Raw genomic sequence first — 165,000 nt, forward strand, 5'->3', positions numbered from 1 at the left:
TAGTAAGTATCAGTACGACAACTGCCGCGATGACTGCTGCTGACTGAAGGAGAGGGCTTTTGAACTTGTTGTTTTGCATTGTTATCTCCTGATGTATTAAAAATATTTTTTAACTTGGATAGTTAAATTAAAGGCAAATAAATTTGTAATATCTACACATAATAACAGAATGAAATTGTGAGCACAATATAATCAACCCTCAAAAGTGCAGGATATGATGATATTTTTATTTTTTAATCATGGGTTATCTATTTCTTTTGAGACTATTGATTCGCTGTAACAGTGGTGGGTGGCTGTAATGAAGGAAAACATTTAAGGGGTGGGGGGTTAGGTTACTCAGGTTTGCATGACTTAATTTTTTTAGGCTAGTAATGAGCTGTTGGGCATCTCCTGTGGTCTTTGCAGCATAGGAATCAGCTTCATATTCATGTTTTCTAGAGATGATATTAAAGCCTATTGAGGTAAAAAGGCTGATGGGGCTGTATAAAAAGCCAAAGAATATAAGACTTGCATAGATACTTGTTTCTTCAAGCTGGAATCCTTTAGATATCTCAGGAAATTTCAAAAAGAGAGAAAGCAGGAAAAACATGAATCCGGTTTGAAGGATAGAGATTAGCATCATTTTTATGATGTGCTTTAATTTAAAGTGTCCCATCTCATGAGCAAGGACGGCTACAATTTCGTCTGGGGTCAGTTTTTCAACAAGCGTATCAAAGAAGACGATCTTTCTGAATTTTCCAAAGCCTGTAAAAAAGGCATTAAGCTTAGTGGAGCGCTTTGAGCCATCCATTGTGAAGATACCGCTGAGTTGGAAACTTTCTTTTTCACTGTAGCTTGTAATTTTATCTTTCAGATCCCCTGGTTCAAGAGGTGTAAACTTATTAAATAGGGGCATGATGAGAACAGGAGCAATAAACTGCATGACAATGGAAAATAAAACTACACCAGCCCAGCAATATATCCAGGCTAAGCTTCCTGCTGATTCAAAAAACCAAAAAATAAGAGCTAGTAACGGACCTCCAAGAAGGGCCGCCAGTGCAATACCTTTAATAATATCGAGTATGAATGTTTTAATAGTTGTTTTATTAAAACCAAATCTTTCCTCGATTACAAAGGTCGAGTAGAGAGAAAAGGGGATCCCAATACAAAATGAGAGCAGGCCTAATATTGCCGTAAAGATAAGACCTGTAACAATTGTGTTGTAACCAAATCCTCTGGCAATATTATCAACCCAGTTAAAGCCACCTAATAGTATGAAACCGACGGTAAGTACGGTTGAAATTGAATTCTCAAACATTCCAAATCGTGTTGTTTCCCTCGTGTAGTTCTGGGATGTTTCATACTCATCACTGTTGTAGACGTCCTTAAATTCATCAGGAAGATCGGGAGTAAGTGCGCGGAGGTTGAGGTTTGAGACAATGAGCTCAAGAATAAAAGATATAATGATGATACAGAGAACAACGATAAGCCAAGTATTCATAAGACGTCATAGATGTTAAGTTTTTTTTGTTAAATAGAAAAGGCCCTGTGGATTGAATCCATAGGGCCTTTGTATCAGTTATGAGACAAGAATGCTACATGAGTAGTTTAATTGAGCGTGAGGCTATGGCAATAAATGATGATGGGAAAACACCCATAATGACTATTATCACCATAAGTGAGATGGCAAGGATCCTTGAGGACAGTGGAGTGGCTACCTGTTGGCGTTCTTCTGGATCTGTACAGAAGGTGAGTCGAACTATGGATAAATAGTAGTAGATGGCAATTGCTGTGTTAAAGGCTGCTAGTATAACAAGTAGGTAATGGCCTTTATTAAAAGCACCAAGAAGAAGCAAAAATTTTCCGGTAAATCCTACAAAGGGTGGGATACCAGCAAGGCCAAAAAGGCCAACAATTAGTGTTAAAGAGAGGATTGGTGCTCTTTTATAAAGACCTGTAAAGTCCTCAATACTTACATTTTTCCCATCTTCTGAAACACTGCATATGACGAGGAAACAGGCTAGGTTCATAAAGAGATAACCTGTTATATAATAGATAGCAGTGGAAAACCCGATTGAATCAAAGGTGAGGAGACCGACAAGGACAAATCCTGCGTGTGAAATACCTGAAAAGCCTAGAAGCCGTTTTACATCCTTTTGTACAAGAGCGGACAAGTTGCCGTAAAACATAGATGCCAGCGCACAAAACATAAGGACTGTTACTATGGCCTGGCCATCGCCGCTTATAAGGTTAACAATGCGGACAAGAACTGCTACAGCAGCAACCTTTGGAATTGCAGCAATAAAAGCGGTGGTTTCATTGCCAGCACCCTCATACACATCAGGAACCCAGAAGTGAAGTGGGAAGATGGCAAGCTTATAGAAAAAGCCAGCAAGAACAAGTGCGATTGCAATGATGGCCGCAGGTTGGCTGTAGCTGTCAGCAAGGCGCTCAGCAATGAGAGGTAGTTGTGTGGTGCCGGTAAGACCATAAATATAACTCATACCAAAGAGCATGAGGCCAGTTGCCATAACTCCAAAGAGTAGATATTTGATTCCAGCCTCAACCTGGTATCCCTTTTCTGTGGAGTTTTTGCGCATAGGAACCATCAGGTAGACAGCAAAGGACGAAAGTTCAAGGGAGATAAAGATAGCAAGAAGTTCTACACTTGACACCAGCATCATCAGCCCAAGAACAGACATAAAGAGGAAGAGGTAATACTCTGCCTGGATTTTATGTTTAATACCACTGTCTGTTGAGCCGAAGATAAGAATCGCGAGGGTACCAAGGGCAATGAGTGCCTTGAACATTTGAGAAAAGAAATCAACCTTGTAGGCACCATAGAAGAGAGTCCCTTCACTTTTCAGGCAGAGGAGTACGGAAAGTAGAGTGACAACAGCAAGAACGGTTGCCACAGTTTTAATCCTGCCACAATCCGGTTGGCCTAAACTGAGAAAGAAGAGGACCAGCCCGGCGCCTAAAAGAGTTAATTCAGGTAGAAATAGCATCATGTTACCTTTACGAGTTCATAGTGATTGAGTGCCTCGTTAAACTAGCACCTATCCTGGCGTGCCCTAGTGTTATGGGAGACCTGAATATCAATGTATTTTTGCCCCAGCAACGGCCACCGCATGTTCACCGTGTTGCCCTAGGTGTTGAAGTAAGTCCATTACACTTGTGTGCATGAGGTCCAGAAATGGTTGTGGACCAAGACCTATCAAGAATACAAAAAAGAGAAATGGTGCGAGTGTAACAATTTCCCTTGTGTTGATATCAGTGATCCATGACTGGTCGGGATTATCCGTTCCTCCCCAAACAATCTTCTGTAACATTCTGAGCATATAGGCGGCAGCAAGAACAGCTCCAGGGATTGCAGCAAGGGCAAGATAAGGGAACTGGTTCTGGGAGGTATCTAGCTGAAAGGCTCCTGCTAAGATCATGAATTCGCCAACAAAACTGTTGGTGCCCGGAAAGCCAAATGAAGACAGGGAGAAAAAAGCAAGAAAGGTAATATAGATTGGCATATATTTACCAACCCCTGTAGCTGACTTCAGCTCTCTACTATGGGTTCTCTCATAGATCATCCCAACACAGAGAAACAGAGCTCCGGTGGTGACACCGTGGTTAATCATTTGCAGGATAGCACCTTCCACGCCATCAACATTAAGTACAAAGATACCAAGGGTAACAAAGCCCATATGACCAACGGAGGAGTAGGCGATAAGCTTTTTCATGTCGGATTGGGCAAGAGCTGTAAACCCACCGTAGATGATACCCGCTATGGAAAGCCAGAGAACGTATGGTCCGAGAACTATGGTTGCTTCGGGGGTGATCGGCAGGGCAAAGCGAAGAAAACCGTATGTTCCCATTTTTAAGAGGACACTGGCAAGAATAACAGAACCTGCTGTAGGTGCTTCAACGTGGGCAGCAGGTAACCATGTATGGAATGGAAACATCGGCACCTTAATGGCAAATGCCAGAAAGAATGCAATAAAGAGATAAATCTGAGAGGTGAGCGGATAGTCCTGCCACATCATATTGGGAATGAAGAAGCTGTGATCGTTCACAGTATAGAGCCAGATAATACCGACTAGAAGAAGAATTGATCCGGCTAGTGTGTAGAGAAAGAATTTTATGGAGGCGTAAATTTTACGCGGTCCGCCCCAGATTCCTATCAACATATACATTGGGATCAGCATTGCTTCCCAGAGTACATAGAACAGGACAAAATCAAGAGCTACAAAGACACCAAGCATTGCTGTCTCCATAATGAGAAGACAAATCATAAATGCTTGAATACGTTCCTTTATATATGACCAGGATGCCAGGACACAAAAGGGCATGATAAAGGTGGTGAGCAGGATAAGCAGGATTGAAATGCCATCAACACCAAGGGTGTAGTTGATGTTAAAGGCTTCTATCCACGTTTTGTGTTCAACAAACTGAAACTTAGAGGTCGACCTGTCAAAACCTACAAGTAACTGTATGGAGAGTAGACCAACCAGAGAGGTTGTTGCCAGTGCGATATAACGGCACAAGCTGTCACTTTTAATAAATAAAAGCACAAAGGCACCAATGAGAGGCAGAAATACAAGTGCACTCAAAATGGGGAAGCCGGAGTTAAGCAGTAGTTGATCCATTACCAGTAGTCCTTGAGTTCAAAAATTATAACCAGACAAAGGAGATTAGAAGTACAGCCGCGAAGGTGATAGATATATATATAGTCTGTTGTATCTGTCCCCTCTGCATGACCACGGTCACTTTTTGACCGATTGAGCGAATCAGTCGGGCGCTACCATCAACGACACCATCAATTCCATGCCAGTCAAACCAGGACCAGAATTTGGCAGTTGCCATGAGCGTGTACAATCCAATAACGCGGTAGGCCTTTCCCCACATATCATCGATCCATTGTATAGGATTCTTCGCAAGCCAGAGAAAACCGCGGCCACCAATGCGGTAAAACCAATCCAGGTCGAGACTGATAGTAGCTTTTGCACCTATCTTATCTTTCAGAAAGAAGAAGGCAATTCCTGTAAAAGCAAGAATCTGCAGGGTCTCACTTATATGATAGCTGCCATAGGGGTTGTAGCTTACTTCCGGGTTGGGAAGCATATTGTAGAGAAATGGCAGGTAGATACCAACAAATAAACAGAGGAATGCCGAGGCAGCCATTGCCATATGCATGTTCCATGGTGGGTCTTCAGCCTTTGCAATTGTCTCCTCGCTGCATCTGTTGTCACCAAAGAAGATGAGGTAGGGTAGGCGAAGACCTGCAACCAGAAAAGTGCCCACTGAAACCAGTGTAAGAAGAAATCCAACCGGGAGAAGGTGAGCCTCAAAGCTTGCACTGATGATCATCGACTTTGAAACAAAGCCAGAAAAGAACGGAAAGGCTGAGACAGAAACGCCTCCAATTACCATAAAGAATAGGGTGTTTGGCATCTTTTTATAGAGGCCGCCAAGTTCAGTAAACTTGGTTTTACCGGTGGCATGAACAACAGCTCCTGCCGCCATAAAGAGAAGTCCCTTGTAAAGTATGTGGGCAAAGGCATGGGCACAGGTGCCATTAATCGCCAGAGCTGTACCAATTCCGACGCCGCAGACCATATAACCCACCTGGCTTACAATCTCCCAGGCCAGCAGACGTCTGATATCATTTTCGCGTAGCGCATAGATAATACCGTAGATTGCCATGACGACACCAAGAACGATAAGGATGTCAAAACCGGCAAAGGCGCGGGCAAGGGTGTAGATAGCTGTCTTAGTTGTAAAGGCACACATAAAGACTGCACCAGTGACAGTGGCCTTACTGTATGCGTCTGGTAACCATGAATGAAGTGGTGGGACTGCTGCATTCAGCATAAGCCCTGCCAGTATCAACCAAGTATACAGTTGGGTGTTCTGTTCATCAAGTTGGACAAAGGAGAGGTCTCCCACCACCTGATAGCGTAGAACAAAGCCTAGGAGGAGCAGAACTCCACCGAAGGTATGTACCAGCAGGTATCTATATCCTGCTTGAAGTGCACCTTTTTCTTTATTGAACCAGATGAGAAATGTTGAGGCAAAGGCCATCATTTCCCAAAATAAAAAGAGAACGAGATAGTCGCCACAGTAGATAGCGCCGAGGCTACCGGAGACATAGAACCAGGCGGCGATATGCTGCCAGTTGTCTTTTACATGGAGGCCATAAAAGGTTCCGATCACAGCCATAAGTGCCATGATAAAACCAAAAATGATTGATAGACTGTCAACCCTGCCAAAGGTCAAAGTCCAGTCGTCACCCATGAAGCTGATGACACCGTGGGTCCCCGGGTTCATGTTCATAAAGACGACTGCCAGAAGTGACAGAGAGGGAACCATCGTAAGGTACATTTTACGAAACGGTTCTCTGATAAAGGGGAGGAGCAGTGCCCCAAGTATCAGAATAACTGAAGGATGTATAAAACTAATTGTCATAATAATCCTCCCGGGTCTCTATCCCACTTTTTCCAAGCCATCTGGAAAAGAAGATGAGCACCACACAGGACGCGATGGTAAATAGCGACCAGAACCCAGGAATATGGGCCTCCATCCAGGTGTGAGCGTGATGGTTGTCTGCTCCGAGATAGGACCAGACCAGCATAACTGCCACCCCGATAACGGAGTAGACTTGAACCGTCTGTTGATGTTTTTTCAGGAAATCGATGAGATCTACAATCATCCTGTCACCGCCTTTACAAATTGCAACATGAAGTTGGGGAAAATACCGAGCAGTACCGAAATGGTACATGCTATCAATATGGGTATAAGCATGGATAACGGTGCTTCTTTTATGCCGGTAAAGGGCTCACCTTCCGGGCGTTTGCCGAAAAAGGCCCTGTAGGTGATAGGGGCGAAATAGGCAGCATTAAGCATCGTGCTCGCAATTAGAATGAGCAGTATGCCAAGTTGGTGAGCTTCCACTGAACCGATGAGCAGGTTCCATTTTGTAATAAAGCCTGCTACAGGTGGGGCACCTATCATGGAAAGAGACGCGATGCCAAAGGCTCCGAAGGTAAACGGCATGGTCTTACCCAGCCCATCCATCTCAGAGATATACTTTTTATGACTGGCAACATAGATGGCACCAGCACAGAAAAAGAGAGTGATCTTAGAAAAGGCGTGGTTGACAATATGGATGAGGCCACCCTGGATACCCGGGTCGGTGAGTAGTGCTACACCCATAATAATATATGAGAGCTGACTCACAGTAGAGTAGGCGAGACGAGCTTTCAGGTTATCCTTTGATAGGGCAATAATAGAAGCTGCTAGAACCGTGAATCCTACAAAGTAGGCGGTGGGGATCCCCAGGTTTAGGGCGTGCATGGTGTCTGTACCAAAGGTATAGAGCATGGTACGTGTGGTGCAAAAGACACCGACTTTAACTACGGCTACCGCATGGAGGAGTGCAGAGACCGGTGTTGGCGCAACCATGGCACCAGGCAGCCAGTGGTGAAATGGCATGACACCATTTTTGGCAAAACCGAAGATGCAAAAAATATAGAGCATGGTGACCAGCACACTATTAACACCGCTAGGAAATATTCCGCTACTTGCATCAGATGCAAAATCCAGAGTTCCTGTCAGTACATAGATAAGTATTAAGGCTGGTAGTAAAAATGCTTTGGCTGTCGTTGTGAGGTAAACGATGTATTTTCGAGCACCGTTATACCCCTCAGCGTCCTGATGATGGGCAACCAGTGGATAGGTGCAGATTGAAACGATTTCATAGAAGAGATACATGGTGAACAGATTGTCGGAAAACGCGACTCCTATGGCACCAAAAATGGCTAGGGCAAAGCAGGCATTAAAACGTGTCTGGGCGTGTTCCTTAAGCCCTCTCATATAACCCATTGAGTAGAAAACAGCGATTGTCCACAGAGAGGAGGCGACGAGGGCAAAAATCATGGACATCGCATCAGCCCTGAGGGTTACGGTAACCCCGGGGAGGATGGTGAACATATGGAAAATGAGTGTCTTACCACCAAGAACCTTAGGCACCATAGAGGCAACAACTGCAAGCAACAAAAGAGAGGAGACGCAAGAAATACCTTCTCTTAAATTCTCGTTGTCTCCTTTGTACATGACCCCAAGCGTTCCAATAAGTGGAATGAGCAGGGCAATGAGTAATGAGTAATCCATTCCAGAGGGCTCCTTGGCTAACCTTTAAGTTCGACTACGTCTTCGGCATCAATGGACTTATACTGGCGATAAATAGCAATAACGATACTAAGGCCAATGGCAGCTTCAGCTGCTGCTATTGCCATTATAAATAGAGTGAATATCTGCCCTGTTGTGGGGTCGGGGGCTGTAAACCTGTTAAAAGCCATAAAGTTTAGAGCAGCACCCGCCAGGATCATCTCAGCTGAAATAAGCATGGCAATAAAGGTGCGCCTGGCGATTATACCGTACATGCCCAAGCCAAAAAGCAGGGCTGCAATGATCAGGTATGTACTTAAGTGATTGTAGAGTCCAAGTATAGCCATCTGTTGTTATTCCTCCCGACGGGCAATAACCAGAGCCCCTAAAATTGCAATGAGCAGGACAATGGAGATAAGTTCAAAGACCATGGAATGCTCGGTGAGAAGTCGGATGCCGATTTCTTTAATTGAGCCGTCATTGAGTTTAGCCATGACCGGCCAGTCTGTTTTAAGAGCAAGAACCGAAAATCCCCCGGCAAGAAGAGCAGCTGAGCCAAAGGCTAGAGGGCCTTCAAGGGGGCCTGTTGGTCCGACCTTTCTTTTTTCTTCAGGAGCTGCAAGCATTACAGCAAAGGCGATTGCAACTGCAATGGCTCCAACATAGATGAGCAGTTGCATCATAGAGACAAAGGGTGAGTTAAGAAAGAAGTAGAGTCCTGCAACACCAACGAAACAGACAATAAGCCCGGCTACTGCTCGAACGACACGGTTGGAATTACAGGCTATAACTCCTCCGGTGAGGGTTATTACGATGAGCGCGAGAAATACGAGGCCCGTTAAGCCTTCAACTGTGAACAGGTTTGGACTATATAGCGTATCAGCATTCATCGGTTTCTCTCCTCCAGTCGTTCGAGAAGGTCAAAGATGAAATCCTCTTTTCGTCTGCTGGCAAGGTTATACTCCTTAGAGAATTCCAGTGCGTTAAAGTTACACGACTCAACACATGAGCCGCATAAAGAGCACTTGGTGAAATCAAGAACATATTTTGTAAGGACCTTTTTCTTTTCGCCTTCGGGTTTTACTCCGGCAAGCGAAATGCAGTCGGAGGGGCAGGCACGTTCACATAGTCCACAGACTACACAGTTCGCTTTTCCGTCTTCGTTTTCAATGAGTTCTATATGACCACGGTATCTCTCACACATGGTAAGAGTCTCATAGGGGTATGAGACAGTAACAGGTGGTTTAATAAACTCTTTAAAGGTGACAACCATTCCTTCCAAGAGGCTGATCAGGCCATGATATATTTCACTAAAATAAGCCACCATCTAGAACACCTTTATTAGTCCTGCAGTTAAAAGCAGGTTGAACAGAGAAAGTGGAATTAATATTTTCCAACTGAGGTTTAGCAGGCCGTAAATCGTGGTGCGTGGAAAGGTCCAGCGGATCCATATAAAGGTTGCAATGAGTATGTAAATTTTAAGAAGGAACCAGAATACTCCGGGAATCCAGGTAAATGGGGCAAATGAAAGTGGCGAGTTCCAGCCGCCAAGAAAGAGGATGGTGGTCATGCAGGAACCAATAACGATATTGGCATATTCCCCCATGAAAAACAGTCCAAAACCCATGGAACCATATTCAGTATGAAAACCTGCTACAAGCTCACTTTCTGCCTCACCAAGATCAAAGGGTGCTCTGTTCGTCTCAGCAAGTGTACAGGTGAAAAAGATAAGAAAGGAGAGTGGCATGAGTATGTTGTGGGAATTGCCAAAAAGAGGAAAGATATTCCACGATAAAAATGATCCTGACTGCTGTCTCACTATCTCCATTAAGTCCATAGAACCAGCTATCATCACAACGGTAATGGTTGTAATGAGCATAGGAATCTCATAGGCTACTGTCTGGGAGACTGCTCTGATGGAGGCCATCATTGCATATTTGTTACGGGAACTCCATCCGGCAAAGAGCAGGGAGGTAGAGCCAAGGGCTGCAAAGGCAAAGATCATCAGCACCCCGACTTCCATGTTCTTCGCAACAATATGTTCGCTAAAAGGAATGGTAACAAAGCTCATGATTGCAGGAAACATAGCAAGAACAGGGGCGGTGATAAAAAGGATCTTATCAGCACCGCCAGGTATGGTAAGCTGCTTGGCCATGAGTTTAATACCGTCAAGCGGTGGCTGAAGCAAACCAAATGGACCATTTATGTTCGGCCCGGGTCTTCGTTGTATTCTTGCGGCACCTCTACGCTCTGCCCATACGAGGTATGCGGCATTTGCAGCTGCAAAGGCAATTGCAATAACGACAGCAATAACGACATTAAAGAATGTTAAGCTCATAAAGGTATCCTTTTACCTGTCTATCTCAGGGATGACTAAATCGAGACTGCCCATAAAGGCAAGGGCGTCTGTAATTAACATCCCTCTGCATGCTTCATCAAACAGATGCATATTGGAATATGTTGGCGATCGAAGTTTTAACCTGTACGGGGTTTTGCCGCCGTCACTCACCAGTCGTACACCAAAACTTCCTCTCGCGGTTTCAACAGCTTGATAGTAATCACCTGCAGGCGGCTTAATGATTTTAGGTTTTTTCTTTGGCATGATTGGCCCGTCTGGCAGCTTATCAAGCCCCTGCTCAATGATTCTAAGGGATTGTTCAATCTCGTCCATGCGTACATTGTATCTGGCAAGGGAGTCAGTCTCATGATAGACTGGTACATCGAAATCAAACTCAGGATAGACTGAATACGGTTCGTTTTTTCTCACATCAAAATTAATTCCTGAACCCCTGGCTACGGCACTTGATGCTCCGTATTTTCTGCACATCTCTTTTGATAATGGAGCAATGCCTTCAAGTCGTTTTCTGAAAATAATATTGCCTGTTACCAGCTTATGATATTTCTTGAGGGATTTTCTCATCCTCGGGATAAATTTTCTGGCAGATGAGATAAATTGATCGTCGACATCGTTGTAGAGTCCACCGTATCTGAAGTAACAGTAGGTCAGGCGCGAGCCGGTTACCGCTTCCAGCATATCGAGAATGTGTTCCCGGTCTTGCAGGGCGTACATTAGAGGGGAAAAACCGCCAAGATCCATGACAAAGGCACCAAACCAGAAGAGATGTGATGCTATGCGATTAAGCTCAACAGTTATTGCTCTTATATATTCAGCCCTTTCAGGCACCTCAATGCCGGCGGCTTTTTCAACAACCAAAACATGGCCATGGGAATATCCAAGAGCCCCTAAGTAATCCATTCTGCTGAGGTTCATAAGATATTGCGGGTAGGTTTTCATCTCCCCCATTTTTTCGTGCATCCTGTGAATGTAGCCAATCACCGTTTCAGCATCGACGATATACTCACCATTCATCTCCATCTTTACCCGTAGTACACCGTGTGTTGCCGGGTGCTGGGGGCCGACATTGAGGATGAACGTCTCGTCAGGTTGTAATTCTATAGGAGAACTCATGCTTTGAAATCCTTTAGTAGGGGATGAAAATCGGCATCTTCAGGAAGAAGAAGTGGAATAAGGTGGGGGTGGCCGATAAACTTTATACCAAAAAAATCATGGGTCTCACGCTCATGCCAGTTGGCACCGGCGTATACCCCTGTAATAGTAGGAACCTCGGGTTGATTTCTGTCTATGCGGGTACGGATGACTACGCGGCAAAGATCGAAGTCATATCGGCAAAAATCGTAAACAACTTCGAGCTGGTTATCTTTTATCCAGTCAACACCGGTGATGGATTCGATGAAATATTCAGACTCATCAAGAATTGTTACAGCTTCAACGACCTGGTCTGCAGCAACTTGAGCGTCAAGGTGATAGCCATAAACAGCGTAATCTCGATCAATGAGGCCATTTTTCCTTGGTTCAGCTTTCTTTTTTTTATCTTCTACTTCTTCGGTGGCCTCTGTTTCTTCACTCTCGGGAGTAATGACCTCTTCCTCTGGGAAAAGTCGTTGTAGGGCAAGTCTAGTCTGGTCACAAATCATTAGATATAGCTCCAAAATTACGCAAAAATCCGATGTGTCAGGAAAATTCTCTGCTATACAGCTTCAGGATTCTTCCATCTTTCCCAATCAGAAACGAGATGTTCTAGTTCAATTATTCCTTGTAAAAGAGCCTCAGGACGGGGAGGGCATCCAGGGATATACACATCGACCGGTAAAAACTGGTCGGCTCCCAAAACAATGCTGTACTGCCCTTCAAAGGCGAAGGGACCACCGGAAATCGCACAGTTCCCAAGTGCCATAACCCATTTTGGTTCAGGCATCTGGTCATATAAGGTTTTAATACCCGGCATCATTTTTTTAGTAATAGTGCCGGCTACGATCATTACATCACTCTGTCTTGCAGAAGGTCGGAACACCTCTGCACCAAAGCGTGACATATCAAACCTGGCACACCCAGTCGCCATCATCTCGATAGCGCAGCAGGCGATACCGAACGTAAGAGGCCATAAGGAGTTAGCTCGACCAATATTAATAAGTTTATCTGCTAGGGCGAACTGAACTACTGACGAAGGTACGTTTTCCGTTCCCACTTAAATACTCCCTTAATCCATGCATAGACTACTGCGAGTGATAAAATTCCAACAAAGATAATAATTTCAATGAAATCCCGAATTGAGGATGCAAATATCACATCATCGTAGGCGAGTGCCACGGGAAAGAGAAATAGTACATCGACATCAAACGCGAGGAAGATGAGAGCGTAGAGATAAAATACTGCTCCATATCGGATCCAACTGTCACCGATGGGATCCATTCCACATTCGATAAATTGATTCGCTTTTTGTGCGATTTGCCTCGTCTTGAGAGGCATGAGGAGGTAAACGATTGCTATAGGACCAAGGGCGAAACTGAGGCCCCCGATAATAAATGCAGTTATCCAGAGAACGTGCTCATGGTAAAGAAATGCTGTGATCTGAGACTCCATCTTGGTTCCTTTGTATCTGATTTATAGGTGATACGACGTTCAGACAAAAATGGTAATCTATAATAATTAACTTTTCTTTAATCGGGACTTATATTAAATAATTGTTATATGTGTGTCAACGATAATTTAAGCATGAAATTTTTGCAATCCGGTATTTGAATGTACCTGTATTTGTGCGAAATGTTTGTGGTTTAAAGAAAACTGGATGTGTTGATGCTTCAGACTGAGGCCCTTGTCAACGTTGGGTCTTGGCTGTTTAAGTATCATTAAAAATGAACAATTGGGGTGGAGAAGTATAATGTCGATAACTCTAAGACAACTTGAGATCTTTATTGCGGTTGCTGAAACTGCACAAGTGACCAAGGCGAGCAAAAAGTTATTTGTTACCCAGTCTGCTGTAAGTATGGCGCTGGCGGAACTCGAGAATCAGTTAGGCGGGTCTCTCTTTGATCGGCATGGACGGAGCTTGTTATTAAATGCAAGAGGTCGATTTTTGTTACCTCTGGCAAAAGATATCACCGCTCAGGTCACAAATATAGAAACAATAATGTCGGAGAGAAACGACACTCTCGATGGCACAATTAGCATTGCAGCGAGTACCACGCTCGGTAATTATATTTTGCCGTATTTGATTGGAGCCTTTGAGCGTGTTCACCCAAATGTGCATGTTAAATTGCAGGTCTATAATACGCGGAATGTTGAAAAACTTGTAATAGACCGAGAGTCCGATGTTGGATTTGTTGAGGGGCAGCTGACTGACAATGCAGAACTACAGTGGAGATCATGGTTTGAGGATGAACTTATAGTTCTCTGTGGACCTACCGATCCACTTGCTCATAATGATGTTTTTGACATTACCCGCGATATAAAAGGGAAAAAATGGATTATGAGGGAAGCCGGTTCAGGTACTGTTGCGACAGTCCGTGAGAAGTTTGGTAAATATATGGATGATGTCAATATAGTTATGGAGATGAGTCATCCAGAGGCAGTAAAAAGAGGAGTTGAGTCAGGTGTTGGAATAACCTGCCTGTCTTCATTGAGCATTTGTCGTGAGGCTGAGAATGGCTGGTTGAAAGGCTTAAAGATTGAAGGTGTTGATATGAAGCGTCAGTTAAGGATTCTTCAGCGAAAGGATCTTAAAATTACTGATGCAATGGCTGAGTTTTTATCATTCTGTGACGTTATGACAATTTGTGATGACTCAAGAATTTGTTTATCTTCTCCGTGGAAACTGCAGTCTCTTCTCGCTCGACATTCAGCCATGAAAAAATAGTGTCGATAAACAACTCATTGCCCCGGGAAAGGAAAATAAGCCGGGATAGGTCCTTCACTAAACTCATTTACTAAAAAGATCAGTGAAGGCTCGAAATGAATTTATAAGGTGCTAATAGTACACCTCTACAAGAGCAAGACCGTGGGCCGGAGCAGTCGTACTCGCTTTGGTCCTGTCTTTCGCCTCTAATATTTCTCTGTACTTCTCTGCTGAAAACCTTTCAAGGCCAGCTTCTAAGATTGTTCCTGTGAGGTTTCTCACCATATTTCTTAAAAAGCCATCGCCTATAAACTCCAGAATTATAATATCATTTTCCTTCACAAGAAGTTCAGCGCTGTGAATGGTTCTCACAGCTCCCTTACCTGTTGTGATGCTTTTGTCCCTGGAACCACTATTCTCAAATGAAGAAAAATCGTGTTTGCCAGTGGTGATATCAAGGCACTCTTGCATCCGGTTTATATTTAATGGGTGGGGGACATGTAAGCTGGTAAGCCTGATAAAGGGCGGTTGTATTGCGCCGGTATAGATGGTGTAGTGATATTTCTTGCCGGTGGCAAAGTATCTGGCGTGGAAGTTAGATTCCATTTGAACGACATCCAAAATCCTGATGTCTCCAGGTAGCATGGAGTTAGCACCACGCTGAAGAATTTTACACGAAATGTTTGACTGACAGTTGAAATGAGCAACCATACCATGGGCATGCACCCCTGCATCGGTGCGTCCAGCACCATGGAGGCTGATTTTCTCAGTCGTCATGGTGCTCAGACATTTTTCTATCTCATCCTGGATTGTATTACCATTGAGCTGTTTTTGCCAGCCGCAGTAATTAGTACCATCATAGCTTATGAGAAGCTTAATGGTTCGCATCGGGTGTGACATACCTGCAGTACAATTATGGAAACATAGGTGCGGTGAGTAGTCCCGCGTCTTCTGGGAACTGACACATAATATTCATGTTCTGAACGGCCTGACCAGCAGCTCCCTTGACGACATTATCAATGGCTGACATCACGATGACACGTCCGGTGGTATGATCGATTTTTACGCTGATATCACAAAAGTTGGAACCGCGGACATATTGGGTGGCTGGAAAAGTATCTTCGCTGAGGAGTCGAACAAAGGGCTCGCTAGCGTATTGATCCCTGTAGAGTTTTTGTACTGTGTCAGAGGTGGTCTCATTTGCAAGGCTTGCGTACACGGTGCTGAGTATTCCCCTGGATATGGGAAGTAGATGGGGAGTGAAGGTAATATGTATATCTGAGCCATACAGAGCTGAGAGTTCTTGTTCGATCTCAGGAGTGTGTCTATGGGCTCTGCCTACCTTGTATGGTTTAAAGCCGTCATGGACTTCACAAAATAAAGTTCCTGTCTGAGCTGCTCGACCGGCACCGGACGTTCCTGATTTTGAATCGGCTATAATGGTTTCCGGTTTAATCAGGCCAGCTTTCAAGAGAGGAGCAAGGCCCAGGATAATTGAAGTTGGATAGCAACCCGGATTTGCTATGAGGCGACTCTTGCCGATCTCGCTTCTGTATAATTCAGGCAAACCATAAACCGCTTCTTCAAGGAACTGGCTGGAAGAGTGCGGCTGATACCAGTCTTCGTAGGTCGCAACATCTCGCAAACGAAAATCTGCGGACAAATCAATGACTTTTTTACCAGCTGCTAGAAGCTCAGGGACAAGGTCCATGGCGGTCTTATGGGGAACAGCGGCAAAGAATAGATCAGCCTTTGTTGCAAGCTCAGCCACAGGAATATTTTCACATATTATATCAACCCTGCCCCTCAAATTGGGAAACACTTCAGATAGTGGCTTCCCCTCGTACTGTCTTGAAGTGGCTACGGTGAGTTCTGCGTGGGGGTGGTTGCATATAATTCTGGCAAGTTCAGCACCGGCATATCCGGATGCGCCGATTATTCCAACTTTGATCATGATCCAATCCTATGTATAGTTGTATCTACTCCTGACTGCAAACAGCAAAAGGGGAATGACAGCAAAACTGTCATTCCCCTTTGTAACAAGACGATGTCCACTGGTTTCCCAGGGTATCCTGTCCGTTCCTGTAATAAAACGTTTACTATTAACGCTTGGAGAACTGGAACTTTGCACGAGCACCTTTCTGACCGTACTTCTTTCTTTCCTTTTGACGAGGATCGCGGGTCAGGAGTCCTGATTGCTTAAGAGGCAATCTGGTGTCTGGGTTGCTTTCGAGCAGTGCACGTGAAATCCCGTGGGACAGTGCATCAACCTGAGCTGACTTACCACCACCCTTGAGGGTAGCCATAACGTCAAATTGCTCTAAGGTCTCAGTTACTTTGAAAGGCTTAACGATCTTTTGGCTTTTGAAAATCTGACCAAAATACTCATCTGCTTCCATTTTGTTTACAATAACTTTGCCAGTACCTGGTGTGAGCCATACGCGGGCAATAGCGTTCTTTCTTTTACCTGTGGCATAAAAACGATCTTGAGCCATTTTTCTATTCTCCAAGATTAAATATCGAGTTCAGCTGGCTGTTGTGCCGCGTGGGGGTGTTTGGTGCCGGCATAAACTTTGAGCTTCTTAAGTTGAGCACGTCCAAGTTTGTTTTTTGGAAGCATGCCTTTAACCGCCTTGATGATAACATCTTCAGGATGCTTAACGAGGAGATCTTTAGCAGAAATCTCTTTGATACCACCGATGTAGCCTGTGTGACGATAATACTTTTTGTCATCAAGCTTGTTGCCGGTTAAAGCAATTTTTTCTGCGTTAGTTACAACTACAAAGTCACCATTGTCGATAAAGGATGAAAAGGTAGGCTTATGTTTTCCGCGAAGTCTGTTTGCAATTTCTGTCGCCAAACGGCCCAGAACCTTGTTCTCTGCGTCAACAATATACCATTTCTTCTCAATCTCGTTGACTGGGGCAAGATAGGTTTTCATTATTTCCCTCAACTGGTCAAACAATTAATAAAAAAAGGTCCGAACAGTGTCGAACCTTTTATAATTTATAGTGGAGCGGGAAACGAGATTCGAACTCGCGACGTCAACCTTGGCAAGGTTGCACTCTACCACTGAGTTATTCCCGCTCATTTTGTTTTTGTGTGTCAAAACTGCGGTGTATATACAAGGTACGCAACTGTGTGTCAATCAAAAAGTTAATTGAGTTAAGTTTTCTATTGTAGCTATTTTAGCTAAATCTGTCACGAAAAATAGAGTGAGAGTGGTAACTTTAAAGTATAATATTGTTATATGGCTTATTTAATGGTATGGATTTCTTAAATATATTGTAGCTACATTCGTACCTAAAAAATTTAATATTTAAAGGCTCATGGCAGAAAACGATTTAAAACGAACGAGTATAATACATCGTAAAACCGGTGAAACCGATATAAAACTTGAACTCAACCTGGATGGCAGTGGAAATTACACTGTTGATAGTGGAGTTCCTTTCCTGGATCATATGCTGGCACTGTTTTCGGTCCATGGTTTTTTTGATCTTACACTACATGCCATTGGTGATATCGAGGTAGATGACCATCATAGCGTTGAAGATATAGGTATATGCCTTGGGCAGGCTATAGCAGAGGCCCTTGGTGATAAGGGTGGGATAACTCGTTATGGCAGCTGTTACCTGCCAATGGATGAAACACTGGTTCGCACTGTGGTGGATATCTCTAATCGTCCATATCTGCACTACCATGCGCCTGTTACAGAACAAAAACTTGGAACCTTCGATACAGCTCTTTCCAAGGAATTTTTCAGAGCTGTTGTACAGCACGCTGGATTAACCTTGCATATCGATTTGTTGCACGGTGAAAATGGGCATCATATTATTGAGGCGGTATTTAAAGGGTTTGCAAGGACCTTACGTAGCGCCTGTACTACAATTGATATAGAAGGTACCCTTTCTTCAAAGGGGACCTTGTAAGCTGCATAATACATCTGGATTGGTACCCCGAAGGTTTTTTCTCCTAGGTGCTCATCCTATATTCTTGATATAATAAATACTCTACGGATTTTTTATTTTAACTATAAATTCGCAATAGGTTACTAAAGGTGAATCTGTGATAAACCCAACTAAAATTTCCCTCTCGTTGTTGCTGCTTGTCTTTACTCTCTCCTCTTGTGCTACAAAGGGTACCAGTAGACAGGACGTGCAAGTGCCAGTACAGCCACTCTCATGTATTGCTGTAATCCCTGCTGTTACATCAGTTGATAAGGATGATACCGTACGTTATGAGGAGGCGCGCCAATTAGAGCAGGGGGCCGCCCATGCTACCTCCTTTATGGTGCAGGAGCTGTCAGGAAATGAGAAGGTACGTTTAATAAATTCAGCCCAGATTTCAGACGCTCTAAGTGAGGTCTCCGGAGGAATTTCAGGGACAATTAAAGCTCTTGGTGAAAAGGTGAATTGTGAAGGTGTCCTCATCACCACAGTTCGTGGGTACGTGCAGCGTGATGGGTCTGAGCTTGCGGTAGACGCACCAGCTTCTGCTGACTTTAAAATGGTGTTAAGGCATGCCCCTACGGGTGCGATGCTCTGGTCTGCTGATTTTCAGGAGACGCAACAGTCACTCCTGAGCAATATATTTTCCTATAACAAAGCGCAGAAGAGAGGTTTTCACTGGGTCACCGCTGAAGAGTTACTTGAGCATGGTATTAAATTACGACTAGATGATTGTCCTTACCTGAAATAGGGTATTCGTTGAATATGTTCCATTAACCCGCTAGCCTATTTGTTAGGCTTGCGGGTTTTGTTGTCTTTAGTGGTTACGATGTTTGCGTTTAACAGGTTTAAAAAACACAAAAATATGATTGGTTTTCCCAAATTACCTGCAAAGATAAATAAAAAAATCGGTCAGGCAATGCATGATTATGCAATGTTTGATAGGGGAGACCGTGTTCTTATAGCTGTTTCAGGTGGAGTTGACAGTCTGGTTCTTGTTTGTTTACTCCATTTGTGGCAGAAAAAGGCGCCCATTGATTTTAAGCTAAAGGGATTGCATATAGATCATGGCTTCTGGTCAGCAACAGAGGGTGGAATATCTCCTCACACAAGTATTGGTGATCAACTTCGCCGCTACTCCATAGACTTAACCGTTGAAACTGAATGGCAGGAGCCCCAGGAAAGGACCTGTTATCTCTGTTCTCGAAACAGGCGGAGTCAACTCTTTGATTTTGCCCGTGACCATGGTTACAATAAGATAGCTCTTGGTCACCATAAGGATGATCTTATTGAAACCTTTATGATTAACGCAATTTATAGCGGTAATATATCTACGATGCTGCCAAGTCAGGAGCTCTTTGACGGCCGACTATCGCTTATACGGCCAATGGCGTATCTGGAAAAAAGTGACGTTGTAGAGCTTGCTCAGTTATTTGGACTTATTCCTGTTGAAAATGGTTGTCCACTATCAGAAAACACCAGGCGTGAAACAGTGCGTACATTGCTTGGAAATCTCTATAAGTCTGAGCCTGGAGCCAAGACTTCACTCTTTGCCTCATTATCAAATGTTAGAACCGACTATCTCCTATGAAAACAAGTATTGATTGTCTTCCATGTTTACTCAGGCAGACGCTTCAAACTGTAAAATTATGTACAACCTCCGATCACGTGCAAGAGAAAGCTGTACGGGCAGTAGCTGATTTTATTGCTACCTGTGACCTTGGAATGAGTCCTCCACTGCTTGCAGCTGAAGTATATGAAATTATAGAAGAGGTGACTGGGGTAGCTGACCCGTATGCAGAGAAAAAGAAAGAGAGTAATGAAATCGCGCTGTCTATACTTCCATCTCTTGTAAAAGAAGTGCAGGAGTGTGACTATAAAGATGGGCTGCTCCTGGCTATCCGTTTTGCTATCGCTGGAAATATCATCGACTACGGTGCATATAATGACTTTGATATATCAGGTACTCTTCTGAAATGCCGGACCACTGAATTTGTAATAGATCATACTGAAAAACTTTTACAGGCTATTGAGGGGCTGGGGCGTGGAGCAAATGTTTTATATCTTGCGGATAATTGCGGAGAGGTTGTATTTGATACATTGCTTGTGGAAAAACTTTTTTCAAAGGGCTTTAAAATTACAATTGCAGTTAAAGATAGACCGATTATTAATGACGCTCTTATCTCGGATGCGTATGCTGCAGGGCTCGATAAATATGGCGAAATAATCAGCAATGGTACCGGTTGCCCGGGGACCGTGCTGGAGCGAGTCTCTAAGCAGTTTTTGGATATTTATGAAAATGCTGACCTTGTTATTTCAAAAGGGCAGGGAAATTTTGAGGGCTTATCCGAGGCGGACAGAGATATATTCTTCCTCCTCACTGTAAAATGCGCAGCAGCGGCCAAACATCTACGTGAAATATCAAGTTGTGAAAAAACTACCTTAAAAGGGGTAGGTGAAATGGTAGTTTTTCAGTCATCTCCCAGGACATAAAAAGGATCGTTATGAAAACACGGATTAAAAACATTTTGGCAACAGAGCCAGTGGAACAGGCATTAACCGTTTGCGGGTGGGTCAGGACCAAGAGAGATACCGGAAGTTTTTCATTTGTTGAGATAAACGACGGCTCTTGTCTTGGAAATCTTCAGATTATTGCTGAGGACTCCCTTGATAATTATGCCGGCGAAATTAAAAACCTGAACACAGGCGCAAGTGTTGTAGTGCGTGGTATGCTTAAGGAGTCGCCAGCAAAGGGTCAAAACGTTGAACTCCATGCCGAGAGTTTTCTGGTTGTTGGAGATGCAGACGGAGAAACGTATCCGCTGCAAAAGAAGCGACATTCCTTTGAGTTCCTTCGGGAAATGAGTCATCTACGTCCTCGAACAAATGCGCTTGGAGCTGTGGGGCGTGTTCGTTCAAGGCTTTCATATGCAGTGCATCAGTTCTTTCAGGAAAAGGGGTTTGCCCAGGTTCACACGCCTATCATCACAACCAGTGATTGTGAGGGTGCAGGCGAAATGTTCCAGGTGGCAGCCACTCAGGAAAAAGATGAGAGTGATCATTTTTTCGGAAGACCTGCAGGCCTTACTGTAAGTGGCCAACTCCAGGCCGAAGTCTACGCCTTGGCGCTCGGCGATGTGTATACCTTTGGTCCCACATTTCGTGCTGAAAACTCTAATACCTCCCGGCACCTTGCTGAGTTCTGGATGATTGAACCTGAAATGGCCTTTTGTGATTTACAAGGTAATATGCAGGTGGCTGAAGATATGCTCAAATATCTACTTCAGGATGCCATGGATAATTGTAGAGAAGATATGCAGCTTTTTGATAAGTTTATTGAGAAAGGTTTGCTTAAAAAACTACAGTCTGTGGTTGAAAAGGATTTCGCACATCTGACGTATACCGAGGCTGTGGAAAGACTGACCAGCGCTAAGAAAAAATTTGAATATCCGGTGAGCTGGGGGGCTGATCTGCAATCAGAGCATGAACGGTATCTTTCTGAAGAAGTGTTTAAATGCCCACTTATTGTAACTGATTACCCGGCTTCCATTAAGCCTTTTTATATGCGCCTCAATGACGATAATAAAACCGTAGCTGCAATGGATATTCTCGTTCCAGGAATAGGCGAGATTATCGGAGGTAGTCAGCGTGAAGAGCGGCTTGATGTCCTGGAGAATCGGATGATTGAAGCGGGAATCAATGTAGATGATTATAATTGGTACCTCGACCTGAGGCGTTATGGTTCAGTACCCCATGCGGGGTATGGTCTTGGCTTTGAAAGACTGGTTCAGTTTGTAACCGGCATGGCTAATATTCGCGAGGTTATTCCCTTTCCACGGACTCCGGGCTCTGCTCCCTGCTAGTCAGTGATTAGGTTTAATATAGAATCACTATTGGTGGTTGGTGTATTTGGTAATTAGAGTGTGTCGTGATAAGATTATGATAGTACTTTGGATAAGGGTGTGTTGTGGGTAAAGGGCCGGGCGTTCAAAAGATGTTTGATGATATAGCGGGGCGTTACGATCTAATGAACAGGGTCATGACCCTTGGTCAGGATCAGAAGTGGCGTAAATTTGTTGTTGGTCGCACGGGAAGTCCTGTAAACGGTATAACTCTTGATCTGGCGACTGGCACGGGTGATATTGCAGCACTTATGGAAGAAACCTATCCCGGAGCCAAGGTGCTTGGGGCTGATTTCTCCCTTAATATGTTAAAAGAGGCCCAGCGCCGTTTTAACGAAAGAAATATTGACTGGCAGGCCTGTGATGCCAACACTCTACCTTTTGCATCAAATTCGTTTGACGCGGTCACCTTCGGTTATCTTCTTCGTAATGTTGATGATGCTTTAGGGGTGTTAAAAGAAGTACACCGGGTGCTTAAGCCCGGTGGTCGAGTGGTTTGTCTTGATACGACGCCGCCAGAAAAGAATCTGATGTACCCGTTTGTTCGCTTTTATTTTCGTTTCGGGATTCCAATTCTTGGGAAAATGATTGCAGATGATGAGGCCGCCTACGCGTATCTGACAGGTTCTACAATGGATTTTTATTCGGCTAATGAACTTGCGGAGCTGTTTTCAGCTGCTGGTTTTACAGATGTTGCATTTAAAAAGTTTATGTTTGGCACTATTGGTGTTCATTGGGGATCTAAAATATGAGTGATAATAATACTTTCCATGCCTCACAGTTGCCTAGGTTTGAAACTCAGGAGACGCTCTTTACCTTTTTCATCAACAGTGTCGGTACGTATAGTGATAACGACGCATATGTTTATAATGTCGGAGATGTCGAACACCGTGTCACCTACGCCAAACTCTTTGAAGATGTACTATTGCTCGCCAAATCATTTCGCAGACGAGGGGTTGGTTGCGGCGATAAGGTGATGGTGCTCTCTGATAATCGTTACGCCTGGATTGTGACAGATCTTGCACTCATGTCCTTTGGTGCTGTTAACGTGCCCAGGGGGTCTGACACACCAACCCAGGAGTTAGAATTTATTGTTGAACACTCCGAGTGTAACTACCTCATTGTAGAAAACGACGAACTGTTTGAACTGCATAGTGAGTATATAAAAAACTGTAAGCAGCTCAAGTCTATCTTTGTCATGACCGGTGCAAAAAGGCATACACTATTTAATAATTTGTTCTCCTATCTCGATTTATTAAAAGACCGATCATACACTGCCCAGGATGTAGAAAAATTCCTCGAACTTGGTAAAGAGATTACCGAGGATAATCTGTTGACGATTATTTATACCTCAGGGACAACCGGTTTACCAAAGGGCGTACAACTGACCCATGGTAATATCATGCACAATGTCAAAGTTGTGCCTGTGGTCATCCAGCTGACAGAAGATGACAACTGGCTCTCTATTCTTCCCAGTTGGCATATCTTTGAACGTACTGCAGAATATGTTGCCCTTGCCCGGGGAACAACGCTTGTCTACTCCTCCATAAAAACCTTTTCCCAGGATCTTGAGAAGTATAAGCCTACACTTGTGGCCACTGTTCCACGGGTATGGGAATCGTTGTATGGAAAGGTGCAGGGCGCAGTTAAGCGTAAAGGGCCAACAGCGCAAAAAATATTTGATAGTCTTGTCTGGGCATCAGCTGCCTATCGCCGTAACAAGAGAAAGGCCCTTGGTCGAATGCCGGTTTTTGAGAAACGTGAGGCTATTGCCCACTCCTTTACTAAGAGTGTTGCTTATTTGAAAATGGCTGCTCTTTATCCTCTGTATAAGCTTGCGGATAAGAAACTGTCCATGGTGAGAAACCGTTTTGGTGGCAGGTTACGCTTGGCGATTAGTGGTGGTGGAACCCTCGCAACCTATCTTGAAGAATGGATTGATGCCGTTGGAATTCGTATTGTAAATGCCTACGGCATGACAGAATGTTCCCCTGCAATTGCGGGGCGAGGCCTTGCTTGCAGAACCTATGGAACAGTAGGCCCTCCAGTACCCTGGACTGATTTACGGGTTGTGTGTGATAAGGGCAATGCCCTGAGTGCAGGTAGTGAAGGAGCCATCGAGGTTCGAGGTCCTCAGGTTACCAAGGGATACTACAATGATGATGAAGAGAACCGAAAGTCATTCACAAACGACGGATTCTTCAAAACCGGTGACCTTGGCAAGATGACCTTAAATGGAGAACTCGTCATTACCGGTCGGGCAAAGGAGATTATTGTACTCTCAAGTGGTGAGAATATTGATCCCACCAAAATAGAGAATGTGCTCACCATGTTTCCTTTTATTCAGGACGCTGTGCTTGTAGGGCAGGATAAAAAAGGTCTTGGAGCACTTTTGGTTCCTAATATGGAGGAACTAAAAGATTATGTTGCAACCAAGATGGAAGGATTTGCCAAAGGCAAGGCTGAACTATTAAGTGACAGTAAGGTCTTAGATTTTGTACGTAATGATATGAATCGAATCCTTAAACCAAAGCAGGGTTTTAAGCCCTATGAAAAGCTACAGGGTATTACCTTTCTAGACAAGGAATTCAAACTTGGAGATGAGCTGACTAATACTCTGAAAAAGAAACGTCATGTCATTGAAAAGAAATATAAACAATTGATTAATGACCTCCTGCATTAATTGTATTGGTCAATCCTAAAGCATGTGATGTAATGGCTCTCTAATATATTGGGACTAAGCAGATCAAAAATGAAGTAACATTTCGGGTGTTATTTAACATCTGTAAAGTCTACAATTTCCAGGTGCCATGAGGCTTCACCAGGGAATAAACCATAGGCTAATTGACGTCTACCTCCGGTAGGATTCCAATTTTTATCGGAATCCAGAAAAATGGGAAAAGATCGAATGAGCTTATTTTCAGATATGTGGAAGTTGTCATGTCCCATATAACCAGAAAACCGTATATCTCCAGGCGGAACCGCAGGAAAATGTATCATAGATAGGCTTTTATCTCTGTTAGAAGCAATGGCGATTATATCTCCATAACTTCCCGACCCGCTTGATACGGTGATGATATAAAATTCATCAAATCCATTTTCGTCTATATCGCCTATTAAAACACTTTTGATCGGGTCTCGATCTTTAAAGGTCTCAGAGAGGTTATGATCAAATCCAGATGAGTTGAGATGTATGTCACTCAGACTTTGACCCTGAGGGTGGGTCTCTTCGATACGTAAAGATTTACCTGAACGAGTTACGTATTCATTAGCAAAGCAACTCATCTCTCCAGAATGAAGAAGTAAATAATTAGCTGCGATTAGTGACAAGAAAAGAATTAGGTTAGTTTTTCTTATTATCAAGATTCTCTGCCAATAGAAGTCAAGACGATCGGTAAAAAGCTCTTTCGAACTATAAGAAAAAATGTGATAGGCATTTGGTCTCATGAAAAAATCCAATGATTATTAGAACATAATTCTCCATACTTATAATCATATTGCCCTTCCAATAATGAGACAAGATAATTCTTCCATTAGATTACTGACCGAGGGTTCGTATCTTCAACGTGCTTTTACCTATCTCGATAAAAAAGTACCCTATTACCAATTACTTTACTCGTATTTGACAGGTGTCCCTGTTACTGCATACTTCGCAGGGGGATCCAATTGTGCTCTCTGTATAATCAGGTCCAATTCCGACAACAAAAGAGAGAGAGTTGAAGGGGGAGAGAACCCCGTTGTTGCTGCAGGATACTCCTATTTCTGATAATGGAAGGTGTGAACAGAGCGTCACTTGATCGGTCAGGGGCCAGCCGTGGACAGAGCCAGGGCTGAGTAATGGTCCGACTCCCCAACCTTTTTCAAGAGCCATATCTTCAATTATCGAGTTTACTTTCATAGCTGTTTTTTCCAGCAGGAAAAGGCTTAATTGTTCCAGGATGTAGCCAACCAGATATTGATGGGTACTTGAGGCCTTAGTAAGAGCTTTATTCAAGCCATCGCCTATGGTGTAGGCTCCGCAGATGACAAGTTTTGCTTCTGATAAAAACTTTCCAGACTGGCCAAGACAGAGTTTAAATGAGTCGAGAGTGCGGTTTTTTTGTAATATGATGTCCTGATCAGTTGCCGTAGTAATATTTGCAGCAAATAATACTGCTCCCGGAGCCCAGCTCTTTTGGTTTTCCTCGAAAATAGGACCACCCTTTTCTGCGATTTTTTCGCCACCGGCTGTTTTGTGGAGATGTTCGACAAAATCCTTGGGTGTAAGGTCTAATGATATTTGTGTAAGACTGAGTACTTCCATAGGTGAAAGTTTAATCCTTTTGTAGGGTTACAGTGAACTGGTTTTGTTAAGATGTTAACTGATAGTCCATTTGGCTACTTATATTTTTTAAGGTCATAAGATAGTATGAATGGACCCTGTCTTCATAGAAAAAACTAAGCTAATTTATCTAACAATTGGTTGTCTCATATGATATATATATTGAAATCATCTATCTGCATTGATATGGAAAGAATCAATTACCACAAACACCTAAAAGAGGAGGAAAAATGAGAGTCAAAATACTCATTGCTCTATTGCTGGCTTGTACAGTATCAACTGCAAACAGCCAGGAAAAGCCTAATATCCTGGTCATCTGGGGGGATGATATAGGATGGTCAAACCTTGGTGCCTACAACCATGGTGTGATGGGCTATCCAACCCCAAATCTTGACAGTATTGCTAAAGATGGGGTGCTGTTTACTGATCATTATGCCCAACCATCCTGCACTGCTGGTCGTGCCGCATTTATTACGGGGCAATATCCGATTAGATCGGGAATGACTACTGTAGGGCAGCCTGGTGATGCGCTGGGATTGAAAAAGGAATCTCCGAGCCTTGCTGAAGTGCTAAAGTCCGACGGGTATCGAACCGGGCATTTTGGTAAAAACCATCTTGGTGATAGGAATGAGCATCTGCCGACCGTTCATGGTTTTGATGAGTTCTTCGGCAACCTTTACCATCTTAATACGCAAGAGGAGTCAGAGCAGCGAGATTATCAAAATTTTGGGAAAGCCTATTCTGGTAGCCTTGAAGAGTATGAGAAAAAATTTGGCACAAGGGGTGTAATCCATTCTTACGCCACAACAGAAGATGATCCAACTGAGCAACCTCGGTTTGGTCGTGTAGGCATGCAGACAATTGAAGACACGGGCCCCCTGACCCAGGAACGCATGAAAGATTTCGATGCAGGAGAAGTAATTCCTAAAGCGGTTGATTTCATGAAGAAAGCGCAAGCTGCTAACGAACCTTTTTTCGTATGGCTCAATACAAGCAGAATGCATCTTTACACCCGAGTACATGAAGAATGGCTGAAAAAAGTTGAAAAATATACAAGCGAAGCTGATTATCATGGGGCGGGCATGATGCAGCACGACCATGATATAGGTATTGTGCTTGATACTCTTAAAGAACTTGGCCTCGATGAGAATACGCTTATTGTCTATTCGACTGATAACGGGCCAGAGCACTCCTCTTGGCCTCACGGCGCCACTACTCCATTTCGTGGAGAAAAAATGACAACATATGAAGGTGGTGTACGGGTGCCTTTGATGGTGAAGTGGCCTGGGAAAATACCGGCTGATACAAAGTTAAACGGTATCCAAGGGCATCAGGATTTATTTACGACCTTGGCTGCGGCTGCTGGCATAGATGATGTGGCAGATAGGGTTATGAAAGAGAAACATCAATACATCGATGGTATCAACAATCTTGATTATTGGATGGGCAACAGTGATCATTCCAATCGGGATCACATCTTTCACTATTATGAAAGTAAATTGACGGCTGTACGAATGGGACCATGGAAATTCCATTTTTCAACCAAAGAAGATTATTACGCTAATGTGATTCCCCGTACTGTTCCTCTTGTATATAACATCCGTATGGACCCGTATGAAGGCTACGACAATAAGGACTCGTACGGACACCTATTGCAAAAAGTTTCCTGGCTCATGCAGCCGATGGGGGAGCTAATGGGGGCTCATCTCAAAACACTTGCTGAGTTCCCTCCAGTACAGGGAGGCAAGTCGTTTGATATGTCTAACGTGGTTGATGAGTTTATCAGTAAAGGTAGGCAATAAGTGATATAGCCTGTTTGTATGGCAAATCCAGAAGCAATTAATGTTGGGTTTGCCATGCATTGTTTTGCTCCAGTGCGTTTTGTCTTGAAAATCTACAGGAACTTTTATAGTTAGCCTAACCAGATCTTCGCTCAATAGAATTTTTCTTCAAGTTAATAGTACTCCTGTTTTTCCAATCGGATCGTAATGGCTCAATGTGTTGTGCGGGGTATGTTTTTGGACGTCTTTGATTAATTATATGAAATCGGCAAAAACAGTAATAATAGGTGCAGGTTTAAGTGGATTATATTCAGCCTTTCTCTTATCTCAGAGAAACAGGGAGTTCCTTATACTTGAAGCCAGAAACCGGATAGGTGGAAGGATATTAGGTTTGGAACATGAAGGTCTTGTGTCCGATATGGGGCCTTCATGGTTTTGGCCGGATATCCATCCTAAAATTACAGGATTAATCAATGGTTTTGGTCTTACAGCCTATAAACAGTATGAAAATGGACTGGGTCGTATTCAAACCCATGACGGTCAGGTCAATACTGTTAGAGGATTGAATAATGAGCCGGTTTGTTGGCGAATTTTCGGAGGTGTAGATGGCCTACTCTCAAGACTTTTAAGCAGTATCCCAGCAAAAAATATTAGATTAGATCACCCGGTATGCAGGATCGAAAAAACAAGATCAGGGCTTCAGGTGGCTGTTGGAGATATTGAAAAGGAACCGGACACTTTTTTTGATGCTAAACATGTAATTCTTGCGCTTCCACCCCGTCTTGCTGCGTCAACAATCCTCTTCACACCGGACCTGTCATTTGAACTTGCTCAGGAAATGCTGAAAACAGGCACATGGATGGCTGGACAGGCAAAATTCTGTGCCGTATATGATAAACCTTTCTGGAGAAGCCATGGTCTATCAGGGCAGGCATTCAGTCATTGCGGTCCGATTGGAGAGATCCATGACGGATCAAATCATGACCAGCCGCCTTACGGACTTACAGGATTTCTTGGAGTTCCCGCAATCAGGCGAAACAATAAAGAAGAACTTAACAATATGATGCTGCGTCAATTGGAGCTAATATTCGGAGAGCCTGCGGCACATCCAGCAGCATTCTTTTATAAAGACTGGGCAAGGGAAAGATATACAGCAACGGAGTATGATCAACCGTCTATGCTGGAACACCCCGCTTATTCACCTCCGGCAGGCAAAATATCCATCTGGGATAATTCTGTACGCTTTGCAGGAACGGAAACAGCCGATGAACATGGTGGTTATATGGAAGGTGCAATCATTGCTGCAGAAAGGGCCACCCTGAATATTTGAACTGTTTTTAAAACGAATTGCGTAGGACGAATCGGTGTCTGACAGAAGAAGTTATTCCGGACTGAAGACGTGTTGGCGGGTTAAAAGCCCCCACTCCAAACCATTGCAGGTTCGTGAGTGGGGGGGGACGAGTTAGAGAGTTGGACTGTTATCAATAACCGAGAAGTCCTGGGAGAAATAGAGAAATTTGAGGGAAAAAGGCGATAATGAAAACAGCAATAATTGCCAAAATTGAAAATGGCATAGCCTGCACCGAAATATCCTCAATACTTGATCCCCCGATACCTGAGGCGACAAACAGATTTTCACCCAATGGAGGTGTCTGGAAACCGATAGCAAGGGTGGCCACCATAACAACGCCAAAGTGAACCGGATCGACCCCAAGGGTATACATGATGGGAAGGAGAACGGGGGTGAGAATCATAATTGTAGCGAGTGTCTCCATGAACATACCCACAAACACCAAAAAACAGATGATAAGCGCCCAGATGAGGTACATATTGTCGGTAAAGTCCAGAAGGGCCTGAGCGACAATTGAAGGAATCTCGTTTTCTACCAGCAGACGACCAAAGACAGTTGCTGTAAAAAGAATCAGCAAAACACGACCTGTAATCCACGTGGTTGTTTCAAGTGAATGAAAAAACTGTTTGAGCTTTAATTCTTTATGCAGAAAAACACCTACAAAAATGGTGTAAAAAATTGCTACAATTGCTGATTCTGTAGGGGTGAAAAAGCCGCTATAGATTCCGCCGAGAATAATAAGAGGTGCAAGCACTGACCAAATTCCGCTTTTTAATGTAGCGACCATCTCACCAACAGACCAGTTTGCTGATATTCCGGTGTAACCACGTTTTTTACTCCGGAAGTAGTTTGCTATGAGTATTCCGGAAGCAACAAGTAAAGCGGGGAGAAAGCCTGCAATAAAAAGCTTGGGAATGGAAAGTGATTGAAATTCTCCAAACTTTGCAACAGCTTCAGGTGGTGCCTGCATACCCATACCTGAAATCCCAAAAATAACCATTGGAATCGATGGTGGGACTATGATACCAAGGCCACCTGAAGAAGCTGTGATAGCAGACGCATAGCCACGGTCATAGCCACGGTTTACCATGGCCGGAATCATCAGCATACCAACGGCAGCTGTGGTCGCTGGACCTGACCCTGAAATAGCACCAAAGAAAATACAGGCCATAACAGTGGCAGCACCTAGACCGCCAGTAATTGGGCCTGCAAAGGATTCAGCTATTTTGACCAGCCGCCTCGATACCCCGGAGGCCTCCATCAATGCTCCTGCAAGAATAAAAGCGGGAAGCGCCATGAGGGGAAAAGAACCAACGGATCGAAACGCGATTTGTACGAGTTTAATAGGGTTTTCGTCCAGATACATAAAGGCTGCCATTGCAGACACACCTAAAGATACGGTGATGGGTGCCCCTATTAAGAGTAGCGCCAAAAAGGAGCCAAATAAAACCCAGACAACTGTGGTTTCCATAATTTATCTCCAGATCAGTTATGAATTTTTGGTTTCAGTTAAGGGAGCAGTGTCACTGCTATCTTCTTTCATCAACTCAGCGGCATTTTCGAGCTCTGACGAGTCAGGGTCACGAATATCAATACCTTTCACGAGTTTGAGATAGTTAACCTGAATTACACGGGCGGACATAAACGCAAATGAAATTGGCAGTACCGTATAAAAATACTTCATTGGCACACCAAGGGTCTGGGATTTCCAGAACAGGTTCATTTTGTTGAAGACAAAATCATAACTGAGAAAGATAAAATAGAGATTGAATGCAAGCCAGATCATATCAGCTATAAATTCGCTGACGGTTTGCACAATCTTTGGAAATAATTTGAATTGAAAAGTAACTCTGTTGTGTGCTGCCATTTTTGCGGCGTGGCTTGCACCAAAATAGGCAAACCATACAAAGAGATAGGTCGCGAGTTCTTCAATCCAGGAAAAGGAGTAACCAAATACTTCACGGGACACAATCTGGACGAGAAGAAGTGATACGAAAACAATAAGCAGGAGACGACAAACATAACTTTCAAGATTGTCGAACAGGTTGATGAAGAATGATTTTATGTTCATTCTTGACTCCTTATTTGGTTTTACATGCGCTGGGAGAGTTGATCCATCAGCAATTGCCGGCTGAGCGATTCAAAGAGCCAGGAAATGAACTGGAAAAAATCTTAGAGACATCTGGTCTTAGTTTGTTCAACGCCGTTTCATTGTACTATTTTCAAAAGGAGGGGGCTTGACTCCCGTTAAAGAAAGAAAACTGTCTCCCCCCGGAGAGAAGAATCTCTATCCGTGGGGAGACGGGTATCATATAAGCTACAGATACGCTGACTTCTTAACGGCCAAGCATTTTGAGAACACTATCAAGCTTTTCCTTACCACCGATGGACTTGTAGTACTTAGGCCATACGCTGGTGGTTGCAGCTTCAATCCATTCTTTTTCATCATTGGCAGGAGCAGTGATTTCCATACCTTTAGCTGTAAGATCTGCGATGATTGCAGCTTCACTGTCTTTGAGGTACTGCTCAGAGAAAAGAGTCGCTTCCTGACCGGCTTCAAGTACAGCTTTTTGCATTTCAGGCTTCATGTCCTGGAACACTGATTCGGAGATAACAAGTGGTTCAAGAGAGAAGATGTAACGGATAGTGGTGATGTATTTCTGTACTTCGTAAAACTTCATTGCACTAACAGTGATAAACGGGTTGCACTGCCCATCAACAACTTTTTGCTGAAGCGCAGTAAAGGTCTCAGACCATGCCATTGGAGTAGGGTTAATACCCCAGGCCTGGTACGAGGCGATCATGATTTCGTTCTTAGGTACACGAATAACGAGGCCTTTGAGGTCTTCAAGGGTGGAAACAGGTTTTTTGGAGTTGGTCAGTACACGAAAACCAGAATAGGCCCAGGCAACAATACGAACGCCAGAATCACGAATGGTGTTTTCAACCAGCTCTTTACCTACATCTCCACGGGTGAGCTTTACAGCATCGTCAAGACCAAGAATAACGTATGGAAGGGTCAGAACACCAACGCTTGGGGAAAAAGGAGTCAGGTTGTTGATCGCAAGAGTAGAGAAATCAAGGGTACCCATGGATGCATCGTTGATTGTGTCCTGCTCACTTCCAAGCTGGCCGTTAGGGAACATGGAAACCTTGTGCTTGCCGCCAGTCTTCTCAGTAAAAAGCTGAGAGAACTTTTCAGACATTGCCCACTGGGTTCCACCCTGGGCGTCACCAATGGCCATTTTATAGGTCTTTGCTGTTGCCATGGTGTTGCCCATCATAAGTAATGCAGTAGCTGCGAAAACTGTAGTGATGGTTTTTGCTCGTTTTAAAATCATGAGTGTCTCCTTGAACTATGATTAGGGGTGAACCAATGCATTTGTTGCATCGATATGATTTGCTGGATGTTACGAGGTGAAAAGAGAGAGGAAGAAAAGAGCTGGGATATGGCAGAGTGGGTAGGACACGCACGCAAGAAATCAACTTGCCCGGGAGGTGACCCCCCATTTGGCGGCGCTGTTTTACCATGCGAGAATGAAAGTTTCTCCTGGTGACTCATTTTTTCTTCTTCCTCAGATATTAAGATAAAGATGCAAAAGTGAAACTTCATCACAATGAAACTGATCTATGATGTATCAGACATCAGTGGTAGTGTCAAGAAAAAACGCGTGGTTTTAAAAAACCCACAACAATGTAGAATCAAGCACTTCGCGAGAATTATGTTACAGAAATGTAAAATAGGAAAATGTGTGGAAAACGCAGAAAAGTTCCTGGACCTACCTGGGGAAATTGGGTCTTATTAAAGCAAAGTCAAGCGGGCTATTCTTTAAGGTAATCTACGAAATACGAGGTTGAAGAACCTATTTGGCTCCGTAGAAGGCATAAATAAAGTCTTTTTGACACTCAAAGGACCAGTGCTGGTCTTTTAATATGGCCGCAGCATCTACCGCATTACCGTCTTTAAGGCACTGGATGAACTGTTTATGCTCTTCACAGTTACGCAATTCCCATTCGGAAATATAATTTTGGCGCGGAAAATCATACAGCCTGTGTTTGATAGGAAGAATGAACTTTTTCAACAACTCGTTGTCTGATACTCCTAAGTAGACATTGTGGAAGTCGAGATTGGTTTTGAACAATTGAGAGAAGTTGTCTGTACTGATGTCAGCAATCATCTTTTCATTGAGTGATTCAAGTTTTTTGATATGTTTAGAGGTGATTTTATCTATACATTCAATGATTATGAATGATTCAACGAGGCCTACGGCATCATAGGCATTCTTAACATCTTCAATCTGGAGCTGATTAACCTGGACACCACGCCTTGGAAGGATAGTAACAAATCCTTCGAGTTCGAGGTGGATTAGGGCATCTCGTAGAGGGGTTTTACTGATACCGAGCTGTTTGGCGATTTCGCCAATATTAATAGTAGATCCTGGCAGAAGGTTACCTTGATTCATCTGTTTGCGTAGGTATGCATATACTTGATCACTCAAAGATGAAAATTTTAATCCACTATTCATTAATACTATCCTCGTTTGTAGTTATGACTTTATACTTTTCTAATTTAATTCCGGACCAAGATACCTAATAAAACGTAGTTGTCAAGAATCAGAAAAGTATAAAGTCTTACAGTAGGTAAGTTTTATAGAAACTTATCAACTGAGGTGTAATCCATATCGAAGGCTTCAGCGACAGCCTTATAGGTGATTGCACCTTCTATAACGTTTGCACCAAGCTTTATTTCGTTATTTTCCTGCATAGCTTTCTTCCAGCCTTTGTTTGCGATCTCAACAGCATATGGAAGAGTTGCATTGGTAAGAGCTACAGTGGAAGTACGCGCAACGGCACCAGGCATATTAGCGACACAGTAGTGAACAACACCTTCAACAACATAGGTTGGCTCTGCGTGGGTGGTGGCCTTAGAGGTTTCAATACATCCACCTTGATCAATTGCCACATCCACGATAACAGAACCGTCTTTCATGTCTTTAAGCATTTCGCGAGTGATCAGCTTAGGAGCTTTTGCACCAGGAATCAGTACAGCACCGATCACGAGATCAGCTTTAGTAACATACTCTTTGAGGATTGCTGGGTTAGACATAACAGGGAAAACGTTTGCAGGCATAACGTCATCAAGGTAAGCGAGTCTTTCGAGGTTTGTGTCAAGCATGTAAACCTGGGCTCCGAGACCGGCCGCCATTTTAGCTGCGTTAATTCCAACAACACCACCACCGATAACAACAACGACACCAGGAGCAACACCTTTAACGCCACCAAGAAGGATTCCGAGACCACCTTGAGGCATTTCAAGGTACTTAGCACCTTCTTGAGCTGCCATACGTCCAGCAACCTCGCTCATAGGAACGAGAAGAGGTAGGGAACCGTCTGCCTTTTCGATGGTTTCATATGCGATGTTAACGGACTTTGCCTTAACAAGAGCCTCAGTTTGTGGAAGATCGGCCGCAAGGTGCAGGTAAGTGAAAACAATCTGGCCTTCACGGATAAGGTTATACTCAGAGGGTTGTGGCTCTTTAACATGCATAACCATGTCGCAGGTACCGTATACATCAGCGGGAGTCGCTGCGATGGTAGCACCCGCTGCAACATATTCAGCATCAGGAAAACCAGCTCCGGCTCCTGCCATGGTCTCAACAGTAACCTCATGACCGTTTGCAATCATGGTCGCGACACCGGATGGTACCATACAAACTCTGTTTTCCAATACTTTGATTTCTTTTAAGATTCCAACTTTCATTAGCTCACTCCGTGGGTGTTGTAATGTAATTTAAAATTGACTACCAAAATTATTCATCAAGGTAGCCATTATGAACATATTTACTGCAACAAGAAGATAGGTGAGAATTGTTTTTACAGACCTTCTTCTACCGCCTTTCTCACTGCACCAACAACGCGGTCTACCTGTTCTTTACTCATGGTAAGTGAAGGAGCAAAGTTCATAACGGTATTGAGACCATCAAAACTACTGTTAGTTCGGCCAACAATAACACTCTGAGCCATCATACGACCCATGATGGTTGCCATTTCACCTTCTGATATTGGCTCTTTGGTTTCTTTATTGCGAACAAATTCAATCCCGAGGAACAGGCCAACTCCGCGGACGTCACCGATGAGTGGCAGATCTTTAAGAGTTTTGAGTTGTTCAAGAAAATATGCACCAAGCTCTGCACTGTTTTCTATGAGATTTTCGTCTTCAATAATTCTTGTGGACTCAAGAGCTGCCGCCATTGGTCCTGCGCAACCACCATAGGTACTGATATCACGAAAGTAGTTGAGACGTGTCTCTTCATCGGTGGGATCGTTAACAAAACAGTCATAAATGTGTTGTTTAACTACCGTTGCAGACAGCGGCTCGTAGGAGCTGGCGAGGCCTTTTGCCATGGTAACGATGTCAGGATCAACGTCATATTGTTCATGGCCCCAGAATTTTCCGGTACGACCAAAACCACATACAACCTCATCCATGATGAGCCAGATATTATGCTTCTTACAGATATCCTGAACGATTGGGTAGTACTCTTTTACTGGTGGGATAATTCCGCCACCCGCAGTAATAGGCTCGACGATGAGGCCTCCGATGGTGTCTGCACCTTCTTTAGCAATAACATCTTCAATGGCATGAGCACATTCGATGTTACACTCACCATAGGTTTTTTCAAAAGGACAGCGGTAGCAGCAGCAGTGTGGGAATTCAACAAAGCCTTCTACGAATGGACCAAAGTCTTTTTTACGCTGGATCTGTCCTGTCGCGCTCATTGCAGCAATGGTGGTACCATGGTAATCACGATCACGGAACATGATCTTATATTTACCTTTTCTTTCAGGAACGATTCTTGATGCCTGACGTACAATTTTGAATGCTTTTTCGTTTGCCTCGGAACCACTATTGGAAAAGTAAACCTTGTCCATACGTGGAAGTTTTTCCAGTAGCTTCTGAGCAAATTTAATAGCTGGAACGTTTCCGAAAACACCGGCAAAATAAGGCATTTTAACAAGCTGGTCATAAACGGCTTTTGCAATGGACTCACGGCCATAACCGACCATGATACTCCATACACCGCCAGATGTGACATCAAGGTATTCCCGACCGCGAATGTCAGTAACATTTAGACCTTTGCCCTCAACAATTATCATCTGTTCCTGGGACTCGAACACTTTGTGGGGTTTGAGGTGATGCCACAGAGCATCCTTATCACCTTTAACCATTTCATCCGCATCATATTCAAGCCAATTTGTTTTTTCCATGATCTCAGTCCTCTTAGGTAGATCAAAAATCAGAACCGTGAAAGAGTAACAGTTGCTCTTTGCCGGTGCGTAAACCAAAAAAAAAAATACTAAGGTTGTTCAAGATATAGATGTATAGCAGTAGATCCGGCGATAGTTCCTATGTAAAGCCGGGGGACGGCTATAGGTATTTCTTAATGCGTCGTGCAACAAGGCTAAGAGAAGACTTGCTGTAATGTTTGATCCAGCTAGTGGACAAACTGTCATGGCACCGGCTAAACCGGCACCATGACGGAAGGGAAGACTATTACTTTGCGCCCTTTTGTGGAACCATGTCATCTTTGCTAATGCCAGCAACTGCAACAGGTGCTTTCATCGCATCGCGACGGAAAGGCTCGCCGAGCTCCTGGTTAACCAGGATTTCGATGAAGGTGGTAACGCCATCTTCCATCTGAGCTCGAACCGCTTCTTTAAGTTTTGCCTGAAGGTCGTCGGCGCTGGTTGCCTGAACACCCTTAACACCGCACGCTTCAGCGATTGCTGCATAAGAAACGTTTTGATCAAGCTCGGTACCAACGAAGTTATCCGCGTACCAGAGAGTGGTGTTACGTTTTTCAGCACCCCATTGGTAGTTACGACAAACGAGCATAGTAACTGGAGGCCAGCTGTCACGACCACAGGAAACCATTTCGTTCATGGAGATACCAAAAGCACCATCACCAGCCATACCGATTACAGGTACATCCGGTTGAGCAACTTTAGCTCCACAGATTGCAGGAAAACCGTATCCACAAGGTCCGAAAAGGCCTGGTGCGAGGTACTTGCGGCCTTCTTCAAAAGTAGGGAAGGCGTTACCGATTGCACAGTTGTTTCCAATATCAGAAGAGAGAATTGCATTCTCAGGAGTAGCTGATTTAATTGCCTGCCACATCTGACGAGGAGACATTTTCTGTGGCTCACGATCACGTGCACGCTCATTCCAAGTGGTGCCTGGATCATCATCTTCGTGTACGAGAGTTGCAAGTTCTGCAGCCCAGTCAGCTTTCTTTTTCGCAATATCAGCTTTGCGATCTTCACGGCCGGCGTCACCAGCAGTAGGAGCAAGCTTGGCAAGGATGCCTTGCGCTACTTTCTTAGCATCACCAACGATACCAACGGTTACGGGCTTGGTAAGGCCGATACGATCTGGGTTGATGTCAACTTGAATAATTGCTGCATCTGTAGGCCAGTATTCCATTCCGTAACCGGGAAGGGTTGAGAATGGGTTGAGACGGGTTCCAAGAGCAAGAACAACGTCAGCCTCAGAGATAAGCTGCATTGCAGCCTTAGAGCCGTTGTATCCAAGGGGGCCAGCACAGAGTGGATGACTTCCAGGGAAGGCATCGTTATGCTGGTAACCACAACATACAGGAGCTTCAAGGCGCTCGGCAAGAGCGGCAGAATCCGCGATAGCACCACCGATAACAACACCAGCACCGTTTAAGATAACTGGCTTCTTAGCGTTAGAGAGAAGCTCGGCTGCTCTGGCGATTGCCTCTTCACCACCGGCAGGAAGTTCAAATTCAACGATTGCAGGAAGCTCAATCTCGATTACCTGGGTCCACATGTCACGTGGGATGTTGATCTGTGCAGGTGCAGAAGCGCGCTTTGCCTGCATGATAACGCGGTTTAAAACTTCAGCAACGCGACGTGGGTCACGAACTTCTTCCTGATATGCAACCATATCTTTAAAACATGCCATCTGCTCAACTTCCTGGAAACCACCCTGTCCGATGGTAGCATTAGCTGCCTGTGGGGTAACGAGAAGAAGAGGAGTGTGGTTCCAATAAGCGGTTTTAACAGGAGTTACAAAGTTTGTGATTCCAGGACCGTTCTGGGCAACCATCATAGACATCTTGCCAGAAGCACGGGTGTACCCATCAGACATCATACCAGCGTTACCTTCGTGTGCACAGTCCCAGAAGGTGATACCAGCTTTTGGAAATAAATCAGAGATAGGCATCATCGCAGAACCGATGATTCCAAATGCATGCTCAATACCGTGCATTTGAAGTACTTTGATAAAAGCCTCTTCAGTGGTCATTTTCATTTTAGCCATTTTGTGTGCCTCCAAAAATATATGTTGTTTTATCCCATTTGTTGCAGGGGATGTTTACCTGCAACAAAAAAGCAGGTTTCTAATGCTACGGTTAGATATCTGATACATCAGATACCAGGATCATGTCAAGACAATTTTGAGAACAGTGAACATTTATTTTGAAATTATAACGGTAGGTGCCTGAGTTTCTTAGGATGAGCGCAAAAAAGCGTTAAAATAGCAACATATGGAATGTGGTTTTTATTGTCTTTAGGCTTAATTTAAAAAAGATTTCTGGTCTTTAAAGGTCTTCGTGGCAGGGAGTGGGGTGTTAAATAATTGGTGAGAAATTCTAAAAAAACTTCTTGGCTAAGACTAAAACGTATCCGTGAAATCGATTTTGTGTAGAGATTATTGCAACAGGTCATTTTCGCTGCTTGTTGAGTCTTTGGGAAATCTCAGTGTAGTACTTGCCGAGAAAAGATAGGGTGGAGTCCCTATGACCATATTTTCTATGGCCATAGGTGGAAAGAGGGTTATTTTCGGGCATGGAGGGGAACGTAATCGTATTCTTGTTCTCCTGTATAAATCTGGCGTGGTCGACTTATTCTCCATTGAGGATCGTCTTTGCTTTCCTTCCATTGTGCAATCCAACCAGGCAGACGCCCTAAAGCGAACATCACGGTGAACATATTGGTGGGTATCCCAATGGCTCGCAAAACAATTCCACTGTAAAAATCTACGTTAGGATAAAGATTGTGGTCTACAAAGTACGAATCTTTGAGCGCGTGTTCCTCAAGTTCTCTTGCTGTATCTAATAGTGGATCGCTGATATGCATTGACTCCAGTAGCTCATCACACATTTGCTTCATAATTTTGGCGCGTGGATCATATGTTTTGTAGACACGGTGACCAAATCCCATCAGGCGAAAAGGATCACTTTTGTCTTTGGCCCGCTTGATGACATCTGCGCAGGTACCACCATTATTTTGAATCTCGGTGAGCATCTCTATGACGGCCTGGTTAGCTCCTCCGTGTAATGGGCCCCAAAGAGCAGCAATACCGGAAGAGATAGCAGCGTATAGGTTGACACGAGCACTTCCTACCACACGAACAGCAGAGGTTGAACAGTTTTGTTCGTGGTCAGCGTGGAGGATCCAAAATACCTTCAGTGCATTTACAGCTTCTCGTTTTAGTTCGTATGGTTTAACCGGTGTGTCAAACATCATGTTGAGGAAATTCTCGCAATATGTCAAATCCGGTCTTGGCAGGACTAACTCATGACCCCTGGAAATTTTATAGGACATAGCTGCCATGGTACGAACCTTGGCAAGTAGTCGGGTCATGGTGATATTGATCTCTTCCTCCATTGTATCAAGTTCCGGGTAAAAGCTCTTTAGAGCGTTAACCATGGAAGAGAGGATACCCATAGGGTGGGAGGCCCTGGGATAGTTTTGGAAAAATGCCTTTAAATCAGTATGAACCAGGCTGTTATCGTTGAGCATTAATGAAAATCTGGTCAGCTCATCTCTGTTGGGAAGTTTTCCGTTGATCAGTAGATAGGCTGTCTCCTTGAAGGAGGCGTTTTTGGCGAGTTGTTCCACCGGAATCCCTCGATACCGCAGGATCCCTTTTTCTCCATCCATGAAGGTAATGGCACTGAGACAAGAGCCGGTGTTTGCATATCCCGGGTCAAGGGTGATAAATCCGGTCTCAGCTCTTAGTGTACTGATATCGATCGCTTTTTCTCCTTCGCTTCCTTCAACCACCGGAAGTAGTATATCTTTTCCTTTATATGTCAGGGTTATGAAATCGTCCAAAATATCTCCTTTTTGTCATGCCTCAATTGCCAGTGATTCAAAACAAGTTAGTACCTTACTCCTGAAAGTCTGTTATACAAAACAGGTGGCGTAGACTCCGAGAAAACTGGAGAACCTTTTAACATTGCGAACTTAATATACTGCAAGATAAGTGAATGCAGTGAGGCCCTCGAGGCACTTATCCCGTTTATGGGATTAGAAAATTGAGGTGATTGAAAATTGTGTAAACACCTAAATACAAGTTATTTTTTAACATTACTGCGGTCTGAATGCTACGAAAAAAGAAAAACGGGTGTATGAGTCTCTGGTGAAAATAGGTGCTGAAGTGGTGTAGAAGTGGTGCGAGGCAGAAAAGAAGCCGCCTCAATTGTAAGGCGGCTACTTACATATGGTGTTATTAATCGTCGAGGCTCAGTGCAGAAACGAAAAGTTTCTTTGCGTAGTCTTTGACAATCCAGGTAACACGGGTGCCCTTAGGGACAACAAAGGAGTCACCAGCATTGTATACATGGGTAGGTCCACCTTCTTCTTCAATGGTAACACTACCTTCTACGATGTAGCAGAACTCAAGTTTTGGGTGGTTGTGTTCCCAGCTACCAGCGGTGCAATCCCAGACTCCAGCTTTGAAGTTGCCAGTTTCGTGGTCAAAATAGGTCCAGTTGTTAGCGTGTGGGGTTCCAGTCTTTGGATTTGCCTTGGGCTGTGAAGTGTGCTTGATTGGCTCAGATTTGCCGATTGTTATAATTTTCCCTTCAGACATAATATCTCCTTGGTATTGTTGTTCACCTCACAATTATATGATGAGGTAACGTTTTGTGTATTTTTTTTAAATTATTTTGCGCCTTTTACTTCTTCAAATCTGTCGCCTCTAAAATCATCCAATGGCAATTCAGGTGTTTGGCCAAGAATTATTTGAGACATAACGAGTCCCATCATTGGAGCAAGCTGGAATCCATGGGCTGTAAAGCCAACGCAATGAAAAAGTCCCGGTACTTTTTTGGATGCATCAACGATGGGCACCTTATCCGCAAGACATCCTTCAAATGCAGTCCAGCAGCGCATCATCTGTGCACGTTTTAGGCCTGGCATTATCTCAACCATGATCTTAGAGGCCTTTGCCATCTGCATTGGATCAACCCAGATAAGTTCTCTCTCGAGATCATGTGGGGAGCGGTAACCACCACCAACGACGATGGTGCCGTTCTGGGCGGCCATGAGTCCTAAGAGACGCCCAGTGAGGCCAAGAGATGTGCCGTTCATCATGCCGGGCATACGGTCTGTGACCATCATGGTGGGTGCTGCAGAAAAAACCGGAAGCGGGTCGCCTATCATCTCAGAAAATCTTCCTGCCCATGCACCGGCACAGTTAACCAGTATTTCACCTTCATAGATTGTATCGCTGCTGGTGCGAACCTTAAAGCCGCTTGAGGTTGTCGAGGCTTCAACCACTCTAGTCTGGCTAAGAATGGTGACTCCTTCACGCTTTGCGGCTTCTGCATACACCTTTGAGGTGAGCATTGGGTTGGCAAGCCCATCTGTGTAACAGACGAGACCACCAACAACATGGTCAGCTACATGTGGGGATAGGCGGCGTACTTCTTCAAGGTCGACAACAACTTCATGGTCGTAGCCCATGGAATTGAGTTTTTCCTGTCGTTTGACAAGAATTTCCAGTTCTTTGTCACTTTCTGCAAGACGCAGGCGGGGAGAGACGAAGAAACCACAATCGGAACCCACAGTTTTTTCATGGAGGCCCCACATTTTGCGTGCTTCCACAGCAAAAGGTATTTCACGGAGATCTCGTCCCTGACAGCGAACACCACCGGAGTTGTTACCAGAAGCATGTCTTCCGGGAACATCTTTTTCAAAAATAATGACAGACTTACCCTTACGCGCAAGTTCTAGTGCGGTGGCACAACCCATGATTCCACCACCGACGATGAGTACATCAGCTTTCATCTGTTTCTCCTACCTTCGCGTTTGCAAGTTCCTGCAGACTCACCGGCTTAATGGGTGGTCTTAGGCGATGTTGTCTAATTTTCTGAGGTTCAAGGCCAGATCCTTCTGCGATGAGTTCAAAAACTGCAGAGCCACACATTTTCCCCTGACAAGGTCCCATGCCACAGCGGATGATAGCTTTGATTTCATTATGGTCAGTGTAGCCTTGTTCCACGAGATCGCGGATACGACCAGCGGTTACTCCTTCACAACGACATACGGTTGTACTGTCGGGTATGCCAAAGAGCTCTGGACGTGGTGCATACATTTTGTCAATGAATGGGCGTGGACTAATGTCGAGCGTAAGGATGTCACGAACAGGTTGTACCGCTGCTTCGTACTCAGCCTGGCTGATTCGGTGCATCTCTTTTGCAATGGTGAGCGCTGTGAGACGTCCCTTGTATTCGGCAGATTTTGCGCCGTGGACAAAGTTTCCATCGCCTGCCACAAAAACAGTAGGGAAATTAGTTCTTCCATCTTCCTTGACATCAGGATACCAGAAACGTTGAACCTCATCCCATGTGTGCTGAACTCCAACCTGACGAAGAAGTGAAACGTTTGGAATAATTCCTTCGTTTACCAGAAGAGTTGTTGCCTCATATGAGATCTCTTTTGATCCGCATTTTGCTTTGACGCGTTCAACGCGGTCATCACCTTCAGCGCGAACATTTTTCACATTTCTGTGGATGGGCACCTTTCTCTTCATGGCTGTGATGTGCACATCAGCAATGAGTTTTACCCCCTTCATCATAAAACCAAAGCGCTTTAACGCTCGGGGCATATGTTTCATGGCAGGAATGGTCTGCATGAGAGGGGTGGTGTCCATGATAGCTGCAACAGGAGCATCGAGGGCGAAAAGGTGTTCTGCAACTAACCAGAGAAGAGGGCCACTTCCTGCAAGAACTACTGGTTCTTTGGGGACGAGGCTTGAGTCTTTAAAGAGGTTGGACATACCTCCACAGGTCATAACACCCGGTAGAGTCCAGCCGGGAAAAGGTACTGGTCGCTCCATTGCGCCGGTACAGAGAACAAGATAATCTGCACTCAGTTTCTGAGAAACGCCGTCTCTTGAAAAGAAAACATCACCGGTTGCCTCGGCTTGCCAGACGCGTGCCTGGGGAAGGTAGTCAACATCAGCTTCTTTAAAAGCTTTAATTACTTCAAGTCCATCGGTGTAATCAGAACCCAAAATAGCATGTTGCTTAGGAGTTGCCTTTGTTATGTTTCTATAGATCTGGCCGCCGGGGCTGGCTTGTTCATCCAGCAGAGCGACCTGCAGGCCTTTGCTGGAAAGCTCTGCACTACATGCAAGGCCAGCGGGGCCAGCGCCAATGACTATGGCATCGTATTTATTTTTCATTTTGTCTCTTCAATTACTGCTTTTTGCCGTTTAACGTTCATGCCTTCATATACTTGCTCAAGGCATGCCTGACGGTTGTAACTTCCATCGATTTCCACCAGACACTCAAAACAGACACCCATTAGACAGTATGGTGCACGTTTTTCACCTTCAGCTGCAGATTTGCAGACGTGGTCATCCTCATGGCCGAGTATTGCAGCCGCTACGGTTGTTCCGGCAGGAACCTTATAGGTTTCTCCTTCAAACGTGATGTTGACGGTATCTACAGTGGCCAGTGGGTTATTGTATTCGAATTTACTTTTTGTATTACTCATTGATAACTCTTTTATGTGGCTGCACGTACATATGGTCCGCGCAGCCTTAAAATTCAGTGATTATACGCGGTATGGTTCGTCCCACATAACGAGGTCCTGACCTACATTTTTTTCAATGGCATTCTCGTATAAGGTCATTGCCCAGGCGATGTCCTGAAGGATCATGCCGTTTGAAATAAAATATCTTCGCCTAGCGCTTTCCTTGTCAATTGTTGCAATGCCTGCAGCAATTTTACCAAGATCGTTGATGTCGCTTTCGTTGAGTTCGCCACTATCGAGCATGTTGTGTAATTGAATGTGTGGAATTGCACGCTCATCCTCTGGGAGCATGAGACCTTCGAGTTTGTAGGTCTTTTGCATTTCCCAGCAATCGGGAACGACGTAAGCATTACGGAGATACTCATTTTCTACATTGGCACGTCCTGGAAGGGTAAGGAGAGAACCTTCTTTGAGCCATTTTTCTTCAAATAGAGGAGTGTGATCACCCGAGATGGCTGAAGTGATAATATCTTGTCCCTTTACCGCATCTTCAAATTTAGAAACGGCAGAAACATCGATGTTGAGTTGCTCACTCATCTCATCACAAAAGCGTTTAGCGGCCTCATCATTAATATCAAATACAACGACCTTTTTTAAAGCAGGCATCGCTTTGGCGATAGCTGTCGTACAGAATTTTGAAATAGGTCCGGCGGCAATGACACCAAGGGTCTCACTGTCTTCTCTTGCAAGATGTCTGGCGCTCAGACCAACAACAGCACCTGTTCTCATACCACTTAAAATATTTGCTTCCATGATGGCCAGTGGACGGGCAGTCTCTGCGTCGTTTAGGGTCATCATCAGGATAGAACGTGGCAGTCCGTGATTTTTAGGATTGTTAACGTTTGAGCCATACCATTTGTTACCACAGACCTTAAAGCGGCCGCCGAGGTAACCGGGGAGAGACATGAAACGCTGATCAGGTCCACCCTTTGGCATACCTTCAAATTTAGGCTCTTTTGGAAACCAGATGCGCTGGCCATGGGAGTTTTTGGTTGAGCCACCCATGACGTAGTCACCTTTCCCTGACAGGGTAAAGGCTTCGTCCATTACATCGATGCAGCGTTCCATGTCGGTAACACCCGCTGCAATCATGTCTTTTTGGGATAGGAATTTCATTACAAGTTTGGATGATGACATTGGAACCTCACTATTGAAATATTGGAAAAAATAACTACTACAAAACACTCAAATGAGTTTTTCATGATATATCACACATTAGATATATGTCAACAGGTGATTGAAAAAACGTCAAATATGCAGGTTGCGGTGAGTTGTTATTTCAAATGTTTTTTGTTGAGTTAGATGATTCTAATTGAATAAATTTCAAGAATTTTAATGTAGTGATTCAGTTTGCAGCCCATAAATAGTGTGACGTGCAACAAGAGGGGGAAAACTACTTATGATTGCCTCATTAACTGCTTCAAAATGTATGAGGCAGGTTGAAAAATGGACAGCAAAACTCTTGTTTAATAAAGAGAGAGAGGAGGTGCTATTATGAAAGAATACCGCATGGAAGATACTCCAAAGAGTTACGTATAGAAGCTGTAAAACACGTAATAGAAAAGGGTTTATCAATACCCGAAGCGTCAAGGTGCCTGGATGTCCCAAAATCGACACTCAACTATTGGGTAAAATCCAGCAAGGAAGGAAACCTTGGCAGTATAGGAATAAATCGCCGTGAACCGAGTGATGTTGGGCTGGGCTGGAGCTCTTCAAGTGCAGACGAGAACTAGCGAAAGTAAAATTGAGCGAGATATCCAAAAAAAAGCCGCGGCGTATCTAGGAGTCTCGCACACTCACTTACCTGCAAAGGAGTCGATATGAGATACGCCAAGATAGATGAACTCCGACTCCAATATCCCATCACAGATCTCTGTCAACAATTAAAAGTGTCAGATAGCGGTTACTACAGTTGGCGATCTAGACCACCACCGCAGCGTAAATGTAATGGTGCAAAGCTAAAAACCGTTATTAGTGCTGCACATTTTGGAAGATGATAACGCAGTTTAAGATGAAGGCGTCAATGAGTCGCCAAGGTAATTGTTACGATAATGCCCCGATTGAAAGTATTGGGGGTACATTGAAAAATGAACTGGTTTATCACAGCGATTATCGGACCAGAAAAGACGCAATGAGTGACATTACAGAATATATCGAGATTTTCTACAACAGGCAAAGGGCTCAGAAAAAGGTGGGATATTTATCACCCGCAATCATTTCCAGATTCATTCATATTTGATTTTAGTTCCCTCAAACGATAAAATAATTGAGAATAGTACATTTGGTAACGCACGATTCGTCTTCTCTTCGTCTGGTTGAAGTTGTTTAATTTCAATGAGGGACAAATATGAAAATCGTGATAGTCGGTGGTGGAGCAATTGGCCGGTTGTTTGGTTCGTACCTTGCGAACAACAGCAATGAAGTGACTTTGCTCGATATTGATCATCACATTGTCCGCGCTATTAAAAATAATGGTATTCATGTCCTGGGACGTGACGTTACTGACCCGGATATGGTGAGCCGAGTCCGTGTTAACGCAGTGACGGATGGAAAACGTATAACCGAAAGTGACCTTGTGTTATTGATGGTTAAATCTTTTTCAACACGTGCAGCAAGCCAATCTATAGCCCACCTCATTGGTCCGGGATGTCCTCTTCTCTCTATTCAAACAGGTCTTGGAAATATAGAAATAATTGAACAAGCGGTGTCTAAAAATGACATATTGAGAGGTTTCACTTTTATGTCCGGGACAGCCCTTGGGGATTCAAAGGTTAGATATGGTCAGGAAGGAAAAACCTACATAGGTGAAATAGATGGTGAGCGAACCAGTCGTGTACAGAAAATTGCTGATCTCTTTGAAAAAAGTGGGATATCCACCCAGGTGGTCAAACGAATAATTGGCAGGCTCTGGTGTAAGGTTATTGTGTTCTCAGCCATTAACCCATTATCGGCTCTTTTAAAGGTTCCAAATGGTGTTTTGACCAGTAAAATGGAGTCAATCACCCTCATGAAACGACTTCTTGATGAAGGGAAGGCTGTGGCAGATGCCCACGGTATTGACCTTGTATACAACGATTTATATGAACTACTGTTTGACGCTTGTCAGAGAAGTTCGAATAATCTCTCGTCCATGTTCCAGGATATCCTCAACAGTAATCTCACTGAAATAGATGCACAAAACGGGGCGATCTGTAAGTATGCGGCAATGTATGGAGTCGCTACTCCAACCCATCAAACGATGCTGGAAATGATCAAGCTTCAGGAGAAATGGAGTGTGATAATGGGTTAGTACCTTACTCAGGAAAAGCTGTCATGAAAATCAAGAAATGAAGTGTTGGAAAACTTGCTGATATCGCATCATTTCCATGGTGCTTATCCAGCGATACTAAAATATTTCCGCTTGTCGGGTTAGTTTAATCACACCACAAATATACTGCATTACGCAAGATATACATAGAGGGCGATAATGGAGAGCAGGGAGAAAATTTTACTTGCAGTTGACGGCAGTAAGGCATCAGTACGTGCAGTGCATTACGTCGGTACGTTTGCCTCCCTGACAAGCCAGATAGAAGTCTGTATTTTGAATGTTTATCCAGAACCTCCACCTGACTACTATACCAACGGAGGTCTACTTGATGAATATCAGGAAAAATGCGAAAGAAGGGCTCTTGAGATGCTTAATGAGGCTAGAGTAATACTTCTTGAGGCGGGGGTGAGTGAAAATCAGTTGACACAACTGGTAAGAATTGCGGAAAGAAAAACTATAAGTGAAGAGGTGTTAGCCGTCCAGGCAGAAGGGAACTATGGAACAGTAGTGGCCGGTAAACGAGGTGTCTCCAAGGCTGAGGAATTTTTGTTTGGATCAATTTCCAATGCCCTTGCCAGACACAGCAAACGCTTCACATCATGGATCGTAGGTTAGGCCATGGATCCTTGGAGTCGTTTTCCCAAACATATCCTTACCCGCCTAAAAAACCACACGGCAGTTCGCTCACAGCGAAGACAAACCAGACTCTATACTGACACCAGTGACTTTGTTAATATTGATTATGGTGATGTACTCCATGTGGATAACCGTTATCTGCTTATAGTTGGTTACACAAGGGAAGGGCGCTTCGGGGTTGAGGAACAACCGAAACAATGGGTGCCAAAGGTGTACGACCTTGAGAGTGGTCAGCGAAACATCGTTAAATTGGTGTTTCATGAAAGTTACACTATTCATCTTAGTAAGCTGAAGGTTACCTGTTACAGAAGTCCGGAAAAAGAGGCCCAGGTTATAAACCTCACGAAGGGCAATCCTTCATTTATGCAAGGTTATGCAGTACTTGATGAAGTGGGAAATTTGGTTCGGATTCTTGATATTGTCAGTGGAAGAAGGCTCGATAAGATGATTCATACTTTGGGTGCAAATCATCTTGATTATTTTCATAATTATCTTCCGGATATGCTGCAGCGGTTTCTTGTAGCCGTAGAGGGGATTATGTTGCTGCATAGTCAGGGTTTAAAACATGGTGATATTCGGCGTGACCATATCTTTGTAGATCGAAAGGATGGACACTTTACCTGGATAGATTTTGATTATGATTTTTATCTACCAGAACGACCCTATGCCTTGGATTTGTTTGGATTAGGCAATGTTCTACTCTTTATTCTCGGGCAGAATACATTTCGTACAGCTGCAGTCCTTAATGATCCGCTTTTGGGACAAGACGTTTTTAATAGGCTTGATCACGACGATCTGGCTCTTCTTTCCAGTGATAGAATTTTTAATCTGCAAAAAATTTATCCCTATATTCCAGATCGATTAAACGATATTTTGCTCTATTTTTCTAATGGAACGAATGTGATGTACGATACAGTCGCAGAATTCTATGAAGATCTTAAAGGGGCAGTTGAGACGCTATATTGAGTAGACGAGGTTTTTGTTGTTATAAATTTTCAAGAATCTATTTGAGTAGTTGTGGGAGGACAATATAGTTTGACCGATTACAATAAAGTCTGATCAAAGCCTAAAAATGACAATAAATTGACCATTTTTAGGTTATATCTGCTGTTCAGAAAGTATTATATTCCAATGCTCTTCCGTGTAATCGAGTAACTTTGGGGGTGACATGCTCCCAAAAGGAACAGGGCGTAAATTTGCAGGTTTGCTTAAATGGTTAACATTGCCATTTAAGTCTTTGAGACTGTGATGTTGTGTAATCCTGTAACCACTTTCGCAAAAATAGTGCAGGTAAGCATATTAAAAATCCAAAGGGCTTTTTGCTTCTTTCAAGGTGACACTTTTCACGGTATACAAAAGCCTGAAATTGCTTTGTATACCCGACATATGATTTCAATGTCCTTGGTGAGTAATGTCTCATCCTGATCGAGCCTTCCAACTCCGAATAAACCTGGCGCCAGTTTGCCCCCGTCTGTTTGTCAGCATCTTTTGCCTTTTCTGCAAGTACCTTTGTCGCCTGCCTGGCAACAACTCCACCGTGTTCCGTCAGAATATTTTGGGCTATCTGGTCCTTAGTTTTAGAGAGATTGTTGCTACCTGCTGTTGATACTTTTTGTTGCTTTCTTTTGTCGCTTGAATTTTCCATTTTCCATAATAAATGGACGGCGTGTTTTGCCTGATCAAGTATGAACGGTTTCTGTTTTTTTGCTTTTCAGCTTAATCAAAAACGCAGACAAAGAATCTTTTTCACTCCATTTGAAGGAATATTTAGTGCAAAAATCGAGATAATAGCGTACCCATTTTAAGTAAAAAGATTGGAGCCGAGGTTCAACACCCTGTTTTTGTATAATATGTGAATATCTGGAAGAAAACTCTTTGGGTATCTTGATCATTGGTCAATGTTAGGAATTATATAGACGCTAGATAACATTCAGTGTGACTGGTTAACCAGAAGGGTATAGCCTATCACGGATCATTTCTGCTTGTCAAGGAGATGGAGATCCGGAGTTATCTAGAAAACTAGACAATAACTTGTTAGCTAGCAAAAGGAGTAATCCATACTTTGATTAAGAAATTATTACTTTCTTTATTCATTATTTGCTTCTTGTTAGTCATTATATATCTTAATCGCGGCAATATTATGAGAGCGATATGGACAGCTGATATACCATTCAGAAGTCAAGTGCTCACTTATTTGACAACAGAAGATGCAAGTTGGGAATATATAGATAAAAGTTTGGGTGGCATGAAAGCTATTGCTGCTACTAAAGAGAACGAAACCATAATTAAGTTCGAATTTGTTCTGCATGAAATATCTGCAATGAACTCAATGCATTGCATAAGAGACATTCAAGGCAAAGTAAAGAATGAAAAAATTCTTATTAACCTTCGATATTGCATGTGTAATGACTGGAATAGCCAAAACTCTAGCGAGAGTGTCACAATAAAACAATTGAAACCAGGCAATTATACTATTATTTATAATGATGCATCTGCAGGACATCCAGAGTTGGGTAACATTAATATTGCACGTTCTAAAAATAGCTAACCCGGCGCTCAAGAGGGACGGCAAGAGGCTATGCTGTTTGCCAAACTCAAAGTTGAATCAGAACTTATAAATACTAAATCAGTTTTGGGGTAATTCGCTTGCCGCCCCTTAGCTAAACGTTAGTGCGCCAAGCGAAGCTTGGTGCTTCTTATAGGGTGCCCTGCTTAAGTTCCTGGGCAGGAAGTCCCAATCGGGCAAAGCTTAACCAGCAGCCCGTACCGAGTGTTGCGGGGTCGGCGGAGTCGGCACATTTAGCCGGTGAACAAAGATTGCGAAGCGTACACAGGGAACACTGCAGGCCGCAGGGGAGACGTACCTCCTTTAAGCAATTCAGCCTCGTTAGAGTAAAGTGCAGTTGGCGACGGCTTTAACGTACCGGAAGCCAGGACAGAGGAATCGCTATGGTGAGATTCCCGAGGGACTGCCGGGGTCCGAGAGCGTGGCATGTAGTGAGAGAAGCATCAGGAACTTGGGAGACCCTTCCACCTCCCCCGATTTACCGATCAGGGGTAGGACAGTTCAATCACAAAAAGGCTGTCGCGATGGGTAAATTAAGCGAAGGGAGTCAGATCATCTCATACTACTCTGAGACGGTAACGCCGATCACATGGGGAAGGGGATGACGGTATTGTGTAGCCCGCAAAGGAAACTTGTACGGATACGAAAGGCCGAATAATGCAAGCCAACCTCACTGAGGGGAATAGCAAAGAGAGCATGAGAATGTTCTTGTACGAAGCGAACAATACTGAGGAGCCTTGTGCGGGAAAACCGCACGCAGGGATCTGTGAGGGGGCGGTCGGGTAACTGGCCGTCCTACCTCAATTATAGACACAAGAGAGAGATCAATGATATTTAATAAAGGCATGAACAAGGCTGAATTAGTAAAGGAAATTGACGATTTTCGTAATGGAATCATTGCTAACAATAGTGCTATAGAAAGCAACGCAGTATGGTTGTTCGTAACAACAGTTGGGTGCTATAGCGTTACCCCGAACTTGTTGCGTATGTTTGCAATGCTGTTAGTGATTGTCTTCTGCTACAAAGCTACTGATGAATTAAAAGTTATTGAGAAAAAATATAGTGAATTCGTTGAGCGAATAACTTTGTGTATTGAGAATGGAGATATTGAAAAAGCTGAGAAAGATACCTTGAAGAATAATTTAAGCAAATTAAGTAAAGATTTATTATCTTACAAGTCTTTATTCGTGACAACTCCAAAATTTAACATGGCATATTTATTTTGGTCAATCTCTTTATTATATTTTCTTTATCTTATAAAACGTAACCCCTCTAGCTTACTTGTTACTTTATAGAAACATATTCCGTAGATTTTTTTCAAATAATAGAAAAATGATAATATAACCAGCTAATAAACACAGACCACGGGCCTTGCTCCGCAACAAAGCCCATAGGTAATTAAAACTTTAATCGGCACATGAAAGCTACTTCTTTCCCGTGGCAGGTTATCTCCACGTTATAAGGCATGGTCATAGAATGTTGAAAACGGATAGATTACTGCTTCGTCAGTGGACAGAAGATGACTTTCTTCCTTTCGCAGAAATGTGTAGTGATAAAGATGTCATGGAGTTTTTTCCAAAACCTCAGACTCAAAAAGAAAGTTATGGAATGGCGAAAAAGATTCAATCTTTAATTAAGGATCGTGGTTGGGGGTTTTGGGCGATAGAAATCCCTGGTCAGCATAAGTTTATTGGCTTTGTTGGCTTACACGCTCCTAAAGACAGTATGCCGTTTTCGCCCTGCGTAGAAATTGGCTGGCGGCTATCAAATCAGCATTGGGGTAAAGGCTATGCAACAGAAGCGGCTAAAGCAGCACTGGAATTCGCATTTAACAAATTAAACCTAAATGAGGTTGTTTCGTTTACTACCTTGGCTAATGTTCGTTCTATGGCTGTCATGCAAAAAATCGGCATGAGTAACAGCGCCCAAAACTTTATGCACCCCGATATTGAGGCTTCACATTCGCAGTGTGAGCATGTGCTATATAAAATCAACAAATCGGAGTGGCAGCAAAATGCCTTATAACAAGGCCAATCACAATCGCCCGCAAAAAGCGCGGGCTGGACTCGCTAACGCTCGCCTGTGTTGGCGGCGTTGGTGCGCCAAGCGAAGCTTGGTGCTTCTTATAGGGTGCCCTGCTTAAGTTCCTGGGCAGGAAGTCCCAATCGGGCAAAGCTTAACCAGCAGCCCGTACCGAGTGTTGCGGGGTCGGCGGAGCCGGCAAGTTTTAGCCGGTGAACAAAGATTGCGAAGCGTACACAGGGAACACTGCAGGCCGCAGGGGAGACGTACCTCCTTTAAGCAATTCAGCCTCGTTAGAGTAAAGTGCAGTTGGCGACGGCTTTAACGTACCGGAAGCCAGGACAGAGGAATCGCTATGGTGAGATTCCCGAGGGACTGCCGGGGTCCGAGAGCGTGGCATGTAGTGAGAGAAGCATCAGGAACTTGGGAGACCCTTCCACCTCCCCCGATTTACCGATCAGGGGTAGGACAGTTCAATCACAAAAAGGCTGTCGCGATGGGTAAATTAAGCGAAGGGAGTCAGATCATCTCATACTACTCTGAGACGGTAACGCCGATCACATGGGGAAGGGGATGACAGTATTGTGTAGCCCGCAAAGGAAACTTGTACGGATACGAAAGGCCGAATAATGCAAGCCAACCTCACTGAGGGGAATAGCAAAGAGAGCATGAGAATGTTCTTGTACGAAGCGAACAATACTGAGGAGCCTTGTGCGGGAAAACCGCACGCAGGGATCTGTGAGGGGGCGGTCGGGTAACTGGCCGTCCTACCTCAATTGTGAACAAAAATCCGAATTTATATGAAATTATTCAGCGGATACAGAATAGAATACGACCCAACAGAAGCACTCGAAAAGTTGAGGTCATCGTACGATGATGCAATCGAAGAATTATGGGAAAACTTATATCATCAAGGTGATGTAGATACTGCTTCATATTTTGCAGTACCAACGCTCGTTTCATTAGGTGAACTCTTCTTAGTCGCCCAAATAGAAATTGCTCACAGAGAGAAAAGAAACCCCGAAATTCCAGAGTCATTAAAACCGTCGTATTCTAAAGCAATTAACGAAGCTCTGAACCAAAAACCTTTAAAAGACATTCAACTGCAAGGCTACTATGTTCTTCACGCGCTAAGTGTTGGTCAAGATCGTCTTGCAAAAGCAATATCTGTCATGGATATTGAGGAAATACTTGAACTATATTAAACACATAACCAGGCAATAAACACTGACCACGGGCCTAGCTCTGCAACAGAGTTCAAGGGTATTCATTTTACCTATGAGCTACTGGAACAATAGTTCTTTTCCCGCGGCAGGTTATCAAAACGTTAGACCTTGAATTAAAATGAATGTAGAAAATAGTAATAATGAATTTGAATCCTCTTTGGAAGACAGATCAAAAGAATATTTAGCACATTCTGGCAATTGTGCTCAATCCTGTTTTGCAGCCCTTCAAGATGAATTTGACTTAAAAGCTGATGATATCTTAAAAGCATTAACTCCATTTCCAGGTCTGGCTCTTCGTGGTGAAACGTGTGGCGCAATTACAGGCTCTTTGATGGCGTTAGGTTTAGTTTATGGTAGAAACCAGCTTAATAATCAACGTGGTTATATAGCATCGTTACCATCTGCAAGGAAATTTTGTGCTTCATTTGAAAAAGAATTTGGAGGTACAACTTGTTCTCAAATATTAGAAGAAAAAATGGGGAAGAGTTTCAACCTTATAGAATCAAGTGAAGCAAAAGAATATATAACAAATGGTGGTCAAGAGGTTTGTGGAGAAGTAGTTGCGTTAGCTTCACGACTTGCTGCGGATTTAATAAGGAAAAAAAGAAAATAAATTGTCTAACAAATTGTTTAAGATCGCTCGCTACGCTCTCTCGGACGCTGTGATCAGCGCCGCTTAACTTAAACGTTAGTGCGCCAGGCGAAGCTTGGCGCTTCTTGCAGGGTGCCCTGCTATACAGCAGGAAGTCCCTGTCGGGCAAAGCCTAGCCAGCAGCCCGTACCGAGTGTTGCGCGACTCGCGGAGCTAATTACGGCGAACAAAAGTCGTGAAGCGTACACAGGGAACACCGTAGGCCGCAGGGGAGACGTACCTCCTTTAAGCAATTCAGCCTCGTCAGAGTATAGTGCAGTTGGCGACGATTTTAACGTATCGGAAGCCAGAACAAAGGAATCGTCATGGCAAGATTCTGGAGGGACTGCCGGGGTCATAGAGCGTGGCATGCAGTGAGAGAAGTGTCAGGAACCTGGGAGGCCCTTTTATCTCCTCCTCGTGGAGGTAAGATGTATCAACCACAAGAAGAGCATCTGATGGGTAAAAGGGAGTCAGATCATTCCATAGTACTCCGAGACGGTAGGGCCGTTCACATGGGGAAGGGAATGACGGTATTATGTAGCCCGCAAAGGAAACATATGCAGATAAGACAGGCTGATAAACATATGCAAACCTCACTGCAGGGAATAGCAAAAAGAGCAAAAGAAGTTCCGAAATACCGATTCGGTAATCTGTACAGTTTGCTCAACGAAGGCAACCTTCGGTGGTGCTATGGACAACTCAACCGCAAATCAGCTCCAGGAGTTGACGGTGTGGACTGGGAAGAGTTTGGAATTGATTTGGATGGCAACGTTAGCCAGATAACAGAAGCGTTGAAAGAAAAACGCTACAAAGCTGGTCTTGTTCGAAGACAATATATTCCAAAGCCAGGAGGCAAACAACGTCCTCTAGGTATCCCTGAGACTGGTGATAAACTTGTGCAATATTGCGCAGCGCAGATCCTGTCAGCCATATTTGAACAGGATTTCTTGCCGTGCAGTCACGGATATCGGCAGGGTAAAGGTCCTCGTTCAGCGGCCCTTGAGTTGAGTCAACGTATTCATAGGGGCAAGTTCGGTTGGGTACTGGATGCAGATATTAAAGGCTTTTTCGATAATCTTGATCATGATTGGCTCCTGCGTATGCTGGAGCAGCGTATCAATGACCAGCCATTTCTCCATCTTGTGAAGAAGTGGCTCAAAGCAGGCATCCTTGAGGTTGACGGCAAAGTAATACTACCCGTTACAGGAACACCTCAGGGTGGAGTAGTCTCCGCAGTCCTGGCCAACATTTATCTCCATTTTGCCCTTGATCTCTGGTTTGAGAAAGTTGTTAAACCCAGATGTCGGGGTGATGCTTATCTGATTCGTTTTGCTGATGACTATGTGTGCTGTTTTCAGTACTGCAGTGACTTGATGAAAGTAGTTCGCGTTCTTCCTAAACGGTTGGGCAAGTTTAACCTGGAACTTGCAGCCGACAAAACAAAAGCTATACGGTTCAGTAGGTTTGAAACGAAACGTAGCAAGAGTTTTGTTTTTCTTGGCTTTGAATATCGCTGGGTCATTAGCTTGAAAAAGAAGCCTCTTGTTAGAATGGTAACCGCTCGGAAGAAATTCCAGCAGGCACTATCAAACATGAAGGCGTGGATCAGAAGCAATCGGTGTGTTTCAGGAGTCACTGAACTCATGGAGCAATTTATGGCAAAACTACGTGGGCACTACAATTATTATGGTGTTAGTGGTAACTTTGATAAACTCGGTTCCTTCTACAATCTGAGTTGCAAGATAGTCTATAAATGGTTGAATAGGAGGAGTCAGCGGAAAAGCTTTAACTGGCGAGGTTTTGAAGAACTCTTACGGAGTTTCTCAATTCCCCGGCCTCGGATCACAGGGTACTGGAGCTGAAATGTTTTTGTACGAAGCGAATAATACTGAGGAGCCCTGTGCGAGAATACCGCACGCAGGGATCTGCGAGGGGACGGTCGGGTAACTGGCTGTTCTACCTTAATGCGGCAGGAAGGAAATTCTATGAAATATCAGGTCAAAAGACTTACTGGCAAAGAATTTGACTCCACCTTCTCGTCACCAATGAAACAACTTGAGCAAGATGAGGCGCCGCTTATAGAATTCTGGTCTTACTTTGACTCAATACCAGATGATCATTTTGAAAATCATGATTGTTCTGAAGGTGCAGTAGATATTGTCTATGTTGATTCATCTGGCAGATATGAACATGTACTTGTAAATAGTGAAAATAAAAATGTTTTTATGGTAATTGTCTTAGACAAACCAAACAAAACAATATTAGGGCACAAGCTGTTGGACCTTAATGAAAAATATGGAAAAATCCGCTAACCAGACGTTCCAGTTGACCTCTGGCACAGCTCGGCTGTTGCTTCTGTCAAGTTTATCCTGTACAGAAACTTATTTACACTTGCCAAATTCTGTTTGTGCCAGTGTCAACTGAACTCTACGTTCCCAAGGTGCTCGCTTCGCTCCCAAAACACCTTGGGAACGCCAGAGCTAACGGGGACCCGTATTGATCAATTGCTTCCTACGCCGCTGCGCGCCTAGGGAACCAATCGCTCAACACGACAAATTCACATCGATAATCGAGCAAGCTCATTATCAATGATAAATTTGCCCGTTAGCTCGGGCGTTATACCAATGAAATATAAAGACTTGATCTCAGAGAAGGCTACAATTGACTTACAGGAAAGCTTTATCTCGGTTATCAACCTAAAAAATAGAATCAAAAGGGAATTCAAAACAAAAATACTAACTGAAACAAGCACTTCATTTAGTTTTAAAATAATCAGATTTGCCAGGTTGTTTGGTGCTCCAGTGTTATTTCCAAATCCGATTTTCAACGTTGAGGTTTTGAGAGAAGGAAAAAACACAAAAGTTCATTGTGAGTTACTCGTTTTCGACTACTTCTTTATCTACATTGGCGTGTTTGTTTTTGGGTTTTTTCTTTTCTTTACCGATTTTCATGGATCAAACTCTATAGGTATCAAAGGATATGTCAGTATACTGTTCACCTTTTTTGTAATTGGGAATGTGGCAGTTTTATTAGACTCAAAATATTTCCTTCATCTTTTGAAAAAAGAATTAAAAAAAGAAATTGAAGAATACAAGGTATAACCACCTAGTCCAGCCGACACCGGGAAGGCCGCGGTGTTGAATTCTTACGTCAGGAGCCCGGTGCGGCTGACCAGCACGTTAGTGCGCCAGGCGAAGCTTGGCGCTTCTTACAGGGTGCCCTGCTATACAGCAGGAAGTCCCTGTCGGGCAAAGCCTAGCCAGCAGCCCGTACCGAGTGTTGCGGGGTCGGCGGAGTCGGCACATTTAGCCGGTGAACAAAGATTGCGAAGCGTACACAGGGAACACCGTAGGCCGCAGGGGAGACGTACCTCCTTCAAGCAATTCAGCCTCGTCAGAGTATAGTGCAGTTGGCGACGATTTTAACGTATCGGAAGCCAGAACAAAGGAATCGTCATGGCAAGATTCTGGAGGGACTGCCGGGGTCATAGAGCGTGGCATGCAGTGAGAGAAGTGTCAGGAACCTGGGAGGCCCTTTTATCTCCTCCTCGTGGAGGTAAGATGTATCAACCACAAGAAGAGCATCTGATGGGTAAAAGGGAGTCAGATCATTCCATAGTACTCCGAGACGGTAGGGCCGTTCACATGGGGAAGGGAATGACGGTATTATGTAGCCCGCAAAGGAAACATATGCAGATAAGACAGGCTGATAAACATATGCAAACCTCACTGCGGGGAATAGCAAAAAGAGCAAAGGAAGTTCCAAAATACCGATTCGGTAATCTGTACAGTTTGCTCAACGAAGGCAACCTTCGGTGGTGCTATGGACAACTCAACTGCAAATCAGCTCCAGGAGTTGACGGTGTGGACTGGGAAGAGTTCGGAATTGATTTGGATGGCAACGTTAGCCAGATAACAGACGCGTTGAAAGAAAAACGCTACAAAGCTGGTCTTGTTCGAAGACAATATATTGCAAAGCCAGGAGGCAAACAACGTCCTCTAGGTATCCCTGAGACTGGTGATAAACTTGTGCAATATTGCGCAGCGCAGATCCTGTCAGCCATATTTGAACAGGATTTCTTGCCGTGCAGTCACGGATCTCGGCAGGGTAAAGGTCCTCGTTCAGCGGCCCTTGAGTTGAGTCAACGTATTCATCGGGGCAAGTTCGGTTGGGTACTGGATGCAGATATTAAAGGCTTTTTCGATAATCTTGATCATGATTGGCTCCTGCGTATGCTGGAGCAGCGTATCAATGACCAGCCATTTCTCCATCTTGTGAAGAAGTGGCTCAAAGCAGGCATTCTTGAGGTTGACGGTAAGGTAATACTACCCGTTACAGGAACACCTCAGGGTGGAGTAGTCTCCGCAGTCCTGGCCAACATTTATCTCCATTTTGCCCTTGATCTCTGGTTTGAGAAAGTTGTTAAACCCAGATGTCGGGGTGATGCTTATCTGATTCGTTTTGCTGATGACTATGTGTGCTGTTTTCAGTACTGCAGTGACTTGATGAAAGTAGTTCGCGTTCTTCCTAAACGGTTGGGCAAGTTTAACCTGGAACTTGCAGCCGACAAAACAAAAGCTATACGGTTCAGTAGGTTTGAAACGAAACGTAGCAAGAGTTTTGTTTTTCTTGGCTTTGAATATCGCTGGGTCATTAGCTTGAAAAAGAAGCCTCTTGTTAGAATGGTAACCGCTCGGAAGAAATTCCAGCAGGCACTATCAAACATGAAGGCGTGGATCAGAAGCAATCGGTGTGTTTCAGGAGTCACTGAACTCATGGAACAATTTATGGCAAAACTACGTGGGCACTACAATTATAATGGTGTTAGTGGTAACTTTGATAAACTCGGTTCCTTCTACAATCTGAGTTGCAAGATAGTCTATAAATGGTTGAATAGGAGGAGTCAGCGGAAAAGCTTTAACTGGCGAGGTTTTGAAGAACTCTTACGGAGTTTCTCAATTCCCCGGCCTCGGATCACAGGGTACTGGAGCTGAAATGCTTTTGTACGAAGCGAATAATACTGAGGAGCCCTGTGCGAGAATACCGCACGCAGGGATCTGCGAGGGGACGGTCGGGTAACTGGCCGTTCTACCTTAATTAAATCAACGGAGAAATAATGAAGTACGATGATGCATCATGGCATTTTGGAGCAGATGATTTTGGCGATCTTCCAGAAATTAATGCATATACACATACGGGAACTTTTGTTGCATGGGCAATGCTCAATGGTTTGGCCAGTGAGTTTCACAAAGAAGAATCGCGAAAGGAAATTGAAAAACTAAAAACCAGATTAGTTACACCAGCTAAATTTTTTCAAAAATGTTGCGATGGTAAATTTACAGATGAAGATCTAAATGAGATTGGCAATAAATTCGCCTTAGATTTTTTTGAGAATCGTTATTTTGGTACCTACGCAGAGGTCGTTGATCCAGAAGAACGGTTTGAAAACATATACGAAATTCCGAGTAATTGGGAAACTTACGATAAAGTAGCAAATGAAATAGATCGCGCTTTTAATTTATGGAAAAAAGAAAATTTTTAACCAGCCAATAAACACGGACCGCAAAAACGTTGCGGTATTGAAACTATTTGCAACGCATAAAGTTCAATATTGATTTAATAGTTTTTATCCGCATTTTGCGGCCGGTTATCGAAACGTTATCTTTCGATGAGCAAAAAATACGTCAACAAAAAATGTGTTTACTGCAACGAAAGAAATTCAATTAGGCAGGGTGACCATCTGTTTGCGAGGGCATTTTTCACTGAGAATGAAAGAGCAAATTTAATAAAAGTACCGGCTTGCAATGAGTGCAACAACATAAAATCACGTTTAGAACACTATCTGACTACAGTGATACCTTTCGGCGGGAGGCATAAAAACGCAAAAGAAAATTTGAGAAAAAACGTACCACCACGGCTAAATAAGAATAAAAAGCTGCATAGTTTCATGGCCAACAGTAGAAACCATTTACCCCTAGACCTTGCGACAGGAGAAATTGGTAAAGCAATGGTAATGCCCTTTGATGGTGAGCAATATACAGAACTATTCAAGTTTATCCTTAAAGGGCTAGCATGGTATCACTGGGGCACCTATGTGCAGAAAGAAACAACACTATTTACACCTGCACTCACAAAATTTGGTCATGAATTGTTTGAAACACACATCTTTTCTCAAGGGAAAAATCATCAAATTCACAACTCCCTAGGAGATCATGCTATTCAATACAAAGGTCTAAGGGCAAACGACAACGAACAATATTCAATCTGGCTATTTAATTTCTATAACGGTTTTGCATGTGCAGAGTCAATTGATGAAACTATAGAAATTTCCAGGGTAGTTTTGGCTATCTCTGGAAGTGAATCGATTGTCAGTGAGTGGCTCGATCTATTTGAAAAATAAATAAGATAACCAGCTAATAAACACGGACCCGCAAACAGCGCGCGGGCCGGTTATAAAATGAGCATAGGAGACTGAATGTTCTTCGGTGAAGAAAACAACTCTAAAGTCCTCGCAGATTTTATCAGAAAAGCAGATGTAGTAACTGTTGAGGATGAAATCAAATTCAATCGTTTAAAAGTAGCCAGACAAATAATTGGCTACATTTATAAATCATCTGAAGAATGGGACAAACGTTGTAGTTTTAATATTAAACATGTCGGAGATCAATTTCTTCAATGGCTAAGAGATTTTGACCACAAAAAACCCTCAGATATAGATCATATTTACTGCATAGCTTATAGATTCCTCTGCGAGTTTGATTTTTTAGTTGGAGCAGGCAAAGAACTATCTTTAGAATTACGATCTTTAAAGTCTAAAATACAATCTGACAACGGTGAGATGGACGGTGATATCCGATCACAGATAATATATGCGTCTTACGTGATGCCTGCAAATATCGCAAAAGAATTTATTAATGATGCTAACATTGGGGTATTTAAAAATTTCGAAGAAAAAATACAAGAAGCAAATAATCTCAAGGAACAATGGGACAAGGAACTTGAATCAAAAAGAACCATTGTTGATAAGTTAAAAGAAAAATTAACTGAGTATGAAATAGGTTTTAATTTTGTAGGGTTGTATCAAGGTTTTTCAGATTTGACTACGAAAAAGAGAAAAGAAGCATTTTGGCTGTTTTGTTCCCTCCTAGCAATGGGATTTTTAATAATTGCGCCATTAATTGTTGAAATATTGCTAGTAACATTTGGCTTGTACAAAGGTAATGCTGTTGGCCTAGACCGTTTTTTTGTATTTCTTCCTATAGTTGCATTAGAAATTGTTCTGATATATTTCTTTAGAGTTATTCTGATCAATCATCGTTCTGTTAAAGCACAAATTATTCAAATTGAACTACGACAAACCTTATGTCAATTCATACAGAGTTATGCAGATTATTCATCCGAAATTAAAAAGAAAGATGGTGTTGCCTTGGAGAAATTTGAAAGCTTAATTTTTAGTGGAATAATTTCCGATCCAGAAAAATTGCCTAGTACTTTCGATGGAATTGATCAAATCGGCAAAATACTTAATAATATAAAAAAATCATAACCACCACCTGCACACGGACCCCGCAAACAGCGCGGATCCGGTGAGGCGGAACGTTAGCTTAAAAACTATATAAACAATGGACAATATAGAAGAAAAAATTGCCAAACTTGAAAAATTTGTTATCTCTTTAAATGATTGGGACAAATCGTATCAAGACCCCAAAAAAAGAGAAGCATTGAGGAGCCAAATCAACAAAAATAAGGCTTGGGTAAGACAACAAGTAATTGAGGCAAGGTGCTTACATACAGTCACAATTGGTCCACCTCCTGCGGTCGGTGGGTTGGTTATGGAGAATATAGATCCATTTACCATGATATTTAATGCTCCTTACGGTATGAGTCTCTTAAGTGTCATTACCGATATGGTCGAGCAGGCGATAGGGGTACTTAATCTACCTCCGACAGGTGAAAATAAAGAAACTGACAAACCAACTTTGAATGTTAGTGTTGAGAAAAATTACGCTTTTGTAGCAATGTCTATTAACCCAGAAGACCCGGCACTTGAAGACGTACTAGAAGCAATAAAAGAAGGTGCTGGTAGGTGTGGTGTCATGGCTGAAAGAGTAGATGAAGTAGAATCAAATGAACGAATAACAGATCGAATCTTAGAGTCAATCAATAAAGCAGAGTTTGTAATAGTAGACCTCACTCATTCAAAACCAAATGTTTTTTATGAAGCGGGTTATGCTCAGGGGATAGGCAAAATCCCAATTTACATTGCTAGAGAAGGAACGAAATTAGAATTTGATTTAAAGGATTACCCAGTAATTTTTTTTAACAATATGAAAAATCTTAAAGACAAACTAGAAAGCAGACTTCACGCTTTGGCAAAAAATAAAAGCTAACGACTAAGGATAGATCGTGATCGCGCAGCGATCCACGATCTTATCCCGGGTTGAACAAGCCCGTGGTAGGTATAAGGAAATATATTTTCGAAGACAAATACAGGAAGGGAAATCTGAATGAAGGGCCGTCTCGGCAGGACGGACCAATGCTACTACCCGTAACGGGCTAAAAAAACAGAACTTATCTCATAGGCACAACACCCTCCCTATAAAATGTGGTTTTAGCATCGCCGATTGTAACGACTATCCAGGCCTGCTGTTTGTCCATCGAAATTCCATAATCTTCATCACACTCTTGCAGCAGGGACATTTGAAAGCAGGCCGTGGTCGAGGTTTTACCTTTGTAATGACGACACGAAGAATGAGTTTAACAAGCGCGAGCAACTTTTTGGCATTACCATGGAGAAAGCCATAGTCCCGCACACGTCTGAAACCTCGAGGCAACACATGTTGTAGGATTAGCCATAGAAAATCCTCTCCTGGTAAAGACCGCAATTTTGTCTTACCACTCGTACTTTTCACATATTTGAAGGTGATATGCCCACCTTTACTTGCGATGATATTCTTCTCGCTAATAACGCCACGATACAGATATCTAGACAGATACTTGAGAGCTGTGACTCCTGCACCCACATGGGCACAGTCAACCACCCACTTTGTCGGAGTTCCTTGGGGGATGATGAAGTCCGCTTCTCGAAGGACATCCAGGAAACGACCACGAAAAACTTTTGCAACAGACTCCTGATGGAAAAGATATTTGCCTTTCACCTTCTTCCAGTATCTACGGCCTCTGGTCACTGCACCTCCCGGGACGATGACATGAATGTGAGGATGAAAATCCAACTTTCGGCTGTGGGTGTGCAGCACCATTGTCATGCCTATCGTCCCACCAAAATCCTTTGAGTTAAGTCCAAATTCTTTCAAGGTGGAAGCGACAGTTGAAAACAGCATGGTGTACACCTTCTTCTGGTTATAAAAGGTAAGGGGCCGAAGTTCGAATGGCACAGTGAATGTGACCATAAAATAGGGCACAGGCAACAGCTTGGATTGCTGTTTGTCTATCCAGCGACTGGCCTCATGGTTCTGACATTTTGGGCAATGGCGATTGCCACATGACAAAGGCCGCCACTCTCCATGTTGGCAATCTGGACATTGCACATACAACTCCCCTGAATCCGGAGTGCGACAGCGAAGGATTGCCTGCAATGTTTTCCAGTGGCTGGGAAGTGCGGTATCCCCATACTTTGCCAAAAATGCATCGTAATATTGCTCTACAACAGATGACATTTCCATAATCACACCTTCTTTAAAGTGATATTGAGGGTGTTGATCAGATCATTAATGGTCTTGGAACCGTTTTGTTCTGTGACGCCTGTTAAATGAGTGTAGCGAGCAGTAGTTTTTGTGCTGGAATGACCGAGAAGATCTTGGATATAGCGCAGACTCAGGCCAAGTTCAAGGAGATGAGTAGCGAAGGCATGGCGAAGAGAATGGATAGAGACTTTTTTTTAATGTTACAATCTCTAACCACGACCTTCATGGCATTTTGGGTGCCACCGATATTCATATGAGTGGTCGCTTGTTGAATAGTTTTCATGGAGCCTCTCGCATTTGGGAAGAGTAATGTTGGATGGCGATGCTTGCTCCAGAGTACACGCAGCGCATGCAATGTTCTATCTGGCAAGGGAACCATACGATCTTTATGTCCTTTACCACGCCGTATGTGAACGAGCTTTCGGTCACCGTCAATATCGCCTACTTCAAGCGACAGTGCCTCTGTCAAACGCAATCCCATTGAATATGTCGCCAATAGGAAAACCCGGTAGCGCATTTTCTTGGTGGCACAGATAAGCCTTTCGATCTCTGATGAACTCAGGATATCAGGGATCGATTTCACCTGAGGCGGTTTGACCATATCAAGCCATTGCCAATCCTGCTCAAGGACATTCTTCCAGAAAAACATCAGTCCAAGTCTGTCGATCTTGACGGTGCTCCATGAATGGGTTTTGATCAAATCGCAGAAGTAAGTTTCCAATTGTTCCTTGCTTAACTTATCAGGACAACAATCATAATGGGCACGTATCCGACGAACTGCCCTTGAATATGCACTTATGGTGCTATCACTTTTCCCCTGAAGTTTTAGCAAGTTAAGATGACGTTCATAGAGCTCTGTAAATCGTTTTACTTCTGATTTCTTCATGGTATACTCCTTTATTTTGTAAGTATCCGGGATTGGATACATATAAAAAGTATACCTCATTGGTTGCTTTTACTGCCGCGTAGCGGCTTCGTTCAGCAAGGCGTTTCACCATCGCTCCACTGCGTTACGCTGGACTCAATAAAACTCGCCGCTCAACTCTGCGTTAGTGCGCCAAGCGAAGCTTGGTGCTTCTTATAGGGTGCCCTGCTTAAGTTCCTGGGCAGGAAGTCCCAATCGGGCAAAGCTTAACCAGCAGCCCGTACCGAGTGTTGCGGGGTCGGCGGAGTCGGCACATTTAGCCGGTGAACAAAGATTGCGAAGCGTACACAGGGAACACTGCAGGCCGCAGGGGAGACGTACCTCCTTTAAGCAATTCAGCCTCGTTAGAGTAAAGTGCAGTTGGCGACGGCTTTAACGTACCGGAAGCCAGGACAGAGGAATCGCTATGGTGAGATTCCCGAGGGACTGCCGGGGTCCGAGAGCGTGGCATGTAGTGAGAGAAGCATCAGGAACTTGGGAGACCCTTCCACCTCCCCCGATTTACCGATCAGGGGTAGGACAGTTCAATCACAAAAAGGCTGTCGCGATGGGTAAATTAAGCGAAGGGAGTCAGATCATCTCATACTACTCTGAGACGGTAACGCCGATCACATGGGGAAGGGGATGACGGTATTGTGTAGCCCGCAAAGGAAACTTGTACGGATACGAAAGGCCGAATAATGCAAGCCAACCTCACTGAGGGGAATAGCAAAGAGAGCATGAGAATGTTCTTGTACGAAGCGAACAATACTGAGGAGCCTTGTGCGGGAAAACCGCACGCAGGGATCTGTGAGGGGGCGGTCGGGTAACTGGCCGTCCTACCTCAATGCTGCTTATAAAGTTATGAATTTAGAACTAGAAAAGATAAAAAACAGGATTTTAGAAATTCAAGAATCATATAATGAAGATAACTTGTTGGATTCACTATATGAAATAACCGATGCACTTGAAGGTGTTGAAAGTGCCCAAGATATAATTCCAGAAATCTTCAAATTCATGGAAGCTCTTTCCAATGCCGACCTTGGAGCTCCAGGACCACTTGTCCATTTCATTGAGAGATTCTATCCAAATTATGATGAATTGTTACTTGAATCAATTGCAAGAAAACCAGTTCTATTAACTATTTGGATGTGCAATAGAATCTTAAACGATGATATTGGCAAGACTAGACGAATTAAATTTCTCGAAGCCCTGGAAAGCATTGAAAAAAATGAAAATCTGGGAATTGAACTTAGGGAAGAAGCAAAGAATTTCCTTACACAACAACTTGGAAGCAGCTAACAGCAGCATTAAGTTGACCGCACTCTGGCCGCTGCTGATCGGTAATTGGGTGCTTTTGGCGAGTAATTCAAAAACGCTAAATCCATGCCAGCGGCAACTTATGCCAAACGTTACTATACCCATCTCGAAGCTCTCTAATTTTAGACAAACTATATTGTCCGACTAGAGTAGGTTCCTGTCAGAACACCACAGAACCCGGCACCACCAATGAGAATTCGTTCAGCAAGTGTTTTCTGGGGATCAGTATCAGGAAAGCAATGTTTCATACCCCTAGGAAGCGGTTTCTTATCTCAGGTTGGGACTGTAGCTCGCTTGTGGAACCGTCCCATGCTATTTTACCGTTCTCAAGTATATAGTGATATTGAGCAAGTTCCATGAGAGCGTTCAGGTTCTTATCCACAATAAGGATGGCAAGACCCTTATCTTTAAGAACATTGAGGCCGCGCCAAATTTCCTGGCGAACCAGAGGGGCGAGTCCTTCCGTGGCCTCGTCTAGTATGAGGAGGCTTGGGTTGATCATTAAAGCTCTGCCAATTGCAAGCATCTGTTGTTCGCCGCCGGACAACTGGTTACCGTAATTACTGAGCCGATCTTTTAAACGGGGAAAGATCGTTAATATATCGTCAAGTGTGTAAGGCGTTTTAACATTTCGATGGTTTGCCTGGGCCATAAACAAGTTTTCTTTAACAGTCAGGTTGGGAAATATCTGACGACCTTCGGGAACAAGTCCAATTCCTTTTCTGGCAATAGAGTAACTGGGCTTTGAGGTGATTTCTTCACCCACAAATTTAATTATTCCTGAGGCGGCAGGGGTAATACCCATTATGGACCGGATGGTAGTACTTTTGCCCATACCGTTTCTTCCAAGAAGCGTAACTACCTGGCCCATTTTAACTGTAAGTGAAACCCCGTAGAGGGCTTGGCTTTGACCATAGTAGGTAGAAATGTCGTGAACGTTTAGCATTCATCCTCCTCCCCGAGATAGGCACTGCGCACCTTTGGATTTGCCCGTATCTCACTCGGAGTTCCTGTGGCTATGTGTTCACCATAGACCAGCACCGTCACCGTATCTGCAATGGAAAAAACAATATCCATATCATGCTCTACAAGAAGGATTGTTACACTGCCACGAAGCCCTTCAATGAGTTTTGCCAGTTCCTGAGTTCCACCTGTGCCCATTCCTGCCATGGGTTCATCCATAATTAACAGTTCTGGGTTTCCAACAAGTGCCATGCCGACTTCGAGCTGTCGCTTCTGGCCATGGGAGAGAACTCGGGCAGGCTGTTTACTCTGCCGAGCCAGATCAACTCGCTCCAGAGCTATGGATACTTCTTTTTGGATCTGGGAGGTACCAAGCGCTCTTTTCCAAAAGCGAAAGTTATGGCCGTTTTTTGAATGGATGGCGAGTGCCATATTTTCTGCCACAGTTAATTGCTCAAAAACATGGGTGATTTGAAATGATCTCGATATTCCTAATTGCGCACGCTTATGTGCTTTAAGAGTTGTTATGTCTGATGAGTTAAATAGAATCGTACCTTTGTCTGGTAATATATCACCACTCAATTGATTGACAAGTGTGGTCTTACCGGCTCCATTTGGTCCTATGAGTGCGTGGATATCACCTTTCTCAATAGAAAAGCTTACATCACTGGTGGCACGAATGGCGCCAAAATTTTTGTATAGATGTTGTATTTGCAGGACAGTATTATTCATGTTTACCTCGCCCGGCAATGAGGCTCCATAAACCGCCTTTTGCAAAAAGCACCACTAAGATGAGGAAGGGACCCATATAAATCATCCAGTGCTCTGTATACATAGCAAGGCTCTCCTCCATAAGCAAAAATGCTGCAGCTCCAAGTACTGGTCCATACAGGGTTCCAAGGCCTCCGAGGATTACCATAACCATCAGTTCCCCTGATAAGGTCCAATGAAGCAGCCCGGGGCTAACGTATTCAGTTTGATTCGCCAGTAAACCACCCGCAAGACCAGCCCCTGCTCCAGCAATCACAAATAGAACAAGCTGGTAGCGGAAGGCATGAATCCCAAGGGCTTGAGTGCGACGGGAATTGTCCCTTGCTCCCCGAACAATGAGACCAAAGCGTGAACGTACCAGTCTTTCAGCGAGGATAAGAAAACTAATTAAGAGAGCAAGGCAGAGGTAGTAAAACTGTATATCATTTCCGAGGTCCATACCGGGGATTGTTGATCTGGAGTAAAGGGAGAGGCCATCACTGCCACCATATTTTTCCATGGAAACAAAGAGATAATATAGCATCTGGGCAAAGGCGAGGGTAATCATGATAAAATGTATGCCCTTTGTTCTAAGGCTCATAGCTCCAAATATCATAGCGAAAAAACCTGCAACAAGCGCTGCCAATGGAAGAACAATTAAACCGTTTTCAGAGCCGTTGATGATCAGGGGCGATTGTATGAAGGGTTCCATTTCTGATGCATGGAAAAATCCGATACCAACTACATAGGCACCGATACCTACATAGGCGGCGTGGCCGAGACTGGTAAGTCCTCCATAACCAAGCAGTAGGTCAAGACTGACTGCAGCAAGAGCATATATGAGTACTCGACTAAAAAGAGAGACCAGATATATCTGATCAAGAAAAAGCGCAGCAGGGGGGAGGGCCAAGAGCATTAGGGCGCAAACGCCTAAGGCGAGTCTAGTTCGTTGTTGTATTGTCATTAGGAATGAGCTGGAAAGAGGCCCCTTGGTTTCCATACAAGAATTACAGCCATAAGGATGTAAATAGCCATGGATGATAAAGAGGCTGCAACTGCGTCTGCACTTGAGGATTGAAAGAGTAGATGAAATATCGTTGGTAGAAACGCTCTGCCCAGTGTGTCAACCATACCAACCAGGATAGCGCCTGCTAGAGCTCCTCGAATAGAGCCTATGCCTCCAATGACTATTACGACAAAGGTAAGAATTAAAATTGATTCCCCCATGCCACTTTCTACGGCGAGAATTGGGCCTGCCATGACTCCGGCAAGCCCTGCGAGCAGAGTCCCAAGGCCGAAAACCAGGGTGTTGAGTAGACGTATGTTTACCCCAAGTGCTGCGACCATTTCACGGTTGACTGCTCCTGCTCGTATTTGCATGCCCAAACGTGTTTTGGAAAATAACAGCCAGAGAAACAGTGCGACCCCAAGGCCTACAAAAATTACTGCCAGTCGGTATGCCGGGTAGGTAAGCCCCGGTAAAAGCTGTACACTATGATTGAGCCAGTCAGGGACATCCATGAAGAGTGGTTGGCGCCCCCAGATAATCCGGGTCAGCTCATTGAAAAACATTATTAGGCCGAAGGTGGCGAGCACCTGGTCGAGATGATCTCGCTGATAAAGGCGCCTGAGAACGATCCATTCAACAACCATACCGGTGAACGCTGCTGCAGGAAGGGATGCAGCAATGCCCAAGAGAAAAGAACCCGTGGCGGAGGCAACGGTAGCACCGACGTAGGCACCTATCATGTAAAATGAGCCGTGGGCAAGGTTGATAACCCGCATTATGCCAAATACCAGAGTGAGACCGGCAGACATAAGAAAGAGCATAACTCCAAATTGGAGGCCGTTAAGACACTGTTCGAAAAAAAGTAACATAATAAAATGAGTCGATGTGGGCCTGTGAATATATCATAGGCCCATAAAACTCCTACATCTTACACTCAGACGCATAGGCGTCCACGTGGTTTGAAAAGACTTTTTCCACTGTTTTGTTTGTGAAGCCGTCATCTTTAGAAATTACTTCTCTGATGTATAAATCTTGAACCGGATGCTGGTTGGTTCCAAAACTGAAATTACCGCGAACAGAATCAAAATCTGCCTTTTTTATTGCTGCTTTAAATGAATCTAGATTGCTAAGATCGCCTTCAACTGACTTAAGTGCAGAACCTATTAGACGGGCGGTATCGTAACCCTGAGCAGCGTAGAGAGTTGGCATACGGCCATAGGCTTTCTGGTAGGCTTCGACAAACTGCCTATTTGCAGAGTTGTCTAAGTCGTGGGTCCATTGAGAACCGTTTTTAACACCAAGGGCTGCGGAACCCACGGCTTTGAGAATTCGTTCGTCAAAGGAGAAAGCAGGGCCGTATACTGGGATTTCTTTAGCAAGCCCGGCCTGGGAATATTGCTTTAGGAAGTTAATCCCCATGCCACCTGGTAAAAAGAAAAATACAGCTTCAGGTTTTGCAGCTCTTAAGGCCGCAAGTTCAGCAGCGTAATCTGATTGACCGAGTTTTGTATAGACTTCTCCTGCAATTTCACCCTTGTAAAAACGTTTGAATCCTGCAAGATGATCTTTACCAGCAGGATAGTTTGGGGCTAGGAGGTAGACACTCTTGTGTCCTGTATCATTTACATACTTGCCCACGACTTCATCAAGATTGTCATTTTGATAGGATACGCTGAAGTAATTGCTGTTACAGCCTTTTCCTGCAAGTTTTGAAGGGGCAGCATTTGTGCTGAGATAAACCACATCCTGTCTAACTACCTTAGGGACGACTGCCATGGCGACATTAGAAAAGACAATTCCAGTGAGGATTTGAGCTTTATCTTTTTTGATAAATCTCTCAGCTATCTGCTTTCCTTTCTCAGGTTTGCGGCCATCGTCTTCCACCATCAGGTCAACTGCAATACCACCGAGCTTTCCAGATTCCTGATCTATGGCTAATTGAAAGCCATCTCGAATGTCTTCACCAAGATATCCAGCCTTGGTGGAAAGAGTTGTAACCATACCGATCTTGACAGGTTCTGCAGCAATAGCCGGTGACGTGAGTAAGCAACTCAGCAGTATAAAACAAAACTTCTTCATGGAATAGTTCTCCTTGATTTTATTGACAAAAAATGAAAATGTACTATTGTACTAGTACAAAAATACAAACCTACTTAATATGAAAGAATTAGTCAATCATTTGCTGGGCCAGAAAAATTCCACCGATATGGAGAATGCACTATTGCGTCTGCTCACCTCCAGTGAAATCGTTGAGTTAAGTAATCGTCTCGAAATATTCAGGATGCTGGAGGATGGTCTTCCCCAGAGAAAAATTGCTGATATTCTGGGAGTTGGAATTGCAACCGTGACGAGAGGTTCTAATGCACTCAAAGCAATTAAAGAAAATGGCACGGATCAAGAGGATGATACTAGCTGATATCTGTTTTGTATACTTTACAAGGCCAGGCAATATTGTTGAGTTATGGACGATCGTGTGATGAACTCAGTTCAAATGTCGTGTTCGCTGTGGTGTACTGCTTATTCTTATCTCAGGTATAAATAAAGGCCCAACGTCTTTAACAGACGTTGGGCCTTTGCTCTTTATAGAAAGTGTAATCCTGGTGACAGCTGTATACAATTAACTTTGGATAGCATGGTGCAGGCGCTCTACCAGTGCCTGATTATATCCATGGGATGTCATATTGGCTGTGATTCTTCCTTGTATTGGGTAGCCAAGCAGATATAGATCCCCAATTAAATCTAATATTTTATGGCGAACAAATTCATCTGGATAGCGTAGTTCAGTATTTATAACCTTACCCTCATGCATGATAATATGGGAGTTGAGGTAACCGCTACCGACCTTTCCAAGTCGCTGGGCCATTTCGATGTTTTCAAAGGTATTAAATGAGCGAGCAGGTGCGATTTCGTCGGAAAAGGAACCGTGGTCAGGATTGAAGGTAAAGACCTGTTCTCCTATGGGCTCAGGATAGTCAACTCTCATAACAATTTCAAAACCATCAAAAGGTTCTGCAAAGAGATGTTTCTCAGAACTCTCTTCAGTGCCCACCCCAATTTTTTCTTTGATCACTGCAACTTCAGTAGGTGTCTGCTGCTCAACAACACCAGTCTGAGCTATGAGGTCACTAAAGTCCTTAGCCGAGCCATCTATATTGGGAATCTCATCATCTACCTTAATGAGTACGTTGGTGATACCGAAGATAGAAAAGGCTGCCATGAGGTGTTCAACTGTTCGAACCTGGTGCGTACCATTTTTAAGCGTGGTTGAGTTAGCTGAAAATATTTTCGTGGGATCAATTTTTGAAAAATTTTCAAGGGATGTGATTTTTCCAGGAATGGTTTGTCCGTCCAATGTTTGGAAGACAATACCTTCATTGACCCCAAGCGGACTTAAGATAATACCAGTTTTTCGACCGCTCAAGAGTCCTACACCATTAAGAACTATAACATCACCGAGAGTTTTTTGGGGTACAGTGGATGTGACAATCTCAACCATTCCATTGAGCATTTCAGAATCAGAATTCGCGGTGTCGATTCCTTTGTCGGAGGTTGAGGAAGAATCGATTTTAGAAGGGAGGCATTGAAGCGCAGATTCGACTTTTTCTAGGAGTACGTCCAGGTGAAGTGGCTTTTCCATAAAGTCGTGGGCACCTAATTTGATGGCTCGTACTGCTGTTTCTATGCCAGCATGTCCGCTCATCATAATAACTGGCAGGGTGGGGAAACGATCGTTTAACCGTTTTAAAATTTCCAGACCATCAACACCTGGCAGCCAGATATCGAGTAAAACCAGGGAAGGTTCTTGGGTGTCAAGGCTCTGCCAGAAACTTTCCGCATCTTGAAATACTGTGGAATCATAGCCTTCGTCAGAAAGGATTCCCGAAATGGTTGAACAGATCTGAGGCTGGTCGTCTACTATACAAATAGGATTCATGTCTTTTGGGTCCTGAAATTATGTTAACGTATTGTACTAAGTGCCCTCTAAGATCACTCGAAGTCTTCGCTTATCGGAACTCTTCGCTTATCGGAAGTCTTCGGTAACCAAAAGTCTTTTCTTGTCTGTGAGTGTATGTATGAATGACTTTGGTGTAGGTATCTACATCCCACGAGGGTCTATTGAGCGTAGTCCCGGCTTATTTAATGTGTGCCGAGGTCGGTCCTATAATAAGTGATTTTTGCAGAGTGTGCTTTGAAGATCTTCACTATCTCGATATTTTTTATAAGAGGTCGCTTTTATCTCACTCTACTTTCACCTTTGAAGCAGTAGATAGTTGAGCGTCTCGCAAAAGTTGTTTTGCGCCCAATATTTTCGTTTTGTTTACGTTCTATCCCCCGATAAGCTGAGACTTCGGCATATCAGTTATATATCTGTGGTACAGTTCTTCACGCGTCTCGAATTAGAACAAATCACCTAGTTTTTCAAGGTACACTTTAGTTCAAGGAAGACCTTGGGGCCTTTTTCTTCAATTACATTATACTTTTCCAGGATTGTAGAACGAGTTCTATGGAAATCTTCCTGGCTATGGATATGAATATATCGTAAACCGGGAGAGTCTTCATCACGCTGGTCGATACCAAGGTTATCTAGAAATGGAATATCATTTTCATCGAAGTCGTGGATGTTTAGTTTTAATACAGGTTTTTCTTCGATTTTGATTCTGCTGGCAGTCATATACATGTTTGTAGCTCCGTCTTCATTCGTATCGTATAACATCAATATGATGTTCTTAGCAGGTGTAATGTGAGCTGACGAGGAATCAAACAGAAGTTTTCTTTAGGATATCTCATCCAGGAGGTGCTCCTCCAAAGTAGAGGAGCATAATTACACGCTCACCATGTTCTACCTCTCCCATGGAAATGGAGGGGAGCTGTTTCTGAAATGATAAATCGTGCTGTTCTTGTAGTTATATATATTGGCACCCTGTTTTTCGACAGGGAGGCCGGTAAGAGCAAGGCCAAGTTCTCCGGTTGTGTCCAGTACTATAATGTTGTCTGTTTTTTGGGTCGAGGCGAGATCCTCGATAATTGCTGCAAGAGTGCCGCCTTTTTTATTGTTAATGGTATCAAGACGTATAAATGCTGGGGAGAATTGATTCTCAATAATGGATTTGAGTTCTTTTGTTTCATCGTTGGTGTTACTTACAATGGCTGCCGATGCAGAGTGCTTTTCCAGAATAGTCAGGCTGTCTCCAACCCTAATATCACCACCCCGTGCCACTACTGCGAAGATGCCTTCCCGTGGCATAACACAGTCGCCGGCCTGGTGGTATATGGCGCACGGGGTGTGGCATATCTTTCCAAGTTGGGAAATAATGAGCTCAGTCTCACCGATGGTGATATGGGTTCCCACATCAACCTGAGTGAGGTCAACGCCTTCAGTGGTGAGATTTTCGGCAAAATTACCGGCAACCACGTCCAGCCCCTTATCACGCATTGTCTGGATGCTCTCTTCAGCAAGAAAACTTACCTGTCTGTGCCAGTCACCACCATGGGCATCGTTTTCCAGACCAAAATCCTCAATAAGTGTCGTAGATTGGATATTTTTCTTCCGCATTCCTTTGCGGTCACTGATTGATATTGCATTGATTTTTTTCAAAACGTTCCTCTTTTAAGAATATGGAAAGTACTACATAGTGTTACTAGACAATATCTTGATTTTTATAATTGTCAAATCACTAATACTAATTATGAAATAAGTGATGTGAAGCGTATTGTAAATGGAGCTATAATCATCTAATACGAAAATTGCATTCGACACTTCTTTATGAGATAATTATAAGTAAGTAAAGGAAGTTTCATTCAATGACAAAGGGGGCGTTATGAGTATAATTCATGAGATACATAATGTGGTAACTCCGGTTGATTTTTCTGATAATTCCAGGCTAATTGCAGAATCTGCAGCGTATCTGGCTGGGAAGTTTGGAGCTTCAATGCACCTGATTTTTGTGGTTCAGAATTTTGAAGATTATTCTGGTTTTTTTGTGCCGCAGATGACACTGCCTAGTCTTGAAGGGGAGCTTGCAGAAAGTGCCGAAACAAAGATGGCCTCTTTTTGCGGGGAGATGGTTGAGTTCTGCGAAAAAGCAGGGGTGGCAGATCTAACGTATAAGGTCCTGATGGGCGATGTGGGTGAGAAAATAGTTGAATACGCATCCGAAAACAATGCAGACCTTATTGTGATGGGTACCCATGGGTACAAGGGGCTCGAAAAGATAATGTTTGGTAGTGTTGCAGACAAGGTAGTTAGAGCGGCCTCATGTCCAGTTACAACCATTAACCCATACACCTGTTGCTAATAGTACAACAGCCTCCCTGAGTGAGTTGGGGAGGCTGTCTATGTTGTGCAGGTGGGGGTAGTGAAACTACTGCTATTACTCCTGCTATCCAACAAGTAGTACAGCTGTATTCTTAGACGGATCCTTACTTGCTTCTATTCCAAGTAGAGATTTCACATCAATATTTTTATACATATAGAGTGTCACTGGTTGACGACCTAATTCTTTGCTTGGAAAGCTTTGCTCTAACTGAGTGTTCCACAACGACCTGATATCGTCCCAGGTGTTTTGCTTATCTAGCCCACCTTGTTTGTCTTCTATAAGGTCTGCCATAAGAGTTACAAGATCTGCGAGCAGGGTTTCATTTGTCTGTTTGAATGCTTGTACCGACTCCAGTGCCTCCTTTTCACTCCAGCCAATGAGACTTGGAAGCTCAAATCCTGTGTGTTGTATCGGAGCGAGACCCTCTAGTGCATCGTATGACTCAGATAGTATATCAATGACATCAGCGCTTGTGGTGATAAAGAGATCTGAGTCTGTATAACTACTCTCACTAAAAAGCTGGGCCCAGCTGTTGAGACGTTTGCTCATATTACCACTGTGGGCGCCACTAAAATTACTTTTTAACTGACTTAACTCAGCAAATGGACTGTCCTGGTCAAAGTCATCCAGTTCACCTTTTAGAGCATTGAACAGTCCTGCTGTGTCATCATCGACGAGGGAAAGGTTTCTGGCTATTTCTTCTTCTTCAGCATCAAGAACTTCGCCGATGGCAAGAACAAGTCGTGCCTGCCAGAGTTTTGCCTCATGATTTTGTTTTTCCTCTTCTACTGTTAAGTCTTTTGGGGTGAGGAATTCATTTATAATGGCTTGTTCAGATTCTTCACCGGAGCTGGCAGATGATGACATGGCGGCAAGGGTTAGAGAACTCAGCTGCGCAGCATAGTCATCTTTTCTGTTGCGGATGTCTTTTATGAGGTGTTGAAACCGAGAGAGATTCTCGCCGAGGGGGCAGGGAGTATCTACTTGACATAAACCTGAATTAATGAAAGTATCTGTGGGTTCTCCGGCTTGGTTTTCACTACTTGATTCCACCGGAGCAATGAGTTGTATTTGTGGGAATAAGAGAAAAATTGGATACTGGCGTATCGAGTGGATTACGGTTGCCGGAAATAAAACAGTTTTAAGTGAGTTCATATGTCAGATCTTCGAAGTAAAATAACTTTTACAGCTTCCGCTGTGCTTTATCTATTGTTCAACCTGCGTTTAGGGCCCGATGCTCTTACCACCGTTAAAGCAACTGGTTGGCAGATCTTACAGACAGGGCCCTATGTCGCTGGTATTACCTATGTAATAATTGCTTTGTTGCAGTATATGGCGGGGGAAAATAAGCTTCCATGGGACCGTCGACTGCGACTGTTTTTTGCTATTGGTATAATGGCCGGTCTCATTTTTGGCATATATGAATATGCCGGTGTTGATATGAGCGGTGGTAAATAATACCTGTACAATCGTTGTCTGTAAATGCAAGAAGTGGTTGTCTGACACTATTCTTACTGTGACCTGATAATGTTCTATTTACACGTATCAAATCGAACGGAAAATCTTCTTCGCCAAATGGTGGGACTGTTCCAGATTGATAAACAGCCTGATTTATTCAGTGCTGAGATGTTTCTTATCCAGAGCCAGGGCATGGAGCGGATGGTGGCGCAAGGGCTTGCCGATGCATTCACAAGCTTTTGCAATTTTAAGTTTTTCCTCCCATTAGACTTTTTAAGCTCCATTGCCGACCGCCTTGGAATCGGTATTTCCCCAGATGGTTTCAATAGACAGACCCTAACCTTTCGCCTTGATCAGTTGTTAAGAGAAATCGATGGTGATGAGTACAGTCAAATACAATATTATCTGGAAGGTGAGAGACGCAATTTAAAAAGGTTTCAGCTTGCAAGAAGACTCGCCAATGTCTTTGATCAGTACCAACTTATGCGATCGGATATGTTGGAGAGCTGGGAGCGCGGGGTATTAACCACTGATCATATTTCAGAACCGTGGCAAATGGCACTGTGGCAACGGCTCATAGAGCAGCCGGGTGGAGAAGTACACAGGGGAATGCAGTTGCACTCAGTCATAGAGGCTCTAGAGACGGCTGGAGAGCTCTCAGCGACCCTACCAAAGCGGATTTCTGTAATTGGTTTGCATACCATGCCGCCACTCTTCTTAAGTTTTCTTAATGGTCTGGCCCGCCATATGGATGTGCATTTCTTTCTTCTTTCTCCCTGTAGGCAATATTGGGGCGATGTTGAGACGAAAAGGCAACAATATAAAAAGATGATCAAAAGTGGGGTTCCGGTTACGGTAGAGGTATCCAGCGAACATCATCCTCTTCTTGCAAGCCTTGGCAGGCAGGGTAAGGATCTACAGGCTATGATGCTTGAGGGTGCTGATTTTGCTCTTGAATTTGAAAGCTATGAAGATCCCCTGGAGGCTGAAAAGTATACAAATGCACCGCTTCTTAAAAAACTCCAGTATGATCTCCTGGAGGGCAGACAGAAAGAGAGTGGGAACATCAAATATCTTGAAGATAACTCTATTCAGATTGTTTCCTGTCACTCGAAGGTGAGGGAACTGACAGTCTTAAGGGAACAGCTGCTCTATTTACTTCATACGGACCCCGATCTCGAACTTCGTGATATCATCGTCATGGCACCTGATATTCAGGAGTATGCACCGCTTATTCCTGCAGTTTTTAAATCTCTTCAACATTCCATAGCTGATCGAAGTGTACGCAGGCGAAATTCGGTTTTTGCAGGATTCTTCGGTTTTATACAGCTCTTCTCTGGCCGCTTTGGTTGGAGTGAGGTGCTCGACATCCTACGTCAGCCTTCAATTTTCCCGCAGTTTGATCTGAGTTTGGCCGATTTTGATCAAATTGAATCATGGGTCGTTGAGTCTGGAGTTCGCTGGGGCTTATCGGCAGAGCAACGGGGAGAAGATGGTCTTGTACCATTTGCAGAAAATAGCTGGAGAGCCGGGCTTGACAGGATGCTCATGGGCTTTGCCTGTGGACAGGATTCCTTTGTTGATGGTGTTCTCCCCTTTACAGAGCTTGAAGGTCGGGGCGCAGCCCCCCTGGGTGGGCTCTGCAGGTTTGTTGATCTCCTTGATGGGGCGCGGGTAGAGTTTGGCCTGGAGCGCAGTTTGTCCGACTGGTCTGAGCTGCTGCTTGGATATGTCGCAGTTCTCTTTGGAGAAGAGAGTGAGAAAGAACTCATCGAGTTGCGTATGCTGTTGGATGATCTTGGTGGGGCCTTAGACGGTTTTCCCGAAGCAGAAGTGAGTTTTGAGGTGATACGTGAGTGGTTTGAGCAATCGGCCAAAGAAAAGAGGACAAGTTCAGGTTTTTTACGGGGACAGTTGACCTTTTGTTCCATGCTGCCCATGCGCTCCATACCATTTGAAGTTGTTTGTCTTCTTGGTTTAAATGATGGTGTATATCCAACTCCTGATAGTCATGATAATTTTGATCTCATGGGAGAATCTGGAGAGTTTCGTCTTGGTGACAGATCCTCCAGGGCTGATGACAGATATCAGTTTTTAGAGGCAATACTTGCAGCAAGAAGGAATCTGTATCTGAGCTATGTTGGCCAGTCGGCACATACCAATGAAGAAATTCCACCTTCGGTTGTTTTAACTGAACTCATAGAGGTGTTGGCAGAAGATTATGGTGCGGAGAACCTCGTTGTCTCGCATCCTCTGCATAACTTCAGTTCTAAATATTTTGAAGTGGGCGCTGGTAACCGATTTGTAAGTTATGATGGTGCTAGCTGTAAGGTGGCAGAGCGGTTGCGTGAAGAGCTGACTGAACCTGCTCCATGGTGGCAGGGGGAGTTGGAACCTCCAGTGGCAACAGTGGACACTAAACAACTCCTGCTCTTTTTTAATAATCCACAGAAGTATTTCGTTCGGCACTGCCTCGGTGTGCAGCTTGCACGCCTTGAAGAGTTACCCGAGGATCGGGAGCTCTTTGAGTTAACAGGTCTTGGCAGGTATCATATGGATCAGGCGCTCATCGAACAGGCCTTAAACAATCCGGGTGAAAGGAATTCCGAAGATGATTTCCTAAAAAAAGAGCAGGTTTCAGGTGGCTGGCCCCTTGGAGCATCGGGTGCACTTTCATACAGTTCTAAAAAAAGAGAAATATCAAGATTTATAGAGCAGATTACTGCGCAGGATATGGGTGAAAAATGCAGTGCGATGCATGTGGATTGTGTTGTGGGAGAGTATCAGCTCCAGGGGCCTTTAGATAATGTTTTTGAAAATGGAATACTCATTGCCCGCTATGGTGCGTTGCGGGGCCGGGATCTGCTGTTGGCATGGCTGCATCATCTAATATTACAAGAACAAAAAGGTGATACAGAGTCAAACACCTGTCTTGTAACAACAGAAAAGGCCTACAGGTTTTCAAAAGATTCTACGGGGCCTGATCTGATCACGATGCTTGATATCTTTCGCCACGGACAGACCAAACCATCTGAGCTATTTATTGAACCTGCATTTGTCTATGCCAGACAGATAGGGGGATGGGGCACGATTGATCCCCTTGATAAGGCAAAAAAGGCTCTGAGGGATTCACTTGCAAAGGGGTATGAGCCTGAATGGCAACTGCTTTTGGATGGTCAGTCTGAGGACGAGCTCCTTGGGGAGAGTTTTGAGGATATTGTCGTTAAGGTAATGGTACCCCTTATGGAGGAAATAGATGGCTGAAGATGCAGAAGTGTTTGATGCCGCAAGGGTACCGCTTGAAAAAGGGATAAGCCTTGTGGAGGCCAGTGCTGGAACTGGTAAAACATACGCCATCGGCATGCTGGTGTTGCGAGGAGTGGTTGAGCTTGGCATTCCCATTGCCAAAATCCTCATTGTTACCTTCACAAAAGCTGCAACCGAGGAATTAAAGTCAAGAATCAGGTTACGGCTTGCAGAGGCAAGGAATCTGCTCGCGGCAGGGCAGAAAGGTTTGTCATCGCAGCCGCCGACAGATGTTGATGCGACTATGTTGGCCTGGTTATCCGGGGTGTCCGATGTCGAACTTGCCATCCAGCGTCTGCAACTGGCTCTTTATGATATTGATAACGCCAGTATCTTTACCATACATAGTTTCTGCCAGAGGATGCTTGTCGATCAGGCGCTTGAAAGTGGACAGCTCTTTAATGTTGAGCTTGTGACCAGTATCGATCATATCATAGGCCAGGTAGTGGATGATTTCTGGAGAAAGGAAGTGTATCCTCTGGACCCTTTTATCTGCTCATTGCTGGTATCATCTTTTGAGACTCCTGAGAAACTAGGGGATAGCGTTTCTCAGGCCTTCCGGAACCAGTCTGATATTGAACCAGAAGCGCCAGCTTTAGATACTTCGGTCTTGGCCTGTACAATGAGCATGGAGTCACTTCAAAAGTGGTGGGTGAGAGAAGGCCAAACGCTCCAGGCACGGTTTCAAAATGGAGTTACGGAAAAACATTTCAAAAAATGGCTCTGTGATAACTTCGAGCACTGGTTTGCAGCCATCGAGGACTTTGTAAGTGGCACCTCGTTTCTACTGCCTGATAACATAGAGTTCCTCTCGTATGAACATCTCATTGGTGAATTGAATGGTACTAAGTTTCGGGGAGATAAGAAGCAGGCATATCTTGAACAGTGGACCTTACCATCCATTGAAGTTGAAACACTGCTGTTAAGCATAAAAAAACTACTCCTTGCTGTGCGTTGTACGTTAGCATCAAAACGTTTAGAAGTCAGTGAGAGGCTGTTGCTCCAGGGGACAATGGGATTTGATGGTCTTATTCAAAATCTCGCCCATGCCCTTGATGGGGAAAAGGGCAGACAGCTCCGCCAGGTTATCGGTGATCGATTCTCCCTTGCCCTCATAGATGAGTTTCAAGATACAGACAGTCTTCAGTATAAGATATTTTCTGAACTTTTTGGAGGTGGCAACCACTATCTTTACCTGATCGGTGACCCTAAACAGGCCATTTATAAATTTCGCGGCGCTGATATCCACTCCTATTTTACTGCAAGAAACAATGCCGAAAAACGATTAACCCTCACCACTAATTACAGGTCCCATCCACGATTGGTAGAGGAGGTTAACCGTCTGTTTAGTGCGCGTACAAACCCTTTTCTCTACGATGAGTCGATGCTTGATTATCAGCGAGTTGAGCCAGGACTCAGTGATTCTTCCTTTGATATCAAGCGGGGAGGAGAAAGCCTTGCCGGGATGGTATACTGCAGTCTACCTGAAAACGTAGACGACAAGAGTGGCAGGTGGTCATCAGGAAAGGCTGCTGATCTATTTCGCGATTATTCGGTGAATGAGATACTCTCTCTTTTGAATCCTCATGAAAAATCGATCTATTGTAAAGGTGGGAAAAGTGAAGACCTGGCTCCTGGTGACATTGCAATACTTGTGCGGAGTCATAAACAGGCCCAGCAGTATCAAGCCAGCCTGATTGAATCTGGAATCCCTGCAGTGGTGAGTAGTAGAAGCTCAGTGTTTCACACTGGGGAGTGCCTGGAACTTATGGCTCTATTACGCGCCATTGCAAGTCCAACTGATTTGCTGAAGCTCAAAGCTGCCATGGCAGTAAGCTGGTTTAATTTCAGCGGTAATCAACTGGTGCAGATCTGGCAGGATGAAGACCAGTTAAGCCACTGGCAGTCAAAGATGGTTCAGTACCATAGCCTTTGGCTTGAGCAGGGGCTGTTTTCTATGATGGCAAGCTTCATAGAAGACGAAGAAATCCTCCTAAGTATTGCTGGAAAACCCTATGCCGAACGGACCATTGCCAATCTGTACCACCTGATAGAGCTGATTCAGGAGCAGGAAAGTGGAGAAAATCTAGGTATAGGACAACTCCTGCAATGGCTGCAAAAGGTGTATCTGCAAAAAGATGTTGTGGGTGGCACGGAATTATTGCTGGAAAGTGATGAAGACGCGGTGCAGATTGTTACCATGCACGGAGCCAAGGGGCTTGAATATCCAGTCGTCTTTTGTCCATATCTCTGGTATTCGTCCGGTATGCTGGCTGGAGAAAGGCATCAGATCACTGTGAATGAACATGGTAGAAATCTCATTGATCTTGGTTCTGAACTCTTTGAGGAGAGAAAAAAGCTGGCCGATTATGACCAGAAGGCGGAAGAGTTACGCTTATTGTATGTGGCGCTCACAAGGGCAAAGGTACGGTGCTATACCATGTGGGGGGATGTGAAAAAACATACCTACGTCCGGGATTCCTTTGAGTCACCCCTTGGTTATCTCTTGTTTAATGAAGGCCAATGCGAATGGCAGGCACAAAACAGTGTACTGGGCGCACTTTCGTCAATGAACTTTACCCAGCATTACCTGATTGGAGAAGAAGAGGAGAGGGAAAGCTATTCCCCTCAACTGACACAAGGAGAACTCGTAACGCAAAAAGAGTCAGGCAGGTCTCTTGGAACCAGTTGGCAGATGACCAGTTTCTCAGGTCTTGCCACTATGAGTGAGTATGAATATGAACATAATGGGATATCGGTGCAAAGAGGCGGAGACAATCCGATCCCTGTGCCTGGTCTTCCCGCTGGGGCAAGTTTTGGTAATGTGATCCACGATCTTCTTGAGGATTCCGACTTCTCCTCCCTTGAAAGCTCTGCAGAACTTCTGGCTCAGATAGAGAAAAAGTGTAGCCGATATGGCGTTGAAACAGACTCCGGGGATATTGCAAAGCTTCTGCGTTGTATTGTGTCCACGAATCTTACAGGTGAATTTTCCCTGCAGAATATTGCACCCACCTCAGTCTTGAAAGAGATGCCCTTCTATTTCAAGTTATCACCTTTTCAGACAGCTGAAATACATAAAGTTTTAGCAGGTGACCCCACTGTACTCCCCATGAACAATAGGTCTATCAGGGGCTACCTTACCGGTTTTGTTGACCTTATCTGTCTTATTAATGGCAAGTACTATGTCATGGATTATAAGACTAATATCCTCGGTGAAAACATGGATGCGTATAGCTACGATAATCTTGTTGAGGCTATGAAATCCCATAATTATGGTCTGCAATATTGGATATACTCACTTGTACTGCACCACCATCTTATGAACCTTATGGATGACTATGATTTTAATGATCATTTTGGTGGGGTAATGTACCTCTTTGTTCGGGGGATGAGTCCTGATATTACCGGAAGTGGGGTGTATTCCACAGTGCCTGACTATGGTACTTTGCTCAGGCTTTCTGCGCTTCTTGCAGATGGAGGTCATGATGAGTAGCCAGCCTGAGACATATCTGGATGAGAGGTTCGCAAAATTCATGACTGACCGTTCAGGTTTGGAAGGTGCAGCTAAAGACGCATTGTTCGATATCGTTTTTCGTTTGTCCATATCGCTCTCTGAGGGGCACAGTTGTATGAAGGTCAGTCAAGCCGAACAGAGTGTACTGCAACAGACGCATGTAGTGGCTGAGAGGAGAGAGGGTGGGACCGCTTCACCCCAGCCATTAGTCCTTGATAGAGATAATCTCTATTTAGAAAGATACTATACCTACGAAGCAAGACTAGCCAGTCAGATAAGAGTTCTTGCGGAGACCGACTGCCCGGTAGAGGTAGACGCAGGCATTTCGGCAGATCTTTTCCCTGGAGAATCTGTTGAGAGTAGCGATCAGATGAGGGCTGCTGTCACAGCTATAGGTAAGGCTCTAATGATTGTCAGCGGGGGGCCGGGGACTGGAAAAACCACAACCGTGGTTAAGATGCTGGCACTACTTTTGATGCATGAGAAAAAAGGACTTCGAATAGGGCTTGCCGCCCCAACAGGAAAAGCCGCCATGCGACTCAGTGAATCCGTCGGTAAAAGTCTTGAACATCTTAGTCTGCCCTCCCTTGTAACGGAATTGATTCCCAAAAGTGCTGTGACGTTGCACCGGCTACTTGGAGTGAAGAAACACTCTCCCCAGTTTAGGCATAACAGTTCACAACCCTTAAAAATGGATGTTGTGGTCGTGGACGAAGCCTCCATGGTTGATCTTGCAATGATGAGTAAATTGGTGGATGCCCTTAAACCCGGAGGACGTTTAATTCTTCTCGGAGATAAGGACCAGTTGGCATCTGTGGAGTCGGGGGCAGTACTCAATGATTTTATCCTTAGTCTTCCCGGTAATAGTGTTGAGTTGAAGAAAACATATCGCTTTGATGATAATATAAAGCGCCTGGCAACCTGTATTAATAATTCGGATCATGGATCGGTATGGCGGCAACTTACGGCTGATACCAAGAGCAATGTCTCACATCTGAAAGAAGAACAACTCCATCAATATATAGCTCTTCGCTATGGTGAGTATCTGCGATGTGTTCAGGATATCATCACCCCTGACGAATCAGATGTTCGAAAGATCTTTGAGTGTTTTAACAGGTTTCAGGTGTTGTGCGGAGTGGCGTTTACAGAGCATGGGGTGAAGGCCATAAACCGAAAACTGGAACAGCGTCTTGCTCTAAAAGGTTTCCAGTGTAAACATGAAGAGTGGTATCCAGGGCGACCGGTGCTTATTACCCGCAATGATTACGGGATGGAGCTTTTCAATGGCGATATCGGTATCTGCCTGTGGGATAATAAAAGACATTGCCTCAGGGTCTGGTTTGAGCGGGCTGATGGAAGCCTGAAGAGTTGCGCGGTAAACCTGCTTCCACCTCATGAGACTGTCTATGCCATGACAATCCATAAGAGTCAGGGTTCAGAATTTGGCGAGGTTTTAGTGGTACTACCAAAAGAGGATAACCGGGTGTTGAGTCGGGAGCTTATCTATACCGCGGTTACACGCGCTAAAAAGGCCGTGAGGCTGTCAGGTGATGGGGCAATATTGAAACTTGCCCTGGAAAGGCAACTCCAGCGACATTCCGGTTTGAGGTTGATGTTGCAAGGTTCCTGACTTTCTTCAGTCTCATCCTGTAAATTAGTTCACAATGCTTATACTTTTTATCAGCAGGGCAGGAGAGTGATCTCCCATGCCAAACAGATCAGAGTACAACCGCTGAAGACTTGTACTCGTTTAGATAGGAGGTATGTTATGAGCAAAATTTCATGTTGTGGTAAAATGATACGTCTAGATGACGATGGTTTTATGAAGGATCCTGACCAGTGGGATGATTGTGTCGCCAAAGTTATTGCTGAAAAGGAAGGTGTAGAGCACATATCCAAAAAGCAGAGCGAAATAATTTATTTTATGCGAGCATACTATGCCAAACACAAAAACTGGCCAATCTTACATAATGTCTGTAAACAGACGCGGCAGGAAAGCCGCTGTGTCTTTAATGAATTTGATAATCCAGAAAAAGCCTGGAAAATTGCAGGACTACCAAAGTTTGATGGGGTCCATTTTGTCAAACTAGACGGTGAGAATTACCGTATGGAGGACTACTGCTAATTAAAGTAGCGGATATAACACCCCAGAATAGTATTCTATTATATGTTCTGGGGTATTTTTTTGGTGAAAGAGATAGAATTACAATGGTGTGTATCCTGGCCCATTGTTAATGGAAATCAGGTTTTTGTTGGGTGTTGGCATTACGCAAAAGTTGAATCTGAACTGTACTCCCCTATTCATATGGAGTATTGTAATTATCAGTGTTTAAGCTGTTGAGATGTTTCTGTTGTTGATGATTAACCACGATTTTATAGGACGAGGTGTCAGACTATGAGAGAGCATGAAAAGATAAATTACGTAGAATTGCCAGCCAAAGATATAAATACCGCAAAAAAATTCTTCTCAACTGTATTCAACTGGACCTTTGTTGATTTTGGTCCTGAGTATACAGCCTTTTCTGGAGCAGGACTTGATGGAGGTTTTTTCACCTCAGAGCTTGTCGCTTCATCAAACAATGGCAGTGCCCTTATTGTCTTCTATAGTAATTCCCTTGAAGAGACTGAAAAAAAGATAGAGGCTGCCGGGGGGAATATCATAACTCCTGTGTTTACATTTCCGGGTGGCCGCAGATTTCATTTTGCAGATCCAAACGGCAATGAGTATGCCGTATGGTCAGATATTTCAGTCAAATAATAGAGACAGTGATGAAAAATATATTCTTGTTGTTTTTGCTGTCTATGCTGCTTGTACCTGGTCATGTAGCTTATGGCGCATTTGATGTGCCTCACGTGCAGGTATTTGGTGTTGCCGAAAAAGAGGTCAGCCCAGATGAGATACGTTGGAATCTAGCTGTCAGGACTGAAGGAGCAACAGCCAGAGAAGTTTCGGATAAGCATATTACAGAGGTGAGTGATACCCTCAACCTGTTGTATGAATTAGGGCAAAACAAAGATAGTGTAACCACCACCAATATGCAGTTGAAGGAACACTGGGTGTACACGAACAATAATCGGCAAAAGCAGGGATATTTTGCCATCACTTCAATTCGTTTCACTTCTGATGATTTTACAACCTATGTGGCGTATTGGACCAGACTGGCAGAGCTGAATAATGTCTCTGTTTCAGGGGTAAGTTTTGCTGTGTCCAACAGGTCAGAAATTGAGGATGATGTGAAAGTGCTCGCCATTGCAGAGGCGAAAAAGAAAGCTCAGCGTTTTGTGAAGGCGCTTGACGCAGAACTCGGGTCGCCTCTACAGATTGAAGAGCTTGGGGATGGCAATGTGTTCTCGCAACGACCTGTACGTGCAGCTCTTATGGAAAGTGATGGTGGGGGCCAACCAGTGTCTCCAGGAAAACAGGTGATACAGGCACAGGTGAAGGTTGTTTTTTCTCTGCAATGATATGTACTCTATATAGGTGCTTATTACATCCCGAAGAGGTGGTGCTTACATGATAAATAGTGTGTTTGAAGAGTTAGAACAGCTGTCCATGTCTCTTGGAGCAAGCGAGGTGGCAATTATACCTTCCGATAAAATCCAGGTAGATGATAAGTTTGTAAAATTTTGCAAGGATCCTCGTTGTGAAAATTATGGACTATCCCCTGGTTGTCCTCCCCATGTGAAAGGCCCGGAAGGGTTCACCCAACTGGTGAAGCAACGCCCCAATGTCCTTGTTGTGCGCATAGTAGTTCCTGCTTCTGTCTTATTTTCTGATGAAAGGCGTGAGCTTATGGCGTTTCTCCACGAGTTAGTTGCAACCATAGAGGTTGCGGCAATTGAAAAAGGTCTTGGCCTATCTAAGGCATTTGCTGGTGGATCCTGTAAGGATCTGTTCTGTTTTGATGAAAAGGATTGTAATGTTCTGGCTAAAGGTGGTCAGTGTCGTAACCCAACCAAATCTCGCCATTCTATGTCCGGATACGGTGTAAATGTTTCGAGTCTCTTGAAAGCATGTGGATTGGAACCAAATATCAAGCTTGAAAAGCAGGGTGAAGAATCAAAGAGTTGGGTTGCAGGTATTGTTCTTCTTGGATAATACTTCTACAACTATATATTCAAAGACGTTTATATAGGTTGTAATGTGTTGTTTTTAAATTAATTTATGGCTTAGTTAATTCTTGGAGGACCAATATGTTAGAATTTTTGTTACAGCTTAATCCTGTGACTCAAGCGCTGTTTGCAACACTCTTTACCTGGGGAGTTACGGCCGCAGGGGCGGCTCTTGTCTTTTTTGTCAAAGAGATTAGGCCCAAAACCATGGATGCAATGCTTGGTTTTGCTGCGGGGGTTATGATTGCGGCCAGTTTCTGGTCACTGCTTGCTCCAGGTATTGAGATGGCAGAAAATCTTGGACACATTCCATGGCTTACTGCTGTTATAGGGTTTCTCGGTGGCGGTATTTTCATGCGTTTGACTGACAAATTTTTACCCCATATTCACCCCGGCTTGAAGACAAGTGAAAGTGAGGGGATCAAAACATCATGGCAACGCTCCACACTTCTTGTTCTGGCGATTACGTTACATAATATTCCAGAAGGTCTTGCAGTCGGGGTCGCTTTTGGCGCGGTTGCAGCCGACCTGCCTTCGGCCACCATTGGTGGAGCCATTGCCCTGGCAATTGGTATTGGTATTCAAAACTTTCCTGAAGGAACAGCTGTTTCTATGCCACTCAGGCGAGAAGGGATGAGCAAAAAGAAGGCCTTTCTCATGGGGCAGGCCTCAGGGATGGTGGAGCCGATTGCAGGAGTCATTGGTGCATACTTTGTTCTGAAAATGCAAAATATTCTTCCCTATGCCCTTTGCTTTGCCGCTGGTGCAATGATTTTTGTTGTTGTGGAAGAGCTTATTCCAGAGTCCCAGCGAGATCAGAAGCATATCGATTTCGTGACCATGGCAACGATGATAGGTTTCTCTGTTATGATGATGCTTGATGTTGCACTAGGTTGATTGTTTTTACCATTAATTTGTAACAACAAGGTGACGTGGATGAAATCCGCTGTAGTGGTAATAGATGTTCAAGTGGCTCTTTTTGAGAGTGATAATCCGCCTGATCAGGCAATTAAAACTATTGAAAGAATTAACGAGCTTACAAGTAAGGCACGGCTGAGAGACGCCCCTGTTATTTTTATCCAGCATGAAACAATAGAAGGACCTCTTGTATACGGTGAAAATGGCTGGAAATTGCATAGAACATTGCATGTAGAAAAATCTGATCTTACTCTACGCAAAACCACTCCGGATTCTTTTTTGCGAACTCAGTTGGAAACTGTACTCCGTTCACTTCGAGTCGAACATTTGGTTGTGTGTGGATATGCCAGCGAGTTTTGTGTAGACACAACAGTACGGAGGGCTGCCGGACTTGGTTTTCCTGTTACTCTTGTTGCCGATGCACATACCACCCATGATAAAAAGCATCAATTGGCAAGGGTTATTCGTGAGCATGAGAATGCGACTCTGCCAAACATCACGAGCTTCGGTGTGCCTATCACAGTTAAGGCCTCAGCGGATATCAAATTTTCTTACAATGGGTGCTGATGTCGATTCAGAATTAAGCCAGCTGCTACCTTGTCCTCTGTGTAGTGAAGAGAAGGTGAGTCTATATCATATAGACCGGTTACGTCGTTACTATCTATGCTCGAACTGTCGCCTTGTCTTTGTTTCTCCAGATTTTCATTTACACCCCAATCAGGAAAAAAAAGAATATGATCATCATGAGAACAGTGTCACAGATGAGGGATACCTGAAATTTCTGTCGCGGTTTAGTACGCCATTTTTAGATACTCTTGGCAACTGTAAAGCGGGACTTGACTATGGTTGTGGTCCGGCTCCTGCGCTAGCAATGCAGATGGAGAGAGCAGGCCATAGTGTTGCGCTGTATGATCCAATGTATAGGGATGATAAAAGCGTACTTTCAAATGAGTATGATTTTATTAGCTCCACCGAAGTTGTAGAACACTTTAGGAGTCCGCAAACGGAATTTGCACTCCTCTTTGATATCTTAAAAAATGGCGGTTTGCTCGGGATAATGACAAAGTTGATTCGGGACCAAACTTCGTTTAAATCCTGGCACTATATTCGAGACCCGACCCACATCTGCTTTTATAGTGAGGAAACATTTCATTTCATAGCCGAGAAATATGGGGCAGAGGTGAGTTTCATAGGAAATGATGTTATATTTCTACGAAAGAATTCCTGAGCTCGATTATTGAAATTACAGGACCAGTAATATGAAAATAGCTGTAATATCAGATATCCATGGCAATGCATTCGCATTAAAGGCGGTGTTGGAACATCTACAAGATCAGCAGTTTGACACCCTTGTCAATCTTGGTGATATCTTCTACGGTCCCATTGCACCAAAGGCGACGTACGTACTCCTGCAGCAACACGATATTGTAACAATAAGCGGCAATCAGGATCGCCAGATATATGAAGCTACTGGTACAGAGATTGATAGTAATCCTACAATGCAGTTTGCTATGGATGAACTTGATGGGGAACCATTGAAATGGCTTCGCTCCCTTCCGTCTGAACTGCAGTTAAATGATGATGTATATCTGTGTCATGGCGCTCCTGGCAATGACTTGACCTACCTTCTTGAAAATGTAGATAGTGGATTGCCTGAGGTTCGTTCTGATCAGCAAATTAAAGGCCTGCTCAATGGCCAGAAGTCATCCGTCATTTTGTGTGGTCATACCCATATTCCAAGGTCGGTTGTTCTTAAATCGGGACAGTATATTGTTAATCCGGGGAGTGTGGGACTACCTGCCTATTGTGATGATGAACCTATTGCCCATAAAATGGAAAATTATGGTCCCCATGCATCGTATGTTTGTATAGAACAGACTGATAATGGCTGGATTGTTCAGCATCAAAAAGTACCGTATGATGTAGAGGCAGCAGTTCGGCAGTGCCGCAAGCTAAAGCGGAATGATTGGGTGACTTTTCTCAGAACCGGTCGTGCATGTATTTAGAATTATAAAATAATTCCGTAGTGTTAGTGTGCGGATTGTCAGTGCCTATGGAAGCGTGAAGGTGTGAAGATGGAACTTACAGTGCTCGTTGATAATAATAGCCTCATCGACAGATATTTTCTCGCTGAGCCGGGATTGTCATTCTATATCAATGATGATGACCATGAACTTCTCTTTGATCTTGGCTATTCGGATGTCTTTTATCAAAATGCTCTGAAGATGGACCTTAGTTTGACCAGGGTTAAAGATGTTGTAATATCCCATGGTCATCTGGATCATACCTGGGGACTCGAGCCGTATATACGAAGACTCAATGAACTACAGTTTGAAAATAGTGGTCACTTCAGGCCCCGATTAGTGGCACACCCTGAGGCATTTACAAGTGTCCTCGGTGAAGGATCCAGTGAGTTTGGTTCTCTTTTGTCTGCGGATAAGTTATCGAAACATTTTGAGATGCATCTTTCTGTCGCGCCGGTTGCAATCACGCCAAAGTTAATCTGGCTTGGAGAAATCCCCAGAAAGTTTGACTTTGAAAACCTGCAGACTTTTGGCAGAAAAGAGGGTGAAACTCGAAGAGATATTGTTCCCGATGACAGTGCCCTTGTCTATACCTCTGCAGAAGGTTTGGTGATTATCACAGGGTGTTCACATGCAGGTATTTGTAATATTATTGAATATGCAAAAGAGGTGTGTCAAGAGAACCGGGTATTCGATATTATTGGTGGTCTGCACCTGCTGAACCCCGATCCTATACAGCTTGAAGGAACATTGCAGTATTTGGAAAGCTTGGGAGTAGAAACAATCCATCCCTGTCATTGCACCGATCTGAGCTCAAAGATCGCCTTGTCAACGGTAGTAAAGGTCGAAGAAGTTGGAGTAGGGCTAAAGCTCAGATACATTTGATCGGTTGAGAATACTTCATTGTCGTAGATATATCTTATTTGTGCGTTCGCTTGTTTACATGTGGCAAATTTCTTTGTATTCATAGGTGATATGTTTGTTATTTTTCCCTGTTTTGAGGCGTTAAGCCTGTCTTTGGGGGAGTTTAATTACAAATTATATGAATATCAGGATTACAAATAAAATATAATGTAAAACTACACCTTCTTACAGTTTATTGTAACGTTTTGATGTTCCGTCTAAATCATGTTTTGTTTGATAGGCTTTGTCTTTTTCTGAGATAAAGAGCCTAACCCCTATAGATGCAAAACAAGTCGGGATAAGGACCTTTACCAAACTATTTTTTGCCACAAAAACGTAAAAAAATATTTACAAGGTACTAATAAATGTTCGAGAGTTTTTATGAGTTGGGGTAAGATGGGGAAAATTTAAAACATTATCAATGTCAGATTAAAATAACAACTGGGTCACGTAATGAACGAAAAAGAACTGCAGAAGCAATTACAGACAAAGGTGAAGAAGAAACTCGAACCACTGTTTTCTAAGTATAATATGGACTTTGGTGGTATCGATTCTACACTGAAATGGAAGCCTCTTGTCCTTATCATTGGTAACTATTCATCAGGTAAGTCAACTCTGATCAACGAACTCGTGGGACAGGATGTTCAGCGAACCGGTCAGGCGCCCACCGACGATTCTTTTACAGTCATCACCTCTGATACCGGTTATGAAGCTGAAGAAACTCCGGGATCAACTCTGGTTAATGATCCCAATCTCCCTTTTCAGCAGTTTAAAGGATACGGTGAAAAATTAATATCCCATATCTGCATGAAGCAGGTAGATAGTCCAATTCTTGATAATATGGCTATCATCGATAGCCCGGGTATGCTCGATGCTACCAGTGAAAAAGATCGTGGCTACGATTATATGCAGGTCTTAGGTGAATTTGCTAATATGGCAGATCTTATCGTTCTTATGTTTGATCCACATAAGGCTGGTACTATTAAAGAATCCTACGAAGCAATTCGTAATACCCTGCCTGAAAAATCAGGAGAAGATAGAATTGTATTTGTTATGAGTCGTATTGACGAATGTGATAACCTCAGCGATTTTACTCGGTCTTACGGTACACTTTGCTGGAATATGTCACAAATGACTGGTCGTAAGGATATTCCCCATATCTATCTTACATACTCTCCAGCTGCAGTCAGTCCTGGTGATGTTGCTGATGGTTGGCCACAGGAACGCGAAGAGCTTATTGAGAAAATTCAGAAGGCCTCCACTTTTCGAATCAACCACATCCTCGAAGATATTGATCGACAGGTCAACGAAGTTGAAATGGTTGCGGAATCAGTTGGTTCATTTCTTAAGAAGGCAAACAAGGTATACTGGAAGTTTGCTAATGTCACTCTTGGCCTTGCTGCAGTACTATTTTTCTTTGGTGATGTTATTATCAATGCGGTTTCAGGATATCCTGAAACAACCATGCTTGCTTCAATCAGAGGAAGTGTCTTTGACATGTCGACACTCATTATTCCATCAATTCTAGCTCTTTCAACTGTAGTGATTGGTTCGCTTGCATATAGCAAAATCGCGTTTCGACAGCTCAAGAAAAAGGCCGTTGCAAACGGTGCTGAGCTTCTTACTCTTGATACCGATTACCGCAAGAATCTCTGGGACAAGATGTCCGATAAGGCGAAAGAAAATCTTGAAGGTCTTGGGCCATATGATCTATGGAGAGGTTATGGACGTAGCCTGGCTAAGATCCAGAATTTTCTCAATAATGATTTAAAGAAGTACTATGAAAAGATCGTGACCTGATCTATATCATATCTGGTTGTATAAGAGGGCTGGGATATATTTCCCAGCCCTTTTTTTTTGAACAATGTTGTTTGATTGAAACGTACGAGGAATCCCCACGATGAAGAAGTCCCAACCCAAAAAGAAAAAATGTAATAGAACTCTTAAGGAAGTTACGAAGATTTACGGTTTAGGATTCTTCATAGTCCTTGCTGCCCTCGTTGCTGCCTATCAGTTTGTAGAACCCGCTCCGCCTAATATGCTCACTATTGCTACAGCTTCAGAGGATGGAGCCTATTACTCCTTTGCAAAGAAATATAAAGAGCACTTTAGCAAAGAACAAATTGAACTTAAGGTTCTTAAAACTTCAGGTTCAGTTGAAAATCTTCAGCTTCTAAAAGATGGAAAGGTCGACATTGCATTTTTGCAGGGAGGTGTTGGGACTGCTGAAGAGTTTCCAGATGTGATTGGTCTTGCCAGTTTGTATGAGGAGCCACTGGTCATTTTTGTTCGTAAGGGGATGGAGGTTGAAACCTTTTCGGATTTTGCGGGTAAGAAGATAGCCGCAGGAAAGCAGGGGAGTGGTACCAGAAAAATAGTAGAACAGCTCCTGGCTGACAATAAGCTAGGAGCAACTTCAGCAATTGAACTCCTGCCCCTTGGAGGGAAAGAAGGTGCTGAACAACTTCTTGCAGGGGATGTAGATGCTCTTTTTATGGTCATACGAGCAGATGCCAAGATAGTTCAGGAGTTATTTCTTAATCCTGAGATAGAACTGGTAAGCCTTGACAGGGCGGAGGCATATTCAAGGCTCCATGGCTATCTCTCCCATATTGTTCTTGTGGAGGGGGTTCTTGATCTTGCCAGGAATATTCCCGATAAGGATTATCACCTCATCGCCCCATCAGCAACGCTTGTGGCCCAAAGGGATATTCATCCAGCACTGGTCGATCTCATGATGCAGGTGGCAGACAAGGTCCATGACAGTCGGTCTCTGCTTAGTGTGAATAGGGATTATCCATCTCCGGAAAATCTTGACTTTCCACTGTCCACGGAAGCAAAACGTTTCTTTTTGCATGGTCCTCCATTTTTACAGAGATATCTGCCTTTTTGGGCGGCATCTCTCATAGACCGGCTAAAGTTTATGATTTTGCCCCTTGTGGCTTTGCTCATTCCGTTAATGAAAGTACTGCCGCCAACCTACAGGTGGCGTATTAGATCACGGATTTATCGCTGGTATGATGAACTACATGATCTTGATGTGGATTTGAAGCAGGATGAAAATGAGGAAAATCTGATCGAGGCTATCAGGGTTGTTAATGCGATGGAACAGGAGGTTCGGAGTGTAGAGGTTCCTTTATCATATGCAGAAGAGTTGTATAATCTGAGACTGCATATCGATCTTCTACGAACACAGTTCACCCGTAGCCTGGATGCTCTCCAGCAGTAATAACACAAAAAGATGTCTTAATGGAAAAAGGCCAACCACAAATGTGTGGTTGGCCTTTTTGATTAGAACGTAACCCTTGATGTGGGATTAGAAAACAACCTTTTCAGAATTTTTCACAAGACTCTCAAAACCATCCTTCCAGTTTCTTCCACCCAGATTCTCAGCTAGCAGAACAGCCATATGTTTAGGATCTATGTTAAGGTCACTGTTACGACCAAGGCCTGAAAGACAAGACGGGCAGTTCGTGGCCATCACAAGTTTAGTTCCAGGGAGGGTGCTCTTTTCAATAGATTCACGTTTGCGCTCAAGCATGGCGTAGGAGATATCGGGTCTTGAAATGGCAAGAGTACCTGCTTCAGAACAGCAGTTTGGCACATTTTCAACACTATTGTAAAATCGACCAAGTAAAGGCGCTCCCTCACCGTCAAAAGAATCATGACATGGGGTGTGGTATAGGGCTTGTACATTCTTTTTGGGCGTATATTCCCAATCACTGTTTTCTAGAACGTAGTGGGAAATATCATCAATCTCGCAATTAAAGATCTCTTCACAGCCTATCTCATGGAGGCTTTCACGGCAGGTTCCACAGCTGATAAGGAAACCATCAAAAACAAAGTGGCCGAGCATCTCTTTGATCTGGCTGAGTATAATAGTGTCGCGAAGTGAGATTTCGCCAGCCATCTTCTTTTTAGCATTCACCCTGGCTGGAAATCCGCAGCAGAGGTATGGTGGTGGCAGAACAACCCGAATATTATTTTTGGCCAGCAGGTAAATAGAGGCCGCAGCAATATCGGAAAAGAGTCGTTCAGAACCACAACCAGGGAAATAAAACACAGTGGATTGTACCTTACCACTTTCCGGCATAACTATAAGAGCTTCATTTTCAGAACATTGTGGAAGCATCTCAGGCAGTGCCTTGGTGGCGGCAGGTGCCATGGGAGATTTCAACATATTAAGAGGACGCCACTCATTCTCTGTGATTTTTGCAGGCGCCTTTTTAAATAGTTTGGTCCCAACCCTCTGCATGGCACTTCCCCATTCAACTACGCCCTTTCTAAAGACATTGTTGACGACCTTATTGCGGTTCTGCAGGTACATAAGAGAAAGCTTTGTAGCAGGCGCAGTGTGCTTATAGCCGAAGTCACTGAGTATTTCTCTTTCAAGAATGGAAACTTCAGCGGTATCAATGTCAACAGGACAAGGAGCTGCACACTTCTTACACATGGTACAGTGATCTGCGATCTCTTCGAGGTTTTTTAACTGTTTAAACCGTGGAAGATGGGTTCGTTGAACATCATAGAGTAGAGCCTCAATGAGAGCTCCGATAACCATATTCTTATTTCGAGGATGAAAAAAGATGTTGGTGCCGGGATAATAAACGCAGCAGACAGGCATACACTTCCCGCAACGGATACACTTTGCAATCATTGAAGAGAGCTCAGCAAGGGAACCATATTGCAAAATTTTTGCTTCAAGCTCAAGAAGATTAAAAGAAGGAGTAAAAACCTTGTCAATAATGTCCGGATCTCTTAGCATTCCCGGGTTCATGATAGAATCAGGATCCACTTCTTTGCGGTAGGCATTTAACGCTTCAAGTTTCTTCTCTTCAAGAAACTTCATTTTTGTAATACCGATACCATGTTCACCGCTGACGACGCCGCCAAGTTCGACCGTCTTTGCCATAACATCTTCAGCGGTCTTTTCGGCACGTTTCATCATTTTCCTGTCATTTGAAAAAACAGGAATATTAACGTGATTATTACCATCACCTGCGTGCATATGGGTTGCAATGATGATTCGTTTGGACCTGACTTCTGAGTAGATAGACTCGATATTTTTACTTACCTTCTCATAACCGCTAAACAGTTCAAGCAGCTCACTCATTAACTGTTTAATATATGCTTCATGACGGATAGATTCTGTTGTACGAAGGGCAAGTTTTTCAAGCGTCCCAAGGCAGAGTTCATTGGCTTTGGGCATCTTGGCTTCAAGCCAGTCAGGATCCTCAAGGGGTTCTGCAGTTTTGAGGTAATCCAGGAGTTCATAGATAAACTGCTCCTTGTTATAAATATCCTCTTCTATATTGTACTGATCTACAAAGCGGGTAAATTCAGCAAGGGCAGAAAGGGGCAGGACAATATCTTCATTGAGTTTAAAGGCATTGGTTCTGGCTGAAATGGCTCCAAGGCGCTTTCTGTCTCTCCAGAATCGTTCTGCTTCGTCTGCATCCTGTGCGATAAAGAGTTCAGTATTTTTGTATGGATCAAGGAGTGTTTGTAGTCTGGCTTTTCCACTTTCAATATGTCCGGTGTTATGGCCGACCATATCTATTAGGAGTACGGCCTTAGGACGTTCACTGCGGGCAGCTTTAAACTTGTATTTAATTGCGCGAATATATTCCTCATCAAAGTGCTCCAGTGCCATGAGTACTTCTTCACCTTCATTTTTGAATTCGTCAGAAATTTCAACAATGACCCGGCTGGCCTCATCCATATCTTCGCCGTAAAATTCAAGACAGAAGGTTATCTTTTTCTCATACGCCTCATAGAGAACGAATTCGCCGGAGGTGATGACTCCATCCGTACCTTCTTTTTGAAAACCTGGAAGACCAGAGAGGGCTTTATTGGTAATATCCTTCCATAGCCCCTTTTTGCGAATATCGGTACCTGCAATATCTAGTGTCTTGAGGATTTTTTTGCTGGAGTCAACGACTTCAAAATTCAGGGTGTCCTCGGGGAGGATTTTACGCATGGGATGGCCGATTCTTCGTACTGTAAGAAGATCCTGGCCAGGCATTGCTATGGAATAGGAGAGAATATTGTCGATGGCCGTACCCCAGAGAACAGCAGTCTTTCCACCAGCATTTTCAGCAATGTTTCCACCAATGGTTGAAGCCCATGAACTGGTTGGGTCTGTTGCAAAGACAAGGTTACTTGCCTTGGCATGTTGCATCGCAGCAGAGGTGACAACACCGGCTTCCACTTTAAGTGTTGGTACTTTGACGCCCTCACCGAGGTGAGGAAATGGCTTAAATTCAATGTCATGAATTGTCGTCAATTTTTCTGTATTGATTATCACACAGTTCTGGGTCAGGGGAACACTTCCACCGGTAAGCCCCGTACCGCCACCCCGTGGGATGATAGTAAGACCAAGTTCTGCCACAGCTTTCATGAGTGCTGGAACTTGGTCTTCGGTAGAAGGTCGAAGAACAGCCAGTGGCAGAAAAAGGCGCCAGTCTGTTGCATCTGTTGCATGACTTATAATGGAGAAAGGATCAAAATTGACGTTTTCTTTGCCAATGATAGGCCCCAACTTCTTTTCCATGAGGCTTCGTTGGTTCGGGACCTCATTGAGCAGGGTTTTGAGTTTTTTGAGTTCTTTACGGCACAGATTAACAAGGTTTTGAACCTTCTGGGTTCTCTCCTTACTATTGGTTGCAACCTTGGCAGCCTTTTCAATGATAGTGAGATCTTCCTTTGCAGTTTTAAAAAACTTCTGGCGTCTGGAGGATGAGTCTATCAGCTCCTGGAAGAGAAAAGGGTTGCGTCTTAAAATAAATAGATCGCCGATAAAACGCATAACAAGACGAGCTGATCTTCCGGTTACTCTCTGGCTTCTGAGTTCTTCAAGGTTGTCCCAGACTTCCTGACCAAAGAGAAGATTAATGATGAGCTTATCATCGGCGGAAGTGAAATTATATGGAATTTCGCGATAGTTTGTAATGTCCATGATTGAAACCCTTTTATAAGACGCGTATTTCTATAAAGTTTAATATAAAAAAAACTGATAAGTGTACGTTGTGAAAAATTAGCTACACCAATAGATGGTGTATTCTGGAGTAGTGCGTCTGGAAATGATTGAAGGGGTGTGGGAGGTATTCCCTGATCCTGCAAGAAATCAAAATCCGTGAAGAGTATTACTCTATTATGCGGGCGCTTCTATCCAATTGTCTTAATGCTAGAACGAACTGTGAAATCTACCACTGTAGGGAATAATTGCGAGTTTTTTATAAAAAAAAATCGATTTAATGGTTTTTAGTGACTTTATGCCCCCCCTCCAGAGGCGGATTGAAGTACATTGTAGAGCTAAATGGTTAATTGTATGAAAAAGTGGGAAATGGATTTCAGGTTCACGACTATTCATTGTATACTCAATTTGTAGGAATTGGTTCCAATAATAATTAGTAGCTTATGAATGGTTTATGAACTCATTTATGAATGGCTTAACAAAATGTATAAGAAACAACATGAACGCTACTCTGCTGCTTCGTCTGAATCGCCCCCGATGCTTGCACAGGTTTATTTATTTTAACCAAAGACGTGCCGTGGTAGTCTTTTTGTTAGGCATTTCGTCTCTTGTTCTCTTCTGCCCTGGTTGTACTCAATTGTATACAGGGTTTCAGGCTGTTGGTGAGCAGTCATGTCATGGGTTATCCTACCCGGAGCAGCAGGATTGTATCGAGCAGGTGAATCTCAGTTATGAAGAGTATGAAGATGAGCGAGAGAGAAGTACACAGTTGTAAACGTTTTGTATGAATAGGACCATGATACTTAAATTTTCACAACATATTACAAAATTATTGACCGGAAAACCTGGTCGGTTCCTTGATGCTAACGGGGAAACCAGGTTTTTACAATACACTGTGTTTCTTACAGCAGGACTCCTTACATCCTTTTGTTTCGGTTTATACCATTTACTATATGGCAACGTTTCCATAACTCTCACCATTATAGGCTTGAGTGTAGTATTGATCACTGGCTGGATACTCTTATATAACGGCTTATTTACGAGTCTTGTTTATAGAGTTAATAGCTGTATCTTTTTTGTTTTTCTTTTTTACCTCATGTTCCTTGGAGAGAATGATAACTCAATGATCCTGTGGATGTATATTTATCCACTTGTTGTTTTCTATTTGTTAGGGAAAAAGGAAGGGATACGATGGTGTGTTTTTATGTTTGTTTGCCTGTTATTCTTTTTCTTTGGTCCCTTCGACATCAAAGCGAGTAGTGGGTATAGTAGCTTTTTTGTGGTCCGTTTTCTCCTTGTTATGCTGATTATCTGTCTGGTTACCTTTTTTTATGAACGGTTTCGTGCCCAGTATCGGATAGATCTTGAAAATAAAAATCAGAAACTCAGATCAGAAATCAAAATACGTGAAGATGCTGAGCGATCACTAACCGATAGGGAGTTGCGCTACGAAGCTCTTTATCTTGGTGCTATAGAGGGGATTGTTCTCGCAGATAATTATGGGGATATTGTTGAGTGCAACCCTCAAATCCTTACCATGCTTGGATATCAGGAACATGACCTTATCGGCAGAAATGTGAGCAGTCTTGTTCATGCTGATGATTTTCAGGTTGTGCCTTCCCAGTTGAGTAAATTGCACTCGGGAGAAACCATAAAGGTTGAGCGCCGCTTAAAGACTGTGAGCGGGATTTACCTTATGTGTGAAGAGAGGGGTAAAAAGTTAAAGGATAATCTGATAATACTGCTCTACAGCGATATCACTGAGAGAAAAATTGCAGAGATGGCTCTGGAACGAGCCAATCAGGCCCTTGATCGTCTGGCCCATATTGACGGTTTGACCCATGTCGCCAACAGAAGAAGATTTAATAAGGTGCTTGAAAATGAGTGGCTTAGAATGTACAGGGAAAAGAAACCTCTCAGTCTCATTCTCGCTGATGTAGATTACTTTAAGCAGTACAATGATCTGTATGGACATCAGGCTGGCGATGATTGTCTTGTTCGTATTGCGGCTCAGTTAACATCGGTTATTCATCGACCAGGCGATCTTGTGGCAAGATACGGAGGGGAAGAATTTGTCATTGTTCTGCCTGATACTGATGAATCAGGCTGTCTGAAGATAGCAGAGGCCATGAATAAGAAAGTAGAAGAAATGAACATTGAACATGGTGATTCGTCGGTTGGTGCGTCTGTTACCATTAGCCTTGGGGTGTCCACCATAATCCCGCAAACTCCAGAGAACTGGGCAGATCTCATTGGAATAGCAGATAGGGCCCTGTACCAGGCCAAAGATAAAGGGCGAAACAGAGTCTGTTAAACAGGACGATTGAGTATATGGGAAACGAATTACCTCAAGATCAAATACATGCCATCATTTCTGAAGAAAACATACGCCTTAAGCGTGAGTTGAAGAGGTTGAAAGCCTCAGCAGTTGATGAATCCTACCCAGACCCATTTCATTTGAGTCTTATTGATGAAGCAATGTTTCCAATTGTTGTGGTTTCCGTTAAAAGCGGAAACATTCTCTACTCAAACAACTATGCCAGGAATTATTTCGGAGTAAGTGAAACAACTGTAAATGAGAGTATTGCTGAAAATTTTTGGGAAAATCCAGATGCAAGATCAGCTTTTTTAAAAGAGGTTCTTGAGAAGGGACAGGTTACAGAATTTAAAGCTGTACTTCGTACCGGCGACAATAAGCGAAGACATGTGCTGCTCTCTTCGAGAATTATAGAGTATCAATCTGAGCAGGCCATATATTCAATTTTTACCGATATCACTGATCGAATAAAAGCTCAGGAAGCATATCTGCAGAGTGAAAAAAATTATCGAAGTATGTATAGCATGGTGCGCCTTATGGCTGATACCTTGCCTGATCTCATCTGGGCCAAGGATCTTGATGATAAATATCTTTTTGCCAATACCGCTATCAGGGAAAAGTTACTTAAATGCCGTCCCGGGGAAGTGCTTAAAGGGAAAAATGATCTGTTTTTTGCCACCAGAGAGCGCAATAATGGCGAGCAGCACACCTTTGGTGAGATATGTATAAATTCTGATGAAATTGTTAAGGCCACGGGAAAGAAGGGCCGATTTTTAGAAGATGGTCTTGTGCGTGGCAAGTATCTGGCCCTGGATGTTCATAAAGCTCCAATGCTCGATGAACATGGAAAAATCATCGGAACTGTTGGTGCCGGAAGGGATGTCACCAATGACATCAAAGTGCGCAAGGCCCTTGAAGAGAGTCAGAAGCGTTTTCGACTACTTGCAAATAATATACGAGATGTCCTATGGATAGCTGATGTAGATCTCAACCCGATCTATGTTACCCCGTCTATTGAGGCCTTTTCAGGATATACCTCAGCTGAATTTATCCGCCAGCCGTTCATCACCCATATGACGCCGAAATATCAGCGTCGCTTTGCCGGGATGTTTAAGCGGATGATTAAGACCATTAAAAATAATGAGGAATTATCTTCAGGCTTTTTTGAGTTTGAATGCAAGCGAAAAAATGGATCAATTGTCTGGGTGGAAATAGCCACAAGTGCAATGTGGGACAGTTCTGGGAGGCTTGCTGGTTTTACAGGTATGATCCGTGATTCGACTAAACGTGTACAGCAGCAGAATCAACTCAAAAACGACAAGCGAATAGCCATTGCCGCCAGCCAGACGAAGTCTGAATTTTTAGCTAATATGAGTCATGAAATTCGTACACCCATGAATGGCGTGCTGGGACTACTACAACTTTTGCAGGAAACTGAACTTTCAGATCTTCAGGGTAAGTACGTTAGTACAGCTCTTGGTGCTGGTAAGAGTTTACTTAAGATTATTAGTGATATTCTAGATTTTTCCAAAATTGAAGCGGGGAAGGTTGAGTGTAGCAAAGGTCCAGTCTCGCTTAGACCACTTGTGGATACAGTGTTAGCATCTTTTGAGACAATGGTGGTAAAAGATGTAGTACAGATTTCATCCCGGGTTGATCCTTTAATTCCAGAAACCATTGTTGCATGTGGTTCCAGATTAAAACAGATCCTTTTCAACCTTCTCGGCAATGCTGTAAAGTTTACAGAAAAAGGTACCATTGCACTTGATGTTTCGATGGTTGAACGAGCTGATCGTCAACACATGTTATTACAATTCACGGTTGAGGATACAGGAATTGGAATGTCTGGTAAAATGAAGGATCAGCTTTTTCAACCATTTAGTCAGGAAGATGGTAGTTTTAGGAGGAAATATGGTGGAACTGGCCTTGGTTTGTCCATTGTAAAAAATCTTGTTGAAATGATGGGTGGAAAGATACAGGTTGAGAGTACGCGAGGTAAGGGGACCCGCGTGTCGTTTACGATTGTAGCGGACAGGTTGAACAATGATCTTATGGGTGCAAGCCAGGTTGAAAATGACACACCGGAAAATGAAAAGCATAGTGTGTGTCCTGGTAAAGTTCTTGTCGTAGAAGATGAGCAGATTAACGCCATGGTGATAACGGCCATGCTCAAATCCCTCGGTTTTGAGGTGGTACATGCCATGGATGGTATGCAGGCTGTTTCACTTCTTGATACGGAGCTGTTTGATTGTATTTTTATGGATATTCAAATGCCTGAAATGGATGGAATTGAAACCACCCGTGAGATTCGCCACTCAATTAAGAATAATAATGTTTCTATTCCTATTATTGCACTCACTGCACATGCCATGAAGGGAGACCGCGAACAGTTTATGGCTGCGGGTATGAATGATTATTTATCAAAACCGGTTGAGGTAGACCGCCTTAAGGAAGTGTTGAAACGCACTCAATTGCTCAGTTTTAAGAACTAATTCTGAACTAATTCTAGATATGATTGAAGGGATTAGTTTGCGTTTACTGTATTAATTTCTGAACTCATTTTATGAGCATATAAGATGCCTATGAAGAGTAGGGCTGATAAGCCATAGAGTGCTACTGTAAAACTATTGAAGATATCGAATATATGACCAGCAAGAATTGGTGACAATGAGGCTGGGATGTTACTTGAAAACAGCCAGCCATAAATCTGGCTTACTCTATCTGCGCCCCAGCATCGGGATGCTGTGGAGACGTAAATTACAAGGACTCCTCCATAGTTAAAGCCACTAAGGGTTGCAACCACAAGAAACCCGGTGGCTGTGGTGAGCAGTGTCGGGGCTGCTGCGAGTAGTAAGGCCTGGCAGAGAAGGTTTACTTTTATGGCAGTTGCTGCCTCCATTGTATCAAAGAGTATTCCCCAGCCTATTCTTCCACAGGCATTGGCTATGGCAAAAAGTGAAACTGCTGTGATACCAAGTTTGACCATGTTTTCTCCTGCAAAGAGCTCTTTTAGGTTCGCATTAACCGCAAAGCCTGCAGCAAGACCGATAAACATTGCCCCATATAATATCTGAAATATAGGGCTTTTGATTACTGTGATAAAATCAACTGTTTTCTTAAATGTTGCCTCGGGTGCATGGTTATGGGGAAACTGCATGGTTGAACCGGCAGAAACGACGATGGCGAGGAAGATAAGACCAAAGATGAAAAAAGTTTCAAATGGTGTATGACCTGAGAACTCCATAAGATAGCCGCCAATCTGACTGACAAGAGCTGCGCCACCTCCAAATCCAGCAACAGCAATCCCCGTGACCAGTCCTTTACTGTTAGGAAACCAGCGAATGCATACAGCAATTGGTACAATATAGGCCATACCGGCACCTATACCACTAATGACACCGATACCAAGAGTTGTGTAGATAAAATTGTGATGACCAAGGCTTGCCAGCAGCCATCCGCTTCCAAAGAGAAGTCCTCCGAGCATGGCACTGACTCTGGGGCCGATTTTTGGAAGGAGAGAGCCCGCCAGCATCATTGTGAGTGGGAAGATAAAATAGAAGGCGGTGAATGGAACTTGTACTGGTCCCTGCTGAAGTCCGGTGAGTGCTTTAATTGGTTGTACATAGACGGACCAGGAATAGGTGGCACCTAAACACATTTGCATCATAACAGCAGAGAGAAGTATAAGATAACGCAAGGGTCCGGCTCCTTCAATTAAATGTGTGGAGAATGTCTGCTTTTTATTAAGGGAAAATGGCCTGAATAGTACTATTTTACTAATAAAAATTGGACAATTTAACCAACCAGAGAATCTTTTACCCGTTTGATTCATTCTTTGTCAAGGGGCTGGTATGCCGTAGAAATAGGTGATTTTGCACGGGATGCTGTTTTGGTAAGACCAATTTTGCTGACGGTTTGGAGTAGGTTGTAAAGGTGTGTTATAATAGGCTGACAGAGAATATGTCTTCGATATTGCAAGAAGATGTCTACGTTATGGACAGGATATTAAGTGAAATGCGGGGGTTAGGAGATTGGCAGATAAAGGTTTCGCAATATACCAATAGTGCTGAATTTTAGTGTTAAAAAAATCTTGAACTCTTTAATTCTTCAGAGTAAAAAAGCCTTGCCTGCAAATTTAAATGTTCGAATGTGTTGAGATCTCAGCGTCATTTTTTTTAATATATTTGAGTAAACCGGAAAAGTACTAATTGGGATGTAGAGAAAATGAAAATACTCGTTATTAATTCAGGAAGTTCTTCTATTAAGTTTCAACTTCTTCAAATGGAAGATGAATCTGTACTGGCATCAGGTCTCATTGAGAGAATTGGAGAAGAGGTAGGGCTTCTAAAGTGTACCTTTATGCCGGACTCAGATAAAGAGCAGGTTGCAAAGATTCAAGAGCCTATTGCAAATCATAACACTGGGATGATGCTAGCTGTCAATCTTCTTTCCGAAGAAAAGTATGGTGTGCTATCTGGAAAAGATGATATCGGTGCTGTGGGACACCGTGTTGTTCACGGTGGAGAGGATTTCCACCAGCCTGCAATAGTAACCGATGAAATCATGGCCGCAATTGAAAAGAATATCCCACTTGCTCCACTTCATAACCCTGCAAATATCGATGGTATTCGAGTGGCTCAAGAGCTTTTTCCTGGGGTTCCTCAGGTAGCAGTTTTTGATACTGCCTTTCACCAGACAATGCCACCTCAGGCGTACCATTATGCGCTTCCTTATGAACTGTATGAAAAAGAGCGCATCAGACGCTATGGTTTCCATGGTACTTCACACAAGTTTGTTGCAAGTGAATGCGCAAAGCTTATGGGCAAGCCATTAAGCGAATTGAATATTATTGCAATTCACTTAGGTAATGGTTGTTCCATGACCGCTATTAAAAATGGCGAAAGCGTCGATACTACCCTGGGGCTCACTCCTCTTGAAGGTCTTGTAATGGGTACCCGCAGTGGCGATGTTGATCCTGCAGTACATGCTTTTTTATCTCGCAATTGTGGCATGGATATAGACGCTATAGATTCAATGCTTAACAAAGAATCAGGTCTTAAGGGGTTGTGCGGTTTAAATGATATGCGCGATATTCATGCTGCTATTGAGGAAGGCAATGAACGTGCTCAACTGGCGCTTGATGTTCAGACCTACCGCAATAAAAAGTATGTTGGTGCATACATGGCAGCCCTTGGTAAGGTTGACGCGATCATCTTTACTGCAGGTATCGGGGAAAATGATAACATCGTGCGTGCAAAAACCGTAGAAGGACTTGAGAGTTTCGGAATAGAAATGGATCTTGAGGTTAATAATCAGCGTGTTAAAGAACCAATTCTTTTAAGCAAGTCTTCAAGCAGTGTGCAGATCTGGGGAATCCCAACCAACGAAGAACTGGCAATAGCAAGAGAGACAAAAATTCTTGTAGCATAGTATGTATCCCGTTTATCGGGGTTAGATAACAGAGTTTTGTGTACAGAGGGGGATGAATCATACAGGTTCAGCCCCCTTTTTATTGGCCTATGCAATATGATACATAGAGTGAGGCTATCTCCTGTTTGATTAAGCATTTCGCGGATTGTGTCTGCCAGATCTGCTTTTTGCTATCGGTATAAATGCAAACACTTCTACACTAATCATTGCTGCTTCATTTGCTGATTCGTAACGCCTATTACATATTCATCTACACATTCATTTACACATTGCGTTACTCTGTACGATACTATCCATTCTATTTCATGGAGCCAAAAACGTAGAAGCTATGGATTTCTATGAAGCTCTACTTTTGGCGGCCCTGAGTCTATTGTAGAGTGTAATAAGATTGAGATGTTTTAAAGAGATTTCCTCCCACGTTGATTCAAATGTAAGGCCAAAGAAAGACTCTTTTCCTGCAATTATCTGTTCAGCTGTTTGAATGTCGGCCTTGTGTATAAATCTTCGAATGTTATTGGAGTATGAATTGGTAGAGCCTGAAGCGTCACCTAGTTGCAGAAGTGTTGCGATGGCCCTGAATGTACCAGTTCGCTCTTTACCTAGCGCACCATAATTCACAACCCATTCACACCACTGTGCAGCATTTCCTCTATCTCCAAGAGCAAGATATATATGGGCCCTGAGCTCTCCAATCCTGAGGGTTTTCCAATGGCAACCATCATCGAAGAGTACGCCGATAACATGGGATAAGAGTAGTTGGTCATCGAGTTCGAGTTCATCGAGAAGGTCGAGGGTTGCCTCGAGTTGGGTACTGCTCATGTGAGACAGTTGTAAGATTTCAGGGCGAAGAAGGGAGCCCCTGTTTCGATTGTTCCAGACAAGATCATCGACGGGATAGATTTCTGACATACCGGGAACAATAATACGACAGCTGTATAGGCCGCAGTGGCGGTAATCACGGAGATACATTGAAAATCCACATGAACTGATACAATTGGTCAGTTTCTTCACTTCATCGCTGGTGTTACCGTCAAACGACCATGGGCTCAATGCGAAGTCGGGACTATCTTTAAACATCGACCAGGCAAGTAATCCGTCAGAGTCGATGAAGTGACTTTCAAGATTATATCCATCAGCCACCATCTCAATATTATGAACAGGAAAGCTGAAATCATGAAGTGTATCAAGATTACGTCCCTGGAGAAGTTCTGTGAGGGTTCTTTCGATTGCAACTTCAAACCTGCAGTTTGCACCAAAGGCTGCGTATACTCCGCCATTTTCGTTATCAACGAGCAGGACGCAGATAACAGGAAACGTTCCTCCAAGGGAGCTGTCATGGATTGTGACTGAAAAGCCGTTTTGTTGAAGGGAGTCACGTATTGAAATGAGGTGGGGAAAGTTAACTAATAATTCATCGGGTACAGCTGGCAGGCTCAGTCCTCCCGCAATTACTTTATTTTTTACATAGCGCTCAATGATTTCAGATAAAGCTTGGGCCTTGCATTCATTCGGGGAATTTCCTGCAGCCATACCATTACTGACATAGAGATTATTAAGAAGGCTTACTGGAAAATAACATGTACTGGAATCTGTAAGATGGGTAAATGGCAGACCACAGATTCCCCGCTTATTATCATCTATATTGTTGTCCAATAGATGGTGACTCTGAAGCTCATGATCGGGGTTGTAGAACTGTATAAGCTCAGGAGTAAGCAAAGAGCTTTTGCTTTCAATGTGGCAATACAATTCGATATCAGCACTCTGACTGCCAGGTGTAAACCATAGTTCATCGGGGTAAAAGACAAATGGATTTCGCATTAAAAGTGACTGATATGAACCAAGATAATACTGGCTGAAAAAGAAATCAGTGGAAAGACGTTCTATGAATTCACCAAAGCCACTGGTCATACTGGCAAGCTTACTTGTGCCTTTGCCATTAGTGTAAAGGTCAGGACAAGAGCTGTCTTGTAGATGGACAGACCAGCAAAGGGGAACCGGGGTTAGGCAGCTCATTTCCTGAAGTTCAATACCAAAGTGAGCGAGGCTGTCTATTGCAGTTTTAAGAGTTTCTTCAAGGGGAGAATCTTTACCTGGCAGCAGTGTCTGAGTGGGCATGGCTTTTGAGTACTGAGAAAAATATTTTTATAATTGAACTTTTGTAAGATGTGTGTCCAGATTCATCAACAGGTTGACCTTGGATAAATACCTCATTCGTTACAAGGATCCATCGACGTAATACGATAATCGCTTATACCATGTAATAGCGGAAGGAGCGAATGAAAGGGTAGTTTGGAATCGAAAGGAATGAGGTAAAAACAAAAAACCTGTTTCTGCTACTAGGTTAATCGGGGAGGAAACCTAAACGCGGCAGAAACAGGGGAGGAGCAGGTACAACACCATTCAGGTCTTGGGGGGGACCTGAATGGAAAGAACAGTTTTAGATGGTGTTTTTTGCACGTAAAGAATCTGCGAGCATTTCCACAACAAACCGCATTTTTTCAGGAGACTCGTGCTGGATAAGATTATCCTGAATATGCATTACACAGGTCGGACATCCGGTTGCAACATAATCGACGTCAGCTGCCTGGATATTTTTTACCTTATGGTTGTTGATCTTAATTGCTGTGTCATAGTGGGTGATACAGTAACTACCTGCACTACCGCAACATACAGCAGAATCCTTCATCTCTTTAAAATCAACTCCAGGGATTTTCTTTAACAGTTCCCGTGGTTGGTCAGCAACACCCTGACCGCGAACCATATGACAAGGATCGTGGTAGGAAACCTTATAAGGAAGGCTTCCCAGTTCTTCAGTCTTGATGTCTATATTATCTGCGATGAACTCATGGATATCATACACTTTTTCAGTGAACTCTTTGAGTTCAGGGCTGTCATCGATGAATACCTTGATCTCTTTTTTAAGAGACATTCCGCATGAGGAACAGGCTACAACAATGGCATCCAGATCGTACTGCTGGAAGAGATTGAAGTTATGCTCCATGAGCATTTTAGCCCCTTCGTAATCTCCGTTGGCAAGAACTGGAGTACCGTTACACTTCTGCTTCTTTGGGATCACTACTTCATAGCCGTAACCGGTAAGAATATCGATTACAGAGGTGGCAACATTGGTGTAGATGAGATTACCAGCACAACCTGTAAAATAACCGATGCGCTTTTTGGCAGGTCCATTTTTAGCAGGTACCACTTCAGGGTATTTGCTCTGAGTGGATCGAAGAGCCATTTCCGGAAAGTTTTGCCTTGATGAAAAACCGAAAAGTGGAAAAAGGTGGCGTATGGGGTTAGAGGGCTTAATGCCGAGTAATAAACGCTGGCCAACTCCAATAGCTGCCGCACCGATAGTGATAGGCCATTTACGCCAGACAAGCTGACGGAAGATGAGAGCCTTGAAGAAACCAAGACCTTCCTGGGTGGTTATGTACCACTTAAGGCGCAGTATAACGTGTTCAGGATTTACACCAGTAGGGCAGTTTGCAGAGCAACTCTTACAGTTAAGGCATTCGTTTACAGCATGCTTGACCTTGTCACTAATCTGTATCTCACCACTAACAAGTTTTTCAGCGAGTTTGTTTTTACCACGAGCAACATAGAGTTCGTTACCCATCTCTTTGAAAACAGGGCATACACTACGACATTTGCCGCATCGCATGCATTTTTCAAACTCGGAAGCGGCTTCCAGTAAATGGGTTTCCGCAAGTTGTTTAATTGAGGCTTGAGTTTTCATATAGTCCTACCTCCTTATGCCGCTAGATCTTCTGGCATATCAAACATCTTTCCAGGATTGAGTAGGTTAAGCGGATCAAAGGTTCTCTTGATGTTCTGCAACAGTGCAATACCTTCTCCACCTATCTGGTCTTTGAGAAAAGGCTTCTTTTCAAGTCCAATTCCATGTTCGCCGGAAATAGTTCCTTCGATATCAATTGCCAGTTGGAAAAGTTCAGCAACCGCTTTTTCAGTACGCTCTAACTCTTCCTTATCTTTCATATCGAGAAGAAAGGTCGGGTGGAGGTTACCATCACCTGCGTGGCCGAATATACCTACCTGTACATCATATTTTGTTGCAATATCGGTGATACCCTTAACCATTTCTGGGAGTTTGGAACGCATAACAGTTGCATCTTCCAAAATAATATTGGGCTTTACACTTGCAAGCGCGTTGAGGGCAGCACGTCGGCCGGCAAAGAAAGTATCACGCTCTTCAGAAGATTTTGCAATTTGGAATTCACGAAGATCGCATTTCTTCACTTCAGTTTCAACCTTGGCAATTTCAGATTTTGCAGCATTGATATCGCCATCAGTTTCAATAAGAAGTACGGCAGCTGCATCCCTTGGAAGACCACAATCCTTGAAGTTTTGAATTGCGTTGATTGTAGCGTTATCCATGAACTCCATGGTGGAAGGTGTAACACCAGCTGCAATGATTCCGGATACTGCTTTTGCTGCGCCATCAAGGCTGTTGAAGATAGCAAGTGCTGATTCACGATGCTCAGGGATAGGAAGAAGGGCAAGGGATACTTCGGTCATGATCCCGAGGAGTCCTTCTGCGCCAACGAAGATTCCTTCCATATTAAAACCGGCAACGTGCTTAATACATTTGTTGCCAACAGTGACAATATCACCCTGGGGAAGGACGATCTTCATCATCTTAACGTAGTCTTTAGTAACGCCATACTTGAGACCACGAAGTCCACCTGCGTTTTCAGCAACATTTCCGCCAATGGTTGAATAGGCGACACTACCTGGGTCTGGTGGGTAAAAAAGATTAGCTTCTGCAACAATGGGGTCGATATCAGCTGTGGTCATCCCAGCTTCTACGGTAATGAGACGGTTTGCAGGATCAAAATCGAGCATTCTGTTCATTTTGTCCATGGCAAGAACGATTCCTTTCTTTAAAGGAATAGCACCACCAGATAGACCACTTCCTTGTCCACGCGGGGTGACAGGAATCTTTTCTCTATAAGCAAACTTCATAAGTTGGCTAATCTGCTCGGTGGTAGTAGCAAAGACAACAGCCTCAGGCTGAATCTCTACATGTGAGGCGTCATAACTGTAGGCGATCAAATCTTCGACATCATTTAGAACTTCGGTGTCTCCGAAAATGGCTTTTAATTCCTCGATTTGGCTGTTGTTCATTGTCTACTCCGTCTGTGAGAAACAGGGGCATTTAGCTCCCTAAGGATTCATCTTTAAAGTGGTGCATTCGGTGAGAAACTCAGCTGTGCCAACAACTGAATTTACCCTCTAAAGATATATGAATAGTAGTCTTTATTAAAGGTAGGACCAATATACGGGAAGAGTGGTATTCTTGTCAAGAAAAATTCAGAAAAGCGATAAAATGCGCTAAAACAGTGTTATACACTTGGTTTTTTAAAAAAACCAGTGGATTATCCTTTGATTTGAACAATGGTACTACCAATAGTCCAAGTGGTATGCCTCTGTCTATTAACTAGCTATAGTTTGGTTATTGTTGGAAAAAAATATTCATAGAGTGATAGTAATTATCAAAATTCTTGAGGCCCTGTGGTATGTTTCAGATGAAGTGTATTGTAGAAATAATTAACACATGTAATGTAACTGCATAATATTATTGTTTTTAAAAAATAATATTTTTTTCCGCTGAGAATGGGGTGGCGTGTTAATAACAAGACCTATGTTCGAGAATTGTGCTGATTACACAGGGTGATAGTACATTGCCAGGTGACTCGTGTACAAAGCAACTCTGAGGTTACGTAAAGAGTGTGTTGTTTATAGCCATAATGTATCATGGTATATGGTGGAAGGGTCCGTAAATACAATGTTTAGCTTTTGGAATGTTATACTGTTTTAGCGTTTTCTTAACAACTTACGGCGTGTGCAATGATACATATCAGAAAAAATGATTAAATACATGATATTTCTTTATAAGGTCCGTTGCAGAATTCATCGACTTTTAAGGGAAAATTAGCATTTACAAGTTGTAAGTGTGAAAAAATATGATATATTTGGCCAGTGTATGAAGGCTTGTTCAAGGGTAGTGTAGGGGTATCTTTTGTAATGACGTACGTGTAAGCAACTTGCATTTAACGTTAACTGGAAGGTTTTCGTGGTGTGGTAGCTGAACCTGAGTATTAAAAATGATGCTTAAATCCATTTGTCTCCCTGGCAGTCGGGTATATTTGTATGGAAGAATGTAGTATCACCTTTCTACCGCATCAACAAAAAATCACCGTCCCTTATGGGGAACGACTGATACGTGCTGCGTTGCGGGCTGGAGTTCATATAAATGCCTCTTGCGGTGGTGAAGGTGTTTGCGGCAAATGCCGTATTCTTGTAGAAGAAGGACAGGTGAGTGGTGGTATAACTGAACGGATTTCTGACGAGGATGTCCAGAAGGGGTATCGGCTTGCCTGTCTAGTTAAAGTCACTGAAGATGTTGTCGTTCGTATTCCTGTAGAATCATCAATAGATAAAAGTGTCATGAACCTTCAGGCTACTCCTCGGAGAACAGCCAGAATCCAACAGTTGGATTTCGAAGGACTCAAAGAAAAAGGGCACTTTACTCCTCCTGTCGAGAAAGTTTGTCTCAATCTCACACCTCCAACTCCACAAAATAATCTTCCTGATGTCACCCGTCTGGTTGAGCACCTGAAAACCGATGCTGGTGAACGTGGTTTTGAGGTTACCCTCCCTGTTATTCGAAAAATATCAGGCGTTATCAGAGAAGATGACTACAAGGTTACTGTCACAATTATGCGACCTGTGCGTGAGAGCGGCAAAAACACCATACTGAACGTCCAGTCTGGAGATTGTGCTGGTGCTAATTATGCCGTTGCCATGGATATTGGAACAACAACAATATATGGACAGTTGGTTGATCTTGCCACTGGCAAGTGTCTGGGAGAGGCCGGAGACTTTAACGCTCAGATAAGCTATGGTGAAGATGTTATCAGCCGAATTGTCTATTCCGAAAAGGGCGATGGGCTGGCTCAATTGCAGGAAGTTGTACTGTCGACTATCAATAGTGTCCTTGGGAAGATTTTTAAAAAATCAGGTATTGATCGGGAAAATGTTTCTACTATAACGCTTTCCGGTAACACCACGATGACTCAGCTTTTTCTGGCGATCGATCCAAGAAATATTCGTAGGGCTCCCTATGTGCCCACGGCTTCAATGTACCCACCATTATCGGCACGAGAGATTGGTCTGGAAATTAACGATCACGCCATAGCACTTATCTATCCTCAGGTTTCAAGTTTTGTTGGTGGCGATATCGTTGCAGGAATAATGGGTTCGGGAATGTACAAGGATGAAGAGCTGACCTTGTTTCTCGATATTGGAACCAACGCTGAGCTTGTTGTGGGTAATAAAGATTGGCTTGCTTGCACAGCCTGCTCGGCAGGTCCCGCCTTTGAGGGCGGTGGTATTGAGTTTGGCATGAGAGCTGCCAAAGGTGCCATTGAAGATTTCTCCATAGACCCTGTCACTTTTAGACCAATGATTTTTACCATAGGTGATGTAAGGCCTAAGGGGATTTGCGGGTCTGGCCTTATCACCATGGCTGCGGTTCTCTTTGAAACCGGGGTTATTAATAATCGTGGTAAGTTTAATCGGGATCTTAATACCAGACGAATCAGAAAAAGAAACGATATCTGGGAGTATGTTGTTGCCTGGCAGGAAGAAACTCAGCTTGATCGGGATATATCTCTAACAGAACCAGATATCGATAATCTTATTCGGGCCAAGGGCGCTATCTATAGTGGCTGTACAACACTGCTTGAGGAAGTTGGTCTTTCAATGGACGTTGTTGAACGAATCATTCTAGCAGGTGGCTTTGGAAGCTACATTGATCTTGAAAAGGCTATGGTCATCGGCCTGCTCCCGGAAGTTGATGCAGATAAGGTTGTTTTTATAGGCAATGGTTCGTTGATGGGTGCGCGTATGAGTTCTTTGACAAACAGTATTCGTCAGGACGTGTTTTCTGTAACCCAGATGATGACCAATTTTGAACTATCAGAAACACCGTCATATATGGACAACTATATAGCAGCGATGTTTCTACCACACACAGAAATTGAAAAATTCCCTCGTCTCAAAGCGCGGATGGAACAGAGAGGGAAGCTCAAGGCAGAATAAAGAGCCAGGTTTTAGGTGTGGCTTTGAACGCTGCACAATATATATAAAGTGTTTTACAAGCATTTGTACCTCTATACTTAGTACTTGTGTTGATAAGGGGGAGGTTGCCATCGGTTGGTTGACGACAATCTTCAGGAGAATAATTATTCACCAGTAAGGAGGCAAACGTGGGATTTGAACTGAAGAAGGAATCCTATAGCGGCGGCATTAAAGCAATTTCAATTGGTAGTGGTGACACAGCTATTACCGTTGGAGGCGAATCATGTTATCCATTTCACACTTTTGAAGGAGAAATGCCCAATAAACCCATTGTAGCAATGGAGATTTGGGATATCGAACCTGAAGACTGGCCTGAACCTGTTACAGCACCATTTAAAGAAGTGCTCACCGACCCCGCAGCATGGGCTAAAAAATGCGTTGACGAATATGGTGCAGACGCCGTAGTTGTTCAACTGAAAAGTATCGATCCAAATGATAAAGATGCCAGTCCGGAATCTGCCGCTGATACGGTGAAGAGTGTTCTGGAAGCGGTATCTGTTCCTGTCATTGTCTGGGGTTGTGCAAACCCCGAAAAGGATGAGGAAGTTCTGAAAGCAGTTGCCGAAAAATGCCAGGATTACAATCTGGTTCTCGGACCTGTTGAAGAGAAAAACTACAAAGGTATTGGCGCTGCTGCCATGGGTTATGGTCATGCGGTCATTGCCTCTTCTCCAATTGATGTAAATCTTGCAAAACAGGTTAACATTCTCCTTGAGAATCTGGGTATGCCGATGGATCGACTCCTTGTGGATCCGACAACCGGTGGACTCGGTTATGGCCTTGAGTATACATACTCTGTTATGGAGCGTCTCAATATGGCGGCCATGGTACAGGGTGATGACAAGCTCCAGTTTCCAATGATAAATAATCTTGGAAACGAGGTCTGGAAGTGTAAGGAAGCCAAATTGACCGTGGAAGAAGAGCCTATTCTTGGCGATCCTGAAACCCGCGGTATCATGATGGAAGCAATTGGTGCTGTTTCTTACCTACTGAGTGGCTCTAATATTCTCATCATGCGTCATCCTGAAGCAATTAGAATGACCAAAGAATTCATCGATGTTCTTTCTGACGGTGGATCACTGGTAGACGCTAAGCCTATAAACAAGATTCTAGCTCAAGCTGATATTGACTTTGCAGCCATGGCACCTGCTGCAGATCTTACCATCGAAGAAGATAAAAAAGCTGCTCCTGCTAAAAAGGCGGCTCCTGCTGCCGCTGCTCCAGAAAAGAAAGCAGCACCAGCCGCAGCTAAACCTGCCGCCGCTGCTCCAAAGGCCGAAGTTGTAGAAGAAAAGGCTGCACCAGCAGTTGATCCTGCAGAACAAGCTAAGATTGATGCTGAAGCTAAGGCCAAAGCAGAAGCGGATGCCAAAGCTAAAGCTGAAGCGGATGCTAAAGCTAAAGCAGAAGCTGATGCCAAAGCTAAAGCAGATGCAGAAGCAAAAGCCAAGGCTGATGAAAAGGCTAAAGCACAGGCTGAAGCTGATAAGATCAAAGCCGATGCTGAAGCGCTTGAAGCTGAGGAAGCAGCAATCAGACGTCTTCGCGCTCAAGCTAAAAAAGCCCATGATGAAGCAGCTGCAGCAGCACCACAAAAAGAAGTTGCCATGACAGCCGCTGCTGTGCAGAAAACTGATCAGGAAAAAATACTTGATATGCTCGACAGGTTCCACAAGCGGAACTAACTGATAAAACGCTATGTAACACTGTGTAATGTAAGGCTCATGGGATGGAGAATCCCATAAACTCTAGGTGGAGGAACCTTGATATGACAGAAGTAAAAGCTAAACCAGTAAAACAAGCTAATGCAATGGAAGCATCTATTGAAGCGTCGACTCAGGAAATGATCGCTCGCGCCCAGCAGCTTGGTGTTGAAACTGTTTTTGATCGTGCTGTAACTATGAAACCTTGTGCCATCGGTATGCAGGGTATTTGTTGTAAGAACTGCTCAATGGGCCCCTGTCGTCTCCCACTTCCAAAGGATGGTATCCAGGGCGAAGATACCCGTAAAGGACTATGTGGTGCCACTGCTAACACTATTTGCGCCAGAAACTTTACCCGTATGATTGCAGGTGGAGCCGCAGCTCACTCCGATCATGGTCGCAATGTTGCTATCACCTTCCTGGCAGCAGCTAAAGGTGAAGTTGATGATTATAAAATCAAAGATCCACAGAAACTGCTCCAGATTGCACCATATTATGGTGTAGCGACAACTGTAGAAGAAGATGGTGTTGTTAAAGATCGTGATATTAAAGAGATCGCTATCGCTGTAGGTGAGGTTGCTGTTCGTGAGTGGGGCAAGCCAACTGGGAATTTGGCAATGATTAAGCGTGCTCCTCAGCCACTACAGGACAAGTGGGAAGAGCAGGGCGTTATTCCACGTAACGTTGATAGAGAGATTGTAGAAATCATGCATCGCACCCATATGGGTGTTGATCAGGATTTTAAAAACCTGATGAAGCAGGGAACCCGTGCCTCACTTGCTGATGGTTGGGGTGGTTCTATGATTGGTACCGATCTTCAAGACGTAATGTTCGGAACTCCAAGTCCTCTGCAGGCAGAAGCTAACCTAGGCGTTATGAAAGATGATCAGGTGAACATCATTGTTCATGGTCATGAACCTCTTCTTTCTGAAATGATCGTTGCAGCCTGTCAATCACAGGAACTCGTCGACTACGCCAAGTCAAAAGGCGCTAAGGGTATTCAGCTGAGTGGTATCTGTTGTACCGCCAATGAAGTTCTTCAGCGTCATGGTATACCACCAGCGGGAACATTCCTTCAGCAGGAACTCGCTATCATCACCGGCGCCTGTGATGCGATGGTCGTAGATGTTCAGTGTATCTTCCAGAACCTCGCAAACGTAGCTAAATGTTTCCATACAAAGCTTATCACCACCCACCCCATTGCTAAGATGGAGCAGGACAATGTCATGCACATCGAATTTGATGAGCATCATGCAATGGAAGATGCGATTCGAATCGTGAAAATAGCCATCGATAACTACGAAAATCGTGGTGCCGAGGTTATGATTCCACGTCATAAGTCAACCCAGATAGCAGGTTTTGGTGTTGAATCCATCCAGTACCATCTGGGCGGAAGTTTCCGTGGCGATTATTTCACCCTAAATGACAATATCATCAACGGACGTATTCGCGGTATTGCTGGCGTGGTTGGTTGTAACAACGCCCGTACCAAGCATAACGAAGAGCACATCGTGATCATGAAAGAATTGATCAAAAATGATGTTATCGTTCTCACCACAGGTTGTAGTGCAATTGCCGCTGGTATCCATGGACTCTGTACTCCTGAATCAGCTGCCGTCCATTGTGGACCAGGTCTTGCCGAAGTATGTGAGACTGTAGGTATTCCACCGGTTCTTCACTTAGGTTCTTGTGTTGATAACAGTCGTATCTTACTTGCTGCAACTGAAGTTGTTAAAGCAGGTGGTCTTGGTGATGATATCTGTGATCTCCCTGCTGCAGGTAGTGCTCCTGAGTGGATGAGTGAAAAAGCGATTTCCATCGGACAATACTTTGTAGCATCCGGTGTGTACACTGTATTTGGGTACTCCATGCCTGTTGAAGGTGCTCCGGTATTTAAGGATTACCTCTATAATGAAATGGAGAATATGTACGGCGGTAAGTGGGATTGTGAGCCGGATCCTGTTAAGCATGCCCAAAAGATGATAGCACACATTGACAAGAAGCGTAAGGAACTCGGCATCGATAAGGCCCGTGACAGAGTACTTATGGATATGGCTGATAGACAGGCCCTTGGAATGGAATAGATATAACTAACCCCGGAAAAGGGGAAAAGTGCCTTGGTGACAGGGGTTGTAACTCAGTATTTCCAAAAACACTTCTAAGTTGACACTTTTAATGGAAATAGCTGGTCAGTAAGGCTCTAAAATTATCTTTCGTTACTACGAATCTCTACAAAGGAGTTTAGCATGTCAAGATTAGTAGCATTTGCAGCTATACAGGGCGGTTATAAGGTCGTATCACAGGTAGAAGGAGACCTTGAGAAGGCCCTACAAACCTACGATGCCAGTACTAAGATTGGATTTCCTAATACCGCATATTACTTACCGGTTATTTATTCTCTCACAGGTATGAAATGTGAGACCCTGGAAGATCTGAAAAAGCCCATGGAATTTGCCCGCGGCCTTCTTCCACCGCATATAAAAGGTTCCAATCACCTGCCGTATCTCGGGCCTCTCCTTGATGCCGGAATGGCAGGAATCTTTGCCTATGAAGTAAAAGAGGCTCTGCGTATTTTAAGGGAGCCTGATTTCTACCTTGACGCAGAAGATCCAGATATCGATGCTGGAAAAATCTGGGTTGGTCCTGCCAGCGATATTATTCTAAGAAAACGTGGTGTTGAATTCGTCGATGGCTCAGCTCCTGGTTTTGCGGCAATTGTTGGTGCCGCTCCTAATGCCGAGACAGCTCAGATGATTGTTGAGGATTACCAGAAGAAAAACCTCTATATTTTCTGTGCCGCGAATCACTACGGTAAAACAGTCATCGAACAATGTTTAGAAGCTGGAATGCAGGTTGGCTGGAATACACGTATCGTGCCTTTTGGACCAGATATTTCTTCAGCTGTATTCGCCCTTGGTTTTGCTAACCGCGCCGCAATGGCATTTGGTGGCGTTCAGCCTGGTGATTACCGCAAAATGCTCATGTACAACAAAAACCGTATCTTTGCATTTGTTAATGCTCTCGGTGACGTTGGTACAGAGTGGGCAGTCGCAGCTGCCGGTTGTGTTAACTGGGGCTTCCCAACACTTGCAGACACTGATATCCCTGAGATTCTTCCAACAGGTATCTGTACCTATGAGCACGTTGTGGCAAATGTAGCCCACGACGAGATCTGTCAGAAGTCGGTTGAAGTACGCGGTCTGAAGATCAACATTACCGAAATTGACATACCTCTTGCTTTTGGTCCTGCCTTTGAGGGTGAGCGTGTTCGTGGTGGCGATCTGTTTGGTCAAATGGGTGGCGGTAAGACCCAGTGTACTGAGCTCGTAAAGATGGCTGAAATGGGCGACATCGAAGATGGTAAGGTAACTGTAGTTGGACCTGATATTGGTGATATGAAAGAACGGGATGTTCTTCCACTTGGTATTATGGTTAAGATTGCAGGTCGTGAGTTCCAGGCTGATTTTGAGCCAATCATGGAACGTCAGATCCATCACCTTGTTAACTATATTCAAGGCATCATGCATATTGGTCAGCGTGATATCTCCTGGGTACGTATCAGTAAGGCTGCGGTAGAAAAAGGCTTTACCTTAAAAGATATCGGTGTTGTTCTTCATGCGAAATTCCATCAGGATTTCCAAAAGATAGTGGATAAGGTTGAAGTTATACTTTACACCGAAAAAGATGCTGTAGATAAACTGACCGCACAGGCAAGGGAAGAGTATAAAACCCGTGATGCACGTGTGGATAACATGACTGATGAAGATGTTGAGACCTTCTACTCATGTAGTTTGTGTCAGTCTTTTGCTCCAAGTCATGTATGTTCAGTCTCTCCTGAACGAACAGGTCTTTGTGGCGCTTATAACTGGATGGATTGTAAAGCTTCCTATGAAATCAATCCAACCGGTCCTAATCAGCCAATTCAGAAAGGAAAGGTTCTTGATCCGGTACTTGGACGTTTTGAAGGTGTCGATGAATTTATTAAGAGTGCCTCTAAGGGTGCTATCGATACATATAACTTTTACTCCATGGTTAATGCACCAATGACCACCTGTGGTTGCTGTGAGTGTATTGCGGCTATGCTACCAAGCTGTAACGGTATCATGACTGTTGGCCGTGACTATGTCGGTGAGACCCCATCCGGAATGAAGTTTACCACTCTTGCCGGTGTTATGGGTGGTGGTGCTTCGTCTCCTGGCTTTGTTGGCCACTCCAAATTTAACATCACCCAAAAGAAGTTTATCTTAGGTGATGGTGGATTGCTCCGAATGGTCTGGATGCCAAAGGTTGTTAAAGACGAGATTCGTGACAGATTAAACGCCCGTGGCGCCGAAATGGGTGTTGAGAACTTCGCAGATTTGATTGCTGACGAAACCGTCGGTGTAACTGAAGAAGAGATCCTGCCATGGCTCGAGGAAAAAGGCCATCCTGCACTTAAGATGGACCCTCTTATTGGCTAATTGTTGAAGCAGGGCGCATGGTCTGACATCCTCAGACCATGTACTTCCCGCGAAGAATATTGATAAGGAGACAACAAAAATGGCGTTAACAGGAATTCAAATTTTCAAACTCCTGCCAAAAACGAACTGTAAGGAGTGTGGTGTACCAACATGCCTTGCATTTGCTATGAACCTTGCTTCAGGAAAAGCCGAACTCGATGCTTGCCCTTATGTTTCTGATGAAGCAAGAGCACAACTGGCTGAAGCTTCTGCTCCACCTATTCGTCCTGTAGCTCTTGGTAAAGGTGTCCGCGCTGCTAAGGTTGGTGGGGAGACCGTTCTTTTCAGACACGAGAAGACCTTTTTTAATCCTACAATGTTTGCTGGTATCATAACTTCTGATACTTCTGAAGCTGATGTAACAGCAACGGTTACTGCCTGGAACGCTCTGCAGTATGAGCGTGTTGGTTTAAACCTCAGGCCTGAGATGGTAGCATTGAAAGATGTTAATGGTGATGGTGTTGCTTTTGCAACGCTCGCAAAACTCATCGCTGAGACATCTGAGTTCAATCTTGTTTTGATGACTGAGGATGCCGCGGTAATGGAAGGCGCTGTGAAAACCGCAGGTTTCAAACGTCCTCTTATGTATACTGCAACTGATGCTAATGCTGATGCTTTTGGAAAGATCGCCCTTGATAATGATCTGCCGCTGGCAATTAAAGCAGACTCCATTGATGGACTCATTGCGCTCAGTGACAAGATGACCGGAATGGGAATCAAGGATTTGGTTCTTGATTCAGGTAGCCGTGAGATTAAGCAGGCTCTTGAAGATCAGGTAGCGATCCGTCGCGCAGCACTTAAAGATGGAAACAGATCTCTTGGTTTTCCAACCATCACTTTCCCAAGTGAAATGGCCACCAACATTGCAACTGAAGGCCTCATCGCCAGTATGTTTGTTGCAAAATACGGTGGCATCGTTGTAATGTCAGAGCTGACCACTGAAGTTATCTTCCCACTGCTGCTTGAGCGTTTGAATATCTTCACCGATCCACAGCGTCCAATGACAGTGACCGAAGGTATCTTTGAGATTGGTAACCCTGATGAGAACTCTCCAGTCCTTGTTACTACAAACTTTGCATTAACGTATTTCATCGTCTCTGGTGAGATTGAAGCAAGCAAGGTTCCTGCATGGCTGCTTATTAAAGATGCAGAGGGACTTTCTGTTCTCACCGCATGGGCAGCAGGTAAATTTGGTGGTGATGATGTCGGAATGTTTGTTAAAAAATCCGGTATCATGGATAAGGTCAAGCATACTGAAATTATCATTCCTGGTTATGCGGCAGCAATTGCAGGTGATGTGGAAGAAGAGCTTTCAGGATGGACTATTACCGTTGGGCCTCGTGAGGCTGCTCACCTGGCAGGCTTTCTTAAAAGTAAATAATCAGGGTAATATGTAGAGGTGTTGAGTTATACACCTCTACTGTTCTCTTATTACACAAGTTTACAAGAAGTATAGAAGAGTTCGTTACTATTATTTTTTGACAAAGGAGAAAAATATGATTCTTTTTGGTGAAAGCCTCAATGTTATTTCCAATGTAATTGGGAAGGCATATAGAGAACGCGACCCAAAACCGATTCAGGAAGAATGTCTTGAGCAGCAGAAGCTGGGAATGGACTACATAGATATTAATCTTGGTCCAGCAAAAAAAGATGGTCACGAACTGATGCCATGGGTTGTTCAAGTTGTTCAGGAAGTCGTACCTGACATCCCGTTGCTTCTTGATACATCAAATATTGCTGCTATCGAAGAAGGATTAAAGGTCTGTAAGCCTTCCAGCAAGCCTCATATTGTAAACTCCATTATGGCACGTCCAGAGCGTTATACTGAGATGTTACCAATGGCTGCTAAATATGAAGCCGATATCGTAGCTCTCATGTGGGGGCCTGATGGTCTCCCTAGAGACGAAAACGAGCGCGCAGCTCTCGCGGTTGAATTGTTATATGCAGCAAATGAAGCAGGCATTCCTAATGAGAAAATCTGGGTTGATGGGATTGTTACTCCAGTGAATATTCAGCAGGCTCAATGTATGGCTCTTATGGATTTTCAGGCCATGATTGAAGATATAGCTCCAGGTGCCATGTCCACTTGTGGTCTGTCCAATATCTCCAATGGTCCTCCTGTTCATCTTCGTCCAATTCTCAACACGACCTACATGATTATGCTTGAAAGAGTAGGCATGAAGTCAGTTATCTCCGATCCTCTTGACACTAACTTGACCGATGTTGCTAAAGGAAAGCGTCCGGATATCGTTGATGTTGTACATCAGACCATGGATGGAAATGCACCTGATATCTCAACTCTTACCAAAGAGTTGGGTGATTATGTTAAAACCGTTAAGGTTATCACCGGTGAGAATCTTTTTTCTGATTCATATCTGGAAATCTAACACCAGTTTGTGTTACGCTCAAAAGCCTCATCCTGCTTCAGGGTGGGGCTTTTTTTGTCATTTTATTTAAACCGTTTTAAACGAGTAACTCTATCTGAAAAAGGCAGGCTTAAGCTATGGAAGAAAATAACAATTCAGATGAATGGGTCTATGTGTTTGTATGCAACCCCGGGCCTAAAGAAACATATTTCGGATTGTATAATGATACAAAGGATCTTAACTTTATTCCTGTGTTTCGCACCCGAGAGGAAGCAAATGACTGTTTTCTTGAACTCCCTCGTGAAAAAGGTGTAAAACATGAATGTCAGGCAGTTCATATAGAGGAAATTTCAGAAGCTGCTGAAAAAAATGGATTTGTGATTGCGGTAGTTGATGCTGATGGAAAAATAGTTAAAGAGTAGGCGCGTTAATTTCTACATTCTATACATGCAATCTAACCCTGGGAAAGGGGTATTAATTCAGGATAAGCATGGTGGTGTTTATTCTTAACTCTTGAGTTTAAAAAAGATTTCGTATTTCTTGTTTCTGTTACAGATATTTCTGAAATAAGGTGCAAAGGGGATAGAACGACGTGAGTTTGAAAATTGCTATAGGTGGAAAAGGGGGCGTTGGTAAAACAACAGTTACTTCATTGCTTGCAAGATGTCTTGCGGTCAACGAGAATAATAAAGTCATAGCAATCGATGCAGACCCGGTGGCTAATCTTGCTGCAGGTCTTGGTATCTCCGAAGATGAACCTATTACACCTATCTCAGGATTGACAGAGTTAATCGAAGAGAGGACAGGTGCAAAAGCTGGAACCATGGGTGGGTTTTTTAGCCTCAATCCGAAGGTCGATGATATTCCGGACAGGTTCTCCCTTGTACGTGATAATGTTAAGCTACTTGTTATGGGGACCGTGCAGAGTGGTGGCTCCGGCTGTATATGTCCAGAAAGTACTGTCCTTAAAGCCTTGATGAACCATCTTGTTTTGTTTCGAGATGACATAGTTGTAATGGATATGGAGGCGGGTGTGGAACATTTAGGCAGGGCGACTTCGGCATCTGTTGATGCCCTCGTTATTGTCGTTAATCCTGGGGCCAGGAGTCGGGCGGCGGCAGAAAAAATTAGAAAGCTTGGAACTGACATAGGTATTCAAAAAGTTCTGGTGCTCGGTAACCGTGTAAAGGGACCTGAAGATGAGGAGCTGATAAGGACTTCATTACCAGATTTTGAAATTTTAGGCTTTCTTCCTGAAAATGACGAGGTAGTTGCTTCTGATCGAGAAGGAAGAAGACCCTTTGAAAATATTGAAGATGCACCATCTGAGTTGTATGACATAGTTGCCAGCCTTGAAAGCCTCAAAAAATAAAATTTCCCTTACATAACAGTCTGTTTGAGCATCTAGTTCAGACAGATTGTTATCCTTTTGTCCCGTTTCTCTCTCCTCTCTATCCTCCTAAATTAGTGTAATAATATTGTGCTATTGTTCTTGACAATATCACGCTGTGGTGGCATTGTATTTAAGTGAGAATGAATCCCAAAAAGGAAAGATTCTCTTAATGTGGCCGTTCTGAATAGTATTTTTAGTCCAGAATAAGTCCTGTGAGTTAGTACATTTTGTTTATGACACATCGTGTGCCTGAGAGAACCTATAACCATTGCAACGCTCATTTCGGAGGAACCATGGCAAAACCACTAGAACTTATAAATGTAGAGGATATTACCACGTGTGAAAGTACTGCCCAGATGATCACTAAGGCTCGAAAAGATGGGGTGGAACTGTTTTTCGATCGGGCAAATTCCATGAAAGCTTGTCCTATCGGTGAACAGGCTGCCTGCTGTAAGCACTGTGCAATGGGACCTTGTCGAATGAATGTTAACAGCCCCTATGACAGGGTCGGTGTCTGTGGAGCTACAGTTGACACCATTGTCGCGAGGAATTTTGGTCGGATGGTTGCAGCAGGAACAGCCGCACATACTGATCATGGTATGGCAATGCTAGAACTTTTTCGAGACGTTATTAATGGGACGGCTAAGGATTATTCGATTAAAGATCCTATCAAATTGATTGAGATTGCGGAATCCCTCGATATTGTAACTGAAGGAAGGGAGCTTAATGATGTAGCAATGGATCTCTACCATGCATTGGAGTTAACCTACACCCAGGTTGATGGAGAGATACCAATGGTGAAAAGAGTTCCCCCGAAGACTCTTGAGCATTGGCGTGAGGCAGGAATTGTTCCTCGTGGTGCCATGCGTGAGATTATGGAAATGATGCATAGAACCGCAATGGGAGTTGATCAGGATTATGAAAATATAACAAAACAGATATCAAGGACTGCTCTCGCTGATGGCTGGGGAGGCTCCATGGTTTCCACCGATATCTCTGACATTCTATTTGGAACACCAGCGCCGCTTGAAGTTGAAGTGGATATGGGAGTACTCAAAAAAGATATGGTGAACATTATTATCCATGGTCATGAACCAAATCTCTTAGAGTCTATGGTTGTTTCTGCAGCTGACCCGGTCTTAAAAGACGCTGCAAAAAATGCAGGGGCAGCAGGAATTAACCTTGTTGGCATGTGCTGCTCTGGTCTCGAGGCAATGTCCAGACACGGCTTGCCCCATGCAGGTAACTTTTCAAGCACTGAAGCTGTTCTGGTCACAGGTGCAATCGACGCAATGACAGTTGATATTCAGTGTATCAAACAAGGTCTTAAGAAAGTTGCCGATTTTTATGATACGCCATTCATTACCACTAACTATCGTGCCAAAATAGAAGGATCACTCCACATTCATCTTGAAGAACACGATCCGCGTGCCTGTACAGATGAGATAATAATCAAGGCCATTACCAGATTTAAAAACCGGAAAATGCCAGTTGAAATCCCACAGGTTAAGGCAAAAGGCGTTCATGGATTTTCCTATGAGTATATCAACTATATGTTGGGAGGATCATTTCGTGGAAGTTATAAGCCGTTGAATGATAATATCATTAACGGCAGAATTAGAGGTGTAGCAGGTATTGTTGGTTGCACCAATCCTCGCTCCAAGCAGGACTATTCCCATGTTGAACTCGTAAAAGAACTCATTAAAAATGATGTGCTTGTTTTGCAGACCGGCTGTTCTCAGATGGCTCTTGCAAAAGCTGGTTTGTCAGGTCCGGGCGCTGCTGCTTTAGCGGGTCCCGGTCTTGCGGAAGTCTGTGAAACGGTAGGTATGCCACCAGTATTGGGGCTTGGCTCCTGTGTTGATAACAGTCGTATACTTATCGCGGCTTCTGAAATGGTAAAAGTAGGTGGTTTAGGTGATTGTATTGCTGATTTACCGGCAGTGGGGTGTGCACCTGAGTGGATGAGTGAAAAGGCTATAGCTATTGGTCAATACTTTGTTGCCTCTGGTGTATACGTTGTCTTTGGGCACACATTTCCAATGACCAAAGGAACTCGTTTTGAAAAGCACCTATTTGAAGATTACGAGGAACTTGGTTTTGGCAAGTGGGGTTTTGCAGACGATCCAAAAGAGATGGCGAGGCTGTTAATAGCACATATTGACAAAAAACGTGCTGAGCTTGGAATAGATAAGTCGAGGGAGCGAGTCTTGACTGATATGGCCGATAGACGATCTCTTGATGCATCGGCATAAGGTGTTATTGGAAATTTAAACCAACAGCAGGGAAGGACTTCTTCTTCCCTGCTACTAAAAGGTGGTGAAACATGTCGCACTGTCTTGCTCTTCTTGAAAATTCCATTTATGTCGGCAGGTATAGTTGGGATGGTATTAAAAAGGATGACAGGGAGCCCATTGCGTGGTCAGCGGGGGCCTATGATGTGAAAATCTATAAACGTCCTTCATCCCCTGGTAACGTTGAGCTGTTAAAACCCTATGTTTGTGTTTACGCGAAGACAGGGATTGGTCAGTCTATTTCAGCACATCCAGAAAAATTTGCACAACATATCTGTCACGACTTCGGTATGCATGTCGAAAGGGTGGTCTGGGTTGAAGATCTGCTCGATGGATATGAACGATTTGAAATTGTTCAATTTACGAGAACAAGAAAAATTGGTAATACTATTATTTATACAACGGAAAAGCGAAGGGCCGATCCTCGTGAGGTGGAGCAGCTTGAAGAGGAAATTCGTTGCCTTCCGTCTTTTTAATCTTTATTTCATTGACTCTTTTCTACACCATGGAAGATTACAGAGAACAATTAAAAGCAAGGTTATTCCAGGTAGAAGAAGAGCTACGTGAAATAGAAAAACGTATACCTGCCCATTCCGTAAAACCTCCGGTCATGGAGGATCTGTTTGCCCTGGAAGACGAAAAAGAAATTATCATTAAAAAACTAAACCTTGAAGATGAGAAGTAAAACTAGGACCATGGCTCTGGTGAATAGTGGACCTCTCTAAGGTTAAACCAATACCCGGATATCTGGTTTTTATAAAAGATTACAAAGGGTAATACACTACAAGGTCTGTAATGCAGCCTCCTCGTTCTGAAGTTTTTGCAAAAACCTATCAGGAGTACCTTAGACAGATACGTGAAATTGATTATCTCGCCAAGGCGGATATTCTAGGTCTTGATAGAATTGATGATACCCTTCGCATCCCAATTTATAATTCAACCTACTGGTTTTCTGAAAGCGGGATTGTTACAGATGATGGCAGAGATTTGTCAGTATCCCTCCAGGTTATCATCTGTAAATATATTCTTCATTGTTCCCTTGAACCCGTTCTTTCTAAGAATAGACTTCAACCCTATAGAGAATTTAAGGATGCTGCTCCACTTATCTCATATTTCACCACCAATACCACACAGCGAATAGAAAAATTTTTTACAGGAAGAGTTAAAGAGCTGCATGGAAGATGTTTAGATGCTGGTGGAGAAGCCTTGGATACCGAGGTGTACGATCTCTCTTATCGGTTTTATGCCTTACCAAGAATACCAGTTGTTCTTAATTTTAATGACTGTGATGATCTCTTTCCTGCCGCTTGTTCCATTTTATATAACAGCAGTGCAGCAAATTATCTTGATATGGAATGTCTCTCAATGACCGGAACACACCTCGCTAGTATTTTGACAGAAAACACTGTGTCATAATGACATAAATAATGACATAAAAATTTTTTTTTGGACCTTTGATGGTGTATGCTTCTGGTAAATGACAGAAATATGGTTATTTTTATCAGATGTCAGGAATTAAGCTGCATATAAACTCATCCAATGGAGGTTTGTCATGACTGAAACTCATTGTCCAGGTTTTGAGAGTAATAAATCCTTGTCAGAAGTTACGTTGGTTTGCCCGGAGTGTGGTCATACTTGGGAGGTTTTTTCAGATGAGCTTAAAGAAACAGTACAATGCAAAAGTTGTGGTAAAACTGTTGACTCGGCAAACTGCCAAACAAAGTAATTGAGTGCTCCCATAAGAAAAATCTTCATTTGTATATAGGTGTACGGGTGAAGATTTATCGCATCTATCCAGACAGTTCCGTACTTAAAAATAGTTGCCTTCGTTACAGGAAACTCCTACCCGTACTATACACAATACCTTGCGTCTATTGTAATGAACTTTGAAATGAGAAGGATTGAAAGCTCGTTTCACGATGAGTGGGAATGTGATTTATAATATCAAACGGTCTGCTCCACTGAAAATAATATGTCTAAAATTCATATCAATAATTACGGGGTAACGGTTCCGGCTATTCCAGGGCGTAGCCTGCTTGTTTCATTGCTAAATGAAGAACAGCCCATTTATACTATTTGTGGAGGAAAGGCCGGATGTGGATGTTGTCGTGTGAAGATTTTACAGGGCGCGGAAAAGCTTTCACTTGTAAATGATAATGAAAAAAGAAGGCTTGGAAGTGCAGTTATAGAAAATGGTTTTAGGCTTGCTTGTCAGACGTATCTTTTGCGGGATGTAACCATATATTTACCTACCGGAGATGAGCTGGATTCAATCTGTTCAAAAAGATTGAAATGATGGTGTCGTGCACAGGTAAAGACTTAGAAAGAGTTTGTGAAACCGTAGGCTTGGGTGGTTTTTAAAAAACATCAGAAAAATATCATAAAAATTGTACAAATGGAAAATCCTCCTATAAACTTATTTATATGAAGTCTCAAGATACTGTTCGTTTGCGTTAGTGAAGGTTACTTAATGAAGGATTGCTGAAGGAATAGTGAAATATGAATCCTAGATTGGAGGAGAGTAGATGTTAAATAGATTTTCAGTTAAAGGCAGAATGTATCTCATCATTCTTTCGATACTTGTTTTGTTTTTAATGATGATATTTTTTGCTGTACAGAATGGCAACAAGGTACGCGATCTTGGTTTAAAGGAAGTTACCAATGTAATGCTTGAAGATCAAAAGGCTAAAATTCAGGTGGCGTGTCATACTGCGGCATTGGCCATAGGTCACGCCATTGATGGGATAGCTGACAAGGATGAAAAGATAGAAGTTATCCGGATGCTCATTGATGATATTCGCTTTGAAGAGGATAAATCAGGATATTTCTTTGTGTATGAAGGGACGACTAATATAGCTCTTCCTCCAAAAAAATCTCTGCATGGGAAAGACTTAAAAGATTTAAAAGATGGAAATGGTAATTTTCTAGTCCGCGAACTTAGGGACGTTGCCAAGAATGGTGGTGGGTTTTATACATACACTTGGGATAAGCCAGGGGCAGGAGAAACTGCAAAACTTAGCTATGCTGAAATGATCCCTGGAACACAGATGTTTATCGGAACAGGTGTTTACCTGGACAATATTGATGCCTATAAGGCGCAGATGAATGAGAACATTCAGACTCAGGTTTCTAAAAATCTGACCACTATGCTCATTTCAGCAGGTATTATTTTTGTAGGAATCATTACTCTTTGCCTGTTTATTGTTTTTGGCCTGGTGAACGCCTTAAAACTTATGATTGTCAACTTCAAAGATATTGCTGAAGGCGAGGGTGATCTCACAAAACGAATTGAAATTAAAAGTAAAGATGAGATTGCAGAGCTGGCTGGCTGGTTCAATATCTTTATTGAAAAACTGCAAGGGATTATCAGCTCGATCAGTAAAAATACGCAAACAATCAGTGATGAAGCAGTAACTCTTTCATCGGTTGCAAATGATCTCTCTAGTAATTCCCAGGACACATCACAGCGCTCAGATACAGTTGCAACTGCTGCTGAAGAAATGAGTTCTAACTTGAATAACGTCGCAGCAGCAATGGAAGAGTCCACCACTAATACGAGTATGGTGGCAAGTGCTGCTGAAGAGATGACTGCTACCATTAATGAGATTGCTATTAATTCAAGTCAAGCCCATGATATTTCAGAAAAAGCAGTAGTTCAAGCTGAGACGACCTCCCAGAGAATGGCAAAACTTGGTTCTTCGGCTAATGCTATTAGTAAGGTTACAGAGACCATTACCGAGATTTCTGAGCAGACTAACCTGCTTGCCCTGAATGCAACCATTGAAGCTGCCCGTGCAGGTGAAGCTGGTAAGGGGTTTGCGGTAGTAGCAAATGAGATTAAAGAGCTAGCTAAGCAAACTGCTGAGGCAACACTTGACATTAAAAACAAGATTGAAGACGTTCAGCAGACAACGGACAACACGGTTACAGATATTGAAGAAATTACCACGGTTATCAATAGTGTGAATGAAATTGTCGCAACAATTACCACAGCGGTAGGGGAACAGACTAAGGCAACTGAAGAAATTGCTATGAACATTAATCAGGCCGCGGATGGACTCGGAGAGGTAAATGAGAATGTGAGTCAAATCTCGGTGGTTGCTTCTACAATTACTTCAGAAATTGCCCTTGTAAACCAAGCTACTGGTGAAGTCTCTACAAGTAGTTCACAGGTTGAGGTGAGTTCAACCGATCTACAGAATCTGGCTGGTGAACTTAAATCTCTTGTTGATATGTTTAAGATCTAAAAAACGTATAGACACTGGAAAAAGGGCCGTCTCTTGATTAAGAGAAGGCCCTTTTTTTGTTATCTAAAACTCTTGTATGTTTGTGAAGGGGTTATAACATAATCAAGCATTTCGTCATGGGCTTGTAAGGTAAGTTCGTCTACGACCTGTAAGTCATAGGCAAGACCAATCCTTGTTGCTTTTGGAATAGCAGAGACAAAGCGATCATAAAATCCACCACCATAGCCAAACCGTCCTCCCCTTTTATCGAATACTGATCCTGGTAGTATGATTGCTTCAATTGTATTTGGGGAAATGATAGCGTTTTTACAAAGTTCAGGCGTGGGTTCAGGAATATTACAATATCCCGGGACCAGATCTTTTACTAAATTTCTGATTTGTATGGCATCAAGGCGCCTTTCTTTTACATAGGTAATCGGGACAGTGACGGTCTTCCCCGCAGCCAGAAGTGTTTCAATGAGCTCAAAAGTAGCTACCTCGCTTCTAAAACTGACATAGACAAATATTGTGGTGCAGTTTTTAATTTCTGGCAGGTTACATAGATGTTCACAAATAGTCCTGGAGTCCTTCTGAATAATTTCTTTTGTAAGTGAATCCCTTGATTGCAAGGTTTCTTTTCGCAGTTGTTTTGAATTTAGTGTCATTGTCTTACCTTTTACTTGGAAAGTGAATGGTGATTTATAATCTTTGAATTATGTACAGGTATGTTGGGTAACGACTGAGGAGTTTTAATCGGTTGAATTCAAAAAGTCGCGCCCTTGATGGGCTGTCAAAACAGAGCGGGCTGAAATAAATGGTTCCTTTGTTTTGTTGAAACCTTTGTGAGCCACGGAGTAATTTTTCTGTCTCCTGGTAGTGGCTGGGCGGTAGAGTACTGTCCATTACAAGGTTTGCAGTTAATTCTATTTTTGGAAACGCATTGTTTAAAAATTGAATCCTTTGAAACGCCTCTAACACCATACTTGAGGTAATTGGTTTTCCTAGTCGGTCTAATGTCTCTTGGTCAGGTGATTCGAGACCAATATTTATATATGTGTTACAGGGTAATTTTTGTAACTCGAAAAAGAGGTCCTCTGGCGCCTCGAGTAGTGACGTTACCGAACCAAACAAAAAGCAGTTCATCCCATCAAGATAAGAGTTATACAACTCAAGTGTACTGAACGCTTTTTTTATACCGTAGACGATTGTTTCTGTACTGCTCCTCAGGGCGTCATGTTCCCCAAGATAGATACTGTTGTAATTGACAAGATCCTTACTGTAGAGTTCTTTGAGCTCTTGAAGCTGTAGGTCTATACTTCGTTGATCAAGTTCATGAAAAGGGTGTTTGTTTTTGACTTTACAAAACCTGCATTTATATATGCAGCCCTTTGAAATCATGACAGGGATGATATTGTAACCGACATGGCGCGCGTCTGGTGGAAGGACAGATATTTGACCACCAGTAATATTATGGAATTTTTTTGTTTTTTCTAAGAGTTTGATCGGACTGTTTTCAAGAACTGAGGAAAGAAAAGCTATATCTTCTTGTGACTCGGTAATTGTGCCGATTAGCTGATTAAGATAGGTGGACCAGTTGTCAATGATGCTGCTGATTGCCTCATTTGCAAACGGTTTGCCTCCTAAGATGCTATTACTTGAATATGGAAAATTTGGAAGATAGTATTCTCCGGTTGCTTCGAAAACTCCAGTGTACCCTCCAGTTGAGTTATATACCCAGTCATTACCTACAGTTCTATTGAGCCATTCATGGGGATGATTCCAGTTTCCGGATTTGTCTCTTATGCGAATAATTTCATGGTTGAGATTGAAGTGAAAACAGTGTTTGAGGGTATCTATCTCATTGTATATTCCGGAAATGATCGGAAATGACATTTTTGGAAAGGTGCGGCTTCCTTGATTGTTCAGGGAGATTTCACACCTGTTTGATATGGCGGCATTATTCATACTAAGATACAGGATTGAGGTGAACTGTTACGGTCCTCGTATACCAATAGACTAACCCCGATGATTGGGATAAGTGCTTCTAAGGTCTGACTACGTTCACTATCTGGTGGTAAGATTAAGCTTACGATTTCAAAAACAATTCCTGAGTTTTTTGTTTTTTTACAGAAGTTCAGGAGCAAGGCACTAAAGCGAATCATGTAATAGTATGATTACAGGATTGAGGTACTATTGTCAAAAATCTTAAAAGGTCTAATAATCCAAATAAATATTAGAACTAACAGACATGAAACATGTTGGAAATCTAGGTGGTTTTTGGTTATACTAGCACATTTTATATGAATACTCATTTCAGTCACCGTCGTAACTCAATGCTTGCTGACAAAATTTGTTTATCGGAGATAATAGGATATTGAAGTAAACAAAATAAATACAACAACTTAGCTGGAGAATCGGTTTCAGCGCTTCATGGAGTACCTTTCCTGGAGTGAAGAATCATCTTTACGGAGACGTATATGGACATGCAGAAAACGGAAGCCCTGGAGGCGATATATGATCGATGTGTCGCTAATGAAGACAACATAATAACTCAGCTTCAGGAGATTCAGAAAGAGTTCGGTTATATACAGGAAGATGTTGTTAATTGGTTTGCTGAAAAATCTAACGTTCCGGCATCTAAATATTATGGTGTTGTAACGTTTTACTCGCAGTTCCATCAAAATCCCCGGGGCGAAAATATCGTCACAGTCTGCTGCGGCACCGTTTGTCATGTTAAAGGTGCTCCTCGTATTATTTCCAAAATTAATGAGGACCTCAAGCTTAAAGAGGGGCAGGAAACAACCAAAGACATGAAGTTCACCACAGAGCGGGTCAACTGCGTTGGAGCGTGTAGTATTGCCCCTGTTGTCCTCATCAATGACAAGGTGCTTGGAAAAGTTACACCAAGTAAAATGGTGAAAAGTCTGAAACCATATAAGGATTAATCCATGAACAGTGAAATAGTAGTGAGTGTGTGCATGGGAACAGGTGGTATTGCCGCCGGTGGCGACATGGTCATGGAGGCTTTTGAGAAAGAACTGGCAGAAGCCGGCGTAGCTAATGCAACTGTAAAAGAACAGTCCAAACTCCATAAGGTCGGATGCAGGGGCTTTTGTGCCCGTGACGTACTGGTTGATATCTCGGTAAATGGTATTGTCTCCACCTACCAGTATATTCAGGAGGACATGGTTAAAAGACTGGTGAATGAACACTGTCTTGGAAAAAAGCCTGTAACCGAATGGCTGGTGGGCGATGATTACCATAATTTCCATGATAGTCAGACCAAGATTGTTCTCCATGATCTTGGAAAGATTGATCCGGAATCCATAGACGAATATTTAAAGGTTGATGGGTATAAGGCCGCTGAAAAAGCGCTGACAACATTGTCCCCCCAAGAGGTTATCGATACTGTTAAACAGTCCGGGCTTCGTGGTCGTGGAGGCGGTGGTTTTCCAACTGGTGTTAAGTGGGGCTTTTGCGCTGCAAACGATGCTGATCAATACTACATTATATGTAACGCGGATGAGGGTGATCCCGGTGCATTTATGGATCGTTCAGTGGTTGAAGGTAATCCCCATGCAATGCTTGAAGGTATGATAATTGGTGCGTACGCGATCGGTGCCAGTATCGGATATGTCTATATCAGGGCTGAATATCCGCTTGCAGTGGATAGATTGCATAAGGCTATAAAAGATGCCAAAGAAAAGGGCTATCTAGGTGAAAATCTTTTCGGTACTGATTTTAGTTTTAAAATTAAAGTAAAGCTTGGAGCAGGAGCCTTTGTATGTGGTGAAGAGACCGCACTTATTGCTTCCATTGAAGGTGAGCGTGGTATGCCTCGGGCCAAACCACCATTTCCAGCCAATAAGGGCTTATGGGGTAAGCCGACAATTATCAATAATGTTGAGACTTTTGCCAATTTACCCCATATTCTTAATAAGGGTGCAGAGTGGTATGCGGCCATCGGGTCAGAAAAGAGTACAGGAACCAAGGTTATCGCACTGACAGGTAAGATTAGAAATACCGGGCTCATTGAAGTTCCAATGGGAATACCACTCAAGGATATTATTTTTAATGTGGGTGGTGGTATTGAAGGTGATAAACTCTTTAAGGCGGTACAGACCGGTGGACCATCCGGGGGGTGTATACCTCAACAGCATATTGATCTCCCAGTTCACTATGAAGGACTTGCCTCTGTTGGTTCCATGATGGGTTCTGGTGGTATGGTTGTGTTGGATGAGACCGATTGTATGGTCAATATTTCTAAATTCTTCCTTGAATTTACCCAATCAGAATCCTGCGGAAAATGTGTTCCCTGTCGTCTCGGTACAAAGCGTCTTCTTGAAATTCTTACTAGAATTACCGAGGGAGATGGTAAGGAAGGTGATATTGAACTGTTGCAGGAATTGGCAGAAGATGTGCGCGATTCAAGTCTTTGCGGTCTTGGAATGTCAGCACCAAATCCTGTCTTAAGCACCATTAAATATTTCCGCCATGAATATGAGGCCCATATCAAGCAGAAGAAATGTCCTGCTAAGGTGTGTAATAAGTTACTGACCTTTTTTATTCGTGAAGATATGTGTGTCGGCTGCGGCATGTGCGTGCGTGCATGTTCCGTTAATGCAATCACAGGAGAAAAGAAGCAACCACATAAAATTGATAATGCTCTCTGTATTCAATGTGGTTCTTGTTTTGATGCGTGTAAATTCAGTGCTGTGCTTAAGGAGTAGAGAATATGCTGAACCTTAATATTGATGGTAAAGATGTATCGGTTGAAGCAGGAGCAACGGTTCTTGAGGCAGCCAAACAGTTAGGTATCGATGTACCTACACTGTGTCATGATTCAAGGCTCAAACCTTTTGGCGCTTGCAGACTTTGTATTGTTGAGATAGCGGGTATGCCAAAGCCGGTTACTTCCTGCACCACCCCTGCGACTGATGGTATGGTAGTTAAAACCAACAGTGAACGATTGTACAGGCTCAGGAAAACCACCGTTGAGTTGTTGCTTTCAGATCACCCTAATGATTGTATGGTCTGCTCCAGTTCCGGTGATTGTACCCTCCAGGAACTTGCGTACCTCTATGGTATTCGGGACAACCGATTCATTGGTGAGGTGAGACAGCACCAGCGTACTGACAACAACCCTTTTATTATCAGAGACCAGAATAAGTGTGTTATGTGTGGTCTTTGTGTGCGGGTCTGTGATGAAGTGCAGGGCGTAGGAGCCATCGGCTATTCTGAAAGGGGCTTTGAAGCTAAGGTTATCACGCCTTTTGGCCATGATCTCGATTGTGAGTTCTGTGGACAGTGCGTTTCTGTATGCCCAACGGGTGCGTTGACCGGGTCTCTTTGGGCCGGAAAGCCACGTTCAACTGGGGTAATAAAAACAGATACCACCTGCACCTATTGTGGTTGCGGTTGTAATGTAACTCTGAAGAGCCACAACGATAAGGTTGTACGAATTGATTCTGATGCTGATAACCATAATCGAGGTTGGTTATGTGTTAAAGGCAGGTTTGGTTTTGAATTTATCAATAGCCCAGAGCGATTGACGACTCCTCTTATCAGGAGAGAAAAAGGTGGCCAGTTTGAGAAGGCAACCTGGGAGGAAGCACTTGATTATGTCGCCGATAAATTAAAGGTGATCAAAGAAAACAATGGGCCTGACAGTGTAGGCGGTCTCTGTTCTGCGCGTTGTACTAATGAAGAGAACTACCTTTTTCAGAAGATGTTCCGGGTAGGTATTGGGACCAATAATGTTGACCACTGTGCCCGCTACTGACACAGTGCTACTGTGGCCGGGCTGGCCGCAAAATTTGGTTCTGGTGCAATGACCAACTCTGTTGCAGAGATTGCTGACAATCAGGCGCTCTTTGTTATTGGTTCAAACACCACTGAGAATCACCCTATTATAGCTCTTCGTATGAAAGAGGCTGTTGCCAACGGAGCTCAGCTTATTGTGGCTGATCCCCGCCAGATTCCCCTGGTTAAATTCGCAACGCTCTGGTTGAGACATCGTCCTGGTACTGATTCTGTTTTACTCAATTCCATAATGAACGTTATCCTTGCCGAAGGACTCGAAGATAAAGCGTTTATTGACGAAAGAACAGAAGGATATGACGAATTCCTCACGTCACTTGAATCTTTTACTCCGGAGTATGGTGAAAAGATGACCGGAGTGCCGGCGGAAGATATCATTAAGGCTGCCCGTATTTATGCTTCTGCTGAAAATGCTGGAATTTACTATGCAATGGGTATAACCCAGCATGTTATGGGAACCAACAATGTTTCAGCTGTTGGAAATCTCGCCATGCTTACCGGAAATCTCGGTAAAAAGGGCGCAGGTGTAAATCCACTTCGCGGACAAAACAATGTACAGGGTGCCTGCGATATGGGTGGCCTGCCAAATGTTTATCCCGGTTACCAGAAAGTTGATGTCCCAGCTGTTCAGGAAAAGTTTGAAAAGGCCTGGGGGACAACGCTATCAGGAACCATTGGTTTGCCGGCATCTGAAATGACCGGGGCCATGCTTGAAGGTAGCCTTAAAGGTATGTATGTTTTTGGGGAGAATCCGGCCGTTAGTGATCCGAATATGAATCATTCTGTTAAGGCCTTTGAAAATCTTGAGTTGCTTGTGGTTCAGGATATTTTCATGACTGAAACAGCCGAGCTTGCCGACGTAGTACTGCCTGGAGCATCCTTTGCCGAAAAAGAGGGTACGTTTACCAGTTCTGAGCGCCGAGTTCAAAGGGTTAGAAAGGCTGTAAACGCCCCGGGACAGGCATTGTCTGATCTTGCGATTATTGATCAGGTCTTCAAAAGGATTTCAGGAGAAGGCGATCTGACAAAGAGTGCCGAGCCTGCGGTAATCTTTGATGAGATCGCAAGCGTTTGGCCAGGTGTTGCAGGAATGAGTTATGGCAGGTTGGAGAAAAACAGTCTGCAGTGGCCATGTCCAGATGAGCAACATCCGGGAACTGAGTTTCTTTTTAAGGAGAGTTTTAATAGAGAAGGTGGAAAGGCGATGTTTACTCCCGTTCCTTTTGTTTCTTCAAAAGAACTTCCAGATCAAGAATATCCGTATGTTTTGACTACCGGACGTCAATTATTCCATTACCATACCGGAACTATGACCAGGCGCTCCACAGGTCTGAACCGTGTTGCACCTGAAGCATTCGTTGAAGTTAATCCGGCTGATGCAGATGTATTAGGTGTGGCGAGTGGTGAGTTTCTTACCGTGAGTTCAAGACGTGGTGAGATCAGGGTTAAGGCGAGGGTTTCCAAAATTGTACCACCTAATGTGGTTTTTATTCCGTTTCACTATAGTGAGGCGGCAGCGAATCTGCTTACAAATGATGCAATGGATCCAATTTGTAAAATTATGGAAGCCAAGGTTTGCGCAGTAAAAATAGAAAAACGCTAGTCGTTTAAACTATTCTTTGTTGGACAAAGGATGGTGATTTTCTGTTAAAATGTAGTATCTTAAAGGGGAGCTGATTGCCAGCTTCCCTTTTTTTGTTCACATTTTTTAGTAGGGAAATATCATCAGTCAGGATGGAAGCATATAAGAGAAGTAGACCAGGAAACATGTAGCAGTAGACCTTGAGAATTGCAGAACAAAATGTTTAGAAGAAATTTGGGCCAGTTGGAGTGACAATGAGTGAATCTATACGAATTGAAGAGGGAGAGACCCTTCTTTCTAGTGCTGAATCGGTGATCATTATACCTGAAATTGCCATTAAGGAACCAGGTTATATCCAGGTGTTTACGACTAAAGATTTTGCTAATGCAAAACACGAATACCACGCTATGGCGCAAATGGCTTATTTCCAATTTCAAGATGAAGAGCTCGAGATACAGGAAGTTGATGGCCCACTTTCTATAACCAGCGGAGAAGAGCGAGTTAGTCTGGGCTCAGGTTTACTTATGAGTCGCGAACGGGATGGATCATTTTTGGTTTTTATACATCAATTTTTACACAAAAAGAAATTGCTTGAGGCGACTTACAGATATTGTACCAGATGGGTCAGGCTCGATATCTAGTCACGGTGGATGATAGACAAATAGAGTTAAGTACCTTAGAAATTAGAAATTATGTTTTCCCACAAAACGCAGGAAATAATTTCTAAGTTACTTCTAAGGTCATAGGTTAGACAGAAGTTACTCTTAATAATGAGGTGTTGAAGTGGCTGATGATAAGGTTATCACAAAACAGAGAATTATAGTTTTTCAGCAGAAAGAGAGTGGCAGGAAGAAAATCGAGGGTCTTAGCAAATATGGTGCAGAGTATTTTGATCTGACTATTGTGGATATCGATGATGAGTTGCCCTTGGTACTTGACGATACTAGTGACTATTTACCCAAATCTCTTGACTGTGATCTGGTCCTCGACTTTTTAACGCATAACGATCTCTCAACTGATCTTGCTGAGCTTTGTCAGAAGCTGGAACTACCAGTTGTTGGTTCCGGCAAAAAACTGCCCGGAAAGGGTGCTATTACCCCTCCAACCTGTTGTGGTTTGCCTCGACTTGAAGGGCTTGGTCATTATGGAGATCACTTTGGTGCACCTGAGTTTTCTGTTGAATCAGAGGATGGAATTATAACAAAGGTTGATGTGATTCGAGGGGCTCCATGTGGTGCTACCTGGGAAGTTGCTAAACGCCTTGTTGGTCATCCTGTTGATGATGCGGGTCGAAAGGCTGGACTTGATACTCAATTCTACTGTTATGCTGAACCGGGCCGTTGGGATCCTATCTACGGTAAGAGCCCTGTGCATTTTGCTGGTAAGATACATGACAAGCAGATGCAAAAAGCCATCTCAATTCTAGAAAGTGTCCTTCAAGAAGGTTAGTACCTTCTGGTCTACCGTGCTGGTACCTTAGAAATAGTTTTAGCCACTGGCAAGATGGTAAGCTGAAACGTTTTTAAGGTAGAATAATACAAAAAGCCGTTCTCAAAAATGAGAACGGCTTTTGTATTACCAGTTTTTCACCATGACCTCAAAGTAGCCTCTGGGTTTAACGCAGGCAGGGCATTTATCAGGTGGAGTTTCACCCTCATGGTGATAACCACACCCGAGACATTTCCAGGTAACTGAAGTGTCTCTTTTAAAAACCCGGCCTGTAATGAGGTTGTCTGCTAGTTCTCTAAACATCATTTCATGGCATTTCTCAGAAACGTTAATGGCATGGAATGTATCGGCAGCCCTTGCAAAGCCTTCTTCTTCAGCCTTGGCTGCAAAAACAGCGTATAACTGGTCGTGAACATATAACTCAAGTTCAGCAGACTGGATAAGATTTGAATGGGTGTCTTGTATTACGCCCGCAGGGAACCTCCCGCTTATATCAAGCTCCCCTCCATTAAAAAACTTGAAAAACCGCAGCCCGTGTTCGAGTTCCTGTTCTGCGGTTTCATCAAAAAGTTTTGCTATCTGGATAAATCCATCGTCTGTAGCTTTTCGTGCAAAGAAATTGTATCTCGTCCTAGCCTGGGCTTCAGCGGAGTAGGAGAGTAGAATGTTTTTTGCAGTCTGGCTCTCTTTAAATTTAACCATACCAGGCCTGTTTATTCTTCTATGGTGATAGCGTCTGCACCACACTCACTTGCAGCCTGGCGAACCACATCTTTGAGATGGTCTGGAATATCGTCCATTTTTACAATTGAAAGGAGCTGATCTTCGTCGTATTCAAAAACTTCAGGACATAAATTGTTACAGTTCCTATCACCCATGCAATTTTTTGAGATAGTTGCTTTCATTATTTCTCCTTCATTGGTTGAATAATCCACATAGTATATGTGGGCCTTTTGACTGTTATCGCTACAAAACTATATTTTTTCTGTATCTTCACCTAGTACTAGTCATCAAGACCATGAGAAGCCTTCAGCACAGTATATGGTGGCTGCAGGTACTCGAGGGTTTTTCCTGTCTTTCTCCAGCCATTTTCACGGAAGAATCTTGAGAAGTTAAGTGAGACGCCGGCGTATAATGAGCGCTCATTATCTTCTTCATCATTGTCGTAGCCCCTGGTGTAGTAACCACCGTGAAATTCTAGATATTGAAGAAAGGTGTTTTCTATGGAGTCAAATCCTTCCAGCTTCAGGACCATTGAGTAGTAGTGGTTTGAGTAGTCATCAAAGATTCCGTTAATGTCTTCGTTGAAAACATATTCGACTCTAAAGTCAATTTTGTCATCTAAGGAAGGGTAGCGCTCCATCATTACAGAGGTGAGGGCACCAAGGGTGTTCATCACCATATCCTCCCAGGAAAAACCTTGGGACTCACTTGTTGCATCAGCCAGTTCCATAAAGGCTTGTACAGTCCATGATGATAGTGCAGCGTAGGTGTTGGCTGTGCGTGAATCGTAGCCCCAGTGTTTATACAAGCCGGTGAGGGCATCAGAGAATGTATAGGTAGCCCAAAAATGGCCTAATTTGTCAGCACCACCATATTTAGAATCCTGTTCAAACCACCCTTCATCCGCACTATGAAAATCAGCGGAACCATAATCCCACTCGTTTAATCCCCATATACCAATAAGAGAGGCCGCAACAATATTAGTATAAAGAAGTTTCTTTTCCTTCGGTTGGCTACTCCACCAACCTGCATCATTAACACTATCTGAATGAGTTTCACTGGTGATTGCCGCCGTCGGTTCAAGCATAACCTCAGAAGAATCTTGTGCATAGAGTGGAGCAGAAGCCAGAGAGCAACAAAGTGAACATGCAATAGTAGCTTTATGGGATATTGATAGTTTCATTGGGGATATTGGAAAAAAATTTGTCTATAAAAGAAGGTGTAAGTGTACGCTCCTTTTGCAATAATTCATAACATATCGTCGCAGAGATACTATAGTTTGTCCTTACTCGTCAAGAGCTTGTTAGCGCTTTTGTGATCGTTACAAGTGGTGTCCAATTTGTGTGTTGGGATTTTGATTGTTAATTGGATTGTGTCAATGCTGTTTAGTGCCTTACTCCTAAAAGCCTGTCATAAAAAACAGGTAGCGTAGACTCCGAGAAAACAGGGGAACCTTTTAGCATTACTTCCATGGAACTTATCCCTTTATCGGGGTACATTAGTTTTATGCCTCACTTAAGGGAAGCAATATTGTAAATGTGGAACCCACACCAATTTTACTGTCAACGGAGATACTGCCCTGGTGTGATTCAACTATGGATTTTACAATCGCAAGGCCAAGACCTGTGCCGTGTATTTCACGGGTAGTGGCATTTTTAACTCTGTAAAAACGACTGAAAATATTTTTAAGATCATCTTCTTCTATTCCAAAGCCGTTGTCTCTCACCAGAATCTTAACATACTCATTTTCAACCTGAGCCTGTATATTTATGACAGTATCTTTAGGAGAGTACTTAATAGCGTTGGTAATGAGGTTTGAAAATATTTCTTCAATATTCTGGGCATTGGCAAGGATGGGGGGGAGGTCGTCTTCAATGTCTATCTGAATTGATATGTTGTTTTTATCCCCATAAGGACTGTAAAACTTTTGTTGTTCTTTCAGTAACAGACCAATATCTATCATCTCTTTCTCGTGACCAATAAGACCTGACTCAATACGGGATAAATCGAGAAGTTCAGATACCAGATTGTTGAGATTGAGAATTTTTGCCGAGGCGCGTTCAAGGATCTCATGTTGCTTGTCGGTAACCTCTCCGGCTAAACCATCGTTGATGATTTTAAGTTGCATCAAAAGAGAATTCATGGGGCTTCTGATTTCATGGGAAACCATGGATACGAAATCAGACTTCATCTGGTCCATTTTTTTTAGTGCTGTTATGTCGTGAAGGACAGTGATGGTGCCAAGATTACTCCCGGATTTACTGCGAAAAGGGCTGCATCTACTACTGTAATACTTATCCCCAGCATCATCTTTGAACTGTAACTCATTGGTTAGTTCAGCAAAAGTAGCCGGTGTCATGGCAAGTGTTTCATCAATTGCAGCAAGGAGTTCACTGTTTTCAATGACGCTTGACACATTGCGGCCAATAACATCTTCCCCGTGATACCCCATCATATGGAGAAAGGCTCGGTTTGCCTGAACAATGAGTTTGTTACTGTCAGTGGTGAGCACTCCTTCGGTTAGTCGGTTGACCATAACCCGGAGTCTAGATTTTGATTCAGCTATATCCTGTAAAGCATTCGTATACTGGAGAGATTTATCTACTACGGCGCGTAATTGATCGGGGGTAAAAGGTTTCGGGATAAAGTCAAAGGCCCCTTTTTTCATGGCCTCAATGGAATGTTCAAGCGTTGCGTAGCCGGTAATGACAATGACAACGCTGTCGGGATGATTTTTTCGAACTTCTGAAAGAACATCAAAGCCGGAGATTGTTGGCATCATGAGATCCACAAGGACGATATCAAAATGCTTGGACGCTATCATCTTAAGCCCTTCTTCACCATCCGGGGCAGAAGATACCTGAAAGCCGTGGTCAGTTAAAACAAGGGTACACGCTTCGCGTATACGCGCTTCATCATCGATAACAAGAATGTTTGCTGAATTAGACCTGCCGACCGGTTCAACTATTGGCATCTTTTTACACCTTTTGTGGCTAAAATTGATGGAACGTAGCTGGACTATACAATTGTTATGAAGGTGGTTCGCAGTAATTTTATAAAAGTAATTGAAAAATTGATCAATTAAAAGTGCTATTTGATCACGCGGGTTGATATAAAAGATACGTAATAACAGATTTTTATATGAGCCTGTAGGTGAGGAGTCTTTTCATATCGATTTTTTTTCATGTTATTACTGTTGTCTGAATAGGTATTGTAAATGAAAACGGTTAGATATGCGATGAGTGGCAGGTGAAATGTAAATATGTAAGGAAAATTCATTAAATTTATCATTAATATCGATTAAAACGATTAAACTTAAAAAAAAGCTATCATAACCCTGCATTTTTATTATAATGACAGCAGATCTAATCCTTTACCTGTACGGTGAAAGCAACGCAATTGCATGCCCGTAGTAGTTGGCCGCAACGAACACTGTGAAGGCCATTTACACATCGGGGCCAATCTAATGGAGGATTGTTACGTGACCCGGATGACCCCTCAGCAGGAGAATGTCGATAAAATTGGTTCAGTTTTAGTCGTAGGTTCAGGGATAGGGGGGATGCAGGCTGCCCTCGATTTAGCTAATAGTGGTTTTATGGTTCACCTGGTGAATGATGAGCCATCCATTGGTGGCACAATGTCCAGGCTTGATAAGACCTTTCCCACCGGAGATTGTGCCATGTGTATGATCTCTCCCCGCATGGTTGAATCCAGCCGTCATCCAAACATACAACTTCACACCATGGCGAAGGTGTCGGCAATCGATGGGCATGAAGGTAACTTTACAGCGACTATCCAGCAACAGGCCAGGTATGTAGATGCTGAAAAGTGTACAGGATGTGGTGCCTGTGAGCCAAAGTGTCCCAGCAAGGTTCTTGATCTATTTAATCAGGACCTCAACAAAAGAAAAGCTATATACGCTCTTTTTCCCCAGGCTGTACCTAATACCCGCGCAATAGATCCCAAGCACTGTCTTTATCTGACGAAAAGTGTATGTCGTAAATGTGAAAAGGTTTGCGATGCAGGTGCAATAAATTTTGATGACACTGACAAAGAGATCGAACTGAATGTGGGTTCTGTCATCTTAACCCCTGGGCTTTCAACGTATAAACCTGAAATTAGGCAAGAGTTCGGCTTTGGTCAGCATAAGAATGTCGTGACAGCGCTACAGTTTGAGCGTTTACTCTCAGCGTCGGGTCCCTGTGGAGGAGAGGTTGCCAGACCGTCTGATGGTGCCCACCCTAAACGGCTTGCCTGGATTCAGTGCGTTGGTTCAAGAAATGCCCATAATGCCAATCCATGGTGCTCGTCGGTCTGTTGTATGTACGCGGCCAAACAATCTATTATAGCCAAAGAACATGATCCAGAGGTTCAATCCACCGTTTTTTATATGGAATTAAGAGCCTTTGGTAAGGATTTCGATAAGTATATTGAAAAGGCCAAAAATGATGCCGAAGTTGTCTATAAGCGGGCTATGGTCTCTGAAGTTATTGAGGACCCTCAAACTGGTAATTTGTTCATCCATTCTGTTGGCGAGGACGGTAAGCTTATCAATGAAGAATTCGATATGGTTATCCTTTCCATAGGTTTTGAACCAAGGGAAGACGCCGATGAGTTTGCTAAGGTTTTTGGAATCAATTCAGATGAATATGGTTTTGCCAAAACCTCTAAACTGCGTCCTGTAGAGACCTCAAGAAAGGGCATATACGTTGCAGGAACCTTCCAGGGGCCAAAAGATATTCCTGAAACGGTTATCCAAGGCTCTGGTGCTGCAGCAGAAGCCATGGCGCTACTCAGCACTAAACGTGGTTCAGAAGTTGTTGAGGTGCAACTGCCTGATGAGCGCGATACCACAGGTGAAGATCCAAGGATAGGTGTTATTGTTTGCCACTGTGGAACGAACATTGCTGGAACAGTCGATGTGGAAAAGGTTGCCGAGGTCGCAGCAAAAGAACCGGGTGTCACCCATTCCGAAACCATCATTTATGCCTGTGCTCCTGATGGCCAGCAGAAGATTCGCGATCTGATTGAAGAAAAAAATCTCAACCGTGTGGTTGTAGCTTCCTGTACACCTCGAACCCATGGACCGCTTTTTATGGATACCATTCGGGAGGTAGGTCTAAATAAGTTTCTTTTTGAACTCGCAGATATCAGGGAGCAATGCTCCTGGTGTCATATGAATGATAAAGAAAATGCGACCAGTAAGGCGATTGAGATCGTTAATATGAATGTGGCTAAAACCAGAAATCTGGTGCCCGTTACAACGGCTTCTGTAGGCGTTGACCATACTGCCCTTGTCATTGGAGGTGGTATTGCCGGTATGAATGCCTCATTGTCTCTTGCCGCCCAGGGGTATGGAGTTCATCTTGTAGAGAAAAATAGTCGTCTGGGTGGTTTGTTACAGGGTGTGTACACGACTATCGATGGCGACGATACACAGGCCTACCTTGCAGATGTAATACGAAAAGTTGAAGAAAATTCAGTAATTACTGTTCATACGGATACAACAGTCGAGAAGATAGATGGCTTTGTCGGAAATTTTGAAACCAAGCTTGCAAGCGGGCAAAGTCTTGCCCATGGCGCTCTGCTTATTGCATCAGGTGGGGTTGAATATCAGCCCACTGAGTATGATTATGAGCAGTCTGAGAGAGTAATTACCCAACGAGAACTTGAAGCAACACTCCATGATACCGGGGCAGAGCAGGATGCAACCTATGTAATGATTCAGTGTGTAGGCTCGCGCGAAGACCCAGATAATTACTGCTCACGTATTTGTTGCCAGGATGCTCTCAAAAATGCCATTGCCATAAAGGAGACAAGTCCAGATGCAAGGGTAATTGTTCTCTATAGAGATATGAGGGCCTATGGTTTAAAAGAAGATTACTACAAAAAAGCGCGTGACCTGGGAGTATTGTTTTTCTTGTATACGCCAGATCTAAAGCCCCGGACGAAACTCATTGAAGATAAGGTTCAGGTGACGTTTCTATCAACCATCCTTGGCAGGGATATGGTGGTAGATGCTGATTATCTCGTTCTTTCCACAGGGCTTAGACCCCAGCCGGATGGTGATGAGTTCGCTAAAAAGTTTAAGCTCACATGTAATATCGATGGTTTCTTACTTGAAGCCCACGTCAAACTACGCCCCGTTGATTTCCCAAGTGAAGGGTTTTTCCTGGCAGGGCTAGCCCATGCACCAAAAAACCTTGAAGAAACTATAAGTCAGTCCCTGGCAGCCGCAGGGCGGGTCGGAGCGCTCTTGTCTAATGATAAGCTCAGCGTTTCAGGGGTTATCTCAAAACATAATCGGGACATTTGTATGTCTTGTCTTGCTTGTGTAAAGAAGTGTCCATTTGGTGCACCTTTTATTGATGAAGACGGACGTGTCAGCCACAATGAAGTGAAATGTACCGGTTGTGGAATTTGTGCAGGTGTCTGTCCTGCCAAGGCATATCAGGTTAACTATTTCAGGGATGATCAGATGCTTGCAATGATTGATTCGGTCACTGAAAATTAAACCTTTGGTTTCGTGGGAATTTTAACCAAACGTAGGGTGTAATCCCTGTTCTTCTGTTAGCATAAGTTAAGCAAAAGGATAAAAGTATGGCAAATGAAGAAGAAGTTAAAGATGAAGTGGAGAGTCCGGAAAAACAGCAGGAAATACCAGCTGATTGGAAGGCGAACATCATTGCTTTTGCATGCCATTATTGCGCCTTTGCAGCAGCGGATCTCGCCGGCGTTATGCGCCTGTCCTATCCGTCAAATGTAAAAGTGATTCGTCTTCCCTGTACAGGAAAACTCGATCAGATCTATATGCTCAGAGCCTTTGAACGAGGGGTAGATGGTGTTTTTGCTGCAGGCTGACTGGAAGGACAATGTCATTTCCTGGAAGGAAATCTCAACGCAGTAAAAAGAGTAGAAAAAGTTAAAGGGTATTTGCAGCTTGTAGGTATTGATCCAAGAAGAGTCGCATTCTATAATTTGTCCGCGGCCCAGGGGCCAAGATGGGCAGAGATTTGTACCGAGTTTACAGAGCGTATAGTGAGTCTTGGACCATCACCACTAAGAGATAGCTCAAAAGAAAAAGAGACAACTTTAAATAATGAAACACAGACTGCATGATCGTTACAACAGACGTTCGTGCAGAAACAAGGTATTTGGACAAGGAGCAATGAGACTATGATAGTCGGAGAACAAAAACCTTTTGACGAAATATGGGACATGGTTAAAGACCATAAACAGATCACCGTGTTCGGTTGTAATACCTGTGTATCAGTCTGCCATCAGGGTGGAAATAAAGAGGCAGAAATCCTCGCGTCACTTCTGAGAATGAGAGCAAAACAGGAGGGTGTGGAGATTACCATAGAAGATGGTGGGATTGAGCGTCAGTGTGAACACCCATTCTTTGAAAAAGTCCATGAAACTCTTGAAAAATCAGAAGCTATTCTCAGCCTTGCCTGTGGGATTGGTGTTCAGTTTATAGCTCAGAAGTACATGAAAACTCCGGCCTATCCTGCCCTTAATACAACCTTTCTGGGGGATGTGCAGGAGGGTGGCTTGTTCACCGAAAAATGCCAGGCCTGCGGGGACTGTATGCTCGGTTTAACCGGAGGAATCTGTCCTATATCCAGGTGTTGTAAGAGAATATTTAATGGTCCGTGTGGTGGTTCCACCAATGGGAAATGTGAAATATCTAAAGATATTGATTGTGCCTGGCAATTAGTTGTGGACCGGCTGGAAGCAATGGGGCGAATGGATGATTATGAAAAATTGACTCCGATTAAAGATTGGGCAAAAGATCGTGCAGGGGGACCTCGGTCCTTTAAACTGGAGGACATTTAATCGTGGAAATATATACAGAGAGTAAACTCGAAAAAGTTTTAAAAAATGGTCATTTGGCTGTGTCCAGTGAGTGTGGTCCTCCCCGTTCCAGTGATGCAAAGGTTATTATTGAAAAAGGTCATTTGATAAAAGATCACGTGGATTGCATAAATATTACCGACAATCAGACATCGGTTACAAGACTTTGCAGTCTGGCTGCCTGTATTCATCTAAAGAACGAGGGCTTGGAGCCTGCACTGCAGATGGTGGTCCGTGATAGAAACAGGATTGCCCTGCAAAGTGATATTCTTGGGGCCGCTTCCTTTGGCATAAATTCGATGCTCTGTCTTTCCGGTGATCATCAGAGTTTTGGTGACCATCCAAGCTCTCAAAATGTTTTTGATCTTGATTCCATGCAGCTTATTCAAACTGCAAGATATATGAGGGATGAAGGTAAGTTCTTAGGTGGAGATGATATCAAGGTGCCGCCTAAAATTTTTGTGGGAGCCGCTGCGAATCCGTTTGCCGATCCTTTTCATATTAGAGTTCCGCGACTTGCCAAAAAAATAGCTGCAGGTGCAGAATTTATTCAAACCCAGTGTGTGTATAACCTCGAAAAATTTGAAAAATGGATGGAAGGGGTAGTGGAGCGGGGGCTCCATGAAAAGGTATTTATAATGCCAGGTATCACTCCGATGCGCTCAGTTGGTATGGCAAAGTATATGGCAAGGGCGGTACCGGGAATGGATGTTCCCCAGGAACTTATCGACAGACTTTCAGGGGTTCCTAAAGATAAGCAGGCTGATGAAGGAATAACTATTGCGGTCGAAGCCATTGAGAGGTTAAAAGAAGTAAAAGGAGTGGCTGGTTTTCATATTATGGCCATTGAGTGGGAAGAGAAAGTTCCTGAAATTGTTGAACGATCCGGATTGTATCCACGACCTGCTGTGGACTGAGTTCGGGTGAGTCGGTTAAGGAGTGTTCCATGTGTCAGACGAGTGTCGTACTTGAAAAAGATGGTCAGGAGGAATTGTTACTGGAAAATGTGACAGAACTTGAGGTCACTGGAGAGAACATTTCAATCACTACCCTTTTTGAAGGTGCAACTGAGTTTAAAAAAGTAGCTATAGGCCGTATTGATTTTTCTGCTGGAAAGGTATTTTTACAGCAAGTGGCATAAACTATTTACCAAGAGTCGAGGAACTGGAGAATAAATGGAAAATGTTGAAAAGCTGCGAGTCCTGCTGCAGCATTGGATTGATCATAACAAAGGGCACGTAGAGGAATTTGAAAACTGGCGTAAACTGATGACGGAAGAAAATCAGAATAAGGTTGCAGGACACATCACTGAAGCTGTTAAGCTTATGGCCACTGTAAATGCAGAGCTAGGGAAAGCATTGCATGAGGTAGGTGGACCAAAGGCCGGTGAAGGTGGACATCACCACCACCATCATGACCATGACGAAGGACATAGTCACGATCATGATCATAGTCACGACCACACCCACGATCATAAGCACTGATATAGTAAGATTGTTTAGGAGTGGCAGGGTACAAAAAAGGGGTTGTTACCAATGATGGTAACAACCCCTTTTCTATTACTGCAATATTCGAATTATATTAGCCTTCGAGTGTCTTCTGTGCAGAAGTGAAGGTGTTTTTCATGAGCATTGCAATGGTCATTGGCCCGACACCACCTGGAACAGGTGTAATTTTTCCTGCGATTTCTTTGGCTTTCTCAAAGTCTACATCGCCTTTAAGTATGGCTTTACCGGTTGTCTCATTCATACCCACACGGTTAACACCAACATCAATAACGGTGGCACCAGGCTTAATCCACTCAGGCTTTACGAGATCAGGAACACCAGCTGCAACAATAAGGATGTCTGCACGCTTACAGTGACCGGCGAGATCCTGAGTTCTGGTGTGAACGATGGTTACAGTTGAGTTTGCACCAACACCTTTCTGGGCCATCATCATAGCGATTGGCTTGCCAACGATATTTGAGCGACCCACAACCACAACTTCAGCACCGGAAGTCTCAGTGCCGGAGCGTACAATCATTTCCTGAATACCAGCAGGGGTACATGGGAGAAAACGAACAGCATCACCACCGATCATCAAACGACCTACGTTTACGGGGTGGAAGGCATCAACATCTTTGTCAGGATTAATCGCATCCAGAACCTTTTTGTCATCAATATGCTTAGGAAGAGGCAGTTGAACAAGGATTCCATCTATAGCAGGATCGTTGTTGTACTTCTCTATGAGAGCGAGGAGGTCAGCTTCTGAAATATCGTCTGGCTGATCGTCCTGAATTTCATGAAAACCGAGGCTAAGTGCGGTTTTAACTTTTAAAGTTACATAACTAATGGATGCAGGGCTGCTACCAACAAGAATAGTTACAAGACCTGGACCTCTACCATGTTTTGCCTTCATGGCATCTACGTCGGCCTTGATTTCGGCAAGAATATCTTTACGAATATCTGTTCCACTAATAATTTCTGCAGTCATAATACTATATACTCCTGTGAAGACGTGAATTTTGAAAGTGCGATTTGTTTCTAATAGAGTGTGCAGGTAATGTTAACTACCTGCACACTGTGCATGATTAAACGCCTATATTAGAATACACCTTCAACTTTTCCGGTTTCAACATCAACGTCAACCCGTTTAAAGGCAGGGTTCGAACCAGTACCAGGCATCAGACTGATGGTTCCTGCAACAGGTACGATAAAACCAGCGCCACCATAGGTGAGAACTTCGCGGATGTTTAGGCGCCATCCGGTAGGTACACCCTTAAGTGCGGGATTATCTGAGAGTGACAGGTGAGTTTTAACCATACACATTCCCATGGCGGAAAGCTCAGGGTCTGCCTGAATTCTGTCAATAGCCTTATTGGCTTCAGCGGAGTAGTCTACGCCATCTGCGCCGTATACTTCTTTTGCAATGAGTTCAATTCTTTCTTTGATAGGCATATCAAGTTCGTAGAGGAACTTGAATTCTGTCTTATCTTCACAAGCTTCAACAACGGTTTCAGCGAATTCGATAGCACCGTCGCCACCTTTTTCCCAATGTCTGGAAAGGGCAACTCGTGCACCTTCAGCCTCACAGAGTTCTCGGACTTTTGCGATTTCGGCATCTGTATCGGTGTAGAAAGCATTAATACATACAACCGGGCTGATACCAGCCTTACGTACGTTTCTGATGTGATGGATAAGATTAGCACAACCTTTTGCTACCCAGTCAACATTCTCACTGGCATACTCTTCAGGCATAGGCTTTCCGGGAACTGGGACTGGTGCGCCACCATGACACTTGAGAGCTCTGATAGTGGCAACAACAACCGCGCAGTCAGGTTTAAGACCAGAAAAGCGACACTTGAGATTCCAGAATTTCTCAAAACCTATATCAGCACCAAATCCAGATTCAGTAACATGATAATCCGCAAGTTTAAGACCAACTCTATCTGCGATGATAGAACTTTGTCCAATAGCGATATTAGCAAATGGTCCAGCATGAACGATTACTGGCTGACCTTCAAGGGTCTGCATGAGAGAAGGGTTGAGAGCATCAACCATCCAGGCAGTCATTGCTCCGGCTACCTGCAGGTCTTCAGTGGTAACAGGCTTACCTTTCTTTGTATAGGCAACTACGATTTTACCCATTCTCTCGCGCATGTCTTTTAGATCACGGGCAACAGAAAGAATGGCCATAACTTCAGAAGAGACGGCAATACCGAATTTTGATTTCATCATGAAACCGTCGGATTTACCATTTACTCCATCAATACCGATGATGATATTTCTAAGAGATTGGCAACAGAAATCCATGATCCAACCCATCTCAACGTTCGTTGGATCGATATCAATTCTCTTCATGCCTGAAAGGCGTTCAAGCTGCTCATCTGTGTAGTTTCTTTCATGTTGCAGACGTGAAGTCAGAGCAACCATTGCCAGGTTGTGAGCGTTCATGATGGCGTTGATATCGCCAGTGAATCCCAGTGAAAATGGAGTGAGCGGAATACATTGTGCAAGACCACCACCGGCAGCAGAACCTTTGATGTTCATGGTCGGTCCACCAGAAGGTTGACGAATTGCAGCACAAACATTTTTACCAATCTTACCAAGTCCCTGAACAAGACCCATTGAAGAAGTAGATTTACCTTCACCTAAAGGAGTAGGTGAAATTGCGGTAACGTCGATATACTTTCCATCAGGCTTATCCTTTAGACGATCCAGAACTTTTCTAAAGTCAATTTTTGCAATGTAGTGACCCTGAGGTAGAAGCTCGTCTTTTGTCAGACCAAGCTTTTCTCCAATCTCATAAATCGTTAACATTGTTTTTTCAGCTTCCTGAGCAATCTCCCAATCAGCATGTTTTGTCGGATCCAATGGCATAAGTCAACTCCTTTGTTAGATTGAGGCCCTGAACGGGCCTGATTTAGTAGTACATTGAGTTACGAACATCATGAAGCGAGGAAACAAAAAAAACAAAAAATATAAAAAGACCGGGAACGGTCGAGAATACAACGAGGTAAAAAAGACGAGGCTGCTTGAATCATATAATTACTCCAGTGGTCATACGTTCATACTCCCTGGGTATCACCATTCCTGATGACAGAATGAGACTCAACAACATTCTTTTCGTAACATGAATAGCGATTAGATTCAATGACTTTTACGTTAAACTCTACTGAATAGTGTTCATTTTTTGAATCTTATTTTGAAGTCTGCAAAACCATTAAAACTCAGGCAATTATTTTTTGTAAGAAAATCAGTTTGTCCAATTTGCTTAACATGCACATTTGATTATGAGTCCAATTGTAAGGTAAGTTAAAGGTGTAATAATTGTTAGATTGATCAAGGTTCTGTAACATGGTAATGCAGTAGTATAAAGCTTCTGAATATTCTATCTAAGTGGGAGAGATTATGAGAACCTATAATGTATATGATATGTTTGTTCGCAATAGCAATCTTTCTTCAAACTGTATCGCTTTATCTGATGCTGATAACAGTTTTACCTTTGGTCAGTTGCATGACCAAGTGCGCAGAGTTGCTCAAAACTTACAGGAAAACGGTATTGGAAAAGGAGACCGGGTGGCTGTTCTCTGTATGAACCAGGTTGAGTTTTTTGTCCTGATAGGTGCTGTTGCAAAAATTGGTGCTATTGTAGTGCCACTTAACTGGCGTCTTTCTCAGCAAGAACTGTCATATATTATAAGCGACTCAAGTCCCAAAATATTATTTGCAGATACTGTTCATTTAGAAAGAGCAGCTGAGCTTAAAGAAAAGAATAACATTACTCTTGTTCCGTTGAGTATTCTCTTAACAGGTGATATTGACCAGAGTAAAATTACCAGCAATCTTCAACAGAGTGGTGCAATAGAGGGTGATACGCCATTTTGTATAATATATACTGCAGCAGTTGAAGGGTACCCAAGGGGTGCTGTTTTGAGCCAGAGCAATATAATAGCCGCTAATATGCAGGTAATAGCTTCTCTAGGGCTTAATGACACCGACGTTAATCTGAATATGTTGCCACTTTTTCACATTACTGGGCTCAATCTTGCTTTGGCGGTCTTTCAGGCGGGTGGAAAAAATATAATCATAGAGAAATTTGATGAACAGAAGACCCTTGAGTTGACCTTTATACATAAGGTCACCGTATGGGGGAGCTTTCCGCCAATTTTATCGCGTATCATAGATCAGTTAGAAGAGGATCGTTATGATATTAGTTCATTACAATATATTGTCGGCTTAGATGGACCGGAACCGATCTCCAAAATAGAAGAGCTGTGCGGTGCAAAATTTTGGATTCTATATGGTCAATCAGAAACCTCCGGGTTCGTAACTTTTGGAGAAGCCTCAGAGAAATCTGGTAGTGCCGGTAAACAAGGGTGTTTGACAAAGTATTGCCTTCTTGACGAAAATGATGAGGAGGTTGAAGACGGAACGGTTGGTGAGATTGGTGTACAAGGCCCACTTGTTTTTCAGGGATATTGGAATCTGGAAGCTGTTAATAAAAATGTTTTCAGAAACGGTTGGCACCATACTGGTGATTTGGGTCAGAGGGATGAAGATGGTTATCTCTATTTTAAGGGACGAAAACCAGAAAAAGACCTTATAAAACCCGGTGGTGAGAATGTGTATCCTGCAGAGGTTGAAGCAGTAATCTTAGACCATCAAAGTATTAAGGCTGTATGTGTAATAGGAGTACCAGACCCCAAATTTGGTGAGGGAATAAAAGCAGTATGTGTACTAGAAGAAAATTGCCTGTTAGATAAAAACGAACTTATTGAATTTGTTGGAGGCCGCATCGCCCGCTATAAAAAACCGAGATATATTGAATTTGTAAAGAGCTTGCCACAAGCAGGTGATGCAATTGATAGAAAAAAGGTAAAGGAGCTTTGGGGATAATCTTCTTTATATTAGAAATCGGGGTTCTATACATATAGAACCCCGTGTCTTTTTTAGTTAAAAGGTATAGTTTCTTCGGTTTTTTCAGGAGGTATTTCAGACACCTGGTTCTTGGTGTATTGCTGGATCTCACCTTCTAAGGTGATGATGGTCCAGTTCCCATTCGCGTCATTAGCCTTTATGAGGCATTCAACTGCGGGGCCATCTTTTACTTCGAGCACGCATTCTCCGCCCATTTCACGGCTGACTATAGATTCAAACTCGTGTGTGGAAGCAAGTTCGCGAAAGCTGTTTATGGCATTTTCAAAAACCATTATACGCTCATACTCTTCGGGATCTACACTTTTGATTTTTTCCCTAAGATCCTCAATCTCTTTGTTTTTTTCGGCGATGAGCTTAATCGTTTTTTCTATTTCATCAGTTTGGTCAGATGGTATAGAGAACAGAATTTGCTTTTGAATTTCAACATCAACTTCTATGTAATTAATTTTTTTAAGCAGGTCTTGGGTCGCAGTAGATGGCATGGTTTTGCTCCATAGTGTGAAAAGTTAACGTATGCGGGCAATGTGCTATGAACGAAAAAGATATGCAAGGTGAATATGGTAAGGAGTATATAAAATACGCATTTCTATGGGTTCATTAAACCTATATGAAAACAAAGCTTTTCAATGGTGAACCGCAGTATTAAAAAGGTAATGTAAGAGCTAAGAGACGAATCCTCTTTGCAAAGTATTCTAACAATTTCTTATTTAATATAAATGAACGGTGCAATTCTTCCAATAGTAGTTCCGGTTTTTGTCGTTATTACAATGGGATTTTGTCTTAAAAAGACTGGACTCGTGAAGCGAGAGTTCATGTATGACCTGAACCGACTTATATATTATATAGCACTCCCTTCATTGTTATTTCATAAGGTTGCTACTGCCAGTTTTTCTTCCAGCTTTAACCCGAAATTGTTGACTGTTATGGTCATTGCCACGGTCGGTTGTTGTCTCCTCTCATACATCTACGCCTCGGTTCGAGGGTATTCTCCGGAAGTCATAGGGGCATTTTGTCAGGGATCTTTTAGGGGCAACCTGGCATATATAGGTTTGGCAATAATATATCAGGCATATGGAGAGTCAGGATTTGCAATCGGAGGTATTCTTTTGGGATTTCTTGTGCCTCTTCTGAACTTACTTTCAATATTAGCCCTGGTAGTGGCACAAAAAGATCGCTTTGGAGACCTTGGATTAAAATTTTACCTAAAGCAGGTCTTGTATAATCCTCTTATCATAGCATCACTTCTTGGTATTCTATGGAGTTTTCTAGGATGGTCCATGCCTGTTATAGTTGATCGGTCTCTTGCAATCATCACTGGGATGGCACTTCCTCTGGCACTTATTTCAATAGGCGCGTCTTTTTCTTTTAGAAAGCTGAGAGGAGATCTTGGAGTAGCACTCCTTGCCACCATGAATAAAATTGTTTTTATGCCAATTGCAACCGCATTGCTACTTCTGCTGTTTGGAGTCGATGGACAGGAATTTGCCATCGGCGTTCTTTTTGCAGCAACTCCTGTGGCTGCAGCGGCCTATATAATGGCTCAGCAGTTGCACTCGGACTCAGAACTCTCAGGTGCCATAATTGCACTTTCTACGCTTTGTTCTCTTGCTACATATACTGTAACGTTATTTATCCTCCAATATTACAGCCTGTTGTAGGATATTTTTTAAGAAAAATATGATATAGATATTAAGGTTAACGTTTAAATATGAATAGTTTATAAAAAACTGGGAAACCTATTAAGAAGCAACGCTCAGGAAAAAAACGAGAACTATTATATTTGCTGGGTAGGGTTCACTTTTAAATATTCGAAGTTTGGAGACTTATTGAGGTATGCTTGTGTTGTGGTAAATGCTTTGGAATTTTTCAGCTAGTGTTTAAGACTTTTACTCAAGTGGAGACGGTGTGGCGGAGATAGAGAATCAGCAACAGGTTGCTACAGAAAAAACAGCGGTTGTAAGTTATTTTGTAGAGTCGTTCTATCGCGTTTTTAAGATTGGAATTTACTATCCTGTTGGACATGTTGTGCTTGATCAGGCGGCGAGCAAGTCAATTCAACAGCTAAGAGAGATTGCAGCAAAATCATCCTCAGTTCGTATTTCCATTGATAAATCAGATCTCTATGTAGATGAACAAAAAATATCTACGACGCTCGGTGCGGTAAATGAATTACATCAACTTTTGTATCAGTTGGGGATTAGTGCCGTAGAAATCGATCGGATTGTTGGTCATAAAGAACTGTTGAGTTTTGTAAAAAGTCTGCTCAATTGGCGAATGAAGCTTGAAGCTGCCCAAACACTTATTTCTTTCAACGTAGATGAACTCCCCCCCACAATACGTGTAGAACAACAAAAATTTGTTGTGGATAATGCCAGTATAAACGATGTCGATGTACAAGATGATGGGCAGGAAAAATTAGACGAATTGTGCGCCTCCCTTGGTGAACAGGGGTTAACAGGACAAGAGGTCGGGCAATGTCGTGATTTGTTAATGACCTTATCTCAAACATCATCGGTTAGACCTCTAGATTTGAAGGGCTTCCCCAATGCGACATGGGATGATGTACAGGCTCTCTTATTTCAGATTGTAACAGGAGCGTATTCAAAAGATAGTGGTGGCTTTAGGTCTGTTGCAAAAAACGATATAAATGTTATCTCATCAATTTTCCAAAGCCTTGAAAGAGGTTTACTTGATACAAAGGCTAAAGAAACCATACAGTTTCTTATATCACACTTAACTGGACGTAATGAGGTAGAGGATGAATTAAAAGCCAGCGAATCTGCAGTTGTAAGTCAAAAATCGCTTCTTCGCTTTAATTCTGAAAAACTGCCAATAGCGGAGATCAAAAAGTTTGTTTATGAAAATAATATTCCTGTCAGTGTTTTAGGACAACTCACCGCAGCAGATAGGAGTGAGCAATTATCAATTTTCCTTCAACTTGTTGTTACCTGTAAGAATAAGGAAATACTTAATGGTATTTTCGAGGAAATTCAGAAAATAATTGTAAATGATCTTAGTGAGAGAGAGCGGGATGTCCTTATTTCAGGGATTAAGTTCCTGGCTGATTTTGGTTCCATTGATCTGTTTTGTCGCGGCTTTCAATTGGTTATTAAGACCCTGCGGGAATCGCATACCGGCAGATCTCTTGAATTTATTGTAGAGTTTTGGGCAAAGATGCCCCATGCATCCCATCTTCTACTGTGGCCATTTGTGGTAAATGAACTGCTTGTGGTTGGTATGGAAGAAAATCGGGAAAGTTTTTTTGAGGTGCTTGAAATTGCATCCCATATGCATAGTGACGGGATGAAGAGCATGAAACCTCAGTTGGAAGAAATGGATGGTTTTAATCAAACGCCCATAGCTGAAATAGTTTTTAGATCATCCTATATCTATTCATACCAACTGTATGCATTTTTGTTTGAGACCTCTCTTGGTGATCAGCTTGCCATCAAAGTTCTTGAGGCATTTCGTAAGGAACCTCAAGATAAACTTATGGAATCAGTAGCTCCAATACTTATCTTAGAAAACGCTCATCATTCAGAATTTCTCTATAATTATTTACTTCAAGCCCATCAAAAAGAGCCTCCACTTTCTCTTAGAATGGCAGGTGGTGAGATTATACTCGAATACCTCAGGAATATAACGGCTGAAGAAAGAGAACATGAATTTTTAGAAACCACTATTCTTGCCACATCCTCTTTTTATACAAAGGGGATAAAAGATATGCTTGAGCGAATAATTTCTGAGCGCAAGGCTGTTGTCGTGCCAGTTTGGCCTAAAAAATGTCGTAAAGCGGCAGAAAGTGCCCTCAAAGCTCTAAAGCGAGTTTCGGTGTCAGAACTTTTTTGAGAGTAGAGTTATGGTAGATATAGTCAATAAAATAATAATGCTTTTGAGTAAGGGGATGTCGAACAGAAAACTCTATTTTTCTGATCATCCCAGAGTTGATTCCTATGCTGCTGAGATTGTAGAGCTATGCAACCAATTCTTTTATTCAACGAACTCTGAAGAACTATATATTGGTATAATTGATGGTTTTTTTGTTTATGAAGGAAAAAGAGTCTTTGGTCCTTCTGTAACAGGAAAACAGCTGATATCACTTTCGAATACACTGTATTGTGGTGGTTTTGGTTTTAAACGTGGGATAAATGTACCTGATATTAAAAAGTTTTTTGATATTACTGCTCTAAAAGTTGTTCCAGTTAAGAAAATTGCCGATACTCGTGCTTTATTTGAAAACTACGGAATATCAAGTGTTAGAATTGGTGATCCTTATAGCGGTAAAGCGGCTGCTTCCATAGGTGGGCATGACAAAACCTGGCAGGGACAGAAAGTTGGAGGTGGGTTACAATCACCAACCTTTCTCTATCAGGAACTGTACGATTTTGTATCAAAGGCATATGGGAGTGCCGCTGCTGGAGGTGAGGTTAATGTAGAGCAGGCAAAGTCAGTTAGCGAGTTTATGTTGAAGTATATTCAAACAAACTTTGCTGATGTCATGCAGTATGTTCACTATCCCGATTATGATAGTTATACGGTGGGGCATTCTGTACGAGTTGCCTCTCTTGCCGTTTATGCTGGATCTAAAATGGGATGGAATGATAAGGATCTTTTGGCAATAGGTGCTGCAGGGTTGCTTCACGATATTGGTAAATCCGTTATTCCCGATGAGATACTCCTTAAAAAAGGAAAACTTACAGAAGAAGAGTTTGGTGCCATAAAAGATCACCCTCGGGCCGGTGCTGAATTATTAATACAGCAAAAAGGTACAACCGACCTGGACCTGGCCGCGTGCTGGGGACATCACATTCGTCATGATGGTGCCGGTTACCCGGCTCCACCCTTATGGGCTGTTAAGCATCCCGTCACTTCACTATTGCAGGTGTGTGATGTGTTTGAAGCGCTGACAGCGGTGCGTCCATATAAACCGGCCCTAGAACCGCAAATAGCATATTCAGTTATGTTAAACGATAAAGGAGCGTTCCACCCTGGTATATTTGCAGCCTTTATCTCAATGGTAACGCTGTACCCTCCTGGTACCTATGTTCGTCTAAATGATAGGAGAATAGGGATGGTTGTAGAGGTAACGGAAGCCATAGATAGACCTAACCTACTCATAACCGCAGGAGAAGGGGGCGTACCGCTAGACGAAAACAGTCAATACTATCTTAATTTATATGATAGAAAAAACAGTGCCGTGAGGGTTGAAAAACTGCTTCTTGATTATCTAGATTAATAATATGTCTGGAAACAAAACAGCACCAATTTATGTTAGAAATTAATGGTGCTGTTTGTACCTGTGGTTGCAGTCAGCTCTTAGCTGAGATGCTCTTTTATAATATTAAGCATTCGCCTGACAGGCTCAGCAGCACCCCAAAGGAGTTGATCCCCAACGGTAAAGGCGGTGATGTATTCGGGCCCAATATTCATTTTATGAATGCGTCCAATTGGTACAGTCAGAGTGCCTGAGACTTTGACTGGCGTTAACTCTTTTGATGTAACTTCACGTTCATTCGGTATAACTTTTACCCATTCATTGTGCTCTGCAAGTAATTTCTCAATCGCCTCAACACTCAATTCTTTTTTGAGTTTTATGGTGAGAGCCTGTGAGTGACATCTCATTGCACCGACTCGAACACAGAGACCATCGATAGGGATGGCAGTATCAGCAGTTTTTCCGAGGATTTTGTTGGTTTCAGCAATGCCTTTCCATTCTTCTTTCGATTGGCCGCCTTCAACTGGAACGTCTATCCATGGAATAAGGCTCGCAGCAAGAGGGACGCCCCAGGTATCAGTAGACATTGTGCCGTCATTAAGCTTTGCGGTAATCTTTTTATCTATATCGAGAATAGCAGTAGAGGGATCATCGAGCAGTGGTTTCACGCTAGCTTCGAGTTCACCCATTTGAGAAATGAGTTCACGCATGTTCTTGGCGCCGGCACCACTTGCCGCCTGATAGGTCATAGAGCTGATCCATTCAACAAGATCATTTTCCAGTAATCCTCCTAAGGCGAGCATCATAAGTGATACTGTACAGTTACCACCCACGTAGTTTTTTATACCATTCGCCAGACCCTTATCAATGACCTTTCTGTTTACTGGATCAAGTACAATGATAGCATCATCTTTCATTCGCAGGGTGGAGGCCGCGTCTATCCAGTATCCATCCCAGTTTTTTCTGAGTTTCTCAAAAACTTGGCTGGTATAACTACCTCCTTGACAGGATAAAATAACATCCATTTCAGAGAGTTTTTCAATATCAAGAGCGTCTTCTAATGGGGCCTTACCATTACCAACATCAGGACCTGCTTGTCCAGCTTGAGATGTCGTGAAGAAGACAGGAGCAATATTTGTAAAATCGTTTTCTGCTATCATTCTTTCCATAAGAACAGAACCAACCATTCCTCTCCAACCGACAAACCCGACTTTTAACATTACTGAGCTCCAAAACGATGATTAATAATTAAGAAAAAACTTCACTTTATGATCTGAAAAAACGACGAACTTATATTATTACCTAAATAATATCTGAAAAGCTCATAAAAATGCAATAAGGGCAGGGGATATTTTACAAGGTGCTTTAAATCCATAAAGATTGATAGTAAAGATATAAGTTACCCCAAAGAAGTATTGTCATACTAAGGGATCAACATATTAATAGTAAGGAGTAGCTAGAATCATGAAAATCGGAATAATTGGAGGATCTGGCCTTGATGATCCCAAAATCCTTGAGAATTCGGAAAATATACAGGTTGATACGAAATATGGAGAACCATCTTCAGCTCTTGTTGCCGGAACCATAGGCGGCGTTGATACTGTAATCCTGGCAAGACATGGTAGGAAACACCAATATAGTCCAACACAGGTGAATAACCGGGCAAATATTATGGCTTTGAAAAATGCAGGTGTTACTCATATCATTGCCACAACGGCCTGTGGAAGTTTGAAGGAGGAGATAGATAGGGGACACCTTGTTATTTTAGATCAATTTATTGATTTTACACGTTTTCGTAAAAACACCTTTATTGATAACTTTGAAAATGGTGCTGTACACACAGCGATGGCAAGTCCATTTGATACAAAACTCCGGGACAAGTTATTTACTGCAGCGAAAGAGCTTGGTCTAAATGTACATCCCAAGGGCTGTGTAATTACAATTGAAGGGCCACGGTTCTCCACCATCGCAGAATCAAAGATGTTCAAAATGTGGGGCGCGGATGTCATTAATATGTCTGTGGCTCCGGAGGCAATGCTCGCTAATGAGGCAGGAATTCCTTATGCAGCAATTGCTATGTCGACCGATTATGATTGTTGGAAAGAAGATGAGGCACCTGTAACCTGGGAAGAAATTTTAGAAGTGTTTAATAAGAATGCAGACAATGTGACGCAACTACTCACTAAGGTGATTGCGACATTTAAAGCGTAAAGAGAAGGAATTGATTATGGATTTGAAAAGTAGTGTGCGAAGTATTGTCGATTGGCCGATTAAGGGTGTGATTTTTAGAGATCTCACAACCTTAATGAAGGATCCTGCTGCCCTAAAAGAATCATGTGATATTCTATATGATCGTTATAAGGATCAGAATATTGATAAAATAGTAGGGATCGATGCACGTGGATTTGTCTTTGGTGCAGTACTTGCCTATAAATTAGGTGTTGGTTTTATACCAGTACGTAAAAAAGGTAAACTTCCTGCGGAGACCATCGAAGAATCCTACAGTTTGGAATATGGTTCTGGAACCCTTGAGATTCATAAGGATAGTATTGATGAAGGTGAAAGGGTAGTAATCGTCGACGATTTGATCGCAACTGGTGGGACCGCTGGAGCAACAGTTAATATTGTAAGGCAACTCGGAGCTGAAATTGTTGAGTGTGCTTTCTTGATTGAATTACCTGATCTTAAGGGCAAAGAACAGATAAAAGATTGTGATGTTTTTGCGATGATGGAGTTCGAAGGCGAATAAGAATAGAGTAGAAAGAATTACATACTGGCCATTGTGAGTTGCATAGAAAGTGCAATTTATAATGGCCTTTTGTTTTTCGAAAGGAACAATATTTATGCAATCTTCGATCAATAAGGATATTGAGAGAGGCTGCATGTATTATTATTTAAGGGAACAATTTACCTTTGAGATAAGCACCTTAAAACATGATTTTTAATAAGATCACAGGACAAAAAAAAAATCCCCAATCAGCATAAATGCTGATTGGGGATTTTATAAAAAATACGGCGATGACCTACTCTCCCACACAGTCGCCCGTGCAGTACCATCGGCGCTAAAGAGCTTAACTTCCGTGTTCGGAATGGGAACGGGTGGATCCTCTTTGCTATGACCGCCGTAAAACTTTTTGTGCCTGGGGTAGGGGAGGATTGTATCCATTCTACCGTGCACTGTTTTACTATGTAATCCCAACTCGCCTGTGGCTCGTGGGATACGATTCTCTAAGCGTTGCAAGAGCTAGGCTCTTGCAATACTAAGAGTATCTAAATAATCGAATAGTAGAATAATCAGTAGTTACATCAATCAAAAAATATGGATAAGCCACACGGGTTATTAGTATCAGTTAGCTCCAAGTATTACTACTCTTCCACACCTGACCTATCAACGTGGTGGTCTACCACGACCCTTCAGATGGCTAATGCCATGGGATATCTCATCTTGAAGTGGGCTTCCCGCTTAGATGCTTTCAGCGGTTATCCCTGCCGAACTTAGCTACCCAGCAATGCCCCTGGCGGAACAACTGGTGCACCATAGGTTCGTCCATCCCGGTCCTCTCGTACTAGGGAAAGATCTCCTCAAATATCCTGCGCCCGCAACAGATAAGGACCAAACTGTCTCACGACGTTTTAAACCCAGCTCACGTACCACTTTAATTGGCGAACAGCCAAACCCTTGGGACCTGCTTCAGCCCCAGGATGTGATGAGCCGACATCGAGGTGCCAAACCTCCCCGTCGATATGGACTCTTGGGGGAGATAAGCCTGTTATCCCCGGAGTACCTTTTATCCGTTGAGCGACGACCCTTCCATGCGGAATCGCCGGATCACTAAGACCTACTTTCGTACCTGCTCGAGATGTCTCTCTCGCAGTCAAGCTCCCTTATGCCTTTACACTCTACGGCTGGTTTCCAATCAGCCTGAGGGAACCATCGCGCGCCTCCGTTACTCTTTAGGAGGCGACCGCCCCAGTCAAACTACCCACCAGACAATGTCCTGGATCCAGATAATGGACCGCAGTTAGATTCCTAAGATAACAAGGGTGGTATTTCAAGGGTGACTCCATGGACACTGGCGTGCCCACTTCAAAGTCTCCCACCTATCCTACACATGTTACCTCAAAAACCAATGCCAAGCTGTAGTAAAGGTTCACGGGGTCTTTCTGTCTTGTTGCGGGTAACCGGCATCTTCACCGGTACTACAGTTTCGCTGAGTCTCTGGTTGAGACAGTGGGGAAATCGTTACGCCATTCGTGCAGGTCGGAACTTACCCGACAAGGAATTTCGCTACCTTAGGACCGTTATAGTTACGGCCGCCGTTTACCGGGGCTTCGGTTCAATGCTTCGCTTGCGCTAACACGTCCCCTTAACCTTCCGGCACCGGGCAGGCGTCAGACCCTATACTTCGTCTTTCGACTTCGCAGAGTCCTATGTTTTTAGTAAACAGTCGCTCCCCCCATTTCACTGCAA

General features: G+C 43.3%; 141 protein-coding genes, 1 tRNA gene, 2 rRNA genes and 3 pseudogenes (2 of these 147 cut by a window edge). 82 read left to right on the top strand and 65 right to left on the bottom strand.

Annotated elements, in window-relative coordinates:
• From ACX6CI_RS05095 to ACX6CI_RS05165, 15 genes are all read right to left on the bottom strand, one after another.
• On the bottom strand, positions 1-79 hold the 5' portion of the coding sequence (locus tag ACX6CI_RS05095) for a hypothetical protein (RefSeq protein WP_458777087.1). It extends 719 nt beyond the left edge of the window; the window shows 79 of its 798 coding nt (coding positions 1-79); its start codon is at positions 77-79; the stop codon falls past the left edge of the window.
• Between the two features lie 165 nt (positions 80-244).
• Complete coding sequence (locus ACX6CI_RS05100) at positions 245-1,480, bottom strand: M48 family metallopeptidase (RefSeq protein WP_458777088.1); 1,236 nt, start codon at positions 1,478-1,480, stop codon at positions 245-247.
• Between the two features lie 94 nt (positions 1,481-1,574).
• Positions 1,575-2,990, bottom strand: coding sequence for an NADH-quinone oxidoreductase subunit N (locus tag ACX6CI_RS05105; RefSeq protein ID WP_458777089.1), 1,416 nt, complete (start codon positions 2,988-2,990; stop codon positions 1,575-1,577).
• Positions 2,991-3,077: 87 nt separating this feature from the next.
• Entirely contained in the window at positions 3,078-4,619 is a 1,542-nt protein-coding gene (locus tag ACX6CI_RS05110) for an NADH-quinone oxidoreductase subunit M (protein ID WP_458777090.1), read from the bottom strand.
• 25 nt (positions 4,620-4,644) lie between these two features.
• Positions 4,645-6,438 (bottom strand): Na(+)/H(+) antiporter subunit D, encoded by a 1,794-nt coding sequence (locus tag ACX6CI_RS05115; RefSeq protein WP_458777091.1) that lies wholly within the window; start codon positions 6,436-6,438, stop codon positions 4,645-4,647.
• Entirely contained in the window at positions 6,428-6,682 is a 255-nt protein-coding gene (locus ACX6CI_RS05120) for a hypothetical protein (RefSeq protein WP_458777092.1), read from the bottom strand. Before ACX6CI_RS05120 ends, ACX6CI_RS05115 begins: the two co-directional genes overlap by 11 nt.
• Entirely contained in the window at positions 6,679-8,142 is a 1,464-nt protein-coding gene (locus ACX6CI_RS05125) for a monovalent cation/H+ antiporter subunit D family protein (protein WP_458777093.1), read from the bottom strand. The genes ACX6CI_RS05120 and ACX6CI_RS05125 overlap by 4 nt, the downstream gene beginning before the upstream one ends.
• Before the next feature lie 17 nt (positions 8,143-8,159).
• On the bottom strand, positions 8,160-8,486 hold the full coding sequence (gene nuoK / locus ACX6CI_RS05130) for an NADH-quinone oxidoreductase subunit NuoK (protein WP_458777094.1): 327 nt from the start codon (positions 8,484-8,486) through the stop codon (positions 8,160-8,162).
• A gap of 6 nt (positions 8,487-8,492) precedes the next feature.
• Positions 8,493-9,029 (bottom strand): NADH-quinone oxidoreductase subunit J family protein, encoded by a 537-nt coding sequence (locus ACX6CI_RS05135; RefSeq protein ID WP_458777095.1) that lies wholly within the window; start codon positions 9,027-9,029, stop codon positions 8,493-8,495.
• The gene (locus tag ACX6CI_RS05140) at positions 9,026-9,466 is read right to left on the bottom strand and encodes a NuoI/complex I 23 kDa subunit family protein (protein WP_458777096.1); all 441 of its coding nucleotides are present in this window, start codon (positions 9,464-9,466) and stop codon (positions 9,026-9,028) included. Before ACX6CI_RS05140 ends, ACX6CI_RS05135 begins: the two co-directional genes overlap by 4 nt.
• Complete coding sequence (nuoH, locus tag ACX6CI_RS05145; RefSeq protein WP_458777097.1) at positions 9,467-10,477, bottom strand: NADH-quinone oxidoreductase subunit NuoH; 1,011 nt, start codon at positions 10,475-10,477, stop codon at positions 9,467-9,469.
• Between the two features lie 12 nt (positions 10,478-10,489).
• A complete protein-coding gene (locus ACX6CI_RS05150) occupies positions 10,490-11,608 on the bottom strand; it encodes an NADH-quinone oxidoreductase subunit D (RefSeq protein WP_458777098.1) in 1,119 nt (372 codons plus the stop codon).
• The gene (locus ACX6CI_RS05155) at positions 11,605-12,135 is read right to left on the bottom strand and encodes an NADH-quinone oxidoreductase subunit C (RefSeq protein ID WP_458777099.1); all 531 of its coding nucleotides are present in this window, start codon (positions 12,133-12,135) and stop codon (positions 11,605-11,607) included. The genes ACX6CI_RS05150 and ACX6CI_RS05155 overlap by 4 nt, the downstream gene beginning before the upstream one ends.
• Positions 12,136-12,188: 53 nt before the next feature.
• Positions 12,189-12,686 (bottom strand): NADH-quinone oxidoreductase subunit B, encoded by a 498-nt coding sequence (locus ACX6CI_RS05160; RefSeq protein WP_458777100.1) that lies wholly within the window; start codon positions 12,684-12,686, stop codon positions 12,189-12,191.
• Positions 12,656-13,081, bottom strand: a complete 426-nt coding sequence (locus tag ACX6CI_RS05165) for an NADH-quinone oxidoreductase subunit A (protein ID WP_458777101.1) — start codon at positions 13,079-13,081, stop codon at positions 12,656-12,658. The genes ACX6CI_RS05160 and ACX6CI_RS05165 overlap by 31 nt, the downstream gene beginning before the upstream one ends.
• A 298-nt stretch (positions 13,082-13,379) precedes the next feature.
• Here ACX6CI_RS05165 and ACX6CI_RS05170 point away from each other — a divergent pair, with 298 nt between their 5' ends.
• Positions 13,380-14,354: a LysR substrate-binding domain-containing protein gene (locus ACX6CI_RS05170; protein WP_458777102.1), complete on the top strand. Its 975-nt coding sequence runs from the start codon at positions 13,380-13,382 to the stop codon at positions 14,352-14,354.
• A gap of 111 nt (positions 14,355-14,465) precedes the next feature.
• Here the strand turns inward: ACX6CI_RS05170 and truA are convergent, their stop codons facing one another.
• The 5 genes from truA to ACX6CI_RS05195 form a co-directional block, all read right to left on the bottom strand.
• On the bottom strand, positions 14,466-15,221 hold the full coding sequence (gene truA / locus ACX6CI_RS05175) for a tRNA pseudouridine(38-40) synthase TruA (RefSeq protein ID WP_458777103.1): 756 nt from the start codon (positions 15,219-15,221) through the stop codon (positions 14,466-14,468).
• Between the two features lie 25 nt (positions 15,222-15,246).
• On the bottom strand, positions 15,247-16,287 hold the full coding sequence (argC, locus tag ACX6CI_RS05180) for an N-acetyl-gamma-glutamyl-phosphate reductase (RefSeq protein ID WP_458777104.1): 1,041 nt from the start codon (positions 16,285-16,287) through the stop codon (positions 15,247-15,249).
• A gap of 148 nt (positions 16,288-16,435) precedes the next feature.
• The gene (rpsI, locus tag ACX6CI_RS05185; RefSeq protein WP_458777105.1) at positions 16,436-16,828 is read right to left on the bottom strand and encodes a 30S ribosomal protein S9; all 393 of its coding nucleotides are present in this window, start codon (positions 16,826-16,828) and stop codon (positions 16,436-16,438) included.
• 17 nt (positions 16,829-16,845) lie between these two features.
• On the bottom strand, positions 16,846-17,274 hold the full coding sequence (gene rplM / locus ACX6CI_RS05190; protein ID WP_458777106.1) for a 50S ribosomal protein L13: 429 nt from the start codon (positions 17,272-17,274) through the stop codon (positions 16,846-16,848).
• A 71-nt stretch (positions 17,275-17,345) separates the two neighbouring features.
• Positions 17,346-17,420 (bottom strand) — tRNA-Gly (locus ACX6CI_RS05195).
• Between the two features lie 242 nt (positions 17,421-17,662).
• On the opposite strand from ACX6CI_RS05195, the gene hisB reads away from it, so the two are divergent.
• The 7 genes from hisB (at position 17,663) to ACX6CI_RS05230 (ending at position 24,865) form a co-directional block, all read left to right on the top strand.
• Positions 17,663-18,262, top strand: a complete 600-nt coding sequence (hisB, locus tag ACX6CI_RS05200) for an imidazoleglycerol-phosphate dehydratase HisB (protein ID WP_458777107.1) — start codon at positions 17,663-17,665, stop codon at positions 18,260-18,262.
• 136 nt (positions 18,263-18,398) lie between these two features.
• Positions 18,399-19,031: a hypothetical protein gene (locus ACX6CI_RS05205; RefSeq protein WP_458777108.1), complete on the top strand. Its 633-nt coding sequence runs from the start codon at positions 18,399-18,401 to the stop codon at positions 19,029-19,031.
• A gap of 114 nt (positions 19,032-19,145) precedes the next feature.
• Complete coding sequence (locus tag ACX6CI_RS05210) at positions 19,146-19,871, top strand: tRNA lysidine(34) synthetase (RefSeq protein ID WP_458777109.1); 726 nt, start codon at positions 19,146-19,148, stop codon at positions 19,869-19,871.
• Complete coding sequence (locus ACX6CI_RS05215; protein ID WP_458777110.1) at positions 19,868-20,773, top strand: damage-control phosphatase ARMT1 family protein; 906 nt, start codon at positions 19,868-19,870, stop codon at positions 20,771-20,773. Before ACX6CI_RS05210 ends, ACX6CI_RS05215 begins: the two co-directional genes overlap by 4 nt.
• 11 nt (positions 20,774-20,784) lie before the next feature.
• Positions 20,785-22,143: an asparagine--tRNA ligase gene (asnS, locus tag ACX6CI_RS05220; RefSeq protein ID WP_458777111.1), complete on the top strand. Its 1,359-nt coding sequence runs from the start codon at positions 20,785-20,787 to the stop codon at positions 22,141-22,143.
• Positions 22,144-22,247: 104 nt separating this feature from the next.
• On the top strand, positions 22,248-22,934 hold the full coding sequence (gene ubiE, locus ACX6CI_RS05225) for a bifunctional demethylmenaquinone methyltransferase/2-methoxy-6-polyprenyl-1,4-benzoquinol methylase UbiE (protein ID WP_458777112.1): 687 nt from the start codon (positions 22,248-22,250) through the stop codon (positions 22,932-22,934).
• The gene (locus tag ACX6CI_RS05230) at positions 22,931-24,865 is read left to right on the top strand and encodes an AMP-dependent synthetase/ligase (RefSeq protein WP_458777113.1); all 1,935 of its coding nucleotides are present in this window, start codon (positions 22,931-22,933) and stop codon (positions 24,863-24,865) included. The genes ubiE and ACX6CI_RS05230 overlap by 4 nt, the downstream gene beginning before the upstream one ends.
• A gap of 89 nt (positions 24,866-24,954) precedes the next feature.
• On the opposite strand, the gene ACX6CI_RS05235 is transcribed toward ACX6CI_RS05230, so the two are convergent.
• Complete coding sequence (locus ACX6CI_RS05235; protein WP_458777114.1) at positions 24,955-25,629, bottom strand: hypothetical protein; 675 nt, start codon at positions 25,627-25,629, stop codon at positions 24,955-24,957.
• Positions 25,630-25,789: 160 nt separating this feature from the next.
• Positions 25,790-26,485, bottom strand: a complete 696-nt coding sequence (locus tag ACX6CI_RS05240; RefSeq protein WP_458777115.1) for a hypothetical protein — start codon at positions 26,483-26,485, stop codon at positions 25,790-25,792.
• 248 nt (positions 26,486-26,733) lie between these two features.
• Here ACX6CI_RS05240 and ACX6CI_RS05245 point away from each other — a divergent pair, with 248 nt between their 5' ends.
• Both ACX6CI_RS05245 and ACX6CI_RS05250 read left to right on the top strand, forming a co-directional pair.
• Positions 26,734-28,305 (top strand): arylsulfatase, encoded by a 1,572-nt coding sequence (locus tag ACX6CI_RS05245; RefSeq protein ID WP_458777116.1) that lies wholly within the window; start codon positions 26,734-26,736, stop codon positions 28,303-28,305.
• Between the two features lie 238 nt (positions 28,306-28,543).
• The gene (locus ACX6CI_RS05250) at positions 28,544-29,614 is read left to right on the top strand and encodes a flavin monoamine oxidase family protein (protein WP_458777117.1); all 1,071 of its coding nucleotides are present in this window, start codon (positions 28,544-28,546) and stop codon (positions 29,612-29,614) included.
• A gap of 151 nt (positions 29,615-29,765) precedes the next feature.
• On the opposite strand, the gene ACX6CI_RS05255 is transcribed toward ACX6CI_RS05250, so the two are convergent.
• From ACX6CI_RS05255 to ACX6CI_RS05315, 13 genes are all read right to left on the bottom strand, one after another.
• Complete coding sequence (locus tag ACX6CI_RS05255) at positions 29,766-31,106, bottom strand: TRAP transporter large permease (protein WP_458777118.1); 1,341 nt, start codon at positions 31,104-31,106, stop codon at positions 29,766-29,768.
• Between the two features lie 18 nt (positions 31,107-31,124).
• The gene (locus ACX6CI_RS05260; RefSeq protein ID WP_458777119.1) at positions 31,125-31,706 is read right to left on the bottom strand and encodes a TRAP transporter small permease; all 582 of its coding nucleotides are present in this window, start codon (positions 31,704-31,706) and stop codon (positions 31,125-31,127) included.
• 265 nt (positions 31,707-31,971) lie between these two features.
• Positions 31,972-32,976, bottom strand: coding sequence for a TRAP transporter substrate-binding protein (locus tag ACX6CI_RS05265; RefSeq protein ID WP_458777120.1), 1,005 nt, complete (start codon positions 32,974-32,976; stop codon positions 31,972-31,974).
• A gap of 522 nt (positions 32,977-33,498) precedes the next feature.
• Positions 33,499-34,161, bottom strand: a complete 663-nt coding sequence (locus ACX6CI_RS05270) for a GntR family transcriptional regulator (protein ID WP_458777121.1) — start codon at positions 34,159-34,161, stop codon at positions 33,499-33,501.
• A 122-nt stretch (positions 34,162-34,283) separates the two neighbouring features.
• Positions 34,284-35,396, bottom strand: coding sequence for an alanine dehydrogenase (gene ald, locus ACX6CI_RS05275; RefSeq protein WP_458777122.1), 1,113 nt, complete (start codon positions 35,394-35,396; stop codon positions 34,284-34,286).
• A gap of 113 nt (positions 35,397-35,509) precedes the next feature.
• Positions 35,510-36,904, bottom strand: coding sequence for an aminotransferase family protein (locus ACX6CI_RS05280; protein ID WP_458777123.1), 1,395 nt, complete (start codon positions 36,902-36,904; stop codon positions 35,510-35,512).
• A 286-nt stretch (positions 36,905-37,190) separates the two neighbouring features.
• Positions 37,191-38,972, bottom strand: a complete 1,782-nt coding sequence (gene xsc, locus ACX6CI_RS05285; protein WP_458778438.1) for a sulfoacetaldehyde acetyltransferase — start codon at positions 38,970-38,972, stop codon at positions 37,191-37,193.
• Positions 38,973-39,496: 524 nt separating this feature from the next.
• On the bottom strand, positions 39,497-40,780 hold the full coding sequence (locus ACX6CI_RS05290) for a citrate synthase (RefSeq protein ID WP_458777124.1): 1,284 nt from the start codon (positions 40,778-40,780) through the stop codon (positions 39,497-39,499).
• 397 nt (positions 40,781-41,177) lie between these two features.
• Positions 41,178-41,540: a cupin domain-containing protein gene (locus tag ACX6CI_RS05295; RefSeq protein WP_458777125.1), complete on the bottom strand. Its 363-nt coding sequence runs from the start codon at positions 41,538-41,540 to the stop codon at positions 41,178-41,180.
• A 71-nt stretch (positions 41,541-41,611) separates the two neighbouring features.
• Positions 41,612-42,739: an NAD(P)/FAD-dependent oxidoreductase gene (locus tag ACX6CI_RS05300; protein WP_458777126.1), complete on the bottom strand. Its 1,128-nt coding sequence runs from the start codon at positions 42,737-42,739 to the stop codon at positions 41,612-41,614.
• Positions 42,729-44,138, bottom strand: coding sequence for an FAD-dependent oxidoreductase (locus ACX6CI_RS05305; RefSeq protein WP_458777127.1), 1,410 nt, complete (start codon positions 44,136-44,138; stop codon positions 42,729-42,731). The genes ACX6CI_RS05300 and ACX6CI_RS05305 overlap by 11 nt, the downstream gene beginning before the upstream one ends.
• Positions 44,135-44,452 (bottom strand): (2Fe-2S)-binding protein, encoded by a 318-nt coding sequence (locus tag ACX6CI_RS05310; RefSeq protein WP_458777128.1) that lies wholly within the window; start codon positions 44,450-44,452, stop codon positions 44,135-44,137. The genes ACX6CI_RS05305 and ACX6CI_RS05310 overlap by 4 nt, the downstream gene beginning before the upstream one ends.
• Before the next feature lie 60 nt (positions 44,453-44,512).
• Complete coding sequence (locus ACX6CI_RS05315) at positions 44,513-45,628, bottom strand: tyramine oxidase subunit B (protein ID WP_458777129.1); 1,116 nt, start codon at positions 45,626-45,628, stop codon at positions 44,513-44,515.
• Positions 45,629-45,930: 302 nt separating this feature from the next.
• Between ACX6CI_RS05315 and ACX6CI_RS05320 the strand changes: the two genes are divergently transcribed.
• The 6 genes and pseudogenes from ACX6CI_RS05320 (at position 45,931) to ACX6CI_RS05345 (ending at position 49,400) form a co-directional block, all read left to right on the top strand.
• Complete coding sequence (locus ACX6CI_RS05320) at positions 45,931-46,224, top strand: transposase (RefSeq protein ID WP_458777130.1); 294 nt, start codon at positions 45,931-45,933, stop codon at positions 46,222-46,224.
• An 87-nt stretch (positions 46,225-46,311) separates the two neighbouring features.
• A complete protein-coding gene (locus tag ACX6CI_RS05325; RefSeq protein WP_458777131.1) occupies positions 46,312-46,488 on the top strand; it encodes a hypothetical protein in 177 nt (58 codons plus the stop codon).
• Positions 46,489-46,502: 14 nt separating this feature from the next.
• A pseudogene (locus ACX6CI_RS05330) lies at positions 46,503-46,730 on the top strand (IS3 family transposase); the annotation flags it as partial.
• Between the two features lie 108 nt (positions 46,731-46,838).
• Positions 46,839-47,780: a ketopantoate reductase family protein gene (locus tag ACX6CI_RS05335; protein WP_458777132.1), complete on the top strand. Its 942-nt coding sequence runs from the start codon at positions 46,839-46,841 to the stop codon at positions 47,778-47,780.
• Positions 47,781-47,957: 177 nt separating this feature from the next.
• Positions 47,958-48,413: a universal stress protein gene (locus ACX6CI_RS05340; RefSeq protein ID WP_458777133.1), complete on the top strand. Its 456-nt coding sequence runs from the start codon at positions 47,958-47,960 to the stop codon at positions 48,411-48,413.
• 3 nt (positions 48,414-48,416) lie between these two features.
• Complete coding sequence (locus ACX6CI_RS05345) at positions 48,417-49,400, top strand: serine/threonine protein kinase (RefSeq protein ID WP_458777134.1); 984 nt, start codon at positions 48,417-48,419, stop codon at positions 49,398-49,400.
• A 250-nt stretch (positions 49,401-49,650) separates the two neighbouring features.
• On the opposite strand, the gene ACX6CI_RS05350 is transcribed toward ACX6CI_RS05345, so the two are convergent.
• On the bottom strand, positions 49,651-50,079 hold the full coding sequence (locus ACX6CI_RS05350; protein WP_458777135.1) for a hypothetical protein: 429 nt from the start codon (positions 50,077-50,079) through the stop codon (positions 49,651-49,653).
• Positions 50,080-50,496: 417 nt separating this feature from the next.
• Between ACX6CI_RS05350 and ACX6CI_RS05355 the strand changes: the two genes are divergently transcribed.
• The 13 genes from ACX6CI_RS05355 (at position 50,497) to ACX6CI_RS05415 (ending at position 63,272) form a co-directional block, all read left to right on the top strand.
• Complete coding sequence (locus tag ACX6CI_RS05355) at positions 50,497-50,982, top strand: hypothetical protein (protein WP_458777136.1); 486 nt, start codon at positions 50,497-50,499, stop codon at positions 50,980-50,982.
• 845 nt (positions 50,983-51,827) lie between these two features.
• Positions 51,828-52,295 (top strand): hypothetical protein, encoded by a 468-nt coding sequence (locus ACX6CI_RS05360; protein ID WP_458777137.1) that lies wholly within the window; start codon positions 51,828-51,830, stop codon positions 52,293-52,295.
• Positions 52,296-52,476: 181 nt separating this feature from the next.
• Positions 52,477-53,025: a GNAT family N-acetyltransferase gene (locus ACX6CI_RS05365; protein ID WP_458777138.1), complete on the top strand. Its 549-nt coding sequence runs from the start codon at positions 52,477-52,479 to the stop codon at positions 53,023-53,025.
• A 797-nt stretch (positions 53,026-53,822) separates the two neighbouring features.
• Positions 53,823-54,227, top strand: a complete 405-nt coding sequence (locus ACX6CI_RS05370) for a hypothetical protein (RefSeq protein WP_458777139.1) — start codon at positions 53,823-53,825, stop codon at positions 54,225-54,227.
• Between the two features lie 139 nt (positions 54,228-54,366).
• Positions 54,367-54,861, top strand: coding sequence for a C-GCAxxG-C-C family protein (locus ACX6CI_RS05375; protein WP_458777140.1), 495 nt, complete (start codon positions 54,367-54,369; stop codon positions 54,859-54,861).
• A 449-nt stretch (positions 54,862-55,310) separates the two neighbouring features.
• Entirely contained in the window at positions 55,311-56,744 is a 1,434-nt protein-coding gene (gene ltrA, locus ACX6CI_RS05380; RefSeq protein ID WP_458777141.1) for a group II intron reverse transcriptase/maturase, read from the top strand.
• Positions 56,745-56,867: 123 nt separating this feature from the next.
• Entirely contained in the window at positions 56,868-57,194 is a 327-nt protein-coding gene (locus ACX6CI_RS05385) for a hypothetical protein (RefSeq protein ID WP_458777142.1), read from the top strand.
• A gap of 312 nt (positions 57,195-57,506) precedes the next feature.
• On the top strand, positions 57,507-57,983 hold the full coding sequence (locus tag ACX6CI_RS05390; protein WP_458777143.1) for a hypothetical protein: 477 nt from the start codon (positions 57,507-57,509) through the stop codon (positions 57,981-57,983).
• 459 nt (positions 57,984-58,442) lie between these two features.
• Entirely contained in the window at positions 58,443-59,876 is a 1,434-nt protein-coding gene (gene ltrA / locus ACX6CI_RS05395; protein ID WP_458777144.1) for a group II intron reverse transcriptase/maturase, read from the top strand.
• 122 nt (positions 59,877-59,998) lie between these two features.
• Positions 59,999-60,424 (top strand): DUF7832 domain-containing protein, encoded by a 426-nt coding sequence (locus tag ACX6CI_RS05400; protein WP_458777145.1) that lies wholly within the window; start codon positions 59,999-60,001, stop codon positions 60,422-60,424.
• A 126-nt stretch (positions 60,425-60,550) separates the two neighbouring features.
• Positions 60,551-61,282 carry an HNH endonuclease gene (locus ACX6CI_RS05405; RefSeq protein ID WP_458777146.1) on the top strand — a complete coding sequence of 244 codons (732 nt, stop codon included), beginning with the start codon at positions 60,551-60,553 and terminating at the stop codon, positions 61,280-61,282.
• Positions 61,283-61,357: 75 nt separating this feature from the next.
• Positions 61,358-62,428, top strand: coding sequence for a hypothetical protein (locus ACX6CI_RS05410; RefSeq protein WP_458777147.1), 1,071 nt, complete (start codon positions 61,358-61,360; stop codon positions 62,426-62,428).
• 76 nt (positions 62,429-62,504) lie between these two features.
• A complete protein-coding gene (locus ACX6CI_RS05415; RefSeq protein WP_458777148.1) occupies positions 62,505-63,272 on the top strand; it encodes a hypothetical protein in 768 nt (255 codons plus the stop codon).
• 243 nt (positions 63,273-63,515) lie between these two features.
• On the opposite strand, the gene ACX6CI_RS05420 is transcribed toward ACX6CI_RS05415, so the two are convergent.
• The gene (locus tag ACX6CI_RS05420) at positions 63,516-64,565 is read right to left on the bottom strand and encodes an IS91 family transposase (protein WP_458777149.1); all 1,050 of its coding nucleotides are present in this window, start codon (positions 64,563-64,565) and stop codon (positions 63,516-63,518) included.
• A 2-nt stretch (positions 64,566-64,567) separates the two neighbouring features.
• Positions 64,568-65,472 (bottom strand): annotated as a pseudogene (locus ACX6CI_RS05425) (site-specific integrase).
• A gap of 882 nt (positions 65,473-66,354) precedes the next feature.
• On the opposite strand from ACX6CI_RS05425, the gene ACX6CI_RS05430 reads away from it, so the two are divergent.
• The gene (locus tag ACX6CI_RS05430) at positions 66,355-66,792 is read left to right on the top strand and encodes a hypothetical protein (protein WP_458777150.1); all 438 of its coding nucleotides are present in this window, start codon (positions 66,355-66,357) and stop codon (positions 66,790-66,792) included.
• 262 nt (positions 66,793-67,054) lie between these two features.
• On the opposite strand, the gene ACX6CI_RS05435 is transcribed toward ACX6CI_RS05430, so the two are convergent.
• From ACX6CI_RS05435 to ACX6CI_RS05455, 5 genes are read right to left on the bottom strand one after another with little or no spacing between them, the layout of a single operon-like run.
• Positions 67,055-67,756, bottom strand: a complete 702-nt coding sequence (locus ACX6CI_RS05435) for an ABC transporter ATP-binding protein (RefSeq protein WP_458777151.1) — start codon at positions 67,754-67,756, stop codon at positions 67,055-67,057.
• A complete protein-coding gene (locus ACX6CI_RS05440) occupies positions 67,750-68,505 on the bottom strand; it encodes an ABC transporter ATP-binding protein (RefSeq protein ID WP_458777152.1) in 756 nt (251 codons plus the stop codon). The genes ACX6CI_RS05435 and ACX6CI_RS05440 overlap by 7 nt, the downstream gene beginning before the upstream one ends.
• Positions 68,498-69,487, bottom strand: coding sequence for a branched-chain amino acid ABC transporter permease (locus ACX6CI_RS05445; RefSeq protein ID WP_458777153.1), 990 nt, complete (start codon positions 69,485-69,487; stop codon positions 68,498-68,500). Before ACX6CI_RS05445 ends, ACX6CI_RS05440 begins: the two co-directional genes overlap by 8 nt.
• Positions 69,487-70,401, bottom strand: a complete 915-nt coding sequence (locus tag ACX6CI_RS05450; RefSeq protein ID WP_458777154.1) for a branched-chain amino acid ABC transporter permease — start codon at positions 70,399-70,401, stop codon at positions 69,487-69,489. The genes ACX6CI_RS05445 and ACX6CI_RS05450 overlap by 1 nt, the downstream gene beginning before the upstream one ends.
• 52 nt (positions 70,402-70,453) lie before the next feature.
• Positions 70,454-71,611 carry an ABC transporter substrate-binding protein gene (locus ACX6CI_RS05455; RefSeq protein ID WP_458777155.1) on the bottom strand — a complete coding sequence of 386 codons (1,158 nt, stop codon included), beginning with the start codon at positions 71,609-71,611 and terminating at the stop codon, positions 70,454-70,456.
• A 79-nt stretch (positions 71,612-71,690) separates the two neighbouring features.
• Here ACX6CI_RS05455 and ACX6CI_RS05460 point away from each other — a divergent pair, with 79 nt between their 5' ends.
• A complete protein-coding gene (locus ACX6CI_RS05460) occupies positions 71,691-71,948 on the top strand; it encodes a Trp family transcriptional regulator (RefSeq protein WP_458777156.1) in 258 nt (85 codons plus the stop codon).
• Between the two features lie 201 nt (positions 71,949-72,149).
• On the opposite strand, the gene lpxC is transcribed toward ACX6CI_RS05460, so the two are convergent.
• The 3 genes from lpxC to ACX6CI_RS05475 all read right to left on the bottom strand — a co-directional run bounded on the left by lpxC (position 72,150) and on the right by ACX6CI_RS05475 (position 75,128).
• Complete coding sequence (gene lpxC, locus ACX6CI_RS05465) at positions 72,150-73,466, bottom strand: UDP-3-O-acyl-N-acetylglucosamine deacetylase (protein WP_458777157.1); 1,317 nt, start codon at positions 73,464-73,466, stop codon at positions 72,150-72,152.
• Between the two features lie 477 nt (positions 73,467-73,943).
• A complete protein-coding gene (locus ACX6CI_RS05470) occupies positions 73,944-74,210 on the bottom strand; it encodes a hypothetical protein (RefSeq protein WP_458777158.1) in 267 nt (88 codons plus the stop codon).
• A 162-nt stretch (positions 74,211-74,372) separates the two neighbouring features.
• Positions 74,373-75,128: an MOSC domain-containing protein gene (locus tag ACX6CI_RS05475; protein ID WP_458777159.1), complete on the bottom strand. Its 756-nt coding sequence runs from the start codon at positions 75,126-75,128 to the stop codon at positions 74,373-74,375.
• A gap of 223 nt (positions 75,129-75,351) precedes the next feature.
• On the opposite strand from ACX6CI_RS05475, the gene ACX6CI_RS05480 reads away from it, so the two are divergent.
• Positions 75,352-75,828 carry a universal stress protein gene (locus ACX6CI_RS05480; protein WP_458777160.1) on the top strand — a complete coding sequence of 159 codons (477 nt, stop codon included), beginning with the start codon at positions 75,352-75,354 and terminating at the stop codon, positions 75,826-75,828.
• A gap of 84 nt (positions 75,829-75,912) precedes the next feature.
• On the opposite strand, the gene ACX6CI_RS05485 is transcribed toward ACX6CI_RS05480, so the two are convergent.
• Positions 75,913-77,004, bottom strand: a complete 1,092-nt coding sequence (locus tag ACX6CI_RS05485; RefSeq protein ID WP_458777161.1) for a hypothetical protein — start codon at positions 77,002-77,004, stop codon at positions 75,913-75,915.
• Here ACX6CI_RS05485 and ACX6CI_RS05490 point away from each other — a divergent pair, their 5' ends adjacent.
• The 15 genes from ACX6CI_RS05490 to ACX6CI_RS05560 all read left to right on the top strand — a co-directional run bounded on the left by ACX6CI_RS05490 (position 77,005) and on the right by ACX6CI_RS05560 (position 95,317).
• Positions 77,005-77,307, top strand: a complete 303-nt coding sequence (locus ACX6CI_RS05490) for a hypothetical protein (protein ID WP_458777162.1) — start codon at positions 77,005-77,007, stop codon at positions 77,305-77,307. It begins immediately after the preceding gene.
• A 69-nt stretch (positions 77,308-77,376) separates the two neighbouring features.
• Entirely contained in the window at positions 77,377-80,571 is a 3,195-nt protein-coding gene (gene recC / locus ACX6CI_RS05495) for an exodeoxyribonuclease V subunit gamma (RefSeq protein ID WP_458777163.1), read from the top strand.
• Positions 80,564-84,109, top strand: coding sequence for an exodeoxyribonuclease V subunit beta (gene recB / locus ACX6CI_RS05500; protein WP_458777164.1), 3,546 nt, complete (start codon positions 80,564-80,566; stop codon positions 84,107-84,109). Before recC ends, recB begins: the two co-directional genes overlap by 8 nt.
• Positions 84,099-85,760, top strand: a complete 1,662-nt coding sequence (gene recD / locus ACX6CI_RS05505; RefSeq protein ID WP_458777165.1) for an exodeoxyribonuclease V subunit alpha — start codon at positions 84,099-84,101, stop codon at positions 85,758-85,760. The genes recB and recD overlap by 11 nt, the downstream gene beginning before the upstream one ends.
• Before the next feature lie 138 nt (positions 85,761-85,898).
• Positions 85,899-86,255 (top strand): TusE/DsrC/DsvC family sulfur relay protein, encoded by a 357-nt coding sequence (locus ACX6CI_RS05510; RefSeq protein ID WP_458777166.1) that lies wholly within the window; start codon positions 85,899-85,901, stop codon positions 86,253-86,255.
• 270 nt (positions 86,256-86,525) lie between these two features.
• On the top strand, positions 86,526-86,888 hold the full coding sequence (locus tag ACX6CI_RS05515; protein ID WP_458777167.1) for a VOC family protein: 363 nt from the start codon (positions 86,526-86,528) through the stop codon (positions 86,886-86,888).
• A gap of 11 nt (positions 86,889-86,899) precedes the next feature.
• On the top strand, positions 86,900-87,595 hold the full coding sequence (locus ACX6CI_RS05520; protein ID WP_458777168.1) for an SIMPL domain-containing protein: 696 nt from the start codon (positions 86,900-86,902) through the stop codon (positions 87,593-87,595).
• 49 nt (positions 87,596-87,644) lie between these two features.
• Complete coding sequence (locus ACX6CI_RS05525; protein ID WP_458777169.1) at positions 87,645-88,229, top strand: DUF2284 domain-containing protein; 585 nt, start codon at positions 87,645-87,647, stop codon at positions 88,227-88,229.
• Positions 88,230-88,324: 95 nt separating this feature from the next.
• Complete coding sequence (locus tag ACX6CI_RS05530) at positions 88,325-89,140, top strand: ZIP family metal transporter (protein ID WP_458777170.1); 816 nt, start codon at positions 88,325-88,327, stop codon at positions 89,138-89,140.
• A gap of 39 nt (positions 89,141-89,179) precedes the next feature.
• Complete coding sequence (locus tag ACX6CI_RS05535) at positions 89,180-89,728, top strand: cysteine hydrolase family protein (protein ID WP_458777171.1); 549 nt, start codon at positions 89,180-89,182, stop codon at positions 89,726-89,728.
• Positions 89,718-90,389 (top strand): class I SAM-dependent methyltransferase, encoded by a 672-nt coding sequence (locus tag ACX6CI_RS05540; protein WP_458777172.1) that lies wholly within the window; start codon positions 89,718-89,720, stop codon positions 90,387-90,389. The genes ACX6CI_RS05535 and ACX6CI_RS05540 overlap by 11 nt, the downstream gene beginning before the upstream one ends.
• 31 nt (positions 90,390-90,420) lie before the next feature.
• Positions 90,421-91,167 carry a metallophosphoesterase family protein gene (locus tag ACX6CI_RS05545; protein WP_458777173.1) on the top strand — a complete coding sequence of 249 codons (747 nt, stop codon included), beginning with the start codon at positions 90,421-90,423 and terminating at the stop codon, positions 91,165-91,167.
• A gap of 69 nt (positions 91,168-91,236) precedes the next feature.
• The gene (locus ACX6CI_RS05550; RefSeq protein WP_458777174.1) at positions 91,237-92,070 is read left to right on the top strand and encodes an MBL fold metallo-hydrolase; all 834 of its coding nucleotides are present in this window, start codon (positions 91,237-91,239) and stop codon (positions 92,068-92,070) included.
• Between the two features lie 471 nt (positions 92,071-92,541).
• Positions 92,542-93,888 (top strand): dynamin family protein, encoded by a 1,347-nt coding sequence (locus ACX6CI_RS05555; protein ID WP_458777175.1) that lies wholly within the window; start codon positions 92,542-92,544, stop codon positions 93,886-93,888.
• Positions 93,889-93,988: 100 nt separating this feature from the next.
• Positions 93,989-95,317, top strand: a complete 1,329-nt coding sequence (locus tag ACX6CI_RS05560; RefSeq protein WP_458777176.1) for a TAXI family TRAP transporter solute-binding subunit — start codon at positions 93,989-93,991, stop codon at positions 95,315-95,317.
• Positions 95,318-95,404: 87 nt separating this feature from the next.
• Here the strand turns inward: ACX6CI_RS05560 and ACX6CI_RS05565 are convergent, their stop codons facing one another.
• Complete coding sequence (locus ACX6CI_RS05565) at positions 95,405-99,046, bottom strand: DUF3683 domain-containing protein (protein WP_458777177.1); 3,642 nt, start codon at positions 99,044-99,046, stop codon at positions 95,405-95,407.
• A gap of 517 nt (positions 99,047-99,563) precedes the next feature.
• On the opposite strand from ACX6CI_RS05565, the gene ACX6CI_RS05570 reads away from it, so the two are divergent.
• The 3 genes from ACX6CI_RS05570 to ACX6CI_RS05580 are packed head-to-tail and all read left to right on the top strand — an operon-like array spanning position 99,564 to position 103,873.
• A complete protein-coding gene (locus ACX6CI_RS05570; RefSeq protein WP_458777178.1) occupies positions 99,564-99,839 on the top strand; it encodes a hypothetical protein in 276 nt (91 codons plus the stop codon).
• A 21-nt stretch (positions 99,840-99,860) separates the two neighbouring features.
• Positions 99,861-101,378, top strand: coding sequence for a diguanylate cyclase domain-containing protein (locus ACX6CI_RS05575; RefSeq protein WP_458777179.1), 1,518 nt, complete (start codon positions 99,861-99,863; stop codon positions 101,376-101,378).
• A gap of 17 nt (positions 101,379-101,395) precedes the next feature.
• Complete coding sequence (locus ACX6CI_RS05580) at positions 101,396-103,873, top strand: PAS domain S-box protein (protein WP_458777180.1); 2,478 nt, start codon at positions 101,396-101,398, stop codon at positions 103,871-103,873.
• A 32-nt stretch (positions 103,874-103,905) separates the two neighbouring features.
• Here the strand turns inward: ACX6CI_RS05580 and ACX6CI_RS05585 are convergent, their stop codons facing one another.
• Positions 103,906-105,078: an MFS transporter gene (locus tag ACX6CI_RS05585; protein WP_458777181.1), complete on the bottom strand. Its 1,173-nt coding sequence runs from the start codon at positions 105,076-105,078 to the stop codon at positions 103,906-103,908.
• Positions 105,079-105,605: 527 nt separating this feature from the next.
• On the opposite strand from ACX6CI_RS05585, the gene ACX6CI_RS05590 reads away from it, so the two are divergent.
• Positions 105,606-106,811 (top strand): acetate kinase, encoded by a 1,206-nt coding sequence (locus ACX6CI_RS05590; protein WP_458777182.1) that lies wholly within the window; start codon positions 105,606-105,608, stop codon positions 106,809-106,811.
• A gap of 336 nt (positions 106,812-107,147) precedes the next feature.
• On the opposite strand, the gene ACX6CI_RS05595 is transcribed toward ACX6CI_RS05590, so the two are convergent.
• From ACX6CI_RS05595 to ACX6CI_RS05605, 3 genes are all read right to left on the bottom strand, one after another.
• Positions 107,148-108,926: a YcaO-like family protein gene (locus ACX6CI_RS05595; RefSeq protein ID WP_458777183.1), complete on the bottom strand. Its 1,779-nt coding sequence runs from the start codon at positions 108,924-108,926 to the stop codon at positions 107,148-107,150.
• A gap of 322 nt (positions 108,927-109,248) precedes the next feature.
• Entirely contained in the window at positions 109,249-110,553 is a 1,305-nt protein-coding gene (locus ACX6CI_RS05600) for a (Fe-S)-binding protein (RefSeq protein WP_458777184.1), read from the bottom strand.
• A gap of 14 nt (positions 110,554-110,567) precedes the next feature.
• Entirely contained in the window at positions 110,568-111,962 is a 1,395-nt protein-coding gene (locus tag ACX6CI_RS05605) for an FAD-binding oxidoreductase (RefSeq protein ID WP_458777185.1), read from the bottom strand.
• A gap of 1,026 nt (positions 111,963-112,988) precedes the next feature.
• On the opposite strand from ACX6CI_RS05605, the gene ACX6CI_RS05610 reads away from it, so the two are divergent.
• The 14 genes from ACX6CI_RS05610 (at position 112,989) to ACX6CI_RS05675 (ending at position 131,482) form a co-directional block, all read left to right on the top strand.
• Positions 112,989-114,941, top strand: coding sequence for an ASKHA domain-containing protein (locus ACX6CI_RS05610; RefSeq protein WP_458777186.1), 1,953 nt, complete (start codon positions 112,989-112,991; stop codon positions 114,939-114,941).
• Positions 114,942-115,108: 167 nt separating this feature from the next.
• Complete coding sequence (locus ACX6CI_RS05615) at positions 115,109-116,665, top strand: acetyl-CoA decarbonylase/synthase complex subunit delta (protein WP_458777187.1); 1,557 nt, start codon at positions 115,109-115,111, stop codon at positions 116,663-116,665.
• An 83-nt stretch (positions 116,666-116,748) separates the two neighbouring features.
• Entirely contained in the window at positions 116,749-118,767 is a 2,019-nt protein-coding gene (gene cooS / locus ACX6CI_RS05620; protein ID WP_458777188.1) for an anaerobic carbon-monoxide dehydrogenase catalytic subunit, read from the top strand.
• A 162-nt stretch (positions 118,768-118,929) separates the two neighbouring features.
• Positions 118,930-121,143, top strand: coding sequence for an acetyl-CoA decarbonylase/synthase complex subunit alpha/beta (gene acsB, locus ACX6CI_RS05625; protein WP_458777189.1), 2,214 nt, complete (start codon positions 118,930-118,932; stop codon positions 121,141-121,143).
• A gap of 79 nt (positions 121,144-121,222) precedes the next feature.
• Positions 121,223-122,563, top strand: coding sequence for an acetyl-CoA decarbonylase/synthase complex subunit gamma (gene acsC / locus ACX6CI_RS05630; protein WP_458777190.1), 1,341 nt, complete (start codon positions 121,223-121,225; stop codon positions 122,561-122,563).
• Between the two features lie 115 nt (positions 122,564-122,678).
• Positions 122,679-123,569, top strand: a complete 891-nt coding sequence (locus ACX6CI_RS05635) for a dihydropteroate synthase (RefSeq protein ID WP_458777191.1) — start codon at positions 122,679-122,681, stop codon at positions 123,567-123,569.
• Between the two features lie 116 nt (positions 123,570-123,685).
• The gene (locus ACX6CI_RS05640) at positions 123,686-123,970 is read left to right on the top strand and encodes a hypothetical protein (RefSeq protein ID WP_458777192.1); all 285 of its coding nucleotides are present in this window, start codon (positions 123,686-123,688) and stop codon (positions 123,968-123,970) included.
• Between the two features lie 170 nt (positions 123,971-124,140).
• On the top strand, positions 124,141-124,920 hold the full coding sequence (locus ACX6CI_RS05645; RefSeq protein ID WP_458777193.1) for an ATP-binding protein: 780 nt from the start codon (positions 124,141-124,143) through the stop codon (positions 124,918-124,920).
• A gap of 314 nt (positions 124,921-125,234) precedes the next feature.
• A complete protein-coding gene (cooS, locus tag ACX6CI_RS05650) occupies positions 125,235-127,196 on the top strand; it encodes an anaerobic carbon-monoxide dehydrogenase catalytic subunit (protein ID WP_458777194.1) in 1,962 nt (653 codons plus the stop codon).
• A gap of 71 nt (positions 127,197-127,267) precedes the next feature.
• Positions 127,268-127,711, top strand: coding sequence for a hypothetical protein (locus tag ACX6CI_RS05655; protein ID WP_458777195.1), 444 nt, complete (start codon positions 127,268-127,270; stop codon positions 127,709-127,711).
• A complete protein-coding gene (locus ACX6CI_RS05660) occupies positions 127,693-127,920 on the top strand; it encodes a hypothetical protein (protein WP_458777196.1) in 228 nt (75 codons plus the stop codon). The genes ACX6CI_RS05655 and ACX6CI_RS05660 overlap by 19 nt, the downstream gene beginning before the upstream one ends.
• A gap of 110 nt (positions 127,921-128,030) precedes the next feature.
• A complete protein-coding gene (locus ACX6CI_RS05665) occupies positions 128,031-128,651 on the top strand; it encodes a DUF3786 domain-containing protein (RefSeq protein ID WP_458777197.1) in 621 nt (206 codons plus the stop codon).
• A gap of 556 nt (positions 128,652-129,207) precedes the next feature.
• Positions 129,208-129,531 carry a 2Fe-2S iron-sulfur cluster-binding protein gene (locus ACX6CI_RS05670; protein WP_458777198.1) on the top strand — a complete coding sequence of 108 codons (324 nt, stop codon included), beginning with the start codon at positions 129,208-129,210 and terminating at the stop codon, positions 129,529-129,531.
• A gap of 229 nt (positions 129,532-129,760) precedes the next feature.
• A complete protein-coding gene (locus tag ACX6CI_RS05675; RefSeq protein ID WP_458777199.1) occupies positions 129,761-131,482 on the top strand; it encodes a methyl-accepting chemotaxis protein in 1,722 nt (573 codons plus the stop codon).
• 59 nt (positions 131,483-131,541) lie between these two features.
• On the opposite strand, the gene ACX6CI_RS05680 is transcribed toward ACX6CI_RS05675, so the two are convergent.
• Positions 131,542-132,126, bottom strand: coding sequence for a 5-formyltetrahydrofolate cyclo-ligase (locus ACX6CI_RS05680; RefSeq protein ID WP_458777200.1), 585 nt, complete (start codon positions 132,124-132,126; stop codon positions 131,542-131,544).
• Between the two features lie 34 nt (positions 132,127-132,160).
• Positions 132,161-133,354, bottom strand: coding sequence for a radical SAM protein (locus ACX6CI_RS05685; RefSeq protein WP_458777201.1), 1,194 nt, complete (start codon positions 133,352-133,354; stop codon positions 132,161-132,163).
• A 584-nt stretch (positions 133,355-133,938) separates the two neighbouring features.
• Between ACX6CI_RS05685 and ACX6CI_RS05690 the strand changes: the two genes are divergently transcribed.
• From ACX6CI_RS05690 to dfsP, 5 genes are all read left to right on the top strand, one after another.
• Positions 133,939-134,406: an NADH-quinone oxidoreductase subunit NuoE family protein gene (locus ACX6CI_RS05690; RefSeq protein ID WP_458777202.1), complete on the top strand. Its 468-nt coding sequence runs from the start codon at positions 133,939-133,941 to the stop codon at positions 134,404-134,406.
• Between the two features lie 3 nt (positions 134,407-134,409).
• Positions 134,410-136,191 carry an NADH-quinone oxidoreductase subunit NuoF gene (nuoF, locus tag ACX6CI_RS05695; RefSeq protein ID WP_458777203.1) on the top strand — a complete coding sequence of 594 codons (1,782 nt, stop codon included), beginning with the start codon at positions 134,410-134,412 and terminating at the stop codon, positions 136,189-136,191.
• Positions 136,192-136,196: 5 nt separating this feature from the next.
• Positions 136,197-138,884 (top strand): formate dehydrogenase subunit alpha, encoded by a 2,688-nt coding sequence (gene fdhF / locus ACX6CI_RS05700; protein ID WP_458777204.1) that lies wholly within the window; start codon positions 136,197-136,199, stop codon positions 138,882-138,884.
• Between the two features lie 233 nt (positions 138,885-139,117).
• Entirely contained in the window at positions 139,118-139,504 is a 387-nt protein-coding gene (locus ACX6CI_RS05705; protein WP_458777205.1) for a hypothetical protein, read from the top strand.
• A 142-nt stretch (positions 139,505-139,646) separates the two neighbouring features.
• Positions 139,647-140,312: a DUF166 family (seleno)protein DfsP gene (dfsP, locus tag ACX6CI_RS05710; RefSeq protein WP_458777206.1), complete on the top strand. Its 666-nt coding sequence runs from the start codon at positions 139,647-139,649 to the stop codon at positions 140,310-140,312.
• Positions 140,313-140,438: 126 nt separating this feature from the next.
• On the opposite strand, the gene rbr is transcribed toward dfsP, so the two are convergent.
• The 4 genes from rbr to ACX6CI_RS05730 form a co-directional block, all read right to left on the bottom strand.
• Entirely contained in the window at positions 140,439-141,014 is a 576-nt protein-coding gene (gene rbr / locus ACX6CI_RS05715; protein ID WP_458777207.1) for a rubrerythrin, read from the bottom strand.
• Between the two features lie 11 nt (positions 141,015-141,025).
• A complete protein-coding gene (locus ACX6CI_RS05720; protein WP_458777208.1) occupies positions 141,026-141,217 on the bottom strand; it encodes a ferredoxin in 192 nt (63 codons plus the stop codon).
• Between the two features lie 98 nt (positions 141,218-141,315).
• Entirely contained in the window at positions 141,316-142,218 is a 903-nt protein-coding gene (locus tag ACX6CI_RS05725; RefSeq protein ID WP_458777209.1) for a DUF2279 domain-containing protein, read from the bottom strand.
• A 321-nt stretch (positions 142,219-142,539) separates the two neighbouring features.
• Positions 142,540-144,009 carry a response regulator gene (locus tag ACX6CI_RS05730; protein ID WP_458777210.1) on the bottom strand — a complete coding sequence of 490 codons (1,470 nt, stop codon included), beginning with the start codon at positions 144,007-144,009 and terminating at the stop codon, positions 142,540-142,542.
• Between the two features lie 516 nt (positions 144,010-144,525).
• On the opposite strand from ACX6CI_RS05730, the gene ACX6CI_RS05735 reads away from it, so the two are divergent.
• The 3 genes and pseudogenes from ACX6CI_RS05735 to ACX6CI_RS05745 all read left to right on the top strand — a co-directional run.
• Positions 144,526-147,549 carry an FAD-dependent oxidoreductase gene (locus tag ACX6CI_RS05735; RefSeq protein ID WP_458778439.1) on the top strand — a complete coding sequence of 1,008 codons (3,024 nt, stop codon included), beginning with the start codon at positions 144,526-144,528 and terminating at the stop codon, positions 147,547-147,549.
• 86 nt (positions 147,550-147,635) lie between these two features.
• On the top strand, positions 147,636-148,154 hold the full coding sequence (locus ACX6CI_RS05740; RefSeq protein WP_458777211.1) for a hydrogenase iron-sulfur subunit: 519 nt from the start codon (positions 147,636-147,638) through the stop codon (positions 148,152-148,154).
• Between the two features lie 372 nt (positions 148,155-148,526).
• A pseudogene (locus tag ACX6CI_RS05745) lies at positions 148,527-148,811 on the top strand (methylenetetrahydrofolate reductase C-terminal domain-containing protein); the annotation flags it as partial.
• Here ACX6CI_RS05745 and ACX6CI_RS05750 read toward each other — a convergent pair.
• Complete coding sequence (locus ACX6CI_RS05750) at positions 148,752-148,973, bottom strand: DUF723 domain-containing protein (protein ID WP_458778440.1); 222 nt, start codon at positions 148,971-148,973, stop codon at positions 148,752-148,754. The pseudogene ACX6CI_RS05745 and the gene ACX6CI_RS05750 overlap by 60 nt on opposite strands.
• On the opposite strand from ACX6CI_RS05750, the gene ACX6CI_RS05755 reads away from it, so the two are divergent.
• From ACX6CI_RS05755 to ACX6CI_RS05765, 3 genes are read left to right on the top strand one after another with little or no spacing between them, the layout of a single operon-like run.
• Positions 148,877-149,809: a methylenetetrahydrofolate reductase gene (locus ACX6CI_RS05755; RefSeq protein ID WP_458777212.1), complete on the top strand. Its 933-nt coding sequence runs from the start codon at positions 148,877-148,879 to the stop codon at positions 149,807-149,809. The two genes, ACX6CI_RS05750 and ACX6CI_RS05755, sit on opposite strands and share 97 nt — an antisense overlap.
• 29 nt (positions 149,810-149,838) lie before the next feature.
• Positions 149,839-150,033, top strand: a complete 195-nt coding sequence (locus ACX6CI_RS05760) for a CooT family nickel-binding protein (RefSeq protein ID WP_458777213.1) — start codon at positions 149,839-149,841, stop codon at positions 150,031-150,033.
• 34 nt (positions 150,034-150,067) lie between these two features.
• The gene (locus ACX6CI_RS05765) at positions 150,068-150,376 is read left to right on the top strand and encodes a hypothetical protein (protein ID WP_458777214.1); all 309 of its coding nucleotides are present in this window, start codon (positions 150,068-150,070) and stop codon (positions 150,374-150,376) included.
• A gap of 97 nt (positions 150,377-150,473) precedes the next feature.
• On the opposite strand, the gene folD is transcribed toward ACX6CI_RS05765, so the two are convergent.
• Both folD and ACX6CI_RS05775 read right to left on the bottom strand, forming a co-directional pair.
• Positions 150,474-151,367: a bifunctional methylenetetrahydrofolate dehydrogenase/methenyltetrahydrofolate cyclohydrolase FolD gene (gene folD / locus ACX6CI_RS05770; protein ID WP_458777215.1), complete on the bottom strand. Its 894-nt coding sequence runs from the start codon at positions 151,365-151,367 to the stop codon at positions 150,474-150,476.
• Between the two features lie 110 nt (positions 151,368-151,477).
• Positions 151,478-153,253 (bottom strand): formate--tetrahydrofolate ligase, encoded by a 1,776-nt coding sequence (locus ACX6CI_RS05775; protein WP_458777216.1) that lies wholly within the window; start codon positions 153,251-153,253, stop codon positions 151,478-151,480.
• Between the two features lie 531 nt (positions 153,254-153,784).
• On the opposite strand from ACX6CI_RS05775, the gene ACX6CI_RS05780 reads away from it, so the two are divergent.
• Positions 153,785-155,272, top strand: coding sequence for an AMP-binding protein (locus ACX6CI_RS05780; RefSeq protein WP_458777217.1), 1,488 nt, complete (start codon positions 153,785-153,787; stop codon positions 155,270-155,272).
• A gap of 53 nt (positions 155,273-155,325) precedes the next feature.
• Here the strand turns inward: ACX6CI_RS05780 and ACX6CI_RS05785 are convergent, their stop codons facing one another.
• Entirely contained in the window at positions 155,326-155,796 is a 471-nt protein-coding gene (locus ACX6CI_RS05785; RefSeq protein ID WP_458777218.1) for a hypothetical protein, read from the bottom strand.
• Between the two features lie 234 nt (positions 155,797-156,030).
• On the opposite strand from ACX6CI_RS05785, the gene ACX6CI_RS05790 reads away from it, so the two are divergent.
• From ACX6CI_RS05790 to ACX6CI_RS05800, 3 genes are all read left to right on the top strand, one after another.
• The gene (locus tag ACX6CI_RS05790; protein WP_458777219.1) at positions 156,031-156,972 is read left to right on the top strand and encodes an AEC family transporter; all 942 of its coding nucleotides are present in this window, start codon (positions 156,031-156,033) and stop codon (positions 156,970-156,972) included.
• A gap of 247 nt (positions 156,973-157,219) precedes the next feature.
• Positions 157,220-159,163: a hypothetical protein gene (locus ACX6CI_RS05795; protein ID WP_458777220.1), complete on the top strand. Its 1,944-nt coding sequence runs from the start codon at positions 157,220-157,222 to the stop codon at positions 159,161-159,163.
• 10 nt (positions 159,164-159,173) lie between these two features.
• Positions 159,174-160,550 (top strand): HD-GYP domain-containing protein, encoded by a 1,377-nt coding sequence (locus ACX6CI_RS05800; protein WP_458777221.1) that lies wholly within the window; start codon positions 159,174-159,176, stop codon positions 160,548-160,550.
• A gap of 80 nt (positions 160,551-160,630) precedes the next feature.
• Here the strand turns inward: ACX6CI_RS05800 and asd are convergent, their stop codons facing one another.
• A complete protein-coding gene (gene asd, locus ACX6CI_RS05805) occupies positions 160,631-161,749 on the bottom strand; it encodes an aspartate-semialdehyde dehydrogenase (RefSeq protein WP_458777222.1) in 1,119 nt (372 codons plus the stop codon).
• A gap of 241 nt (positions 161,750-161,990) precedes the next feature.
• Between asd and mtnP the strand changes: the two genes are divergently transcribed.
• Together mtnP and ACX6CI_RS05815 are read left to right on the top strand one after the other, a co-directional pair.
• Positions 161,991-162,740 (top strand): S-methyl-5'-thioadenosine phosphorylase, encoded by a 750-nt coding sequence (gene mtnP / locus ACX6CI_RS05810; RefSeq protein WP_458778441.1) that lies wholly within the window; start codon positions 161,991-161,993, stop codon positions 162,738-162,740.
• A gap of 16 nt (positions 162,741-162,756) precedes the next feature.
• Positions 162,757-163,278, top strand: coding sequence for an adenine phosphoribosyltransferase (locus tag ACX6CI_RS05815; RefSeq protein WP_458777223.1), 522 nt, complete (start codon positions 162,757-162,759; stop codon positions 163,276-163,278).
• 261 nt (positions 163,279-163,539) lie between these two features.
• On the opposite strand, the gene rrf is transcribed toward ACX6CI_RS05815, so the two are convergent.
• Together rrf and ACX6CI_RS05825 are read right to left on the bottom strand one after the other, a co-directional pair.
• A 5S ribosomal RNA gene (rrf, locus tag ACX6CI_RS05820) occupies positions 163,540-163,656 on the bottom strand.
• A 192-nt stretch (positions 163,657-163,848) separates the two neighbouring features.
• Positions 163,849-165,000: ribosomal RNA gene (locus ACX6CI_RS05825) — 23S ribosomal RNA — on the bottom strand (it continues 1,868 nt past the right edge of the window).

It is taken from the genome of Desulforhopalus glucosivorans (assembly GCF_054397165.1).

What these genes read in the sequence shown, in the direction of transcription:
- ACX6CI_RS05100 (WP_458777088.1), bottom strand. Translation starts at nt 1,480, where the DNA reads ATGAATACTTGGCTTATCGTTGTTCTCTGTATCATCATTATATCTTTT.
- ACX6CI_RS05105 (WP_458777089.1), bottom strand. Translation starts at nt 2,990, where the DNA reads ATGATGCTATTTCTACCTGAATTAACTCTTTTAGGCGCCGGGCTGGTC.
- ACX6CI_RS05110 (WP_458777090.1), bottom strand. Translation starts at nt 4,619, where the DNA reads ATGGATCAACTACTGCTTAACTCCGGCTTCCCCATTTTGAGTGCACTT.
- ACX6CI_RS05115 (WP_458777091.1), bottom strand. Translation starts at nt 6,438, where the DNA reads ATGACAATTAGTTTTATACATCCTTCAGTTATTCTGATACTTGGGGCA.
- ACX6CI_RS05120 (WP_458777092.1), bottom strand. Translation starts at nt 6,682, where the DNA reads ATGATTGTAGATCTCATCGATTTCCTGAAAAAACATCAACAGACGGTT.
- ACX6CI_RS05125 (WP_458777093.1), bottom strand. Translation starts at nt 8,142, where the DNA reads ATGGATTACTCATTACTCATTGCCCTGCTCATTCCACTTATTGGAACG.
- nuoK (WP_458777094.1), bottom strand. Translation starts at nt 8,486, where the DNA reads ATGGCTATACTTGGACTCTACAATCACTTAAGTACATACCTGATCATT.
- ACX6CI_RS05135 (WP_458777095.1), bottom strand. Translation starts at nt 9,029, where the DNA reads ATGAATGCTGATACGCTATATAGTCCAAACCTGTTCACAGTTGAAGGC.
- ACX6CI_RS05140 (WP_458777096.1), bottom strand. Translation starts at nt 9,466, where the DNA reads ATGGTGGCTTATTTTAGTGAAATATATCATGGCCTGATCAGCCTCTTG.
- nuoH (WP_458777097.1), bottom strand. Translation starts at nt 10,477, where the DNA reads ATGAGCTTAACATTCTTTAATGTCGTTATTGCTGTCGTTATTGCAATT.
- ACX6CI_RS05150 (WP_458777098.1), bottom strand. Translation starts at nt 11,608, where the DNA reads ATGAGTTCTCCTATAGAATTACAACCTGACGAGACGTTCATCCTCAAT.
- ACX6CI_RS05155 (WP_458777099.1), bottom strand. Translation starts at nt 12,135, where the DNA reads ATGATTTGTGACCAGACTAGACTTGCCCTACAACGACTTTTCCCAGAG.
- ACX6CI_RS05165 (WP_458777101.1), bottom strand. Translation starts at nt 13,081, where the DNA reads ATGGAGTCTCAGATCACAGCATTTCTTTACCATGAGCACGTTCTCTGG.
- ACX6CI_RS05170 (WP_458777102.1), top strand. Translation starts at nt 13,380, where the DNA reads ATGTCGATAACTCTAAGACAACTTGAGATCTTTATTGCGGTTGCTGAA.
- truA (WP_458777103.1), bottom strand. Translation starts at nt 15,221, where the DNA reads ATGCGAACCATTAAGCTTCTCATAAGCTATGATGGTACTAATTACTGC.
- argC (WP_458777104.1), bottom strand. Translation starts at nt 16,287, where the DNA reads ATGATCAAAGTTGGAATAATCGGCGCATCCGGATATGCCGGTGCTGAA.
- rpsI (WP_458777105.1), bottom strand. Translation starts at nt 16,828, where the DNA reads ATGGCTCAAGATCGTTTTTATGCCACAGGTAAAAGAAAGAACGCTATT.
- rplM (WP_458777106.1), bottom strand. Translation starts at nt 17,274, where the DNA reads ATGAAAACCTATCTTGCCCCAGTCAACGAGATTGAGAAGAAATGGTAT.
- hisB (WP_458777107.1), top strand. Translation starts at nt 17,663, where the DNA reads ATGGCAGAAAACGATTTAAAACGAACGAGTATAATACATCGTAAAACC.
- ACX6CI_RS05210 (WP_458777109.1), top strand. Translation starts at nt 19,146, where the DNA reads ATGATTGGTTTTCCCAAATTACCTGCAAAGATAAATAAAAAAATCGGT.
- ACX6CI_RS05215 (WP_458777110.1), top strand. Translation starts at nt 19,868, where the DNA reads ATGAAAACAAGTATTGATTGTCTTCCATGTTTACTCAGGCAGACGCTT.
- asnS (WP_458777111.1), top strand. Translation starts at nt 20,785, where the DNA reads ATGAAAACACGGATTAAAAACATTTTGGCAACAGAGCCAGTGGAACAG.
- ACX6CI_RS05230 (WP_458777113.1), top strand. Translation starts at nt 22,931, where the DNA reads ATGAGTGATAATAATACTTTCCATGCCTCACAGTTGCCTAGGTTTGAA.
- ACX6CI_RS05235 (WP_458777114.1), bottom strand. Translation starts at nt 25,629, where the DNA reads ATGAGACCAAATGCCTATCACATTTTTTCTTATAGTTCGAAAGAGCTT.
- ACX6CI_RS05240 (WP_458777115.1), bottom strand. Translation starts at nt 26,485, where the DNA reads ATGGAAGTACTCAGTCTTACACAAATATCATTAGACCTTACACCCAAG.
- ACX6CI_RS05245 (WP_458777116.1), top strand. Translation starts at nt 26,734, where the DNA reads ATGAGAGTCAAAATACTCATTGCTCTATTGCTGGCTTGTACAGTATCA.
- ACX6CI_RS05250 (WP_458777117.1), top strand. Translation starts at nt 28,544, where the DNA reads ATGAAATCGGCAAAAACAGTAATAATAGGTGCAGGTTTAAGTGGATTA.
- ACX6CI_RS05255 (WP_458777118.1), bottom strand. Translation starts at nt 31,106, where the DNA reads ATGGAAACCACAGTTGTCTGGGTTTTATTTGGCTCCTTTTTGGCGCTA.
- ACX6CI_RS05260 (WP_458777119.1), bottom strand. Translation starts at nt 31,706, where the DNA reads ATGAACATAAAATCATTCTTCATCAACCTGTTCGACAATCTTGAAAGT.
- ACX6CI_RS05265 (WP_458777120.1), bottom strand. Translation starts at nt 32,976, where the DNA reads ATGATTTTAAAACGAGCAAAAACCATCACTACAGTTTTCGCAGCTACT.
- ACX6CI_RS05270 (WP_458777121.1), bottom strand. Translation starts at nt 34,161, where the DNA reads ATGAATAGTGGATTAAAATTTTCATCTTTGAGTGATCAAGTATATGCA.
- ald (WP_458777122.1), bottom strand. Translation starts at nt 35,396, where the DNA reads ATGAAAGTTGGAATCTTAAAAGAAATCAAAGTATTGGAAAACAGAGTT.
- ACX6CI_RS05280 (WP_458777123.1), bottom strand. Translation starts at nt 36,904, where the DNA reads ATGGAAAAAACAAATTGGCTTGAATATGATGCGGATGAAATGGTTAAA.
- xsc (WP_458778438.1), bottom strand. Translation starts at nt 38,972, where the DNA reads ATGAAAATGACCACTGAAGAGGCTTTTATCAAAGTACTTCAAATGCAC.
- ACX6CI_RS05295 (WP_458777125.1), bottom strand. Translation starts at nt 41,540, where the DNA reads ATGTCTGAAGGGAAAATTATAACAATCGGCAAATCTGAGCCAATCAAG.
- ACX6CI_RS05300 (WP_458777126.1), bottom strand. Translation starts at nt 42,739, where the DNA reads ATGAAAGCTGATGTACTCATCGTCGGTGGTGGAATCATGGGTTGTGCC.
- ACX6CI_RS05305 (WP_458777127.1), bottom strand. Translation starts at nt 44,138, where the DNA reads ATGAAAAATAAATACGATGCCATAGTCATTGGCGCTGGCCCCGCTGGC.
- ACX6CI_RS05310 (WP_458777128.1), bottom strand. Translation starts at nt 44,452, where the DNA reads ATGAGTAATACAAAAAGTAAATTCGAATACAATAACCCACTGGCCACT.
- ACX6CI_RS05315 (WP_458777129.1), bottom strand. Translation starts at nt 45,628, where the DNA reads ATGTCATCATCCAAACTTGTAATGAAATTCCTATCCCAAAAAGACATG.
- ACX6CI_RS05325 (WP_458777131.1), top strand. Translation starts at nt 46,312, where the DNA reads ATGAGATACGCCAAGATAGATGAACTCCGACTCCAATATCCCATCACA.
- ACX6CI_RS05335 (WP_458777132.1), top strand. Translation starts at nt 46,839, where the DNA reads ATGAAAATCGTGATAGTCGGTGGTGGAGCAATTGGCCGGTTGTTTGGT.
- ACX6CI_RS05340 (WP_458777133.1), top strand. Translation starts at nt 47,958, where the DNA reads ATGGAGAGCAGGGAGAAAATTTTACTTGCAGTTGACGGCAGTAAGGCA.
- ACX6CI_RS05345 (WP_458777134.1), top strand. Translation starts at nt 48,417, where the DNA reads ATGGATCCTTGGAGTCGTTTTCCCAAACATATCCTTACCCGCCTAAAA.
- ACX6CI_RS05350 (WP_458777135.1), bottom strand. Translation starts at nt 50,079, where the DNA reads ATGGAAAATTCAAGCGACAAAAGAAAGCAACAAAAAGTATCAACAGCA.
- ACX6CI_RS05360 (WP_458777137.1), top strand. Translation starts at nt 51,828, where the DNA reads ATGATATTTAATAAAGGCATGAACAAGGCTGAATTAGTAAAGGAAATT.
- ACX6CI_RS05365 (WP_458777138.1), top strand. Translation starts at nt 52,477, where the DNA reads ATGTTGAAAACGGATAGATTACTGCTTCGTCAGTGGACAGAAGATGAC.
- ACX6CI_RS05370 (WP_458777139.1), top strand. Translation starts at nt 53,823, where the DNA reads ATGAAATTATTCAGCGGATACAGAATAGAATACGACCCAACAGAAGCA.
- ACX6CI_RS05375 (WP_458777140.1), top strand. Translation starts at nt 54,367, where the DNA reads ATGAATGTAGAAAATAGTAATAATGAATTTGAATCCTCTTTGGAAGAC.
- ltrA (WP_458777141.1), top strand. Translation starts at nt 55,311, where the DNA reads ATGTATCAACCACAAGAAGAGCATCTGATGGGTAAAAGGGAGTCAGAT.
- ACX6CI_RS05385 (WP_458777142.1), top strand. Translation starts at nt 56,868, where the DNA reads ATGAAATATCAGGTCAAAAGACTTACTGGCAAAGAATTTGACTCCACC.
- ACX6CI_RS05390 (WP_458777143.1), top strand. Translation starts at nt 57,507, where the DNA reads ATGAAATATAAAGACTTGATCTCAGAGAAGGCTACAATTGACTTACAG.
- ltrA (WP_458777144.1), top strand. Translation starts at nt 58,443, where the DNA reads ATGTATCAACCACAAGAAGAGCATCTGATGGGTAAAAGGGAGTCAGAT.
- ACX6CI_RS05400 (WP_458777145.1), top strand. Translation starts at nt 59,999, where the DNA reads ATGAAGTACGATGATGCATCATGGCATTTTGGAGCAGATGATTTTGGC.
- ACX6CI_RS05405 (WP_458777146.1), top strand. Translation starts at nt 60,551, where the DNA reads ATGAGCAAAAAATACGTCAACAAAAAATGTGTTTACTGCAACGAAAGA.
- ACX6CI_RS05410 (WP_458777147.1), top strand. Translation starts at nt 61,358, where the DNA reads ATGTTCTTCGGTGAAGAAAACAACTCTAAAGTCCTCGCAGATTTTATC.
- ACX6CI_RS05415 (WP_458777148.1), top strand. Translation starts at nt 62,505, where the DNA reads ATGGACAATATAGAAGAAAAAATTGCCAAACTTGAAAAATTTGTTATC.
- ACX6CI_RS05420 (WP_458777149.1), bottom strand. Translation starts at nt 64,565, where the DNA reads ATGGAAATGTCATCTGTTGTAGAGCAATATTACGATGCATTTTTGGCA.
- ACX6CI_RS05430 (WP_458777150.1), top strand. Translation starts at nt 66,355, where the DNA reads ATGAATTTAGAACTAGAAAAGATAAAAAACAGGATTTTAGAAATTCAA.
- ACX6CI_RS05435 (WP_458777151.1), bottom strand. Translation starts at nt 67,756, where the DNA reads ATGCTAAACGTTCACGACATTTCTACCTACTATGGTCAAAGCCAAGCC.
- ACX6CI_RS05440 (WP_458777152.1), bottom strand. Translation starts at nt 68,505, where the DNA reads ATGAATAATACTGTCCTGCAAATACAACATCTATACAAAAATTTTGGC.
- ACX6CI_RS05445 (WP_458777153.1), bottom strand. Translation starts at nt 69,487, where the DNA reads ATGACAATACAACAACGAACTAGACTCGCCTTAGGCGTTTGCGCCCTA.
- ACX6CI_RS05450 (WP_458777154.1), bottom strand. Translation starts at nt 70,401, where the DNA reads ATGTTACTTTTTTTCGAACAGTGTCTTAACGGCCTCCAATTTGGAGTT.
- ACX6CI_RS05455 (WP_458777155.1), bottom strand. Translation starts at nt 71,611, where the DNA reads ATGAAGAAGTTTTGTTTTATACTGCTGAGTTGCTTACTCACGTCACCG.
- ACX6CI_RS05460 (WP_458777156.1), top strand. Translation starts at nt 71,691, where the DNA reads ATGAAAGAATTAGTCAATCATTTGCTGGGCCAGAAAAATTCCACCGAT.
- lpxC (WP_458777157.1), bottom strand. Translation starts at nt 73,466, where the DNA reads ATGAATCCTATTTGTATAGTAGACGACCAGCCTCAGATCTGTTCAACC.
- ACX6CI_RS05470 (WP_458777158.1), bottom strand. Translation starts at nt 74,210, where the DNA reads ATGTATATGACTGCCAGCAGAATCAAAATCGAAGAAAAACCTGTATTA.
- ACX6CI_RS05480 (WP_458777160.1), top strand. Translation starts at nt 75,352, where the DNA reads ATGAGTATAATTCATGAGATACATAATGTGGTAACTCCGGTTGATTTT.
- ACX6CI_RS05485 (WP_458777161.1), bottom strand. Translation starts at nt 77,004, where the DNA reads ATGAACTCACTTAAAACTGTTTTATTTCCGGCAACCGTAATCCACTCG.
- ACX6CI_RS05490 (WP_458777162.1), top strand. Translation starts at nt 77,005, where the DNA reads ATGTCAGATCTTCGAAGTAAAATAACTTTTACAGCTTCCGCTGTGCTT.
- recC (WP_458777163.1), top strand. Translation starts at nt 77,377, where the DNA reads ATGTTCTATTTACACGTATCAAATCGAACGGAAAATCTTCTTCGCCAA.
- recB (WP_458777164.1), top strand. Translation starts at nt 80,564, where the DNA reads ATGGCTGAAGATGCAGAAGTGTTTGATGCCGCAAGGGTACCGCTTGAA.
- recD (WP_458777165.1), top strand. Translation starts at nt 84,099, where the DNA reads ATGATGAGTAGCCAGCCTGAGACATATCTGGATGAGAGGTTCGCAAAA.
- ACX6CI_RS05510 (WP_458777166.1), top strand. Translation starts at nt 85,899, where the DNA reads ATGAGCAAAATTTCATGTTGTGGTAAAATGATACGTCTAGATGACGAT.
- ACX6CI_RS05515 (WP_458777167.1), top strand. Translation starts at nt 86,526, where the DNA reads ATGAGAGAGCATGAAAAGATAAATTACGTAGAATTGCCAGCCAAAGAT.
- ACX6CI_RS05520 (WP_458777168.1), top strand. Translation starts at nt 86,900, where the DNA reads ATGAAAAATATATTCTTGTTGTTTTTGCTGTCTATGCTGCTTGTACCT.
- ACX6CI_RS05525 (WP_458777169.1), top strand. Translation starts at nt 87,645, where the DNA reads ATGATAAATAGTGTGTTTGAAGAGTTAGAACAGCTGTCCATGTCTCTT.
- ACX6CI_RS05530 (WP_458777170.1), top strand. Translation starts at nt 88,325, where the DNA reads ATGTTAGAATTTTTGTTACAGCTTAATCCTGTGACTCAAGCGCTGTTT.
- ACX6CI_RS05535 (WP_458777171.1), top strand. Translation starts at nt 89,180, where the DNA reads ATGAAATCCGCTGTAGTGGTAATAGATGTTCAAGTGGCTCTTTTTGAG.
- ACX6CI_RS05540 (WP_458777172.1), top strand. Translation starts at nt 89,718, where the DNA reads ATGGGTGCTGATGTCGATTCAGAATTAAGCCAGCTGCTACCTTGTCCT.
- ACX6CI_RS05545 (WP_458777173.1), top strand. Translation starts at nt 90,421, where the DNA reads ATGAAAATAGCTGTAATATCAGATATCCATGGCAATGCATTCGCATTA.
- ACX6CI_RS05550 (WP_458777174.1), top strand. Translation starts at nt 91,237, where the DNA reads ATGGAACTTACAGTGCTCGTTGATAATAATAGCCTCATCGACAGATAT.
- ACX6CI_RS05555 (WP_458777175.1), top strand. Translation starts at nt 92,542, where the DNA reads ATGAACGAAAAAGAACTGCAGAAGCAATTACAGACAAAGGTGAAGAAG.
- ACX6CI_RS05560 (WP_458777176.1), top strand. Translation starts at nt 93,989, where the DNA reads ATGAAGAAGTCCCAACCCAAAAAGAAAAAATGTAATAGAACTCTTAAG.
- ACX6CI_RS05565 (WP_458777177.1), bottom strand. Translation starts at nt 99,046, where the DNA reads ATGGACATTACAAACTATCGCGAAATTCCATATAATTTCACTTCCGCC.
- ACX6CI_RS05570 (WP_458777178.1), top strand. Translation starts at nt 99,564, where the DNA reads ATGAACGCTACTCTGCTGCTTCGTCTGAATCGCCCCCGATGCTTGCAC.
- ACX6CI_RS05575 (WP_458777179.1), top strand. Translation starts at nt 99,861, where the DNA reads ATGATACTTAAATTTTCACAACATATTACAAAATTATTGACCGGAAAA.
- ACX6CI_RS05580 (WP_458777180.1), top strand. Translation starts at nt 101,396, where the DNA reads ATGGGAAACGAATTACCTCAAGATCAAATACATGCCATCATTTCTGAA.
- ACX6CI_RS05590 (WP_458777182.1), top strand. Translation starts at nt 105,606, where the DNA reads ATGAAAATACTCGTTATTAATTCAGGAAGTTCTTCTATTAAGTTTCAA.
- ACX6CI_RS05595 (WP_458777183.1), bottom strand. Translation starts at nt 108,926, where the DNA reads ATGCCCACTCAGACACTGCTGCCAGGTAAAGATTCTCCCCTTGAAGAA.
- ACX6CI_RS05600 (WP_458777184.1), bottom strand. Translation starts at nt 110,553, where the DNA reads ATGAAAACTCAAGCCTCAATTAAACAACTTGCGGAAACCCATTTACTG.
- ACX6CI_RS05605 (WP_458777185.1), bottom strand. Translation starts at nt 111,962, where the DNA reads ATGAACAACAGCCAAATCGAGGAATTAAAAGCCATTTTCGGAGACACC.
- ACX6CI_RS05610 (WP_458777186.1), top strand. Translation starts at nt 112,989, where the DNA reads ATGGAAGAATGTAGTATCACCTTTCTACCGCATCAACAAAAAATCACC.
- cooS (WP_458777188.1), top strand. Translation starts at nt 116,749, where the DNA reads ATGACAGAAGTAAAAGCTAAACCAGTAAAACAAGCTAATGCAATGGAA.
- acsB (WP_458777189.1), top strand. Translation starts at nt 118,930, where the DNA reads ATGTCAAGATTAGTAGCATTTGCAGCTATACAGGGCGGTTATAAGGTC.
- acsC (WP_458777190.1), top strand. Translation starts at nt 121,223, where the DNA reads ATGGCGTTAACAGGAATTCAAATTTTCAAACTCCTGCCAAAAACGAAC.
- ACX6CI_RS05635 (WP_458777191.1), top strand. Translation starts at nt 122,679, where the DNA reads ATGATTCTTTTTGGTGAAAGCCTCAATGTTATTTCCAATGTAATTGGG.
- ACX6CI_RS05640 (WP_458777192.1), top strand. Translation starts at nt 123,686, where the DNA reads ATGGAAGAAAATAACAATTCAGATGAATGGGTCTATGTGTTTGTATGC.
- cooS (WP_458777194.1), top strand. Translation starts at nt 125,235, where the DNA reads ATGGCAAAACCACTAGAACTTATAAATGTAGAGGATATTACCACGTGT.
- ACX6CI_RS05655 (WP_458777195.1), top strand. Translation starts at nt 127,268, where the DNA reads ATGTCGCACTGTCTTGCTCTTCTTGAAAATTCCATTTATGTCGGCAGG.
- ACX6CI_RS05665 (WP_458777197.1), top strand. Translation starts at nt 128,031, where the DNA reads ATGCAGCCTCCTCGTTCTGAAGTTTTTGCAAAAACCTATCAGGAGTAC.
- ACX6CI_RS05670 (WP_458777198.1), top strand. Translation starts at nt 129,208, where the DNA reads ATGTCTAAAATTCATATCAATAATTACGGGGTAACGGTTCCGGCTATT.
- ACX6CI_RS05675 (WP_458777199.1), top strand. Translation starts at nt 129,761, where the DNA reads ATGTTAAATAGATTTTCAGTTAAAGGCAGAATGTATCTCATCATTCTT.
- ACX6CI_RS05680 (WP_458777200.1), bottom strand. Translation starts at nt 132,126, where the DNA reads ATGACACTAAATTCAAAACAACTGCGAAAAGAAACCTTGCAATCAAGG.
- ACX6CI_RS05685 (WP_458777201.1), bottom strand. Translation starts at nt 133,354, where the DNA reads ATGTCATTTCCGATCATTTCCGGAATATACAATGAGATAGATACCCTC.
- ACX6CI_RS05690 (WP_458777202.1), top strand. Translation starts at nt 133,939, where the DNA reads ATGGACATGCAGAAAACGGAAGCCCTGGAGGCGATATATGATCGATGT.
- nuoF (WP_458777203.1), top strand. Translation starts at nt 134,410, where the DNA reads ATGAACAGTGAAATAGTAGTGAGTGTGTGCATGGGAACAGGTGGTATT.
- ACX6CI_RS05705 (WP_458777205.1), top strand. Translation starts at nt 139,118, where the DNA reads ATGAGTGAATCTATACGAATTGAAGAGGGAGAGACCCTTCTTTCTAGT.
- rbr (WP_458777207.1), bottom strand. Translation starts at nt 141,014, where the DNA reads ATGGTTAAATTTAAAGAGAGCCAGACTGCAAAAAACATTCTACTCTCC.
- ACX6CI_RS05720 (WP_458777208.1), bottom strand. Translation starts at nt 141,217, where the DNA reads ATGAAAGCAACTATCTCAAAAAATTGCATGGGTGATAGGAACTGTAAC.
- ACX6CI_RS05725 (WP_458777209.1), bottom strand. Translation starts at nt 142,218, where the DNA reads ATGAAACTATCAATATCCCATAAAGCTACTATTGCATGTTCACTTTGT.
- ACX6CI_RS05730 (WP_458777210.1), bottom strand. Translation starts at nt 144,009, where the DNA reads ATGCCAATAGTTGAACCGGTCGGCAGGTCTAATTCAGCAAACATTCTT.
- ACX6CI_RS05735 (WP_458778439.1), top strand. Translation starts at nt 144,526, where the DNA reads ATGACCCCTCAGCAGGAGAATGTCGATAAAATTGGTTCAGTTTTAGTC.
- ACX6CI_RS05760 (WP_458777213.1), top strand. Translation starts at nt 149,839, where the DNA reads ATGTGTCAGACGAGTGTCGTACTTGAAAAAGATGGTCAGGAGGAATTG.
- ACX6CI_RS05765 (WP_458777214.1), top strand. Translation starts at nt 150,068, where the DNA reads ATGGAAAATGTTGAAAAGCTGCGAGTCCTGCTGCAGCATTGGATTGAT.
- folD (WP_458777215.1), bottom strand. Translation starts at nt 151,367, where the DNA reads ATGACTGCAGAAATTATTAGTGGAACAGATATTCGTAAAGATATTCTT.
- ACX6CI_RS05775 (WP_458777216.1), bottom strand. Translation starts at nt 153,253, where the DNA reads ATGCCATTGGATCCGACAAAACATGCTGATTGGGAGATTGCTCAGGAA.
- ACX6CI_RS05780 (WP_458777217.1), top strand. Translation starts at nt 153,785, where the DNA reads ATGAGAACCTATAATGTATATGATATGTTTGTTCGCAATAGCAATCTT.
- ACX6CI_RS05785 (WP_458777218.1), bottom strand. Translation starts at nt 155,796, where the DNA reads ATGCCATCTACTGCGACCCAAGACCTGCTTAAAAAAATTAATTACATA.
- ACX6CI_RS05790 (WP_458777219.1), top strand. Translation starts at nt 156,031, where the DNA reads ATGAACGGTGCAATTCTTCCAATAGTAGTTCCGGTTTTTGTCGTTATT.
- ACX6CI_RS05800 (WP_458777221.1), top strand. Translation starts at nt 159,174, where the DNA reads ATGGTAGATATAGTCAATAAAATAATAATGCTTTTGAGTAAGGGGATG.
- asd (WP_458777222.1), bottom strand. Translation starts at nt 161,749, where the DNA reads ATGTTAAAAGTCGGGTTTGTCGGTTGGAGAGGAATGGTTGGTTCTGTT.
- ACX6CI_RS05815 (WP_458777223.1), top strand. Translation starts at nt 162,757, where the DNA reads ATGGATTTGAAAAGTAGTGTGCGAAGTATTGTCGATTGGCCGATTAAG.